Origin of the sequence: Streptomyces sp. NBC_01288 (genome assembly GCF_035982055.1) — a bacterium.
Lineage (GTDB): Bacteria > Actinomycetota > Actinomycetes > Streptomycetales > Streptomycetaceae > Streptomyces.
The window spans coordinates 2,063,287-2,293,243 of the sequence record NZ_CP108427.1 but is presented as its reverse complement, the minus strand read 5'-3'; the positions used below and the strand labels follow the sequence as shown (position 1 = coordinate 2,293,243).

The window sequence follows — 229,957 nt, the reverse complement described above, 5'->3', positions numbered from 1 at the left end:
TGCCGCGCCCCGGGCGGGCTCCTCGGGTGCCTCGGGTACGACGATCTCGTGCGGGATCAGCACGATCGCGGTCGTGCCGCCGTACGGCGAGGAGCGCAGGGTCACCGCGATGCTGTGCCGGGTGGCGAGCCGGGCGATCACGAACATGCCGAGCCGGAGGTCGTCGGCGAGGGCGACCACGTCGAACTGCGGTGCCACCGCCAGCTGTTCGTTGAGCGAGGCGTAGTCCTCCTCCGACATGCCGAGCCCGCGGTCCTCGACCTCGATGACGAGCCCCTTGGCGACCATCGCGGCCCGCACCCCGACCGGGCTCGGCGCGGGGGAGTACACGGTCGCGTTGTCGATCAGCTCGGCCAGCAGGTGGATCACGTCGGCGACCGCGGGCGGCGCGAGGCACACCTCCTCCTCGGTGTGCACCTCCACCCGCTGGTACTGGGCGACTTCACCCACGGCGCTGCGCAGGATGTCGATGAGGGCGACCGGCTCGGTCCAGCTGCGGCGCGGCTGCTCGCCGCTGATGACGACGAGGTTCTCCTCGTAGCGGCGCAACTGGCTTGCCGTGGAGTCCAGTTCGTACAGGCCGCGCAGGACCTCGGGGTCGTCGTGCCGACGCTCCAGCTGGTCGAGCTTGGTCAGCTGGAGGTTGACCAGGTTCTGGCTCTGCCGGGCGATGCCGAGGATGACCTTCTGGAAACCCCTCCGGGTGTCGGCGAGTTCGACCGCGGTGTGCACGGCGGTGCGCTGCGCGGTGTTGAACGCCTGCGCCACCTGGCCGAGTTCGTCGTTGCCGTAGTCCAGGGGCGGGGTCGCCGACTCGACGTCGATCTTCTCGCCCCGGTTCAACCGGGCCACCACATCGGGCAGTCGGTCCTCGGCGAGGCCCAGCGTGGCCGCCTTCAGACCGCGCAGCCGGCGGGACAGGGAGCGGGTGATCCGCCAGGACATGCCGACGCAGAGCAGCAGGGCGGCGAGTCCGCCCGCGCTCAGCGAGGCGGCCGTGACGAGCAGGTTGTGCGCCTTGTCGGAGCTGCGGTCGAGGAGCCCGGACGTCTGCTGCCTGATCAACACCGTGTACTGGTCGGCGACTTCGGTCAGTGCCGCGTTCCACTGCTTCTGCTCGTCGGGCAGGACGATCCGGCCGGCCGAGCCGTCGTCCGGTTCCGCCCTGCCCGCCGTACCGGCCCTGAGCACCGCGTCCTCCGTGGACTCCAGGGTGCTCCACTCGACGCTCTGCAGAATGTGCTCGATCCTCGTCTTGGCGGCACCCTGGAACCCGGTGGCGATCTGGTCCTCGACCAGCCAGCGCCGGGCGTGCACCAGCTCGGCGAACTGCTCCCACGACTCGTTGTCCAGGTGCCCGGAGTGCCAGGCCAGCGTCAGCTGCGCGTCCTCCTGGGAGACCAGCTCCGCACCGTGCTCCAGCGCGACGAGCGGCTCCGCCTGCGAGGTGAGGTCGCCGTCGTCGACCTGGGACAGCTCCTGGAACGCCTGGATCTGGTCGTCGATGATCGAGGTGTACTGGTCCAGCACCTGCTGGGGCGTGATGTCGGTGGGTTTGTCCACCTGGTCCCGGTAGTACTCCAGGCTGTCCACGGACGCGACGACCGAGTACATCCGGTCCCTGATCCGGGACGGCGCCTTCTTGATCGCCCCCGACTGGGCCACGAGTTGGGCCACCGCCTTGTCCGTCGCCGCGCGCTGGGCCTCCAGCGCGGCCTGGGAGCCGTGCGGATTCGCCATCCACGCCGCCGAGAGAGTGCGCTCCTTCTGGAGCGCGAGCGCGGCCTCGGTGCCCATGGCGCCGGTCGACCTGCTCAACTCCGTCTGCGAGCGCAGCCGTAGCCCCTCCGCGAACATCTGGGTCGTCGTCACGCCCCACATGGCGGCCAGCGTGACGCTGGGGACCAGGGCGAGCAGGATCAGGGAAAGACGTATGGAACCGACGCGGCGCCGGGCACCTGTCCGTGGAGACATCGTGGTCGTCCTCGCTACATCCTCGTACGAAGTGTCCGGTCAGCGCGTTCCGTCGGCCGCGAACCTCGCGACCGCGCCGACGTTCGTCTTCGTCACGAACGCCGGGCCGGTGAGCACGGGAGCCACCCCGCCGCCACTGATGTTGCCGTTGGTCTTGTAGAGCCACAACGAGTTCACGGCCAGATAGCCCTGCAGATAAGGCTGTTGATCGACCGCGAACTGTACGTCGCCGCTCTGCACGGCCTTGACCAGGGTCGAGTTGAGGTCGAAGGTCGCGACCTTCGCTCTGCTGCCCGCCGCCTTGACGGACTTGACCGCGGCCAGTGCGAAATCGGCGCCCATCATGACCACTTCGTCGATGCTGGGGTCCTGCTTCAGCCGGTCCGTGACCCCCGCGGACACGGCGTCCATGTCGGTGCCGTCCACGTAGAGCATGTCGGTCTCGCCGCTGAACGCCTTCTTCACGCCCGCGCAGCGTGCCTCCAGGGCGACATTGCCCCGCTCGTGGATCACGCACAGGGCGTGCTTGGCCTTGAGGGCGTCCAGTTTCTGGCCGACGGCGCGGCCCGCGACGCTCTCGTCCTGCCCGAAGAACTCCAGGACGCCCTCCGACTGCCAGGAGTCGATACCGGAGTTGAGGCCGACCACGGGAATGTCCGAGGCCTTGGCCTCCTTGATCGGCCCCTTCATCGCGGCCGGCTTGGCGAGCGTCAGCGCGATGCCGTCGACCCCGTCCTTGATCGCGTTCCGCACCAGCTCCGCCTGTCCGGTGGCGTCGGGGTCGCTCGCGTACGTCAGGTCGACGCCGTCCTTGGCCGCGGCGGCCTCGGCGCCCTTCTGCACCAGCAGCCAGAAGGCGTCGCCCTTGCTCGCGTGGGTGACCAGCGCGATCTTGAGCCGGCCCGTGTTCGCGGCACCGGCCGTGTCCTTGCCGGAGTCGGAACCAACGCTCGACGAGCAGCCGGAGAGCAGCAGACAGCCCGTCACGGCGAGGCTGAGCGCCGTGCCGCGTATCAGACGGGAGGGAGCGTGAGGTGAGGGTGGAGTGGTCATGGGGGGTGCGGCACCTCGCTGTGCGGCCGAGCTCGGGGACGGGGAGGGTGCGCCCGGAGCCGTATGAGGTGCGCCGACCGGGTTACTCCCGTTGGGCCGGAGCCAATCGCGTGCGACCACTGGTAGTCAAGTGAGCAGCGACATGGAGTGAGTTGTTGGCGCCGCATTGTGATCATCTCGACGGCGTAAGGAAGTTGAGCGGTCCGAGGAGGAGATGACGGGCCGGGGAACAGATGCTCATGCCAAGGACCGCGGCCGATCCTCCCGAAGGGCTGCCCGGCCGCCGAGGGGCGGGGCGTGGATCGGACCGCGGTCCAGGTCGTCAGGCGTGCGCCAACTCCCGCACGACAAGGGGGAGTCGGCGGCAGGTCAGAGGTCGAACTCGTGCGGCGGCAGATCGAGGCTGAAGCACGCCTCGCGGACCACGGCCTGCTCGGTCTTGTCGAAGTCGCCGTCCGCGCCGCCGATCACGATGCCGATCTGGATCACGGCACGCGCCTCGGCGGGCTTCTTCTTCGCCTTGGCGATCTCCTGGAGCACGCTGACCTTGCCGAGGGCGAAGTCGGCCGTCAGCTTGTTCAGGTTCTCGTCGAAACGGCGCTGGAGGTCCGTCGCGTCGAAGTTCTGAAGCACCTCGTTGCTCGCGATGAGCTGGGCGACACGCTGCCGCTCCGACGGGTCGACCGTCCCGTCGGCCGCCGCCACGAGTGCGCACATCGCCATGCTCGCGTCGCGGAACGCCCCGCTCTTCAGGTCGTTCTTCTTCGCCACGAGCTGGGTCTGCATCGTCGACGCGGACTCCTTGAAGCGGTCCCACAGGGCCATGCGAACTCCATATGTAGTAAGTCGTGCCCCAGGCGAGCAGTCGTGCGTCTGCGGCACCGTGGAAACTCCCCGGACCGGGGAGAAGTTCCGGCCGCCTAGACTGGGCCGTTCACGAACGGGACCGGTCAGGGACGGGAGGCGACGGCGGTGGCGACAGCCGGCAGCGGCTTCGAGGACCCGTCCGCCGACGTGCTCGCGGACGCCGCCGCGGCCTTCGGGCTGCTGGCCTCGCCCGCACGGCTGCACATCGTGTGGGCGCTGGCCCAGGGCGAGAGCGATGTCACCGGGCTCGCGGAGCGGGTCGGCGGCGCGCTGCCCGCGGTCAGCCAGCACCTCACCAAACTGAAGCTCGCCGGCCTGGTCCGGTCCCGCCGCGAGGGCCGCCGTCAGGTGTACTTCGTCGACGACCCCGACGTGGTCGACGTCGTCCGGCTCGCGGTCACCCGCATCGGCGACCGCGCCGACCGGGCCGATCTCCCCGCCCCCCGACTCCGTGGCCTCTGACACCGCCGCCCACCGGCACACCCCGCTCCAGGTGCTGCGGCAGCTGGACACCGGCCCGCGCGGACTGACCGACCCGGAGGCCGCGGCCCGGCTCGCGGCGACCGGCGAGAACACGGTTCCCCGGCGCCGTACGCCCTCCTGGCCCCGCCTGTTCCTGCGCAGCCTGCGCGACCCCTTCACCGCCGTCCTGCTCTGCCTCGGGCTGGTCTCGGCACTCGTCGCCTCCTGGGGCACCGCCGCGGTGATCCTCGCCCTGGTCGCGGTGAGCTGCGTGCTGCGCACGAGCGGGGAACACCGGGCCGACCGCTCCCTGCACGACCTGCGCGAGCTGGTCGGCGCCACCGCCTGCGTGCTGCGCCGCACGGACGCGGACGCGCCGGTACGGGCCAGGGAGACACCGGTCGCCGAGCTGGTGCCGGGCGATGTGATCCGGCTCGGGCCCGGCGACCTCGTCCCCGCGGACGTACGACTCCTGCGCGCGACCGGGCTGACCGTGCACCAGGCCGCCCTCACCGGCGAGTCCGCGCCGGTCGGCAAGGCGGCCGTAGAACTGCCCGGCGCGGCGGACGGGGGCCCCTTCGCGCAGCCGTATCTCTGCTTTCAGGGCAGCGGTGTCGTCTCCGGGAGTGCCACGGCGGTCGTGCTGGCGACGGGGGCGCGGACCCGGTTCGCCGCCGCGCACGGCGGGCCTGTGCGGCGGGAGGCGAGCGCGTTCGACCGGTCCGTGCACGGCATCTCCTGGGTGCTGATCCGGTTCATGCTGCTGACGCCCCCGCTCGTCCTCATGGCCAACGCGGCGTTGCGCGGGCGGGGCCTGGCGACGCTGCCGTTCGCCGTCGCGGTGGCGGTCGGGCTGACGCCCGAGATGCTTCCGGTGATCGTGACGACGTGCCTCGCGCGCGGGGCCGCGCTCCTCGCCCGTACGCACGGTGTCGTCGTCCGGCGGCTCCCCGCGCTGCACGACCTCGGCGCCGTGGACGTCCTCTGCCTCGACAAGACCGGCACGCTCACCCAGGACCGCCCGGTCGTGGAACGCGCCCTCGGCCCCGACGGCCTCACCGATCCCGACGTCCTGCGGCTGGCCGCCACAGCCGCCTGGTGGACCCTCCAACTCGCCGAGGCGCCCGTGCCGGACGCGCTCGACGAGGCGCTGCTGGAGGCGGCGGGGCCGGTGGGGGAGGAGTACGACGGGGTCGGGGCCGTGCCCTTCGATCCGGTACGGCGGCTCGCGACGGCGGTGGTGCGGGGCGAGGCGCTCGGCACGCACACGCTGATCGTGAAGGGCGCGGTGGAGGACGTACTGGACCGGTGTGCGGTGGCCGCCGTGGAGCGCGACCGGCTGCTCACCCTGGCCGAGCGGGAGGCGGAGTCCGGGCTGCGCATCCTGGCGGTCGCCACCGCCGAACGCCCCGCACGCGCGCGTGACTACGGCCCCGCCGACGAACGGGGCCTGGTCTTCCGGGGGTTGGTGACGTTCCACGACGCCCTGAACCCGGACGCCGGAGAAGCACTACGGGCCCTGGCCGGCCTGGGTGTCGGCGTGCGGATCCTCACGGGTGACCATCCGGCGACGGCGGCGCGGGTGTGCCGGGAGCTGGGGCTGGCGCCGGGGGACGTGCGGGTCGAGGCGCGCCGCACGCCCCAGGACAAGGCCCGCGCGGTCGCCGCCCTGCGCGCGGCCGGGCACACGGTCGGCTTCCTCGGGGACGGCCTGAACGACGTACCCGCGCTGCGCGCCGCCGACGTCGGCATCGCGCCGCGCGCCGCCGTGGACGTGGCCCGGGAGGCCGCCGACGTCGTGCTCGCCGGCAAGGACCTCGCCGCGATCCGGCACGCGGTCACGGCCGGGCGGCACAGCAGCGCGAACATCGCCTCGTACCTGCGGATCACGCTCTCCTCGAACCTCGGCAACGTCATCGCGATGCTCGCGGCGGGCCTGCTGCTGCCCTTCCTGCCGATGCTCCCGGCCCAGGTGCTCGCCCAGAACCTCTGCTTCGACGCCGCCCAACTGGCCTTCGCCCACGACCGTCCCGGCGCGGAGGCGCTGCGCCGCCCGACCGTGCTGCGGCCGCGGGCGTTCCTGCGCTTCATCACCGGGTTCGGGGTGCTGAACGCGGTCGCGGACCTGGCGACGTTCGCGGTCGTGGCACTGGCGCTCCGCGGCCCGGGCGCCGTGGACGACGAGGTCCTGTTCCACTCGGCCTGGTTCACGGAGAACCTGCTCACCCAGGCGCTGGTGATGCTGCTCCTGCGGACGAGGGGCGGTGCACCGGGGCCGGTGGGGCGAGCCGCCGTCGCGCTCGCCGCCGCGGGAGTACTGCTGCCCCTGAGCCCGCTGGGCGCCGCGCTGGGCATGACGGGCCTGGCGCTCCCTTACTACGTCCTCCTGGCAGCCGTGCTCGGTGTGTATGCCCTGGCCCTGAGGGGTCTGCGTTCCACCTCAGGGTTGTACAGTTGCGCAACATAGCAACTGTCGTGTGAGGGAAGAGGAGGACGAGGTCATGCTCCGCAACGGACTGGAACCTTGGCACCTGCTGGTGGTGGCGATCATGGTCATCCTGCTGTTCGGCTCCAAGAAGCTCCCGGAGGCCGCCCGCGGCCTGGGCAAGTCCATGCGCATCCTCAAGAGCGAGGCGAAGGCGATGAAGGAGGAGAGCGACGTGGCGGAGTCGGTCCCGGCGCAGCCGACCACGGTCCACACCGTGACGGATTCTCCGGCCGCCGCTTCCACGGAGCCACCGGCCACCGCCCACTGAACTCGCCGACCGCGGCGATCCCGGGGTGCTTCCGGTTACCCCGGTCGGTGAGGGGTACCGGTACGGGTTGCGGGTTGCCGGTACCGGGCGGGGTGGAACGGTGGCTTCGGCCGGATCTCGCGCAGGGTGTAGGCGTCCGGGGTTGTGCCGAGCGGCGTGAGCGCGAGGTCCCTGGGCGATGTGCCGGTCCGGCGGAGCGTGCCGCAGGTGATGCTCACCGCTGCCTGTGAGACGCCGCTGTTCCCTGCGACAGGCGCCGGTGCCGGGGTGACCCCACCGACACCTCCGGCCCTGAACTCCGGCCCCTCGCCGACGCGTTGGGCTTCCTGCCGTACGGCCACGGGGTGCACTACGACAGTGATCCCGGGCGGCGCCGGCTGGTGCATCGGCTGGTCGCGGACGGGACTCTCCTCGCCCCCCACCGCACGGACGACGGCCACTCGGTGGCCGAGGAACGCGTCGAGCCCCGGCTGTTGCCGGGGTCGGTGCGACGGGTCAGGCCTGCTGCTGGAGTTCCGTCTTCGTGGCCGTCTTCGCCTCGCGCTTACGACGCTTGCGCTCCGACCGCGGCTCCTGGTCCGGCAGCCAGCCGAACGTCATGCAGCTGCCCACGATGCCCAGCAGCAGCCCGATGAAGAAGCCGCCGAGGTTCGAGGTGAGCCAGCTGCCCAGGGAGCAGAGGATCCCGACGATCGAGTAGAAGAGCCGCTGGCCCGGGCTGAAGAGGATCAGCAGTCCGCACAGCAGCATCATCACCGGGAGCAGATATCCGGTCACGCCCTGCATCCCGATGTGCATCGCGACCTTCAGCGACACCTTCTCCGTGAGCAGGATCTCCGCCCCGCCCAGGGCGAGCAACAGCCCGCCCCAGAACGGACGGCGGGCCCGCCAGCGCCGGAAGGCGGGCCCTCTCCCCTGCTGTGGCAGGCTCTCCGACATCAGCAACCCGTGTCGCTGAAGCTGAGCTTGAGGCCCGGCAGCTTGAACACACCCGCCGTGGTGGCGTAGTTGGTCTGCCGCAGGTTGTCGATGTGCACGGTGTCGGCCTGCTGGCTGAAGACGCCCTTCTTGCCCTGCACGCCCGCCTTGTTGAGCGTGCTGGCGTCGTTGCCGATCTCGATGTTGTTGAAGGACGCGTTACCCGACATCTCGGTCGAGTCGGTGGTCAGGTCGGTCGCCGTCACCTTTGTCGCCCCGCTGCCCGCCTTGATGAGCAGGTTGATGCCGCCGAGGTCGACGCTCTGGCACAGGCTGTCGAGCGTGGCGTTCTTGATGGCGGAGGTGATGATCAGTTCCTGGCCGCCGGTGTCGCCCGCGTTCGGGCTGTTCGGGATCATGTTGTCGAGGTCGCCGAACTGCTCGAAGCCAGTGCCGTCCATCGACTTGGCGGTGACCGTGAACGGCATGCCCGAGATGGAGAACTGCACCCCCAGCGCGCCCTGCGCGGTGAGCACCGCGAGGGCCGCGGCGGCCAGCGTGGCCGGCACCGCCATGACCGCGGCACGGCGCAGTCGGACCTGACCGCGTCTCTCGGGCCCCTCGGCGGTCGCGGGTACGGAACCGCTTTCCGGCTGCTCAGGGGTGTTTCCGTTGGACGGGTTGGCGTCCGAGGGTGAAGCCATGTCTGCTCCCATGTGCTGCTCTGGTTCAACGCGAGTCGGTATTCGAAGTGGCGCGTTGTCCTGGCGCGGACAGCGAGTGCGGCGCACCCTTCCCCACAACTCCCGGCGGGTGCAAGGGCTTTCAAGGTTACGCAGCAGTAGCCGTCGAGGAAGTTACCGGGGGTTACATTGAAGGGTCAAGGGAGTTGTGAAAAAAGAGTGTCGATGATGCGCCACCTGTGAGGCAAGGCCTTCCCGCGGCCCTGCCGAGCCCCGGTTTGTACATCAACTTGCCCTGCATCTCTTGACGTTGACGGACACTCAGGTCTACAACTCTCCCTTGTTTGCCGGATCCGTGGCGCCGGATCCGCCGCGCGGCACGAGCCGCGTTCCCGGACTTCCCTTTCCGCAGGGGCACTTCACGCCCTCAGAGTCCGAACCCCAGCGGCCCGGCACGGCCGCTTCCCCCCTGGTCGTGCCGTCCGCCCCACCGCCCGGCCCGGCCGGAGACCCCCAACCCCCGCGGGCCTCCGGCCGGTCACCGGCCGGCCGCCGCCCCGGCCCGTCACGTACGGAGAAGGCGTCACGGGCCGGCGGCGGCGAACTCGCGCCCCTCAACCCCCAGTTACCCCACCCCCCAAGAACCCCCCGGTTCGACCCTCCCTTCGAAAGAAGAGGTACACCCGCATGCGTACTCGCACCGCTCTCACCCTCGTCGGCTCCGTCGCCGCCCTCACCCTCCCCTTCATCGCCCCGGCGTCGGCGGCCGACACCGTGCTCACCACCGGCAGCCTCGGCGGCACGGCCGTCGCCGTCGGCGATGTGCTGACCGCGCCCCTGGCCACCGGCACCAGCGCCACCCTGTACTCCAGCGCGACCGGCACCAGCGGCATCAAGTGCACGACGTCGCAGTTCACGGCGACCGTCACCGACAACCCGACCGCGCCGGGCACCGCCACCGAGTCCGTCTCCGGGCAGAGCTTCGACAGCAGCAGCTGCACGAGCAACGTCCTCGGCGTCACCGGTGTCACCAGCATCACGGTCGACAACCTGCCGTACACCACCGCGGCCGTCTCGGACGGCACCCTGACCGTCACCCCGGCCAGCGGCTCCACCATCCAGACCACGGTCAAGCTGACCACCCTGCTGGGCAGCATCACCTGCGTCTACCAGGCGCCCAGCCTGACCGGCACGGCGAGCAACACCGACACCAGCATCAACTTCACCAGCCAGGCCTTCACCAAGACCTCCGGCTCGTCCCTGTGCTTCAGCGCCGGCTACTTCACCGCGAAGTACGCCCCGGTGACGGACGGCGGCGCCGCGGTCTACACCAACTAAAGGAGCAAGTAGGGCCTGTACGCGTCGAGTTCGAGTTCAGCGTCGACGCAGTCGCAGGGCCAGGGCGGCGCCCCCGGTGAGCACCAGCACCGCGGCGGCGCCGCCCGCCACCATGGGCGCCGAAGGACCGCTCGAAGCGGCGTCGGTGTCGGACGCCACCGGGCTGCTGCCCGGCGCGGTGCTCTCCTCGGCCGGGGACGCCTTCTGCGCCGTAGCGGATGCCGGGGCCTTGGCCGAACTGCTCGCGGCAGCAGGAGACTTGGTCGCGGACGACGACGGGCTCGCGGTCTTTCCCTTCGAGCCGGCCGTCCCCGCCGCAGGTGTCGGCGAAGCGGCGCCGCCCCCGGGGAACACCACGTCCGAGCACGAGTAGTACGTGTCCTCGGTACTGCTGTTCTGCCAGATGGTGTAGATCAGTTGGCGCCCGGTCCGGCCCGTCGGCAGCGTCGCCTTGATGCGGTACGCGCCACCGGTCAGCGGCGGGTCCTTCACCTCGGCGAACGGCGTCGTCGGCAGCTCCGACCAGGTCAACGGCTTCGACGCGTCGTAACCGGCCTTCGTCAGATACAACTTGAACGTGCCGGTGTGCGCGATCGTCGACGCGTACGTCATCGTCAGCTTCGCCCCCGGAGTCAGCCGCGTCGACGGCCAGTCGGTGCGCGCGAGGTTCAGCCCCTTGTAGTCGGCCAGGCCACCGCTGCACAGTTTCCCGTCGGGGATCAGCTGCCGGTCGCGGCCGTTGATGTCGGGGACCCGGATGTTGTCCCAGAAGGTGAAGGGCCCCCCGTTCGCCGCCACGGCCGCCTTGCAGGCCGTCGACCCGGCCGCGCTGCCGCCCTGTGGCGAGCAGGCGTAGACCCGGCTGACCGGATACGTCGGCGCGCCGTGCGCCTGCGCCGGACCCGCCGCCCAGACGGTGAGCAGCAGCGGGGCCATGGCGGCGGCCGCCATGGCAGTGCGATGTGCGGTCATCCGGGACATCCGGAACGTCTCCTCGGCCGGGGGCGGCAACGGTCTGTTCGTGCAATACGGGAAGCGGGCCCGGCGCGTTCAGTCCGTCCCCCTTGCCGCGAATCCGGATGTATCCGGTCAACGGCCCGATGTTCAGGGGTGGTTTCCGGCCGGATCGAGGGTTTCCCCCGTATCCGTATGACCTTCTCTTTGCCTATCGTTTGACCACAGCTGACCCACAGGCGACCTCTGTCGAGGCGGCCACCCGCGCCCGGCGCTCTCCGGTCCGACCCCCCACCGCTTCGACGGCGAAGCGCATCGACCGCCGCTCCGCGCTGCTTGGAGTACGGCCACGAAAGGCAAGCCCTTGCGCACTCCCACGGCATTCCCCACCGGACGGACCCTGATATCCGTCGCCGCGGTCTCCGCGGCCCTCCTCGCCGCGGCCGCCAACTCGGTCGCCGTCGCCCAGGTGCCCCCGGACAGGGCCGCCGCTCCGGCCCTGTCCGGACAGACCGAGGCCGCCCCCGGCACCCTCGCCGAGCGCCTCATCGTCGGCTACAAGTCCGGTGCCGCGGAAGCGAGTTCGAACCGCGCCGCCGAGGCCGACGCCACCGCCAAGGGCAAGGAGACCGGCGAGAGCGTCGACTTCCAGCGCCGCCTCGGCACCGGCGCCGCCCTCGTCGGCCTCGGCAACGCCCGCAGCACGACCGAAGTCGCCGACGTCATCGCCGAGTTCAGGTCCGACCCGCAGGTCTCCTACGTCGTACCGGACCGGCTGAACACCCCGCAGGCCGACCCGAACGACACCGGGTACAGCAAGCAGTGGGACCTCTTCGAGTCCACCGCCGGGATGAACGTGCCCGCCGCGTGGCCGACTTCGACCGGCAGCGGTGTCACCGTCGCCGTCATCGACACCGGCTACGTCACCCACTCCGACCTCGCCGCGAACATCGTCGCCGGCTACGACTTCATCAGTGACACCGCCGTCTCGGTCGACGGCGACGGCCGCGACAGCAACCCGGCCGACCCCGGCGACCACTACGCCGAGAACGAGTGCGGCTCGGGCATCGGGGCGAGCAACTCCTCCTGGCACGGCACGCATGTGGCCGGCACCATCGCCGCGGTCGCCAACAACAGCAAGGGCATCGCGGGCATCGCCTACGGCGCGAAGATCTCCCCGCTGCGCGTCCTCGGCAAGTGCGGCGGCTACGACTCCGACATCATCGACGCCATCACCTGGGCGTCCGGCGGCACAGTCTCCGGCGTCCCCGCCAACGGCAACATCGCCAAGGTCATCAACATGAGCCTGGGCGGCGACGGCGCCTGCACCTCGGCCACCCAGAGCGCGATCACCGCCGCCGTGAACCGCGGCACCACGGTCGTCGTCGCCGCGGGCAACGACAACGACAACGTCGCGAACCACTCCCCGGGCAATTGCAACAACGTCATCTCGGTCGCGGCCACCAACCGCGCCGGCGCCAAGGCGTCCTACTCCAACTACGGCTCCGGCGTGGACATTTCGGCCCCCGGCGGCCAGACCAGTACCGGCACCGCCAACGGCATCTACTCCACGCTGAACTCCGGCACGAAGACGCCGTCCACCGAGTCGTACGCCTACTACCAGGGCACCAGCATGGCCACCCCGCACATCGCGGGCCTGGTCGCGCTCATGAAGTCGGCCGACTCCGCGCTGACCCCGGCGCAGATCGAGGCGGCCATCAAGGCCAACGCCCGCGCCCTGCCCGGCAGTTGCTCCGGCGGCTGCGGTGCCGGTCTCGCGGACGCGGCCAAGACGGTCCGGGCCGTGAGCACCGGCAGCGGCAACGTGCCCTCCGCCCGGTAGGCCGAACGCGCCTCCGCCCGACAGGTCGGCGGCACAGGGTATCCACAGAAACAGACCGACTGACCCGTAGGTCGAGACGCTTCCTCGGAGGTGCCCCGCCGGGTCGGTCGGTCTTCTGTTTGGCCGGGAAGTGGCGCTGACACGTGCCACAGCAACCGAAAGTGGTCAAGAGCCGGGGCAGGGGTGACAGAGAGACGCAAGTGATGGGAACGTGAGGGGTGTTGGTGGTCTTCGGGTACAAGGTCGACACCGCCGGACGGTGAGCTACTGTGTACAGGGGGTAACAAAAAACGGCATGGGCCGTTGTTTTTCCTTCATCGGGAGTGTTTCAGTCGATGGCGAGGCAGCTACGGGCCGAACAGACCCGCACAACGATCATCACGGCCGCCGCCGAGCTGTTCGACCGGCAGGGCTATGAATCCACCAGCCTGAGCGACATCGTCGACCAAGCCCGGGTCACCAAGGGCGCCCTGTACTTCCACTTCGCGGCCAAAGAAGACCTGGCCCACACGATCCTGGAGATGCAGGCCAAGGCCTCGCGCCAGATCTCCACGGAGATGGACAGCAGAGGGTACTCCTCACTGGAGACGTTGATACGTGTCACTTTCGGCATGACACGGCTGGCCGTCGAGGGCCCCATCCCGCGCGCCGGACTCCGGCTCGCCGCCGGGGAGATCGAGGTACGACCCCCGATGCCGCACCCCTTCGCCGAGTGGCTGGACATCGCCTCCCGCAAACTCACGGGCGCCGTCGCGGAGGCCGACGCACACCCCGACACCGACGTGGACGCCGTGGCCCGTACGCTCGTCGGCCTCTTCGTCGGCATCCGCGTCCTGGGCCGCACCCTCGAACCGGTGGCGTTACAGCCCCGCAGAACGGCCGAGATGTGGCACCTGGTGATCCGCGGCCTGGTCCCCGTCCCCCGCCGCGCCCGCTATCTCAGCCTCGCCGCGCGCCTGGAGCGGGAGATCGGGACCGAGTGACCCGCCCGGTACGGTGAGGCGCATGCCCGACACCCCCGCCGCGCCCGTGATCCTCGGCAACGAGCCGGACTCGTTCCCCCGCAGCGTGCTGGCCGAACGGCACCCCGCGATCATCCAGCAGGTCCGGGACGCCTTCCCGTACGACCCCGGGCAGCACCGCGCCCTCGACGCCCTCCTGAAGAACTGCACCGAGGGCACGATCGAACCCCTCCCTCGTGATGCCCCCGACTGCGACCAATGGGCGGCGTGGGGCACCGACACCTACGCCGGACAGTCCTGGTACGACGTGCCCTGGCTCTGGTCCGAGAGCTACTTCTACCGCCAACTCCTCGACGCCGTCGGCTACTTCGGCCCCGGCGCCTGGCAGGGCATCGACCCGTTCCGCCCCGCCAAACGCGCCGAACTCGACGCCCCCGAGACGGACGAGGAACTCGCCGCACTCGACGAGCTGGAGACCAAGCCGCCGGAGGAGCGTGCCAACTCCCTTCTGCACGGCTCCCTTTGGGGCAACCGGGCGGACCTCGGCTTCCGGCTCTCGGCAGCGGGAGCGGGGTCAGGAGGGGGATCGGGAGGGGGAGCGGGAGCGGGAGTTGAGCCGGCCGAGTCGCAGGCCCCGGTTCCGGCTCTGGTGGCCGACGACAGTGAACTCCTCTGGTCACTCCTCTCCGGCACCGGCACCCTCTGCCTTGTCGCCGACAACGCCGGCCGCGAACTCATCCCCGATCTCCTCCTGTTGGCCCATCTCCTCGACCAACGGCGCATCGAACGCGCGGTGTTGCACATCAAGCCGCACCCGTACTACGTCTCCGACGCCACGACCGCCGACGTGGTCGATGCCCTGCACCGGCTCGTCGGCGCGCCGGGTGCGGCGGCTACGTACGGCCGCCGCCTCTGGTCGGCCATGGCGGACGGCCGCCTCACCGTGCGCGCCCACCCCTTCTCCTGCGCCCCGCTGCCGTACGCCGAGATGCCCGCCGACCTCCGTGCCGAGTTCGCCGCGGCCACCCTGACGATCGTGAAGGGCGACCTCAACTACCGTCGCCTGGTGGGCGATCGCCGCTGGGCCCCCACCACACCGTTCGCCGACGTCACCGCGTACTTCCCGGGCCCGGTCGCCGCCCTGCGCACCCTCAAGTCCGATGTCATCACGGGCCTGGACGCCTCCACGGAGTCCGCGCTGGTCGCGGCGGAGGGGCAGCGCTGGCGTACGGGCGGCACCCACGCGCTGATCCAGGTGCGGGGGGTGTCCTCGGCGCCCGCCGTGTAGTTGGCTCGGTCACCGACGTTCTTGTCGGACGTGTCGTCGCGCGAGGGGAGTACGACCGAGATGCGTATCGGAGTGGCACCGCACCGTCTGTGACCCGACAGGGAGGAGGAGTTGGACCAGGTCCTCCAAACCGCCGTCGGGGCCGAGGAGTCGGGCCTCGACCATGTCTTCGCGAGCGGTCACGCGGTGGCCGGTGACTTGGTGGGGGTGACCCCGGACCCGCTGGTCCTGCTGGCCGCGATCGCCGGGGCGACCCGACGGATCGGGCTGGTCACCAGCATCCTGGTCCTGCCGCTGTACAACACGCTGGTCCTGGCCCACCAGACCGCCACCCTCGACCGGCTCTCCGGCGGCCGTTTCACTCTGGGCGTCGGCACCGGCTGGGACGCCGAGGAGTTCGCCGCCGTAGGCGTTCCGTTCGCGGGCCGGGGCCACCGGATGGACGAACAGCTCGCCACCGTACGGCAGTTGTGGCGGGGCGAGGGTTCACCGCGGCTCGGGGTGCTGCCGCGCACCGAGGGCGGTCCGCCGGTGTGGATCGGCGGACAGAGCGACGCGGCACTGCGCCGGGCCCTGCGGTTCGGCGACGCGTGGCACGGCTCCGGGGTCGACGCGGAGGCACTCACCGGAGTGCGGGCACGGCTCGACGTCCTCGGCGGCGAGGCGGACCGCGACCCGGGCACGCTGGAACTGACGGCGGGCCTGTTCCTGGTGCCGCCCGGGTTCAGCCCCGCGGTGAAGGTGCCGGGCCGGGCGCTGGGCGGTGAGGACGCGACGGCCGAGAGCGTCCGGGACGAGCTGGGCCGGCTGTCCGACGCCGGGCTCGTCTCCGCGTCCTTGTGGCTGCCGGTGGCCACGGAGGCGTTGCCGGACGCGCTGGCGTGGGTCGGCGAGGAACTCGTTCCGCGCTTTCCCTAGACGGCGGAGGGAGCGCAGGGGGGAGACTGCGGAGGAGGTGCGGGGGAGCGAACGTCACAAGACGCGGGGAAAACGCAGGGGTTCGCCGCTGATTCACGCGATGGTGTGATCATGTCCCCCGCCCGGGATGGCTGTTGAGGGCCGCGGGTAGGGCCCGGCCATGACCCAGCCGTTCGAACTCCCGCACTTCTACATGCCGTATCCCGCGCGCCTCAATCCGCATCTGGACGAGGCCCGCGCCCACTCCTCCACGTGGGCCCGCGAGATGGGCATGCTGGAGGGCTCCGGGATCTGGGAGCAGGCCGACCTCGACGCGCACGACTACGGCCTGCTCTGCGCCTACACCCACCCCGACTGCGACGGGCCCGCCCTGTCGCTGATCACCGACTGGTACGTGTGGGTGTTCTTCTTCGACGACCACTTCCTGGAGACCTTCAAGCGCAGCCAGGACCGCGCGGGCGGCAAGGCCTACCTGGACCGGCTGCCACTGTTCATGCCGCTCGACCTGTCGACTCCCGTACCGGAGCCGGAGAATCCGGTCGAGGCGGGGCTCGCCGACCTGTGGGCGCGCACCGTGCCGTCGATGTCCGTCGAGTGGCGCCGCCGCTTCGCCGTCTCCACCGAGCATCTGCTCAACGAGTCCCTGTGGGAGCTGTCCAACATCAACGAGGGGCGGGTCGCCAACCCCGTCGAGTACATCGAGATGCGCCGCAAGGTGGGCGGCGCGCCCTGGTCGGCGGGTCTCGTCGAGTACGCGACCTCCGAAGTGCCCGCGTCCGTCGCCGAGGAGCGGCCGCTGCGCGTGCTGATGGAGACCTTCTCCGACGGCGTCCACCTGCGCAACGACCTCTTCTCCTACCAGCGGGAGGTCGAGGACGAGGGCGAGCTGAGCAATGGCGTGCTCGTCCTGGAGACCTTCTTCGGCTGCACCACCCAGGAGGCCGCCGACACCGTCAACGACGTCCTCACCTCCCGGCTCCACCAGTTCGAGCACACCGCGTTCACCGAGGTGCCCGCCGTGGCCCTGGAGAAAGGTCTCACCCCGGGCGAGGTCGCGGCCGTCGCCGCCTACGCCCAGGGCCTCCAGGACTGGCAGTCCGGCGGCCACGAATGGCACCTGCGCTCCAGCCGCTACATGAACGAAGGCGCCCTCGACAACTCGCCGTTGAACGGACCGACCGGCATCGGCACCTCCGCCGCCGACATCGGCGCCCTGCTCGCCGCGGCCGGCGCCGAACGGCTGCGCGCCTACACGCACGTCCCCTTCCAGAAGGTCGGCCCCTCTCAACTCCCCGACTTCTACATGCCGTTCGAGGTCGAACTGAGCCCGCACCTGGACGGCGCCCGCCTCCGCCTCGTCGACTGGTCGCACGCGATGGGCATCCTGGAGGAGGGCGTCTGGGACGAGGAGAAACTCGCCGCCGCCGACCTCCCGCTCTGCTCGGCGGGCATCGACCCGGACGCCACCGAGGCGGCCCTCGACCTCAGCTCCCGCTGGCTCGCCTGGGGGACCTACGGCGACGACTACTACCCCCTCGTCTACGGCATCCGCGGCGACCTCGCCGCCGCCCGGGTCACCACGGGCCGCCTCTCGGACTGCATGCCCATCGAGGGGCCGGCGGTCATCGTGCCGGTCAACGGCATGGAACGCGGGCTCATCGACCTGTGGGCCCTCACCACCGCCGAGATGCCCCTGGACGACCGGCGCACCCTGAAGACCGCGATCAACACGATGACCGAGAGCTGGGTCTGGGAGCTGTCCAACCAGATCCAGCACCGCATCCCCGACCCGATCGACTACCTGGAGATGCGCCGCGCCACCTTCGGCTCCGACCTCACCCTCAGCATGTGCCGCATGGGCCACGGCCCGAAGGTCCCGCCCGAGGTCTACCGCACCGGCCCCGTCCGCGCCCTGGAGAACGCGGCCATCGACTACGCCTGCCTCCTCAACGACGTCTTCTCCTACCAGAAGGAGATCGAGTACGAGGGCGAGGTCCACAACGCGATCCTCGTCGTCCAGAACTTCTTCGGCATCGACTACCCGACCGCACTCGGCGTCGTCCACGACCTGATGACCCAGCGCATGCACCAGTTCGAACACGTCGCCGAGAACGAACTGCCCATCGTCTACGACGACTTCGACCTCTCGGACGAGGCACGCGAGATCATGCGGGGCTATGTGACCGACCTCCAGCACTGGATGGCGGGCATCCTGAACTGGCACCGCGAGGTCGACCGCTACAAGTCCGCGTACCTGGCGAGCCGTTCCCACGGCTTCGTCCCGGACCGGGTACCGGCGCTGCCCTACAGCTGACAGCCCCTCAGCCGAGGTCCCTCGGGTCCGCGACCCGCTCCGCCACATCCTCGGCGAGTTCCCGTACGGCCGTCGCGGCGGCCCCCGAGAGCTCGCCGCGTATCCCGTCGGCGGCGGCCAGGGCGGCGCGGGCCTCCTCCGGGAGATTCGCGCCGGCCAGGTCGCGCGCCAGGGCGTAGTGCTCCTCCGCGATGAACCGGCCGAGGTTCACGCCCTGCCAGTGCCGGAGGGAGTCGTCGGCGGGGGAGGCCAGGATCTTCCGCAACGCCGCCAACGTCCCGCCCGCCTGCGCTGGTTGACCCGTCTCGCGCTCCAGGCGGGCCTGGGTCAGCCGCGCCGAGACGCGGTCCCATGCCGTGTCCTGGAGGGCGGCGTACAGGCGCTGGGCGCGCAACGCCTGTCCCCGGTCGCCCAGTTGCTCGAACTCGCGGGCCAGCGCCCGCAGGGGAGACGGGTTCAGTGCCTTCGGCGCGGCCGGCGACCGCAGCACACTCTGATCCATCTCGATCTCGTCCAGTCGGCGGATCAGGGCCGTCCGGGCCAACTCGACGAGCCCTTGGTCGGCCGCCAACTCGGTCCAGGTGGACGGGGGTTCGTCGGAAGGGTCCGTACCGAAGAGAGACTCGTCCAGCCCTTGGGCCCACTCCCACAGCGCCGCCCCGTCCGCGTCCGGCCCCGGCATCTCGCTCAGCCCGCACGCGGTGTCGAAGTCCGTCTCCCGCACCTCGTGCAGCAGCGGCAGATCCTCGGCATGCCCGCGCAGACCCACCAGCACGGCGGCGAGCCGCAGTTCGTCCGTCATCGACGACGCGGCCTCGTGCCGGAGCAGATACCGCAGCAGCTCCAGATCGCCGTCCGCGCGGTCGAACTGCGCGGCCCGCAGCGCGAGTCGACGCCGTACGGGGTCCTCGGCCACCGCGTCCCACACCGTACGGTCGCCCGCACGCAGCGCCGCGAGATCGCCCGCCCCTGGGCGAGCACCGGCTCCCACAGCGGGAGACGGGGATGACGGTCCAGGAGGTCGTAGGCGCAGCCCTCCTCGGCGTTGAGGAGCAGGAAGTCGGGCTCGGTGCGCAGCAGTGCGGTGTGCAGCAGGGCGATCAGCTCGACCGGGGAACGCTCGGACAGGCCCAGGGCGGTGCGGAGTTCGGGCCGTGCCTCGTCGATGCCGTAGTCCTCGCGGAACTCCTCCTCCGTCTCCGCGACCCGGGCCAGGACCTTCTCCGCGCCGTCGGCCGGGGAGAGGTCCAGATGATCGCGCCAGCCCGGCAGACCGATCATGATCTCCAGAGCCTCGTCGACACCGGAGCCGATGATCCCGGCCGAGCCCTCGGAGTCGGCGTACAGCACGGACCCGTCCGCGCACACGAAGTACGTACCGCCCGTGTCGTCGCCCGCGACCGGACGCAGCGGGCCGCCCGAGGCCAGCCGGACCGGCTCGCAGTGGTCCGCTCGGCACAGGTCGAAGTCGAAGGGGAACGCGGCCAGTTCGGCCAGGTGCGCGTGCTGCCGGAGCAGCCGCAGAGCGTGATCGGTCATGTCACAGAACGTAACAGCCGCCACTGACAACGAGCCTGGCCGACCGTGCACGCCCGGCGGGAGCGGGCCCTCGCCGCCGTGGGCACCCGCCGCTTCCGCTCCTGACCCTCGGCCAGTCTCACTCGTTCGTGGCACGTCGCGCGCCGGTGCGCCGGGTAGAGCATCTGCCGGAGGCGATCCATGGAACAGACTGCGTTGCGTCCCAAGCCGATGCCCGGTCAGGAACCCGGCGACGGCACCAAGCCCGGCGCCGGCCGGCGCCCGCACGCCGCGCGGCGCCGCGGCCGACGGCTCGTGACCCTGCTGTTCGGCCTGTTCGTCGGGACCGTCCTGGTGCTGTCCGGGGTCGGGCTCGGCACGGTCGGCGCCACGGTGATCGGCATGAGCAAACTCGCCGAGATGCAGCGCCAGGCGGCCGGGCAACCGGCGCCGACGGCCCGTCCCACCGGCCGGACCGCGTCCTCCGCGAGCCCGATGCCGTCGCCCACGTCCGCCACCGCGACGCTCGGCGTGGAGGCCGTGGACGCCGAGAAGGCGGGCGCCCTGATCGTCGGCGTCCACATCCCCGGCCCCGGCTACACGGCGGGCCTGATCCGCGGCGACGTCCTGCTCACGTTCGGCGGCACCCGGGTCGACTCGGCGGCCGACCTCGCGCGCGCGGTCGCGCGTGCCCACCCCGGGGACGAGGTCACGATCACCGTGCGACACCACAGCGGCGGCTTCCAGCAGTTCACCGTGGTCCCCGGGTACGTCGTCTGACACGGCGTCGCGCGTCCCCTGGGAGGTGGCCCACGACGTGACGCCGATCGCCGGCCGGGACATCCTGATGGCGATGCCGGGACTGGGAAGTCCCGCCGATCGGCTCGCGTGGCCCCCCGGGTCCGGGCAGGATGCTGACCGTAGCCCTGTTCCGTCCGTCCTCGGAGGCCTGAATGACCGGTAGCACGCCCGCGCCCTTCACCGCCGCCGACTACAGGGCCCGCATGGACCGCGCCGCGCGGGCCGCCGCCGACGCCGGTCTCGCGGGGCTCCTGGTCGCTCCGGGACCGGACCTGGTGTGGCTCACCGGATACGCGCCCACCGCGGTCACCGAACGGCTCACCGTGCTCGTCCTGGCCCCCGGCCGTTCCCCGGTCCTCGTCGTGCCCACCCTGGAGGCCCCCGACGCGGCCAAGGCGGCCGGTGCCGACGCCCTCACCCTGCGCGACTGGACCGACGGCAAGGACCCCTACGCCGCCACCGCCGCGCTGCTCGACGCGACGGGCCGCTTCGGCATCAGCGACAACGCCTGGTCCATGCACCTGCTCGGACTCCAGAAGACGCTGCCCGACACCACCTACGCCTCCCTCACCGACGCACTGCCGATGCTGCGCGCGGTGAAGGACGCGGCGGAACTGGACCTCATGGCGGCCGCCGGAGCGGCCGCGGACGCGACGTACGAGGAGATCCGGAAGGTTCCCTTCGCCGGACGCCGCGAGTCCGATGTCGGGGCCGATCTCGCCGATCTGCTACGGCAGTTCGGGCACTCCCAGGTCGACTTCACGATCGTCGCCTCGGGCCCCAACGGAGCCAACCCGCACCACGAGGTGGGCGACCGTGTCATCCAGCAGGGCGACATGATCGTCCTCGACTTCGGCGGCCTCAAGGACGGTTACGGCTCCGACACTTCGCGCACGGTCCACGTCGGTGAACCCGGCGACGAGGAACAGCGCGTCCACGACCTCGTCCGCGAGGCCCAGGAGGCCGGTTTCCGCGCGGTGCGCCCCGGAGTCGCCTGCCAGGAGGTCGACCGCGCCGCCCGCGCGGTCATCGACGACGCCGGATACGGCCCCTATTTCATCCACCGCACCGGCCACGGCATCGGCGTCACCACGCACGAGCCGCCGTACATGATCGAGGGCGAGGAACAACCCCTCGTGCCCGGGATGTGCTTCTCGGTGGAGCCCGGCGTCTATCTGCCCGGCCGCTTCGGGGTACGCATCGAGGACATCGTCACGGTGACCGAGCACGGCGGCCGACGGCTCAACAACACGGACCGTGAGATGGCCCTGGTGGACTGACGACGACCAGGAGCCCCCGACACCCCGAACGGCGACGGCGCGACCATGACCCAGGCACCGAAACCCACCGCGGACACCGTCCGCCGACTGGTCCGCTCCCTGCTCAAGGACGGTACGGCCGACGGTGCCGGACCCGAGATCGGGCCCGTCGCCGAGGGCGGCGAGCACGCCACCTGGTGGGTCGGCTCCCGCCATGTGCTGCGCCTCGCCCCGAACCGTGCGGCCACCGTGCGGCAACGCCGTGAACTGCGCCTGCGCGACCTCGTACGGCCGTATCTCCCCGTCGCGGTTCCGACCAGCGTGGCGCACGGCGAGTGGGCGCCCGGGCTCACCTACACGCTCGACACCAAGGTGCCCGGCCGATCCGGCGAGGACCAGGACGTCTCCGCCGTGGGCGAGGCCGACCTGGCGGGGCTGCTCACCGGGCTGCGCGAGGTGCCCGCCCGACAGGCCGAGTCGCTCGGGATCCCGCGCACCGCACCCCGCTCCCTGGAGGAGCTGCGCCGTGCCGCCGAGCAGGCCGCCGAACGGCTCGCCGCCGCCGACGAGTTCGACGCCGCACGCCTCCACCAGCTCACCCAGCCCGGCGCGATCCAGCTCGCCGCCCAGCCCGGCACCGCGGTCCTCGTCCACCACGACCTCAAGGGCGAACACCTCGTGGTCAGCACCGACGGCCGGGTGCGCGGCGTCCTGGACTGGACCGACGCGACCCTCGGCGACCCCGCCGAGGACATCGCCGGACTCGCCCTGGCGGTCGGTTCGCCCGCCGCCGTACGAGCCGCGACCCTCGCCGGCTACGGCGCCCGCCCCTGCCTGCGCGGCCTCTGGCTCGCCCGCTGCGACACCGTCGTCCGCCTCGCCGACCACCTCAAGGGCCGCGACGCCGGGCCCGTCCCACTCCTCAGGACCCAGCTACGACGCACCTGGGAGGCGATCCTGCTGGAACGGGTGACCGAACTCCGGGACGGGGAAGGGGAGTTGTAGCACGTAAACGCTCGCGCAAGCGTTTACGCACACGTTTGCGCAAGCGTTTACGCCGACCGTCCGCAAGCGATCGCGCAAGCGTTTACGCCTGCGCCAGCACCACGCACGACTCCCCGGGCAGCCGCAGCAAACCGTCCGCCCCCGGTGCCTCCACCGGCTCCCACGCGGCCAGGATCTCCGCCGGACGCGTGCCCAGGGGGATCGCGGCCGGTTCCTTGCCGAGGTTCACGGCGACGCGTACGTCCCCGCGGCGCAGCGCGAGCCAGCGGGCGTCCTCGTCGTAGGCCACCTTCGTGTCGGTGAGATCGGGGTCCGTGAGGTCGGGCTGTTCGTGCCGGAGGGCGATGAGCCGGCGGTACCAGGCCAGCACGCGCGCGTGGGGCTCGTGCTCCGGCTCCGACCAGTCGAGGCAGGAGCGGTCGCGGGTCGCCGGGTCCTGCGGGTCCGGTACGTCCTCGGCGGCCCAGCCGTGCGACGTGAACTCCCGCCGCCTGCCCTGCCGTACGGCCTCCGCGAGGTCCGGGTCGGTGTGGTCGGTGAAGAACTGCCAGGGCGTGCCCGCCGCCCACTCCTCGCCCATGAACAGCATCGGCGTGAAGGGTCCGGTCAGCGTCAGCGCGGCGGCGCAGGCCAGCAGGCCGGGGGAGAGGGAGGCTGAAAGGCGGTCCCCCTGGGCGCGGTTGCCGACCTGGTCGTGGGTCTGGCTGTAGCCGAGGAGGCGGTGCGCGGCCACGCGCGTGCGGTCGAGGCGGCGGCCGTGGTGCCGGTCCCGGAAGCTCGAATAGGTGCCGTCGTGGAAGAAGCCGCCGGTCAGTGTCTTGGCGATCGCCGCGAGCGGGGCCCGCGCGAAGTCCCCGTAGTAGCCCTGCGATTCACCGGTCACCGCGGTGTGCAGCGCGTGGTGGAAGTCGTCGTTCCACTGCGCGTGCAGCCCGAAGCCGCCCTCCGCGCGGGAGGTGACCACCCGCGGGTCGTTCAGGTCGGACTCGGCGACCAGGAACAGCGGCCGGCCCGTCTCGGCGCCCAACGTGTCGACGGCGGCGGACAGTTCCTCCAGGAAGTGGCACGCGCGCGTGTCCTGCAACGCGTGCACCGCGTCCAGCCGCAGCCCGTCGATCCGGTACTCGCGCAGCCACGCCAGCGCGCTGCCCAGCAGGAACGCGCGCACCTCGTCCGAACCGGGCGCGTCCAGGTTGACCGCGCTGCCCCAGGGGGTCTGGTGCGTGTCCGTGAAGTAGGGGCCGAACGCGGGCAGGTAGTTCCCGGACGGGCCGAGGTGGTTGTGCACCACGTCGAGCACGACACCCAGGCCCAGTTCGTGCGCCCGGTCGACGAACCGCTTGAGCCCCTCGGGGCCGCCGTAGGGCTCGTGCACGGCCCACAGGGAGACGCCCTCGTAGCCCCAGCCGTGGCGGCCGGGGAACGGGCACAGGGGCATCAACTCGACGTGCGTGACGCCCAGTTCGACGAGATGGCCGAGCCGGTCGGCGGCCGCGTCCAGGGTGCCCTCGGGCGTGTACGTGCCGACGTGCAGCTCGTAGAGCACCGCTCCGGGCAGCGGGCGCCCGGACCACGCGGCACGCCACGCGTACCGCTCGTGGTCGACGACCGCGCTCAGTCCGTCCGGTCCCTCCGGCTGCCGGCGCGAGCGCGGGTCGGGCAGCGGCGGGCCGTCGTCCACCGCGAACCCGTACCGCGTGCCGTCCTCCGCCTCCGCCTCGCCGCTCCACCACCCCACGCGCTCGGGATCGCGCTCCAACGCGCGCGTGGCGCCCGCGCAATGGAGCGTCACACGGTCTGCCTCTGGTGCCCACACCTCGAACTGCACGGACGGTTCCCCTTCGTCTGCTCACCGGGATGTAGCCCGTCCATCGTGCTTCAAACGAGATCAATCCGCTTTTGAATCCACCCCTTTGGCGCAGGTGTCGTCATCTTCACGCGCGTGCGTGCCGTTTCCGCGTCTTCTGGACACCCGGGGTTCACTGCCCGACAATCACGAACGTGACGTCGTCCTTCGAGTTCCACACGTACCCCGCGCGGATCTCCGACGCGGAGCGCGACAAGGCGCTCAAGCTTCTCCATGACGGCGTCGCCATGGGGCGGTTGTCCCACGACACGTTCATCCGGCGCATGGAGCTGGCGCTCGCCGCCCGCCGGTCCGAGGACCTCGTGCCGCTCACCGCCGACCTGCCCACCGAAAGCCGCCTCTCCCGCGCGTTGTTCGGCACCGTGGAGGCCGTCTCCGGCTTCACCGTACGGCTGCGCAGGGCGTGGCAGGCCGAGCGGCTCCCCAAACTGCTGCTGCCCCACCCGGGCAACGGACACCCCCTGCGCATCGGCCGCGACCCCGCCAACGGGCTGCGCCTGACCCACGAGACGGTCTCCCGGGTGCACGCCGAGCTCAGCCGCCAGGGCGGCATGTGGGTGCTGCGCGACCTCGGTTCGACCAACGGCACGACGGTCAACGGCCGACGGGTGATCGGCGCGGCCGTCGTCCGCGAGGGCGACCAGATCGGCTTCGGCCGGATGGCGTTCCGGCTCGCCGTCACCTGAGCCCGAACACAGCCCCACCTCACCTCTGGCCTGGGCATTACCCGATGTGGCAACCGAGGGGATGCGTCAAATCCCTTTCCGTACGGCGGTGTTGACGTACCCCTCACGCCGTGACTGACTGTGCGTACACCATGCACATCTGGTGAACCGACGGCACCACATTTGTGGAGGTGTGCCCTGCCGCCACTCCTCCGCTACCCGTCCGTGGACGAGTTGGCCGCCCAGGCCGCCGCGCTCGTCGCCCGCCGCCCCCAGGACGCCCGGCTGCGCCGCGTCGGGACCTCCCGCGCCGGTACGCCCCTGTGGCTCCTCTCCGTGGGCCACGGCAGCCGTCAGGCCCTCGTGGTCGCCGGACCGCACGCCAACGAGCCCGTGGGCGGCGCGACGGTGCTGCGGCTGGCCGAACGGGTCCTCGCCGACCCCCGGTTGAGCGATGGCGCCGACGCCACCTGGAACCTCCTGCTGTGCCTCGACCCCGACGGCTCGCGCCGCAACGAGGGCTGGCTGCCCGGCCCGTACAGCCTCGGCCGGTACTTCCGGAACTTCTTCCGGCCCGGCTTCCTCGAACAGCCCGAGTGGCTGCCCGACGGCGCGGCAGGCGCCCGACTCCCGGAAACGCGCGCCCTGTTGGAGATCCAGGACGAACTGAGACCGTTCCTCCAGTGCTCCCTGCACGGCGTCGACGTGGGCGGCGGCTTCGTGGAGCTGACCCACGACCTCCCGGGCCTCGCCCGCCGCGTCGCCCACACGGCGACCCGCCTCGGCATCCCGCGCGAACTCGGCCCCTACGACACCCTGTACTGGCCGAGCCTCGGCCCCGCCGTCTACCGCATCCCGCCACCGCGCCCGGGCGACCTCGTCGCCGCCATCACCGAGGCCGCCGTCGAGTCCACCTGGTACCACCCGCACCGGCACGGCACGATCACGGCGGTCGTGGAAGCGCCGATGTGGGGCGTGGCCGGCGTCGAGAACGGCGCACCGCCCGCGGACGCGGACGCGTTCCTCCGCACCGTGAGCCACACCCTGCGCCACGACAGCCGCATCCTGGAACAACTCCTCGCGCGGATACGGCCCTTCGTGCGGGGCGGTACCGAGACGGGGACGGGCTTCGGGCTGCGGGACGCCTGGCCGCAGCCAGCCGCCGACCCGATCGGCACGCGCGCGCGGGACACCGCCGACCCGCGCCCCCGCACCCTCGTCGTGTCCGACGCGGCGCGGCTGCTCGCCCCGGTCGACGACTATTTACTGGTGATCCCCGGGCTCGCCGACGCGTGGGACCCCGATGTCGACACCGGCGCCGCCCGCCCGCTGCCACCGCTCAACACCGCCCACCTGGCCGCCCTGCGCATCGCGGGACGGCGGTTGGCGCTGCGGACGGCGGGGCTGCTCTACCAGCTCGTGATCGCCTCCGGGCACGATCAGGCCGGTGTGCTGCCGGAGTTGGACCGGCTGATCGACGAGTGGTGCGCCGACTACCGCGACGGCTGCGGGGCACGCTGGATCTCGGTCGCGCGCCAGGTCGAGTACCAGTCGCGCGTGGTGCTCAGCGCGTTCGAACTGGCCCGGCGGCACGCGCCCGCGCGCTCCCGTTCGGGTGAGCCGGGCTGGGGTACGGAGACCGCGGTGCCGATGCACCGGGAATGACCTACATCTTCACCTTCCAAGCGACCGTTCTCCGGAGTGCCCTGCTCGCGGCGGCACTTGTGCTCCTCGCCGCCGGACAGGCACCGGCCCAGGCGTCCGCTCCCCGCCACGGCATCCAGGGCGACTGGCTCTACCTCACCGTCACCCGGGGCGACAGCCGGTCCAGTGACACACGCGGGACCCTGCTCATGTGCGACCCGCCCCAGGGGCACGCCCACGCGGCCGAGGCCTGTGCCCAACTGGGCGCCGCGGACGGCGACATCGACGCCGTCCCGGCCAGGAGCGTGTTCTGCCCGATGATCTACGCCCCGGTGAGCGCCCACGCGCGCGGGGAGTGGAAGGGACGCCAGGTCGACTACAGGAAGACGTTCTCGAACGCGTGCGTCCTGGCGGCGCGCACGGGAGAGGTCTTCGCGCTGGACAGCTGAGGTGCGGACGGGGCGGGCGGCGTCAGGCCGAACGCCGGGCACGCGCGTGGGGTACGTCCCCGAACCCGCCCGCCTGCACGCGCGCGTGCAGCGCCGCCGCCACGACCGTGCGGGACTGATGCTCGACCTGGTGCTCCAGGGGCACCCAACGGGCCCGGAAGCGTTCCGCGAAGGCGTCGCTCCAGGTCGCCACGAGGTGTTCGAGCAGGGGCGCCGCACGGTCGTCCCGCTCCCGCAGGACCCGCAGCAGCATCGCCGCGGCCCGCAACGGCAGCCGGCGCCCGAACGCGTCCACGCTGCCGACGTACGCCATCGTCGTGTCGGCCGGCGGTGTGTGCATCCAGTCCGCGGCCAGACCGGGCACCAGCTCCAGGGCCCACTCCGCGGCCCGCAACAGCGGAGTGTCGACGCCCTGGAGGCGCGGCAGCGCGTCGGCGAGGACCCACTCCACCTCCCGGGTGTCCCGCAGCAGGCGGCGCGCCAGCCGCCGTATCGCCGCGGCCGGGGCGGGATGCGGTGTCGGGTCGTCCACCAGGTCGCTGGCCCACATCGGCACCTCCACGACCGCGGTCAGGCCGCCGTAGCGGTGCGCGTGGTACCAGGTGCTGTGCCGGGCGTCGTCCGGCATGCTCGGGTACGCCACGTCCGAACCGGGCGCCGGCATCACATGCACCCCGGGCCCCGAGGCGGGCCAGCCCGCCGCGTCCGAGGCGCCCGTCTCCACCGGGATGCGCAGCTCGGCGGCCGACTTGGCGAACGGCTCGGCCAGCCCCGGTATGTCCTTCGTCAGCTGCACCCAGCTGCCGCCCAGATCGGTCCCGTGCAGGGTCACCTGGAGGTAGGGCCGCAGCTCGTCGATCACCCGGGTCAACGTCCGTGTCTCGGGCGGCAGTCGATCGGGCGGCAGCACGGAGGGCGCCCACTCCGGCTGCTCGGGCCCGGCCGGACGGTAGAAGCCCAGGTGGTAGTCGAGCAGGCTGCGTGGCGCCGGCGTCACATGCAGGCTCGCCCCGTCCGGGTCCGCGCAGAGCAGGAAGTGCCAGGAGGTGTCCGACCTCAACTCCCTTTCCCTGATGGCCCGTTCGGCCAGGGCGAGGAGAGTGGAGCCGCCGGTCGGCTCGTTGGCGTGGGCGCCCGCGACCACCAGGACGGCGCGCTGGGCGTGCCCCACGGACAGCAGCTGGAGTGGTCTGCCCGCGCGGGAGAGACCCACCTGCCTCAGGGTGCACAGGCCCGGCCGATGCCCGGCCAACGCCCTTGCGGACGAGACCAGTTCGGTCACACTGGGGTATCGCAACTCCGGCAGGAGACTCACCCCCGACTGGTCCGCACCGGCTTCGCAACCGCAGTACTTCACGGGCTCCGGGAAGTGTCAAGAAGACCGTGGGGGAGGCTACCGGGGGCGCCCAGGCGCATTTACCGGCAGCCGGTAGAGGCGTTGGTGCCAGCAGGGGTCCGGGGTTCTCCAGGTGGTCTCGGGGGCCTCGGCCCTCACTCCCGGTGACGTCCCCATCGTGCACGCGCGCGTACCCCCGCACCGGGAGCACCGACGCCGCCGTTCGTCCCCGCACGCCCGCCGCCCGGCCCGCACCCCGGGGTCGTACGCGGGTGCGAGCCGGTGGCCGGGACCGTCCTACGGCGTGCGGCCGGGCCGCGTACGCCGTAGGACCACGGGACGCCTGCTTCACCCGTACGGCCGTACGAGGGCTGCGTCCCGCGCGGTGCGGTGGTCGGCTGGGGGCATCCGCGTGTGCGCATAGCGCGGACGACCGGCCGCGCGCCCTCCAGGGCGGGAGGCGGAGCGACGACCACGGGAGCGGACGGCGGTGCTGTGTCTCACGGACGTGCTCGTCACCCGGACCGCGGGCACCCCGGCCCGTCCACCGGGACCGCCGAGCCTGCGGACGGCCGTACGGGACCCGTACCCGCTCTACCGCACCCTCCGCACGCACCACCCGCTCGTGTACGACGAGCCCTTCGGCGCCTGGCTCGTCAGCCGCTACGACGACGTCCGCGCCGCGCTCGCCGACCCGCGGCTCGTCGCCCTGCCCGGCGACGGGCCGGCCGAAGCGGGCCGGCTCCTCGACCGGGCGCTGCGCGGGCCCGCGCTGGCCGCCCTGACCGCCGCCGTCGAACGCGGCGCCCATGTCCTCGCCCGCAGGCTGGCCGCGCGTGAAGAGGCCGACCTGGTGGCCGAGTTCTGCGACTGGCTGCCCACCGCCTCGGTCGTGGCCGCGCTCGGGCTGCCGTACGAGGAGACCGCGCGTGTGCACCGCTGGTGTCGCACGGGGCTCGGCCCCTCCGAGGGCGGGCGTTCCGAACTGGGCGTCTTCCTGCGGCCGTTGACGGCCCGGCGGCGCGCCCACCCGGGTGGTGACCTGCTGTCCGTCCTGTGCGCCGCGCGGACCGACGAGGCCGTCACGGGGTTGGTGGGCGCGCTGCTCGGCGCGGCCGGTGAGACCACCGCGCGGGCGCTCGCGTCGTTCCTCGCCAACCTCCTTGACCATCCGGGCCAGTTGGAGGTGCTCCGCGCCCGGCCCGAGCGCGCGGCCGGGGCCTGGGCGGAGTCCCTGCGCCGCGATCCGCCGCTGCACGTCGTGCTGCGCCGGGCCGCCGAACCCGTCGGCGCGATCCCCGCCGGGGCCACCGTCGCCTGCCTCCTCGGCGCCGCCGGCCGCGACCCGGAGCGCTTCACCGACCCCGACCGCTACGACGCCTTCCGCCCCGACCCCGCCCCGCTCGCCCACGGCACCGGGCGCCGGACCTCCTCCGAAGCCCTCCTCGCCCGTCTCACGGCCGAACACGGTCTGCGGGCCCTGCTGACCGCCCTGCCGGGCCTCCGCCGCGCAGAGGGCGCCGGGACGGCGCCTGAGGACCTGGTCCGGCGCTCGCCCAAGATCCTCAGGGTCCGCACCCGCTAGTGGCTCTCGCCCACCCGCTCCAACAGCACCACCGGCAACTCCCCGAAAACGTCCTCCACGCGTGCGTGCCCCGTGAACTCCCGCTCCGGAGCCAGCACATCGGCCCATCGCCCCGGGGGCAGCGGCAGCACCGTGTCGCGCCAGCCGCCCGCCTCCGCGAGCCGCGCCGACAGCCGGGTCACCGCCGTGACCACGGCCCCCGAGCGCGAGAACGCCACGCAGTGCGCCGCCGCCGGGCCCTCCGCCGTCAGCGGGGCGTACGTCGCCGCGTCCCCGAAGACCTCGGGGCGGCGGGCGCGCAGCCGTAGCGCGGCGGCCGTGAGCGCGCCCTTGTCGCCGGGGTGCGGGGGCGGGAACGGTACGGGGCGCCGGTTGTCGGGATCGACCAGGGCCCGGTACTCGGCCTCCGTGCCCTGGTAGAGGTCCGGTACGCCCGGCATCGTCAGCTGGACCAGGGCGGCGCCCAGCATGTTGGCCCGGATGTGCGGCTCCAGCGCCGTGCGCAACGCGGCCACGTGCTCGCCAGGAGCCCCGCACGGGCCCGCCGCGACGAACGCCGCCACCGCCTCCTCGTACGGCGGCTCCTGCTCCGTCCAGCTCGTGTACAGGCCCGCCTCGCGCACATGCTTCAGCAGCGCCTCCTGGACGCGCTCCGCGTCCGCCGGGCCGAGCCCGAACACCGTCTGCCAGGCCGCCCACGCCAGTTGAGCGTCCGGCACGCCCTCCCCGGTACGGGTCACCTCGGCCAGCACGTCCGCCCAGCGCTCCGGTACCTCGGTGAGCACGGCCAGCGCGGCCCGTACGTCGGCGCTGCGTTTGGTGTCGTGGGTCGACAGGACGGTGCCCATGGTGGGCCAGTCGCGCTGCACGCGCGCGCAGTACGCGTGGAAGTCCTCCGGGGACACGGCCGGGCTCCCCGGGTTCCCGCCCACCTCGGTCGCCGACAGCAGCGGCACATAGCGGTAGAACGCCGTGTCCTCCACGGACTTGGCCCGCAGCGCGGACGCGGTCTGCGCGAACCGCGTCCGGAACTCGACCTGTTCGGGCCCGTCCCCGTACCGCCCCAGCAGCAGCTCCCGTACGACGTCGACGGCGCCCGCCTCCTCCGGGACGACGAACGCCTGCCGGGCCTCGGCCGCCGCCTCCTCGGTGACGACGGCGGCGGTGTCGCCCGAGGTGTACGGCCGGTACACCTCCAGGCGGACCAGGAGTTCCAGGAGGGCGGTCCGCAGCGCCCAGGGGGCCCGGTCGCGCAGCGCGGGTTCCGGGGACGTGGCGCAGAGGCGGGCCGCGACCCGGGTGAGCCGGTCCATCTCGGCGACCAGCTCGTGCGTGAGCACCTTGTAGGCCGCCCGCCGTACCGTCGCCTCCCACTGTCCGCCCCGGTCGGTCTGCGGGGCCGCGAACCTCCGGTACTGGCCCAGGAGTTCACCGGCGCCCGCCGGGTCCGTGAACATCCCGTCGACCTGCCGGAGGGCGTCGTAGCCGGTGGTGCCCGCGACGGGCCAGGACGCCGGCAGGTGCTCCCCGTCCGCGAGGATCTTCTCGACGACCGTCCAGCGGCCCCCGGTCGCCTCGTGCAGCCGCGCGAGGTAGTCGTCGGGGTCGGCGAGGCCGTCGGGGTGGTCGACGCGCAGGCCGTCGACGACGCCCTCGCGCAGCAGTTGCAGCATCTTGGCGTGGGTGGCGTCGAAGACCTCCGGGTCCTCGACGCGCACCCCGATCAGCTCCGAGATGCTGAAGAAACGCCGGTAGTTGAGCTCGGTGCGGGCCAGCCGCCACCACACGGGGCGGTACCACTGCGCGTCCAGGAGCCGCGGCAGCGGCAGTTCCGCGGTGCCCTCCCGCAGCGGGAAAACGTGGTCGTAGTAGCGCAGGACGTCACCGTCGACCGCCAGGTGCTCCAGTTCCGCGCCGACCGGACCGCCCAGCACCGGCAGCAGCACCTGCCCGCCCTGCGCCTCCCAGTCGATGTCGAACCAGCGCGCGTACGGCGACTTGGGACCCTCCCGGAGCACCTCCCACAAGGCGTGATTGTGGCGCGGGGCCATCGCCATGTGGTTGGGGACGATGTCGACGACGAGACCGAGCCCGTGCTCCCGTGCGGTGCGCGCGAGGGCCCGCAGGCCGTCCTCGCCGCCGAGTTCGCCCCGCACGCGCGCGTGGTCGACGACGTCGTAGCCGTGCGTCGAACCCGGGACGGACTCCAGGACGGGGGACAGGTGCAGGTGCGAGACGCCGAGCGACGCCAGGTACGGAACGGCCGACGCCGCCGCCGCGAACGGGAACTCGGGCTGCAGTTGCAGCCGGTAGGTGGCCGTGGGCACTGCCGGGTCGGGTCGCTCAGGTGTCATGCAGACCTACGTACCCGCCCGGCCGTCTTTCGTGTCATCGACACCCGCATCCGGTCCGCTGATCGGCCGACCACGTGTCCGGCCGGCCGACCGTGCTCCTTCTAGGTGGGCCGTTGCAGCACCGTCATGCTGCGGTCCACCAGGGTCAGCCTGTCCCCGGCCTTCACCTTCGCGCCCGTGCCCGCCGGCACCCCCTCCGCGCGGCCCGTGTCCACGATCACCTCCCACTGGCGGCCGTGATTGACCGGCACGACGAATTCCAGCGTCTCCGGAGAGGCGTTGAACAGCATCAGGAAGGAGTCGTCGGCGATCCGCTCCCCGCGCTGACCGGGCTCCGAGATGGCGTTGCCGTTGAGGAACACCGACAGTGCGGACGCCTGCGCCGAGTCCCAGTCCCGCTGGGTCATCTCCTTGCCCTCCGGGGTGAACCAGGCGATGTCCGACAGCTCGTCGTGGGTGCCCTCCACGGGCCGCCCGTGGAAGAAGCGCCGGCGCCGGAACACGGGATGCTCCTTGCGCAGCCACACCAACGCGCGCGTGAAGGCCAGCAACTCCGCCGGATCGGCGTCGACCTCGGGCCACTTCACCCAGGCCAGCTCACTGTCCTGGCAGTACGCGTTGTTGTTGCCCTTCTGGGTGCGCGCGAACTCATCCCCGTGGCTGACCATCGGCACACCCTGGGACAGCATCAGCGTGGCGACGAAGTTGCGCTTCTGCCGCGCGCGCAGCTCCAGGACGGCCGCGTCGTCGGTGTCGCCCTCGGCCCCGCAGTTCCAGGACCGGTTGTGGCTCTCGCCGTCCCGGTTGTCCTCGCCGTTGGCCTGGTTGTACTTGTCGTTGTACGACACCAGGTCGTTCAGGGTGAACCCGTCGTGGCAGGTCACGAAGTTGATGGACGCCAGGGGGCGACGGCCGTCGTCCTGGTAGAGGTCGGACGAGCCGGTCAGCCGGGAGGCGAACTCGGCGAGCGCGCGCCCCTCGCCCCGCCACATGTCCCGCACGGTGTCGCGGTACTTGCCGTTCCACTCCGTCCACAGGGGTGGGAAGTTGCCCACCTGGTAGCCGCCCTCGCCGACGTCCCAGGGCTCCGCGATCAGCTTCACCTGGGAGACCACCGGGTCCTGCTGCACGAGGTCGAAGAACGACGACAGCCGGTCCACCTCGTGGAACTGCCGTGCCAGGGTGGCCGCGAGGTCGAAGCGGAAGCCGTCGACGTGCATCTCGGTGACCCAGTAGCGCAGCGAGTCCATGATCAGCTGGAGCACGTGCGGGGACCGCATGAGGAGCGAGTTGCCCGTCCCCGTGGTGTCCATGTAGTAGCGGGGGTCCTCCGCCAGCCGGTAGTACGAGGGGTTGTCGAGGCCCCTGAAGGACAGCGTCGGCCCCAGGTGGTTGCCCTCGGCGGTGTGGTTGTAGACGACGTCCAGGATGACCTCGATACCGGCCTCGTGCAGCGCCCGTACCGCCGATTTGAACTCCAGGACCTGCTGGCCGCGGTCGCCCCAGGAGGCGTACGCGTTGTGCGGGGCGAAGAAACCGATCGTGTTGTAGCCCCAGTAGTTGTTCAGCCCCATGTCGACCAGCCGGTGGTCGTTCACGAACTGGTGCACCGGCATCAGCTCCAGGGCGGTCACCCCCAGCTCCACCAGGTGCTCGATGACCGCCGGATGCGCGAGCGCCGCGTACGTGCCGCGCAACTCCTCCGGCAGCCCCGGGTGCTGCATCGTCAGGCCCTTGACGTGGGCTTCGTAGAGGACGGTCTCGTGGTATCCGTGCCGGGGCAGCCGGTCGTCGCCCCAGTCGAAGTACGGGTTGACCACGACCGACGTCATGGTGTGCGGCGCCGAGTCCAGGTCGTTGCGCTTGTCGGGCGCGTCGAAGTGGTAGCCGTACACCTCCTCGCCCCAGGCGATCGATCCGGAGACCGCCTTCGCGTACGGGTCGAGCAGCAGCTTCGCGGAGTTGCACCGCTGGCCGCGCTCGGGGGCGTACGGGCCGTGCGCGCGGAAGCCGTAGCGCTGTCCGGGCATGATGCCGGGCACGTACGCGTGCCGCACGAACGCGTCGCTCTCGCGGAGTTCCACCGCCGTCTCCGAGCCGTCGTCGTGCAGCAGACACAGCTCTACTCGGTCCGCGGCCTCCGTGAAGACCGCGAAGTTGGTGCCGGCGCCGTCGTACGTGGCACCGAGTGGATACGCCTCTCCAGGCCAGACCTGCATGGTCACGACTCTTTCAGCCGGGCCCCGCCACCGGGGCGCCTTGGCCATGAGTCTCCCCGAAAGTGAGGGAACCACCTATGACTTACGTCCCTCTTACCAAATGACCAGTGGATACGACGTATGCCGTATCCCGAACCGAGTGGGACAGACACCGCTCCCGATGGTCCGGGGAGGACCCAGGGGGAGTAGGGGGAAATGTGCGAAGGACAGTGCACCGCCACCTGGGCAAAGTGGTGGCGGGGACGGCCATAGCGGTGGCCGGGACCGCCGTGATGGTCGGCATCACCCTGCCGGGCACGGCGGGTGCCGACGAGTCGGGCGGCACCGGCAAGGCGGCCGGGTCCACCCAGCAGCAGGCGGCGGACGGGCAGGGCGCGGCACCCGGTGTCGTGCAACAGGCCCCCGCCGAGGGCGAGAAGGGCACGGGCCGCGACCCGCTCACCGACGACGAGACCCAGCGCGTCGAGCGGATCGCGGTGAACCAGCAGTTCCTCAACTCCAGTGAGAACGTCGACGGGAAGCGCGGACCGCAGCGCCTCGACGTGCAACTCGCCGACCCCGAGACCAGCGAACTGGACAACCCGAACGCGCCGCGCCGCGCGGACGTGACGTTCTACGACTACAAGGACGACACGGTCGTCACCAAGACCGTCAACCTCGACACCGGCAAGGTCGAACAGACCGGCACCCAGCACGGAGTGCAGCCGCCGGCGAGCCACGCCGAGAACGTCGAGGCGGCCGAGCTGCTGCTCGCCAGCCCGCAGGGCGCGGGCCTGAAGGCCGACTACAAGGACGCCACCGGCAACGAACTCACCTCGCCCGACCAGCTGTTGTTGATGGCCATGGTCTACAAGGCCACTCCGGGACGGCAGTCCGGAGACCTCGACCAGTGCGGCGAGCACCGCTGCGTACGGCTGTTCCCGAAGGTCAAGAACGGGCCGTGGATCGACGCCCGTGACTTCGTCATCGACCTGAGCGCCCGCAAGGTCGGCAAGCTCACCGGCTGAACCGACCGCGCAGGCAGCGCAGTTCCTCGTCCACTGTCCCAACTTGCTTCTCCTGTAAGGGAGTCACTTCTTCATGCGCGTCAACAGAATCAGCCGTGCCCGCAGGCGGGGGGCCGTCGGGCTCGCCCTCGCCACCCTGGCCGCCGGTGCCACGGCCGGCGCGGGACCGGCCGTCGCCCAGCCGAAGACAGCCCCGGCCGCCGCCGCACCCGGTTGCAGCGCCGCCTACACCATCGAGCAGAAGCTCTCCACCGGCACCACCTGGCGGATGTGCTGGCACTACGAGCGCGAGGCCGGCCTCGTCCTGGAGAACATCTCCTACCAGCCGCCCGGCCAGGCCACCCCCATCAAGGTGCTCGCCGACGCGAAGCTCGCCCAGATCCACGTCCCGTACGACGACGGCAAGAACGAGTACAGCGACCTCACCCAGTACGGCTTCGGCACCGGCCTGATGAACATGCAGCCCGGCGAATGTCCCGGCGGTACCATCAAGACCGTCAAGGTCCCCGACGCCCAGGACCCGGCCCACCCGAACGTCAAGGGCCTCTGTACGACGACCCGTTCGCGCGGCCACGCCTTCCGCATGCAGGGCGACAGCGCCAACAAGGTCTTCCAGACCCAGGGCAAGGACTTCCTCGTCTACACGGTCAACCAGGTCGGCTGGTACGAGTACATCACCGAGTGGCGCTTCCAGGACGACGGCACCATCAACATGAACGTCGGTGCCACCGGCAGCCTTTCGCCCTACGACTACGACGCGGGCGACGGCCGCGGCTGGCCGCTCGGCAAGGGTGCCACGGCGTACGCGACGAGCCACCAGCACGACGTCTTCTGGAAGTTGGACTTCGCCCTCGACGGATCCTCCAAGGGACGCGTCGAGCAGTACGACTCGGCGGTCACCACGCACGGCGCCAACACCCCCACCAACAAGACCACGTTGACCAAGGTCACCAAGGAACTCGCGGGCGACGCCAAGAACATGCGCTGGTGGCGCATCGTCAGCGCGACCGGCAAGAACAAGGACAACCACGCCCGGTCCTACGAGATAGTCCCCGGCCCCACCACCAAGTACCCGGGCCGCAGCTTCACCCAGCACGACGTGTACTTCACCGAGTACAACAAGTGCGAGCAGTTCGCCAGCGACAACCTGCCCAACTGCGGTGCCGGGCACCCGAAGCAGGTCGACAAGTGGGTCAACGGACAGACCCTCACCCACCCCGTGGTCTGGGTGAACGTCGGGTTCCACCACATCGCCCGGGACGAGGACCAGCAGCCGATGCCGGTCCACTGGCAGGGATTCTCGATCGCCCCGCGTGACGTCACCGCTATGAATCCGCTCACTCCGGCCGCCCTCGCCAACCAGAACGGCAATGTGCTCGGCGGAAGTTGAGAAACGACCCTGTCCATCCGGCTGCACCGCCGACCGGTCCCGGAGTACCCTTCCTTGATCGTTGAGACTGGGGAGAGCTCGGGGGAGCGGAAGGCGGTGCACGGGTGGGCTCGGGAGGGCTGGAGTTGCCCCCTGGTGACGAGGGTCACGAGGGGAACTCCGCAGAAGTCCCGCCCGGCGCGGTGTCCCTGGCACGTCCGATGGACGCGGCTGGTTCCATCGGTCCGGAGCTGGACTGGGACGCCGACGCCTGGCGCGAGGTGCGTACGCGCGCCCAGCGAGCCGGCCGCGCCTACATCTGGCTGAACCTGGTCGAGCAGCGGCTGCGCGCCGTCGTGGCCGCCGTGCTGCGGCCCATCTACGAACCCGTCCACGGCGACGAGTGGGTGGTCGCCGCGGCCGGTCCGGCCGGCCAGGAGTGGGTGCAGCGCGCGGTCGCCGTACGCGAAGTCAGCCGCCGCAAGGGCTACTTGCTCGACCCGGCCGACGACAACGTCATCAGCTTCCTGACGCTGCCGCAGCTGCGCGAGCTGATGGTGCAGCACTGGCCGTGCTTCGAGCCGTACTTCGACGAGCGCCGGGACGTCGAACTCGCCCTGGACGAACTGGAAGTGACCCGCAACGTCGTCTCCCGCAACCGCGCCCTGTCCGAGGCCGTCCTCAACCAGGCCGAGCGGGCCTCCGCGAAACTCCTGGAGACCCTCGGCGCCGGCAGCGACGTGCCCTCGGCGCGCCGGCTGCCCGTCGACGCGGTCGAGGAACTCATCGGCGACCGGTTCGCCGACGTGGTCGCCGTGCACCCCGACCGGGTGCGGCTGATGCGGCAGTTCCCGGCCGAGGACATCTTCGGCGGGGCCCGCCGGGTCGACGCCATCGGCATCGGCCTCAACCTGCTCGTGCAGAACTTCTCCGGCCGACGCCTCGTCCGCCTCGCCGAGTCGGGCTGCCGGACGCGGCTGCTGTTCCTCAACCCCGCCTCCAGCGCGGTGAAGCGGCGCGAGCGTGAACTCGGCATCAAGCGGGGCGAGTTGAGCCGCGCCGTCGAGATGAACATCCTGCACATGCGGCGGGTGCGGTCCCGGCTGCGCGACCCGGCCGCCTTCGAGATCCAGGTCTTCGACGAGACACCCCGCTTCACGGCGTACCTCGTCGACGGCGACGGCACGGACGGCATAGCCGTCGTGCAGTCCTATCTGCGCCGCAGCCGCGGCATGGAGGCACCGGTGCTGGTGCTGCGGAACGGCAGCCGACTGGTCAAGTCGGACGAAATGGATGACAGCGCGCTTTTCCCCACCTATCGCGATGAGTTCGAGCAGATGTGGGCGGATTCGCGACCGGTGTCCTGACCTGTCCCAGGGCCGGGACCGGGGCCGCTCCGGCGGTAAGCGGAACGCGGTCATCGGATTGTCAGTGGCGCATGCGATCGTGGAGACCACTGGGGGAAAGCACCACCGAGAAGGGGGGCCGTCATGGCCTGGCACCAGGAGCTGCTCATCGGCTTCGACCTGGAGACGACGGGGACGGAGCCGCGCGAGGCGCGCATCGTCACGGGCGCGGTCATCGAGGTCAGAGGCGGACGGCCGATAGGCCGCCGGGAGTGGCTGGCCGATCCGGGCGTGGAGATCCCGGCGGACGCCGTCGCCGTGCACGGCATCACGAACGAACGGGCCACCGCCGAGGGCCGCCCCGCCGACCAGGTCGCCGAGTCGATCGCGGACGTCCTCGTGACGTACTGGAAGACGGGCGTTCCCGTCGTCGCCTACAACGCGGCCTTCGATCTGACCCTGCTCTCCGCCGAGCTGCGCCGGCACGGACTCCCGTCCCTGCGCGACCGGTTGGGCGGCACCGACCCCGCCCCGGTCATCGACCCGTACACGATCGACCGCTCCGTGGACCGCTACCGCCGCGGCAAGCGCAATCTCGAAGCGGTCTGCCAGGAGTACGGCGTGGTCCTCGACGCCGCGCACGACGCCTCGGCCGACGCCCTCGCCGCCGCCCGCCTGGCCGGCGCCATAGCCGACCGCCACCCCAAGGTCGCCGCCCTCGGCCCGGCCGAGCTGCACCGCAGCCAGATCGAGTGGTACGCGGAATGGGCCGCCGACTTCCAGAGCTTCCTACGCCGCAAGGGCGAACAGGACGCGGTGATCGACGGAACGTGGCCACTGCGCGAGCTGGAGGACGAAACGGTCTGAGCTGGCGAACTCCGGATGAGACGCGCGCCCTAAGGGGCGCGGGGAACTGCGCGACCAGCCACAGACGACCGTCACTCGCCCGAAAACCTATCGGCCCCGATCACTAGGCGCTCAGAACGGAAACCACCGCACCGTCTCGTCCCCGTCCCGCAGGGATGCCACCCGGCGCCCGAACTCGGCCAACGCCTCAGGGTTGCTCGGCGCATGCTGAGCAACCCAGGCGCAGCTGGCCGTCTCCCGAGCCCCGCGCAGCACCCCACAGCCGTCCCACTCCCGCACGTCCCACCCGTACGCCTCGGTGAACGAGTCATAGGCCCGGGCCGGGAAGGCGTAACGGTCGCGGGAGAGCGCCATCACCACCAGATCGTGCTCACGCAGGTCGGAGGAGAAGGTCTCCAGATCCACCAGCACCGGCCCCTCCGGCCCGACATGCACATTGCGGGGCAACGCGTCCCCGTGGATCGGCCCCGGCGTCAGGCGCGGCGTGAGCGCGGCGGCGGCAGCCGCGAACCCGTCCCGCCGCTCGCGCAGATAGTCCGCGTCCGCCGGGTCGATCGCGTCGCCCGCGAGCCGCAGCCAGCGTTCCACCCCGCCCAGCAGCTCGCGGGGCGGGAGTTCGAAGGAGGGGGCGGGAAGCGCGTGGACGAGGCGTAGCAGTTCGGCCAAATCCCGGGGCTCGGCCGGACGTACGGAATCGGCCAGCCGGTGCCACACCGTCACCGGGTGCCCCTCGACCAGACGCGCCTTCGGCTCGGCGGCCCGCACCGCCGGGACGCCCGCCTCGGCCAGCCACAGCGCGACATTCAGCTCGCGCCGGGCACGGTCGAGGAGTTCGGCGTCACGGCCCACCTTGACGACCAGGTCACCGGCGGCGAACACCGCGTTCTCGCCGAGGGCGAGGAGCCGCGCGTCCCGCGCCGCGCCGGGCAGTACGTCCGCCGCGGCCAGTACGTCCCGGGCCCGTGCCTCGTCCATCGTCCGCCTCCGAGTCATCCCTGTGCGTGTGCGTACGGCGTCGGGTTCCCGCCATCCGACGGCCAGTGTCCCATTCGCACAGGTGGGACGGCGTGCGAGGTGCCTTGACGAGGCACGACGTGTTCACGACCATGACGGGGCCCGACCGGGCCGTGCAAAGGGGCTGATTCCATGACATCGGTGACGGGGGTATCGGTGACGGAGGCGCGGAGACCACAGAACCGCGCGCCGAGCCGCGACCGACGGCGACGCGCTCCCGACCACGCGGCCTGGTTCCTGGTGTTACCCGCCCTGATCCCGATCCTCGTGCTCAGCGTCGGACCCCTCCTCTACGGAATCCTGCTGGCCTTCACCGACTCCCAGTCCGGCCGCACCGCGCCCACCCAGTGGATCGGCGGTCTCAACTTCCGGGATCTGCTGCACGACACGCTGTTCTGGGAGTCGTTCCGCATCGGGCTGGTGTGGGCGGTCGGCGTGACCGTCCCGCAGTTCCTGCTCGCCCTCGGCCTCGCCCTCCTCCTCAACCAGGACCTACGGATGCGCTGGCTCGCCCGGGCGCTGGCGATCGTCCCGTGGGCGATGCCCGAGGTCGTCGTCGGCATCATGTGGCGGATCGTCTACAACCCGGACGCGGGCATCCTCAACGAGACCCTGCACGACCTCGGCCTCGGCAACGGCCGGGACTGGCTCAGCAGCCTGACGACCGCGCTGCCCGCCGTGATCGTCGTCGGCGTCTGGGCCGGCATGCCCCAGACGACGGTCGCCCTGCTCGCCGGGCTACAGAACACCCCGCGCGAACTCCACGAGGCGGCGGCCGTCGACGGCGCCGGAGCCTGGCGCCGCTTCCGCACGGTCACCTGGCCCGCCCTCAGACCGGTGGCGCTGGCGATCACGGCCCTCAACCTGATCTGGAACTTCAACTCGTTCGCCCTGGTCTACGTCCTGACCAACGGCGGACCCGGCGGCCGCACCCGGCTGCCCATGCTCTTCGCCTACGAAGAGGCGTTCCGCTACGGCCAGTTCGGCTACGCGGCGGCGATGGGATGCGTGATGGTCGCGGTGATCTCGGTGCTCCTGGCCGTCTTCCTCGTGGGCCGGCTGAGGGGAGGAGACGACGCGTGAGGACCAGCGGTACTTCAGGGATGAGGGCGAGTACCGGGGCCCGTGTCGGCCAGTACATCGCCCTGCTCGCGTATCTCGTCTTCCTGGCCTTCCCCCTCCTCTGGTTGATCTCCACCGCGTTCAAGTCCCCGCGAGAGCTGGGGAGTCTGCACCCCACCTGGATCCCGAGGCACCCCACCCTCGCCAACTTCCGCCAGGCCTTCGACGAACAGCCCCTGCTGCACGCCGCGTTGAACTCCCTGCTCGCCGCGCTCGGGGCCGCGCTGATCGCCGTGGTGATCGCGACCCCAATGGCGTGGGTGATGGCCCGGCGCCGGACACTGCTCGCGCGGGCCGCGACCGGGTGGGTGGTGGTCAGCCAGGCGTTCCCGTTCGTGCTGGTGATCATCCCGCTGTTCCTGGTGCTGAAGAACCTGCGGCTGATCGACTCCCTGGCCGGGCTGGTGCTGGTCTACGTGGTGTGGTCGCTGCCGTTCGCGCTGTGGATGCTCGTCGGCTATGTACGGGCGGTACCACCGGAGTTGGAGGAAGCGGCGGCGGTCGACGGCGCCGGAAAGCTCCGCACACTCGTGTCGGTGACGGCACCGCTGCTCGCGCCGGGGATCGTGGCGACGGCGCTGTTCGCGTTCGTCACCGCGTGGAACGAGTTCTTCTTCGCGCTGGTCCTCCTCAAGACCCCGGAGAAACAGACCCTCCCGGTCGTCCTCACCCACTTCATCGGCGCGGAGGGCGTCGCCGACCTCGGCCCGCTGGCCGCCGCCGCGTTCCTCGCGACCCTGCCCTCGCTGGTCGTCTTCTCGCTGATCCAACGGCGGCTCACCGGCGGCATGTTGACCGGGGCGGTGAAGAGCTGATGCGACCCCGATGGATCCTCGCCCTCGCCCTGACCCTGCTCCTAGCCGGCTGCACAGGCGGCGGAAGCGACTCCGCGACCGGCCGGATCACCCTCCGCTTCCAGTCCCTGGCCTGGCAGGACGAGTCCGTCACCGCCAACAAGGAACTGGTGAAGGAGTGGAACGCCACCCATCCCGACGTCAAGGTCGAGTACGTGCAGGGCAGTTGGGACAGCGTCCACGACCAACTGCTCACCTCCTTCGAGGGCGGTGAGGCGCCGGACATCATCCACGACGCCTCCGACGACCTCGCGGACTTCGCCTACGGCGGCTACCTGGCCGACCTCCGGAACCTGCTGCCCACCCGCCTCAAGTCGGAGATCCCGCAACGCAGTTGGGCTACGACGACGTTCGGGAACGGCGTCTACGGCGTGCCCTTCCTCCAGGAGCCCCGGGTACTCGTCGCCAACGCCTCCTGGCTGAAGAAGGCGGACGTACGCATCCCGACCCCCGAACACCCCTGGAGCTGGCCCGAGTTCAGGGACATCACCCGACGGCTGAGCGGCGACGGCAAGTACGGCGTGGCCTGGCCGCTCAAGGAGCCGGTGTCCGCGACGCTCAACCTCTCGCTGTCGGCGGGCGGTGAGCTGTTCCACCGGGGTGAGGACGGCAAAGTGACCGTCCATTTCGACGCGACCGACCAGGTCGTCCCCCGCACGATCCACGATCAGGCGAACGTGGACCACAGCGCCTCACCCACCACCCTCGGCAGCGGCGGCTCGGACACGCTCCCCGGCTTTTTCGGCGGCAAGTACGCGATGATCCCGCTCGGCTTCTCCTACCGCCAACAGATCGTGCAACAGGCGCCCAAGGGCTTCGACTGGCAGGTGCTGCCCGCCCCGGCCGGCGCCGACGGGCTCGCCCAGGGCGTCAGCCCGCAGACCCTGTCCATCGCCGAGGACAGCCCGCACAAGAAGGAGGCCGCCGAGTTCATCGACTTCCTCCTCCAGCCCAAGAACATGGTCCGCCTGGCCCTGGGCGACTGGATGCTCCCCACCGGCACCCAGGCCCTCAAGTCCCCGGCCCTGCACACCACCAAGGACGACTGGTCCACCGGCACCGCACTGGCCGCCGACCTGGTCTCGGCCCCCGCACAGTCGGTACGCGGCTACCCCGAGTGGAAGGACAAGGTGGCGACCCCCGCGTTCCAGGAGTACTACAGCGGCGCGATCACCCTCACCGAACTACGCCAACGCCTGGAGAGGGACGGCAACTTGGTCCTGGCGAGATACCAACGCTGATGAGCTGATGCCCAGTTTCTAGGGGCGCGGGGCTGCATCGATATGCGGCTCCGCCGCGTGGGCGCGACCAGCCCCCACAGGCGCGCACTCGCCACTCAACCGCACCCCCTCCCCGGATGGCGCCTCCCACCACGAAACTCCGTTGCCCCACCCCACCCGAACCACCTAGCGTGCCTCACATGTCAGCCACGAACGCGATCGTGAACTCCGGTCTCAACCGGAGCTGCACGCATGCGATCCGCATCCGCCGCAGCCCCGGTGCCCTGACCGGCCCGGGCATGCACGCCCGCTGACACTTCTCCCTGTTCTTCCGGTCGGGGCCTTCGTCTGCCCGTATGCCCTTCACGGAAGACAAGGACCGCAGGCCATGGCCCGCCCCACCCACGTTTCCCGCGCGCTCTCGCAGAACTTCCTCGCCGACCGCGCCACCGCCGAACACGTCGCCCGCCTCGCCGTCCCGCAGGGACAACAGGTACCGCTCCTCCTCGAAGTAGGCGCGGGAAAAGGCGCGTTGACCGCGAGGCTCGCACCCCGCTGCCGCGAACTCCACGCCCACGAGATCGACCCCCGCCTCGTACCGAAACTCCGCACCCGCTTCTCCACCACACCCCAAGTCCACGTGGTCGCCGGGGACTTCATGGACACCCGACCGCCACGCACCCCGTTCGCCGTCGCCGGAAACGTGCCGTTCTCCCGCACCGCCGACATCGTCGACTGGTGTCTGAGCGCCCCCGCCCTCACCGACGCCACCCTGCTCACCCAACTCGAATACGCCCGCAAACGCACCGGGAACTACGGCAGTTGGACCCTGCTGACGGTCCGCACCTGGCCCCGGTACGAATGGCGGCTGGTCGGCCGGGTCGACCGGCGCCGGTTCAGTCCCGTGCCGCGCGTCGACGCCGGGATCGTACGGATCGAGCGGCGCCGGACCCCGCTGCTAGAACCCGCCGCGCTGCACGGCTGGCGGCACCTGGTCGAGCTGGGCTTCTCGGGGGTGGGCGGCTCGCTGCACGCCTCGCTGCGCCGGGCCCATCCGAGACGGCGCGTGGACACCGCGTTCCGTGCGGCGCGCCTCGACCCACGCGTCCTGGTGGGCGAGGTGTCGCCGGACCACTGGCTACGGCTGTACGCGGCGCTGAAGACGTCGTAGGACAGGAGATGTCGTAGGACATGGGTGAGGGCCTGTTGGTTCCCCCGGGATACCAACAGGCCCTCGATCATGGGGAGTCATACCCGCAGGGGCTCGCCCTCGCCCGTCACCGCGGACGTGGGCGTGACCTCCTCCGGCGACTCGTCGTGCGTGAGGTCGGGCAGGCGGTGGAGCCACTTCGGGAAGTACCAGTTGCGCTCGCCGAGCAGGGCCATCACCGCGGGGAGCAGGACGCCCCGGATGACCGTGGCGTCGATGAGGACCGCGGCGGCGAGGCCGACGCCCATCTGCTTCATGGACTGCATGGACAGGGTGCCGAAGATCGCGAAGACGGCGACCATGATGACGGCGGCGCTGGTGACGACGCCTGCCGTGGTGACCACGCCGTGCCGGATCGCGTCCTGGGTCGAACGGCCGCGCAGCCGCGCCTCGCGGATACGGGAGACGACGAACACGTGGTAGTCCATCGACAGGCCGAACAGGATGACGAAGAGGAACAGCGGCAGCCAGGTGACGATCGCGCCGACACCCTCCGCGCCCACCAGCGAGGCGCCCCAGCCGTGTTGGAAGACGGCGACGAGTATGCCGTAAGCGGCGCCCACGGAAAGGAGGTTGAGGACGATCGAGGTGATCGCGACCGTCAGTGAGCGGAACGAGAGCAGCATCAGCAGGAAGGCGAAGACCACCACGAACGCGAAGACCGGGACGACCGATCCGAGGAGCTGGTCGTTGAAGTCCTTCGAACCGGCGACCTGTCCGGTGATCGGCGCCTGGACGCCGTCGACCTTGCCGAGGGTCGCGGGGCGTACCTCGTCGCGCAGTTTCTCCAGGCTCTTCGAGGCCTTGTCCTGGTCGGAGCCGCCGACGAGCGGGACGTAGACGAAGGCGACGTTCTGCGCGTCGTGCAGCTTGATGTCGACCGGGCCGCGCGAGGCACCCGAACTGACCGCCCGCGCCTTGAAGTCGGCCAACGCCTGCTTGACCTCAGGTGCGTTGATGTCCTTCGCCTTGACGATTACCTCGGCCGGGTCGGAGCCGCCCGGGAAGGCGTCGTTGACGCGGTTGTAAGTCCCCACGATCGGCAGGGAGTTGCCGAACTCCTGGTCCAGGGTGAGGTTCTCGGTCTTCATACCGACCGCGGGAGCGGCGATCGCGAGCAGCGCGCCGGTCGCCACGAGGACGGAGACCAGGGGCTTGGCGAGCACGCGTCGCAGGACAGCGGTCCAGAACCGGCTCTCGCCGTTGCCCCGGCGACCGCGCCGGCGCAGGAACGGGATGCGGCCCTTCTCGACCCGCTCGCCCAACAGCGAGAGCAGCGCGGGCAGTACGGTCACCGAGCCGACCATGGCGACCGCGACGACCATCAGCGAGGCCAGGCCCATCGCCTCGAACTCGGCGAGCCCGGTGAACAGCATGCCCGCCATCGCCACGCACACCGTGACACCGGAGACGATGATGGCCCGGCCACTGGTCGCGGCGGCGATCCGCAGCGCGGCCCCGGCGTCGCGGCCGGCCTCGCGCTCCTCGCGTTCGCGGCGCAGATAGAACAGGCAGTAGTCGACGCCGACGGCCAACCCCACAAGCAGCATCACGGAGTTGGCGGTATCGCTCATCGGCTGGACGTGGCTGACGAGGCCCATCAGACCCATCGTCGCCACGATCGCGGTCATGGCCAGAGCCACCGGCAGCAGCGCCGCCACCAGCGCGCCGAAGGCGATCAGCAGAATGCCGAAGGCGACGGGCACGGCGGAGTACTCGGCCCTCTTGAAGTCGTTGCCGAAGGCGTCCTTGTACTGCTTCGCCATGCTGGCGCTGCCGATCTCCTCGATCCGCAGCGAGCCATGGTCCTTCTGCACCCCGGCGACGGCCTTCAGTACCGGCTCCACCCGGTCGCCGGCGGTGTCCGCGTCGCCGCGCATGTCGAACTGGACGAGCGCGCTCCGCCCGTCCTTCGAGATCGTCTTCGTGTCGTACGGCGAGGTCACGTCGGTGACCCGGCCGGTTCCCTGGACGGCCTTGACGACGGCGGTGACCGTGGAGCGGAACTCGCTGTCGGTGGACGTGACCGACGTGTCCTTCGACTGGATCAGGATGGTCTCACCGGCCGGTTCCTTGATCCCGGCGTCGTCGATGATCGTGGCGGCGGTGTGCGTCTCGCCCTTCAGCTGGTCGCTCTCGTCGACGTCGACGCGGCCCGCCGCCGAGCCGATCCCCATGGCCAGCACCACGAACAGCACCCAGACGCCGACCGCGGCCCACCGGTGCCGGGCGCTCCAGCCGCCGGCTCGGGCGGCGAGCCCCCGTACCCGCGAATCTCCGTTCCCCATGACGGGCTTGCCCCCTTGTGCACGGTGCCAGCCCCCTGCCGCCACCTCATGGTTCGAAGGTATGCGCGGAATAAGAACGTCCCCTCGTGCTGACCGGTGAGGTGTCGGACGACCGGCTCCTCCGCACGGACACCGGACCCTCACCACTGGGGAGGACGGCGGCCCCTTACATCTATCGCGGCGGCTCGGGGGTGGTGATCAGGGTGTCCGATGCGTCGGCCGGGGTCCGCTTTGTTATTACGAAACCTTGTTGGACAAGTCACAGGTGGCGGTGGACGGGCCTGTAGGTGTTGATCCGGAGCCACCTCATCCGCCAGAGTTTCCGCACACCCGCACCCCACGGGGAGCGGACACCCGCACACCACATGGAGCGGCCGTCGTGCCCACCCCCACGGGGCACGAAGGCCGCTTTATGGTGTGCGGATGACGACGACGTATGCGGCGCTCCTGCGCGGGATCAACGTGGGCGGCAACAAGAAGCTCCCGATGGCCGAGTTGCGCACGCTCCTCGAAGGCCTCGGACACGACGACGTCCGCACCTATCTCCAGAGCGGCCAGGCCGTGTTCGCGAGCGGTCACGGCGACGGGGAGTCCCTCGCGACGGAACTCGCGCAGGCGATCGAGGAGCGGTTCGGGTTCGCGGTCGACGTCATCGTCCGCGACCACGCGTACCTCAAGGCGATCGCCGACAACTGCCCTTTCCCGGCCGCCGAGTTGGAGGGCAAGCAACTCCACGTCACGTACTACTCGGCGTCCGTCGCCGAGGACCGCTTCGCGGAGATCGACCGATCCGTTTACCTCCCCGAGGAGTTCCGCCTCGGCGACCGCGCCCTGTACCTCTACGCCCCCGACGGCCTCGGCCGCTCCAAGCTCGCCGCGGAACTCTCCCGGCCGCGGCTGAACAAGGGGCTGATCGCGACCTCCCGCAACTGGAACACCGTGGTCAAACTCGTTGAGATGACCGCCAGTTGACCAGAAGACGTACCCGATGACCCGGCCCGTACGCGCTGTGCGAGGCTCGTCCCATGCGCTACATCATCATCGGAGCAGGGGCGGTCGGCGGGGCCATCGGTGGCCGGCTGGCCGGGGCGGGGTGCGAGGTCGTGCTGGTCGCGCGGGGTGCGCAACGGGCGGCGCTGGCCGAGCACGGGCTGCGGCTCAAGGTGCCGGACGGCGAGTCGACGTATCGAGTGCCGGTCGTCGAAGACCCCGCCGAACTGGGCGAGTTGAGGCCCGACGACGTACTCGTGCTCGCCGTCAAGACACAGGACAGCGAGTCCGCGCTCGCGCTCTGGGGCCCGGCACCGGTCACCGGCGGCGGCACGGCCGCCGAGCGACTCCCGGTCGTCTGCGCGCAGAACGGGGTGGAGAGCCAGCGGCTGGCACTGCGCCGCTTCCGACGGGTCTACGGCGTCTGCGTCTGGCTGCCCGCGACCTTCGTCGAGCCGGGTGTGGTCGCCGCCGAGGGCGCCCCGCTCACCGGCATCCTGCACCTCGGCCGCTATCCGCACGGTACGGACGAGACCGCCGGGCTGATCTCCGCCGATCTGGAGAAGTCGAGGTTCGAGGCGCCGGTCGTGCCGGACGTGACGCGCTGGCAGTACGCCAAGTTGCTCGGCAACCTCGGCAACGCGATCGAGGCGGTCGCCGAGATGCGCGGTACCGAGGAGCACCTGGCGTTCTACGGGCGGGTGCGGGCCGAGGGCGCGGACGTGCTCGACGCGGCCGGTATCGCGTACGCGGACGCCGAGGAGGAGAAGGAGGCGCGCGGCGACAAGATCCAGCTCGTGGAGATCGACGGCGCCCCGCGCGGCGGCGGCTCCTCCTGGCAGTCCCTGAACCGGGGCACCGGCACCATCGAGGCCGACTACCTCAACGGCGAGATCGCGCTGCTGGGGCGGCTGCACGGCGTACCGACACCGCTCAACGACCTGCTGCAACGGCTCGCGAACGGGTTCGCGCGCGAGCGCAGGACGCCCGGCTCGCTGCCGTTCGACGAGCTGACCCGGCTGGCTGACGACGCTGTCGCGTTTGTTCAAGAGTCCTGAGGGCGCCCTCCCTAGCGTGGGAGCCATGAGCAACCACGACCAGCACCCGCACCCGAACGACCTGTATCCGCACATGATCGAATGCGCCGCCGAGGCGGCCCGCGTCGCGCGCGGTGTCACCTCGGACCGGCTCGACGACCCCACGCACTGCCCCGACTGGGACGTCCGCGCGATGGTCAACCACTGGGTCCTCTACACCTCGCACGGCCTGGAGCACCGTGCCCTGCGCGAACAGCTCTCCGAGGAGCTGACCGCGCGCGACTTCACCGCCGACCCGGACTGGGCGGAGGCGTACGCGGCCCAGCTGGACCGGGCCGTCGCCGCCTGGGCCGACCCGGCGGTGTGGGAGGGCGAGGTCGACCTCGGCATGGCGAAGATGCCGGCCGACGAAATCGCCTCGATGATCATCAAGGAGCTGGCGGTCCACGGCTGGGACGTGGCCACGGCCACGGGCCAGCAGTACACCGTCTCGGACGGCGCGGCCGGACTCGTCCTCGCCGTGGTGGAGAAGCACGGTGACCTCTACCGCCAGTACGACGGCTTCGCCGACCCGGTACCCGTACCGGCCGACGCCCCCGTCTTCGAGCGGGCCCTCGCGTCCAGCGGACGGAACCCGAGGCAGCGGGCCACGGCCGAAGTGGACCAGTGAGAGAGTGCCGTATTGGGCCGAGTGCTCGGCCTAATCGGCGGCTAGCGTTGTCCGTATGAGTCACGACACCCCGGTCCGCGTCGACTTCTACTTCGACCCCGCCTGCCCCTTCGCGTGGATCACCTCCCGCTGGCTGCTGGAGGTCGAGCGCGAGCGCCCGCTCGACCTCCGCTTCCACGCGATGAGCCTCTACCTCCACAACACCGGCAACGAACTCCCCGACTGGTACCGGGAGTTGGTCGACAAGTCCATCGACCCGGTCCGCGTCGCCGTGGCCGCCGCCGCACAGCAGGGCGACAAGGTCCTGCGGGACCTCTACACGGCCTTCGGCGTCCGCATCCACGAGCGGCGCTACGACGACTTCGACGCCGTCATCGCCGAATCCCTCGCCGAACTCGGCCTCCCCGCCGAACTGGCCGACGCCGCCTACGATCCGACGTACGACGAGGCCGTGCGCCGCAGTCATGAGGCGGGCGTGGAGGAGGAGTCGGGCGGATACGTGGGGACGCCGACCCTGCATGTCGACGGGACGGTGTGGTTCGGGCCGGTGCTGCGGGCGATTCCGCGCGGCGCGAGGGCGGCCGAACTCTTCGACAGCTTCCGGGTGTTGGCCACGTGTCCCGACTTCTTCGAGTTGAAGCGGACGCGTACCGGGGGTCTGTCCTTCGACTGAGCCCCGTGACCGTCATCAGCGGCGGGCGTCGGGGTGGTTGTCGTCGCGCAGTGACATAAACGCGGCGTGAGACGCAGTACGGAAAGCGACCCCCGTGATCATGCTCATGCCGCCGGGGGCCGCACTGCGGACGGGCCGTCCGGGGTCCGACATCGCAGGGGAGTGCCGGACTTCGGGCGGCACTTCCCTATCGATCGCCGGGCTGGTCATGTACCGAGCCCGGTCGCTGATCGATCGCCGGGCCGGTCACGTCCCAAGGTCGCTCACGTGCCCGGCTGTTCGGCGCGCCGGCCCCGTCCTGGCAGCCGTCCCGCGAGGCGCCCTAGCGTGCCGGGGCGGTTCCAGGCGTGGAACGCGTCGAGTTTGCCGCGGCCTGCGTGATCGAGCGCCGCTTCGACTTCGCTCTGGTTCTCGGTGGGCAGTGCCCGCACGACCGGCCGCAACGCCTTGGTCGGCAAGGGTCGGTCGCTCACGTGCCGGGCTGTTCGGTGCGCCGGCCCCGTCCGGACAGTCGTCCTGCGAGGCGTCCCAGTGCGCCGGGGCGGTTCCAGGCGTGGAAGGCGTCGAGTTTGCCGCGGCCCGCGTGATCGAGTGCCGTCTGGACCTCGCCCTGGGTTTCTGCCGTCAGCGCCCGGACGATCGGCCGCAGCACCTTGGTCAGTAGCGCCGTACGGGTCTCGTCCCAGGCCGGATCGGTTCCCGGGAACGCGCTCCAGTCGCAGAACCGGGCGGCGACATACGCGGGCCCGGTCCGCAGCCGCTCGCTCACCTGGTCCGAGCGGCCCGCCCGCTCGTACGCCGCGAGGAGGCGCGGCTCGGCTGAAGGGGCCAGGGCGTACAGCTCGTTCGCCGGTGCCGGTCCTTTCAGGAGCCGCCAGGCTAGGGCCTCGAAGGCGCGGTCGGTGACGGTCTCCGGGATCGGTTCCGCGGCGTCGGCCTTCAGGCTCAGTACCCGGCCGATCCATTCCTCGCCCTCGTTCGCGGTGCCCAACAGCCCGGTGAACTCCAGGAGTTGCAGGGCCGTGCGCTGACCGGGGCGCAACTCCGTGGTGAAGCAGCGGAGCAGGTCCGTGGCGAGCGCCGGTGCGTCACGGTCGTCCGGGGGTGCGGCGAGTGCCGCCTCGATCAGCAACTCCCTTGTACCGGCGGCACGGTGGGAGTCGGACCCCAGCTCCTTCAGCAGCAGGCCCGCCTCCTGGCCGGTCGGCAGTTCGTCGTCGGACCAGGTGAGACGGAGGGCCGTGCGCAGGACCGTCGGGTCGGCGTGCGGCGAGACCCCTGCCGTGCGGAGCAACCCGTGGAAACGGTCGAGCCGGTCGGCGGACTCCGCAGGTGTGGCAGCGGGTGCGGCGCACATCCGTAGGTGAGGGAAGCCCGACTGCTGGAGGCGGAGCGGAAGCCCCGAGTCCCTCAACACCCGCGCCACAGCTGGTGGTTCGGCCGAGGCGAGCGTGTCGAGTGAGCCGAACAGCGCCACCCGCAGGCCGGGGTGAGTGTGTACCGCGTCGAGGAGGGCGGTCGGGCAGCCGTCGGCGGGAGGCTCGCCGCCATGACGGGTGCCGGTGGGCTCCGGTGACGGCTTCGTGGCGCTGCCCGTCGTCGCGTTCGTGGCCGGGGTGTCCACCAGCTCCCGGGCCAACCGCTCGGCCAGCTCCGGGAGTTGGTCCTGGCAGTCGACGTCGAGGAGGTCGGCGGACCGCAGCAGTGCGAGGGGTCGCCCGGCGGCCGGTTCGGCCGTGTCCGCGATGCCGGCCCGCAGTGCGGGCGCGAGATCGCGGGCCAGGTCGTCGTGGGCCCGTGCGGTGAGGGATCCCGCTCGCAGTGCGGGCACCGGTCCCCGGGCGAGGACCGCCGACGCCAGTACGCGTGCGGCGAGCGGCCCCGACACCGAGGCCGGTACGCGCCCGTCCAGTCGGGCCAACAGGACTGCCAGGGCGGCCTGTTCGGCCTCGCCGGGCAGGGCCGTCGAGCGGGAGCCCAGATGCGGCACCGGGCTGCCGCACAGCCCGGCGACCAACGCCGTCAGCCTGTCGTCGGACAGTGCGTCCACCTGCTCGGCAGCCCAACTCGCCGCCACCGCACGGGCGTCCGTACGCAGGTCGATGCCCGCGACGAGGGCGGACACCGCCAACGGGCCCAGATCCTCGGGGTCGTTGTGGAACAGGTCGGGGCGGCCCGCACGCCAGACTCGGGCGCACACCTCGGCCCAGGTGTCCGCGACCGGCCCGGACGGTTGCCGGCCCGTGCAGTTGTGCACGCGGTAGCGCCCGTCGTCGGTGACGGGCTCGGAGGACGGCAGCGCGCCGACGAGCTGCTGGCGGGTCTGCCGGGGGTCGCGGGTGTACGTCGTGAAGGTGAGCCGGTGCGCCTGTTCGCGGGGCAGGACCGTGCAGGCGAGCGCTATCCACCGGGCCACGTCGGCGCTGTCGTGCTCCACGACCACGATCTGCCCGGCACCCGGGTCCGCGGCGACCGCCCGCAGATCGGCGAAGAACGCGGCGAGCCGTTCGGCCCGGGACACCGCGAACGGGACCAACGCCTCCTTGCGCAGCAGTCCGGAAGGTTCGACACGGTCGACGGGATCGGGCCTGCCGTCCGCGGGAGTCGAATCGGCCCAACGCGGGGACTCCCAGGTGGAGATGGGCAGGACACCGTCCGGCAGCCGGGTCCCGGCCGGCAGCAGGACGGCGTGCGTGTGGAAGGATACCGGGCCTCCTGCCCAGTCCGTGCCGGTGCACACGGAACGGCTCAACAGCCGCCCGCCGTCGGCGAGTTCACTGAAGCCGAAAACCGTGGGGAACCTCTTGAGCTGCTCGGCGTCGGGCTGCCGCGGGCTGTCGGGCGGTGGCTCGTACCCGAGGAGCCGCGCGGCCTCCCGCAGCACCCCCGGCGACACCTCCGCGCCGACCGCCGTGAACCGGGGGCCCGAATCCTCCGAGCCGGACGGCCCCGAGGTGTAGTGCAGCTGGGCCGGCACAGGCCCTTCACGATGCCCGAACTCCCTACCCGCCACGTGTACTTGCTCCCCACTAGGCCGTGTCTTCAAAAGATCTTGAGTGGTGGATCATGGTGGGGTGATACGTCGCCATGAACTGTCCGATGCCGAGTGGGAGTTCGTCGGGCCGCTGCTGCCGGTGTCGCTGCGGGGCCGGAAGCGGCTGGACGACCGCAGGGTGCTGAACGGGATCGTGTGGAAGTTCCGTACCGGGACGGCCTGGCGGGACGTGCCCGAGCGGTACGGCCCGTGGGCCACCCTGCACACCCGCTTTCGCCGGTGGGCGCTGGACGGCACCTTCGAGCGCATGCTCCGGGCCGCCCAGGCGCACGCCGACGCGGCCGGGGACATTGACTGGCTGGTGTCGGTCGACTCCACCGTCGTCCGCGCCCACCAGCACGCCGCCGGGGCCCGAAAAAGGGGGCCCGCAGTCCCGGCCTCGGACGCTCCCGAGGCGGCCTGACCAGCAAAATCCACCTGGCCTGCGACAGCGTGGGCCGCCCGCTCGCCTTCACCCTCACGGGCGGCAACACCAACGACTGCACCCAGTTCACCGCCATGATGGAAACCATCCGGGTGCCCCGCATCGGCCCGGGACGGCCCCGCACACGGCCCGCCCATGTGCTGGGCGACAAGGGCTACAGCTCCCGGGCCATCCGCACGTGGCTCAGGCGGCGGGGCATCGGTCACACCATTCCCGAGCGGTCCGACCAGGTCCGCAACCGGCTCCGGCGCGGCAGCCGAGGCGGGCGCCCGCCGGTCTTCGACAAGCAGCTCTACAAGCGACGCAACGTCGTGGAACGGTGCTTCAACCGCTTGAAGCAGTGGCGCGGCATCGCTACCCGCTACGACAAGACCGCCGAGTCCTACCAGGCAGCCGTCACCCTCGCATCGCTCCTGATGTGGGCGTGACATTTGAAGACAACTCCTAGCCCTCGGAGGAACCATCCCAGCAGATCCGGGGGCCGGGGGAGACCTCTTTCCGGGAAACCGGGCAGGTGGGAACCGTGAAGGCGGTAACCGTGAAGGCGTTACGCGCCGACGGCCGCGAGCAGCGGCGCCCTGGCCGCGTCGTAGCGCTCCAGCAGCACCCGCGCCACCTCGGGCGCCGGACCCAGCACGTCGGCGAGGACGTCCGCCTCCGCCGCGCCCCGCGCGATGCGGTCGGGCAGGAAGCCGGGCGCGAGGACGTACGGCGCGACCGCGATCCGGCGGCAGCCGAGCGCCCGGAGTTCGCGGACCGCGTCCTCGGTGCGGGGGAGCGCCGCGGAGGCGAACGCGGGGCGTACGGCGTGCCAGCCGGTGTGCCACCACTCCCGCGCGAGGTCGTCGATCACCGCGATCGCCTCGGGGTCGGTGGAGCCCGCCGAGGCCAGCACGATGCCGGTGGAGGACTTGTCGGCGGGCGTCAACCCGGCCTCGTAGAGCCGCCGTTCGAGCGCGCGCACCAGCAGCGGCGACGGTCCCAGCACCTCCGCCTGCCTGATCCGCAGCTGCGGCGGCGCGTCCCGCAGGACGGCGGGGATGTCCGCCTTCGCGTGGAACGCGCGGGTCAGCAGCAGCGGGAGGGCTACGACGTCACGCACACCCTGCGCTGCCAGTGACTCCAACACGCCTTGCACGGAAGGGATGTTGAAGTCCAGGAAGCCGACCTCGACGCGCAGCCCGGGCCGCCGCGACCGTACCCGCCGGACGAGGGCGTGGACGGTCGCGGCGTGCCGCGGGTCGCGGCTGCCGTGGGCGATGACGAGGAGAACAGGCGTCTGGTGCACAGGACTTCAGCTTTTCACCAGCAGACCGCGGCTGCGCAGCACCCACCGCTCCAGCGGGCTGAAGATCAGCAGGTCGATGGCGATACCGACGAACAGGATCAGGATGATGGCCTCGAACACCATGGACATGTCGCTGTTGGTACGGCCGTTCTCCAGCAACTGGCCGAGGCCCACGCCCAGGTCCGGGAACTGGGCGATGATCTCCGCCGCCATCAGCGAGCGCCACGAGAACGCCCAGCCCTGCTTCAGCCCCGCCACATAGCCGGGGAGTGCCGCCGGCAGTGTGACGTACCAGACGCCCTTGACGCCGGTCGCGCCCATCGTGCGGCCCGCGCGCAGGAACAGCGGCGGCACCTGGTCGACGCCGGACACCAGGCCGTTGGCGATCGAGGGGACCGCGCCGAGCAGGATCACCGCGTACATCATCGAGTTGTTCAGACCCAGCCAGATCACGGCCGGCGGCACCCACGCCACCGAAGGGAGCGACTGGAGGCCGGACAGGATCGGGCCGATCGCCGCGCGCACGAACTTCACCCGCGCCACCAGCAGCCCCAGCGGGGTGCCGATCAGCAGCGCGAAGAAGAAGCCCAGCAGACCGCGCGAGACGCTGGTCCAGATGTAGCCGAGCAGATCGCCCTTCAGCCAGGCGTCCTTGAACTCGCCGCCCACCGAACTCAGCGAGGGCAGCTTGCTCGGGTCGTCGACGATCGGGGTCAGGATCAGCCACACCACGATGACCACCGCGAGCGCGACGATCGGCGGGAAGATCTTGTTGACGAAGGTCTGCCGCAGGCTCGGCCGGCCGGTGGCCGTGAACTCCAGTGCGTCCAGGCCCGCTTCGACGCTGCCGCCGTCCTTGACCGTCGTCGTCTCAGTGCTGGCCATGACGGCGGATCTCCCCACGCAGTACATCGGTGATCTCAAGGGACAGTTCGGCCACGGGCGCGTCCTCGATGCGGCGCGGCTGCGGAATGCCGACCGTCCACTCGCGGGCGATCCGGCCGGGCCGGGAGGACAGCAGGATCACCCGCTGGGCGAGCCGTACCGCCTCGCGCACGTTGTGCGTGACGAACAGGACGGAGAGGCCGGTCTCGCCCCAGATACGGGTCAGTTCGTCGTGCAGGACGTCCCGCGTGATGGCGTCGAGGGCCGCGAACGGCTCGTCCATCAGCAGGATGCGGCTCTCCTGGGCGAGCGCGCGGGCCAGGGCGACGCGCTGGCGCATACCGCCGGACAGCTCGTGCACCCGCTTGCCGTACGCGTCCTGGAGCCGGACCAGTTCGAGCAGCTCCTCGGTCCTGCCGCGCCGCTCCTCCTTCGGAACTCCCCTGAGTTTCAGGGCGAGTTCGATGTTCTTGCCCGCGGTGAGCCAGGGGAACAGGGCGTGCTCCTGGAACATCAGCGCGGGGCGGCCGTCCGTCGTGATGGACCCGGCGGAGGGCTTGTCGAGGCCCGCCACCAGGTTCAGCAGGGTGGACTTGCCGCAGCCCGAGGCCCCCAGGAGGGTGACGAACTCGCCCGGCGCGACATCGATGCTGATGTCGTCCAGGACGAGCTGCTGCCCGCGCGGCGTCGCGAAGGACTTCGAGACATGCTCAAGGCGTGCCGCGTGCTCGACCGACGCGGTGGTCTCCTTGGCGAGGGTCGTGGCCATGGTCGTCACCTCCTGGGAAGTCATCGGGATCCCTCGATCAGCTCGTGCCGAGGCCGGCGGCGTCGACCGTGCTGTCGCCGTCCGCCTTGAGGACCTTGTTGAGGAGTGTCAGGTCGTAGATGCCCTTCAGATCGGGCTTCTCCAGCAGACCGGCCTTCACCGCGTGCTCCGCCTCGGAGTTGAGGGTGGCGGCCAGCGGGTCGTTGGTGAACTGGATCGAACTCCACGCCGGGTCCAGGACGTTGGCGGGCAGCGCCTTGCCGGAGTCGGCCTCCAGCTGCTTGTTCGCCGCGGCCTTCGCCTCCGTCGGGTTGGCGTTGATCCACTTGTTGGCCGCGACCGAGCCCTTCAGGACCGCCTCGACGACCTTCGGGTGCGCCTTCAGGAACTTCTGCGACACGATGATGTTCGTGATCACGAACTTCTTGTCGGGCCACAGCGTCGACTCGTCGAGCAGCACCTTGCCGCCCTCGGCGACCAGCTTCGACGCGGTCGGCTCCGGCACCCAGGCGCCGTCGATCGAACCGGCCTTGAAGGCGTCCGGGGTGATCTTGTTGTCGGTGCGGACGACCGTGACGTCACCCTTGCCGCTCTGCGCGTCGACCTTCCAGCCCTGGTCCGCGATCCAGTTGAGGAACGCCACGTCCTGCGTGTTGCCCAGCTGAGGCGTCGCGATCTTCTTGCCCTTGACGTCCTTCAGGGACTTGATCTTCTTCGGGTTCACGACCAGCTTCACGCCGCCCGACGCCGAACCGCCGATGATCTTCAGGCTCTTGCCGTCGGACTTGGTGTACCCGTTGATCGCCGGGGAGGGGCCGATCCAACCGATGTCGATGGAGCCCGAGTTGAGCGCCTCGATCTCGGACGGGCCCGCGTTGAAGGTGGCGTAGTCGGCCTTGGTGGCGCCCAATTCCTTCTGGAACAGGCCCTGTTCACGGGCGACCAGCGCGGTCCCGTGGGTCAGGTTGCCGAAGTAGCCGATCTTCACGGAGGCGAGACCCTCGATCTTCGAGGACCCGGCGGCGACCTTCTCCTTGGAGTTGGTGCTCTTGGAGTCCGACCCGTAACCGCAGGCGGCGAGGGTGAGCAGAGGGAGCGCGGCGAACACGGCTATGCCGCGACGGAGGTAGGTCGAGCGGTTGGCAGGCACGGGAGGTGTTCCTCTCGTTGGCCCGGCGGTCACGGTCTCAGGTCGTGGCCGGGAGGTCGGCAGGTCTTCGTTTTCGTCGCGTCCGGGACGTCGGGTGGGGGGACTGGGCGCGCAGGCAGTGCGCGTACGTCAGCACGCACATCGCGCCACCCCGCCCTGCCCGCTGCCGAGGGCGCCGCTGCCGACGCGGCCGCCCTCCTTCGCGAACGTGGAGTAGAAGTCCGTGGAGTTCATGGTCAGAAGTCCCAACCGTCTTCGTCCGACGCGTCCTTGACCGGCTCGGGCGCCGCGAACGACTCGCCGACCATGCCGGCGGTGAGCGTGGTGCCGTCGGCCGGGTCGATCAGGATGAACGAGCCCGTACGGCGCGAGTCGGCGTACGAGTCGACCGGCAGCGGCTCCGCGGTGCGGATCTTCACCCGGCCGATGTCGTTGGCGACGAGCTGTCCCGGATGCGGGTGCAGGGACAGGTCGTCGAGCGTGAGCCGGGACGGGATGTCCTTCACGATCGCCTTCACCGTGCGGGTGCCGTGCTTGAGGAGCACCCGGTGGCCCACGGTCAGCGGCGCGTCGGCGACATGGCAGACCGTCGCCTCGATGTCCTGCGTGGTCGCCGGGGCGTCCTTGCTGGGCACGATGAGGTCGCCGCGGGAGACGTCGATGTCGTCCTCCAGCAGGATCGTCACCGACTGCGTGGTCCACGCGGTCCTGACCGGCTTGCCGAGCAGGTCGATGCCGGAGATCTTCGTGGTGCTCCCGGAGGGCAGGACCGTCACCGGGTCGCCGACGCGGAAGCTGCCGGCCGCGATCTGACCCGCGTACCCCCGGTAGTCCGGGAGGTCGGCGCTCTGCGGCCGGATCACGTACTGCACGGGCAGTCGCGCGTGGCAGTGGCTCAGGTCGTGGGCGACCGGCACCGACTCCAGGTGCTCCAGGAAGGTCGGCCCGCCGTACCAGTCCATGTTCGCGGACGGGTCCACCACGTTGTCGCCGGCCAGCGCCGAGATCGGGATCGCGGTGATCTCCGGGACGCCCAACTCGCTGGCGTACGCGGTGAATTCCTCGGCGATCGCGGCGAACACGGTCTCCTTGTACTCGACCAGGTCCATCTTGTTGACCGCGAGCACCACGTGCGGGACGCGCAGCAGCGCGGCGATCGCGGCGTGGCGCCGGGTCTGTTCGACGACGCCGTTGCGGGCGTCGACGAGGATCACCGTCAGCTCGGCCGTGGAGGCACCCGTCACCATGTTGCGGGTGTACTGCACGTGACCGGGCGTGTCGGCGAGGATGAACCGGCGCCGGGGCGTGGCGAAGTAGCGGTACGCCACGTCGATCGTGATGCCCTGCTCCCGCTCGGCCCGCAGGCCGTCGGTGAGCAGTGCGAGGTCGGGCCCGTCCTGGCCGCGGTCGGCCGACACCCGCTGCACAGCCTCCAGTTGGTCGGTCAGCACCGACTTGGAGTCGTGCAACAGCCGCCCGACCAAAGTGGACTTGCCGTCGTCGACGGAGCCCGCCGTGGCGAACCGCAGCAGCGTGGTGGCCGAGAGCTCCTCGGTCGTGATGGTGCTCATGGTTAGAAGTACCCCTCGCGCTTGCGGTCTTCCATCGCGGCCTCGGACATCTTGTCGTCGGCACGCGTCGCGCCCCGCTCGGTCAGCCGGGACGCGGCGATCTCGGTGATGACCTGCTCCAGCGTCACCGCGTCCGAGTCGACGGCACCCGTGCACGACATGTCGCCCACGGTCCGGTACCGGACGAGCCGCTTCTCGACCGTCTCGGTCTCCTTCGGCCCGCCCCACTCACCGGCGGTCAGCCACATGCCGTCCCGCGCGAACACCTCACGCTCGTGCGCGAAGTAGATCTCGGGCAGCTCGATGCCCTCACGGGCGATGTACTGCCAGACGTCCAGCTCGGTCCAGTTGGACAGCGGGAACACACGGACGTGCTCACCGGCCGCGTGCCGCCCGTTGTAGAGGTTCCACAGCTCCGGCCGCTGCCGACGCGGGTCCCACTGCGAGAACTCGTCCCGCAGCGAGAACACCCGCTCCTTGGCGCGCGCCTTCTCCTCGTCCCTACGACCGCCACCGAAGACCGCGTCGAACTTCTCGCTCTGGATCTTCTCGGTCAACGGCACGGTCTGGAGCGGGTTGCGGGTCCCGTCGGGGCGTTCGCGCAGCACGCCGCGGTCGATGTAGTCCTGTACGGAGGCCACATGGAGGCGCAGGCCGTGCTTCTCGACCGTACGGTCCCGGTATTCGAGGACCTCGGGGAAGTTGTGTCCGGTGTCCACGTGCAGCAGCGTGAACGGCACCGGGGCGGGCGCGAACGCCTTCAGCGCGAGGTGCAGCATGACGATGGAGTCCTTGCCGCCGGAGAAGAGGATCACCGGCCGTTCGAACTCACCCGCCACCTCACGGAAGATGTGCACCGCCTCGGACTCAAGGGCGTCCAGGTGCGAGAGGGCGTACGGCGTGTCCGTACCGTCCTCGGCCTTGGCAACGGTCGTCGTCATGCCAGTCCCCTCTCGGTGAGCAGCGCGTGGACAGCCGCCGCCGACTCCTGCACGGTCTGGTGCTGCGACTCGATCCGCAGGTCGGGCGACTCGGGCTCCTCGTACGGGTCGTCGACCCCGGTGAGCCCGGTCAGTTCACCGGCGGCCTGCTTGGCGTAGAGACCCTTCACATCGCGTACGGAGCACACGTCGACCGGGGTCGCCACATGCACCTCGACGTAGCCGGCGCCGCTCTCCTGGTGCCGCTTGCGGACGGCCTCGCGGCTGTCGGTGTACGGCGCGATGACCGGGACGAGCGCCAACACGCCGTTGCGGGCGAGCAGTTCGGCGAGGAAACCGATGCGCTGCACGTTGGTGTGCCGGTCCTCGCGGCTGAAGCCGAGGCCCGCGGAGATGAACTCGCGGATCTCGTCGCCGTCGAGCACCTCGACGAGGTGGCCCTCCTCGCGGAGCCGGTCTGCCAGCTCGTACGCGATGGTGGTCTTGCCGGCACTGGGCAGTCCGGTGAGCCAGACGGTGGCTCCGGTCGTCACGTGCGACTCCTTCTCGGTGATGGTCATTCGTGCAGCCCGCACTCGGTCTTCCCGCGCCCCGCCCAGCGGCCGGCGCGGGCGTCCTCGCCCTCCAGGACCCGGCGGGTGCAGGGCGCGCAGCCGACGGACGCGTAGCCGTCCATCAGCAACGGGTTGGTGAGGACGCCGTGTTCGGCGACATACGCGTCCACGTCGTCCTGGGTCCAGCGGGCGATGGGGGAGACCTTGACCTTCCGGCGCTTCTCGTCCCAGCCGACGACCGGGGTGTTCGCCCGGGTCGGGGACTCGTCGCGGCGCAGCCCGGTCGCCCAGGCCGCGTACTTGGTCAGGCCCTGCTCCAGGGGCTGCACCTTGCGGAGCTTGCAGCACAAGTCCGGGTCGCGGTCGTGCAGTTGAGGACCGTACTCGGCGTCCTGCTCGGCGACGGACTGGCGCGGGGTGAGTGTGATGACGTTGACGTCCATCACGGCCTCGACCGCGTCGCGGGTGCCGATGGTCTCGGGGAAGTGGTAGCCGGTGTCGAGGAACACCACGTCGACGCCGGGCATCGCGCGGGAGGCGAGGTGGGCGACCACCGCGTCCTCCATCGAGGAGGTCACACAGAACTGTTTGCCGAAGGTCTTCACCGCCCACTGGAGGATCTCCAGCGCGGAGGCGTCCTCCAGGTCGCGGCCCGCCTGCTCGGCCAGGGCTTTCAAGTCGTCGGTGGGGCGCGCTTTCTGAGTCGTCGTCATATCTCGTCTCCCCCTGCGTCGGTCTGCCGGAGTCCCCGGGCGAGGAGCCCGAGGAACTTCAGCTGAAAGGCCCGATTGCATGCCGCGCATTCCCACGCGCCATGACCCTGCTCGCTCGGACGCAGGTCCTCGTCGCCGCAGTAGGGGCAGTAGAAGGGAGCCGCCCGCTCGCTCATGTGAGGGACTCCTCACTGGCGCGCGTCGCCCAGGCGGCGAAGCGTTCGCCGTCCTCGCGCTCCTCCTGGAACCGGGTGAGGACCCGCTCGACGTAGTCGGGCAGTTCCTCCGAAGTGACCTTCAGGCCACGGACCTTGCGGCCGAAGCCGGCCTCCAGGCCGAGGGCGCCGCCGAGGTGCACCTGGAAGCCCTCGACCTGCTCGCCCTCGTCGTTGAGGACCAACTGGCCCTTGAGACCGATGTCCGCGACCTGGATACGGGCGCAGGCGTTCGGGCAGCCGTTGATGTTGATGGTGATCGGCTCGTCGAACTCCGGGATGCGGCGCTCCAGTTCGTCGATGAGCGTGATGCCGCGCTGCTTCGTCTCGACGATCGCCAGCTTGCAGTACTCGATGCCGGTGCAGGCCATCGTGCCGCGCCGGAAGGGGGAGGGCTTGGCGGTGAGACCCAGTGCCTCCAGGCCCTCCACCAGCGACTCGATCTGTGCTTCCGCCACATCGAGCACGATCATCTTCTGCTCGACCGTCGTGCGCAGTCGGCCCGAGCCGTGCGCCTGGGCCAGCTCGGCGATCTTCGTGAGCGTGGTGCCGTCGACGCGGCCGACGCGCGGGGCGAAACCGACGTAGAACAGGCCGTCCTGCTGGCGGTGGACGCCGACGTGGTCGCGCCAGCGCTGGACCGGCTGCGCGGGGGCGGGGCCGTCGACGAGCTTGCGCTTGAGGTACTCGTCCTCCAGGACCTGGCGGAACTTCTCCTGGCCCCAGTCGGCGACGAGGAACTTCAGGCGGGCGCGGGTGCGCAGCCGCCGGTAGCCGTAGTCGCGGAAGATGCCGATCACGCCGGCCCAGACGTCCGGGACCTCGTCCAGCGGGACCCAGGCGCCGAGCCGGACGCCGATCTTCGGGTTGGTGGACAGACCGCCGCCGACCCACAGGTCGAAACCAGGGCCGTGCTCGGGGTGGTCGACGCCGACGAACGCGATGTCGTTGATCTCGTGGGCGACGTCCAGCAGCGGGGAGCCGGAGATCGCGGTCTTGAACTTGCGCGGCAGGTTGGAGAATTCCTTGGTGCCGATGTAGAGGCGGTGGATCTCGTCGATCGCGGAGGAGCCGTCGATGATCTCGTCCTCGGCGATCCCGGCGACGGGTGAGCCGAGGATGGTGCGGGGGGTGTCGCCGCAGGCCTCGGTGGTGGAGAGGCCGACCGCCTCCAGGCGGTTCCAGATCTCGGGCACGTCCTCGATGCGGATCCAGTGGTACTGCACGTTCTGCCGGTCCGTGAGGTCGGCCGTGCCGCGCGCGAACTCCTGCGAGATCTCGCCGATCACGCGGAGCTGGTCCGTGGTCAGCCGGCCGCCGTCGATGCGGACGCGCAGCATGAAGTACTTGTCGTCCAGCTCCTCCGGCTCCAGGATCGCGGTCTTGCCGCCGTCGATCCCGGGCTTGCGCTGGGTGTACAGCCCCCACCAGCGCATACGGCCGCGGAGGTCGTTCGGGTCGATCGAGTCGAACCCGCGCTTGGAGTAGATCGTCTCAATGCGTGTCCGCACATTGAGACCGTCGTCGTCCTTCTTGAACTGCTCGTTGCCGTTGAGCGGGGTGAAGTGTCCGGCTGCCCACTGACCCTCACCGCGGTGACGGCTCACCTTGCGGCGGGGCGCTGCGGCTGCAGGGTTCTCGGGGGTGGCGGCCATGGTTCTACGTCCTCCGGGACAGGCGGGTGATCGGCTCTGACCTGCGTGTACGGGCGCATGCGGGCATACGCGCGCGTCTTTGCGCAGTATGAGGCAGATACGGGGAAAACCGGCGGTGCTGCGGCTCGGCTAGCCCGCCGGACAGATGGCGCTGGACATGCGGCCGAGGTCGACGTGCCGCCGACTCACCAAGGCAATTCCAGTTCCGGACATGACGGAAGCGTGTCACGGCGTTCTGGACACAGTCCAGCTTCGTCCGCCATGCGGACACCCTGGTCCCGCTATGTGAGACGAGGGTGTCATCGGTCACAAGCCGCGCACGCGGTCTTGTCGGCGCAGGTCAGGCGCGGTAGGCGCCCGGCCAGGGGCCCGGGGTGGGCGCCTGTGTCACCTCCTCGACCTGCGTGTCGAAGAGCTTGAAGCCCCGGCGCTGATAGTTGTCCATCGCGTGCACGCCGTCCAGGCTGCACGTATGCAGCCAGACCCGCTTCGTGGGGGCCCGCCCGGGCCAGCGGTCGGCGAGGTCCCAGGCACGGGCGGCGCCGTAGGAGAGGAGGTGGCCGCCGAGGCGGCGGCCGCGGAAGGTGGGGACCAGACCGAAGTAGACGATCTCGACGACCCCGTCGTCCTGCGGCTCAAGTTCCAGATACCCGCCGGGCGTGCCCCGGTCGTACACGACCCAGGTCTCCACGCCCGGCCGGTCCAGGTGCTCCCGCCACTGCGCGAACGTCCAGTGCAGCCGGTCGATCCAGAGGATGTCCCCGCCCACGGACGCGTACAGATAGCGGCTGAACTCGGGGGAGGGCAGCTCGGAGCGGGCGATCCGCACGTCCCCCTCCGGCGCGATGGCCGGGAGGAGGTCGTTCGGGTCGGTCTGCTCCAGGGACCAGGTGGTCACCGGCATGTTCGTCATGCCCGTCAGGGAATCATCCGACCTGGGGATCTGTCGATCAGCTGATCAGTCGAGCGAGCTGTCGATCGAGTTCAGCGGCAGCGCGAACAGCATCCGCCCCGACACCGACCAGACCTCGCCGGTCTCCTGCCAGTAGGAGAGGGAGTCGGTCTGCGGGCTCCAGCACTGGTGTGTCTCGTCGGCCCCGCACTCGGTGGCCTTGGCGCCGTGTTCGTCCTGGCGCCACATCGAGCCCCGGCCGCCGTCCGTCCCGGCCGTGCCGCCCACGTACCAGGCGGACCGGTCCGCGAGTACGCCCCCGGCGCCGTCGACCTTCGTCGCGTACGCCTCGTCGGCCGACGCGCGGCCCGCCGAGTCGGTGGCGAGCAGCCCCGGACGCGCGGGATCCCCGCTGAAGGAGTAGCGCCACAGCCGCTTCTCCCCGCTCGCGACCAGACTGTCCGGCACCGTGCTCCGGTCCAGGGACAGACCCGCGGGCCGTACGGCCGCCTTGCCGCCGGTCAGCCGGTACGACCCGACCGCGGGCAGCACATACCGGTACCCGGCCGCCGACCAGCCGTCCCGCACTCGGCCGACCGCGGAGGCCGTCACCGTGGTGCGCTGGATGCGGTTCATGTCGTACACGTACAGCGCGTCGCGGGTCCCGCTCGTGGTCGTGACCAGGAGCTTGTCCTCGTACCAGACCATGCCGGAGATCTTGGAGGCGAGCCCTCGATAGTCACGCCCGCCGTCCGTCGGTACGGCGAGGAGGGCCCAGGTGTAGGTGAGATGAGCGGTGTCGGCGGCGTTCACGAAGGCGACCTTGGCCAGGCCGCGGGTGTTCGCGCTCCAGCCGGAGAGGATCACCCGGTTCGAGCCCCACCAGCCGTCCTCGTCGGCGTCGCCCGAGGTGGTCACCGAGCGGGGCGTCCAGGCCGGGTCGGCCGCGTCGCCGCTGTCCCAGCAGTACGCGCGCGTGGCCGCCGGTTCGACGGGCAGCGCCGACTTCTCGTCGCTCGTGCAGTCCGAGGCGTCACGCAGGGTGTGGTCGGCGCTCTCCAGGACGGCGCCGACACCCACCGGGCGGCCCATCGCCGAGGAGAGCCGGTCCAGGGACTGCTGTGGCTCCAGTCTCTCCCGCAGCTGCAACGCGCCGAGATCGGAGGCCGAGGTGAGGGGCTTCAGCGCCCCGGGATCGGAACCGACCGTCGCCTGCGAGGCGCTGATCATCGTCGCGGCCGCGGTGAGGCCGAGCGCGGCCCCGGTGAGCACGGCGCGCAGCGCCCTGCCCCGCCTGCGCCGGCGATGTCGCCCACGTGCACTCATAGTGTCCTCCCGAGGCGAGCCAACTGCGCCAGGTGATCCGTGCGTTGACCAGGGAGCAGGTGGGGTGGCCCGTACAGGGATGCTACGGCAGTCAGGGCCGCCCCAGGGGTAAGACCCCGCAAATATGCGGAAGATGCAGCCGGACGCGCCTTTTGCGCCACCTGTCCGCAGCAGCGCCCTGACCCGCGCTTCCGCCCCCGGCAGGCTCCCGCCGTCCGGGCCGCGGCACATAAACCGACTTCTGCGCTACGGCACTTGGGTCGACGTCCGCCCCCTGGTCACCCCGGGTGCCGTCGAGTGCGGCAGCAGTTCCCGCGGGTCGTCCGGCAGCAGCACCTCGACCTCCGCGTCCTCACGGAAGCGGTACGGCCGGTGCTCCAGGAGTGCCCCGAGATAGCGCCGTACCCGCGACATCTCGGCACGCACCGTCACCGTGCGGCCCGGGTCGCCGAACATGTCCTCGGCCAGGGCCGCCGCGCTGCGGCCGGTGCGGTGCAGGGCCAGGAGGTAGAGCAACTCGGCGTGCCGGGGGCTCAGTTCACGGGTCCAGGAGCCCGCGCTGCCGTAGACCGTCACCGACCAGCGGCGCGGCAGGGCGAGGTCGAGGACGATCCGGGCGGTGCCGGGCTCCGGTTCGTCGGCGGCGCGGACCAACCAGCCCCCGGCCAGCGGCTCCAGGGAGCACAGTCCGAGCGACGGCAGCCAACGGCGGCCCCCGGAAGGCGACTTGGGCAGCGCGATCCGCTTCACGTACGGCATCCCGGTGACCGCCGCCGTCCAGCCGTCCCGGTCCACCACCAGGGCCCGGCCGCCGATGCGGGGCAGGATCGGCGCCGCCACCGCGCGCAGCCGCTCCAGCGAGGTCATGTGCAGCTCGCGCAGCCGGGCCTCGGCGAGCTTGGCCACCGAGTCGACCCAGGCGAGGGTGGCCGGGTGCATGGTCTCCAGCGGGCCGCTGACATCGACGACACCGATCAGCCGGCCGTCCCTGGGGTCGGTGATCGGGGCCCCCGCGCAGGTGAACGTGGCCAGCGCGCGCGAGAGATGCTCGCCGGCGAAGACCTGCACGGGCCGCCGTACGACCGCCGGGGTGCCCACGCCGTTGGTGCCGATGACGTCCTCGCGCCAGTCGGTGCCGATCTCGATGCCGACCTCGTCGGCCTTGCGCAGCACGGCCGCGCTGCCCTCCCGCCACAGCGCGCGGCCCTCGTCGTCGGCGACCAGCACGATGTGGTGGGCGGCGTCCGCGACCGACACCAGCCCCTCCCGCAGCACCGGCAGGACATGCCGTAACGGGCTTGTGCCGCGCCGCCGTTCGACCTCCTCGCGGGACAGCAGCCCGGTCCGCAGATCGCGGTCGGGGTGGGTCCCGCCGCGTAACGCGCGCTCCCAGGACTCCTCGATCACCGGGCGCGGAGCGGTGCGGGCGCGCTGTCCGAAGGGGGTGGCGTGCCGGGCGTCGCTCAACATCCGGGCCGTCCGCGCCGCGTCGACGGTGGTGCGCCGCGGCAGTCCGGCCGGCGGGTTCGCCATGGGTCCTTCTCTCCGGTCCCGTATCGACTGCTGTTCTCGTGTCGTCGACTGCTGTTCTCGTATCGACTGTTGGTCTCATAGTGCCGCTCCGCGGTGACGGAGGGAGACAGTCCGGACACAGAAGCCGCCAAGTTGCAACCCTCTGCAACCCTGGTGAACAGCCGTACGGTGTCCGAAACTTGTCCCAGCTGCGAGGGTGGTGCCGTGTCGGCGCAGCACCACCCTCGCGTTGTGCCGGTGTCGGCTCAGACCGCCGGCCGGGCCCGTTCCGCGATCGACGTGAGGTCCAGGCTCGGCGGCAGGGTGCCGAACGCGGAGCCCCAGTCGCCGCCCAGCCGGGAGGCGCAGAACGCGTCGGCGACCTCCGGCGGCGCGTGCTGCACGAGCAGTGCCCCCTGAAGCACCAACGCCATCCGCTCGACCACGCGCCGGGCGCGGCCCTCGATGCCCTCCAGATCCGCGAACTCGGCGAGCAGGTTCTTCATCGCCCCGTCCAGCCGGTGATCGGCGCCGCGCACCCGGCCGACCTCGACGAGGAAGGCGTTCAGCGCCTGCGGTTCACGCTGCAACGCCCGCAGTACGTCGAGGGCCTGGATGTTTCCGGCGCCCTCCCAGACGGAGTTGAGCGGTGACTCCCGTACCAGGCGCGGGAGTCCGGACTCCTCGACGTATCCGTTGCCGCCCAGGCACTCCGCCGCCTCGACCGCGACCGATGAACAGCGCTTGGTGACCCAGTACTTGGCGGCCGGGACCGCCAACCGCAGGAACGCCAGCTCCTGTTCGCCACCGTCGTCGTAGGCCGCCGCGAGTCGGAGTCCGAGCGTGGTGGCCGCCTCCGACTCAAGGGCGAGGTCGGCCAGCACGTTGCGCATCAGCGGTTTGTCGAGGAGCTTGCCGCCGAACGCCTCGCGGTGGGCGGCGTGATGGACGGCCTGTGCGACGGCCTGCCGCATCAGACCGGCCGAGCCGAGCACACAGTCGAGCCGGGTCGCCGCGACCATCCCGATGATGGTCCGCACCCCGGCCCCCTCGTCGCCGACCCGGCGGGCCCAGGTGCCGTCGAACTCGACCTCGGCGGAGGCGTTCGACCGGTTGCCGAGCTTGTCCTTGAGGCGCTGGAGGAGGAACACGTTGCGGGTCCCGTCCGCCAGTACCCGGGGGACCAGGAAGCAGGTGAGCCCGCCCGGTGCCTGCGCGAGCACCAGGAAGCCGTCGGACATGGGTGCCGAGCAGAACCACTTGTGGCCGGTCAGCTCGTACGTTCCGTCCTCGGCGAGCGGGCGTGCCTCCGTCGTGTTGGCGCGGACGTCGCTGCCGCCCTGCTTCTCCGTCATGCCCATCCCGAAGACCACCCCGGCCTTGAGATGGGCGGGCCGCAGCTCACGGTCGTAGACCATGGACGTCAGCCGGGGCTCCCACTCGGCGGCGAGCGAGGGGTCGGCGCGCAGTGCGGGCACCGCCGCGTGAGTCATCGACAGCGGGCAGCAGTTGCCCGCCTCGACCTGGGTCCAGACGAGGAATCCCGCGGCCCGCCGCACATGTCCGGCGGGCCGGTCCCAGGCGGCGGTCAGTCCGGCCGACACGCCTTTGCCGAGCAGCCGGTGCCAGGCCGGATGGAACTCGACCTCGTCGATCCGGTGGCCGTAGCGGTCGTGGGTGCGCAGGCCCGGGGGGTTGTCGTTGGCCTGCGCACCCCACTCCTGGAGCTGGGCCGAACCGGCGGCGCGGCCCAGTGCCGAGAGGTCGTCCCGGACCTCGTCCAGCAGTCCGGGTGCCGTGTGCCGCTCGACCGCCTCCGTCAGGACGCGGTCGGCGGTGAAGACGTCGTATCCGACCAGTGGGGGAGTCTGGTTCGTCACGGTGTGGGTGGTGCGTGCCATGGCTGGAACCTACCCGTGGGGACGGCGGTGGTCTGGATCTCCACCCTGCGGTGCGGTGGATCTCCACCCTGGCACAACCGCCGTCGCGGGCGTCAGGCCGAGCGGGACATGGCCGCCAGCATCGCGGTCTCGGGCGCCTCCTCCTCCAGCCAGCCGGTGCGGTACACGGTGTCCAGATAGCGTTCGCCCAGGTCAGGAGCGATCGCCACCGCCGTCGTGCCGTGCCGGCCGTTGCGGGCGAGCCACTGCTCGGCCCCGCTGACGACCGTGCCGGTGGACCCGCCGAACAGGAAGCCCCGCGCGGCCAGCCGACGGCAGGTCGCCACGGTGTCCGGCTCCCCGACATGGATCACGTCGTCGATGTACGACGTGTCGAGGAAGGGCGGCGCCACGCTGGTACCGAGGCCCGGGATCAGCCGCGGCCCGGACTCCCCGCCGAACGTGACCGAACCGGCCGCGTCCACGGCGACGATCCGCACCCGGCGCCGCCACTGCCAGAACCAGCGCGCGCAGCCCATCAGCGTCCCGGTGGTGCCGGCGCCGACGAACAGCACGTCCAGCTGCGGGAACCGGCGGGCGATGGCGGGTGCCGTGGTGCGGTAGTGCGCCCGCCAATTCCCTTGGTTCGTGTACTGGTTGAGCCACACATACCGCTCGTCGGAGGCGCACAGCGCCCGCACGTACGCGATCCTGGCGCCCAGGAAACCGCCGTGCGCGTCGGGCTGGTCGATGACGTGGACCCGGCTGCCGAGCGCCTCCATCAGCTGCACCGTGGGCACGTTGCAGCGTCTGTCGGTGATGCAGAGAAACCCGTAACCGCGGCTCGCCGCGATCACGCTCAGGGCCACCCCCAGGTTGCCGGACGACGACTCGACCAGCACCGAGCCGGGCCGCAGGATGCCGGCCCGCTCGGCGGCGTTCACCATCTCGGTGGCGGCCTTGAGTTTCACCGAGCCGGCGAAGTTGAACCCCTCGCACTTCAGATAGAGCGGCAGTTCCAGTGCTGCCCGCAGGTCGACGTAGAGGTCGTCCTCGTTGAACTCCGCGGGATCGGAAATAACAGCCATGTTTTCCCCCTAGTGGTGCGCCACGATCGCCGTCAGCCGTACCGGCGCAGCTCGTGGAAGAACCCGTCGACGACGTGGAGTTCGCCCCGTCGGACCACTTCGTCATGGACGAACCTGCCGACCGCGAGGTCGAGCACCCCGAGCCCGAAGGGCGAGAACACCACCGTCCGGTCGGTCGGTACGCTCACGCGGCCTGTCAGTACGTCGTCCAGCGTGCCGTCGATGAACTCCCGCCCCCCGGTGGCTTGTTCGGCCAGATGCGGTGACGTGTCGGCCTTCAGGCAGTGCTCGACGTCGTCCACGAAGTTCGCGGACGCGAGCAGGATCGCCGGGTCGAGATCCCGCAACGACACGTGCAGGACCAGCGGATGATGGTCGAACCAGGCCGGATCGTGCACATGCGGCGAGCCGGCGATCGTCGCGAACACCAGCAAGTCGCTGGAGCGGACCAGGCTTTCTGCCTTGTCGTGCACGGTGACCCGCCCCGGCGCACCCGACCGCTCCAGGTACCCCCGGAACCCCTCCGCGCTGTCCGCGGACAGGTCGTACACGCCCGTCTCCTCGAACTCCCAGCCGGTGGCGCGGAGATGGGTGTGGATGTAGCGGGCGATCAGCCCCGTCCCCACGAACCCGACCCGCAACGGCCGTTCGCGTCCTTGGCTGAGCTTGTCGGCCGCGAGCGCCGCCGAACTCGCCGTACGGGTCGCGCTGATCACCGAACTCTCCAGGCAGGCATACGGATAGCCGGTGTCCGGGTCGTTCAGGATCAGCACCGCCGACGCCCTGGGCAGCCCCGACCCGGTGTTCCCAGGGAAGCTGGAGATCCACTTCAGCCCGTCCACCCGCAACGGCCCCCCGAGTGAGGCGGGCAGCGCGATGATGCGGGACGAAGGACGGTCCGGGAAGCGCAGGAAGTACGACGGCGGGTTCACCGAGTCGCCCGCGCCGTGCAGCCGGTAGGTGGCCTCCACGAGGGCGCCGATCTCCGACTCCCGCCCGGTCAGGGCCTGTTGGACCTGTTCGCCGCTGATGACCGAGAACGACGGTGTGTCGATGCTCATGCCGCCCTCCCGCCGGCCGACGGGGCGAGGTCCGTCAGCCGCACCGGATCGCCGAGCCCGGCGAGCACCTCGCGCGGCCCCTCGAACGGCTCCCTGCCGTGCGCGGTACGGATGTTGTCCACCAGCAGCAGATCCCCGGACCGCCACGGCGCGCGCCGCACGTGTCGGTCGTAGGCCTCGTTGATGGTCGTCACGATGTCGGCGTCGATCGGATCGCCGTTTCCGAAGCGGGTGTTGAAGGGCAGCGCGTCCGCGCCGTAGACGTCGACGAGGTACTCGCGCACTTCGGGCTCCATCGTCCACTCGTTCAGGAACGCGATCTGGTTGAACCAGCAGCGCCGTCCGGTGACCGGGTGGCGGAGCACGGCGGCGCGGCGCTGGCGGGTGCGCAGTGAACCGTCGTGCTGCCAGGTGAACTCGATGCCCTGGGCGCGGCAGTAACGTTCCACGACGGAACGGTCGTCGGTGCCGAAGGCCTCGGCGACCGACGCCCCGATCTCCTCGTGGTACGTCCGGGTCAGCATCCAGCCCTCCCGCTCGAACCGCTCGACGAGCGGCGCGGGCAGCGACTGGAGGACCGCCTCGGCGTCGGCGACCGGGGTCGCGCCGCCCTGCGTCGGTGCCTCCAGGCAGGCGAAGAGCAGCAGGCCGGGGAAGTCCAGGGCGTAGCTCAACTCGTGGTGCTGGCACATCGGTTGGTCGGTCGGCCACTTCGTGGCGGAGTACACGCCCTCCGCGTACGTACGGCGGGGCGCGAACGGCTCCCGGTCCGCCATCAGGGAGTCGGTGAGCCGCCGGAAGACGGTCTCGGCCCCGGCCGGATCGGCGAGGCCGAGCCCGCGGACCAGGACGCAGCCGTGCTCGGCGACGACGGACCGCAGCGCCGCACGGTGCCCGGCGGCCCAGCCGACCGGGTCTGAGCCGACGTCGGCGTGCAGCAGCGGTGGACTGTCCGGGCTCAGGGCGACGGAGTTGAGCAGAGTCGCGGAAGAGAGCGACATCTCGGTGTTCCTTTCGGTGGTGCTGTCGATCATTCGGCCGGGGGTGCGGCGGGTCTCAGGAGGAGACGGGCGGGTCCAGCAGTCCGGCCAGGTCCGCGAGGACCGGGTGTCGGGTGACGTCCTTGAGGCTGATCGCCCGGTCGAGGGCGACCGCCAGCTTCACCGCGGCCAGCGAGGTGCCGCCGCGGTCGAAGAAGTGGTCCTGGCGGCCGATCCGCTCGGCCGGGATGCCGAGCACCACCGCCCAGGCCGCCGCCAGCCGCCGCTCGGCGGGCGTGTCCGGCCCGTCGCCCACGGCGTCCAGGTCACCGGCGAGCGCGGTGAGCGTCCTGCGGTCGGTCTTGCCGTTGGCGGTCAGCGGCAGGCTCGCCCGCCAGTGCACGACCGACGGCACCATGTACGCGGGCAGCGACTCGGCGAGCGTGGACCGCACCGCGCCGGCCTCGACGGGCAGCGGGCCGGTGCAGAACGCCACCAGCTGTGTCCCGCGCACGACGACGACCGCGCCGTCCCGCACCCCGTCCACCCGCAGCAGCGCGTTCTCGATCTCGCCGATCTCGATACGGAAGCCGCGGATCTTCACCTGGCTGTCCCGGCGCCCCAGGAACTCCAGCTTCCCGTCCGGCCGCCAGCGCCCGTGGTCACCGCTGCGGTACAGCCGCTCACCGGGCCGGTACGGGTCCTCGGTGAAGGCGGCCCTCGTCCGCTCGGGATCGTTGACGTACCCCCGGCCCACGCACACACCGGAGAACACGATCTCGCCGGGCGCCCCCAGCGGCACGGGCACCAGATCCTCGTCGACGACATACACCCGCACATTGGCGACGGGCCGGCCGAGCGGGACGCGGTCGCCGTCCGGTGCCCGGTCCATGACCTCGTGGTTGGTGTCGTCCGAAGTCTCCGTCAGGCCATAGGCGTTGACGAGCCGCACCCCGGGTCGCGCCGCGAACCAGCGGTCCACGAGCTCCTTCTTCACAGCCTCCCCGGTGACCGACACACAGCGCAGATCGGGGAGTTCACGCGGCTGCCGCTCCAACTCGGCCAGCACGGCCTCCAGATACGACGGCACGACCTGGAGCACGTTCACGCGCCCCGCCTCGATCGTGTCGACGAACCGCGCCACGTCCAGGATCACGTCCTGCCCCACCAGCAGCGTCCGCCCGCCCACGAGCGGCGCACAGACCAACTGCCACAGCGAGATGTCGAAGCACTGCGGCGCGGTCTGCGCGACCACCTGTCCGGCCCCGATCCCCAGGTCGTCCAGCTTGGCGAACACGTGGTTGAGGAAACCCGCGTGCTCGCACATGGCGCCCTTGGGCTCACCCGTGGAGCCCGACGTGAAGTAGATGTAGGCGAGTTGACCCGGCGACACCGCGATACCGAGATCGCCGTCCGAGTGGCCCTCGGAATACGCCTCGTCGACATAGAGCGTGCCGTCGGTCGGGTCGCCCAGCGCGCCGTCGCTGCCGCGCTCGGTCAACACCAGCTCGCACGCGGCGCGTTCGAGGACTCTCGCCACCCGGTCGGCCGGGAAGTGCGGCTCGACGGGCAGATACACGCCGCCCGCCTTGAACACGGCCAGCACGGCGGCCATCCAGTCCAGGTTCCGCTCCAGCACCACGGCGACGACACCCTCGCGGGTCAGTCCCCGGGAGAGCAGCGCCCGACTCAGCTGGTTCGCGCGGGAGTTGAGTTCCCGGTACGTCAACTGCCGGTCGCCCTGCACGGCGGCGACCGCGTCCGGGCACACCGCCACCATGTCCTCGAACAGCTCGTGCACCCGCCGGTCGGGCAGTTCACGCGGCGGCCCCGCCAACTCGTCGAGCTGGAAGCGGAGTTCGGCGTCCGACAGCAGCATGGGCCGGTCCGGCTCGGTGAGCGCGGTGAGGTGATAGCCCGCGATGCGGGCGGCGGCCTCGGCGTCCAGGACGTCGGTGCGGTACCGCAACCGCAGCGTGCGGCCGGTGACGCTCACCTGCAACGCCGGGTCCTCCTCGGCGGGTTCACCGGACAGTGCGCCGAGGACCTTGGCGTGGGCGACTTTCAGTGCGGCGGGCTCGATCAACGGCCCGTCGGGCAGGGACACTTCGTACTCCGCCACACCTGGCACCGGAGTGAGCGTCCACCGCGGAATGATCTCCATCGTTCTCTTTCCCCCCTGTTTCTTCCCCCTGCGGCACGAGCCGTCAGGGAGTCCTGTGCTGTCCGGCGCGCCGTGGCGCCACCGCCGGATTCCCGCCCCACCGGGACCGCGCCGGCATCTCCTCGCCCTTCATCAGGAAGGAGTCGGCGGCCAGTTCGGCCCCGTCACCCATCGAGACGCCGTAGTGGACGAGCGCACCCACCCCGAGGGTGCAGCCGGCGCCGATGGTGATCATTTCGGACTTGAAGGTGCCGTCCTCCTGCGAGTGCGACTGCACCTTGGTGTGCGCCGCCAGCGTGCAGTCGTCGCCGATCGCGGTCAGCGTGCGCTCGGTGATGTACGCGCCGTCGTCGAAGACCCGGCGTCCCATGCGCACGCCCAGCAGCCGCCAGATCAGGTTCTTGAACGGCGTCCCGTTGAACACCTGGATGTAGGTGTCCGGCACCTTCCACAGCCGCTCGTGCCACCAGAAGTACGGGTCGTAGATCGAGCACAACTTCGGCTCCAGCGGCCGGAATCCGCCCACCAGCCGCTCCACCAGCACGTAGTACCCGGCAGTGAAACCGAGCCCGAGCATCAGGGACGCGCCGATCAGCAGCCCCCCGCCGATGCCCTCGCCCCCGTACAGGTCGACGGCGGCGAAGCCGAGGACGGTGAGCACGAACCAGTGCAGCCAGCGCACGAACAGATACAGGCCCATCGAGCGCAGGTTGGACCGGTTCTTCGCGGCCAGCCGGCGCTTCAGTTCGTCGCCCTCGCGCAGATGGTCGAAGCGGCTGTCGCGCTCCACCGAACGCGGGATCTCGAAGCACGGCGAGCCCAACAGGCCCACGCCCTCACGGAGTTCACCGTCGAGCGGCACCATCACCTTCGTGGCGAGCAGACAGTTGTCGCCGGTGCGGCCCCCCGAGGGGTACGCGATGTTGTTGCCCAGGAAGTTGCGCGGCCCGATCGACGCGCGCGACAGCCGGAACGACGTACTGGAGAAGTCCGCGTTGACGATCGACAGACCGTCCGCGACCATCGTCCCGCTGCCCACCGTGGCCAGATACGGCGTCTCGTGCTGTACCTCCGTACCGAAGTTGGAGCCGGTCTGCTCCACCTCGCCGAGGTCGTAGCCGATGGCTTTCAGGTAGCCGACGATGAACGAGCTGTCCCCGCACAGCCACTTGAAGAACTTCAGGTTGGTCATCCGGGCCACCGCGCGCTGCACCGAGTAGTGGAAGCCGTACAGCGGATACACCTTGTCGGGGCGCAGCAGCGGACGGAGCAGCCTCGGCACCAGTGACACGGCGGCGAAGCCGAGCACGACGAAGGCGACGAACGCCACGAGCGACAGGGCCAGCGTCTCGCCGTAGAAGCCGGCCGAGTTGAGGTCCTTCGCGTTCGGGTCGAGCAGATGGTCGAGGCCCGGTGCCACGGTCAGCAGCATGTAGGTGCCGCCGAGCGCGAGCGGAACGTAGACCAGCAGCATCTGAAGGACGGCGCCCAGGCCGTAGCCGAAGCGGCGCGGTGTGGAGCAGTCCGCGTGCGGGATCCGGACGTAGTCGACGTCCGTGGGCTGGGCCGGGGAGCCGTGCACGCGCTGCCCCGCGGGGACCTGGGCGTCGTCGTACAGGGCGGAGGAATGGCCGAGTTGGGACCCGTCGCCCATGACCGTGCCGATGTCGAGGACGGTCTTCTCGCCGACGTACACCTCGCTGCCGAGGGTGACCCGGCCGGTGCGGATACGGCCGGCTCGTGCCTGGTAGCAGAGGAAGAAGGTGTCCTTGCGGATGACCGTTCCGTCTCCGATGGTCAGCAGGTCGGTGCAGACCGGCACGGAGTGGGACAGGATCGTGACGCCCTTGCCGATCCGGGCGCCGAGGGCGCGCAGATACAGGACGTAGACCGGGTTGCCGGCGAACAGGATCATCGGGTTGGCGTGCAGCAGGGCCTTGACCGTCCAGAACCGGACGTAGGAGAGACCCCAGACCGGGAACTCGGTCTCTTTCCAGCGGCCCACGAGAATCCACTTGGCCACCACCGGCACCGTGCACACACCGACGAACACCGCGCCGCCGAATATCGCGGACCGCAGATATACCTGGACCACTCCGTCACCGGAGGAAACCCATTCGTAGCCCTGTCCCGTGACGATCCCGGCGAGCACGCAATAGACGGCGAAAATGATGAACTGAAGCGCCCCGCACAGCAGATAGCGGGCCGTGCTCCCGGCCGGCGGCGCCTCCGCCTCGACCGGTGCGGCGGGCTCGGGTGCGTCGGCGAGCGCCGCCGCCAGACTGCGGATCGTCGGATATCCGTAGACGTCCCGCATCGACACCGACGGCAGATCCTCGCGTTTCCTGACCCGGGCACAGAAATGTGCCATCACCAACGAGTTGGCGCCCAGGTCGTCGAAGAAGTGACTGTCGAGGGGTATGACTTCCTTGCGTACGACACCGGCCAGGACCTCCGCGAGGACGGTCTCGGTGACGGTGCCGGGTTTTCCACCCACGTGGCTCCTTGGTGCTGATCGTCGTCTTTGAATTGTCAAAGACGAATACGGTGGAGTCGCGCCCGTTGTTCACGGCAGGGGCAAATTAAATAACACGCGAAACGGGTGGGGCAAATGGGAATTCGTGAGATTGGAGTTCCCTATTGTGTGCCGAGTTTCCATATGGACGAGGCCCTGGTCTTGAGCCGTTTGATTCCCCCGAGTCGTGTGCGCTGACGTCGTCCCAACGCGCGCAACGAATGCAGTCCGGATTATTTCTGGACATTCCGGAACGGGTCAAGGCTGTTTCGGTCAATGGCGCTTTTTCGTCTTCGTCGGCCGGAAGGCGGGTCAACATGAATTGACGCCCGAACTCCTCACCGGGACACTCTCCGAAACAGCCGCCGGAGTATCGAATGCGGCTTCGATTATCGGGGCGATTATTTTCGGCCACCGCGAGCATGACACGACCGTCCCCGGGGGCGTGCCGCCCGGCCGACGCCCCCGGGGGACGAGTGCATCCCGGCGCGCCGGATACCTTTAGGGCGTGCAGTCAGCAAGTGAACCCACCGAGCGGCCCACCAGCCGGTTCCACCGGGCGCGTGCCCTCTACCGGAACGTCTCCAAGCGCAGGACCGCCTGGCTGCTGGTCAAGGACACCGTCAACTCCTGCATGGAGTACCGCATCCTGGGCCTCGCGGCCGAGGCCGCGTTCTTCACGCTGCTGTCCGTGCCGCCGCTCCTGCTGAGCCTCATCGGCCTGCTCGGCTACGTCGACAGCTGGACCGGCGCCGACAGCATCGCCGGCCTGGAGAACAACATCCTGGAGGCGTCCCGTACGGTCCTGTCCGACAAGGGCGTGCACGAGATCGCCCAGCCGATCCTGCACGACGTGATGAAGGGCGGCCGGCCCGACGTCATCTCCATCGGCTTCCTGTTCGCCCTGTGGTCGGGCTCCCGCGCGGTCAACGTCTTCATCGACACCATCACCGTCATGTACGGCCTCGACGGCGTCCGCGGCATCGTCAAGACCCGGATCGTGTCCTTCGCCCTGTTCGTCGCGGCCCTGCTGATCGGCTCGATCGCGCTGCCGCTCATGGTCGCGGGACCGGACGCCGTGGTGAACGTGGTGCCGTGGTCGGAGACGGTCGTCCAGGTCCTCTACTGGCCGGTTGTCATCGTCCTGTCCGTCGTCTTCCTGACGACGCTGTACCACGTGTCCGTCCCCGTCCGCTCCCCGTGGATCGAGGACGTCCCCGGCGCCCTGGTGGCCCTCGCCATGTGGGTTCTCGGCAGCTACCTGCTGCGCATCTACCTCACCAGCACGGTCGAGGGCCCCACCATCTACGGCTCCCTCGCCGCCCCCGTCGCCGTCCTGCTGTGGATCGGCGTGTCCGCGTTCGCCGTCCTCGTCGGAGCCGCCGTCAACGCGGCCATCGACCGCGTCTGGCCGGCCGCCGCGACCGCCGCCGCCCGCGCCGCCAACGAACGCCGCCAGGACGAGCAGGTCGCCGAGTACGTCGCCCGCATGGCCGCCGTCCGCACCCGGGACGGCGAGGACGACGACGACCCCGACGACTCGTACATGCCCTCGGAGTTCCCGGAACGCTGGTCCCGCTTCCTCCCCCCGGAGGACGTGACATCGCGACTCCGCACCCACGCGAAGAGCACCCACACCCACACCCACAAGGGCTCCGGGGACGCTCAGACACCGGAGAAGTGAGGCGCCCCAAGAGGACGGGGCCTTCTCGATCACCGGCCAACCAAGCGCGCCCCAAAGGGGCGCGGGGAACGGCGCGACCAGCCACGACGGACCCGCAGTCGACGTACAGGCCTCCTCGCACGCAACTACGCGCCGACCTTCCACACACCCGCCGCCGCAGCCTCCCGCACGAACTCCGAGAAGTCCCGAGGCTCCCGCCCCAACACCTCCTGAACCCCCTCGGAGAGATACGAGTTCCGCCCGTCCAACAGCGACTCGAACAACTCCACCAGGAACTCGACCTCCTCACCCGGCACCCCGAACCCCGCGAGAACCTCCCCGTACTGACGGGCAGACACCGCCCGATACGTCAGCTCACGCCCCGTCACCGCAGCGATCTCCGCGACCGCCTCCCCGAACGTCAACAACCGCGCCCCGGACACGGTGACCGCCTGCCCGACATACCGGTCCCCACCCGTCACCGCCGCGATGACCACATCCGCGATGTCCCGCACATCGACTGGGGGCACCTCCCATGCCCTTAAGGCTATGGGGGAGGCTCCCGAACCGGACCCCCGGGGAACACCAGTTCCCCACCCTCCCGCAACCCCTCCACCAGCGGCCCCTCACTGAAGTTCTGCGCGAACCACGACGCCCGCACGACCGTCCAGTCCGCCCCCGACCCCCGCAACGCCTCCTCGGTGGGCCGCGCCCGCTCCTCCCCCCGAGCCGACAGCAACACCAGCCGCCGTACCCCCAGCCCGACAGCCTCCTGCGCCAGCAGCCCCACCGCACGGCCCGCCTCCGGCGCCCCCACGTCCGACGGATACACGAGATACGCGGCATCGGCACCCCGCAAGGTGTCCGCCCACGTGGACCGCTCCGCCCAGTCGAACCCCCGCGCCCGCGAGGCCTCCCGCACGGTCAGCCCCGCCGCCCGCGCCGCCTCCGCCACCCGGTACGCCCCGAAGCACCGGTCACCACAATCGTCATGTTCCGCGCATTCCGTGTCATGCCCTCCAGTCAACGCCTGTCCACGATCACGGACCATCGCTGAACGGCTCATTCCCATAACCGCGCGTCTACGCTGGCCACATGGACGCCCTGGCAGGCCTTCTGGAGGGTCCACGCGCGCGTGGCGCCTTCATGATCCGCGCGTGCTTCGACCCGCCGTGGGCGGTACGCATCGAGGACCGCGCCCCGCTCACCGTCATGCTCATGGTCCGCGGCGACGCCTGGATCACCCCGGACACGGGGGAGCGGATCCGCCTGCGGGCCGGCGACCTCGCCATCGCCCGCGGCCCCGCCCCGTACACCTGCGGCGACACCCCCGACACCGCCCCGCAGGCAGTGATCCTCCCCGGCGCCGAGTGCCACTACCCCGACGGCACCCCGCTCAACGGCTCCATGGACCTCGGTGTCCGCACCTGGGGCGACCGACCCGACGGCTCCACGGTCATGCTCATCGGCACCTACCTCATGCGCGGCGAGATCAACGGCCGCCTCCTGGACGCCCTTCCACCGCTGCTCTCCCTCCCCTCCGAGGTCTGGGAGTGCCCGCTCACCCCGCTCCTCATGGACGAGATCGTCCGCGAGGAACCCGCCCAGGAGGTCGTCCTGGACCGCCTCCTCGACCTCCTCGTCATCGCCGCCCTGAGGGCCTGGTTCTCCCGCCCGGAGGCCGACGCCCCTGCCTGGTACCGCGCACTCGCGGACCCCGTCGTGGGCAGGGTCCTGCGGCTCCTCCAGGACGACCCCGCCCACCCCTGGACGGTCGCCTCCCTCGCCGCCAAGGCGGGCGTCTCCCGCGCGGCACTGGCCCGCCGCTTCACCGACCTCGTCGGCGAACCCCCGATGTCCTACCTCACGGCCTGGCGCCTGGCCCTCACCGCGGACCGCCTCCGCGACACCGAGGACACCATCGGCGCGATCGCCAGGCAGGTCGGCTACGGCAGCGCGTTCGCCCTGTCCAGCGCCTTCAAGCGGGTCTACGGCGTGAGCCCGCAGGAGCACCGGACGAGGTCGGCGTAGCCTTTTGACCGTGTACGCGGAGAGGACGTCCCGGCTGCCGGGCGCGGTGGTCTGGAGCCGCACGATCGAGGCCTCCACCGTCGGCCCGGTCCACCCCGTCCTGCCCGACGGCTGCATGGACATCCTCTGGAACGAGGGCCGCCTCCTGGTCGCGGGCCCCGACACCCGCGCGTACGTCCCCGGAACCGCGCCCACCCACTGGGCGGGCATCCGCTTCGCCCCCGGCACCGCCCCCACCTACCTGGGCGTCCCCGCACACGAACTCCGCGACCGCCGGGTCGACCTCACCGACGTCTGGCCCGCCGCGACGGTACGCCGCCTCGGCGCCCGTATCTCCAGGGCCCCCGACCCCGCGACCGCGCTGGAAGAAGCGGCACTGGAACGCGCGGCGGACGTGTCCCCACCCGATCCGCTGCTACGGCACCTCGTGGCGGCCCTCGACACCGGCCGCCCCGTCGCCGCCACCGCCGACGAACTCGGCCTAGGCGCCCGCCAGTTGCACCGCCGCTCCCTCACCGCGTTCGGCTACGGCCCCAAGACACTCGCCCGGGTGCTGCGCCTCCAACGCGCGCTCGCGCTGGCCCGCGCCGGAGTCCCGTTCGCGGAGACGGCGGCCCGGTCCGGTTACGCGGACCAGGCCCATCTCGCCCGGGACGTCAAGGAGTTGGCGGGGATGCCGCTGGGCGAACTACTCGGCAGAGCCGGCTAGCGGGGCGAAGAGATCCACGCCGTTGCCGTCGGGATCGTGCACGACGGCGTACCGCTGGCCCCAGAAGGCGTCCCACGGCTTCAGCTCGCCGTGATGCCCGGCACCGGTCAACTCCTCGTAGACCCGGTCGACTTCGGCGGGGTCGTCACAGAGCAGGGCGAGCGCGGCCCGACCGCTGCCGCTGGGTGCCCGCCATCCCGGGTGGAACGAGCGGACGGTGTCCTCCGTGTCCAGCAACAGCCGTAGCCCACCGGGCAGTTGGGCCTCGGCGTGCGGCTGGCTCGCGGCGTCCTCGGGGAACCCGAACCCGAGCCGGCGGTAGAAGGCGACAGAGGCGGCCATGTCGGAGACGACCAGGCCGATCGCGTCGAATCGTGGAGTCATGGGGCAACGGTAGGCGGGTGTCGGGACGCCGGTCTTGAAGGAATCGGACACCGTGCTCGGCGGATGCTTCAGCTGAAGGTCACGGGCCCGCGCGGGGTGTCCACCGTGAAGGAGAGCCCCACCGGCCCCGCCTCCACCACCAACTCCGCCCCCACGGCCGACAACAACGGACGGATCTCGTCCGGGACCGGTGCCGTCGCCCTCAGCTCCAGCAGAGGCGCGACGGGCAGGCCCGAGGCGGTCGTCGGATGGGGCGAGGAACTCCAGTCGATGAGGAACGGCACCAGGCCGGAGGGATGTGCCGTGTCCCCGTCGGTGAGCCGCCACTCCAGCAGCGTGGCGTCGGGCCGGCGACGGCTCATCGCCCGCACCGGCCCGGGGTCGTACCCCTGGGCGCGGGCCGCGGCGACCGCCGCGTCCAGGTCGGGCGGGGAGACCGCCCACGTCACCGTCCGGGCGACGGCGAGCCCGTCGACACCGAAGGGACGCGGACCCGAGGGCGAGGGCTGCTCCGGGTCCGGGCCGATGATCTCCAGGTAACGGGAACCACCGAGCGAGACAAGGTAGTTGCGGGTACCGAGCCCGACATGGGCACCGCCCGCGACCGGCGCGATGCCCGTGCGCTCGGTGAACTCGGCGACCGTGGCCGCCAGTTCGGGCGTCGCGAGGACGAGATGGTCGAGGCGTGCGGGAAGCGCGTTCATCCCCACCGAGGCTACGCGGCGGGACCGTGCCAGAGGAGGGAAAAGTCCCTTAACTGTGGAACACCTGTACGGCAGGATGGCCGCATGATCCGTGCCGTGCGCGCCCTGCCGCTGCTGTTGCTCCCCGCGCTGTCCCTGCTGCTCACCGGTTGCGGCACGGAGAAGGCGGGCGCGGATGCCGGAACCCCCGGGGCCGCGTCCTCCCATGCCACTGCCACTGTCACCGCCACGTACGCCGAAATCGCGTCCCGCGCACGGTCGTTGGGCTTCGACCCAGACCTCGTCTACGTCGTCGACCCGCCCGGATTCACCCTCGCCGAGCAGTCGGTCGGCGTATCGGACGTCGGCCTCTCCGTCGCGTACACGCAGCTGAAGACCGGCGTCGTGATCAACCTGCGCGTGGAGCCGGGCACGATGACCGACGCGAACTGCACGACGCAGGCGGCGTTCAGCGACCCCATGACCTGCGTGCGCGACGGGAACGCCTGGTACCGCACCGGCGGTGGAACGATCGAGTACGTCATGGCGCGGAAGGGCCACCTCGTGCACGTCTCCGCCGAGCAGGGCAAGGTGACCCGCGAAGTCCTGCGCAAGTCGGCCCGGTCGCTCCGCCGCCCGTACAAGAGCGAACTCCCGGTCATCCTCCCGCCCGCCCGCACGGCCGCCCCCGTGGAACGCGGCGATCTGCCCACGAGCGGGGACGGGGCGCCCGACAACGAGGTGGGGAAGGGTGGTTGAGCACCCGGCACAAAGGAGGCCCGGTCCATGAGGCCGCCTACCGGCCCCGCAAGGCGCTGATCGGCCCTGGTGCGTTCTGTTCGCAGGAGGAAACCAGGCTCGTTCCAAGGCCTTGGCCGGCCGGGTCCCAACTGTCCTGATCTCCCGGTGAACCTCTCCCGGGTGGCAGCCGTAGCCGACCACAGCGGGTGGCGCGATGAGCCCCCTTCTGGAGACCGGACGGCCGGTCGGGCACGGGAATGGGAATGGACTGGATGCAGATGTTCGACGGCGCTTCGAGCGCCCGCAAAATGAGGCTGCTTCGGCTCTGTCGACGCAATCCGCGACGCATGCTGGTCGTTCCCCTCGACCATCCTCTGACGGACGGGCCGATCGCCGGGGGCGGCTCGGGACTCAACCGACTGGTCGGCCAGTTGGCGACGAACGGCGCGGACGCCGTGGTCCTGCACAAGGGAAGCGTCCGCCGCGTGGACCCGGCCTGGTTCACTCAGATGTCGCTCGTCGTGCATTTGAGCGCGAGCACCGCCCATGCTCCGGACCCTGATGCCAAGTGTCTGGTCGCCACCGTCGAAGAGGCATTGCGACTCGGCGCCGACGCGGTCAGCGTGCACGTGAATGTCGGTTCGCGGGAAGAGGCCCGGCAGATAGCCGATATGGCAGTTGTGGCAGAAGCCTGCGACCGCTGGAACATTCCGCTGATGGCGATGATGTATCCGCGAGGGCCGCGCGTGACCGATCCTCGTGATCCGGCGCTGGTATCCGCCGCCGTGACCGTCGCGGCAGAAATCGGGGCCGACCTGATCAAGACCTATGCCCTCGAATCCGATGTGGACATGCTGCGCCTGACGGCCTCCTGTCCGGTACCGATTCTGGTGGCCGGCGGCCCCCGCGTCGGCAATGGGAAAGCACTGCTGGAATTCGTCGATTCCGCACTTCGGGGCGGCGCGGCCGGTATCGCCATGGGCCGGAACATCTTCGAATCCGACAACCCGGCCGCCACGACACGCGAACTGGCCCGCCTCGTACACGGCGATGTGCCTCCGCCCGCTCCGGTCGAGTTCTGCACGAAAGAGACAAGGAACCATGAAGCTCACGTGGCTTGATATTCGCGCTGCCGACGACAAGCGGGCCGTTCTCGAAGAAGCGCTGCATCAGAGGCTTGACGGCATTGTCGCGGACAGCCTGGCGGACCTGGGAGACCTGCCGCCCACGGTGAAGAAGATCTTCTTCCCGCACGGCAAGGAGCTGAAGGAGCTTCCCGACGATCTCGGCGCGGCCGACGTGGTGATCGTCGATCCGCGCGTGCACGGGACGCCCGCCGAGCTCTCGTCGGCGTATCCGGGGGTCGAGTTCGGACGGTTCGTGGAGATCGTCGACGCGGAGACTCTGGAGGACGCCTGTCAGTCGGCTCGTACGGAGGAGTGGAGCCTGCTCCTGTTCCGCGATCCCACGAAGATTCCGCTGGAGATCGTCATCGCGGCCGCCGCCGGTGCCGAGGGCAGTCTGATCACGGTCGCCGGGGACGTGACGGAGGCGGAGATCATCTTCGGGGTGCTCGAACACGGCTCCGACGGCGTGATGATGGCGCCGAGCGCCGTGGGTGACGCCACCGCGCTCAAGCAGGCGTCCGCCGTCGTGACCCAGCCCCTCGATCTCGTCGAGCTGACGATCGTCGCCACCGAGCATGTGGGCATGGGGGAGCGTGCCTGCGTCGACACGTGCAGCCATTTCCGTGAGGACGAGGGAATCCTGGTCGGCTCGCATTCCAAGGGGATGATCCTCTGCGTGAGTGAGACGCATCCGCTTCCCTATATGCCGACCCGGCCGTTCCGGGTGAACGCGGGGGCCATTCACTCCTACACGCTTTCCCGTGACGGGCGTACCCATTACCTCAGCGAGCTGAAATCCGGCAGCAAGGTCATGGCCGTGGACGTCAAGGGACAGACCCGAATCGTCACCGTCGGGCGGGTCAAGATCGAGAGCCGGCCGCTCATCTCCATCGACGCGAAATCCGAGGACGGGCGTGCCGTCAATCTGATTCTCCAGGATGACTGGCATGTGCGCGTCCTCGGCCCGGGCGGCGCGGTACTGAACAGCACCGAACTCAAGCCCGGCGACCGAGTGTTGGGATATCTGCCCGCCGAGGACCGCCATGTCGGCTATCCCATCAACGAGTTCTGCCTGGAGAAGTGAGAGCGCCATGGACGACGAACTCATCGACGCCTATCTGGAACGCATAGGCGCCAAGCGTCCGGAGCGGGTGGACGCGGACGCTCTCCGGCATCTTCACGAGCGCCATGTGCTGTCCGTTCCGTTCGAGAACCTGTTCTTCCTTCTCGGGGAGCCGATTCCGTACTCGCTGGACGCGGTCAAGAAGATCGTGACCGAACGGCGCGGCGGCGGGTGTTTCGAGCTGAATTCGGCTTTCGCGATGCTGTTGGAGGCTCTCGGATTCCAGGTCACTCTGCTGGCCGGGTGCATTTACCGCGGTGAGGTGCTGGACAGCCCTATCGGTCATCTGGCGCTTCGGGTGGAGACCGGTGAACCGGACGGACATTCCTGGCTGGTGGACGTGGGGCAGGGAAGTCACAGCCGATGGCCTTTGCGGCTGGACCTTCGGACACCGCAGAACGACCCGCACGGTGTGTACCTTGTCGCCGAGGCATCCGAAGGTGACATCGACGTGTTCCGTGACGGTTCGCCGCTGTACCGGATGGAGTCGAGGCCCCGGAAAATCGAATTCGGCCTCCCCTCCATGTGGTGGTACCAGACCGCCCCCGACTCGCCCTTCAGGAACCGGCTGATCTGTGTCCAGCCGCGGGAGGACGGAAGGGTCACTCTCGCGAACAGGGTCCTCATCAGGGAACAGGGCGGGGAGCGGACCAGGGAGCGGATCGTGACCGAGGAAGCGCTGAAGGAGGCGCTCGGGACCTGGTTCGGGATCCATCTCGACGAGGTGCCGAAGATTCCGGACAGGACGGCGGCGCCGTCCGCCACCCGAGAGGGGCGTCCGTAGCCATGCCCGGGAACGCAGCTGAAGATCTGGGCCAACTTGCCTACTCCAGAGGGTGGTTGGAGCGGATCGCCTTCTTGACCGACGACCGCGCCTGGACGTACGCCGAGGTGTTCGACGGCGCGGCGCGGGCCGCGCGGGGCTACCGGTCCGCGGGACTCCGCCGCGGCGACCGCGTCCTGCTGGCGCTCCCCGACAGCGTGGAGATGGTCTGGTCCGTGCTCGGCGCCTGGCAGGCCGGACTCGTCGCCGTTCCGGTCAACGTCCAGATGAGCGGGGCGGATCTGACCCGGGCCGTCGAGACGGTGGAACCCGCGCTGGCCGTCATCGACCCGGACACCGCAGGGCAGTTGGAGCTGCCGGGCTTCGCCCCCGCCATGAAGGTCGCGACCCTGGTCGCGGGCGAACCGGACCCGGATTTCGCCGAGGGCGGGAACGCCCCGGCGCTGGCGGTCTTCACGTCCGGCACGACGGGCGCCCCGAAACTCTGCTTCTTCCTGCACAGCAACTTCGCCGCACCTCCCGGACCACCTGGTCCAAACGGCAGTGGCCGTACGACAGTTGGGCTGTCGGTGTCCCGCATGTACTTCCTGGGCGGACTGCACTTCTCGGTGCTCACCACCCTCGCCACGGGCCAGACCGCCGTCCTGTCGCGCACCCGGGCGACCCCGGCCGCGGCGATCGACCTCATCGACCGCCACCAGGTCACGGACCTCTTCGCACAGCCGAGTTTCCTGGCCCGCATGCTCCTTGAGCCCGGCCACGCGGAGGCGTTCGCCCGCCTCCGCGAGGTGTCGAGCGCGGGGGAGGTCCTCTCGCCACGGCTGCGCCAACGGCTGGTGCCGATCCTGGAGGACCGGCTGGTCAACAACTACGGCGCCACCGAGATCGGCGTGATCTCCATGGGCCGGCCCGCCGCGTACCGGGCCCCTTCGGCGGTCGGCCCCGCCGTCCCCGGCCGACCGGTGCGCATCGTCGACGCGGACGGCCATCCGATGCCGGCGGGCCGACAGGGCGAACTGCACGTCTACGCCGAGTTCGCGTCCCGGGGCGTCGAGCGGGGGAGCCTGGGCCCCGATCAGGTGACGGACACCTGGTGGCCGACCGGGGACCTGGCGTCGATCGACGACGACGGCGTCCTCCACGTGCACGGCCGGCTGGACGACGTCGAAGTGATCGGCGGACAGAACGTCGTACCGGGCGAGGTCGAACGGCTTCTTGAGAGCCATCCGCGCGTGCTCGAAGCGGCGGTCAGTTCGGTCCGCCGTCCCGCCGGGGACACGAGTCTGCGCGCCTACGTGGTGACCGTCCCCGACAAGGAGGAGCCGGGCAACGGAGCCAACGACCCCGCCCTGGACGCCGAGTTGATCGCCCTGGCCCGGTCCCGGCTCTCCTGGTACAAGGTCCCGCAGGACGTCGTCCGGCTGGACACGCTGCCCCGCAACGCGAACGGCAAGATCCTGCGCAGACAACTCCGCGCGGCGGGCGGCCAGTTCGTCTGGCACCGGGACGGCACGCCATGACGGGGCAGCGGACGACCGGTCCGCTGCCCCGTCCCTGCTCGCTGCCCCGTGCGTCGAGACGGCGGCCCGCCTCACTCGGTCGGACGCCACCGGAACCAGTGGTCGACCCCGTCGAACCGGTCGCGGTCGTCCCTGTCGTCGAACCGCACCTCACCCACGAGCCGTCGGGCACCGTCCGGCGCCTGACGGTGCGGCGCGAGGAGCAACTGCAGTTCGTCATAACGGGCATTGACTCCTCCGTGCCCCGGATGCTCCTGCAACCCGGCATCGGAAACCTGATACCTGACGTAGACAGCCCACCGCTCGCGCTCCATCGCCACCGCCGCCTCGCTCGCGGGCCACACGAGGTACTCGTCGTCCTCGTCGGCGCGGTCGTACTCCCGTCCCTCGTAGTAGTGCGGGACACCATCGACGAGCGCCACTCCCTTGCGCGGCCCGTCGTACCACTCCAAGTCCACGTACGTGGGCTCGAATCCGTCCGCGATCAACTGCTGCTTGTCCCATGCCATGGCCACACCAGCAGGCTACCGACCGGCGAGCCCCGCAACCATGGTCACGATCTACGCTGGGCGTACCGGCCGCCAGGCGCCGCCGTACTCGCCCGCTCCACCAGCCGCGTCGACAACTCCGTCCGCGTCCCCTCCGGCCGGTCCCCGTCCATCAGCCGGACCAGCAACCGCAGCGCCGTGGCCGCCATCTCCGACAGCGGCTGCCGGATCGTGGTCAGCGCCGGAGTCACCCAGCGAGACTCGGGAAGGTCGTCGAAACCGACCACGCTGATGTCGTCCGGGACGCTCAACCGCCGTTCCGCCAGGGCCTCGTAGACCCCGAGTGCCATCCGGTCGGAGCAGACGAAGACGGCCGTGGGCGGCTCGGGCAGGTCGAGGAGTTCGCGCATACGGCTGCGGGCCATGGCCTGGTCGAAGCCGCCGTGGCGGATGTACTCGGGGCGGACGGTAACCCCGGCGGCGGCGAGCGCGGAGCGGTAGCCGGCGACACGGGCGCTGCTGCACATCTTGTGGCGGTGGCCGGCGATGACGGCGATGCGTGCGTGGCCCAGGGCGAGCAGATGCTCGGTCGCCGTCACCCCGCCCTGCCAGTTGGCCGCGCCGACCGACACCACGCCCGGCGGCGGTTCGTGCACGGGGTCGATCATCACGAACGGGATGCGGTGCTGGTCGAGCCAGGAGTACTGGGACGGCGTCAACTCCGCGAGATTGAAGAGGACTCCGGCCGAACCCCGGCCGACCAGCTTGTCCAGCCAGCCCCGTTCGGGCCGGTCGGCCCGCGTCCGGGTCAGCCCGGCCGACACCACCACCTCAAGCCCGGCCTCGTACGCCGCCTCCTCCACCCCGTGCAGCACCGCCCCCGACCACGAACTCTCCAGCGAGTGCACGACCAGGTCGACCATCCCCGGCGCCTTGCCCGCGTCGAACCGGGGCCTGCGCACATACCCGAGCCGCTCCAGCGCCTCCGTCACCCGTCGCCGCGTCTCCGGCGCCACGTCCTCCCGGCCGTTGACCACCTTGGACGCGGTCGGCACGGACACCCCCGCCTCCCGGGCCACCACCGCCAGCGTCGGCCCAGCCGTCACACTCGCGCTCCCCGCACGGACCATCGGGTACCGCCTCTCCAGCCCGCCCGAGGGCCAACGAAAGTTTCGACCAACGCTGCTTCCCCGACTCGATCATCAGCCGGCCAGAAAGCGCTTCCTACGATAGGGGTGCGTCAACACGGCGGGAAGACCAGGGAATTCACGTGATGCGGCCGACCCGATCTTTCGAAACTCCGAACAGATCAGCCGAACAGATCAGCCGGGCGGGCAGTCGAGGCGGAAGCGAGTGAAGTCGGCGGCGAACCCGGCGTCGACGAGGTCCCAGGCATGGATGCCCGCCATCGCACCGGTGAACCGCAGCCGAGACCCGTAGTCGTCGGAGAGCCGGCTGAAGTCCAGCACCGGCCCGACCGGCGTCCGCACCCCCTCCCGCACATACCAGAACCGGGCATCCGCACCCTCGACCGTCGCCCCCAACATCACCGGAGCACGCACATCGACCTCGACGACGGCTACTTCACGGATGCCGTCCTCGTCCCGCTCCACGAGGCTCAGCACCGAACGCCCGCCGCGGTCCTGCCACTGCTGCCCGCACTGCCCCTCACCCTCGGGCTCCGCCCACGTCAGATGCAGGCTCAGATACGCCTCGGCGCCGTACCAGAGCACCAGCCCGGCCGCCTGCGTGAACGTCAACGGCCGTGCGTCGACCGTGACTTCGGCCTCCGCGCGGTGCTCCGTGATCCGCTGGGCCAGCAGACTGTGCGCCCACCGCGACTCCGGCCCGTGCCGCCCGCGCAGCCGGATCCAGCCGGGGCGGGCGGCGGTGTCCGCCCAGGACGGGTCCGGGTACGCGCGCGGACTGCTCCACGGCCAGCCCAACGGCCGGTCGGAATACGGGACTTGGGCCGGTGCGGCGGCGGGACGCGTCGGTACGTCCACCTCCACCGCCGGATGCCGACCGCCCTGCCGTAGCCTCGGCCAGCCGTCCGCGTCCCAAGTCACCGCCTGGATCGCCGTTTCCCGGCCCAGGGTGCAGCGCGGCCCCTCCGGTGTCTGGACCGGCCGCGCCGCTAGGTGGCTCAACACCCAGTCCCCGTCAGGCAGTTCGACCAGCTCGCCGTGGCCCGCCTTCTGTAGCGGCACCGACGGGTCGTCCCGGGACGTCAGCAAGGGACGGTCGTCGAGCTCGTACGGACCGGTGACCGTATGGCCGCGCGCCACCCGTACCCCGTGCTCGAACCCCGTGCCGCCCTCCGCGAGCAGCAGGTAGTACCAGCCGTCCCGCCGCACCAACTTCGGCCCCTCGATGAGCCGTTCGTGCTGGAGCAGCAGACGGGTCACGCCGATCGGGGCGAGCGTGTCGCGGTCCAGTTCGGTCGCGACGATGCCCGCGAAGCGGCGGCCGCCGGGGCGACAGTCGTTCTGGAGGTTGAGCAGCCACAGCCGGCCCTCGTCGTGGAACAGCGCCGGGTCGAAGCCGTGGCTCGCCACCCGCCGTGGAGTCGTCCACTTCCCGGCCACGTCCGTCGCCGTTGTGACGTATGTGTCCAGGTCGAAGTACGGCGTGCCGACCGAGCGGACGATCGAGTACGTCATCCAGAACCGCTCGCCGTCCCAGCTCAGCGAAGGCGCCCAGATGCCGCCCGAGTCCGGGACGCCCGCCAAGGAGTCACCGGGGACCGCGCCCCGTACATGGCCCGCGTACTCCCAGCGCGCGAGATCCCGCGAGCGGTGGATCGGGACCGTAGGGAACCACTCGAAGGAACTGGTCGCCACGTAGTACCAGTCGCCGACCCTGACCATCGAGGGGTCGGGGGCGAAGCCGCGGACAACAGGGTTGTGCAGCAAGGTCACTTGAGGGCTCCCAGGGTGACCCCGGTGCGCCAGTAGCGGCGCATCGCCACCATCATCACGGCCATCGGGACGATCGACAGGAGTGCGCCGGTGAGGACCAGGCTCGTCAGGTCGACGCCCGACTCCATGCGTTTTCCGGACCAGTTGTAGAGGCCGAGGTTGAGCGTCCAGTTCTCCTCGCCGCGCAGCACGGTCAGCGGGAGGAAGAAGGCGTTCCAGGTGTTCACGAAGGCCAGGAGGAAGACCGTCGCTCCGCCTGTCGTCATCATCCGCAGCACGATGCTGAAGAAGATGCGGAGTTCGCCCGCGCCGTCGAGGCGTGCGGCCTCCAGGAGTTCGAAGGGGACCGTGGCCTCCGTGTACACCTTGGCGAGGTAGACGCTGAACGGGTTGATCAGGCAGGGGATCAGCATCGCCCAGGGGGTGTCGACCAGGCCGATCTTCGAGAACATCAGGTACAGCGGGAGCGTGAGCAGCGCGATCGGGATCAGGAACGAGCCCACCACGCACGCGAACACCGCGTTGCGGCCCGGGAATTCGAAGCGCGCGAGGCCGTAGCCCGTCGCGAGGGCGATGAGCGTGCCGCCCAGGGAGCCGACTCCTGCGTAGAGGAAGGAGTTCGCGGTCCAGCGCAGGAAGATGCCGTTCTCGTAGGTGAAGACCTGACGCACGTTCGCCCACAGGTGCATGCCGGAGAACCAGAGGCCGTTGCTCTGGTACAGGCCCGTGCGGTCCTTGGTCGCGGCGACGATCAGCCACCACACCGGGAACAGGCTGTAGGCGCTCGCCAGCACCAGACCGACGAGCAGGAAACGCTGGCCGCCGCGTGAACGGGCCGCCGGATCGGGCTTGTTGAGGCGCCGGACCTGATGGGCGTTCCGGCGTTCTTCGGTGAGGGTCATCAGTCGGCCTCCTTCGCGGTGAGCCGGTAGAAGAGGAAGGAGGCGAGGCCGAGGATGAGGGCGAGCAGGACCGAAAGGGCCGCCGCGTAGTGGTAGTTGCCCGCATTGAACGCCTGGTTGTAGATGATCATGATGGGCGTGAAGCTGTCGTCGACCGTCTGCGGGGTGACGTTCCGGAACAGCGCCGGCTCGTTGAAGATCTGTAGCATCTGGATGATCGAGAGCATCCCGGTCAGCACCAACGCCCCTCGCACGTAAGGGATTTTGATGCTCGTCGCGACCCGGAACTCGGAGGCGCCGTCCAGCCGGGCCGCCTCGAACAGGTCGCGGGGCACGCCCTGGAGCGCGGCGTAGATGATCACCATGTTGTAGCCGATGCCGTGCCAGGTCAGCAGGTTGCCGATGGACGGCCAGACCATCGAGGGCGCGAAGAAGTTCCAGGACAGCCCGAACACCTTGCCCAACGGTGTCAACGGACCGACGTCCGGGCTGTACAGGTTGATCCACACGATCGCCGCGACCACCCCGGGGATCATGTACGGCACGAGGAGGAAGATCCGGAAGCGGCCCGCGGCCTTCGAGGACAGCGCGTCCAGGAACAGTGCCAGCAGCAGGCTGACGAGCAGCATGACCGGGATCTGCACGCACGCGAACAGGACCACGCGCAGTACCGAGTTCATGAACGCCGAGTCGGTGAGGCCCTGTTGGTAGTTGTCCAGGCCGGAGAACCGCTGGGTGGAGCCGCCGAGGCCGAGCCCCGACTGGTGCTCCACGAAGAGCGACTCGTAGACGGCGTACCCGATCGGTATCAAGTACAGGAAGACGAAGCCGAGTTGGAAGGGCACCGTGAACGCGGCACCCTTCCAGTGCTGGGAGCGGATCATCGGCGCTGCCTCAGCCCTTGACGCTGATACCGCGGGACTTCAGGTCCTTGACCGTCCACTCCTGCATGTGCGCCAGCAGATCGGTGACCTTCTCCTGCTTGTTCATCACCTTCGCCCAGCCGGTCTGCAACTCGGTGAACATCGCGGTCCAGTCCGGGCCGAACACCCAGTCCGAGGTGACGGTGTTCAGGCTGTCGGTGACGATCTGCTTCGCGGGCTCGTAGTTCGTGCCGAGCAGCTTGTCGGAGATCGCCTCGGCGACGTACGCGTCGCTGTCCGCCAGCGCCGGCATCACACCGTTGCCGGTGGTCGGGCTCGCCATCGTCTTCACCGCGCCCGTGTTCGTCGACATCCACAACGCGGCCTCGGCGGCCTGCTGTTGGTGCGCGCACTGCTTGGTCACCAGCGTGACGCCACCGCTCTGGTTGGTCCCGGCGGGCGTCTTGGCGGCCTCTCCCGCGAACGTCGGCCAGGGCGACAGCGCCCATTTCCCGTCGGACTTGGTGAAGTTCTGCACCATGCCCGCCATCTGCCAGGTGGAGATCTGCCGGGTCGTGGTGCCGCCGTTGTCGTAGTTGCGCTGGACGGCCGCGTAATCCGCGAAGGAGAGCTTGGAGTTGAGGTCGTTGTCGATGATCTCCTGGATCACCTGGGCCGCCTTGAGGCTGCCCGCGTCCTGGAAGTCGACCTTCCAGGAGTCGCCGTCGATGGCGTACCAGTGGGCGCCCGCCTGCATGGACAGGACTTCCAGCGTGCTCGGGTCCTCACCGGCGAAGTTCGTGATCTTGATGCCGTGCTTCTTCAGGACCTTGCCCGCGGCGATGAACTCGTCCCAGGTCGTGGGCGCCTTGAGGCCGTACTTCGTGAAGACGTCGGTGCGGTAGATCGTGAACGCGGGGGCCGAACTGGTCGGTACGCCATAGGACTTGCCCTGCACCTGGGCACTGGCCCACGAGCCCGCGTTGAACTTGGCCTTGTCGGCGGAGACGTACTTCGAGATGTCGGCGAGCGCGCCCTGCGAGACCCAGGTGGTCACGTACTCCGCCGTGTTCTGCACCAGGCAGGGCGCGTTGCCGGCCTTGACCGCGTTGGTCAACTGCTTCTGCATCGTCAACTGGTCGGTGACCTTGGTGTACTTGAGCTTGATGTCCTGGTGAGCGGCGTTGAACGCCTTCACGACCGCGTCCTGCCCGTTGGCCCAGCCCCAGAAGGGGAGGGTGACCGGACCGGAGGACGCTTTGTCCCCCGAGCCGGATCCGCCGCAGGCGGACAGCAGACCTGTCAGGGCGAGGCCCGCGACGGCTGCGCGAGCGAACCTTCTCCGGGGGCTGGTGAAGTTCATCAGACCGTGTTCCTTCGGAAGAGAAGAGGTAGAAACCGGTTGCTGTGAAGGTAGGCAGGATGGCCTGTTCGGAGCAAGAGGTGTGCAGCAAGTTGTTGCGACGGCCCTGGACGGACCCCGTCTGGCCAGGGGATTAGGAGGGAAACCGGTTACGTAACGCCCTGGTTCCGTGTGCCGTTTCGGTCCCGCAGGGGGTGCTGCGCCGGTCCCCGCGCTAGTCCCGTCGGGCCGGCGGCCGTACCGAGTTCCGTACGACGACATGCGTGCCCAGGACCAGATGGTCGCCGTCGCCGCCCCTGCGCCGGCCCGTGCCGCCGCCCTCGCGCCGGTCCGCCACCGCGCGCAGCGCGACCCGGCCCATCTCCTCGTACGGGACGTGCACGGTGGTGAGCTGAGGGGTGAGCTGGGAGGCCAGCGGGATGTCGTCGTAGCCGACGATCGACACGTCCTCGGGTACCCGCAGGCCCGCCGCGCGCAGTGCCTGCATGGCGCCCGCGGCGACCACATCGGTCCCCGCCAGCACGGCGGTGAAGTCCACGCCCTCCTTCAGGGTGTCCTCCACCGCCTCGTACCCGTGCTCGTAGTCGTACGGGCCGTGCCGCACCATCCCCGGGTCGAACGGCACGCCGTACGCCTCGAAGGCCCGTTGCGCACCCCTCAACCTGCCCTGGGCGGTGGTGAGTTCGGCGTGTCCGGGCAGGACCAGGACCCGGCGGTGGCCGGCCGAGAGGAGATGGCTGGCCATGGCGTAGGCGCCGCCCTCGTTGTCGTAGTCGACCGTCGTCGCCGGGACGTCGCCCTCCAGCGGCGGGCGGCCGACGAGCACGAGGTGCGAGCCCGCCGCGTCGAGGGAGCGGGCGAAGCGGGCCATCCGGAGTTGGTACTCGTCGACGTCGTACGCGCCGCCGAGCAACACCACGGCGGCGACGCCCTGTTGGCGCATGAGGTTGACCAGGGCCAGCTCGCGCTCCGGGTCGTCGCCCGTCGTGCCGACCAGGGAGAGCCAGCCGCGCAGCGTGGCCGCGCCCTCAACTCCCTTGGCCACGTGGGCGAATGCCGCGCCGGTGATGTTGTTGATGAGGATGGCCACCGTGGGCGTACCGCCACCGGCCAGGGAGCGGGCGTGCGCGTTGGTGACGTAGTCCAGGTCGCCGACGACCTTCATCACCCGGCGGCGCAGCTCCTCCGACACCGGGTAGTTGCCGGACAGCACGCGCGAGACGCTCGCCACGGAGACCCCGGCGCGCTCCGCCACGTCCCGGATCGTCGCCCGGCCGACGTCGCCCGACGCCTTGCGCTGACTCACCGTAGCGACTCCTTCACCGTGACCGTGTTTCCACCGGGCGCCCTGGGGCCTGCTCCGGCGCCGGTCCGGAAACCGTATCCCAGGGTCGTTCCGGGTGTGCCGGCCTGTGGACAGTGCGGATCAGGCGACACGGGCCAGGTCCGCGTGCCGTACCTCGTGGGCCGGTGGCAGGCCCGCGGCCAGGCGCTCCAGCTCGTCCACGACGATGCTCCCGAGCCGCGCCAGTTCGTTGCCGAGGGAGCCCGCGATGTGCGGGGTGAGGAAGACGTTCGGCAGCTTGTACAGCGGTGACGTGGGGGGCAGTGGCTCGGGTTCGGTGACGTCGAGGATCGCGGTCAGGCGGCCGGACAACAGCTCGTCGGTGAGGGCCTCGTGGTCGATCAATGCACCCCGAGAGGTGTTGATCAGCACCCCGCCGTCCCGGATGAGGGCGAGCCGCCCGCGGTCCAGCATGTGCTGCGTCTCGGGGATGTCGGGGGCGTGCAGGCTGACGATGTCGCTGCCGCTCAACAGGTGGTCCAGCGGCAGGAGTTCGGCGCCAAGGGAGGCTGCCTCGGTGACGCTGACGTAGGGGTCGTGGAGGAGGATTTCGAAGTCGTACGGGCGCAGCAGTTCCAGCAGGCGGCGGCCCACGCGGGAGGCGCCGATGACGCCGATGCGGCGGCCGAGGTTGCCGATCGGCGCGGTCTCGGTCGGCGTCGGGTACGCGTGCGTGTGCCGGAAGCGTTCCCGCTGGGCGAAGGTGTCCTTCCCGGCGAGCAGGATCATCGCGAGGGTGTACTCGGCGACCGGAAGCGCGTTGCCGGTGACCGCGCTGGAGACGGTCACCCCGCGTTCCCACAGGGCCTCGCCGACCAGCGAACGGACCGAGCCCGCCGCGTGCAGCACGGTCCGCAGCCGGGGTGCCGCCGCCAGCGCGTCGGCGTCGAGGTGCGGGCAGCCCCAGCCGGTGATCAGGACCTCGGCCTCGGCAAGGGCGGCTGCGGCCTGAGGATCGGCGAAGTCCTGTACGACGAGCCCCGGCGCGATCTCGGCGGTCCGCCGGAGCCGGTCCATCAGGGGTGAGGGGAAGAGCAGGGGCAGGTGCACCGGATCCATGGCGAACACGGCCCTCGGCGGCTGGGCGCTGGGCATGACCCTCCAGTACGGAGTAGGAAACGTTTTCTGAAAACGTCTTCTACCGTAGATCTGCCGTGGAGCGGGGGTCAATCGGTGAGGAGGGACCCAGGGCGCGGAAATATTTCGACAGCCGCCCGGCCCGAAGAGTCCCGAGAGACCTTGAAGAGACGCAGTCCGCGCCCGGGTGACCCGTCATGACCCGTCCAGCCGCGCTCGTCCGCCGGAATAGCCGGGCTCGGTGTGATGCTCTGATCAGCAGCACGGTTCACGAGCGTGGTGAGGAGCTGGTGGGCAGATGACGGCGACGACGACGCAGACGGCGGAGCGGACGGACCCCGTGGTGGGCACCCCCTACGGGTCGGTGCGCGGCCGGTACGAGAACGGGATCGCGGTCTTCCGGGGCATCCCCTACGCGGCCCCTCCCATCGGCCCCCGGCGGTTCCGCCCGCCCGTCCCGCCCGAGCCCTGGACCGGAGTGCGCGACGCGCTCGCCTTCGGCCCGACCGCGCCGAAACCGCCGTACTCCGAAGCCTTCGCCAAACTGCTCTCCGACCCCGTCGTGCCCGGCGACGACTGTCTCAACCTCAACGTGTGGACCCCGGAACCCGGCCCGGGCGCCCGGCTGCCGGTGATGGTCTGGCTGCACGGCGGCGCGCTCACCCGGGGCTCGTCGGCCGTCCCCGTCTACGACGGACACGCCTTCGCCCGCGACGGAGTCGTGTTCGTCTCGCTCAACTACCGCCTGGGCGTGGAGGGTTACGGCCTCTTCCCGGACGCCCCCGCCAACCCCGGCCTGCGCGACCAGCTCGCCGCGCTGCGCTGGGTGCACGAGTCCATCGCGGCGTTCGGCGGCGACCCCGACCGGATCACCCTCTTCGGGCAGTCCGCCGGCGCGATCAGCATCGGCGCCCTGATCGCCGCCCCGCAGGCCCAGGGGCTGGTGCGCCGGGCCATCCTCCAGAGCGGGCCCCCGGAGGCCTTCGACCGCGACAAGGTGCGGCGGATGGTGCGCCGGATGGCGACCCGGCTGAAGATCCCCGCCACCGCCGAGGCCTTCGCCGCCGTGGACCGCGAACTCCTCCTCCGCACCCAGGCCGACGTGGGCAGACTCAGCAGCCCGGTGCTCGGCGGCCCCACGTTCGGGATCGTCATCGACGGCGACCTCGTGCCCCGCGACCCGCTGGAGGCTCTCATCGAAGGCGGTGCCGGCGAGGTGGGCCGGGGCGTCGACCTGATGCTGGGCTGGACCCGCGACGAGTACCGGCTGTGGCTGGTCCCCGGCGGGCTGCACGAGCGCGTCGACCGGCTCGGCGCGGTCGCCCTGGCCGGTGCGATGGCCCGCTGCCACTGCGGCGTCGAGGTCCCGCGCGGCTACCGCGCCCTGCACCCCGGCGCCGGCACCGCCGAGACCGTCGGCCAGCTCGTCACCGACCACCTCCTCCGCTACCCGCTCCACCGCCTCGCCGACGCCCGCCCCGGCACCTCCCACGTCTACGAGTTCGCCTGGCCCTCCAACCGCCCCGACCTCGGCTCCTGCCACGCCCTCGAACTCGGCTTCGTCTTCGACACCGGTGAGATCCCCGAGTCCGCCAAACTCGCAGGTCAGGGCGCGCCCCAGGCACTCGCCGACGCCATGCACGGGGCCTGGGTGCGGTTCGCCGTGGACGGCGACCCCGGGTGGCAGCCCTGGGACGACACGCACCCGGTCCGCATCTTCGGAGAGGGCGATCCCTACGTAGCGCACGGGCCGCGCGACCCCGAGTTCGCCCTGTGGGCGGCCGACGCCGTGACGAAGGCGAAGGAAGCGGCGGTTCCGGCCGAGGGCGCGCCGCCCGTGCGGAACGCCACCGAACTGCGGTCGGTCGTACGGCGGTTGCGGCGGACGGGGGATGTGCGGCGGTCGTCGTGAGGGTGGGCGTACGGCGTGGAAACCGGTTGCCCAACGCCGGTCACCGACAACTGCCGTGCTGACGTAGGTGAATTGGCCGACGCACACCTCTCCTCCAGCCCCTCGCCCGCTGCTACTCTCCGCGCAGGGAACCGGTTGCCGGAGTGTTGCCACAGGCCCCGAGGGGGTACGCGGCGGGCCGGGGGAGGGGCGAGGCGGTACATGACCAGGAAGAGCCAGGACGCGAGCGGGAGCACCATCCGGGACGTGGCGGCCCGCGCCGGGGTGTCCGCGTCCACGGTGTCGCGGGTGCTCGGCGGCGACTACCCGGTGAGCACGGCGACCCGCACGCGCGTGCTGCGGGCGGTGCGCGACCTGGACTACGTCGCCGACGCCCGCGCCAAGGCCGTGGCAGGGGTCGGGACGCCGACCCTCGCGTTCGTCCTGGAGGACATCACGGGACCGTCGTTCGCCCTGATGGCACACGGCGTGGAGCGCGAGGCGACCCGGCTCGGCCACCTCTGCCTGGTGTGCAGCACCGAGGGCGACGTCCAGCGCGAACTGGACTTCATCGAGACCATGCGCGCCCAGCGCACCGCCGCCGTGATCCTCGTCGGCGGCACCGCCGACACTCCCGAGTACCGCGAGCGCACCCGCCGTATCGCCGACTCGCTCGCGGCGGCGGGATCACGGCTCGTGCTCTGCGGCCGGCCGCCGCTCGGCCCGGGGGCACCGGTCACGGTCATCGAGTACGACAACGAGGGCGGCGCGTACGCCCTCGTCGCGCACGTCCTGGCCCAGGGCCACCAGCGCGTCCTGTTCCTCGGCGGCAAGCCGGACCACGCGACCGCGCAGGGCCGCGAACGCGGTTACCTCGCCGCGCACCGCGCCCGGGGCCTCGACCCGGACCCGGAACTCCTCCTCCACGGCGACTTCACCCGCGACTCGGGCCACCGCCTGATGCGCCTCGCCCTCAGCCGGCAACTGGAGTTCACGGCCGTGGTCGCCGCCACCGACATGGTCGCCGCTGGCGCGCTCACCGCGCTGCACGAGGCGGGTCTGGACGTCCCCGGCGATGTTTCGCTGGCCGGTTACGACGACATTCCCTTCGCCCGCGACCTGTACCCGGCCCTGACCACGGTCCACGTCCCCTACGAGGAGCTGGGCCGTCTCGCCGTACGCACCGCCCTGGGCCGCACGGCGGAGTCCCCGGACGAGCACCTGCTGCTGGGCACGCATGTGGTGGTGCGGGACTCGATCGCGGCGGTCACGGCGTGAGCGTCCGCCTGATGGACGTGATCGCCTCGGGCCCCACCCGGCAGCACCCCCCGATCAGCCGTGCGCCGGACGCCCGCCAGCCCTCGACCTGTTCGGCGGTGAAGGTGGAACGGCCCGTCCACGCACGGGCGTCGGCGTCCCAGGTCTCGCCGCTGTTGGGGTAGACGACGACCGGTTTCCCGGTCACGCGGGCCGCGATCCCGACCGCGCCCTCGACGTCCTCGGGCGCACAGCAGTTGACGCCGACCGCGATGATCTCGTCGGCGTCGGCGGCCAGGGCGAACGCCTCCTCCAACGGCTGCCCGGCACGGGTGCGGTCACCGGCGATCGAGTACGACAGCCAGGCGGGCGTCCGCAGTCCGCGCACCGCTCGCAGCAGCGCCTCGGCCTCGTCGGAGTCCGGGATCGTCTCGAAGGCCAGCACATCCGGCCCGACGAGATCCAGCACCTCCAGGCGTGGCCGGTGGAAGGCCTCCAACTCGGCCACGCTCAGCCCGTACCGGCCCCGGTACTCCGAGCCGTCCGCGAGCATCGCGCCGTACGGACCGACCGAGGCCGCCACGTAGAGCGGCCGCGCGATGCCCCGCCGGCCCGCGTCCACCGCCGCGTCGACGGCCAACTCCACGCTCGCGGCGATGAGTTCGGCCGCCCGGTCGTGCTTGATCCCCTGCTTCGCGAAGCCCTCGAAGGTGGCCTGGTAGCTGGAGGTGATCGCCACGTCGGCGCCCGCCTCGTAGTACGCGAGGTGCGCCTCGGCGATCGCCTCGGGCCCGTCCGCGAGCAGCCGCGCCGACCACAGCTCGTCGCTCAGGTCGTGCCCGGCCGCCCCGAGCTGGTTGGACAGCCCGCCGTCGAGGACGAGCGTCCCGGCGGCGAGGGCGTCGGCGAGGAGGGGAGCGGTGTCGCTGGTCATGTCTCGACGCTAGTCGATACGGCCGCGGAGCCGGGGCCACGTCCAGCTGGCGAACGGTATGCCTGGAATGTGGACACCTGGGGGTTTCTGAGGGGAGCTGGCCTTGCCCGCATGCTCGACATCGTGGCCACGGGGGCCGAAGCGCGCGACGTCCTGGGTCACTCCGCCGGATCGGTCGGCGCGGCCACGCTCACCCACAACGCCAAGAACGGCGTCACCGCGGGCGTCTGGGTCATCACGGCGGGCGACCGCACGGCCGTCCTCAAGGTCCTCACCCGCAGCAAGGACGCCACCGGCCGCTGGGCCGCCTCCGGCGACCCCCGCCACTGGAACTACTGGCTGCGCGAGGCGCAGGTCTACGACTCCGGGCTCGCGCAGAGCTGGCAGCCGTACGGCATCCGCGCGCCCCGGCTGCTCGCCCGGGTCGAACGGGCCGACGGGGACGTCGCGTTGTGGCTGGAGCACGTCCGGGGCAGGCCGGGCACCACCTGGCCCCTGACCCGACACATCGAACACGCCCGCCGTCTCGGCGCCGCGCAAGGAGCCGTATCCGTCCCCGACCAACCCTGGTTCTCGCACCGCTTCCTGCGCCAGTACGTGGGCAGCAACACGCTCGGCGCGGAACTCCTCGACGACGACGCGGCCTGGCAACAGCCCCTGGTCCGCGACCACTTCCCCGCCGGACTGCGCCACGACATGGTCCGGCTGCACCACGACCGCGAGTGGTTCCTGGACGTCATGGAGGCCCTGCCGCGTGCCTTCAGTCATCTCGACCAGTGGCCCGCCAACGTCCGTTCGCAGGGCCCGGGCAGCGTCCTGTTCGACTGGGCCTTCGCCGGCGACGGCGCCCTCGGCGAGGACCTCGGCAACTACCTCCCCGACTCCGTCTTCGACCTGTCCGTCCCGGCCGCCCGCCTGCCCGGCTACGCGGCGCGTGTCTACGACGCGTATCTGCACGGCCTCCGGGAGTCCGGCAACCAGGTCGACGAACGGCTCGTGCGCCTCGGGGTGTGCGCGTCCGTCGTGAAGTACGACTGGCTCACTGCCGCGATGCTCGCCCGCGCGAGCGAGAAGCAGGTGGACTACGGCGGTGAGCGCGGCGTCTCCGCCGAACTCCGCTACCGGGAGCGGGGGTTGACTCTCGCCTTCCTCGCGGGGTGGGCCGCCGAGGCGCGTGTGCTGGCTCCGCAGTTGGGGTTCCCGGAGGCGCCTAGCGGCCGCTAGGCGCCTCCGCTGGTTGTGCCGCGATGGGGCGTCGTTCGCTGCGGCGCCGTTGTGGCTGGGCGCGCAGTTCCCCGCGCCCCTTTGGGGCGCTGCCGGGCCGCCCCTGCTCAGTCCTACGCCGCGTGCTTCCCGCCGCCCCGGGTGCGCTTGGTCGCCGGGACCAACAGGCCGCCCAGCAGGCCGAGTCCGAGTGCGTACGGCCACCAGCCGAAGCCGTCGCTGCGGGCGGTGTTCGTTGTGCGGGCCTCGGCGAGCGTCGTTCCCGGCGAGGACGTGGGGTGGGTGCTGGGGGAGGGGCTGCTCGTGGTGACGGCGGTCAGGACGACGTCGTTGCCGTCGCCGGCCCGGTAACTGATGCGGTACGTCGTGTCGGCGAGCTTCAGCTTGGCGCCCTCGCGAAGTCCCTTGAAGGTGCCCGTCGTTGAGCCCTTACCCGTGTGGTCGAGGATCGTGACGGTCCGCGCGGGGTGCGTCCCGGCGGCCGAGAGGTCCAGGTCGCCCGCGAGGCTGACATCGCCTCCCACCTTCAACGGCTTGTCGCGCAGGACCAGTTCGCCCTTCGTGCTCTGCGTGTAGTTTCCGGTCACGGTCAGGCCGGTGGTCACCAGGCTGTCGTTCGTCACCGAACCCTTCACCGTGCCCACACCGGTTAGTTCCGTCGACACACGCAGGCCCGCCGTGCCCGCGTCCAGCCGTGCACCCGCCGACGTGAGCCGAATCGCCTTGCTGCGGGCCAGAGTTGCCCCCGACCTGAGTGCCAGCGTGCCCTTGGAGACCGTCGTCGTCCCCGTGTACGTCACCGCCGCGCCCGTCAGCGTCGTCGTCGCGGCGCCGGACTGGACCAGGGACCCCTTCCCGCCAAAGTGTGACAGTTTCGAGGAAAGTGACACGTTTTGCAGGACAAGGGTCCCGTCGTCGACGATCCGCCGCCCCTCCGTGCCGGTCAGCAGCCCGCCGTCGCCGCCCGGCTTCCCGGACCCCAGTCGCAGCACCGCACCCTTCTCCACGGTCGTGGAACCGTCGTAGTACTGCGGTGCCGCGAAGGTCACGTCGTTCCCGCGCGTCCCCGCGATGACGATGTCCCCGGCGCCGGGCGCGGCCAGGGTGTCGTGGTACTTGCCGCCGCCGATCGGGGCACCCAGGGTGACCGGACCGTCGTAGTCGAAGGTCAGCCTGGACCGGACCCCGCTCGCCGCATGGAGGTTGATGTACACGGTGTCCTTGGTGCCCGGCATGAAGATCTGGTGGGTGGTGCCGTCGCCCCACTGGACGTTCGCGCCCTCGATGTTGGTGCCGCGTTTGTTCAACTGGTGGGGGATCGCACGCCGGTTGAGGCTCGGGTCGCTGAGCGACGGGTTTGTGTCGCCGCCCTGGTCGCTGTAGCTGTACTGGCCCGTGAGGACGACCTTGCTGCCCGGTCGGGAGTGGACGTTGACGTCGCTGCCGTACTCGCGCTGGTAGAAGTTCTGGCGCAGGGTGATCGTCTGGTAGAGCGGGGTGTCGATGATCCAGGAGCCCTGGTTGAGGATCGCGCGGGCGTCGGGCAGCGCCACCGGGTACTCGGGGCGGCCGACCGCCATGCCGGTTCCGTTGTCAATCACCCCTGAGAACGGGTGAGTTCCGGCGAGGTCGAGCGTGCCCCACATGTTGCGGGGCTGGGTGACCAGGCCCGAGCCGCTGATGGTGCCGATGTTGAAGGTGCGGGTCAGGGAGAGGCGCAGGGTGCCGTCGACCCGGACATTCAACTCGTTGAGCTGGTAGCCGGGTGTGCTGTAGGGGAAGTGGCCGATCAGGCCGGTCCCACCACCCGTGCCGTACTGGAGAGTTGTGCCGCTCGCGACCGTGATCGCGGGCGGGTCCGGGTTGCTGACGGTCGTGTACGGGTGGTTGCCGCCCTGGGTGGTCACCTTCTGCCGCTGCCGGGCCGCCGGGAGCGTGAACTCGCTGTCCTTGGTGAGGATCAGCGTGCCGCCGCCGCGCACGGTCAGCGTGCCCTGGCCGCGGAACACCCCGTCGTACGTCGTCGTCCCGGACGGCACGGTGACGACCGTGTCGCCGGTGAGCGTGACGTCCCGGTTCGCGAGGACGTCGGCGGTCGCGTCACGGGCGCCGGCGGCCGAGGCGGGGGAAGCGCCGACCAGGAGGGCGACGGTCGCGAGGGCGCCTACGGCGGCTGAGGTCTTGTGGGTATGGCTGCGCACGTCATTGGAGACGGGGGCCGGCGGAGGCGATAACAGAAATCTCGCGACCATCTTTGTCACGCGCGACCCGTTGACCTTCCCGTAACACACCCATACCTTTTCGGCGTTCGTAATGACAGATGCCGTACGAAATCTCGAACCCCCTCCGAGAGGCGTCAGATGAGACGTGTGTACGCAATCCTCGTCGCCCTGTGCTGCGTGCTCGCCGCCGCACTGGCGACCGCGGGGCCGGCCCAGGCCGCGGCGCAGACCATCACCAACGGCACGCAGTTCACGGACACTTCGGGCAACGCCGTGCACGCGCACGGCGGCGGGGTGATCAAAGTGGGCAGCTACTACTACTGGTTCGGCGAGGACCGCAACGCCGACAACACCTTCAAGTACGTGGACGCCTACCGCTCCACCGACCTCAAGAACTGGGAGTTCCGCAACCACGTCCTGACCCAGACCAGCGCCTCCGAACTCGGCACCGCCTACATCGAGCGGCCGAAGGTCATCTACAACGCCTCCACCGGCCAGTTCGTGATGTGGATGCACAAGGAGAACGGCGTCGACTACAGCGAGGCCAAGGCCGCCGTCGCCGTCTCCTCGACCGTGGACGGCAGTTACACCTACCAGGGCAGCTTCCAGCCGCTCGGCGACAACATGTCGCGGGACATCACGACGTTCGTCGACACCGACGGCACCGCCTACATGGTCTCCGCCGCCAACGAGAACTACGACCTGCACATCTACAAGCTCACCGCCGACTACACCGCCATCGACAGCCTGGTCGCCAACCCGTGGGTCGGCGGACACCGCGAGGCGCCGGCCCTCTTCAAGCGCAACGGCGTCTACTTCATGCTGACTTCGGCCGCGACCGGCTGGAGCGCCAACCAGCAGCAGTACGCCACCGCGACCAGCATCACCGGCCCGTGGACGGCGTTCACCAACGTCGGCGACTCGACCGCATACAACTCGCAGACCGCCTACGTCCTCCCGATCACGGGGACTTCGGGCACCTCGTACCTCTACATGGGCGACCGCTGGGGCAACTCCTTCGGCGGCACGGTGAACGACTCCCGTTACGTGTGGCTGCCGTTGACGTTCCCGACCACCACCTCGATGTCCATGGCGTCCTGGTACCCGGAGGTGTCGATCGACACGGCCGCCGGCACGATCAGCGGGACGAGCGCGACGTACAACACGCTCATCGCGCGCAACAGCAGCAAGTGCGCGGACGTGGCCAATCAGTCGCTGTGGCAGGGCATCGCGATCAGCCAGTACACCTGCAACAGCGGCACCAACCAGAAGTGGTGGTTCAAGGACCTCGGCACCGGCTATTACGAACTCATGGGCCGGGGCAGCTCGTTGTGCCTCCAGGAGAACGCGACGAACGTGACCCAGGAGAACTGCACCGGCGTCACCACCCAGCAGTGGAGCCTGACCACCTCCGGCAGTTACGTCCTCGTCAAGGCCAGGACGAGCGGCGAGTGCCTGGACGTGTCGGGCGCGTCCACCGCCAACTCCGCCGCGATCATCACGTACACGTGCAGCGGGGCGACCAACCAGCAGTGGACGCGCGGTAGTTGAGCGCACCGTTACCGGACCGGATTCCAGCCGTCCGTGCCCGCCAGATACTTCTGGGCCGTGTAGCTCGCGGCCTGGGAGTCGGTGAGCTGCGGGCGGTTGGAGTTCACCGTCGCGCCCGCGCCGGTGTTCTTGTACTCGAAGAAGCGGGCGTTCTTCCACGAGTAGCCGCTCATGTCCGTCCAGGGCCCGGCGACCTTCACGGCGGCGGGCAACGCGGTCTGGCGGACGACCAGTTGGCCCACCGCGTCCGCCGTCGGGTGCCAAGGGCGGCCCAGGTAGTACGTGTTGGCCGCGGCCGAGCTGCTCACCGAGCTGCCGGTGACGAGGATGCCGTACGTCTTCGCGGAGCTGGTGTTGGGCGCGGAGAGGAAGCCGTTGAGGCCGTCGGCCGCCGCGCCCGAGTTGCGCAGCTGGATGTTGACCCGGTCGTAGACGGCGGTGGCGTTGCCGAAGACGAAGTCCACGTCGCCGGTGATGAACGACGAGTAGAAGTACTGCCGGTACTGACCGGTCGACGACGGCGACCAGTTGAGGACGGTGTCCTGGCGGCTGATGAACCGGTCGTTGGTGAACGTCTGCCGGTCGCCCTGCGCGGTGATCGCGACGGCCTGTGTGTCCGTGATCTCCGGGTGGGCGGTCTTGTCGAAGGTGTTCTGGACGGTGATCCCGGTGACGGTGAGGCCGCTCGCCGAGAAGGTCGCGACCGAACTGCCCAGCGTCCCGTACCTGTTGCCGCCGGCGTCGGTGTAACCGGCGGCCCGGTCATAGGTGATGACGACGTCCTCGGCGTGGCCGGTGGCGCCCTGGACGGTCAACCCCGTCTTGCTCACAGGCACGTTGACGATCTCGGCGTACGTGCCCTTCGCGACGGAGATGGTGTCACCGGCGGCGGCCGCGTTCACGGCGGCCTGCACGGTCGTGAAGCGGCCCGAACCGTCCTTGGCGACGGTGATGACGGTGGCGGCCCGCGCCTGGGTCACCAGCGACACCGCGACCAGCCCGAGGGCGGCCGCGGTACCGGTCGCCACGGCGACGGCTCGACGCCGGGCGGGGGAGCGGCGGTGCGTGTTCGGCTCTGTCATGCCTTCAAGTCGCCGTGCCCCGCCCGGGAGTTGCCGCCTCTACGCCAGCAGATCGATCGCGTCGATCGATGTACCGGCACTCAGGAACGACGTCGTCCCCGAGCCGCTCGCCACATAGATCTTCAGCGTGTTGTACGCGCTCGCGTCGGTCAGCCAGGCCGACGCCGGAACGCTGTACGTGAACGTGTTGTTGTTGCCCCGGTACGAGCCCACGGTCAGCGACCGGGTGCTCGGCTGGGTCGGCGGCGACGGGACGGCCGAGGTCCAGGTGTCGTTGACGACGACCTGCGGGCGGCCGTTCGCGTACGCCGTCGTCACCCCGATGCGCAGCGTGTGCGCGGCGGCCAACTGCGCGGCCGTCAGCTTGAAGTACACGATGATGCCGCTGTTGACGTCCTTCCACAGATAGCAGGGGAACCCCGAGGTCTCCGTCCCGCTGCCGACCACGACGTTGCCGGTCCAGGACGCGGCCCGTACGTCCGAGGGATGCGCGTAGGTCATCAGGTCCGCGTTCTTGAACCCGCTCGGCGAACCGTCCCAGTTGCCGATCCGCCAGATCGCGCTCGCGTTGGACGGATCGTTCGAGGACGGGATCGCGATGCTGTTCAGCGTCGTCGTCCCGCCCGCCGTGACCGTCACCGACCCGGTGTAGACGGCGAGTTCACCCTTGAACACGGTCAGCGTGTACGTCCCCGGCAGCACCCCCGCGATCGAGAAGTAGCCGTCCGAGGCCCGCGCCGAACCCCAGTACTGGGCAGCCGAGTTGGCGAGCCCGACCGTGTACGCGTACGCCGTGTCACGTCCGGTGATGCCGACGCCCGCGACCCGGCCCCGCGAACTCGCCGCCGTATAGCCGGAGATGCCGAGCGAATCCGCCCACGAGGTGGTGAGGTTGGCGTGGTAGAGCGAGGAGGAGGGCGCGCCTCCGTCGGTGAGGGCGATGACGTACGGCCCCTGGAGACCGAAGCGTTGCGCCTCCGTCTGGTTCTCGCCGTAGTAAAGGATCTCGTACAACCCGCCGCCGTCCGCGCTCTGGTGGCGCAGCAGGGAGCGGTAGAACGGGCCGCCGGACGCCTTCTCGTGGTTGCTGCGCACGACCCACAGGCCGACGCTGCCGGTGGTCCAGCCGACGTAGTCGTAGTCGACGACCCGGTTCTTCGAGTAGTGCTTGGAGCGGGTCTGGCCGTCCGACTTCGCGAAGACGTCCGCGGACTCGATGGTGGTCGGCGCGTAAGTGTAGGAATCCGGCTCGTCGTTGAGGAACAGGCCGGCCTTGACGCGCACGATGTAGCGGGTCGCGCTGACCGACGTGTCGGCCTTGTTCGTCCACAGGTAGACGTTGTTCTCGCCGCTGCGGGCCGCGTAGTAGTGCTTCAGCGTGCCGTACGCGACGGAGATCAGGATCGTCGAACCCGACTGCGCGATCGTCACGGTGGAGGTGCCGAGGCCGGACTCGACATGCGAGTTCTTGCCGCCGTAGCCCTGGTACTCGGTGCCCTTGTAGACCAGCGAGGTCAGATCGCCGTTCGTCTTGCTGACCTTGAAGACGAGGCTCGCGCCGCTGTCGACGACGTAGTTCGAACCGTCGTCGGTGTAGCCGAAGCTCGCGGCGGACGCGCTCTCGGCGAGCGGCCCGGCGAGCGCCGCCGAACCGGCCGTGGCCGCTGCGCCGAGGACGAAGGTGCGGCGGCGAACCGGTCTGTTCACAGAGCCGGACATGGGGGTGCCTCCTTCGGGAGGGTGGGGGTGCGGGTGCTTGGAGGGTGGCAGTTGAATCGATTTCGCGAAAGGGCTTTCGCAGCCTTGGAGTTGGCGATGACGTGAAATCTGCCGCAGGTCTAGAAAGCGCTTGTCCGGAGCGGTACGGTCCACCGCCAGGCCTTGTCGTCGGACGGAGAAGCCGCGAATGAGACGTTTCAACATCGCCCTGCTGGCCGCACTGACCCTGAGCACCGCCCTGTCGACCGCACCCGCCCAGGCGCACGACCGCACACCCCCGCTCGGCCTCGCCAACTGCACTGCCACCGCTTGCCACTTCGACGTCCCGCCCGGCACCTACGACGTCACGGTCCGCCTCGGCGGCGAGTCGGCCGCGAGCACCGCCATCACCGGCGAGACCCGGCGCTCCCTGCTCCCCGAGACGGCCACCGCCGCCGGCCGCACCGTGACCCGCAGCTTCACGGTCGACGTCCGTACGCCAGAAGGCGAACCCACCGGCCCAGACGGCACCCCCGGCCTCGACCTCGCCCTCGGCGGCACGGCCCCCGCCCTCGCCGACATCCGCGTCACCCCCGCCCTCCCCCACGCTCGAACGAGCTCGCGCGGGGGGACCCCCATCGCCCGCCAGATCATCCTGATCGGCGACTCCACGGTCTGCGACCAACCGGGCGACCCGTACTCCGGCTGGGGTCAACAGCTCCCGCAGTTCCTGCGCAAGGGCATCTCCGTCGCCAACTACGCGGATTCCGGGGAGAGTACGGTCACCTACCTGGAGAATCCCTTGCTGTGGGGGACAGTTCAGCCGCTGATCCGCCCCGGCGACCTCGTGCTCGTCCAGCTCGCGCACAACGACAAGACGACCGACGAGGCCACGTATCGCGCGAACTTGGAAACCCTCGTACGGGGTATCCGTGACAGGGGAGGTCGTCCCGTCCTCGTGACACCGATCGTGCGACGCTGGTTCAATGCCGACGGCACACTGAACAACGGAACAGCGCTGCTGGTGAACGGACTCGGCGTCGACCTGCCGGGCGTCATCCGCTCGGTCGCCGCCGCCGAGGGGGTAACGCTGATCGACCTCACGGCGCAGACCAAGGCGCTGGTGGAATCGCTGGGAGTGGAAGGCTCCAAGGCCATCTACCTCTACAACGAGAAGAAGGACAACACGCACACCTCCGCGCACGGAGCCACCGTGTACGCGGGCCTGGTCCGCGAGGCACTCGTCGCCCGGCATCTGCTGCCGAAGGACCGGGTACGAGTGGGGTGAGACCCGAAAGACCCCTGGGGCGTTCCGACCGGAACCGGGGCGCCCCAGGTTCCACTCTCCCGCCGTGCGTGTGAAAGCGAGCCGATGCAACTCCCTGCCGACGACCGCGCGTTGAGCCCCCGCACCGGCTACACCCGCACCCACTGGGAGACGGCCGCCGACACCCTCCTCGCCGCGGTGGAGCCGTACGCCACCGAGGACCGCGCGCTCTACCACCTCCCCGGCGCGCACACCAGCTGGTCCGGCAGGCTCTCCGACGGCCTGGAGGGCTACGCCCGCACCCTGCTGCTGGCCGCCTTCCGCCGCGACGAGACGGCACTGGAGCGCTACGCGGACGGCCTGGCCGCAGGCGTCGCGGGCGTCTGGCCGACCATCGAGGACCGCAGCCAGCCCCTGGTCGAGGCCGCCTCGATCGCCCTCGCCCTGCGCCTGACCCGCCCCCTCCTCTGGGACCGCCTCGACGAGCCCGTACGACAACGCGCCGCGGCCTGGCTCGCGGACGCCCTCACCGCCGAACCCTGGCCCTGTAACTGGGAGTTGTTCCCCGTCACGGTCGGCGGCTTCCTCCAGGACATCGGATACGAGGTCGACGCGTCCCGCAAGGCGATCGACCGGGGACTGTCGCGCATCGAGGACTGGTACGTCGGCGACGGCTGGTACACGGACGGCGACGGCCGCAAGTTCGACTACTACAACGGCTGGGCCATGCACCTCTACCCGGTCCTGCACGCCTGGCTCGCCGACGACCCCCGCCTCCTCGACCTCTACGGCGGCCGCCTGGAACGCCATCTCGCCGACTACGCCCGCCTGTTCGGCGGAGACGGCGCGCCGATGCACCAGGGCAGATCGCTGACGTACCGCTTCGCGACGACGGCTCCGCTGTGGCTGGGGGCGCTGACGGGTCGTACGCCGCTGTCGGCGGGGGAGACGCGACGACTGGCCTCCGGCGCGCTTCGGTACTTCCTCGACCGGGGTGCGGTGGACGACCGGGGACTGTTGAGTCTGGGCTGGCACGGCCCCAACGAGGCCGTCCTGCAAGGCTATTCGGGCCCCGCGTCCCCGTACTGGGCCAGCAAGGGCTTCCTCGGCCTGCTCCTCCCGCCGGACCACGAGGTGTGGACGGCGCCGGAGGAGCCGGGCCCGGTCGAGCGAGAGGACGCGGTCACGGCGGTCGCTCCCGCCAACTGGCTGCTCCAGTCCACCAGTTCGGACGGCCTGGTCCGCCTCCACAACCACGGCAGCGAGGACGTCCGCTACGACCCGTACTACACGCGACTCGCCTACTCCACGGCTACGGAGCCCTCGTCGTCGTACGACAACAGCGTGATCCTCGGCGGGGATCCGAGCCGTACGGAGATCGTGCCGTTGGGGGTCGGGGAGGGCTGGGTCGCTTCCCGGCACACGGCGGCTTCCGGGGCCCGGGTGGTCGGCCTGGTGGTGGCCGAGGGGGCGGTGGAGGTGCGGGCCCATCTGGTGGTGGGCGCGGCTGCGGGGACGTCGGTCCGGGTCACGGGCTGGTCGGCGGGGGAAGGGCTGGACGCCGAACTCACCTCCCTGCACGGCCTGTTGGACGGTGAAGGTGTCGTCGGTGACGGGCCCACCCTGTTCGTCGCGCTGGCCCGGCTCACGGCGGAGCCGGACCCCCGTCCCCTCGCGGAACTGGTGTCCGTGGAGGTCGACGGGGATCACGGTGTCTCCGTTCAGTGGGCCGACGGCAAGCGGGTGGGCTTCCGGTTCACGGAGTCAGCCGGGCGAGCCGGAGGCTCGTCGTGGTCGGTGACGCCCCGTTGAGCGGGGTCGCGTAGGTCGGGGTGACCGGGGCGTAGGCCCAGGTCAGGGTGCCGTTCTTCAGGACCGCTATGTCGCCGCTGATCCGGGCGGTCACCACCTTGTCCGTGCCCTGGGCCTTGCCGTTCCAGTCGATGAGACGCAGGTGGGTGCCCGTGAAGGTGCCGGTGCAGGTGCCGGCGTTGCACTTGGCACCCTTCAGGGACTCCCAGGAGACCAGGAGCCGGTCCTTGCCGTAGGGCGCGATGTGCACGTTGACGTTCTCGGTGCCGGCCGCGCTCGTGAGGTAAACCGCCTTGCCGGGGCCGGAGTTGCGGTTCGCCATGAAGGCGACGGCCACCTGGTGGGTGCCCGTCCTAGGGGTGACCGTCCAGCCGCGTCCGCTGGAGTCGGCGGCGTTCTTCTTGGCCGAGGCGGCGCCGCGTGAGGCGAAGGCGGTGGCGTAGCGGCCGGTCGCCGACTTCACCAGGTCACCGGTGCGGCTGGGGAAGGTACCACCGCAGTACCCTGCCCAGCACTGCTCGCGCTGCACGACCGGTGCGACGTCCGGGGCGCCGATCCCGGTGGAGACGAACAGGCCCGAGCGCCAGTCGTCGAAGCAGAGTGAAGTGAAGGCGCCGGAGGTCTCCGCGTGCAGCGCGATGCCCTCGTTGTGGCTACAGCCCCAGCTCCAACCACCGCTCAGCTTCGCGCCCTTGGCGCTGATGTACGTCAACTTGTCGCCGAAATGGCCGTCCGCGAAGCCGCCCGCGCCGTGCACGACGAAGTACGCGCCGTACTTGGTGCCGTTCCAGGTGAGTTGGCCGTCGAGACCCGGGGAGGTGTCGTTCGAGGCGGTGCCGGTGAGCTTGGTGCGGAAGGTCTGCTTGCCGTTGGTGTAGCGGACGATCGCGGCGGCCGTCTCTTTCCACTTGTTCGTGTCGGCGACCCGGGTGAGCAGCGCGAACCCGTCGTTGTGCGCGACGAGCCCCCCGACTTCCTTTGTGCCCTTGACGATCGTGTCGGCGCCCGAGCGCAGTCCGGCGGCGTTCAGCGGGGTCACGTGCACACCGTCGGCGGCGGGCCAGGCCACCCGCAGGGTTCCGTTCGGGGCCACGGCCGTGGTCGTACGGGTCCACTCGCGGGTGTTGTTGTAACCGGCCGTCAGATAGGGGAACTTGGCGGCGAGCGCGACCGTGGTGCTGGTCGGGGAGAGGGTGCCGGTCGCGACCTTGGCGGTCGTCGAGGTCTTCGCGGCGGCCTTCGGGGTGGTCTTCGCGGAGGCGGACGCGGTGGCCGTACCGGTGGTGGACGGAGAACCCTGGGCGGCGGCCTCGGCGGAGGCGCTGCTGGACACGGAGGGGGAGGCGGATGTCCCGGCCGCGGTGGAGCCACCGCTCTCGCCGCTGCTCGTCGCCGCGGTCGCGTACCAGGCACCGCCGAGCAGGGCTGCGACGGCGAGCGAGCCCGCGAGCGGCTTGCGGGCGATGCGGCGGGGGGAACGGCGACGGTGCGTGGTGGTGGTGCGTCTTGCGTTGGTCATGTTCCCAAGTCGCCGCTGGTGCGGGGGAGGTTGCCGTCGAGCCGTGTGAAATATCGCGAGGTCAGCGGTCCGGCGGCTTCCGGAGGTGAGACCGGCTCCACAGCCGGGACAGGCCGATCCTGGTACGTTGGATGCCTTCCTGGGTATCAGACCCTTTGGACTCATCACCGGCGAGGGACCGAGGAACCATGGCCATGGACCCCGGCGACAAGCGACTGGCGGCGGCCGTCGTGATGGACGACGACGGACGCGTGCTTCTGGTGCGCCGGAGCGCCACCGAGAGGTTCCTGCCGCGGGTGTGGGGCGTTCCGTGCGGAAAGCTGGAGCCGGGCGAGCGGTCCGAGGACGGTGCGCTGCGGGAGCTGAAGGAAGAGACCGGGCTCCTCGGCGAGATCGTCCGCAAGATCGGCGAGTCGTCCTTCGTGAGCGAGTACCGGGCCCGCGAGATCAAGAACTGGCAGGACAACTTCCTCGTCAGGCCGCTGACTTGGGAGATCACCCTCCCCGAACCCGACCAGGCGCACCTCTGGCTCCCGCCCTCCGGACTCGCCGGTGCCGGCATCGACATCGACGCGTACAACCTGGACGTCGTACGACAGGCCCTCACGAACTTCTGAGCGACTCCGCCAGGTTGTTCAACGCGCCCAGATACTCCGGCACTTCGAGCGACACCTTCGCCACCGCTCCCGGATGCGGGCCCGCCGCCGTGAACACATCGGTGTGGCGCCGCCGTTCGGCCCCCGTCTCCAGGAACAGCGTCACGGTCGGTACGTCCGTGTCACACCAGGCCCGGTGCAGGGTGTGCGCGGGGAGGGCGTAGGCGCTGCCCGCCGCGTACTGGCCCGTGTGGGTCAGCCGCAGCCGTGCCGGTCCCGTCGGCCGCAACCGCCAGTCGGCGCCGCGCTCGGCCAGGGACTCCTCGTACCGGTCCGCCGTGATGCCGCCGTCGCCCCGCGCCTCGTACAACTCCATGGCGAGCCGGCCCCGGACCACGTAAGAGGCGAGCGGGGAACGGTGGTTGTGGATGTCCTCCGCGCCGATCGCCGTCGCGCCGGGATGCCAGAGGTGCGCGCGCAGCATGTGACGGGGGCCGCCGTCGATCAGCAACAGCTTGTCGAAGCCCAGGACATGACGGTACGACAGCCCGGCGCAGGCCTCCGGATCGCCCTCGCCGGAGGCGAGTTCGGCGATCAGCTCCAACAGGCGGTCGGGGGAGCCGAGTTCGGCGACGACGGCACGGGCAGCGGTCACCGTGTCGTGGTCGGACAGGTCACCGTCCAGCGCCTCGGTCAGCAGCCGTCGCGCCGCCGGAATCTGCCGACCACCCATGCACTCACTCCCCGACTCCGGTTCACACCGGCCTCGTTCGAGGGTCCGGCTGATACATCCATACGGCATACGCGCGCAGCGCCGAAAGGCCTTGATAGGTCATCCAGATCGGCTGGCGCAGTTCCTCCGTCGTCGTGAACGCGGACCCGTCCCGGCTCCACGACCAGATGCCGTCGGTCTGCGCCGCCCACACCGCGGCAGCCGCGCCGTCCAACCGCTCCCGCCACGCGTCCTCGACGCCGTCCTCCCGCGCGATCTCCTGGGCGCCCTGGGTCAGCAGTGCGCGCACGATCCAACTCGCCGTGAAATGCCGGACGTTCAGCACCTCGTGGTGCGAGGAGTCGTCCGGGTGCGGTCGGCGCACCTCCTCCCGCAGGTTCGCCAGGTCGGCGCAGCCGTCATGCGCGGTCGCCGGGCAGGCCAGCAGCCAGCGCACCCCGTCCTCGCGCGCCGAACGCTCGACGGGCCCCTCGCCCAGCACCCGGGCCGCCCGGTCCAGGGCGACCACGGCCTGCGCGGTGTGCAGCGCGGAAGGCTGAGCCGGGTGCCCGACCCAGGGCAGCGGGGAGAGCCGGTGACTCCAGCAGCGGCGGTGCTGGCGCTGCGGGTCGGAGAGCGCGCCGTCGATCAGGGCGCCGCGCAGCACGGGCAGCGTCGGCGAGTCCGGTGCCGCGCGCAGCAGCCCCCGCATCACGGTGGTGACGACATGGGTCAACGCCCGCCCCGTACCGTCGAGTTCACGGGTGAAACCGGCCTCGCAGCGCGCCACCTCGTCCGCCACCCGCTCCCGCGAGGCACCCGCCCGGGCCAGCGCGCCCAGCACCATCGCGGTGACCTCCGGGCGGGCCACCGACCCCTGCGAACGGGCCGACCAGCCGCCGCCCTGTAGCCGTAGCCGCCACAGTGTGTCGATGAGATCGCCGGTGTGCAGCCGTCCGTCGGGCACGCCCAGGTCCAGCACGATGTGCAGGCCGTACGCCGTGGCCAGCGAGGTCGGGCGGGCCGGGCCGTCCAGCTCCCGGAGGGAGTGCGGCCAGCCGACGAGACGGCCGCGTATCGGGTCGTCCACCACGGCGACCTGGGCGACGAGGGTGTCGTAGGCCGAAGTGAACACCTGCGGCAGCGGGCCGGGAGCGTTCGGCAGGAGGGGAGCGGGTGCCGTGAGCGGCGCGGGTCCGGCCGTGCGGGCGCGGAGCAGGGCCGCCGCCAGCCAGGTCATCCCGACCGTGGCGAACCCGCTCAGCCCGGAGATCAGATACTTGGCCGGCTCTCCGTCGATCGAGTCGGGCAGCACGCCGAACAGGAACTGGAACACCGCGTACCCGGCGGCCACACACCCGAACCGGCCGAGCCAGCTCACGAAGCGGGTCGGCGGGCTCCCGCCGGGAGTCCCCGGACCGGGCGGCCCCGGGGCCCTCAAGGGACCACGCCCCAGCTGCTGTTGAGACAAGGCGCGCTCCCTTCCCCCTGGGTGGCACGTGACGTTCGCGAAGTTTCCAGTCTAAGTGGTCAGCGATACAGCTGGGGCGCGGACCGGAACCGGCGTCTCCGTCAGCCCGGTTGACCATCGCGCGGCCAGTGCGTCAACGCCACGTGCAGCGCGTCGACCGCCCGCTCCCACGACCGCCACACATCCCGCGGCGCGCCGAATCCCCCACTCGACTCCAGCGCGCAGTATCCGTGGAACGTACTCCTCAACAGCCGTACGGCGTCGGTGAGATCGGGTTCCTCCAGGCCGTACGCGCGCAGCATGCCGTAGGTGATCTCGGCGGTGCGGCGCAGGGCGGGGGAGTCGGCGATCCGGGACTGGTCGACGCGGATCTGGGTGGCCGCGTACCGGCCGGGGTGTTCCAGGGCGTAGGCCCGGTACGCGTCCGCGAAGGCGCCCAGCGCGTCCCGGCCCGTGCGGTCGGCGACCGCGACGGCGATCCGGTCGATCAGCTCGCCGCCCGCGAGGAACGCGACCCGGGTGCGCAGATCCTGGAGGTTCCGGACGTGCGAGTACAGGCTCGCGTCCTTCACGCCGAAGCCGCGGGCCAGCGCGGACAGGCTGAGGTTCTCGAAACCGACCTCGTCGGCGAGGTCGGCGGCGGCCGCCACGACACGGTCGGCGGTCAGTCCCGCGCGCGCCACGACCCACCACCTCTCCTCTGACCTGCGACGACTGGAACCCCTAGGACAATAGCCAATAACAAGAGGGGCGCCCGGCGCGTTTCACCACGGCTGTCACCGGACTCCGGCAGCAGACTTCCCACCATGGACGACGACTCCGGCACCTCAGCCCCCACCCCCACCGGCCTCCGCGCCACCGCACTCCTCGGCCGCCCCAAGCTGTGGCTCATCCCCACCGTGCTCACCGGCCTGCTCGCATTCCTGCTGTCCCTCCTCTACATGGGCGGCATCGTCAACCCCAACCGCGAACTGCACGACCTCCCCATCGCCCTCGTCAACAGCGACACCGGCAGACCGCTCACCGGCCAGCAGCAGAACCTGGGCACGCAGATCGCCCACTCCATCGTGACCAACTCCGGTAGCCGAGCGGCCGGTTGGCGCCAGCTCACGCGGGCCCAGGCCCAGGACGAACTCGACGCCGGCAAGGTCTACGGCGCCCTCGTCATCCCCGCCGACTTCACGAACTCCGTCGCCGCGCTGACCACCACGAACGCCACCGCCCGCCCGACCATCACCGTGCTGACCAACCCCGGCAAGGGCAGCCTCGGGTCCTCCCTCGCGAGCAAGATCTCCTCCACGGCGGCCCAGCAGGCCTCGCTCACCATCGGCAAGCAGCTCGGCGCGGCGGCCACGAAGGCCGACTCCACGCAGAAGCTGTTCCTCGCGGACCCGGTGCGGATCGCCACCCAGGTCGGCCACCCCATCGGCGGCAACAGCGGCATCGGTCTGACCGCCTTCTACTACACCCTGCTGCTGGTCCTGGCCGGATTCATGGGCGGCAACGTCATCAGCAACGGCGTCGACACCGGCCTCGGCTACGCCGACAACGAGATCGGCCCCTGGCACACCCGCCGCCCCACCGTCCCGATCAACCGCACCCAGACACTGCTCCTGAAGATGGTCATGACCGCCGGAATCACCCTCCTCAGCGTCTCCCTGATCATGCTCGCCAGCGTCAGCATCCTCGGCATGGACGCGACCCACATCCCGCTCCTGTGGATCTACTCCTACTGCGCCGCCCTCGCCGTCGGCCTCGGCGTCCAGGCCATCAACGCCGCGTTCGGCGGAATCGGCCAGCTGGTCTCCATGTTCGTGTTCATCGTCCTGGGCCTGCCCTCCTCCGGCGCGACCGTCCCCCTCCAGGCCGTCCCCGGCTTCTACCGCTTCCTCTCCCACTTCGAGCCGATGCGCCAACTCAGCGACGGCGTAAGGGCGATCCTCTACTTCGACGCCCGCGGCGACGCGGGCCTCACGCGCGCGTGGACCATGATCGGGGTCGGTACGGCGATCGGTCTGCTCTTCGGTTTCGCGATGGTCCAGTACTACGACAGGAAGGGCCACAAGCGCCTTACCCCGCAGCCGGCTTGAGGCACCCGGCCGCCAACGTCCATGTGAGGTCTGAGAGTTGACTCTCAGGCTTTCTGAGAGAACACTCTCAGACCATGGATTCCGGCAACCGTTTCGGCGACCTAGAGATATCCGACCCGAAGGCCATGCGCGCGCTGGCACACCCCGTGCGGCTCGCGATCCTCGAACGCCTCCAGCGCCACGGCCCCGCCACCGCCTCCCGCCTCTCCCCGCACGTGGGCGCCACCCCGTCCGTCACCAGCTGGCATCTGCGCCATCTCGCCGGCTTCGGCCTGGTCCGCGACGCGGAGGGCGGGACGGACCGGCGGGAGCGGCGGTGGGCGGCGGTGGCACGGGGCTTCCGGTTCGAGATGCCGGAGGATCCGGCGGACGAGGAGGGCCGGTCGGCGGCGCGGGTGCTGACCGGCGAGATGTTCGCGCGCAACGCCGAACTGCCCCTGCGCTGGCTGATGGACACGGCGCCCGAACTGGAACCGGAGTGGACCAGGATCGCCCGTGCGAACAACACGCGGATCGTGGTGACGGCGGACGAACTGGCTGGGTTGCAGGACGCGTTCGAGGAACTGATCGCGCCGTACGTCGTCCGCGAACCGGACCGGCGACCACCGGACGGCCGGGGTGTCCGCCTGCTGATGTACACGTTGCCGGAATCGCCAGGTCCCACGAGCGAGGGCAGCGAGCAGAAGACGGACCTACCGGAGTGAAGGGGGGATCGCTGTGGCGTGACCGCCGCTTCGTACGATTCTGGTGCGGCCAGTCCGTCTCCCAGTTCGGCGACCGGATCTCCGAACTGGCCTTACCGCTCATGGCGGTTGGCGCGCTGCACGCCTCCGCGAACCAGGTCGCCCTGCTGACCGCGCTGGTCTGGACACCGAACCTCCTGGGCCTGTTCCTGGGCGCCTGGGTGGACCATCACCCCACCAAACGCCGGCTCATGCTGCTCGCGGACGTGATCCGGGCCGCCGTACTGTTGTCGCTCCCGATCGCCTACGCCCTCGACACGGTGACGCTGGGCCAGCTGTACACGGTGGCGGTGCTGACCGGCGTGGCGGCGGTCGTCTTCAACACGGCGAACTCGTCCTTCTTCGCCCACCTCGTACCGCCGGAGTCCTACGTCGACGCGAACAGCAAGCTCAGCGCGAGCAGATCGGTGTCCTTCATCGCGGGACCCGCGGTCGGCGGCGTCCTGGTCCAGGCGCTGACGGCACCGGTCGCGGTGATCGCGGACGCGCTGTCGTTCGTGGCGTCGGCAATCCTGGTCGGACGTACGAGAGTTGACGAGCCGCCAGTTCCCGCGGCGTCGTCCGGCCCCTCGCTGCTACGGCGTGCGCGAGAGGGCCTGACCTTCGTGATCCGCGAGCCCGTGATGCGCGCGGGCCTTCTCTGCGCCACGACCGTCAACTTCTTCACGTTCCTGGCGGGCACGGGGTTGCTGGTGCTGTTCGCCAACCGGGTCCTCCAACTGTCGCCCGGCGCCATCGGGTTGGCGTTCGGCGTGGGCGCGACGGGCGGCCTCCTCGGCGCGGTGGCGTCCCCCGCGATCGCCCGCCGCATCGGCATCGGCCGCAGCATCGTCGTAGGGGCTGTCCTGTTCCCGGCCCCCTTCGCCCTCATCGCGGCGGCCACCGGCCCGACCTGGACCCGCCTCGGTACCCTGGGCGCAGCCGAGTTCCTCTCCGCCTTCGGCGTGATGCTCTTCGACGTCAACCTCAACTCCCTCCAGACATCGGTGGTCCCCGACGGCCTCCGCAGCCGCGTGGCGGGCGCGTACAGCACGGTCAACTACGGGGTGCGTCCGCTGGGGGCGCTGATCGGGGGCGAGTTGGCCACACTGGCGGGCCTGAGGGCGACCCTTACGGTCGCGGCGGTCGGGGGCGCGATGTCGGCACTGTGGTTGCTGGCCTCGCCGATACCGGGGATACGGGAGTTGGGGCATGCGCCGGTCGAATCAAGGCAGGAGTGATTGAGGTTCCGTGATGGATCCAGAAGCACCGGAGCTGGAGAGGTGGCGGGCGGCTCTGATGGCCGACCTCGGGAGCCCGGACACCGGGGTGTCCACCAGAGCGCTGCTGGCGATGACATTCGACGATCCGGACCGCGAGCGGGTCGAGGCCGTCCTCCTCAACTGCCTGTCTCCTGACGCCGATCCGCAGATCAGAACTCTGGCCGTGACCTGTATGGGACACGTGGGGAGAATCCACAGAGCTATAGGTGCCGATGTTGTCCGGCGGCTTGAAGAGCTGGTCGACGACCCCGCACTGGGTGGCGTGGCGGAGGACGCCCTTGGTGACATTGCGGCCTTCGCCGGTGAAGACCTGAAGTAAGGCTGATAGCCAAGGGCGTCGCGCCGTACCGGTCGTCGGCGGTCCGGCCGGTCCTGGGCGGCTCGCGCGCGCACGCTCAGGACCGGGTTCTCATCCGGTGACGGGGTCGATCAGCCCGCGCAGAGCTTCACGTCGACCGTGTCGCCCTTGACTACGATCTTCGGGCTGTGGGGAGTGAGCTCGACGACCGAGGCCGGCTTGCAGCCGGGGCTCTGCGTCTTGACGATCGTGCCCATCTTGAGCTGTGCCTTGAGGAACTGCTGCTTGGCCGTGGCCAGGTCCTGGCCCGTGAGGTCGACCGGGATGGGCGTCTTCGAGAGCCCGCCCAACAGGAAGGTGGCCTTCTCGTGGTCGACGGTCGAGGCGGTGGTCCTCGCCGCCGTCTGTGAGCCACTGCCGCTGATGGAGGCCAGGGCCGTGCCGCCGCCCGCCACGATCAGGGCCGTGGCGACACCGGCGATGAGGGTGGCGCGCCTGCGGCGGGTGCGGTGGACCATGCCGGTCGTGTCGAAGGCCGGTGAGTCGGTGGAGTGCGCGAAGTCGTTCATGGCGTTGATCAGTTCCTCTTCGAAAGGTGTGCAGCCGGAGGGCCGCGGGTCGTACGAACTCATCGGGTTCCCTCCGTGAGCTGCTGCGATGAAGGGGCGGAGAGTGCGGGAAACTGGCTTCTCAACCGGTCGATTCCCCGGGCGAGTTGAGAGCGGACGGTGCTCTGCGAGATCTTCAGGTCGGCCGCTATCTCGGCGTCGGACAGATCGTGGAAGTACCGCAGCACCACCACCGTCCGCATCCGCATGGGCAGTTGCTGAAGAGCACGCACCAACTGGTCCCGGCTGTCGATCCGTCCGTACTCGTCGCCCGGCGCGACCGGGTCGCCGTCCACCGGGTGCTGAGCCGTACGGCGGAACCGCCGCCAACGGTCGTTGGCGAGGTTGACCATGATCCGCCGTACGTACGCGTCCGGGGCGTCCTTGGCGCTGATCGTGCGCCACTTGCGGCAGGCCCGCTCCAGGGTCTCCTGGACCAGATCCTCCGCCGCGTCGCGACTGCCCGTCAGGACGAGTGCGCCCCGGAAGAGGGCGGCCGACCGGGCGGCGACGAATCCATGGAAGTCACCCTCCACGGTGCCGACTTCGCCGCGCCCCGCGCCCGTTGCCCACTTGGCTGCCAGATCCACACGCTCCTCCCTTCCTGTCACCCCTCCTCGACGGGGAAACGGGCGGATCTGCTGCACGGCCGTTGTGAGACCTGGGTCACAACTTCCTTGGCGCGCTCACCCGTTCACACCCGTGTAGTGCCCCAGACTCCATCGCCACAGCAACCGCGCCCCGAGGTACGCCAGCACGCCCACGAGCGGTGAGGCCGCCGCGAGCCAGTACGGGACGCCGGTGTCGTGGCCGTGGCCGGTCAGTACGGCGGCCGGCAGGTAGGCGACGAAGGCGAGCGGAAGGGCGTAGGTGAGGAAGCCGCCGACCGCCCGGGGCAGGACGTTGAGCGGGTAGCTGCCGAAGGTACCGAGGAGGTCCTCCAGCCAGCGGCTCCAGTAGTCCGCGGACGGGAAGCGGAGAGACGCGCTCGCTACGGCCGTGAAGAGGGCGGCCTCCAGGAGCATGCCGCCGATGAGCGCGGCGATCAGATACGCGGAGCGGCCCGCCGTCCAGTCCAGGTGGCTGCGGCCGAGCGCGCCGATCATCAGGCCGGTCGCCACCGTCAGGTCGCCGATCGCGTTGGTGGGGAAGTACTCCAACTGGGCCTGGCGGTGGACCGGCATCGGCCGCACCAGGTAGATGTCGACACGGCCCTCCTGGATGTACCGGCCGATGCCGTGCATACGGCCCAGGAACAGCACCATCAGGCCGTGCGCCATCATCCGCGTCGCCGGGATCAGCAGCACGTCCGAGCTGTCCCAGCCGCCCATCCCGGCGAACCGGGTGAGCAGTACCGTCGCGAACACGATCACCGACACCTGCCAGATCGCGCCGATCGCGATCATCAGCAGGAACTCGGTGCGATATTCCAGTTGGGCACGGAAGTTGAGGCGCGTGATGCGCCACACGATCCGGACGGCATTCACACGCATCAACCTCCTTGGGCCACGACTCGACGGGCGGCGCGCCGCCACAGGAACCGGGTGAACAGGGACAGGGCCACCACCCACACTGCTTGCAGGGCGAGTTGGGCGCCCGCGTCGGACAGCGGGACACGGCCCACGTAGATCGAGAGCGGCACGCTGAGCGTCGCCTGGAACGGCAGGAAGCGGCTCATCGTGATGAACCAGTCCGGGAAGAACCACAGCGGCGCGTACACCCCGGACAGCAGGTTCTGCGCGAAGATCAGGATGAGCATCGCGGCCCCGTTGCGGAGCGTCCAGAAGCAGAGTTGGTCGATGACGAGCATGACGTAGTAGAGGACCAGCTGGCCGAGCAGCATGCTCAATGCGAACACCCCTGCCGCCGCTGCCGACTTGGGCGGGTCCACGACCCCGGCCGCGAGGCAGACGACGTAGCCCGTCAGTGCCCAGGCCAGCCCGTACATCTGCTCGCCGAACGCCCGCAGCGCGTAGTAGCGCTGGGGTGGCAGCGGGCGCAGATACCAGTAGATGATCGTGCCGAAGTGCATGTGTTGCAGGACCGTGTCCCGGCCCGCGTACTGGTCCAACTCCCGCAGCCGGGAGGCGAGTACGGCCAGGACGGCGTACGTCACCGCCTGGTCGCGGGTGAGTCCGGCGGTGGCACCGGTGTGCGCGTACAGGCCGCGCCACAGGGACGCCACCAGGACCACCTGCACGGTGAGGCGGAGCAGGGCGGCCGTGATGCGGGGCGGGGCGAGCAGTTCGCCGAGCGGGGTGACGCGGGCGGCGCGCCAGGCGTGCAGGGCGGCCATGTCAGGCCTCCTCGGCCGGCGGCCCGGCCTGGACGTAGGCGGCCCGCATCACGTCCTCCAACTCGGCCTCGTCCATGGCGACGTCGGTCACCTCGTACCGCTCGATGACCTGCTTAAGCGCCTGGTGGACGGTCGGCCCCTCGGTTCCGTCCGGCCCGAACACCACCTGCGGTCCGTCCCGTCGTACGAGCGCGATGCCCGGCAGCGCCACGACCTCGGCGTGCGCGTCGGCGAGCGTCGCGCGTATCTGCCAGGTCGAGCCGAATTTGCGGCGGATCTCGTCGAGGGTGCCGTCCAGCACCAGCCGGCCGTGGTTGATGAGGACGACCCGCTCGGCGAGCCGGGCGACCTCGGTCATGTCGTGCGTGGTCAGCAGGACCGTACGGCCGCGCTCCTCCACCTGGTGCCGCAGGAACTCCCGCACCTGCTCCTTCACGACCACGTCCATGCCGATGGTCGGCTCGTCGAGGAAGACGACCGGCGGGTCGTGCAGCAGGGCGGCGGCCAGGTCGCAGCGCACCCGCTGGCCCAGGGAGAGATGCCGGACCCGGGTGTCCCAGAAGGCGGACAGTTCGAGGATGTCGTCGAACTCCCGCAGCCGCGCGGCGTGTTGGGCCTTCGGCACCTCGTAGATGTCTCGCAGGATCGCGAACGACTCGCGCACCGGCAGGTCCCACCACAACTGGGTCCGCTGCCCGAACACCGCCCCGATGTTGCGGGCGTTGCGCTCCCGCTCCTCGTACGGCACCACGCCCGCGACCCGGGCCTCGCCGGAGGTGGGCCTGAGGATGCCCGTGAGGATCTTGATGGTGGTGGACTTGCCGGCGCCGTTCGGGCCGAGCAGGGCGAGGAGTTCGCCCGGGGCGACGTCGAAGGTCACGTCGGAGACGGCGTGCTTGGGCACGCGCTCCGGGTTGACGAGGGAGCGCAGACCGCCGACGAGACCCGGCCGCCGGACGGTCGTGTGGAAGGTGCGGGACAGACCGCGCACCTCGATGCTGCTCGCGCTCACTGGATCAGCCTTCGGGTGAGCCGGAACAGTGCGTTCATGACGCGGACCTCCTCGTCAGTCGGATCAGCCGGAGCGTCGCCAGCAGCGACGCACCCGACAACACGGTCAACAGCCAAGGCACCGCGTGGATCCCGGAGGCCTCGATCCCGACGCCGAGCAACGGCGGAGCCGCCACTCCGCCGACGTTCGAGGCCGCGATCACCCACGCCCCCGCGCGCCTGGCCTGGGGGAGCGCCGAGTTGAGCCAGGCAAGGCCCGTCGGAAAGACCGGAGCGATGAACAAGCCAACACCGGCATACGCCACCGGTGCCACTCCTTTAACCAGCGTCAGCAGCAGACACACCGTCATCCCGGCCGCGCACACCGCGAGGATCCGCTCGGGGGCGTGGCGCATCGTGATCGGTACGACGAGGAAGCGGCCCGCCGTCATCATCAGCCAGTAGACGGAGGTCGCCGACGCGGCCACGGTCGCGGTGTATCCGACCGTCTCCAGATGCGTGGGCTCCCAGCCGCCGACACCCGCCTCGACGCCCACGTTGAGGATGTAGAGGACCAGGAAGCCGACGAGGACGCGGGACAGGCCCAGAGATCTGCTGGGACCTGTCGCTGGTTGAGCGTCAGATACACGTGTACGTACGCCACTTGAGCCGGCGAACACCAGCACCGCCGCCAGCACCGCGCACGCGCCGAACGCGTACGGGTAGCCGTCCGGACCGAGCCAGGCAACGATCGCCGGGCCGAGCACCGCGCCGATGCCGAAGTGCGCGTTGAGTACGTTCAGCATGGCGGTGGAACGGCCGCCGAAGCCCACGGCGAAGAGCTGGTTCAGGCCGTAGTCGATCCCGCCGAAGCCGAGGCCGGCGAGGAAGGCGGCGGCGAGCGCGAGGGGCCAGTTGGGCGCGAGTGCGAATCCGGCCGCGCCCGCCGCCATCAGGCCGTAACCCCAGGCCAGCAGCGCCCTGTTGCTGATCCGGGAGTGGATCGCGTTGAAGGCGAGGACACCGGCGACCCCACCCGCGAAGTGCAGGCTCAGACCGAGAGCGGCGGCCGAGGGGGACAGACCGAACTCGTGGCGCAGGCCCGGGATCGCCGGGCCGTAGAGCGCCTGGAGCATGCCGATGAGGATGAATCCGACGCAGGACGCGACCGCGGCCGACCGGGTGAAGAGCCGGTCGGCCGCGGACGATTTCGTGACCGTGCCAGTCAACTGGTCTCCGGGGTTTCCGAGTGGACGGTTTCCGAGAACACGAAGGAGAACTCGGTGGGTCGGGCGTTCAGGAAGTACCGCGGGAGCGGGCCCGGGCCGCAGGACTGCGAGCCGATGCCGTGCTGGCCGTGGTCGAGGTTCACCCAGACCGTCTCGCCAGGCGTCAGGTCGGTGCGGTGGGTGGCCGCGTCCAGTTGTTCCGTGGTCCAGCGGCGGGCGGTCAACCAGAACTCCGGGTCGCCGTCGATGCGCAGCCCGCCCAGCTCGGCCCAACGGACGTCGGGGCGGGCGCCGTTCTCCTGCGGACGGAGGTAAGGGGTCTGGAGGCCGTCGACCGTGGACTCCCAACGGGCGAGCAGCGAGGCCGACTTGGTGTCCGGGTAGCCCTCGCCGGGACCGCCGCCGAACCACCGCACCCGGTCCGTGCTCGCGTCGAGGCCGAAGCGGATGCCCAACCTCGGTAGCGGGACTGTCCAGTTGCCCTCGGGTCCCACGGACACCGTCAGCCGCAGCCGTGAACCGTCCGAGGTCCAGCGGTACACCGTGGCGAGGCCGATCTCCCAGGCGGCGGGCGCCACCCGGGTGCGCACGGTCAGCGCGTCCTCGCTCAACTCCACGCCGTCCAGACGGTGTCGCATGCGGTGCAACCCGAACTTCCGCCAGAGCAGGCCGAAGCGGACGTCCGTCTGCCAGGACGCGCCGTCGTCGTTGTCGGTGGGCGCCCGCCATACGTCGAGGCGGAGACCGGTGACGTCGACGGCACCGACCGTCTTCAACTCACCTGTGCGTGCGTCGAAGGTGGCGGGGCCGAGGGTGATCCGCCGATCGTCGAGCACCGGCCCGGCGACAGCGGAGACGGACGGCAATGGGCGTGCCGCGACGGGGAACTGGCCCCAGCCGATGACATGTCCGGCGGGACCCCATGCGGTGTCGGCCGCGAGCGACGCCCGTACGGTCCACTGGGACTCGGCGCCGTTGGACTCCACGGGTGGCGCGGGCAGCTTGACGTCGGCCGACTCGCCGGGTGCGAGCGAGGGCACGGTGAGGGTGCCCGACTCGACTGCCTCGCCGTCCACTTGGTACGCCCAGGCGAAGGCGAGGGTGGACAGGTCGGCGAAGTCGTGGGCGTTGGTGATGCGTACGGTGCCGTCCGCGCCGTCTCCCGTGATCCGGACCGGCTCGATCACCTTCTTGTACTCGATCAGGCCGGGGGATGGCGTGCGGTCCGGGAAGATCAGGCCGTCGCAGACGAAGTTCCCGTCGTGCAGCTCCTCGCCGAAGTCACCGCCGTACGCGAAGCCGAACCGCTCGTCCTTGATGCCGTGGTCGATCCACTCCCAGACGAAGGCGCCCTGGAGCCGGTCGTACGACTCGAAGAGGCGCTGGTAGTCGGCGAGTCCGCCGGGGCCGTTGCCCATGGCGTGGGCGTACTCGCAGAGGATGAAGGGGAGTTGACGGCGCTTGTGGGTACCGCCGTCCAAGCTCCGGCCGATGCGCTCGACCTCGGCGTGGTCGGCGTACATCCGTGAATAGACGTCCGTGTCACGGCAGTTGATGTCGCCCTCGTAGTGCACGAGGCGGGACGAGTCGCGGGCGCGGATCCATTCGGACATGGCGGTGAGACCGCGACCGGTGCCGGCTTCGTTGCCGAGGGACCAGACGACGATCGAGGGGTGGTTCTTGTCGCGCTCCACCATGCGGGCCGCGCGGTCGAGGAGGGCCGGGGTCCAGCGGTCGTCGTCAACGGGGTTGTCGCGCCAGGCCTGTTCGGTGAAACCGTGGGTTTCGAGGTCGCACTCGTCGATGACCCAGAGGCCGTACTCGTCGCACAGGTCGAGGAAGTCGGGGTGCGGTGGGTAGTGCGAGGTGCGGACGGCGTTGATGTTGTGCCGCTTCATCAGCAGCACATCCTCGCGCATGGTCTCCAGGTCGAGGGCGCGGCCCTTCTCCGGGTGCCATTCGTGGCGGTTGACGCCCTTGAAGAGGATCGCCTTTCCGTTGACCTTGATCAGGCCGTCGGAGAGTTCGACGGTCCGGAAGCCGATGCGGAGGGGGATGCGTTCGCCCTCGGTGGTGAGCAACCCGTCGTACAGGTACGGGGTTTCGGCCGTCCACGCCCGCACCGGCACGGTGACCGATTCGCCCGTCGCGACATCGATGTCCAGGGCGGGCACGGTGACGCGGCCGTCGACGTCGGAGTCGACGCGCAGGGTGCCGTCGCCGCCGAGGTGGTCGTAGGAGGCGTGGACGAAGAAGTCGAGGGCGCTGCCCGGCGGCCGGTGCAGCAGGGTGACGTCACGGAAGATGCCGGGCAGCCACCACTGGTCCTGGTCCTCCAGGTACGAGCCCGCGGACCACTGGTGGACGCGGACGGCGAGCACATTGCCGGAGGGCTTCAACAGGTGCCCGACCGCGAACTCGTGCGGCAGCCTCGACCCCTTGAACTCGCCGATGTCCGTGCCGTTCAGCCAGACCCGGGCGCAGGACTCCACGCCGTCGAAACGCAGCACGGCCCCGCCGTCCGAGGGCCACTCGGACGGCAGGTCGAAGGTGCGGAGGTGGTCACCGGTCGGGTTCTCGGTCGGGACGCGGGGCGGGTCGACCGGGAAGGGGTAGAGGTGGTTGGTGTAGATGGGGGAGCCGTGCCCTTGCAGGACCCAGTGGCCGGGGACCGTGACCTCGGCCCAGCCCCTGGCGTCGTAGCCCTCCCCGGCGAACGAGTCGTCCTCGGCGTCGGCCGTCGCCGACACACGCAGACGCCAACTGCCGTTCAGTGACAGTGACTCCGCGTCCGAGGACGCGTACCGGGCGCGGGGTGGGAGGGCTCCGCTGCCCGGGGAGACGTCCTCGATGTAGTCGGCGGCGGTGCTGGAAGTCATCGGTCTCCAGGTCGTGAGATGCGGGTGTCAGCCCTTGATGCCGGTCTGCGCGATGCCCTGGACCAGCCAGCGCTGGAGGAAGAGGAACACGAAGATCAGGGGGAGGATGGAAACTGCGGTGGCCATGAAGATGAGATGGAAGTTGACGGTCTGGTTCGTCATGAACGACGACAGGGCGATCTGGACGGTCCACGAGTCCGGGTCCTGGCCGATGACCAGCGGCCAGAGGAACGCGTTCCAGCCGCTGATGAACGTGATCGTGGCGATCGCCGCGAAGAAGTTCAGCGAGTTGGGCACGACGATCCGCCAGTACGCGCCCCAGTAGCCGAGCCCGTCCACGCGTGCCGCCTCCTCCAACTCCTTGGGGAACCCCAGGAAGTACTGCCGGAAGAGGAAGCACGTGAAACCACTGAAGAGGCCCGGGATGATGAGACCCCGGTAGGTGTCGACCCAGCCGAGCGACGAGACGAGCACGAAACTCGGCACGAAGGTCACGGCTGTGGGGACCATCAGGGTCGCCAGGACGGCGTAGAAGACCTTGTTGGAGTGCTTGTAGGGGATGCGGGCCAGACCGTAGCCGGCCAGCGAGCAGACCAGGAGCGTGCCCACGGTCATCAGGACGGCGACGACCGTGGAGTTCCACAGGGAGCGGCCGAACTGGACGGTTGGGTCGTCGAACAGCTCGGAGATGTTGCCCCACTGGAAGGAGGGGAGCAGCTTCCAGTTCTCGCCGGTGATCTCCGGGTCCGTGGAGAGGGCGTTGCGGACGATCAGGTAGAAGGGGAGCAGGAAGAGCAGGGCGGCGACGCCGACGGCGAGATACAGGCCGGTGTTGCCGAGGATGCCGCCGCGCTTCTTGCGCTTCTTGCCCAACTGCGGTGCGGTGGTGGTCACTTGACCTCCTCCCCCCTTCCGAAGCCCATGATCTTGCCCTGGGCGAGGGTGACGATGCAGATCAGCAGGGACAGGATGACCGCGCCCGCGCTGCCGGCGCCGTAGTCCTGGCTGGTGCCGAGCGCCGTCTTGTACAGCTCCATGAGCGGGGTCTGGGCCCAAGTCGCCTTGGTTCCGATGATGTTGAAGAACTCGTCGAAGGCCTGGTAGGCGGCGATGAGCAGCAGCAGGATCACCGCGGTCGAGGTGGCGCGGAGTTGAGGCAGCGTGATGTACCGGAAGGTCTGCCAGCCTCGCTTGGCGCCGTCGATGGCGGCGGCCTCGTACAGCTCGGCCGGGATGTTCTGGAGCGCCGCGAGGAACAGGATCATGTAGAAGCCGGCCTGGATCCACAGGCGCAGGCTCACGATGACCAGCCAATACCAGGGCGGGCTGGGGTTCGCCAGATAGGCGATGTTGTCGACACCGAACCAGCCGAGGACGGTGTTCATCAGGCCGAAGCGGACGCCGCTGAAGATGGACATCTTCCAGATCAGCGCGGCGGCGACGTACGAGACGGCGGTCGGCAGGAAGAACACCGACCGGAAGAACGCCCGCATGAACCGCAGTTGGTTCACCAGCAGGGCCAGCCCCAGCGACAGCGCCCACGTGGTCGGCACGATGAACGCGGCGAACACCGTGAACGTCAGCAGCGATTCAGGGAAGTTGCTGTTGGTCAGGATCTGCTTGTAGTTGTCGAAGCCGATGAAATGGCTCGGCGTGACGGTGTAGCGGGCGTCGAAGAAGCTGAGCCAGATGCTCCATCCGATGGGGACGAAGACGAAGATCACCAGGCCGATGAGGAACGGGCCGGTGAAGAGCCAGAAGTTCAGGGTGGCGTTGGACCGCAGGCCCCGCCGCGGCCGGGCCTGGGAGGCCTTGGCCGAGGCGGGCTGCGCGACCCCGCGCGTGGTGGTGGTCGACATCTCGGGTTCCGTCCGCCGGTCTATCCGAACAGCTTCTTGAGCTCGACGCTGACCTTTTTGTCGCAGGCGTCGAGCGCGGCCTCCGGATTGCCGTTCTTGCGCACGGAGTTGGCGATCACGTCGCCGAACGCGGTGAGCATGGTCTGGTCGAAGCCGATGTTGTCGAAGTGGCCGTAGTCGGTGAAGAGCTTGACGCCCTCGGCGGGGAGGCCGGACTTGAGCTTGGTGGCCTCGGCGGCGATCGAGGAGCGCGGCGGGATGTGGAAGCCGTAGGACAGCGCCCAGTCCTCCTGGTACTTCTTCTGGTCGATCCACAGCCACTTGACGTAGGCCTTGGCCGCTTCGAGGTTCTCGCTCTTGGCGTTGACGAACATCGACCAACCGCCGTTGTACACCGACTGCTTGCCGCTGCCGCCGATGCTCGGGAAGGGGAAGACGCCCAGGTCGTCGCCGAGGGCCTTCTGCATCGCGGGCATGGACCACATGCCGCCCCACTGGATGGCGCACAGTCCCTGGTTGAGCGAGGACGGGTCCCAGAAGTCGGTCGGGGCGTCGAGCAGCACATGGCCGCTGGTGAACAACTGGCGGAGCTTCTTGAGGCCTTCGACGACCCCGTCCGTGTGGTAGGCGATCTGGTTGTTGGCGTCGAGCGTGTCGGCGCCGGCCGACCAGATGATCGGGTTCTGGACCGCGGTGAAGTCGTTGCCGAGATAGGCGCCCTTGACCTTGCTGGTGGTGAGCTTGGCGGCGGCCTCCAGCAACTCGTCGAGCGTGGTGGGGACTTCGACCTTGGCCTTCTCCAGCATCGACTTTCGGTAGTAGAAGAACTGCGGGTCGTCGATCATCCGGATCCCGTAGACCTTGCCGTCCACGGTGTGCGACTTGATGTCGGCCGGGTTGAAGTCGTCCTTCACCGGATCGATGATGTCGCTCAGGTCGGCCACCTGACCGCTCTTGACCAGCTGCAACTGCGGGTGGAACTCGAAGACGTCGGGCGCCTGCTTGGTGAGCAGGGACGAGAAGAGCTTGGCCTCGAAGTTGCTGCCGGTGATCCAGTTCGTGGTCACGTCGGCCTTGGAGTACGCCTTGGCGTACCGCTTGATGGCCTGCTCGGTCCCGGCTTCGCCGTAGGCGTGGAAGTACTGGACGAGGTTCGTGCCCGAACCAGACCCCCCGCCCCGCCCGTTGTTACCCCCGCACGCGGCCAGCGTGCCCGCCGCGGCCATCCCCGCGGCCGCCCTGAATATCGATCGGCGGGACCAGTTGCTGTTGCTCATTGCCGACATGGTGACGTCCTTGTCTCTCGCGCGGCTGCGGCTCCACGGCTCCACGACTGAGTGGTGGCCGGTGGCTCAAATCGAGGTGCGGAGCGGGACGTTAACCTTCGCCTAAGCCTTCGGCAAGGGGTTGGACGAAGTCTGTTCGAAGCGTTGTGTAGCGTTCGGGATACCGGACGTGACGAAGGCGCGGGCCGCCGTGAAGGCGACCCGCACCCCGTACTCAGGTGGCCATTACACCTTTGACCAGGCCTCGTTGGCCCCACCGTTGCAGCTGTAGAGGATCACCTTGCTGCCGTCCGCGGTCGCCTGCCCGCTCACGTCGAGGCACTTCCCGGACGCCTCGCTGAGGATCTGTCCGTTGCCGTTCAGCAGCCATCGCTGGCCGGGATCACCCGTGAAGTCGGCGGCGGTCGTCAGCCCCGAACTCCCCACTGTCAGATACCCGTTGGCGGTTTTCAGGTCACCCTTCGCGTCGTACGACCACGCCTGCTCGACCCCGCCCGTGCAGGTGCCGAGCGCGGCTCCCGAGGTGTCCGCCGTCAGGCACTTGCCGGACTGCTTGCCCTGGAGGGCGCCGGTCACGGCCGAACTCCCGTGTCCCTTACGGTCCTTCTGGTCGAAGACGTACGTCGTGATCGAGCGGGCCGCGAGGCTCGTGGACACCGTGGAGCCGCTCACCTCCGGCTTCGCGACCTTCGCCCAGTTCTCCGTGGCCGAGGTGCGGACCGCCTGCGTCGCCCGTACCGGCACCTTGCTGTTGAAGTGCAGATTCAGCGAAGTGTCCGTCGTGTTCTGGTTGTTGACCACGACGACCCACTTGCCGTCCCGGTCGTACGAGCTGACCTCGACACCGCTCGGCGCACCCGTCACGTTGTGCGCGACGGAACCCGGGGTCACGAACTTGCTGTACTGGCCGAGCGCGTAGTACCGCTTGGTGAAGTACAGGGTCTGGTTGCCGTTCGTCGCGTAGTCGGGGTCGTAGTAGATCAGCCCGTCGTTCCAGCCCACGTCGTTGCGCGCGGCCGGGTCCGTGCCGTAGCCGCTGGCGAGGGCCACCCACCACTGGAACGCCGAGTCGTGCGAGGTCGCGAAGTCCTTGTAGATGATCCGGGACGTGAGCAGGGCGTTGTCGATCGTCGGGTCGTACTCCTGGCTCCAGCCCGTGCCGCCCTTGCCGAAGCAGCAGATCTCGGTGGCCCAGGAGGGCTTGCCGACCGTCTTCGCGGTCTCATAGACATTGCCCAACTGGCCGTCGTTCGGGTTGTTGTACGTGTGGTGCGCGAGCTTCGACACGTACCGCGCGGTGTCCGGCTGCGAGATCCACTGCGGGACCTCGGTGGAGAAGCTGACCGTGCTGCTCGACTCGTCGGCGATGATCGATGTCTTCTGGTGCCTGGCCTGCTGCTCTGCGCCCAACGCCCGCACGATGTCGTCGCGTTGGTCGACCGTGACCTGCATGCCCTCCTGGCCGCAGTCGCCGAAGTCGTTGTTGGGCTCGTTGAAGGGACTGATGTAGTCGAATTTCGCGCCCTGCTTGGCGAAGTGGGCGGTGACGTCGGCGATGTACTTCGCGTAGTCGCTCTCGTTCTCCGGCTTCAACTGGCCGCCGCAGCTCTGCCCGTTGGTCGTCCACTGTGCGGGCGCGCTGTTGACGAAGCCGATCAGGTCCTGGACGCCGTACTTCGCGGCGTACCTGAGGAACGTCTGCCCGCCCTTGTCCTTGCTCCAGTCGTACGTGCCGTCGGCGTTGAGGAAATCCTGGGCGGCACGGGCCGGGGTGGTGACCGCGGTGCCGCCACCGCCGATGTTGTAGCGGTACGAGGAGAGGTCCAACCCCTTGGAAGAGAACAGGAGGTGGGCCACCCGGGCCTGGACCGCGGGCGTGAAGTTCTGTATGTCGTTGACCCACCAGGCGCCGGACGCGCCGATGTTGTCGATGGTCTGGGCCGCGTGGGGGGAGACTTCGGCCGGTGCGGCGCCGTCGGCGTTCGCGGGCGGCGCGGAGAGCAGGGCCCCGGTGACAGCCAGCGCGGCTGCCGCTGTCGCGAGGATCGTTCTCCTGGGGTGGGGGTGAGTCACGTGCATCCCTTCCGTCGTCATGAAGGTGGTGCGGTACGGCTCCTTGTTGCGTTGGTGCGCTTGCCTGCCCTCTGCCCGGCCGACTGAAGTGCCCCTTCCAGCGCGAACGTCGCCGCGCCCAGGCACGCCGGGTCGGTGAGGATGGGGGAGAGGACGATCTGGGTGGCGGCGAACGGCCGCCTGAGCGCGTGCCGTTGGACGGCCTCGCGCACCTCGTGCAGCAGGGGTTCGCCGAGCCTGCGGGCGACCCAGCTGCTGAGCACGACGACTTCGGGGTTGAGGATGTTGACCAGGTTGGCGATGCCCGCGCCGATGTAACGGGCCGTCTCCCGCACGACCTTGAAAGCCACGGGGTCGTCCGCGTCCACGGCGCGGGCCAGGGCGTCGATGGTGGCCGTCTGGTCCTCGGGGTGCAGCAGCGGGCTGCGCGGGCTCAACTCCCGTAGGTTCAGCATGATTCCGGGCGCGCCGACGTATGCCTCGACGCAACCGTGGTTGCCGCAGCGGCACAACCGCCCGTCCAGCACGAGCGTCGTATGGCCCCACTCGCCGGCGCTGTTGCTCACCCCCCGGTACAGCGCCCCGCCGAGCGCGAGCCCCGCGCCGACGCCGGTCCCGAGGTTGACCACCACCGCGTCCCCGTGTCCGCGCGCCGCCCCGAACCACATCTCGGCGACCGCGCAGGCGCGCAGCGGATTGTCCAAGTACAGCGGGTAGGCGATGACTTCGGAGAGCAGGTCGAGCAACGGCACGTCGTGCCAGTCCCAGTTGGGCGCGTACTCCGAGATGCCGGTGTCGCGGTCCACCTGCCCCGGCACGCTCACCCCGACGCCCAGCACCCGCGCGCCCTCGATGCCGGCCTGCGCGACCACCGAGCCGACGGCGGCGGCCACATGGCTGACCACCTGCTCGGGCAGACTCTCGCCGGGGCGCATGTCCTCGTCGGCGCGGGCCAGCACGTTCAGTCCCAGGTCGAAGAGTTCGACATGGACGTACGTCTCCGCGATGTCGACGCCGATCAGCGCGCCCCCCGACGCGTTGACCGCCACGAGACCGCGCGGGCGGCCCCCCGCCGAGTCCTCGAAACCGACCTCGGTGATCATCCGGAGGTCGAGCAGCTCACCGACGAGCGTGGCCACCGTGGCCAGGCTCAGCCCGGTGGCGGCGGCCAACTCCTGCCGGGAGGTGGGCGATTCGGCGATGATCTGGCGCAGCACCTCGTAACGGTTCGCGGTACGGATGTCGCGTGACGTGCCACGCCGCTTCATCGAGCTCCCCTCGCCGGCAAGCACCGGGTGTACGAGTGCTTTTCCTGCCGGGGGTCCGGGGGTTGTCCCCCGGGAAGGCGCAGCGCCGGAGCGGTCGCCATCCCTTCCCCCTTGCGTCATGCCGAGGCACGACGGCACCGGCGCGGCGCAAGGCTATGGGCAGCGGGCGACGTTCGACAAGGGGTTAGGAAAGGGGCCATACAAAGTCGCCGCCCAGTCGGCCGCGCGGTCAGTCGCCGAGGACGTCCCGGACGAAGGAGTTGGCGAACCTGCCCTCCGGGTCGAGGTCCCGCGCCAGCGCCGCGAAGTCACCGAGCCGCGGATAGCGCCCGCGCAGCACCTCCGCCGGAGTGGTGAACACCTTGCCCCAGTGCGGCCGCGCGTCGAAGGCGTCCAGTGCCTCCTCCAGTCGTCGCACCACGGGCAGCACCGTCTCCGTGTCCTTGATCCAGGTGAAGTGCAGGGCGACCGTGTCCCGCCCGTACGAGGGGCTCAGCCACTGCGCGTCGGCGGCGACCGTCCGCACCTCGCAGATCTGCAGTACACCGGCGACCGTCTCGCGGATGCCGTCGACCGCGTACAGCGCGTCGAGTGCGGCCGACCGCGGCAACAGGTACTCCGACTGGAGCTCCGCCCCGCTGCTCGGCGTGAACTCGGCCCGGAAGTGCGGCAGTCGCTCGTGCCACGGCCCCGCCACCCCGAGCTGCTCGGTGGTGTTGACCGCGGGCATCCCCGGCACCGGGTGCAGCGCCTCGGTCGCGGGCGCACCCCACGGGAACTCGACCGCCGGCTGGTCGGTGCGCCGCTTCAGCCACACCTGTCCGAAGCGCGGCTTCCGCCAGTCGGTGAACAGACTCACGCTGTACGCCGAGGCCGCCACCGTCTCGAAGTCCAGCCCGGCGAGCGGCAGTTCCGTGAAGACGTCCTGCTCGACCTCGAAGGCCGGCTCCAGGTCGAGGGTGAGTGAGGTGACCACACCGAGTGCGCCGAGGGAGGTCACGGCACCGTCGAAGCGGCCGTCGCCGCGGGCGATCGTGACCGTGGAACCGTCCGCTGTCACGATCTCGACCTCGCGGACGGCCGACGCGAGCGAGCCGTTGCGGACGCCCGAACCATGTGTGCCGGTGGCCACCGAACCGGCCACCGAGATGTGCGGCAGGGACGCCATGTTGGGCAGCGCGAGCCCGTGCCCGTCCACCCGGCGGGCCAGCTCCGCGTACCGGACGCCGCCCGACACCCGTACCGTCCGGGCCGTCGTGTCCACGTCGAACTCGGGCGGCAGGGCGGCGATCGACAGCAGGGTCCCGTCGGGGCCCGGCTCGGCGATCTCGTTGAAGGAGTGGCCGCTGCCCAGCACCCTTACCCGCGCGCTCTCGGCCACGAGGGTCCTGAGGGCGTCGAGTGTGCGCGGGCGGTGGAGTTCCTTCGCCGCGTAGGTGATGTTGCCGGCCCAGTTGGTGACCGTCTCCGTCATCCCTGCCGTCCCTCCGGGTGTACGCGTTTTCCCCGACCTTCTCACCTCTGGACGGCTGATACGGATTTCGTTGATATGTGGCGATGAAGCAGACCTGATGGGCGAATGTGTAGCCATATTACTGCGATATCGGTAGCCTCCGGCGATATGACCTCTCCCGGCCCCGCCCCCGACCCGCTCCCCGTCACCGACCTCACCCGACACCGCCGCCTCGCCGAACAGGGCAGTCTCGACCGGGCCGACCTGGACGAGATCCTCGACGCCGGTTTCGTCTGCCACCTGGGGGTCGTGATCGAGGGACGGCCGGTCGTAGTCCCCACGGTGTACGGGAGGTACGGGCGGGAGCTGTACTTCCACGGGTCCGTCGCGAGTCGTAGCCTCGCGGGCGGAGCCCCCGTGTGCGTCACCGTCACCCATGTCGACGGGCTGGTGCTGGCCCGGTCGGTGTTCGAGCACGGGGTGAACTACCGCAGCGCGATGATCCACGGGGTGCCCCGCAAGGTCACCGACCCGGAGGAGAAACTGGCCGGCCTGCGCCGCCTCACCGAACATGCGACGCCCGGCCAGTGGTCGTACGCGAGGCAGCCCAACCGCAAGGAACTCGCGGCCACCACCCTCCTCGCCCTCTCCTTGGAGGAGGCCTCGGTCAAGATCCGTACCGGCGCCCCCGACGACGGCGACGGCCCGGACGCGGACCTGGCCGTATGGGCGGGCACCCTGCCACTGACCTCGACTTGGGGCGCGCCCGTCCCGGACCCCGCGCTGCCACCGGGCATCCCGGTACCAGACCACATCGCACACCGCGAGGGAACAGAGCAGGCCTGACCCGGCAAGGATCTCTGCCTGTGCCTGTGTCGTGCCCGGGCCTGTGGTGCTCCCGCGCCGCTGCGAGGCGATGCCGCCAGGGACGCATTGCCGGCCCGGCCTGGCCCGCCCCGATGTGACCGGCCCTCCCGCCCGCCGGCCCGCCTCGCCTCGGCCCGACCGACCCGCCCCGACCTGCCCCAACCCCGCCCACCCCCATCCCCTCAGGGGCGCGGGGAACTGCGCACCCAGCCCCAACGCACCCGCACCCCGCAAACAACCCGAGCCCCCACCCCCGCCCCGTCCGCCCAGCCAAACCCACCCGAACCGCACCACACCGACCCCCCGCTCCCCCCGCCCGACCGCCGGAGGCATACCGTGAGGAGTCGTACGCCTGAGCAGGGCGCCTGAGCCGGGAGGAGATACGGGATGGGCAGCCGCACCGCGCTGGTCGAGGATCTGATGGAGCGCTTTCCGCATGTGCCGCGGGAGGCCGTCTTCAAGGAGGACCTGCTGCGCGGGGGAGTCGCCTTCGACCCGTCCGCGCTCAGCGACAACGAGGGCGGTGAGGTGAAGCCGAAGTCGTACTTCATCTTCTCCTTCGACCACGGGACCCTGCCCGAGCTGGGCGAGGCCGCGCTCCGCCGCCCGCCGGAGGAGATCATCCTTACGGGTGGCCCGTACGACCTGCGACGGACCGTCGTCTCCGTGCGCGTGAATCCGACCTCGCCGTACCGCGTGGCCTCCGACGACGACGGTGTCCTCGGGCTGTACCTCGACGGGAAGCGGATCGCGGACGTCGGTGTGCCGCCGATGCCCGAGTACTACCGGCACAAGCTCGCCAACGGGAAGTCCGTCATGGAGGTCGCCCCGACCATCCAGTGGGGCTACCTGATCTACCTGACCGTCTTCCGCGTCTGCCAGTACTTCGGCGCCAAGGAGGAGTGCCAGTACTGCGACATCAACCACAACTGGCGCCAGCACAAGGCCGCCGGGCGGCCGTACACGGGCGTCAAGGACGTGGAAGAGGTCCTCGAAGCGCTGGAGATCATCGACCGGTACGACACCGCGAAGGTGTCCACCGCCTACACCCTCACCGGCGGCGCGATCACCAAGACCGTCGCCGGGCGCGACGAGGCCGACTTCTACGGCCACTACGCCAAGGCCATCGAGGAGCGCTTCCCGGGCCGCTGGATCGGCAAGGTCGTGGCGCAGGCGCTGCCGAAGGACGACGTGCAGCGGTTCAAGGACTACGGCGTGCAGATCTACCACCCCAACTACGAGGTGTGGGACGAGTATCTGTTCAAGCTGCACTGCCCGGGCAAGGAGCGCTACGTCGGCCGCGCCGAGTGGCACAAGCGGATTCTCGACTCGGCGGAGATCTTCGGCGCGCGCAATGTGATCCCCAACTTCGTTGCCGGCGTGGAGATGGCGGAGCCGTTCGGCTTCAAGACCGTCGACGAGGCGATCGCGTCGACGACCGAGGGCCTGCGCTTCTTCATGTCGCAGGGCATCACGCCCCGTTTCACCACCTGGTGCCCGGAGCCCACCACCCCGCTGGGCAAGGCCAATCCGCAGGGCGCTCCGCTGGAGTACCACATCCGGCTGCTGGAGGCCTACCGCGCGACGATGGAGGACTTCGGCCTCAAGTCCCCGCCCGGATACGGCGAACCGGGCCCCGGCCGCGCGGTCTTCTCCGTCAGCTCCTTCATGGACAGTCTCCCCGCCGAGCACGCCGAGGAGCCCGCGCCTTTGTAAGGTAACGGTGTGGCCAACTCCTGCGACTGGTGAGCCGGGAGAGGTTCGGACACGTACAACTGCACAGAGGCGACTGACAGTCACCGTAATTGAATACGTGGCTTGTCAGTTGTGTGGGATGCGTGAAAGGCTCTGGCCCTGTCACGAGGCAGCCCCCCTCCAACTTGCTTACTGTCAGAGCTAGTTGGCCGTCATTCGTGGATGCAGGAGACCCATGCCCGACCTGCCGACTCCTCAGGACGCCGCTGAGGCAGCGCTGTTCACCGAGAGCTGGGACGCCGTGCTGTCCTACGCCGACCTGTGCACGTCCGGAGCCGCCTCGGCCACCGAACTGGCCAGTGAGGCCTTCGCACTCGGCATCCAGGAGGCCCGCTCCGCCGGGTCCGGTCCGATGCGCGGCCCGGCCCGCCGGGTGCTGCCGGTGATACCGCTGCTGCTGACCGCCGTACGGACCACGGCGGCCACCTGGGAACTCGCCGGGCGGGGGCACCGGCTCGACCCTGACCTGCGGCTGTGGCTCAACTCGGAGAAGGCGGCGCGCTATCACGGCATGCCGTTGCAGCGCCCGATCGCGCTGCGCGGTCTGCGGGATCTACAAGAGTCGGACGCGGCGCTGCTGTGGCTGGCCGAGGTGGAAGCGCTGCCGCTGACCGTCGTGGCCCGCCGGCTCAGTCTCGACCCGGCGGTCGTCTCCAGTGAACTCGCCCAGGTGCGGGGCCTGTTCAGGGACCGCTGCCACCGCAACCACCTCGACACACCGATGGACGCGGAGTGCCGCAGCTACGCCCGGCTGCTGGACGCGGTGACCCGTTCACCGGCCGCCGACACCCCCGAGGACCTCTCCCGGCACCTCGCCACCTGCGTGCAGTGCGCGGAGGCCGCCGCCTGTCTGCGCCTCGCGGGCGGCGGACTGCCTGCCGCCCTCGCGGGCGGGGTGATCGGCTGGGGCGGGCTCGCCTATCTGGAGCGCCGCCGCCGGGCCGCCGAGGTACGGCTGGGCGCGGGGCGCCCCGTGGCCGAACTGGAGGCCGGGGAACCGAAGGAGGGCGCGAGCAAGGCGCGCCTCGTACGCAACAGCCTGCTCGCCGCGGCCGTCCTGCTGTCGCTGGTGGCGCTCGGGGTGTCGATGATGCCGATGGGCGGCTCCGGGCACGACAACGCGGCCAGCGACGACGCCGACAGCCAGCCGGTGGGGGATCCCGCCCCCACTCTGTCGTCGATCGGCGCCCACCCGTCGGGCACGGCCTCGCCGTCCACCCGGCCCACGGCGAGCGGCACGGCGACCGACTCCGGGGACAAGAACCCCGACACGGAACCCCAGGGCACCGCCTCGGCCACGGCGGGCAACTCGCCGGACCCGACCAGGAGTTCGGGCTCGGGTTCAGGTTCCGGATCAGGGTCGGGATCGGGATCGGGTACGACCACGCCGGCGAGCTGCGACGTCACGTACGACCTCGTCAACCAGTGGCCCGACGGCTTCCAGGCCGCCGTCACCGTCACCACCACCAAGGCCCTCGACACCTGGCGCGTCGCCTGGTCCTACCGCGACGGCCAGCAGGTCACCCAGATGTGGGACGCCAGCGTCGCCCAGGACGGCTCCCGGGTCACCGCCACCGCCGCCGACTACAACAAGAACGTCGCAGCGGACGGCAGCTTCACCTTCGGCTTCCTCGGGACATGGGACAACAGCAAGAACACGGCGCCGTACGGCTTCACGCTCAACGGCGCGGCCTGCGAGTAGGCCGGTCCGTCCCCGTCCTTCCGGGTGGGCTGTCACCCGCTCCGGCACGTTCTCCGGGCGGGTGACGACCACAGCCGACGAACTACCCGCTCACGAACCGGTGTTGCCGCGCTTGCCGATCAAGTCCCGGTACAGCGCGGCGCGTTCCTGATCCGTCTTGGCCTTGGCCAGCTCGGCCTTCCAGTCCTTCTCCAGGTCCTTCAGCCGTTGCAGCCAGTCGCCGAACTCCTTGAGGTCGACGTGGCGTTGGCTCGCCCTGAGCGGGGCATTGGCGCCGATCTTGTCGTCCTTGTGCCCGCCGACCTGGCTCACGGGGTTGTTGTTCTTCTCGCTGCTCGTGATGCCGTGCTGGTAGCCGTCGGGGGTCCTGCCGCCGGGCCCGGCGGTCTCCAGACCGACCTGAAGTCCCCCGTCGCGCTTGTAGGTCGGGGGCTTGTACCCCATGAACATGTGCCCGTACGACTCGTTCGGGAGGATGGTGTCGCCGTGGTAGTCGGTGTTGCCCATGCCTCGGGTGGCCACGGGAAGGCCGTAGAGGTGGCTGTGGGGATCGAACCAGTTCTGCACGGTGGCCCCGATCTCGCCCTTCTCGACGAAGCCGCCGCGCGTTCCGTCCGCCTGGTTGTCGCCGATCTCCAGGTGATGTGTGCCGAACCCGCGCCGGTACACCGGCTTCTCGGGCGCCGACCTGAGCTCCCAGGGCTTCCGGTTCTCCTTGGTGATGTGGAGCCACTGGGGCAGCTCGTATCCGTGCTGGCCGTCGGCCAGTTGAGGGATACGGATGTTGACGCGTCCGCCATAGGCCAGTGCGTGGGCGACGTCGTCCTTGAAGTCCTCGTGCATGCCGGTCTCCGGGTTGAAGACCTTCAACCCCTGCTTCAGGATCAGGAAGATCTTGGTCAGTACCTCGGTGCCGCGCTCGACCCGCTCCCGGTGCTTGCCGGCGTCCCGCACGTCGTCGCTGATACCGGGCGGGAGCATGGTCTTCACGAAGGTCTCGAAGATCTGGTCGTTCCGTTCCCCGGTGAGCTGGTCCCTCTCGGACTGCGGGGTCCCCTCGGCGTGCATGGCCATGTGGCGGCCGAGCTGGTAGTCGGAACGGCCGGGCTTGTCCGGCGCCTTCCCCTGGCCGCGCTCCTCGACGTTCTGGTGCCAGCGCAGGGTGGCCACGAGGAGACGCTTGCCCTCGGGCTGCTGGAGCCAGTTGCGGAAATCGCCCGCCTTGATATAGGCATCGGCTTCCGTCGTGGTGCAAATCCCCACGGTCTTCAGCCACTTGGGGTCCTCGGACTCCACGGCCTTGATCGCTTCGAGCTCCTGGTCCGTGAAGCTCGGACCACCGCGCACCCGCCGGTGGATGACCGCCCGTACGTCCTTGTTCCGGATGTCCGCTTCACCGCCGACGAGCAGCCGCGCGAGCCGGGCGATGGCCGGGGGCGAGGCCGCGATCGGGGGTGAGGGCGAGGCCGGGGGCGGAGTCGTGGTCCGGGCCGGAGGCGTGGTCGACGGTCCGGGCCGGTCCGCCCGCTGGACCGGGAGATCCCCGTCCACGCTGCGCTGCACCGCCCCACCGGGTAACGCGGCCCCGGGAAGCGACAGTTCGGGGTCCGCACCCCGGGCCAGCTTCCGGCCGTTGGCGCCGGCGCTCAGTGCTGTTCAACGTTTCCCCCAGGATGCGTGTGCGGCGCGGTGGACTGCCACGCCGGAGACGGCGAGCCGAACCACCCGCCGTTCACGCCCAGTTGGACATTCCGCCCCGGCATCCCGCTGTGGCGTCCTGCGCGACGGTCCTGTCACCGGACGGTTGGGGTTTCGTGCGGGCGCCGGGGCCGGTGTCGTCCTGTCGGCCGGGTGTGGGGGCTGTCACGATCGGGTCGAGGAGTCGGCGTGGTGTGTTGATCGCGCTGGAGACGGGATCGCCCTCGCGGTCCGGTGCCTGGAAGCCGGGGCCGGGTTCGATCCGGATCTCCGGGACCGGGACGGACGAGCCGCAGTCCCGGCAGCGTCCGTCGGGGTCGAGGAGACCGCCGTCGAGGTCGTGGCGGAGGACGCGCTTGGCTCCGTGCGGGGAGTAGAAGGCATCGCCCCAGTTCATCAGGGCGTGCACGGCCGGCCACAGGGCGAGGCCCTTGTCCGTCAGCCGGTACTCGACCCGGCCGGCCCCGGCGTCCTCGCGGGTGAGCACGCCCGCCTGCGTCAGCGACTTCAGCCGGTTGGTCAACACGGCTCGCGGGACGCCGAGTTGGGTCGCGAAGTCACCGAACCTCCGTACGCCGTAGAACGCGTCCCGGAGGATCAGCAGCGTCCAGCGCTCGCCCACGACCTCCAGCGTTCGCGCGAGGGGGCAGTTCCCGTCCGCGTAGGTGTTGGGGAGGGTCATGTCCCCGATTCTACCAGCAGCGGTTCAGTCACTGAACTGGCGATGCTACGGTGTTCACGAGGGCTGGTTCAGTCACTGAACCGACCGTGTCGACCTTGAGGAGGGCGCCGTATGTACCAGTTCCTGGTTTCCTTCACCGTCCAGCCGGAGCACCGCGACGACTTCGTCCGGGCGGCCCACCGCACCGCCCGCGACTCCCTCGCGAACGAGCCCGGCTCCCACCGGTTCGAGGTCGTCCCGGACGAGGAGAACCCGGATGTCCTCTACGCCGAGGGCCCGACGTGGCTCATGCGGGGCGAACTCGTCGGCGACAAGACCGCCGCCTGAGCCGCCGCCGACCCCCACGAAAACTGACACCCACGAAAGCCGCCCCCCACGAAAGACGAGGTCCACCATGTCCTCCGTGCTCATCACCGGCGCATCCCAAGGCATCGGCCGAGCCATCGCCGTAGAACTGGCCGGCCGGGGCCACCGGGTGATCGCCACCGCGCGCCGCCCGGAAACCCTGGCCGACCTCCCCGTCGACCAGCGCCTCCGCCTCGATGTCACCGACCAGGAAAGCGTCGACCGGGCCGTCCGGGACGCCGGCGAGATCGACGTCCTGGTCAGCAACGCCGGGGAAACCGTGCGCGCACCCCTGGAGAGCGTCCCGCTCGCCGAGGTGGAACGGCTCTTCCAGGTCAACACCCTGGGCGCGCTGCGCGTGGCGCAGGCCGTGCTGCCCGCCATGCGCGAACGCGGCGCGGGCCGTCTCGTCTTCGTCTCCAGCATCCAGGGACGCATGGTGCTGCCCATGATCGGCCCCTACGGCGCCAGCAAATGGGCGTTGGAGGCACTCGCCGAGACGCTCGCCATCGAGACGGGCCACTTCGGCGTCAAGGTGAGCGTCGTCCAGCCCGGCGCGGTCTCCTCGGGCGGCGGAGAGCGCGCCAGGGTGCACCTCGGCGAGAACGATCCCTACACCCCGCTCTACGAGGCACTGCCCGCGCTCCGCGGCGAACTCGTCACCCCGGAGGACGTGGCCACGACGGTGGCCGCCACGATCGAACACCCCGAACCCCCGCTGCGTGTACCGGCCGGGGCACCCGCCGAACGGGCGCTGCGGGCCCGGAAGGCGGCTCCCGAGGATGAGCCGTTCCTGCTGGCCGAGATCGATTGGTAGCGGTCGTGTCGTAGGAGGTGGTGAACGCACTCGTCTTGGGCGCGCGTTGGTCCGGTGGCGATGGCTGTCCCTGTGATGGGCCCTGCCCGCCTTCAGAAGTGCATCAAGTCCACCTCCGTGGCCGCCGGTTGGCCTTCTTCTTCCACCGCGCCCATGTGCGCGCCGGGGCCGCCCTTGTGAAGGGTCTCCCTTGACTTCCAGCTCTGCTTTTCTCGCACTCGCCCGCTACGGCTGGGACGACGGGTGGGCGGATGAGTTTCGCCCGTTACGACGCCGAAGGGCTGTTGGCCGGCCGCGTTGTCCGGGTCGACCGGCGCTCCGCCTCCTCCAAGCGGTCCGAGGGGCAGATCCTCGCGGCCAATGTCGACCACGCGATCGTGGCCGTACCGCTGACCGGGGATCTCGACCTCGGCCGTATCGAACGGTTTCTCGCGCTCGCGTGGGATTCCCTCATCATCGTCGGCGAGCTACGGGGCACGGCCCGGAGGCAAACCACAAGCGGGTGGCATGCCCGATGCGGACGGCCGGGATATCCGGACGCCATCATGTGTCTGCCCGTTGGCGACGCTTCCGGCCGGGGCACGCGCCATACGTCCGAGGTGTTTGCGGCGTCCTGTCGGAAGTACAGGGTGCGTCGAGCGTGAACTCCTGCACGGAGAAAGGCGGTTCGGGAGACCGCGGCCCGCATGGCTCCGGTCGAGTTCGAACGAAGGCCGCTCACGTCACGTGGCCCACCGAAGAAGTGGCTCCTGTGCCCCGGGCGTCGCTCGACGACCGGGGCACAGGAGTGGGGTGATCAGGATTAGGGCGCCGGAGTGGGCACGTCCTTGAGGTACGCCGCGGCCTTCCTGCGGCGCGTCGGGAGGAACGGGTCGATCGAACCGGCGCCGGTGCCGGGGGAGGCGTCCTCGCCACGGATGCGGGCGGCGAGACGGTTCAGTTCGAGATCACCGGGGCCGACGTTGATCTGGAAGTGGGACTCCTTGACGGGGTCCGCGTTCCCGCCCCAGCCGACGACTCCCCGGCAGTCGGCGAGGATGTCCGCGACGACCACTTTCTCCAGGTCGGAGAGCCCGGTGCCCTTCTGCGCCCCGAGCGGGTAGAAGAGTGGGCGGATCGTGATCGCCGTACCGGACAGACGGTTCGACTCGAAATCCGCACCGACGGCCCGGTCGGTCGAGTACCCCTGGACGTCGCCGGGGCGGAGCATGTCGATCTCGTAGCTGAACCGGCGGACTACGTGCAGAAGTACGGTGGTGACGTCGCCCTTCAGGAGGGGGACGGAGACGTTGGTGCCCTCGATCCGCGAGGCCTCCGTGTCGGCGGCGTCAACGACCGGCCAGTGGTTCTGGGTCCGTCTGCCCCGCCATCCGCTCGGCCACGGGGCTGCCTGGGCGCTCTGACTCGTGACGACGAGGGTTCCGGCGGTGATGCCCGCGGCGAGGCCGAGGGCCTGACGGCGGGTCAGCGTGCGGGCGGGGAGAGCGGTGTCCTTCAAGGTGTGCGTCCTTTCCGGTGGCGGCGGTAGGCGAGGACAGACGCCGCCACCAGGCTGGCCGTCAGGACGGTCGCGCAGACAAGGGCGAGTGGATTGATCCAGCCGCTCACGAAGTCCTGGTGCGTTCCGTTGTCCCAGTGGCATGTCGCCTGCGGCGGCAGAATGCCGCTGTCGTATCGGATGAGATGGACCGTGGGGCGCAGTTCGAGCTGGTCGGGGCATGCGTGTGCCGGGATGGTCATGGCGACCTGGAGGCAGCCGAGCACGTAGCAGAGAATCCCCGTGGTGGCGGAGGCCTTGATGATGCCGACGAGCCGCCGGCCCTCGTGGAACCTGACGAATGCGAGGCCGCACGCCACGAGGAGAACCGCCAGGAACCAGGAACCCATCAGCCGGCGGAGCCCGAGAAGAGCTTGGCGTGGTTGGCCAGCAGCGTCGCCCGGCTGCTCTCCTCCAGTCCGGCGCGGGCGAACAGCGTTTCCGCGAAACCGAGACAGAAGGGCTGGAGCAGGTTGTCCGGGAGCGTGTGGGACAGGACGATGAGAACTCCTCCGCCATCGTATTCGAGCGCGACCCGTCCGAGGTTGATGATCGGGGAGTCCAGCGCGGTGAGGATGTAGTGCGCGGCGTCCTGCGCCGTGGACCGCGTGCTGTCGAACCGCTTGGACAGGAAGTCCTGGAAACGGGTCGCTCCGCCGGTCTGTTCGTAGTGCTCGCGCAGGGCCGTGGTGATGGCCTTGCCGGCTCGCAGCTTCTCGGCGAGGTGGAACCCGTCCACGTCCTCGACGAGATCCTCGAAGCTGAAGCTGGAGGAGACGCCGATCTTCGCCATGTAGTCGGTGCAGTAGGTGTAGCCGGAGGCGACCGAGTCGCTGTCGTGACGCCAGTTCCCGTAGAACGTCATGACGTCTCCGGCCCATCCGGCGACATCACCCGCGTTGGCGTGGCTGTGGTCGACCAGGGGTGGCTTGATCATGTGCCCGGCGGTGGTGGCGAGCAGATGCTGGGGGCCAAGGGCCTGTCCCGTGAAGGGGTCGGTGAATTCGGAGAGCAATTCCGCCCCGTGGCTGTCGGCGTAGGCGACGAAGTCCCAGTCGACGTCGCCTATCAGCTGCGTCCACCTGTAGTCCGAGTAACGCGCCTGGCGGTAGTAGTCGGTGACGAGCCGGTTCGGGTCCCCGCTGCCGTAGTTCTGCGCCAGGGCGTACAACTGGTCGATGTTCGCGAGGAGGGAGGCCGCGGGGGAGACGACGTGGTTGACGTCGCCCTGTCCGGTGTCGGCACCGTCCCGGTGTACGTCACGGTCCAGGGCGAACACGTCGGTGCCGTTGGTTACCTGGTATTCCTTGATCTGGTTGAAGGACCAGTTCGCGGGGAGCGGGAAGCCGAGATTGCCGGAGAATCCCCAGGACATTCCGGAGACGAACGAGTATCTGGCGTAGGTCTCCTGCGTCACCTGGGCGCACACGTTTCTGGAGCCGTACACGCCGTGCACGTAACGCTTTCCCTTGGAGGCGAGGCCGGAGGTGACACCCCGGAAGTACTCCAGGATCCTCGGCATGTCCTCCACGGTCGCATCGTAATCGACGGCGAAGTAGATCACAGTGCCCCGGTTGAACCCGAAGTGGACCGCCTGGTCATGGGCCAGCCGGCCGTGGGCGTAGCCGTTGGGGGAGTTGTACTCGGCGAGGGTTCTCCCGTTGTCCTGGAAGATGGGGAAGACGCGCAGGCCCGCGCCGAAGATGTCGTCGAGTTCGCCTTCCTCCAACATCTTCGAACCGCCGCCGGCCGAGGCCTCGTTCAGGTAGCGGCCGACATACAGGTACTTGTCGTCGCGCATCCGCTGTGCCCGCGACGCCGTGATGGTGTACGCGGTGTCGGATCCGGTGGCCGCGCGGTCGGGATCGCCCATGGACACCAGGAGTTGGGCCCAGGTCAGGTAGTCGCCCACACCCGAGCGCTCGGACTTGGCGAACCCGGAGAACGTCTGGAAGCCGCTGACCCAGCCCGAGATGTCGGAGTCCCAGGTGTCGGTGAAGTGGGTGCGCTGATCGTCCTTGGCGGCCGTGAGAACGGGTTCGTTGAACACGCAGGCCGCGGAGAAGAGTTGCATGAAGATTCCGGACGAGCCGGGGCCCACGGAATGGGCCTTGAGCACGGCCTGGGTTCCGGCGCCGAAGTTTCCGGTCGCCTGGGCCTCCGGTATGCCGCCCTCGATCTGGACGGCCTTCATCAGAGCCTGCTGGACATCGCGGGAGTAGTGGCCGTCGGTAGGGCCGATGGTGCATGTACTCCGCGTCCAGTAGCGGCCGTTGAGCCACTGCTGAATGGATCTGATCTTGTCGTCGCCGCCGGACAGGACGGCGTAGGCGTCCATGTTGAGAATCGCCTTGAGGACCTTGGGCTGGACCACCCCGCCATCGCGGACGAGGCCCATGTTCTCCTTCATCAGGTCGACCGACGCGGCGGCGGCGGAGTCGAAGGACACCACCCCGGTGTCCCCGCCCCAGTAGCCCTTGCAGAAGAGCCCGTGACGGATGATTTTGACGATGTTCGCTTTCGTCTGCCAGCCGATTCCGATGTTTCCCAGGGCGGCCACCGCTGAGAGGGTGCCGGCGCCGAAGTTGGCCACAACAGGGCTGATTCCCAGCTCGTGTTGCAGACCCATCGTCAGGCTGTACATGGTGGACCAGCCGGTCTGCCCGTTCTCGGGGCACGCCGCGTATCCCGCCACCGAACCGTAGGTGGTGTTGACCCACTGCTGGGCGGCAAGAACTTTTTCGTCGGCCATGAGACAGCCTCTCCTCGCTGTTCGGGGATCGCTGATGGGCACACGGGACGGTGCGAATGGGGAACATGCGCATACGTGGACCCGCGCCCTGTGCGGGCATGCGTATGCCGGCCCTCAGGCTTGACGATGTGTCCCCCCGCTGCCGACCGGTATCTCTGGTCGGCGAAGTCCCTTTGCGGGCAGCCTGGTTGGGCTCCCCGCAAGGAGATCAACTTAGTCACAGGTGGAACCTGAGGGTCAAGAGATACCCATGACGATCGGAAGTTGGCCTGAACCAATCAGATGAGTGCCTGGATGAACAGCGTCTGTCCCGGGGCGTGAGATGCGCCGGGCTTGAGATGCGCCCTGACTCCTCGTCGAATAATGGTTGGCGCTCCGTGGAAGTCGGCGGCTAGGTTTCTTCTCGTCCCAGTGGTGGCCGGTTGGTCGCCACTGTCGGTTGAGTGCATATGGGAGGTGTGACCGATGGCTGTCGTTGAGATGGGCGCTGCCCGCATCCGGAAGTTCATCAAGTCCACTCCCGTGGTCTCCGGCTGACCTCTCTTCCTCCCGCGTCTGTGTGCGCGGTGCCGGGGCCACCCTTGTGAAGGGTCACCCCTTGTCTTTCTCCTCCCTCCCGGGTTCGTTCTCGTCTTCCGCTTCCGTGCATCCGCTCCAGCCGTACGGCTGGGATGCGGACTGGGAGGCCGAGTTCGTCCCGTTCGCCGAGCGGGGTCTCCTGCCCGGCCGGGTCGTACGGGTCGACCGTGGCCTCTGCGATGTCGTCACGTCGGCCGGCACCGTCCGTGCCGACACCGAGTTCGTCGTCCCGCGTGACCCGATGAAGGTCGTGTGCACGGGCGACTGGGTCGCTGTCGACCCCGAAGGCGGTAACCCGCGGTACGTACGGACGTATCTGCCGCGCCGTACCGCGTTCGTGCGTTCCACCTCCTCCAAGCGGTCCGAGGGGCAGATCCTCGCGGCCAATGTCGACCACGCGATCGTGGCCGTACCGCTGACCGGGGACCTCGACCTCGGCCGCATCGAACGGTTTCTCGCGCTCGCGTGGGAGTCCGGTGCCCGGCCCGTGGTCGTGCTGACCAAGGCCGACCTGGTGCCGGACGCGGTGACGTTGTCGTATCTCGTCCAGGACGTGGAGACGACGGCGCCGGGCGTGCCGGTGCTGGCCGTCAGCGCCGCCACCGGGGACGGGGTCGACGTGCTCGCCGCGGTCGCCGCCGGCGGTACGTCCGTGCTGCTCGGGCAGTCCGGTGCGGGCAAGTCGACGCTCGCGAACGCGCTGATCGGTGAGGACGTGATGGACGTCCAGGCGACGCGTGACGTCGACGGCAAGGGCCGTCATACGACCACCACGCGCAACCTGCTCGCCCTGCCGGGTGGTGGGGTGCTGATCGACACGCCGGGGCTGCGCGGTGTCGGGCTGTGGGACGCGCAGACCGGGGTCGGGCAGGTCTTCGCCGAGATCGCGGAACTGGCCGGACAGTGCCGCTTCCACGACTGTGCCCACACCGCCGAACCTGGTTGCGCGGTCCTCGCCGCCCTCGACTCCGGTGAACTTCCCGAACGCCGGCTCGACAGTTACCGCAAGCTCATGCGCGAGAACCAGTGGATCGTCGCCAAGACCGACGCCCGCGCCCGCGCCGAACTGCGCCGCGACTGGAAGCGGAAGGGGGCGGAGGGGAAGGCGGCGATGGAGGCGAAGCGGGGGCGCTGGGCTTAGCCGCGTCCCCGGCAGGCAGGCAGTCCGGCCCTGCCCAGCCCGGCACCGGGTCAACACTCCGTCCGATTTCCGCCAGCCCCACCCCCGGGGATGGCGGAGACTGGACGGCGTGATGGACGAAGACACCAGGTACGAAGCCGTGCGGAGCCGGGATGCCCGGTTCGACGGGGAGTTCTTCTTCGGGGTCGCCACGACCGGGATCTACTGCCGGCCCAGTTGCCCGGCCGTGACGCCGAAGCGGCGCAACGTGCGGTTCTTCGCGACGGCCGCCGCCGCGCAGGGCTCGGGGTTCCGGGCCTGCCGGCGGTGCCGTCCGGACGCCGTGCCGGGGTCGGCCGAGTGGAACGCGCGCGCCGATGTAGTCGGCCGCGCCATGCGGCTCATCGGCGACGGCGTCGTGGACCGCGAGGGTGTCGCCGGGCTCGCCGTGCGGCTCGGCTACAGCGCGCGGCAGGTCCAGCGGCAGCTCACCGCCGAACTCGGTGCCGGGCCGGTCGCCCTCGCCCGGGCCCAACGGGCGCACACCGCACGGGTGTTGGTGCAGACCACCGATCTGCCGATCACGGAGATCGCGTTCGCCGCCGGGTTCGCCAGCGTCCGCCAGTTCAACGACACGATCCGCGCCGTGTACGCGTCGACCCCGAGCGAGTTGCGGACGGCGAAGACGCCCCACGCGCCCAAGGCACCGGCGAAGGGCACCGGACCGTCCGCCGGAATCCCGTTGCGGCTCGCCCACCGGGGCCCGTACCAGTCCGCCGCCGTCTTCGACCTGCTCGCACGCGAGGCCGTCCCCGGCGTCGAGGAGATCACCGGCACCCCCGGCCGCCGCACCTACCGCCGTACCCTCCGCCTCCCCTACGGCACCGGAATCGTCGCCGTCGACGAGCGCCCCGGCGCCCTCAGGACCGCGCCCCCCGCCCACCCCGGCGGCTGGCTCGACGCCCGTCTGCACCTCACCGACCACCGCGACCTGACCACCGCCGTCCAGCGCCTACGACGACTCTTCGACCTGGACGCCGACCCGTACGCCGTCGACGAACGGCTCGGCGCCGATCCCCGGCTCGCCCCGCTCGTCGCCGCCCGACCCGGCCTGCGCTCACCGGGCACCGCCGACCCGGAGGAACTCGCCGTACGGGCGCTGGTCGGGCGGGCGGAGGCCGAGCGGCTGGTGCGGCGGTGCGGGAAGCTGTTGGACGCTCCCTCCGGCGGCCTCACCCACCTCTTCCCCGAGCCGTCCGCACTGGTGGACGCCGCCCCGGGCGAACCCCTGGCCGCCCTCGCCACCGCCCTGGCCGACGGCACGGTACGGCTCGACGCCGGCGTCGACCGGGACGACGCGGAGGAGGCCCTGCTCGCGCTGCCCGGCATGGGCGCCGACACCGTTGCCGTCATCCGTACCCGCGCCCTCGGCGACCCCGATGTGGCACCGCCCGGCGTTGACATTCCGGATGCGTGGCGTCCCTGGCGTTCGTACGCCGTACAGCACCTAGAGCATCTCGAACACGTACAACACCTGCGCACGGCAGGGGAGTTGGAGTCACGATGACTGTCCCGACGACCGACCCGACGGCCACCCGCTGGACGAGTTTCGACAGCCCCCTGGGCCAACTCCTCCTCACCGCCGACGAGTTCGGCGCTCTCACCTCCCTCTCCGTGCCCGGCCAGAAGGGTGGCCGTACCGTCCAGCCGGAGTGGCGGGAGGACCCCGGCCCCTTCCGCGCCGCCGGGGAGCAGCTCGCCGCCTACTTCGCCGGTGAACTCAAGGAATTCCAGCTGGAGTTCCGTACCTCCGGCACGGACTTCCGCGAGCGCGTGTGGACCGCCCTCGACTCCGTCCCGTACGGCGCGACGACGACGTACGGCGAGATCGCCGCGCGGATCGGCGCGCCCCGGGTCGCGGTCCGGGCCGTGGGCGGGGCGATCGGCGCCAATCCGTTGCTGGTCGTCCGGCCCTGCCATCGCGTGATCGGCGCCGACGGGGCGATGACGGGGTATGCGGGCGGGCTCGAACGCAAGGTGCAACTCCTCACGCTGGAGGACGCGTTGGGCTGAGTCAGTCCGTTCCCGGTTCCGTCTCCAGGCCCCAGCTGTGGATTCGCCGGGGATGGATACGGATCACCTCTTCGCTCATGTGCGGGCCCAACTCATGTGGCCCGACCAGGAGTTCGGCCTCGCCGCGGATGTCGATACCCCGTACCCTCCAGGGTCGGACGCTGACGATGTCGTCCACGACCAGCGCGACCTTCGGGTTCTCGCGCAGGTTGCGCCACTTCTTCGTCGTGCCCATCGCATAGCCGCCGACCAGGATCGTCCCGTCGGCCTGGGGGAAGAAGCCGACGGGGTTGGCCTGTGGCTGGCCCTGGGGATCGACGGTGGCGAGGCGGCCCAGTCGCTGTGAGGTGAGGTAGGCGCGCTCGGCCTCGGTGAATTCGGTCATGACCGCAGCCAAACACGCCTGCTCGCCGTGCGCATCGGCCTTCGGTCCCAGGCCTTACGCCTTATGCCCCACACCGGAGGGGGACGCGGGGCTCGGCGCCGGTGATGCTCCGCCGTCCGCCTGTCCCGGCGTGCCACGGTCGCCTTCTTTGTGGCTGGTGGGGAGAGGCGGAGCGCTCATGGTCGGGGCCGGACGGGTCGTCGTAGCACTGCTGGTGTGCGTGCTGGGAGCGGGAGTTGGGGAGGGTGCGGCGGCAGCCGAGGGACCGGCCGGTCGGGCGTCGGACACCTGGACCGGGACTTGGGAAGCCGCCCCCTCCGGTACCGCCCCGGCGCTGCCCGGCGCCTCCTTCCGCAACGTCGTTCACCTCAGTGTCGGCGGCAGCGCGGCCCGCGTCCGGCTCACCAACCGGCTCGGTACCTCTCCTCTTCGCCTCGACGCGGTGACCGTCGCCCTGCGGGAGGTGGGGCCGGACGCCGTGCCGGGGTCGATGTGGGTCGCCACCTTCGGCGGAGCGCGGTCGGTCACCATTCCGGTGGGGGAGGACCTCGTCAGTGATCCCGTTCCGCTCGCCGTGCCCGACGGGGCGGATCTGCTCGTCACGGTGCACACGCCCGACGACTCCGGTCCGGCGACCTACCACCGTGCGGCCGGGCAGACCAACTACCTTGCCCCGCAAGGGAATTGGGCCGCCGATGTCGACGGTTCCGCGTACACGGCGACCACCACCTCCTGGTACTACGTCACCGGTGTCGACGTCCTCGACGCCCCGGCGGCCGGCAGTGTCGTCGCCCTCGGCGACTCCCTCACCGACGGCAACGGCTCCACCCGGGACGCCAACCACCGCTGGCCCGACCGGCTCGCCGAACGTCTCGGCGCCCTGCCGTCGTACCGTCGCCTCGGTGTCCTCAACGCCGGTGTCTCCGGGAACCGGCTGCTGCGCGACGACGTAGGCCCGAGCGCGTTGTCCCGTCTCGACGCCGATGCCCTGTCGCGGTCGGGGGTGCGGGTGGTGATCCTCCTGGAGGGCATCAACGACATCAAGGGCACCCCGAACGCCACCGACCCCGCCGCCTTCGAGGACGCGTACCGCACCCTCGTGAGCCGGGCCCACGCGCACGGCATCCGCGTCATCGGCGCGACCCTCACCCCGTACGGCGGCAACAGCGGGTACACGGCCGCCCGCGAAGCCGTACGGCAGGAGATCAACGGCTTCATCCGTGGAGGCGGGCCCTTCGACGGGGTGGTCGACTTCGATGCCGCCGTCCGTGACCCGGAGCAGCCGCAGCGGATCCTGCCCGGGTACGACTGCGGTGATCACCTGCACTTCAACGACGCCGGTATGCGGGCGCTCGCCGACACGGTCGACCTCACCGCGCTCAGCTGAGGGTCAGCCCCAGATCACCGCGCCCACCCACGCCCCCATGATCAGCAGGCAGGTGAACAGTTCGGTCAGCACGCTGGAGCCGCCCGAGCGCATCGCCGTACGGAGGGAGGCCATGGCCTCGCCGTGGCGGCCCAGGCGCAGGCGTTCGTGGAGGTAGACGCCGGCCATGAAGCCGGGGATCGCGCCGACCACCGGGATCAGGACGAAGCCGAGGAGCGCGCCCGCTCCGGCGTACACGCCCATTCGGGGGGTCGCGCCGCTCGTGCGCAGGCGGCGGGGCGGGAGGGCCCAGCGCACCACCTGGGAGAGGAACAGGACGGCCGTGGCGCCCACGAGGACGCCCCAGGACACCGGCTGCGGGTCCTTCAGCGCCCACCACAGGACCGCGGCCCACACCAGCCACGACCCCGGCACTCCGGGCACCAAGACTCCGCACAGGCCGAGCAGGATGACGACGCCGACCAGGAGGAGTTCACCCACTCCCATCTGCCCAGCCTGCGGGATCCCGGGTGAAACCGCAGGTCAGGTACGGGCGACCCAGCCCCGTTCGTAGGCGTGCCAGCCCAGTTGCAGCCGGGTCGTGACGCCGGTCAGCTCCATCAGGCGCTTCACCCGGCGCTGGACCGTCCTGAGGCCCAGATCGAGCTGTTTCGCGACGCTGGCGTCGGTCAGGCCGGCCAGCAGCAGGGACAGCACCTCCAGGTCCGTGGTGTCGGGGCCGTCCGGGTTCTGCTCGGTGGCGCCGGAGGCGCCGAGGCGCAGCGGGAGGGCGTCCCGCCAGACCGACTCGAACAGTCCGCAGAGCAGCTCCAGCAGGCCGCTCGCGTGGACGACGAGCGCGGCCGGTTCCGCGGTGTGCGAGGTCAGCGGGACCATCGCGAGGGTCCGGTCGGCCACCACCAGCTTCGTCGGGACCTTGTCGACCACCCGTACCTGTTCGTCGCGGCCCAGTGCGGCGGTGAGTTCGGTGATGCCGTCCGGCTGGTCGAGTACGGCGCGTTCCAGGACGACCCGGTAGCGGACCCCGCGGTCGGCGGCCTGTTCCTCCGCGCCGTTCTCCATGCCGGTGACGGCGACCGGGGTCCCGGTGACCAGCGCGCAGACCTCCTCGGTCGCGCCGAGCTGGAGCTGGAGGAAGCGCTGGGTGACGGCCGCGGCGCCGATCACCACCTCCACCAGGTCGTGTACGGCGGGTTCGGCGGCGGTGGCGCGGTACTCCTCGGCGAGCAGCGCGGCGGCCAGTTCGGCCTTCTCCAGTTCGTGGCGCTGCTGGGTGAGCAGCGCGCCCAGGGCGACCCCGGGCGGGGCGGCGACCCAGCGGCCGGGGCGGGCCGAGGACTGGGCGGCGAGTCCGTGGTGTTCCAGGCGGCGCAGGGCGCGCTCGGTGTCGTACTCCCCGAGGGTCAGCCGTCGGGCGAGATCGGGCACGTCCGCGGCGCCGACGGACACCAGTGCCCGGTACGCCGACTCGTGTGCCTCGTCCAGGCCTATCGCTCCCAGCATCAGGTGTCGTCCCTCCCCGAAGACCCCATCGCGAGGGCCGTGGCGGGAAACAGCCACGGCGCGAACCCGCCTCGGCACATCATCGCCGTACCACCCGCCACTCTGCCAAGGTTGCGCCACTGGGGCATCAACTTCCGCCCGTAATGCCGGTATTGGGCCACCTTGGCCTGCGGGTTCGCGCGCGGCGGGTCATGGGGGAGACAGGCGCGAATCACAGGGGGGCTTCAGGAAAGCCGGTCACACTCGGGACCGGGCGGGCCGAACCGGCAACGGGATTCGGTCACTTGGGACGTGACCCGGGCCCATGTCGTGCGCCGGCACGCAGGGGAGTTGGGGCCGGGTCACTCAGTCGTCGCCGGGCGGTTCTCCCGTGGGGGGTGGGACCGTCCGGCGGCCTGTTCCGTCCTGTGATGCCCTGTGGTGCCGTGCGGCGGACGGGTGTTCGGTACGTCCTCCGACACGCCGTTCGAGAGGGCGTGCGCCCCCGATTTTCCGGACGCCCCGTTTCCAACTGGCCTGTGCGGTGGACAATTAGGGGCATGAGCCAGCAGGGGGGAACGCCGACCGGTCACGAGGACGACTGGTGGAGCCAGCTGTACGACGACACCGCGGAGGACACGGGGCCCACGGCCGCGGGCGACTCCGTCGACGACCGGTTCGCTTCGGCGGCGGGGACAGTGGGGGTACCTCCGGCGGATGAGCGGGAGGGTTCGGTGGGGGTGCCTCCGGCGGGTGAGGGGGCGCGGCCGGTGGGGGTGCCTTCTGCGGACGAGGGGGCGCGTTCGGTGAGGGTGCCTTCGGCGGACGAAGGGGCGCCGCCGGTGGGGATGTCTTCGGCGGGTGAGGGGGCGCGTTCGGTGGGGCCGGGTGTTCCGGGGCCCCGGGCGGGTGGCGAACCTGGCTCCGAGCCGCCTGCTGGTACGGGTTTCGTCTCCCCGGGTGCTTCCTGGGAGCCGTCGGCCGGTGCGCCTCCGGTGCCGGGAGGTGGTGTTGGCGCGGATGTGTACGGCGAGCCTCCGTTGTTCCGGCCGGTGGCTCCTGCCGCTCCTGGCGATGGGGCGTCGCCGTCTGCGGTTCCGGGGGATGCGGGCGCGGATTCTTACGCCGAGCCTCCGTTGTTCAGGCCCGTGGCCCCCGCCGCCCCAGGGGAGCAGGCTCCGCCTGTCTCGCCCCGGCAGGGCCTCCATGGGGACACGCAGCCCGACCTCCCGTCGGCAGCCCCGCAGCGGGCGGCCGATGAGGAGTTCCCGCCCGTTCGTCCGCAGCCAGCCGTTCCCGCACCGCCTGCCGACAGTCCCGCCGCCGCTCCGGAGGATCTCCGCCCGGACGGTCTGTCGGCCCCGCAGCCGACGGCCCTTCCCGTACGCCCTACCGTGAGTCCCGCCTCCGCGTCGAGGGACTCGCGTCCGGAGGTTCCGGGATCGTACGCGCAGTCGTCGGCTGTTCCCGTACCCCCTACCGACAGTCCCGCCGTCGCGCCGAAGGACCCGCGTCCGGAAGGCCCGGGACCGTACCCGCCGCCCCCAGTCGCCCCCGCCGCAGCTCCCCAGCCCCTCCGCCCGGAGCGCCCGTTCGACCCGCGCCCCTACCCCCAGCCTCCAGCCGCTGCCCCACCCCTCGCTGACAACTCCCGCCCCTACCCGCACACTCCAGGCGCCCCCCAACCCCTCCCGCTAGCCCCACCCCCCAACCTCCCCGCCCTCGCCCCGCCGCCACCCACCCCCCTCACCGTCGACTACGTAGGCTCCGGACCCCCCACCTACGACGCCGAGCCCACCGCCCTTCCGCTCGCGGACCCGGATGAGCTCGACGATCTGGTCGCGGACACCGTGTTGGACGGGGCGCGGTACGGGGCGAGCACGATCAGGGCGGCTTCCGTGCGGGGGGACTCCGCGCGGTTCAGGGGGGAGCCGCGGCGGGACTCGTTGCTGACGGCGCGGTTCGGGGTCGGGGAGCAGGCGTTGGTGCTGGTGGCGATGGCTACCGGGGCCCGGGCCACGCCGGGGGCGCATCGGGCCGCCGCCGAGGCCTGTGACTGGATCGCGCGGGCCGTGGGGCGGAGTCACGCACGGCTCTCCGAGGACATAAGGGCTGCTCGGCGCGGGGACCTGAAGTCGGGGCTGCACCGGCTCACGGACCGCAGTCTCGGCAAGCTCCGCGCCAGCGCCGCCGAACAGGGCATCGATCCGGAGGAGTACTCGGCCGGGCTGCGGTGTCTGCTCCTGCCCGCGCAACCGGAGTGCCGTACCCGCGTCTTCTTCGGGGTCGGGCCCGGTGGGCTGTTTCGGCTGCGCGATGGCGAGTGGCAGGACATCGAGCCCACCGTCGGGGACCTGAGCGGCGAGGCCGTCGTCGGGTTCGGGTCGCAGCCCGCCGAGACGCCCGAGGGGGACCGGCTCACCATGGATCTTGGGATTCCGACGCCTCCGAGCCCGTACGAACCCGCCCCCGAGCCGCCCCGTGAGCCCTTCCGCTTCCGTGCCTCCGTCGCCCGCCCCGGCGACACGCTGTTGATGTGCACCGGCGGGCTCGCCGAGCCCCTCCGTGGCGAGCCCGAGCTGTCCGCGCATCTGGCGGGGCGGTGGTCCGGGTCCACCCCGCCCGGTCTCGCCGCCTTCCTCGCCGACACCCAAGTGCGGGTCAAGGGTTATGCCGATGACCGCACGGCGGCCGCCGTTTGGGAGGCGTGAGTGCCCGGGCTGTGAATTCATGGAACCCAGAGGGATCCGTAGGACACAGGAAACCGAAGGGCACACGAGAATCATGGCCAAGCAGAACGTTGCCGAACAGTTCGTCGACATCCTCGTCCGCGCCGGAGTCAAGCGCCTCTACGGCGTCGTCGGCGACAGCCTCAACCCGGTCGTCGACGCCATCCGCCGCAATTCGGCGATCGACTGGATCCACGTACGGCACGAGGAGACCGCCGCCTTCGCCGCCGGCGCCGAAGCCCAGATAACCGGGAAGCTCGCGGCCTGCGCCGGCTCCTGCGGCCCAGGCAACCTGCATCTCATCAACGGCCTCTACGACGCCCACCGCTCCATGGCCCCGGTCCTCGCCCTCGCCTCGCAGATCCCGTCGAGCGAGATCGGCCTCGGGTACTTCCAGGAGACCCACCCCGACCGGCTCTTCCAGGAGTGCAGTCACTACAGCGAACTCATCTCCAACCCGAAGCAGATGCCCCGGCTCCTCCAGACCGCCATCCAGCATGCTGTCGGGCAGAGCGGCGTCAGCGTCGTCTCGCTCCCGGGCGACATCGCCTCCGAGCCCGCGCCGGACAAGGCCGCCGAGACCGCCCTCGTCACCTCCCGGCCCTCCGTCCGGCCCGGCGACGCCGAGATCGAGAAGCTCGTCGAGATGATCGACGCGGCGGAGAAGGTCACCCTGTTCTGCGGCAGCGGCACCGCCGGCGCGCACGCCGAGGTCATGGAGTTCGCAGGGAAGATCAAGTCCCCGATCGGACACGCCCTGCGCGGCAAGGAGTGGATTCAGTACGACAACCCGTACGACGTGGGGATGAGTGGGTTGCTCGGCTACGGCGCCGCCTACGAGGCCACCCACGAGTGCGACCTGCTCATCCTCATCGGCACCGACTTCCCGTACAACGCCTTCCTCCCCGACGACGTGAAGATCGCCCAGATCGACGTACGGCCCGAACACCTCGGCCGGCGCTCGAAGTTGGACCTCGCGGTGTGGGGCGACGCGAAGGAGACGCTGCGCTGTCTCACCCCGCGGGTGAAGCCGAAGGGGGACCGGAAGTTCCTCGACCGGATGCTCAAGAAGCACGCCGACGCGCTGGAAGGTGTCGTCAAGGCGTACACGCGGAAGGTCGAGAAGCACGTCCCGATCCATCCGGAGTACGTGGCCGCTGTCGTCGATGAACTGGCTGACGAGGACGCTGTGTTCACCGTCGACACGGGCATGTGCAATGTGTGGGCCGCTCGCTACATCACGCCCAATGGGCGCCGCCGCATCATCGGTTCGTTCTCGCACGGCTCGATGGCGAACGCGCTGCCGATGGCGATCGGCGCCCAGTTCACCGACACCGAACGCCAGGTCGTCTCGATGTCCGGTGACGGCGGATTCTCCATGCTGATGGGCGACTTCCTCACCCTCGTCCAGTACGACCTGCCGGTGAAGGTCGTACTGTTCAACAACTCCTCCCTGGGAATGGTCGAGTTGGAGATGCTGGTCGCCGGACTCCCGTCGTACGGCACCACCAACAAGAACCCCGACTTCGCCGCCGTGGCCCGCGCGTGCGGTGCCTACGGGGTGCGGGTCGAGAAGCCCAAGGACCTCGAAGGCGCCCTGAAGGCAGCGTTCAAGCACAACGGGCCTGCCCTCGTCGACGTGGTCACCGACCCCAACGCCCTGTCCATCCCGCCGAAGATCAGCGCCGAGATGGTCACCGGGTTCGCGCTGTCGGCTTCAAAGATCGTGCTGGACGGGGGAGTTGGGCGGATGTTGCAGATGGCCCGCTCCAACATCCGCAACATGCCCCGCCCTTGACCGCACCGGCCTCACCCGACTGTCCTCAGCTGATCGGGGTCCAGCCGTGCTCGCCGTACCAGTAGTGCGGCAGGCCCTTGATCGGGCTGGTGCGGAACGGCTTGCCGTGGTCGTCGACGCGGAGCGAGCCGGTGCGGCCCTGGGAGGACCAGTCCAGCTCCAGGTACCAGCGGCAGTCGCAGGTCCCGGTGCGGGCCTTGACCAGCAGGACCTCCGGGTCCGTGGCCGAGACCCGGTACGGCAGGTGCACCGCCGGGACCGCCCTGCCCATGTCGCCGCCCGGCTCCGGGCGGACCAGGGGGCGGTGGGCGTCCAGGTTCACGCCGAAGTAGCGCGGGGAGATGTCCCCGCCGCAGCCCCGGGCCATCGAGTAGGCGGTGCCCGGGGCGGGTGCCGTACGGCCGACGACCCGGACCCGAAGTGCCGTCAGGACCACGGCCGTTGAGCTCCGGCCCTGCACCGAGATCTCCACGTTCGTCTGCCCGCCGTGCACCGCGTGCTGGGTCGCCGCCCAGACCCCGGCGTCCTGCTGGACCGGGGGCGGCGGCACGTCCTTCGGCGACTTGTCGATGACATAGTCGTGGTCGCAGCCGATCTCCCAGACCTGGGAGTCGGCGGTCCAGGTGAGGGGAGTGGGGAGGGCGGACGGCGAGGTCTTGGTCGTGGCCCCGGTGTTGGTCCCGGCCCCGGAGCCCACGCCGGCCCCGGACCTGGCCGTGTCGTGCGTGGACACCGCCGACAGGGTGCCCCACACCGCGAGCACCGCGCACACCGCGGCGGCGGTGAGCGGGAGACGCCGTCGGTACCAGGGCGAGCGGGCGGCGGGCTCAGGAGCCGCGTCCGGTGCCGGAACGGGAACCGGGACCTGCACTGGACCCGGGACCTGCGCTGGAACCGGGCCCTGCACTGGACCCAGGACCTGCGCTGGAACCGGACTCTCCACCGGCGGCTTCACCAGCGGCTCCGCCTCCCGCCTCCGCTGTCGCGCCGCCACCGCCAGGATCCAGTACCGGTGCAGCGCCAGCCGTTCCTCCGGTGTCGCCCCGCACAGTGCCGCGAAGCGCTCCACGGGCGCGAAGTCGAGGGGCACCGCCTCGCCCACGCAGTAGCGGTGCAGGGTCGAGGCGTTCATGTTCAGGCGGCGGGCCAACTGGCTGTAGCTACGGTCCGTGCGTGCCTTCAGGCGCCGTAGCAGCGCCGCGAACTCCTCGACGTCCTTGTCGTTGGCCTCACCCGACACCCTTGCTCCCGTGCGTGTCGCGTCCCAGGACGGCATCCCAGGGACTCCATATACCAGGAGGTCAGGAGGGGTGGGACGGTTCCACCGTTGCGGGGTCCGTGTCGGTCATTGCGGTCGCCGGCGCCGTACGCCGAAGCTCGGTGCGACCACAGCACGGCACCGACCCGAACGGGGAAACACACGTGAACAGCAAGAAGGCCACGCGCCGCACCGCCCTCGCCGCCGGCCTCGCCCTCGCCCTCGGGCTGGGTGTGGCGGCCCAGGCCTCCGCCGGTGCCCCGCGCACCGTGAGCGGCTCGCCGGACGACAACATCACCCGTATCGCCGACTTCTACGGCGCCTACATCGACGCCGAGAGCGACCTCGACAGCGGCGGCGGCAAGCTCGCCACGGAGCTGCGCGACTACTACCTCACCCCGGCCTACCTGAAGGAGCTGAAGGCCTGGGAGGCGAAGAACCACGCGGACGGCGTCCTCCAGGCGCAGAACACGCCCATGAGCTGGAAGGTCACGGACAACGGCACCGCCGACTACACCGAGGCCGCGATCACCCTGACGTGGGGCGGCGGCGACACCACCAAGCTGATCGTCGACATGACCCGCACGACCCACAAGATCGTCCACATCGGCACCAAGGGAATCGGCGGCAAGTAGGCCCCGTAGAGGAGCCGTTCGCGGTTCCTGAGCGGCTGATTCCGGCCAGTTTCGCGGAGCGTGGGTCTCGGGGGAGGTCCGGGGGGACCAGCCGCCCCACGCCTTCGCGGACTACGGCCGGATCGGCGGCCGCGCATCGGCAGTCGGGTCGATCGCCGGTGGTCAGGACGTCATGGGGTGTCTGGTCCCGACGCCGGGAGCCACGGCAACCCGGAGGGGAACGCCCCGACCGCCCCACCCGGGCCGCATGCTCCGTACGGTGGCCGTTCGACCGTACGGACAGCATCGCCCCCGAATCCTCCGCCCCGCGGGACCCGGCGCAACTGTGGCCGAACACCCGGTCGTTGACCCTTCGACATGACTGCCCTGTTCCCGACGAGGGCATGGATCCCCGTGAACGTGTTCGAGCAGGAGGGAACCGGAAACCGGCGTGCAGGCGGGGGTCATGAAAAGGCAAGCACGAGGGGGCGGTCCCATGGCGATCGGGGCCTCCTCGGCGAAAGCGGCGGAGGACAAGGCCGACAGCGCGACGGAACCGGCGCAGCCGCCTCAACTGAGGCGCAGACTCGGACGCGCGGACCTGCGGGCGGTGCCCGAGGCGCGCAGAGCGTTGCGTGAACTGCTACGGCACTGGGGGAGGCCGGGACGATCCGAGATAGCGGAGCTGCTCACGAGTGAACTCGTCACCAACGCGCTGATCCACACCGACCACGACGCCGTGCTCACGGCGACCGTCGGACCCCGTGGACTGCGCGTGGAGGTACGGGACTTCGTGGCCCGCAGGCCCCGACTGCGCGTACCGGACGCCGACGACGGTACGCACGGGCGGGGCCTGGTCCTGGTGCAGTCCCTCGCGGACGCCTGGGGAGTGTCGGCCCACGGGGTGGGCAAGTCCGTCTGGTTCGAGCTGGATTCGGACGCGGCATGAGCAACGGGACGGGCCCGGCATGAGCAACGGGACGGGGGCGGTGTCCAGTTGGACTCCGCCCCCGTCCCGATGTCGCCCGGTCCCGGATCAGGTACTCAGCCCTCGGCTCAGCCGAACTGCTGCTCCAGGTCCTTGAGCTTGCGCTCCAGGGAGTCGAGACGCGGCAGGGCCATCGTGTCGTCCTCGGCGGTGAGGTCGACGGTTATCGGGTCAGATGCCCCGCGGACTGGCTGGAGTGAGGGACGCGTGCGAACCGGCAGCTGTTCCGGCGTCGATAGAGCAGGCTCCGCGGATGCTTGACCGGAGCCGCGCTCCAGGGCCTGCGGTTCCGACGACCGGCCGCCGCCCCGTCCCATGAGGCCGCGCTGGCCCCGGCTTATGGCCTTGAGCTGGGCCCGCTCGATGCGCTGCTGGTCGCGGCGGCGCAGTCGGGTCTCCTCCTTCTTCGCCTTGTCCTCGCGCACCTCGTCGACCGCCTCGTCCAGGCTGCGCACGTTCTCCAGGAGCATCAGCGACCAGGCGCTGTAGGTCTCGCGGGGGGCCCGCAGCCAGCGGACGATACGGATCTGCGGCAGCGGACGCGGCACCAGACCCTGCTCGCGCAGCGCGGCCCGTCGGGTCTGCTTCAGCGCGCGGTCGAAGAGAACCGCGGCCGACAGCGACATGCCGGAGAAGAACTGCGGAGCGCCCGCGTGCTCGATGCCCCTGGGCGCGTGCACCCAGTTGAACCAGGCGGCCGCGGCCGCGAACGTCCACACCAGTATGCGCGAGCCGAGGGCCGCGTCACCGTGGCTGGCCTCACGCACGGCGAGGACGGAGCAGAACATGGCCGCGCCGTCGAGGCCGAACGGGACGAGGTACTCCCAGCCGTCGGTGAGGCCGAGGTTCTCCTGGCCGAAGCCGACCAGTCCGTGGAAGGAGAGTGCCGCGGCGACCGCCGCACAGCAGAACAGGAGGACGTAGGAGGCGATGCCGTATATGGCCTCCTTGCGCCTGCGGCGCTCCTCCGTGCGCTCCCACGAGTCGTCTTTCGCGTGCTCCCCGCCGGACCGCTTGCTCCGCGCGAGCACCGCAACCGCCGCCAGCATGCCCAGGAGCAGTACGGCGCCGGGAAGCAGCCAGTTAAGCGATATGTCGGTCAGTCTCATCTGGGGTCCCTTGCATTGGGATAGGGCGTAACGCCCGCCATAGTGGCCCAATCCCAACGGCCCTCAGGCGTTTTCGGGGCAAGAGGCCGCCAAGGAGGTGCAAGGGAATGCCCAGGGCGGCTTTCTGCTCGAACTGCCGCTTGAGGGGCGGGAGTTGAGTTCGAATAAGACTACCCGTACGGGTGGTTCCACGGAAAGTTCCTGCGGCAAGTGAGGAAGTTGTGAAGCACCTGTGACCGGACGGACGCCTTGTTCGCGGCTGATCCTAGCGGGCCCCGAGTGGGGCCTGTGACTGAGGGTCCCTCAACTCACTGCCGTGGCCAGCAGCTTGGTGACCCGCTCCGTCTCGCAGGTGCGCGGACAGGTCGCGCACGCGTCCTCGGCGTCCAGCGTGTAGTACATACAGCAACTGGCCCGGTCCCGGGTGGACAGCGGCTCGCCGTTCGGCCCGGTCACCTCACGGAACGCGGCCGAACCGACGTACGGCTTGGTCGCGCCCGGCAGCAGCCGCTCCAACTCCCGTACGGCCCGCGGCTGTTCGCCGAAGAGGTCGGCGACGTACCAGATGCCCTCGACGACCTCGTCGGTCGCCATGCCCCACAGAGCGCGGCCCCGCCGGCGCATCCGCGGGCCGAAGCCGGCCAGGACGGGTTCCATGTGCTCGGCGACCGCGGCCCGCACCTCGGCCCGCAGTGCCTCCTCGTCGGCGACCACCCGGGCCCCGGGCAGCAGCGCGGCCGGGTCGCCGGGCAGGCAGGCGAAGGAGTCGGTACGGACGGCCAGCCGACCCATGTCGAAGCACTCGGCCGTGCGGTCGTAGGAGACGTGGGTCACGGGGAGGCGGGGGACGCGGCGGTGGAGGAACCACGGGACGGTGAACAGGAGGACGACCGGCCAGGCGTAGCGGTGCAGGCCGAAGGTGGCTATCACGTCCGGGCGGCCGCGGCGGCCGTGGTCGCGCAGGACCTGGGCGTCGTCCCGGGCCAGGAACGCCTCCAGGCCTTCGCCGCCCTCCGCGAGTGCGGCTGCCGAGATCCAGCCGCCGCCGGTCGGGGTGGGTTGTTCCGGGGTGAGTTCGGTGATCGCGAGCCCGGGGATGACCTCGGTGAGGCGGGCGTACGAGTCCGCTACGGCCGAAGAAGGCAAGGGCATGCCGGGACCACCGATTCGCCGTTGGTTTAAAGGTAAGGCTTACCTTACCCATCACCTCGGTAATTTGAACTAGTCCGATCTGCGCCTAAGGTGCTTGACGGACGAGTAACAAGACGCCGTAATGACCCCAAGTACCGACACGTCCGGAGGAGGACCCGTGAAGCAGGGCGCGCAGGGCTCCGCCGGGACCGGCATTCCGGACGCGGCCGCCCGGGGGGCCCGGGTGCCGCCGCAGCAGAGCGCCGCCGACGTGGACCGGGATCGGGGCCGGGGCCTCGCGGACGGCAGCGGTGACGTGCGCGGTGAGCACACGCACAGCGAGACGCCGATCCCGCGCCCCCGTCAGGTCCTCCAGCGGCCCTCCGTGCGCGGTCAGATACTGGACGCGCTGCGCACCGCGCTCGTCGGCGGGGAGCTGACCCCGGGCGAGGTCTACTCCGCGCCCGCGCTCGGCGACCGGTTCGGCGTCTCCGCGACCCCCGTGCGCGAGGCCATGCAGCAGCTCGCCACCGAGGGGGCCGTCGAGGTCGTGCCGAACCGGGGCTTCCGGGTGATCGAGCGGGGCGCCCGTGAACTCGCCGAACTGGCCGAGATCCGGGCCCTGATCGAGGTGCCGGTGATGCTCCGGCTCGCCCGTACCGTGCCCGCCGCCCGCTGGGCCGATCTGCGTCCGCTGGCCGAGGGGGCCGTGCGCGCCGCGTCCTCCGGGTGCCGGGCGACGTACGCGGAGTCCGACCGGGCCTTCCACCGCGCGGTGCTCGCCCTCGCCGGCAACGAACAGCTCGTCCAGATCGCCGAGGACCTGCACCGGCGCGCCCAGTGGCCGCTGGTCGGCGGTCCCGTCACGCGCGGGCGGGCCGACCTGGTCGCGGACGCGGCCGAACACCTCGCGCTCCTCGACGCGTTGGCCGCGGGGGAGTGGGACGTGGTGCGGTCCCTGGTGCAGGAGCACTTCGCGGGATCGGCGTGATCTCGAATATGTGACTCCGGTCACGAGCGGGTCCGGGTCCGGCCACTGGGGTCCCCGCCGGGAACCCGCCCGCCCGTCGCTGACGTGCCCCACGGCGAGGACCGACCGACCGATCCGCGGGGGAGAACGCCGATGTTTCCGAATCCGGGCCAGCAGGCCGCCCAACAGGCCGCACAACGCGGCGCCGAGCAGGCGGCCCGACAGGCGGCACAGGACGGCATGCGCGCGGCCCAGATGGGCGCCCGCCGCACCCACTCCGGCCGCGGCGGCAGCCTCCTGTCCTTCCTCCTGCTCGTCGCCGTGGGGGTGTTGGTCGCCCGCGACCCCGAACTCCGGTCGTCCGTCCTGCAGTTCGTCCACCACGTCGTGAACGTCGTCCAGAGCCGGACCGACAGCTCCTGACCTAGGCCATCGCCGCCAACTGCCGTGCCGGCACCCGGAACAGGCGCCGGGCCTCGTTGCGCAGCCGGGATGCCTCGGGCTCGGCCTCGGCGTCCAAGAGGGACGCGAGGGCCGGGATCCGACCGACGGCTCCTGGCCTACGCGGTGGCCGCATCCCGGCGCCGGCACCGCCAACTGCCGTGCCGGCACCGGGGAACAGTCGCCGTGCCTCCTCGTGCAGCCGGAGTGCCTCGGGCTTGGCCTCCGCGTCCGCGAGGGACGCGACGGCCGGCGCCCGACCGACGGCCCTTGGCCTACGCGGTCGCCGCCCCCGGCGCCGGGACCGCCAACTGCCGTGCCAGCCATGTCGGTACGCCCCCGAGCAGCCGGAACAGGCGTCGCGCCTCCTCGCGCAGCCGGGACGCCTCCGGTTCGGCCTCGGCGTCCGCGAGGGAGGCGAGGGCCGGGGCTGTGCCGACGAGGTAGCCCAACTCCTCGCGGATGCGGAGGGATTCGGCGAAGCCGTGGCGGGCCTCCGCCAACTCGCCGTCGCGCAGCGCGAGTCCGGCCAGGTGGCGGTGGGTGAAGGAGAGGAGCAGGGGGTCGGTCTGGTCGGCGGCGGCCGCGTGGGCACGCCGGTACGCGGCCCGGGCGGCCTGCGGGGAGCGTGCCAGGTTCTCCGCGACCAGCCCCCGCCGGAAGTCCAGCAGCGCCCGCCCCGCACCGTTCGGCGGGATCAGCGCCGCCGCCCGCCCGAGCGCGGCCCGCGCCTCGTCGGCCCGGTCGCGGACCGAGTGCAGCGTGGCCGCGTAGGCGAGGTATCCGCGCTCGCAGGCCGCCGCGCCCCGCTCGTCGTCGCTGTGGGCCAGCGCCTCGGCCGTACGCAGCGCGTCGTCGGCGTCCTCCCAGCCCTGCTCGGTGTAGAGACACCGCTCCACGAGCAGCGCGGTCCGCTGGAGGGCCGGTGCCGCGGTGTCGGGCCGCAGCAGCGCTGCCGCGTCGACCCAGCAGGCCCGCGAGCGCAGCCGCCACACCGCGGTCTGGAGGGGATCGTCACCTTCGGTCGTTCCGTGTCCAGACATGGCGGAATGCGCCACGTTGCCCTCCCCGAGCACACCATTGAGCTGTTGAGTGGTGGCATCTCAGCACGGATCGTAGGGCCCGGCCAAGAGGGTGGGTGAAAGAATTCACAAAGTCGTGGGATCTTCGGGTCAGCTCATCCGCAGTGCCAGGAAGAAATCCAGCTTGTCCTCAAGGCGCGAGAGGTCACGACTCGTCAACTGCTCGATCCTGCCGACCCGGTAGCGCAACGTGTTGACGTGCAGGTGCAGCCGGGTCGCACAGCGCGTCCAGGAACCGTCGCACTCCAGGAACGCCTCCAGCGTCGGGATCAGCTCCGCGCGGTGCCGGCGGTCGTAGTCGCGCAGCGGGTCGAGGAGACGCGCGGTGAAGGCCCGTCGTACGTCGTCCGGCACGAAGGGGAGGAGGAGGACGTGCGAGGCCAGCTCCTGGTGGCCCGCCGCGCACACCCGGCCCGGCCTGGCGGCGGCGACCCGCCGCGCGTGCCGCGCCTCCTCCAGCGCCCCGTGCAGCCCCTCCGCCGAGTGCACCGCCGCGCTCACCCCGAGCGTGACCCGCCCGTCGCCGTCGAGCCCGGCCGACAGCGGATCCCGTACGGCCTCCAGCAGCACGTCCGCGTGGATGCCGGACTCGGAGCCGTCGTGCTCCGCCGACACCGCGGGCAGCGGTACGAGCGCGATCGCCTCGTCGCCCGTGTGGGCCACGGCGATGCGGTCGGAGGGCTCGGGGCCCGTCGTCAGCGGGTCGACCAGGATCTCCTCCAGGAGCGACTGGGCGACCGGGCCGGCCTCCATGTCTGCGCCGTCCCACTCGACCCGGGCCACGACGACCTGCCAGTGCGGGGCCGCCCCGAGCCCGGGCAGCAGCACGGGAGCGGCGACCCGTAGGCGGGCGGCGATCTCGGCCGGTGCGGCGCCCGTCTGGACCAGTTCCAGGACTTCCTGCGCGAGCCGTCTGCGGACCGTGCGCGCCGCGTCCCGCCGGTCCCGCTCGACCGCGATCAACTGCGTGACGCCCTGCAACAGGTCGAGGCGCTCGTCCGGCCAGTCCCCGGCGTCCGCCTCGACCGCGAGCAGCCAGTCCGACAGCACCGTCTCGCGCACGTCCCGCGAACCCTGCGCGGACCGCCCGCCGCCACGGATCGGGAACAGGGAGTACGTCGAGCCGCCCAGCGCCAGCCGGTGCGGCCCCCGGCGGCCCGTGCGGGCGGCGGCCAGCTGCTCGGCGGCCAGCTTCGCGCACACGTCGACGGGCAGCGCCGGCCCCGACACCTTCGAACCCGCGATGAGCCGCCCGGTCGGCGACAGCACCCACGCCCGTAGATCCAGGTCGGAGCCGAGCAGGTCCAGGACCACGTCCGGGCCGCCCCCCGCCGGACCCGAGGTCATCATCCGGCGGTGCCGGTCCACCACGGCCGCGAGATCACCGGCCCGCTCGCCGGACACCTGCCGTACGACATGCTCGGTGATCGTCGCGAACGCCACCGACTCGTTGACCGCGAACAGCGGCAGCCGGTGCCGGGCGCAGGCCTGAATCAGGTCGTCCGGGATGTTTCCGAGCTCGGCTTCGCCGGCCGCCAGCGCGGCCACCCCGGCGGACACCAGGAGCCGTACGAACGGCTCGGTGTCGGAGGCGTTCTTGCGCCAGGCCAGGCCGGTCAGGACCAGCTCGCCGCCCGAGAGGTAGCGGCTCGGGTCGCGCAGGTCGGTGGTCATCACCCCGCGGACCGTGCGGTCCAGCTCGTCCTCGCCGCCGAGCAGCCGCAGCCCCAGCGCATCGGTGTCCAGAAGTGCGCGCAGCCGCATCGCCGTCGCCGCCGTTCTTTGTCTAGAAAACTACGATGAACCAAGAGGTGCTGTGGGTGCGGGGCCGTGCGGGGCTGTTTCCCGCGTTTCCACAGGGAATCGGAGGGGTTACTGATGACCTCTGTTCATATGAATCTACAAGATGCCCGCGCTGGCCAGCCAACTCCTTCATGGTTTCCGTGACTGACCCGCTCCGCGCACGGCGCTGTGTACTGACCTCACGCTGCATTAACAGCACATGAACGAGCCGGACCCGCCGCACACGAACTGGCTTGATCCGTACGACCCACGAGACGAAGAAGAGAGCCGGTCATGGACTTCCTTCGCCCCGCCAGCTGGGAGGAGGCGCTCGCCGCCAAGGCAGAGCACCCCACCGCAGTACCGATCGCGGGCGGCACCGATGTGATGGTCGAGATCAACTTCGACCACCGCAGGCCCGAGTACCTGCTCGACCTGAACCGCATCGGCGACCTCTACGAGTGGGAGGTCGGCGCCGACAGCGTGCGGCTCGGGGCCTCGGTCCCGTACACCCGGATCATGGAGAACCTGCGCGGCGAGCTGCCGGGCCTCTCCCTCGCCTCGCACACGGTCGCCTCCCCGCAGATCCGCAACCGCGGCGGCGTCGGCGGCAACCTCGGCACCGCCTCCCCGGCCGGCGACGCCCACCCCGCGCTCCTCGCGGCCGGCGCCGAGGTCGAGGCCGAGTCGGTGCGCGGCACGCGGCTCATCCCGATCGACGAGTTCTACACCGGCGTGAAGCGCAACGCGCTCGCCCCCGACGAACTGATCAGGGCCGTGCACATCAAGAAGGCGGACGGCCCGCAGCAGTACTCCAAGGTCGGCACCCGCAACGCCATGGTCATCGCCGTCTGCGCCTTCGGCTTCGCCCTGCACCCGGCCACCCGCACGGTCCGCACCGGCATCGGATCGGCCGCGCCGACCCCCGTCCGGGCGAAGACCGCCGAGGAATTCCTGAACGCGGCGCTCGACGAGGGCGGCTTCTGGGAGAGCGGCAAGATCATCACGCCGTCGGTCGCCAAGCAGTTCGCGGACCTGTGCGCCGCCGCCTGCAACCCGATCGACGACGTCCGGGGCACCGCGAGCTACCGCCGCCACGCGGTCGGCATCATGGCCCGCCGCACGCTGACCTGGACCTGGGAGTCGTACCGCGGCACTGACGGCCGCTCCATCGAGAAGGGGAGTGTCGCCTGATGCGCGTCAATTTCACGGTCAACGGCCGCCCGCAGGAAGCGGACGACGTGTGGGAGGGCGAGTCCCTGCTGTACGTGCTGCGGGAGCGGATGGGCCTCCCGGGTTCGAAGAACGCCTGCGAGCAGGGCGAGTGCGGTTCCTGCACCGTCCGCCTCGACGGCATCCCGGTGTGTTCGTGTCTCGTCGCGGCCGGGCAGGTCGAGGGTCGCGAGGTCGTCACGGTGGAGGGGCTCGCGGACTACGCGCGGCAGCGGGGAGGTGGGTCGGGAAAGTGTGACACTTCTGCGAAAAGTGACACACTTTTCCAGGGAGGGTCCCCGGCCCGGCAGCCCGGGCCGACCGACTCGCAGACCGGCGAGGGCACCCAACTCGCCCCCATCCAGCAGGCGTTCATCGACGCCGGCGCCGTCCAGTGCGGTTTCTGCACCCCTGGTCTCCTCGTCGCCGCCGACGAGATGCTGGAGCACAACCCGACCCCGATCGACGCGGACATCCGCGAGGCGCTCTCGGGCAACCTGTGCCGCTGCACCGGCTACGAGAAGATCATGGACGCGGTACGCCTGGCGGCCGCCCGGCAGGGAGAGGCGGTCTGACATGTCTGTCAAAGGCGCCCCCATCGGTACTCCCACCAAGGTCACCCAGGGTTCGAAGACCAAGGGCGGCATCGGCGAGTCCACGCTCCGCCCGGACGGCACCCTCAAGGTCACCGGCGAGTTCGCGTACTCGTCCGACATGTGGCACGAGGACATGCTCTGGGGCCAGATCCTGCGCTCCACGGTCGCGCACGCCGAGATCGTCTCCATCGACACCGTCGAGGCCCTGAAGACCCCGGGCGTCTACGCCGTCATGACCTACGACGACCTGCCGACCGACGTGAAGAACTATGGCCTGGAGATCCAGGACACCCCGGTCCTCGCGCACGGCAAGGTCCGCCACCACGGCGAGCCGGTCGCGATCGTCGCCGCCGACCACCCGGAGACGGCCCGCCGCGCCGCCGCGAAGATCAAGGTCGAGTACCGCGAACTCCCGGTCATCACCGACGAGTTGTCCGCGACCGCGCCGGACGCGATCCTCATCCACGAGGGCCGCGACGACCACCACATCGGCCATGTCCCGCACCCGAACATCGTGCACCGCCAGCCGATCGTGCGCGGCGACGTGGCGGCCGCCCGCGAGCGCGCCGACTTCATCGTCGAGGGCGAGTACACCTTCGGCATGCAGGACCAGGCGTTCCTCGGCCCGGAGTCCGGACTCGCGGTCCCCTCCGAGGACGGCGGCGTCGACCTCTACATCGCCACCCAGTGGCTGCACTCGGACCTCAAGCAGATCGCGCCCGTGCTCGGCCTGCCCGAGGACAAGGTCCGTATGACGCTCTCCGGCGTCGGCGGCGCGTTCGGCGGCCGCGAGGACCTGTCGATGCAGATCCACGCCTGCCTGCTGGCCCTGCGCACCGGCAAGCCGGTGAAGATCGTCTACAACCGCTTCGAGTCCTTCTTCGGGCATGTCCACCGCCACCCCGCCAAGCTCTACTACGAGCACGGCGCGACGAAGGACGGCAAGCTCACCCACCTCAAGGCCCGGATCGTCCTGGACGGCGGCGCCTACGCGTCGGCCTCTCCGGCGGTCGTAGGAAACGCTTCGTCGCTCGGCGCCGGACCGTACGTGATCGACGACGTCGACATCGAGGCCATCGCGCTCTACACCAACAACCCGCCCTGCGGCGCGATGCGCGGTTTCGGCGCGGTCCAGGCGTGCTTCGCCTACGAGGCCCAGATGGACAAGCTGGCCGACAAGGTGGGCATGGACCGGGTCGTGTTCCGTCAGCTCAACGCGATGGAGCAGGGCACGATCATGCCGACCGGGCAGCCGGTCGACTCCCCGGCACCGGTCGCCGAACTCCTGCGCCGCGTCAAGGCGATGCCCATGCCGCCCGAGCAGCAGTGGCTCGCGGCCGGAGAGGCCGCCGACGTACGGCAGTTGCCGGGTGGCCTGTCCAACACCACGCACGGCGAAGGCGTCGTACGAGGGGTCGGTTACGCGGTCGGCATCAAGAACGTCGGCTTCTCCGAGGGCTTCGACGACTACTCAACGGCCAAGGTCCGCCTGGAAGTTGTCGGCGGTGAACCCGTCGCCGTCGTGCACACCGCGATGGCGGAGGTCGGCCAGGGCGGAGTCACCGTCCACGCGCAGATCGCCCGCACGGAGCTGGGCGTCACGCAGGTGACGATCCACCCGGCGAACACGCAGGTGGGCAGCGCCGGTTCGACCTCGGCCTCACGGCAGACGTACGTCACCGGTGGCGCGGTCAAGAACTCCTGCGAGCTGGTCCGCGAGAAGGTCCTGGAGATGGGCCGCCGCAAGCTCGGCACCTACCACCCGGCCTGGGCCAGCGCCGAACTCCTCCTGGAGGGCGGCAAGGTGGTCACCGATGGCGGCGAGGTCCTCGCCGATCTGGTCGACGTCCTCGAAGGCGAGACCGTCGAGATCGAGGCCGAGTGGCGGCACCGCGCGACCGAGCCCTTCGACCTCCGTACCGGACAGGGCTTCGGGCACGTCCAGTACACGTTCGCCGCGCACCGCGCCGTCGTCGAGGTCGACACCGAACTCGGCCTCGTCAAGGTCATCGAACTGGCCTGCGCGCAGGACGTCGGCAAGGCGCTCAACCCGCTGTCCGTCATCGGCCAGATCCAGGGCGGTACGACCCAGGGTCTCGGCGTGGCGGTCATGGAGGAGATCATCGTCGACCCGAAGACCGCGAAGGTCAGGAACCCGTCCTTCACGGACTACCTCATCCCCACGATTCTCGACACCCCGACCATTCCGGTCGATGTGCTCGAACTCGCCGACGAGCACGCCCCGTACGGGCTGCGCGGCATCGGCGAGGCCCCCACCCTGTCGTCGACTCCGGCCGTCCTGGCGGCAATTCGGAACGCGACCGGGCTGGAACTGAACAGGACACCGGTACGCCCGGAGCACCTCACGGGCACATGACCTTTCGAGGTCCCAACCGGTGACGCCCTGGGGGGAGTTGGTCCCCCCTGGGCCCCCATTGTTCGTCTCGGGCCGTCCCCCGGGTCGTCCATCCCAAATCCCGCGCGCCGCCGAGGCGGCCGACGGGTGCCCCTGTGAACCTTGGGAGATGGCCCCATGACCCAGCAGTCAGTGGAACCCAGGACCGCCGCCGAGGACTCGGGTGAAGGAACCCGCGTCCCGGCCGGCCGGTCCTGGCTCGACCGGTACTTCCACATATCCCGGCGGGGATCGACCGTCGCGCGTGAGGTGCGCGGCGGAGTCACCACCTTCATGGCGATGGCGTACATCCTGCTGCTCAACCCCCTGATCCTGTCCGGCAAGGACGTCGCGGGGGACACGCTCGGCCAGAAAGGGCTGATCACCGCGACCGCGTTCGCGGCGGCCTTCACCACCCTCCTGATGGGCTTCGTCGGCAAGGTGCCCCTCGCCCTCGCCGCCGGCCTCTCCGTCTCCGGTGTGCTCTCCTCGCAGGTCGCCCCGCAGATGACCTGGCCGCAGGCGATGGGCATGTGCGTGATGTACGGCGTGGTGATCATGCTGCTCGTCGTCACCGGCCTGCGCGAGATGATCATGAACGCGATCCCGCTCGCGCTGAAACACGGCATCACGATGGGCATCGGCCTGTTCATCGCGCTCATCGGCTTCTACAAGTCCGGCTTTGTGCACCAGGGCAAGGCGACCCCGCTCACCCTCGGCCCGGCGGGTGAACTCGCGGGCTGGCCCGTCCTGTTGTTCGCCGGGACCCTGCTCCTGATCTTCATGCTCCAGGCCCGCAACATGCCCGGCGCGATCCTCATCGGGATCATCACCGGCACGGTCGTCGCCGCGATCCTGAACGCCGCCGGGGTCATCGCCCCCAAGCAGTGGGCCAGCGGCTCCGCCCCCGAACTGCACGGCAGCGCGGTCTCGATGCCGGACTTCTCGCTCTTCGGCCATGTGGAGTTCGGCGGTTGGGGCAAGGTTGGCGCGATGACGGTCGGCATGATCGTGTTCACGCTTGTCCTGGCCGGCTTCTTCGACGCGATGGCCACCATCATCGGCGTCGGCACCGAGGCGAACCTCGCCGACGCCAAGGGCCGGATGCCGGGTCTCTCGAAGGCGCTGTTCATCGACGGCGCCGGCGGCGCGATCGGCGGCGTGGCGGGCGGCTCCGGCCAGACCGTCTTCATCGAGTCGGCGACAGGGGTCGGCGAGGGCGCCCGAACGGGCCTCGCCTCGGTGGTCACCGGCCTGTTCTTCGCCGCCTGTCTCTTCTTCACCCCGGTCACCGCGATCGTCCCGCAGGAGGTCGCGTCCGCCGCCCTGGTCGTCATCGGCTCGATGATGCTGATGAACGCCCGGCACGTGGACTGGGCCGACCGGGCCACCGCGATCCCTGTCTTCCTGACGATAGTTGTGATGCCGTTCACCTACAGCATCACCGCGGGCGTCTCCGCCGGAGTCATCTCGTACGTCGCCATCAAGGCCGCCCAGGGCAAGGCGCGGGAGATCGGCGCCTTCATGTGGGGGCTGACCGTCATCTTCCTCGTCTACTTTGCCCTCAACCCTGTCGAGAGCTGGCTGGGCGTGCACTAGCCCCCCCAACTACCCTTCCCCGCAACCTCGTTAGGAGACCGAGATGCTGGACATCGCCGAAGAGCTGCACCGGTGGGTCGAGCAGGGCCGCGACTTCGCCGTCGCCACCGTGGTGGCCGTCGGCGGCAGCGCGCCCCGCCAGCCCGGCGCCGCCCTCGCGGTGGACACCGACGGCACGGCGATCGGCTCGGTCTCCGGGGGCTGTGTGGAGGGCGCGGTCTACGAACTGTGCCAACAGGCCCTCGCGGACGGCGAAACCGTCCTGGAGCGCTTCGGCTACAGCGACGAGGATGCCTTCGCCGTCGGCCTGACCTGCGGCGGAGTCATCGACATCCTCGTCACACCGGTACGGGTCGGCGACCCCGCCCGACCGGTGATCACCGCCGCCCTCTCCACCGCGACGAGCGGCGGGGCGGCGGCCCTGGCCCGGGTCGTCTCCGGCCCAACTCACCTGCGGGGCCGCGCGCTTGTCGTCCACCCCGACGGTTCCTACGACGGCGGGTTCGGCGCCCACCCCGAGCTGGACCGCACGATCGCCGCCGAGGCCGGCGCCCATCTGGACGCGGGCCGCACAGGCACGGTCGAGATCGGCGAGCAGGGCTCCCGCTGCGGGGCCCCGCTCACCGTCCTGGTCGAGTCCTCGGTCCCGCCACCCCGGATGATCGTGTTCGGCGCGATCGACTTCGCCTCCGCCCTGGTCCGCGTCGGCAAGTTCCTCGGCTACCACGTCACGGTGTGCGACGCCCGCCCCGTCTTCGCCACCCGGACCCGCTTCCCCGACGCCGACGAGATCGTCGTCGAGTGGCCCCACAAGTACCTCGCCCGCACGGACGTCGACGCCCGCACCGTCCTGTGCGTCCTCACCCACGACGCCAAGTTCGACGTACCCCTGCTCCAGCTCGCCCTGCGCCTCCCGGTGGCGTACGTCGGCGCGATGGGCTCCCGTCGCACCCACCTCGACCGCAACGAGCGCCTGCGTGAAGTCGGCGTCACGGAGCTGGAGTTGGCGCGGCTCAGGTCCCCGATCGGGCTCGACCTCGGCGCGCGTACGCCCGAGGAGACGGCCCTGTCGATCGCGGCGGAGATCGTCGCCAACAGGCGTGGCGGCAGCGGCAGTTCACTCACCGGCGCACACACGCCGATCCACCACGACGCGACGTCGCTGCCCGCCCGACGGATCGGGTCGGTGGCCTGAACGGCGCGGCTCAGCGCGTCGCGGGCGGTCGTACGGAGAAGGCCGTGTCGCCCGCCACGGCCACGAGCGCGTCCTTGACGAGCAGGACGTACGGGGTGGTGTCGTCCGTCGAGTCACCGGCGTTCGACAGCGCGGACGTACTCCACTCGACGGCTCCCGTGCTCCGGTCCAGGGCGAGCAACCGCCCGAACCGGTTCGCGAAATACAGTCTGTCGAACTTCGCCGAGAACACCGGCGTCGACAGGTTCTCGGTGTCCGTCCCCCGCTGCCACAGCCGCTTGCCGTCGGCCGCGCGCACGGCGGTGACCGTGCCGTTCGGGCGGACGAAGTAGATGACGCCCTTGACGAGGGTGGGCGTACCGCGCGAGGTGCCCGGCAGCGGCACCCGCACGCTACCTCCGGCGGGGTCCACCTCTTCCAGCGCGGTGTACGGCTGGTCCTCGCCGCTGGCGAAGTAGCCCTCCGCCAGCTTCGGCACCGCGAACAGCAGCCGCCCGTCGAGCATGCCCAACGGCATCGCGCCCGTGGGGAGTTGGGCGATCTCCTTCGCCGTGCCGGTCTTCGCGTCCAGACGCAGCAGGCTGCGGCCGCCCTTGGAGGGATCGTCCATCGGCTCGCACAGGGCGTAGGGGGCGCCGCCCAGCACGGTCGGGGTGCAGGCGGTGCCGGTCGTCGACTTCGCGGCGGCGGTCCACAGTTGGTGGCCCGACCTGTCGTAGGCGACGAACCGCGTCGCGTTCACGTCCATCGCCAGGACGCCGCCGTCGAACAGGACGGCGTTGCGGTCCTCGCTCACCGGGTGCTGCCAGAGCCGGGTGCCGGTCTTCGCGTCCAGGGCGACCAGGCGGCGGGCGATGTAGGTCTGGGACGAGTCCGGTTTGACGTAGGTGTAGAGGCGGCCGTCCCGGACGCCGACGGGGCGCGCGGTCTCCGGGCTGGTGCCCGAGCGCCAGCCGACCCGGCCGGAGGCGGCGTCGAGCGCGGTGACCGTGAAGCCGGTGCCGGCGCAGTACACGGTGCTGCTCCCCGCCACACACCCGGACTCGCCGTAGTCGAGGGGTTCGCCCGTCTTGCCGGTGACCAGGCTCGACCGCCACGGCTGCCAGCCGGTGGGCAGCGCCATGGCCGCGGTGGACGTGGACGCGGCCGGTGTGCCGGTGTCCGTGGTGCGGTCCGACATCCAGTGCAGGGTCGTCAGACCGAGCGCGCCGACGGCGACCGCGGTGGCCAGAGCGATGGCCAATCGCCTTGCTCTGCGCGGGCGTTGGCTGTCGGGGTGGACGGTCTCCGGAGCGGCGGGGTGGGGACGTGGTGCCTGGGGAAGGTCCGCCACCACGGTGGGCCAGGACCCCGCACCGGACTCGGAGCCGGACTCCGAATCGGGCAGGTCCAGCAACATGCCGTGCAGCTCGGTCAGTTGGGGACGGGCCGCCGCGTCCTTGTCCAGACAGCGTTCGGCGATGCTCCGCAGCGGCTCGGACACACCGTCCAGCCTCGGCTGCTCGTACATGACTTGATAACCCGTCAGGTACGGGCTGGCGCCGTCGAAGGGACGGTTGCCGGTGGCCGCATAGACGAGGAGCGAGCCGAGCGAGAAGACGTCGGAGGCGGCGGTGACGTCCCGGGGCGCGGCGAACTGCTCGGGAGACATGAAGGGCGGGGTGCCGATCAGACGGCCGGTGACGGTGAGGGATTGGTTGTCGGCGGCGCGGGAGATGCCGAAGTCGATGACGCGGGGGCCGTCCTCGGCGAGCAGCACGTTGCTCGGTTTCAAGTCCCGGTGCACGACGCCCGCTTGGTGGATGTCCCGCAGCGCCTCGACCAGTCCCAGGGCGAGCGTGCGCAGGGCGCGGCCCTCCAACGGGCCGCCCCTCTCGACGACTTCGGCCACGGTGGGGCCGGGGACGTAGAGCGTGGCCATCCAGGGCAGTTCGGCGTCCGCGTCGGCGTCCACGACAGGCGCGGTGAAGGCGCCGCTCACCCGGCGGGCCGCCGCGATCTCCTGCCGGAACCGTGCCCGGAACTCCTCGTCCAGCGCGTACTGCGCGTGCACGACCTTGACGGCGACCTGCCGTCCCGAGGCCGACCGCCCGAGATACACGACGCCCATCCCGCCGCTGCCGAGCCGGTCGACCAGCGCGTAACCGCCGATCGACTCCGTGTCCCCGGGGCGAAGCGACATGTCGCCGGTCACCTTTCCTGTTTCCCGTGCCCGGAAGGGCCGTCCAGAGCCATCACACTAAGGTCCATCACCCTAGGCCGTTCGTTCCGCTCACCGGGCATCGGCCTCGGGGCACCCGGAAATGAGTTGCGGGGCCGGAGCGCCCCCGTCTTCCATGGCCCCATGGTGTCCACCGACCGACTGCTCGCCTTCGCGGCCCTGTCCTTCCTGCTGATCATCGTCCCCGGCCCCAGCGTGCTGTTCGTGATCGGACGGGCGCTGGCCCACGGCCGCCGGGCCGCGCTTACCACCGTCGTCGGCAACACCCTCGGCGCCTACCTGCTCGTCGTGGCGGTCGCGCTCGGCGTCGGTTCGCTGGTGGAGCGCTCGGTGCTCGTCTTCACGGCACTGAAGCTCGCCGGCGCCGCGTACCTGGTGTACCTCGGGGTGAAGGCGTGGCGCCAACGCGGCTCCCTGCGGGCCGCGTTCGCCGGTGAGGAGGCCGCTCCGCACAGCGGGCTGCGCACGCTGTGGGAGGGGTTCGCCGTCGGGGTGGCCAACCCCAAGACCATCGTGTTCTTCGCCGCCGTACTGCCCCAGTTCGTGGACCGCGAACAGGGCCATGTGACAGGGCAGATGCTGCTCCTCGGCCTCGTCTTCAACCTCATCGCCGTGGCCTCGGACAGCGTGTGGGGACTGGTCGCGTCCACGGCCCGGGACTGGTTCGCGCGCTCGCCCCGCCGACTGTCCGCGGTGGGCGGGGTCGGCGGGCTCACGATGATCGGCCTGGGCGTGACGGTCGCGGTGACCGGCCGCAAGGACTGACTCCGTAAGCACTCAAGACCTCAAGACCTCAAGACCTCAAGACCTCAAGACCTGAAGACCTGAAGGACTCAAGGACTTGGAGGACTGACTTCGTAGGGACCCGACCGCGCTACGACCGTCTCAGCAGCCCGTTCACCGCCCGCCCGAACATCGACCGCGCGGCCCACCGCAGCGGCCGGTCGAAGAGGCGCGGCAGGAAGCGGACCGCCAGCTCCTCCTCCCACACCACGCGGCTACGGCCCCCCGGCCCCGGCCGGACCTCGATCTCCGCCCAGCCGGTGACGACCCGCCCCCGCTTCTCCAGACGGACCAGACCCGGCTCGTCCTCCGTCGGCGGGCGCCACACGGTGACCTCCATCCGGTCGTCGAAGCCGAGCGGGCCGAGCCCGGAGCGGGCCACGAAGACCGTGCCCTCACCGGTCGGCGGAGGAGTGACCACGGTGACCCTGGTCAGGGGGACGACATCGGCGTGGCGTGGCCACTCCGTCAACCGGCGCCACGCCTCCTCAAGGGGAAGGGGGGCCGTGCGTTCGAGACGGAAGTTGACCATGTATGGATCGTAGAGAACGCTTCTTGATCGGCGATACTTTCATCGGCGGCTCACACCCATGGCCTAGCGGTTCATAGGTACGCAGACGTACACCCGACAGCCGCCCCGAGTTTCCCCGCGTCCAGGCCGGAGCGGGCGCCTCCCCCCTACGCTCTGTCCCATGGGCGGGCATCCCGCCTGCCCGCAGGGGGAGTTGGTCGTCATGCCACTGAAGGCCTACGGCGTTCTGATCACGCGCGCGGTGGACACCAGGCGCGAGGGCGCCGCCGGGACACCGCACTACCAGATCCATCTCACGGACGACTCGGGCACACATTTCCGGGCCGCGGTCAACGTCCTGTCCGCCGAGCAGCCTTCCGAACTGCTCTATCTCGTCAGCGAGGACTTCCAACACCCGGTCACCGCCCGGCTGGAGGGCCTCCCGAGCGGCTGGAACACCCTGCTGCCCGGACCCGGCGGCCCGAACCTCGACTTCGTGCGCGGCAACCTCTTCGACCCGGCGCAACTGCGCACCCTCCCGCCGGACGCGAGCGGCCCCGACAACGACCTCGCCGACCTCCTCGACCACTACGTACGACGCGCGGTGGACGACCCGGACGCCCGGCTGTACGTCTTCGGCGAGCGTTTCGGCCCCGAACCGACCGTCAAGGACAAGGTGTTCGGCTTCCTGCCCGGCAACGGCGTCCACGACATCCACATGAACCAGGGCAACAGCCGCCGCTTCAGCGGCGACGACGGGGTCTGGCAGGACGGCGGCCTCCTCATCCACTTCCCGGCACAGTCTCGCTGGGTCGGTATCTTCCTCGCCTTCCAGAGCCAGTCCTGGCACACCGACGACACCACCGGCCACACCCTGGAGGACACCGACGGTTCGCGCCCCGACCCCGGCAGCCGGCCCGTCCGGATCGTGGCGGCCCTGGTCAACCCGCGCGGCCCGGCGCCCGAGCCGGAGAGCGTCACGCTCCTCAACGCCTCGCCCGATCCGCTCGACCCGACCGGCTGGCGGGTACGGGACCGGCTCGGCCACTCCTGCGCGGTACCGCCCGGCCCCCTCCCCCCGGGCGCCACTCTGCTCGTCCCGCTCACCGACGGCGTCCAACTCGGCAACCAGGGCGGCGAGATCACCCTCCTCGACGCGAACGGCCTCAAGGTCCACGGCGTTTCGTACACCGCCGACCAGGCCGCACGGGAGGGCTGGACGGTCGTCTTCTGACCAACTGGTCCGAACTGCCCGGAAGTTCCCTACCGCACCGGGACACCCGTCCGGCACGATGAGCCCGACCCGCACCGCACCGCACCGCACCGCATCACGCCATCGGCCGGAGGGTGTCCCGTGAACCGCGAACTGCACGCCGGGCTCGACGACTTGCAGCGCGACCCGTATCCGGCCTACACCCGGGCACGGCAGACCGAGGGCCTCACCCACCTCGCCGAACTCGACGCCTGGCTCGTCTCCCGGGACGCCGACGTACGCGAAGTCCTGCGCCGCCCCGAGGACTTCTCCTCAGCGATGGCCCTACGGCCCGACGTGCTCCCGGCGCCCGCCGCGCTCGCCATCCTCGGCGGCGGCTTCGGCGGGCGACCCGTCGTCGTCACGGCGGACGGCGCGCGGCACCAGCAGTTGCGCGCACCCATCGTCCGCGGCCTCTCGCCGTCCCGGGTCGCGGCGGTCCTGCCGTACGCCGCCGAGCGCGCAGCGGCCCTGGTGGACACGTTCGTGGACGGGCAGCGCAAGGACGGGCACGTCGAGTTGATGTCGGCGTACGCCAGGAGGCTCCCCGGCGAGGTCGTCGGCAGGATCGTCGGCCTCGACCCCGCCGACGTGCCCGGCGTCGTCCACGGGGGTCACCGCGCCGAGGAGTTGCTCTTCCGCCCGCTGGCGGAGGACGAGCAGATCGCCGCGGCCGAGGACGTCGTCGCGATGCAGCGCACGCTCGACCGGTACGTACGGGAGCGGCACGCAGACCCCCGCCAGGACCTCTGTACGGAACTGATCGCTTCGGTCGCCGAGGAGGGGGACGGCGGCGACCTGACCCTGGAGCACAGGCACCAACTCGTCGCCCATCTCCAGAACTTGCTCCTCGCAGGTCACCTCACCACCACCGCGCTCATCGGCACGACCGTCCTGCATCTGCTCAGTCACCCGGACCAGTGGGAGCTGCTCCGCGCCGAACCCGATCGCATCCCCGCGGCGATCGAGGAGGCGGCCCGCTACGACACCGCGTTGCAGGGCTTCCGCAGGGTCACCACCCGGCCGGTCGTCCTCGCCGGTACCGAACTCCCCGCCGGAGCAGCGCTGTTCGTCGCCTTCGGCTCGGCCAACCGGGACGAGAAGCGCCATGCGCGTGCCGACACCTTCGACATCACCCGCACCCCGAGCCGCCACTTGGCCTTCGGCTTCGGCGTGCACAGCTGCCCCGGCTCCCAACTCGCCCGCGAACAACTCCGCCTCACCCTGGAGGAGTTGACGACCCGCCTGCCCGGCCTACGGCTGGCGGAGGACCGGCCGGTCACCATGCGGCCCACGATGATCCACCGTTCCCCGTACGCCCTGCACCTGGCCTGGTGACTCACTCGCCGCCGAGTTCCCGCCCGAGCCGCAGATTCCACCGCCCGGACCGCCCGCTGAGGTCGGTCGCGGTCAGCGGCAGTACGTCGAGCCGCCAGAACGCGGGCCCGGGTGCGTCGAGGACCGTGACCGCAACGGCCCGCACGAAATCCTGCTCGACCACGGCGAGGGTCCTGCCCTCGAACCCGGCCGCCGCCTCCAGCCACCGCCCCGCCCGCTCGCAGAGCACCCGCACCGACTCCCCGCCATGAGGCACCGCGTCCGGGTCCGACAGCCAGGCCATCACCGCGTCCGGCTCCCGCGCCATCACCTCGTCGAGGGTCAGCCCCCGCCAACGCCCCATGTCCAACCCCGCCAACTCGGGCTCCGGCACGGCCGAGAGGCCCAGCGCGGACGCCGTCTCCCGGCACCGCACGGTGGGCGAGACCAGCACCCGGTCAGCCGCCCGGAGCGAACCCGCGACGGACTCGGCGCGGGCCGCACCGCTCGGGTCGAGCGGGCTGCCGTCGTCGAACCGGGTCTCCCGCAGGGACCGGTTCATCGCCGGCGAGATCAAGGTGATGCGGCTGGTCACTTCGGCGCTCCAGTTCTGCGGGCTGTGCGGATCATCGTCTCAGGGCGGGGACGGCCGGGAGGGTGTCCTCCCGGCCGCCCCCCCATCACCATCGGGTCAGGACCCGGTCAGCTCCTCGCGGACCGTGCGGGCCGCGGCGACCAGGTTCTCCAGGGACGCGCGGGTCTCGGGCCAGCCGCGGGTCTTCAGACCGCAGTCCGGGTTGACCCACAGCCGCTCCGCCGGGATGGCCTCAAGTCCCTTGCGCAGCAGGGCCGCTGCCTCGGCCGTGCTCGGCACGCGCGGGGAGTGGATGTCGTAGACACCCGGCCCCGCCTCGCGCGGATAGCCGTGCTCGGCCAGCTCCCGCGCGACCTGCATGTGCGAGCGGGCCGCCTCCAGGCTGATGACGTCCGCGTCGAGGTCGTCGATGGCCTGCACGATGTCGCCGAACTCGGCGTAGCACATGTGCGTGTGGACCTGCGTCTCCGGCCGGACCCCGGCGGTGGTCAGCCGGAACGCCTCCGTGGCCCAGGCGAGATACGCCTCCCGGTCCGCCGCGCGCAGCGGGAGGGTCTCGCGCAGGGCGGGTTCGTCGACCTGGATGACCGAAGTCCCGGCCGCCTCAAGGTCGTTGACCTCGTCGCGCAGGGCGAGGGCGACCTGCCGTGCGGTGTCGCCGAGCGGCTGGTCGTCGCGGACGAAGGACCAGGCGAGCATGGTGACCGGTCCGGTGAGCATGCCCTTGACCGGGCGTGAGGTGAGCGACTGGGCGTACGTCGTCCAGCGCACCGTCATCGGTTCGGGGCGGGAGATGTCGCCGGCCAGGATCGGCGGGCGGACGTAACGGGTGCCGTAGGACTGGACCCAGCCGTGCTGGGTGGCGAGGTAGCCCGTCAGCTGCTCGGCGAAGTACTGGACCATGTCGTTGCGTTCGGGCTCGCCGTGCACGAGGACGTCCAGGCCGGTCTTCTCCTGGAAGGAGATGACCTCGCCGATCTCTGCCCTGATCCGCTCCTCGTAACCGGCCGTGTCGATCCGTCGCGCTCGCAAGTCGGCCCGCGCGGTGCGCAGTTCGGCGGTCTGCGGGAACGAACCGATCGTGGTCGTCGGCAGCGGCGGCAGCCCGAGATGCGCGCGCTGCGCCGAGGTCCGCTCGTCGTACGGCTGGGAGCGGCGGCCGTCGGTGTCCGTGACCGCGGCGGCCCGGGCCCGTACGGCGGGATCGCGGGTGAGTGCCGAACCGGCGCGGGAGGCCAAGTCGGCGCGGTTGGCGGCGAGTTCGGCGGCGATCGTGTCGGTGCCCTGGGTCAATCCCTTGGCGAGCGTGACGATCTCGGCCGTCTTCTGGCGTGCGAACGCCAGCCAGCGCAGGATCTGCGGCTCGATGTCCCGCTCGGCGGCCGCGTCGAGCGGCACATGGAGCAGCGAGCAGGAGGCGGCCACGTCGACGCGGTCGGCCAGCCCGAGCAACGTGCCCAGTGTGGCAAGGGAGTTGGTGAGGTCGTTGACCCAGACGTTACGGCCGTTGACCACGCCGGCGATCAGCCGCTTGCCGGGCAGTCCGCCGACGGAGGCGAGGTCGTCCAGGTTGGCGGCGGCGGACTCGGTGAAGTCCAGCGCGAGGCCCTCCACGGGTGCCTTCGCGAGGACCGGCAGCGCGTTGCCGAGCCGGTCGAAGTAGGAGGCGATCAGCAGCTTCGGCCGGTCGGTGAGGGCACCGAGGTCGCGGTAGGCGCGGGTGGTGGCGTTCAGTTCGGCCGGGGTGCGGTCCTGGACCAGGGCGGGCTCGTCGAGCTGCACCCATTCCGCGCCCGCCGCGCGCAGGTCGGCGAGGACCTCGGCGTACACGGGCAGCAGCCGGTCCAGGAGCGTCAGCGGTTCGAAGTCCGCGGACACTCCGGGGGCGGGCTTGGCGAGCAGGAGGTAGGTGACCGGGCCGACCAGGACCGGGCGGGCGGTCAGGCCCAGGGCGAGGGCCTCCTTCAACTCCGCCACCTGCTTGGTGGAGTCGGTGGTGAAGACGGTGTCCGGGCCCAACTCGGGCACGAGGTAGTGGTAATTCGTGTCGAACCACTTCGTCATCTCCAGCGGCGCCACGTCCTGCGTGCCGCGGGCCATCGCGAAGTAGCCGTCCAGCGCGTCGAGTTCGACGGCGGCGCGGTGGCGTTCGGGGATGGCGCCGACCATGACGGTGGTGTCGAGGACGTGGTCGTAGTACGAGAAGTCGCCGGTCGGGACCTCGTGGATGCCGGCGGCCGTCAGCTGCTGCCAGTTGGTGCGGCGCAGTTCGGCGGCGGTGGCGCGGAGGGCGTCGGCGTCGACGCGGGCCTTCCAGTAGCCCTCGATGGCCTTCTTGAGTTCTCGGCCCTTGCCCTGGCGGGGGTAGCCGTAGACGGTGGCCCGTGCTGCCGCGGCTGCGGACTTCGGTGTCACGGAAATCTCCTTCGCGAGATATCTCCCTGGATCCCGGTGTCGGGACGTGAGCGCGAAGTTCGTAGACCGGGGGATGGTGATCGCCCGTGTGTACGCCGACCCGCCCACGAGGTCACCGGGATTCCGCGCGCGAATGCTTCGCGTGCGGGCAGGTGGCAGGTCTTCGGACTTGCGGGCACGGCCTCCGTTTGACCGGAGGTCACCTACTGGCCGTCGCTTCCCAGGTCCTGTGTGGGCCCAGTGCGTATGACGGCGGTCGTTCCTGCTTACCGCTGCGGGGCAGTCCCGGAGTCTCACCGGGTTCCCTCTTGCGACGCGTCCGTCTGGGTGACGGGGCGAACCAGCTGCGTTGGCCAGCCTACGGGGTGGGGGTCTTGTGCGTCGATTTTTGGGTGCGGGCCGGTGGGGGCTGGTCGCGCCCACGCGGCGGAGCCGCAAATCGATACAGCCCCGCGCCCCTAGGGCAAGTCAGTTGGCCGGGATTCGAAAGCTCGCAGGATTTGCTCGGCCGCCAGCGTTGCTGTCAACTCGCCCTCTCGTACCTGGCGTTCTAGGTCCGGGGCCAGGGCGCGGACAGTCGAATCGGCGTGCAGGCGGCCCAAGAGCTCTTCTCGGACCATCGTCCAAGTCCAGTCCACCTGTTGCTCGCTGCGCTTCACCGCCAGGCGGCCCGTGGAGTCCAGCAGGGAGCGGTGTTGCTCCAGGTGCTCCCAGACCGTGTCCAGGCCTGTTCCCTCGCGGGCGCTACAGCTCAGTACCGGCGGGGTCCAGGCCGCGTCGGCCGGATGCATCAGGCGTAGCGCGCCTGCCAGTTCACGTGCCGCGCTCTTCGCGTCGCGCTCGTGCGGGCCGTCCGCCTTGTTGACGGCGATGACGTCCGCCAGCTCCAGGACGCCCTTCTTGATGCCCTGCAACTGGTCGCCGGTGCGGGCCAGGGTGAGCAGGAGGAAGGAGTCGACCATGTTGGCCACCGCCGTTTCCGACTGGCCTACGCCTACCGTTTCGACGAGGACGACGTCGTAGCCCGCCGCCTCCATCACCACGATGGACTCGCGGGTCGCCTTCGCGACGCCGCCCAGCGTGCCGGCGGTGGGGGAGGGGCGGACGAAGGCCGCCGGGTCCACGGCCAGGTGTTCCATGCGGGTCTTGTCGCCGAGGATCGAACCGCCCGTGCGGGTCGACGACGGGTCCACGGCCAGCACCGCGACCCGGAAGCCCTGCGAGGTGAGCCGGGTGCCGAAGGCGTCGATGAAGGTCGACTTGCCTACGCCGGGTACGCCGCTGATGCCGATCCGGCGGGCCTGGCCGCTGTGCGGGAGGAGTGCGGTCAGCAACTCCTGGGCCATGACCCGGTGTTGGGGTTTGGTCGACTCGACGAGGGTGATGGCGCGGGCCACCAGGGCCCGCTTGCCGTCGAGTACGCCCTTCACATAGGTGTCGACCTCGATCACAGGGTGTGCCCGAGGTCGGCGGCCAGGCGCTGTACGAGGTCGTAGGCCGCGTCCGGGATCACCGTCCCGGGCGGGAACACGGCCGCCGCGCCCATCTCCAGGAGGGTGGGGACGTCCTGGGGTGGGATGACCCCGCCGACCACGATCATGATGTCCTCGCGGCCCTCCTCGGCGAGGGACTCCTTCAACGCCGGTACGAGGGTGAGGTGTCCGGCGGCGAGGGAGGACACCCCGACGATGTGTACGTCCGCCTCTACGGCCTGGCGGGCCACCTCGCCGGGGGTCTGGAACAGCGGGCCGACGTCGACGTCGAAGCCGAGGTCGGCGAAGGCGGTGGCGATCACCTTCTGGCCGCGGTCGTGGCCGTCCTGGCCCATCTTGGCGACCAGGATGCGGGGGCGGCGGCCCTCGGACTCCTCGAACTCGGCCACGAGGGTACGGGTGCGCTCTACTGACGGGGAGTCGCCGGCTTCGGTGCGGTACACACCGGCGATCGTACGGATCTGGCTCGCGTGCCGCCCGTACACCTTCTCCAGCGCGTCGGAGATCTCGCCGACCGTCGCCTTCGCGCGGGCCGCGTTCACCGCCAGCTCCAGGAGGTTTCCCGTGCCCTCGTCGGCCGCGCGGGTCAGCGCGTGCAGCGCGTCCTGGGTGGCCTGTTCGTCGCGCTCGGCGCGCAACCGCCGTAGCTTCTCGATCTGTTGGGTGCGTACGGAGGAGTTGTCGACCTTGAGGACGTCGATCTGCTCGTCGGTCTCCACGCGGTACTTGTTGACGCCGATGACCGGCTGGCGGCCGGAGTCGATGCGGGCCTGGGTGCGGGCCGCGGCCTCCTCGATGCGGAGTTTCGGGATGCCCGCGTCGATGGCCTTGGCCATGCCGCCCGCCGCCTCGACCTCCTCGATGTGCTGCCAGGCGCGGCGCGCGAGGTCGTAGGTCAGCTTCTCTACGTACGCGCTGCCGCCCCACGGGTCGATCACGCGGGTCGTGCCGGACTCCTGCTGGATGAGGAGTTGGGTGTTGCGGGCGATGCGTGCCGAGAAGTCGGTGGGCAACGCGAGGGCTTCGTCGAGGGCGTTGGTGTGCAGCGACTGGGTGTGGCCCTGTGTTGCCGCCATCGCCTCCACGCACGTGCGCGTGACGTTGTTGAAGACGTCCTGCGCGGTCAGCGACCAGCCCGAGGTCTGTGAATGGGTGCGCAGGGAGAGGGACTTGGCGTTCTGCGGGTCGAACTGCTTGACCAGCTTGGCCCACAGGAGGCGGGCCGCGCGCATCTTGGCGATCTCCATGAAGAAGTTCATGCCGATCGCCCAGAAGAAGGAGAGCCGGGGCGCGAACGCGTCCACGTCCATCCCCGCCGCCCGGCCCGCCCGGATGTACTCGACCCCGTCCGCGAGGGTGTACGCCAGCTCCAAGTCGGCCGTCGCGCCCGCCTCTTGGATGTGGTAGCCGGAGATGGAGATGGAGTTGTAGCGCGGCATCCGCTGCGAGGTGTACGCGAAGATGTCGGAGATGATCCGCATCGACGGCTTCGGCGGATAGATGTAGGTGTTGCGGACCATGAACTCTTTGAGGATGTCGTTCTGGATGGTCCCGGCCAACTTCTCGGGCGGTACGCCCTGTTCCTCCGCTGCCACGATGTAGAGGGCCAGTACGGGCAGCACCGCGCCGTTCATCGTCATCGACACCGTCATCTTGTCCAGCGGGATGCCGTCGAAGAGCTGGCGCATGTCGTAGATCGAGTCGATCGCCACGCCCGCCATGCCGACGTCACCGGTCACGCGCGGGTGGTCGCTGTCGTAACCCCGGTGCGTGGGCAGGTCGAAGGCGACCGACAGGCCCTTCTGACCGGCCGCCAGGTTGCGGCGGTAGAAGGCGTTGGACTCCTCGGCCGTGGAGAAACCCGCGTACTGGCGGATCGTCCAGGGCTGGTTGACGTACATCGTCGGGTACGGGCCGCGCAGATACGGGGCGATACCCGGGTAGGTGGCCAGGAAGTCCAGGCCTTCCAAGTCCTGGCCGGTGTACAGGGGTTTGACGGCGATGCCCTCCGGGGTCTCCCAGAGGAGGTCGTCGCCGCCCGCCGCCTTCTTCACCGCGTCGCGCCACTCGTCGGGGCCGGCCTCGGTGGCCGGGGCTCCCAGCTCGATCCCGGAGAAGTCGGGGATGCGCCCCATCGCTGCCATCAGGACACTCCCATGCGGTCGAGGGTGGCGGAGAGTACGGCTACGGCGTCGCAGCCCGCGAAGACGTAGGCGTCGACACCGGAGTACTGCCCGGGACGGCCCGCGAGGAACACGTGCCCGGCACCGGCCGACCTCAACTCCCCGGCGATCTGGGCCGCTTGCTCCTCGTACAGCGCGTCGCTGGAGCACAGGCAGGCCTCGGTGGCCCCGCTGTCCGCGAACTCGCCCCCGGTGACGGGCTCGATGCCGCCCGCCTGGAACAGGTTCGACGCGAAGGAGAGGCGGGCCGTGTGCGCGGCGGCCGGGCCGAGCGCGGCGAGGAAGATCCGGGGGCGGGAGCCGGTCGCCGCGAGGTGGGCGTCGGAGCGGGCGCGCAGTGCTTCGTAGGCCTCGTCGCGCCGTACGCGCGGCAGGCCGCCGGACGGGGCGGTGAGGCCGGGGGCGCGCTCCGGGAGGCGTTCGGCGAGGTTCGGGAACTCGCTGACGCCGGTGATGGGTTCGCGGCGTTTGGCGAGTTTCGCGCTGCGGGCCGCCCAGGTCGTGGCGAGGTCCTCGCGGAGGCTGCCCGAGCGCAACGCGGCCGCCTGGCCGCCCTGTTGCTCGATGTGCTGGAAGAACTCCCAGCCCGCGTGGGCGAGTTCGTCCGTGAGCCGCTCCACGTACCAGGAGCCGCCCGCCGGGTCGATCACCCGGGACAGATGCGACTCCTCGACCAGGATCGTCGAGGTGTTGCGGGCGATCCGCCGCGCGAACGCGTCCGGCATCCCGAGCGCGTGGTCGAAGGGCAGCACGGTGACGGACTCGGCGCCGCCCACCCCCGCGGCCAGCGTCGCGACCGTCGTGCGCAGCATGTTCACCCACGGGTCGCGGCGGGACATCATCACCGGCGAGGTCACCGCGTGCTGCACCTGCCCGCCCGGCGCCCCGCACACCTCGGCGATGCGTGCCCAGAGCCTGCGCGCCGCGCGCAACTTGGCGATGGTGAGGAACTGGTCGGCGGTCGCCGCATACCTGAACTCCAGCTGCCCCACGGCCTGTTCGACGCTCAGGCCCGCCTCGGTCAGCTCGCGCAGATAGGCGACACCGGTCGCCAGCGAGGCGCCCAGCTCCTGCGCCGCCGAACCGCCGGCCCCGTGGTACGGCAGCGCGTCCACGGTCAGCGCGCGCAGCCCCGGGTACTCCTCGGCGCAGCGCCGGGCGAGCGCGGCGACGGGTGCGAAGGGGAATGCCTCGTACCCGGTGCGGGCCGCGAAGTTCAGTGGGTCGGCGCCGAGGGTGCCGCGGGCGGCTTCGGGCGCGACGCCCCGCTCCTCGTACAGCCGTAGCAACTCGGCTGCCGCGGGCTCGACTTCGCTTCCCGCGTCGAGGGCGACGGGCGCCAGGTCGAGAAAGACGCCGTCGAGGGTGGCGCCGAGCGACGCGACCGGGATGCCGCGCTCCCCCGTGACCAGCCACAGCGAGGTGGCGCCGTTCTCCAGGTCGCCGAGGACCGCGGCGTTGTCGCCGGTCGTGTGCTGCTGGCGTACGTCCCAGCCGCCGAGCGTGTTGCCCTCGGCGCGGCCGCCCCGGACGAAGGGGGCGAATCCGGGGAGGCCGGGTTCGGGTACGGAGTCGTCGGCGGTGTACAGGGGACGGGCACGGAGTCCGTCCTCCAACGAGGTGGACAGGGCGTCTTCCGCTGCGGCACCCGAGACTTCCTTGCCCGACTTGCGCAGTACGCCTTCGACCAGGCGTTGCCACTGCTCATGCGTCGCGTCAGGGAACTCGGCGGCCAGCGAGAGCCCGTCGTCGGGCAGGACCGTCATGCTCGGATGCTAGGGCAAATGTGCAGGTGGGCAGCAGAGGACGTGGCTGTGACCTTAACCTCTCCGCGCGGTCTAGACCAGTGCCCCGGCGCCGTCCCGCCCTCCCTGCCAGGGACTACAGCCCGATGTCCCTGCGGTTCATGTCGTCCAGCGACTCACGGCGGACCAGCACCCGCGCGATGCCGTCGGCCACCGCGACGACCGGCGGGCGGCCGACGAGGTTGTAACCGGACGCCATGGACAGGTGGTACGCGCCCGCCGCCGGTACGGCGAGGAGGTCGCCGGGGCGTACGTCGCCGGGGAGCGCCACCTCGTCCGCGAGGATGTCGCCCGCCTCGCAGTGCCGGCCCACGACGGTGACCGGGCGGGGCGGCACGGTCGCCGGGCGGCCGATGAGCCGGGGTGCGTAGCGCACGCCGTAGAGCGCGGGCCTCGGGTTGTCGCTCATGCCGCCGTCGACCGCGACGAACGTGCGGGCGCCGGTGCGCTTCACGGCCAACACCCGGTACACGGCGACCCCGGCGGGGCCGACGATCGCACGGCCCGGTTCGAGGGTGAGCCGGGGCACGCGCAGCCCCGCGCGGGCGCAGCCGTCCTCCAGTTCGGCGCGGACCCGGCCCGCGAGGACCGGGATGTCGAGGCGTTCCTCGCCGGGGCGGTAGGCGATGGCGTGCCCGCCGCCGATGTCCAACTGCGGGAGCGTGACGCCGTGTTGGTCGCGGACGCGGGCCAACAGCCCGACCATGCGCCGAACCGCGGCGACGTACGGCTTCGTGGTCGCGATCTGCGAGCCGATGTGGCAGTGCAGGCCCACGAGTTCGAGGTGCGGCTGGTCGAGGATGCGGGTCACCGCGTGCTGCGCGGAGCCGTCGGTGATGGACAGGCCGAACTTCTGGTCGTCGGTGCCGGTGCGCACCTTGACGTGGGCGCCGGCCGCGACGCCCGGCACCACCCGCACCATCACCTTCTGGCGGCTGTCGGCGGGTGTGATCGCGGCCAGCCGGGCGATCTCCGAGGTGCTGTCGACGACGATCCGGCCGACCCCGAGGCGGAGCGCGGTGCGCAGGTCCTCCGGGCTCTTGGCGTTGCCGTGCAGCACGATCCGCTCCGGCGGGAAACCGGTGGTGACGGCCAGCGCGAGTTCACCGGCCGAGCAGACGTCGAGGCCGAGCCCCTCCTCCCGCACCCAGTGGGCCATCGCCCGGCACAGGAACGCCTTGGCCGCGTAGACGACATCGGCGTCCGGGAACGCCGTGCGGTACGTCCGGCAGCGGTCGCGGACCTCCTGCTCGTCGAGGACGTAGACGGGGGTGCCGAAACGGTCGGCCGCCTCGGCGAGCGAGACACCGCCGACGGTCAGGTCGCCGGTGGGGGCGGGGCGGGTGGAGCCGGGCCAGACGGACAGGTCGTGGCTGTCGGCGGCCGGTACAACGGGGGCGTCCAGGATGGACATGGGTGGGTCTCCTCAGCCGATCAGCAGGTTCAGGCACGCGACGACGGCGGCGGCGCCGGTCACGCGCAGGGCACCGACGTGCTGGGGATGCCAGCGGCGCCAGGAGTTCGTCCGCTCCCGCTCGGCGGCCGCCGTACGGTCGGCGGCGGGGGCGGAGAACTGCGGGTCGACGGTGAGCGCCGTGACGCCGAGCGGTGCGGCGAGGGCGCGCAGCGCGGGTTCGGAGAGCCGGATGCGGTCCAGGGGCGCGGGCGGCCGGCCGGTCAGCCCCCGCCCTCCGTCAGCTCCCGCGCGTCCACCGCCCGCCCCAGTGAGATACGGCGGTGCAGGGCGGCCAGCTCGCCCTCCAGGGGAGACGGCGGCACCGTCAGGACCGGGCACGCGGCGTGGGTGACGCAGTAGCGGGCGACGGACGGGAACAGGGCGCGCAGCGGTCCGCGCGGTCCGGCGCCGATGACCAGGAGATCGTCGGGGCGGTCGGCGGTCTCCACCAGGGCGCGGCCCGCCGTACCCCGGACGACCAGGCCCTGGAACGGGACCCCGGGACCCGGCTCGCCGAAGGCCGCGTCGAGCACGGCGAGGAGCCGGTCGGCCGCGTCGCGTCGGAGATGGGACACCGGGGGCGCCAACATCGAGCGCCCGTGGGCGAGTTCACCGCCGGGCGGCTCCCACGCGAGGACCGCCAGCAGCTCGGCACCGGTGCGACGGGCCTCCCGCACCGCCCGGTGCAGCGCCGCCAGACTGCCCGGCGAACCGCTCACTCCGACCACGGCACGTGCCCGTCCGTCACTGCTCATCGACGCTCACTCCTCGGCGTACACACACGTCTGCGTGTCCCATCGAAAGGCCGAAGAGAGCGGACGTACCGCCGTGTTGGCGCCCGTCTGACGCTGGGGGGCCGATTCTTGACGCGCCCGTGACGCGGTGCCGGCGATGGCCGGAAACGGCTCCCCGACTCCCGTCCGGCCGACCGGCCGTGTCAACGAAGGGGCGGTCTCTGGCAAAGCGCCGGGCAAGAATCGGCCCCGGCGCCCGCCCCTCGGGCCGCAATGACCGTCTGGCAACGCACTGTTCACTCGGGGGCCGCCGGGAAGCGCCAATGTGCGGACGTTGTCAGCTCAACTGCTCGCCAGGGAGGGCACCATGACCACACAGACCGAGACACCGGACGAGTCGACGCAGTCGTCCGAGGGGGTCAGCCGACGTCACGCGCTGGGTCTCCTCGGTACGGCCGGCGCCGGCGCGGCCGTCACCCCCTTGCTGGGAGCAGGCACGGCGCAGGCCGCCCCGCTCGACGCCCCGGCATTCCACCTCACCGCGGACTCCTCCGGGACCTCCCCGGTCCAGGGCCTGCACCTCACCTTCGGCGCCGACCCGCGCACCCAGATGAACGTCTCGTGGATCACCGACAAACCGGTGAACAGACCCGTCGTGCGCTACGGCACGCTGGAGCACGGCTTCGGCTCCAGCGCCAAGGCCCGCACCGTCACCTACGTCGACGGCACCTCCAGCCGCACCGTCTACGTCCACCACGCCGCGCTGAACCGGCTCACCCCGGACACCGACTACCTCTACCTCGCCACCCACGAGGGCGCGACGCCCGACAGCGGCACGTTCCGCACCGCGCCGCACGGCCGCAAGCCGCTCACCTTCACCAGCTTCGGCGACCAGTCCGCCCCGCAGGTCACCTGGGCCGCCAACGGCACGGTCGGGCTCGACGCGAACTCCACCCCCGCCACGAAGGACATCGTCACCGGCATCGAGCAGGTCGCCCCGCTCTTCCACCTCCTCAACGGCGACCTCTGCTACGCCAACCTCGACGTCGACCGGGTGCGCACCTGGAACAACTTCTTCACCAACAACACCCGTTCGGCCCGCTTCCGCCCCTGGATGCCGGCGGCCGGCAACCACGAGATCGAGAAGGCCAACGGCCCGATCGGACTCGGCGCCTACCAGACCTACTTCGCCCTCCCGTCCACCGAGACCGACGCCGAACTCGCGGGCCTCTACTACGCGTTCACGGCCGGCTCGGTCCGGGTCATCGTGCTTCAGAACGACGACAACTGCCTCCAGGACGGCGGCGACGTCTACATCAGCGGCTACTCCGGCGGACGCCAACTCGCCTTCCTGGAGAAGGAGTTGAAGGCGGCCCGGGCCTCGCGCGACACCGACTGGATCGTCGTCGCCATGCACCAGGTCATGGTCAGCTCCACCGACGCGAACGGCGCCGACCTCGGCCTGCGCCAGAAGTACGGCCCCCTCTTCGACCGCTACGGCGTCGACCTGGTGCTGTGCGGCCACGAGCACAACTACGAGCGCTCGCTGGCCGTCCGCGGAGTCGTCAGCGGCACCGAGACGCTGACCCCCAACCCGGTCTCCACGGCCACCGACAACATCGACACCGGCCTCGGCACCGTGCACATGATCCTCGGCGGCGGCGGAGTCTCGGGCACCACGAACCAGAGCTTCTTCAAGGACGGCACCGGCAAGGTGATCACGTCCGTCTCGGCCACCCCCGGCTCCAACGGCAAGCGCACCTCCACGTACACACAGGAGGAGGCGGTCTGGATCGGCGTCCGGGACACCGAACACCCCTACGGCTTCGCCGCGTTCACCGTCGACCCGGGCCGGCACGCCGGCGACACCACCCGCATGCACGTGACCTACTACAACGTGAACAAGCCGAACGGCGACCTGTCGGTGTTCGAGAACTTCACCCTCCACCGCAAGCGTTCCGACGGCCACCGCTAGGTCCTAGGAGCGGTCCTCGTCCGGCAACCAGTGCAGGGCGAACCAGAGTTCCATCCGCACGCCGGGGTCCTGTAGGTCCACATCGAGCAGTTCGGCGAGCCGTGCCGGACGGTGCCGCACGGTGTTCCGGTGGACGTGCAGGGCCGCCGCCCCGCGATGATCCTGCACAACCACGGTCGGCGCACCACTGGTCGTCCCCGCTACAAGGACTGAGGGCACCCACAGGGACCGGGATCAGCCCGTCGTCGCGGCCTTCTGTCCGGACGGGGCGACGGCGTACCACTCGCCGTCCTTGCCCTGGCCGTTCGCCTCTCCGGCCGTCGTGTCGCCGACGTACCGGTACAACGGCCAGCCGGCGAGGGTGAGTTGCGGCTGCCCGTTGCGGTGCACCGTGCCGAGAAGGCTCTTCTCGACTCCCGACGTCTGTACGGAGTCCTGCGCGATGACGGGGATCCATGTCATCGTGCAGGCGTCCTTGCACGTCCACTTGGAGGGGGACGGCTCGTCCTTGTCGAAGCGGTAGAGGGTCTTTCCGTTGTTGTCGGTGACCACGGTGCCCAAGCCGTTCATCGCCTTGGCCGTCAGGGCGGTGGTCGTGGTTCCGTCACCAGAACTTGCGCCGGCGGTCGGTGGTGTGGCGACCGGTGTGGAGATCGCGGGATCCGACGCGGCCGGGGTCACGGAGGCGGCGTCGCCGGTTCCGGCGTCGTTCGAGGAACCGCACGCCCCCAGCAGCAGCGTGGAGGCGAGCCCTGCGACGAGGCTCAGGAGGATGCGTCGCGGGATCAAGGAAGTGCCCTTCGTCGGGAGTCGCGTCTGCTTGCTCCCTTAGTACGTCGGCGGATCCTCCCCCTTCTCACCCGCGGGTTTTCACATGACGGAGTCTTGACCAGCCGGTGCGCGGACCCGCGAGGCGGGCGTACCGGTCGACATGCCTCCGTCGACCGGCAGGACGACACCGGTGAGCTGAGCGGCCCGGTCCCCGGCGAGGTAGAGCACCGCCTCGGCCACGTCGGCGGGGCGCCCCTGGCGCGCCAGGGGTTGCAGCCGGGTCACCGCGGCCTTGTCGAACGCGGCGTTGATCTCGGTCGCGATGTTGGCGGGCGCGACGCAGTTCGCCCGCACCCCGTGCTCACCGAGTTCCACCGCGAGACACCTCGTGAAGTGCGCGACCCCGGCCTTGGCGGCCCGGTACGGGAGCATCCCGGTACCCGGGTCGATGCCGGCCGCCGACGCCACGTTGACGATCACGCCACCGCCGTGCCCGACCATGTGCAGGGCGGCGTACCGGCTGCCGAGCATGACCCCGAACAGGTCGACGGACACGACCCGTTGGAAGTCGCGCAGGTCGTCGTCGAGGAACCGGCGCAGGCTTCCCGACACACCGGCGTTGTTGCACATCACGTGGAGCCCGCCGAAGCGGTCCACCGTGAACTCCACGAGTTCGCCGACCTGTTGGGCGTCGGTGACATCGGTGCGCCGGAACGCAGCGCGGTCGCCGAGGGATTGGGCGACGGAGGCGCCGGCCTCCGCGTCCACATCGGCGACCACCACGCGCGCGCCCTCGGCCACGAACCGCTCGGCCGTCGCCCGCCCGATGCCACCGGCGCCGCCCGTGACGATCACGACCTTCTCCGCGAACTCGGGCCGCCCCCTCATATGAGTGGGGGAGTGGCGATGACGACCACGCTCATGCGGCAGCCGGACTCCTCGGTCTGCCAGCCGTGGTCGACTCCGTTCACGACGACGGCGTCGCCCGCGTCGAGCCGGTGCGGCCCGTCGTCCAGCAGCAGGTTGACGCTCCCTTCGAGTACGACGTCGTAGTCCACGCTGTCGGTGTGGTGCAGTTCCGTCTTCGACCCGGCCGGAAACTCGATGAAGTTCCAGCGGGCGGTGCCGGGTTCGGCGCCCACGGCGACCAGATGGCCATGGCCCGGCGGCCGGGGCGGGGGCGGACTCGACTCCGTCGCGGCCGCCGGTGTCACGGTGATGCCGGCCCCTTCGAACGCCGTCCCGGTCGGCTGCCTCTCCTCGGCCACGTGCGAACGGCCTTGCCCGTCGATCCCTGTGATGAGCACGCGCACTACGACTCCTCCTTGAGTCAGCGATCGTCAACAGCCCACATTCACAAGCCGGTTGGCCCCGTCGTCCCGAGATGGGGGAGCACGGGCCGCAGATCGAAGACCGTACGGATGCCGGGCTCGGCCTCCACGACGTTCGGGACCGAGTTCACCGCCGGGTGCGCGGTGTATCCCGCGAGGTGCTGCGAGTACTCCTCGTCGGTCCGGCCGAAGCTGACGCGGGCCCGCATGGGCGCGTCGCCCTTCGCGGTGAACAGCCAGCCCTCGCCGCCGATGTTCCAGTCCTTGTCGAGATGCTGGGTGCAGAACCAGTGCGACCGGAAGGTGAGGAACGGCCTGCCGTCGCGCAGCCCGGCGACCGTGATCCGCTGCGCGGCCATCGTGCCCTTCTCGATGACGGACCCGTCCGAGAGCGTGACCGGCTCGGTGGCGCGCGCGAACTCCCCACGCACGTCGAAGCCTTCGAGCGGCAGGCCGATCGCGTCGGCCAACGCGGTGAGCGACTGCTCGAAACCCACCGTGGTGCCCCGCAACAGCCGCGGGTCCATCTCGTCCTGGCCGACCGGCGTACCGAACCCCATCACCTGGGTGATCATCTCGGGCCCCACCGAGGCCGGGATGTCGGCGTACTCGTCGATGGTGAGTTCGTCGAGCCGCCGCATCGCGTGGACGAGCGTCAACGGCATCGTCGTCGTACTGAAGCCGGGACTGCTCCCGGTCGCGTGGATCGACGCGCCGCCCCGCGCACAGGCATCCTCGACGCGCTCCCGGATCGCCGGGTCCATCGCCGGGCCGTAGAAGAACTCGTTGCGGGTGGTGATGATGTTGATCCCGCTGCTCAACAGCCGTGTCACGTCGTCGAGTTCGAAGCCCTCCTGCATGTAGAGCACGCAGTCGGGCTCCAGGGACACGACGTCCTCGACATCGCGCACGGCGGGGATGCCGAGCGGGGCGATCCCCGCCAGTACGCCGGCGTCCTTGCCCTTCTTCTCCTCGGAGTGGACGTAGAGGCCGACCAGTTCGAGGTCCGGATGGTCGACGACGGCGCGGATGGCCTTCGTTCCCATCCGGCCCGCGGCCCACTGGACGACGCGGTAGGTCCGGCCCGGTACTGGCTTGTCGTTCGGCATTGCGGCTCCCTCGAAAGCGGCTCGGCCGGCTCGGTGCCGTGGATCAGAGGTTGTAGACGCGGGCGGCGTTTCCGTGAACGAGCTTGCTCACCAGGTCTGTTGGGAGATGCAGCAGATTGTCGCGGATCGTCTCGCGGGGACCCTTGATGTCGATGTTCGGCGCGGGCGAGAGGCTCGTCGAGTGCGGGTAGTCCGTCTCGAACATGAAGTTGTCGGGATACAGCTCCGCCGGCGGACCGACATGCGGGTCGAACCAGAAGGTGGCGTAGATCTGCCGCCTGAAGTACTCCGACGGCAGGAGCATCTCCGGGTGGTCGCGGTGCGTCGAGAGGCTGTTCCACTGCCAGTCGAGGGCGTCGAGCAGGAACGGGACGTAGCCGATGCCGCTCTCCACCGAGACGAACTTCAAGGTCGGGTAGCGCTCGCAGATCCGGCCCAGGATCAGCTCCGAGATGCAGCGGGCGTTCGACAGGAACGCCCCGGCGGAGGCCGCCGTGAGGGCGAGCGTGTCGACGACGGGTGCCGCGCCCGCGGCCACGACCCCCTGGTCCTCGGCGAAGCTCTCGTTGAAGGCCACGTGGAAGTTGACGGGCCAGCCCATCTCCTCGACGGTCTTGAGCAGCGGCTCCCACTCCGCCGAACGCAGCGGCGGCAGACCGCACTTCTCGAACTGCCAGCCGAAGTTGAGGCCCTTGTGGCCCAGCGCGTGGCAGCGTTCGAGTTCGGCGACGCTCGCCTCGATGTCCCACCAGGGAAGGTTGGCGAGCGGGATGAGCCGGTCCGGGGCCGTCGAACTGAACTCGCTCAGGAAGTCGTTGTACGTCTGGATGATCTCCAGCCGGAGTCGCGGCTCCAGCGACAGGATCGCGCCCGTGTGGAAGGCGATCATGTTCGGGTACAGCACCTGCGAGTGGATCCCGTGCCGGTCCAGCCAGCCGAGGCGGGGCTCGGCCTGCCACGCGCCGGGGTCGGCGTCGGCGTAGACGAGCGGGCTCGCGGGATACGGCTCCGGCCACCCGGCCTGCGCCTGCCCGCCGACGGCGGTGCCCAGCCGTAGGTCACCGATGAACCAGGTGTCCCGGTCGCCGGTCCGCCTGATGTGGGGCACGTTGTCGCCCCACTTCTTCGACATCCGCGCGGTCCAGAGGTCGGGGGGTTCGAGGACGTGCGAGTCGACGTCACAGATCTTGAGCTGCTCGACAGTGTCCGATTCGGACACGGCTGAGGTCAGGGTTGGGGTCACGGCGTATCTCCCGGCTCGGGGCGCGGAACTCGCGCTGCGGATGTCGCCTGCGACGCACACGGTAACGACGCGCGCACACAAAATGCAAGGGTGTCCTTGCGGATGTGCAAGGACACCCTTGCGTGGGTGTGGTGGGGGAGCGAGGCTGTGACTATCCCGTCGGTGCGGCTGTCGGTGCGGCGGTCGATGCGGTCGTCGACGTACGTCCCGCCTCGGTGATCTCCACCAGGGTCCGCAGGAACTGCTCCTGTGCCACGCCGTTGAACGGCCGGCCCTGCATCCGGGAGAGCAGGTGGTAGCCGCCGAGCGCCGCCACGGCGATGGCCTCCACGGTGTCGCCCTCGTGCGGCAGCCCCTCCACCGGTTGGTGCAGCGCGGCCCAGATCGCCTTGCGCAACTCCGGGACGCGTTCGCCCTCGTTGAGCATCAGTCGAACCAGCCGGTCGAAACGACGGAGGTCCTGAAGCATCTGCTCGTACACCTGGAGTCGCTGCTCGGCCGGATCGGCCACCGGCGGCAGCTCCGCGCGGGCCTGTGTCGTCTCGGCCCGCAGTCGTGTGACCTCCCGCTCGACGGCCGCCTCCAGCAGGGCTTCTTTCGAGGGGAAATGCCGGTACAGGCTGCCCTTCCCCACGGCCAGGCCGACCCGCCGCTCCACCTCGCTGATGGTGGCGCCGCCGAAGCCCTGCTCGGCGAACACGTCCATCGCGGCATCGAGGATGCGCTCTCGCGTTTTCGGCCGCGGGCCCTCGTTCGTCGTCATCGAGTCAGGGTACGGGGGCCGCCGTCGCCGCCCGGAGCGCGATGTAACCCGGATCACAGCATTGAAGTGCAGCGCGGTACGGGGTCCACGGCCTTTCTCTCTGTGTAAGGGGCTTGCCCGAAACGGGGACGGTGGACGGTACGGATGGAACAGAGTCGGGCCGACGGGTTCGACGGGTTCGTGGCAGCGCGCTGGTCGGCGTTGTTCCATCTGGCCTGTCTGCTCGTGGGAGGCGATCGGCACCGCGCCGAGGACCTGCTTCAGGAGGCCATGGTCAAGCTCTGGTTCGCCTGGCCGAAAATCGCGGAGGAGGCACCGGAGCCGTACGTCCGCAAGATCCTGGCCCGGGCGGCGGCCCGCTCGGCGCGGCGGCGCTGGTGGGGTGAGCGCCCCGTCGAGCAACTGCCCGACCGGGCGGAGGCCGGGGACGTGTCCGCCGTGGTGGCGGAGCGCTCGCGGCTGGAGGCGGCACTGGCCCAACTGCCGTCCGCGCAACGGGCCGCCGTGGTCCTGCGCTACTACCAGGACCTGCCCGACAGGCAGGTCGCCGAAGTGCTGGGGTGTCCGGTCGGCACCGCCCGGTCCCATGCGTCACGGGGCGTGGCGCGGCTGCGCCGGATCCTCGGCGATGTCATCGAACCGGTGGGATGAGGGGGAGTTGATGGACCACTTCGAGCGGGAGCTCGCGCGGATGATGCGCGACGCCGAGGAGGCGACCCCCTTCGAGCCGAGGCACCAGACCCGTCTCCGTTCCGGGGTACGGGCCAAACGCCGGGTTCGCGTGGCACAGAAGGCGGTTGGCTCCGCCCTGGCCGTCGCCGGAATCGGCCTCGGCTTCTTCCTGCTGCCCCACGACCGGGTGGACGACAGACCGCAGGCCCCCCTGCCCGGACCCGCCATGACCCCGACGCTCCCGACCGCGACCCCGAGCCGCACACCGGACACGCCCCCGAGCGCCACCACGAGCCCGACCCCCACCCGGACCACCCTGCCGCCCACCACGCCGACCTCGACCCCCAGCGGAGGTTCGACCACCTCGTCCTCCGACCCGACCACGACCGACACGGCCCCGCCACCCTCCAGTACGGGGACGGCCAACACGTCCGCGGGGCACGGCACTTCGACGAGTTCGACCACGACATCGCCGGCGACGGAGTCGGCAACGGAGTCGTCCGCGACCGTGGGCCCGACCGGCTCCGGCTGACCCGTCCCGCCCGGGACCACCCCAACCCGTAAGCCCCAGCTGCGGCATGGCGCCCGCAGGCGATCCCGCACGCCCTGCGGCAGCGCACAGACCAGGACAGAGCATGACAATACTGACGAGCCAGACAGGTTCGACGAGCCAGACGGGTGCGACGAGCCAGACGGATTCGGCGAGTCAACTGCCGCTCCGTACACCGGTGTCGGCACACCACCGCGAGCCGGTCCTCGACGTGGTCGTCCCCGTGTTCAACGAGGAGAAGGACCTCGAACCGAGCGTACGGCGGCTGCACGCACACCTGTCGGAGACGTTCCCGTACCCGTTCCGCATCACCGTTGCGGACAACGCCAGCACGGACGAGACCCCGCGCATAGCAGCCCAACTGGCGGCCGAACTACCTGAGTTGGAGTGGCTGAGGCTCGCCGAGAAGGGTCGGGGCCGGGCCCTGCGGACGGCCTGGTCCGGATCACGCGCACCCGTGCTCGCCTACGTCGACGTCGACCTGTCGACCGACCTCGCGGCCCTCCTCCCGCTGGTCGCCCCGCTGATCTCCGGCCATTCCGACATCGCGATCGGCACCCGCCTGGCCCGTGGCTCCCGGGTGGTGCGCGGCCCCAAGCGGGAGGCCATCTCCCGTTGCTACAACGCCCTGTTGAGGTCCACCCTCGCCGTCGGCTTCTCCGACGCGCAGTGCGGTTTCAAGGCGGTGCGGCGTGATGTCGCCGAGCGGCTGCTGCCCCTGGTGAAGGACTCGGGGTGGTTCTTCGACACCGAGTTGCTGGTGATCGCCGAACGCGCCGGACTGCGCATCCACGAAGTACCGGTCGACTGGGTGGACGACCCCGACAGTCGGGTCGACATCCTCGCCACGGCACTGGCCGACCTGCGCGGAATCGCCCGCATAGGGCGGGAGTTGGCCCGCGGCACGCTCCCGACGGCGGGACTGCGCCGGTCCGCCGCCGACGGCTCGCACTCGACCGGCCTGGCCGCCCAACTCCTGCGCTTCGCCGCCGTAGGAGCGGTGAGTTCGATCGGATACGTCCTGCTGTACGTCGCGTTGCGCCCGGCGACGGGCGGCCAGGCCGCCAACGCACTCGCCCTGCTGCTCTGCGCCCTCGCCAACACGGCCGCGAACCGCCGCCTGACCTTCGGACTGCGCGGCCGAGCCGGCGCCCTCCGCCACCAGGCCCAGGGCCTCCTGGTCTTCACGGTCGGCCTCGCCCTCACCAGCGGCTCCCTGGCCGTCCTGCACCACGCGACCCCGACACCCCCGCGCACCACGGAGGTTGGCGTCCTGGTCGCCGCGAACCTGGCCGCAACTCTCGTACGGTTCCTGCTCTTCCGGGCCTGGGTGTTCCCGGCCAGGCGTCGCGGCGAGCCGGAGGAGTCAGCGGAGGCGACGGCGGAGGAGTCAGCGGAGGAGTCAGCGGAGGAGTCAGCGGAGGAGTCAGCGGAGGAGTCAGTGAAGGAGACGACGAAGGAGACGACGATATGAGCGATACGACGACGCTTGCCCAGCCCGTCTCCAAGACCTCCCCGGAAACCTCAACGGCCGCTCCACACAAGGACGTTGGCGAGTTCCTGCGCCGCACGGCCCGCCACTACGGCCCGGTGCTCGCGCTGTACGGCGCGCTGAAGCTCATCGGCTTCTCCGTGTTCATGTACCTGCTGGACTCCGACGGCGGCTTCCGGACGAGGAACCCGCGCTTCGGCGGCGGCGCCCACGCCTGGGACGTACTCGCGACGTGGGACGGCTGGTGGTACCAGCAGATCGCCGCACACGGCTACCACCCCGCGCTGGTCCAAGTCCCCGGCGCCACAGGCCTGATCACCCTCGAAGGCAACTCGGCGGCCTTCTTCCCGCTCTACCCGGCGACGATGCGACTGGTCTCCGACGTCACGGGCCTGGGTCTGTACGGCTCCGGGATGCTGGTCTCGGTCGTGGCGTCGTTCGCGGCGGCGCTCGGCATCTACGCCGTGACGGCCCGGTTCGGGGGCAGGCGAGCCGGGTTGGCGGCGGCCGGGCTCTGGGCGGTCTGGCCCGGCTCCGGCATGGAGTGGTCGGCGTACTCGGAGTCCCTCTACATCGCCCTCGCCGTCTGGGCCTGCTACGCGGTGATGACCGACCGCTGGCTCACGGCGGGCGTCCTCACCTTCGCCGCCGGCCTCAACCGCCCGACGGCCGTTGCGCTCATCGCCGCCCTCGCGGTCGCCGCCCTGCAAACGCTCCACCGCCGCCGGGAGAACCTCGCGGGCCCATGGATCGCGATGGCGATCGCACCGCTCGGCCTGATCGGTTACCTCCTCTGGGTCGGCAATGAAATGGGCGATCTGGCAGGCTACTTCAAGCTCCAGAGCGGCGCCTGGGCGCACAGCTTCGACTACGGCAAGCACACCGTCGACGTCTTCGGCTCCGTGGCGGTCGGCCACTTCGACTACCTGTCCGCGTTCCCCTTCGAGGACACCATCGGCGTGGCCGTCGTCCTGCTGGCCGCACTTCTGATCCCCCTCCTGATCCGTCTGCGCCCACCGGCCGTCCTGACCGTCTACACCCTGCTCACCCTCGCCCTGGTCCTGGGCAGCCAGCAGATCTTCGGCAACGTCTCCCGCTATCTCCTCCCGTGCTTCCCCCTCTTCATCCCGCTGGCCGTCAAGCTCCGCACCCTCCAACTGCCCGTACTGTGCCTGCTGTTGGGGATCGCGGCGCTGGCGTCGGGGTCGTATGCCGGGTATGTGCTGTTCGAGGCGGGGGTGCCGTAGGGGTGCGCTCGGTGACTGCTCCGCGAGGGTCAACTGCCCTTTCTGTCAAAGGTGTTGGGTAGCGTCATTTGGCGATGACCGCAGCGGTGGTACGGCCGCCGTCGACATCGAGCACGATGCCGTGCACGAACGAGGAATCGTCGCCGGCCAGGTACACGGCGGCGTTCGCGACCTCGTCCGGGGTGCCCATCCGGCCCGCGGGGGTGCCCTGCATCATGATCTCGGCCGGGTGGCTCTCCCCTGGCGCCGGCGCCAGCACCACGCCCGGGGAGATCGCGTTCACGCGTACCCCCTGCGGCCCGAACTCCGCCGCCCAGGCCCGGGTCAGCGTCTCCACGGCTCCCTTGGTGGAACTGTAGAGGGCGCTGGGAATGCCCAGCCGCGCGATCCAGGAACCGAGGTTGATGATCACCCCGCCGCCGGCCTCCACCATGGCGGGGGCGACGGCCGCGGTCAGGAAGAACGGGGCCTTCACGTTCACGGCGTAGACCTGGTCGAAGGTCTTCTCGTCGGTGGCTGCCGTGGTGGCGCTGGGGTAGATGCCGGCGTTGTTGACCAGGACGTCGATACGGCCGCCGAGGATCCGCGTCGCCTCCTGGGCCAGCGTCCGCGAGGCGGCGGCGCTGCCGTCCAGGTCGGCCCGCACGAACTCGGCACGGCCACCGCGTGCGCGGATCCCGGCGACGACCTCCTTGCCCCGCTCGGGGCTGCGCCCGGAGACGGCGACATACGCACCCTCGCGAGCGAAGGCCTCCGCGATCGCTCGCCCGATGTTGCTGGTCGCCCCCGTGACCAGGGCGGTCTTGCCCTCAAGGCGCATCGACATCATCCACTCCGTTGCTTGATCCCGCTTGGCGCTCCGCGATGAACCCGCGCGGCCGAACAGGCGGATCGCCTTCGGCAGGCAGGGCGGGGGCTGCCCTGACAGCCAGGGCGCGGGTGCCACCGTAGGGTGGAAAGATTGGACTTGCAAGTCCAGATTGGGGAATACGGCGGGGTGGTCGAGAGTGTGGTGGGGGGAGTCGCGGCGGTCGGGTGCGGCACTCGGCGAGTTCGGGCTGGTGGCGCGCTGGATCGGCATCCCGATCCTTCCGCTGACTGGACCTCCGAGTCCAGCGAGATGGGATGATGGGTGCATGAACCGAGGTATGACCGCCAAAGGCATGGCCACGCGGCACCGCATCGTGGTCGCGGCCGCTCTGCTGATCCGGGAGAAGGGCGCGGCGGAGACGACCCTGGACGACGTACGGGCGGCGACGTCGACGAGCAAGAGTCAGCTCTTCCACTACTTCCCGGACGGCCGGATCGACATGCTCGTGGCCGTGGCCCGGCGCGAGGCCGACCAGGTGCTGGAGGTGCAGCGGCCCTATCTGGACGACCTGACGACCTGGGAGTCCTGGCAGGCGTGGCGCGAGGCGGTGCTGTGCCACTACGGCGAGTTGGGGCGCCGCTGCCCGCTGGGGAGCCTCACCTCCGAGCTCGGTAAATCCTCCCCCGTGGCGCGAACCGTGGTCTCGGATCTGTTCGCCACGTGGGAAGCGGCTCTGCTGCGCGGCACGGGGGCGCTGCTTCCCGACCGCGGGATGGCGGTCGGCTGCGCGAGGAGTGTTCTGGCGGCTGTTCAGGGTGGCGTGGTGCTCCTGCAGATGACGGATCGCATCGACTGTCTGGAGGCCGCTCTCACGGCCGCGATCGAGCCGATGAGGTCCGCGGCGTCGACTTCATAACCAAGACTGGACTTGACAGTCCTTTTTCGGGCGCGCACTGTTGGACTGTCCGGTCCACGCAGGGCTTCGGCCTTCGGCGGCTTCGGCCATCGGGTCTTGGTCTTCGGCTGCGACTGATCCGTGCTGGCCTCGTCGACCGGCGTCGCGCTTGCCGGCGGGAAGCGCGCGGCCTCAAAGCCCCTCAACACCCCTGAGACCAAAGGGAAAGTGACCGCCCATGAACGCTGTCGAGCGTCTCGGCGTCATCGAGGATCTCCGTCGCCTGATGGCCCGTTACGTCTACTCCGCGGACCACCATCGCTGGCAGGACCTGGCCGCCACGTTCACGCCGGACGGCACCTTCACCCCGCACAAGCCCGACGGGTCGGTGTGGCTGCGTATGGAGGGTCGCGAGGAGATCGCGAGGACCGTCGGCGCGAGCGGCGGTCCCGACGATGTCCTGGTCCACCACCTGTTCTCGGACGAGATCGACGTGGACTCGGCGACCTCGGCCCATGGCGTGTGGGCGATGGAGGACATCATCACCCGCCCCGAAAGCGCGGCGGTCAACGAGGAGTTCCCCTTCAAGGGCATGCACGGCTACGGCCACTACCACGCACGGTTCGTCAAGGTGGACGGCTCCTGGTACATCGCCGAGCTGAAGCAGACCCGGCTGCGCCTCGACTTCACCCACTGACCCGCCGAATCCGCCAATGCCCACCTCACCCCACCTCACCCCACCTCACCCCACCTCACCTCACCTCACCTCACCTCACCTCACGAGAGAGCAATGGACGCATGAGTGACAACAGCAGCGGCAGCCGTTCTCCGGAACGGTTCACGATCGATGTGGGACAGGACGTCCTGGACGACCTCGCGGTGCGCCTCAGGGCGACCCGTTTCTTCGACGACCTGGACAACGAGGAGGAGTACTACGGCCTGAGTACGGCCTACCTCAAGCCGTTGGTCGAGTACTGGGCCGACGGTTTCGACTGGCGTGCGGCGGAGAAGCGGCTGAACGGCTACGAGCAGTACAAGGTGGAGATCGACGGCACTCCCGTCCACTTCGTCCGCAAGCCCGGCAAGGGCCCGAACCCGACCCCGCTGCTGATCCTGCACGGCTGGCCGTGGCCGGGCGAGTTCAGCTACCCGCTCATCGACCCGCTGGCGGACCCCGCCGCTCACGGGGGCGACCCGGCCGACGCGTTCGACGTCATCGTGCCGACCCTGCCCGGCTTTGCGTGGTCCACCCCCGTCACCCGCGGCGACCTCAACTACTGGAAGATCGCCGACATCCTCCACCAGCTCATGACCGACGTCCTGGGCCACGACAGGTACGGGTCACTGGGCAGCGACTACGGCGCCCTGGTCAACAGCGCGCTCGGCCACAAGTACGGCGACAGCATCATCGCCCTGCACTACGGCCACGATCTGCTCCCGGGCATGTTCCAGCACGACCGCTTCTGGGACCTCACCGCGGGTGCGCCGATCCCGGCGGACGCCTCGCCCGAACTGCGCGCGGACATTCTCAAGTTGCATGCCACCTACGCCTCCCACGTCGCCGTCCACATGCTCGACGCGTCGACGCTCACCCACGGCCTGAACGACTCCCCGATCGGCATGCTCGCCTGGCTGCTGCAACGCTGGAAGAAGTGGAGCGACAAGAACAACGACTTCGACGCCGTCTTCTCCCGCGACTTCGTCCTCACCCAGGCCACCGTCTTCTGGGTCACCCAGTCCATCGGCACGTCCATCCGCATGTACCGCAACACGATCCGCCACCCCTGGACCCCGCTGCACGACCGCCACCCCGTGGTCGAACCGCCGGCCGGCTTCACCTTCCTGCTCGGCGACGTCTACCCGCCCGGCGTCACCACCGTCGAAGAACGCGTCGCCGCCTTCGAGAACGGCCCGACCCGCGCCACGTTCAACGCGATCAACGTCAACGCCCACCACAAGGGCGGCCACTTCGGGCACTACGAAAACCCCGAGGCCTACGTCGGCGACGTCCGCGAGACCTTCCGTAGGGCGCGCTGACCTCACGGAACGGGTGGCAACTCCTCTCCGGGACTAGGCCGTTGAGACGTGGAAGTTCATGACGTCGATCTTGGTGAGCGCCCGCCAGTCCTCCGCGCTGTATCCGTCCCAGTCCTTCGCCTCGCGGGCGGCCGGGAACTTCGCGGCCTGGTCGGAACCGACGAGGACCAGCAGGTAGGTCTCGCTGATTCCCTCGACACCGATGTAGCCGACCGAGTGGTTGTCGTCCTCCCAGCAACCGCCGGATGTGGGGCTGACGGGCGTGCCCGGATAGAAACGGCCGTTGCCCGGGTGTCCGAACTCGTCCTTCGAATCGGGGTCGGGCCGGGTGACGAGGTAGAGGACCTGGCCTGCCGGGATGTTGAGGCTCATCTGCCCCTTGACGCTGATCTCGGGGCTTCTCGCCGGGCCGCCCACCTGGGTGTAGACGAGCGGCGCGTCGTGGTTCGCGAAGAGCGTCTCGTTGTAGCGCTGGGACGGCGGCTGATTCCAGGAGTCGGCGAGCCGTTTCAGGTCGCAGGGGTCGTCGGCCGCGGTCGAGAGGGGTGTGGAGGCGGGCGCGGAGACCGAAGAGCCGGCCGATGTCTCCTTGGCGTCACCGTCATGAGTGAACCAGGCTCCGGCGGCTGCTGCGGCCACGGCCGCCAGTGCGCCGATGGACGCGATCGCGATCTTGGTCCTGTTGTTGCTCTTGTCGTCCTCACCCTGCGGTTCGTTGCCCGTGGTGCCGTCGTCGGAGCCTGTGTCGGTGCGTGTCACTTTCGTCCCCCCCTCGTGCAGGTGTCCGTAGTATCAGCGCTTTGTCCGACCGGTAAGGGAGTGTTGGAGTGCGAGCGGGGCGCGCGTCCTCCGCTGTGCGCTGGTGGGCAGACTGCCCCATGGCCTGAGGCGTGGGATCACCCCATGTCAGGGTGCCGGTCGCGCACCGGGCTGACCGACTCCAGGGCCGCTCCCACGCGCAGGATCGTCGCCTCGTCGTACCAGCGGGAGACGAGTTGTACGCCGATGGGCAGGCCCTCGGTGCTGACCCCGAACGGCAGGGACAGGGCCGGCAGCCCGGTGAGGTTGAACGGAACCGTGGCCCCGCATGATGCCGCGTGCGGGCACTCGTACTCCCGCGACGTCGAAACCGGACTGGGCATGGCGCGGAGCGGGAACCGGGCACACCGGGCACAACAGCACGTCGTACTGCTGGAAGTAGCCCGCGAACAGGGCGCTGAGCTCGGCGACCCGCTGCTGCGCGTTGAGGAGGTCGGCGAGTGCCACGTCTGCCGCCTTCAGGGTGCGGCGGGTCATCGGGTGCAGTTCGGACTCGCGGCCGGCCGCCACCTCCCTGAGGCACGGCACGACTTCGGCGGTGAAGAGCACGGTGCTCAGCGCGGTCGCGTCGATCGACTCCAGCCCTCGCGGAGGGGCCGGCTCGACCACACAGCCCAGATCCCGCAGAGCGTTGGCCGCTGCCGCGACGGTGGCGGTCACGTCAGGATCGATCGGTCCGAAGGCGGGCTCACACGCCCAGCCCACCCGAAGTCCCGCCACCAAGCCCGATGTTCTGTCGGCAAGGGGCGGCGAGTGCCGTACATGGCCGTCGACACCGTCGGGTCCGGACAGGACGCGCAGCGCGGTCGCGATGTCGCGCACGCTGCGGGCCATCGGCCCGACGTGCCAGCACCGGCGGGGTACGTCCGGCCAGTGCCCGGTGCCCGGTATCCGGCCGCGGGTGGCCTCCAGCGCGACGATGCCGGTGTCGTGGGCCGGGCCGCGCACCGAGATCGCCACGTCACTGCCCAACCCCAGCGGCGACAGGCCCACGGCGATCACGGCCGACTCACCCCCGCTGGAACCACCCGGGGTCCGCTCCGGGTCCCACGGGTTGTCCGCCCGCCCGACGAGGAGGTTGTCCGTCTCGGTCCAGTAGGAGAACTCGGGCAGATTCGTCTTGGCCAGGACAAGGACGCCGGCCGCTCGCATGCGCGCTACGGCCGTCGCGTCCGCCGTGGCGACCCGGTCCCGGAACAGCGCGGACCCGCGTGTGGTCCGTGCCCCCGCCACGTCGAGCGAGTCCTACACCGTGAACGGCACACCGTGGAACGGACCGAGTGAGCCACCGCCCACCACCGCCTCATCGGCCGCGCGGGCGGCGGCGAGCGCCTGATCGGCCAGGACCGTGACGATGGAGTTGAGCCGGGAGCCGATCCTGTCGATGCGCTCCAGACACTCCCGCGCCACGTCCACCGCGGAGACCTGGCGCGTACGGATCAACTCCGCCAACGCGGTCGCGTCCAGCCAGCCGATCCCGACGGCACCCATCCGGCCTCCCTCCGCCCACGCCACGATCATGCGAGCCGCCGGACCGCCAGTGATTCTCGCCGCCGAGCAACTCACCTCCACCGGCCGCCACCGCTCGCTCCGCCCGCCGGCTGGTCAGTGATGCCTGGCTCACGCGAGGTGGCCCCATGACCTGAACGGATCAGACGGTGAGGACGAGCTTGCCCTGGAGGTGACCGGCGTCGAGCAGCCGGTGCGCGTCGGCGACGCGCTCGAACGGGAACGTCTCCTGCACGTGGACCCGGAGCCTGCCCTGTTCGACGAGTTCGACGAGACCGCGCAGGGCAACCGGATCGGGGTCGACCGCGATACCGCTGAAACGCATGCCGGCCGCCTCGTACTCGGCGATCAGCTTCGGATCGTCCTCGGCGACGGCCGTCACCAAGTGACCACCAGGGCGCAGCACTTGGAGCGACCGCTCGACGGTGTCGCCGCCGATCGTGTCGAGCACGAGGTCGATGTCACGGACGGCGCCGGCGAAGTCGACCGCCGTGTAGTCGATCACCTCGTCGGCGCCGAGCCCCTCGACGAACGTCCGCTTGCTCTTTCCGGCGGTCGCGACCACGTACGCGCCGAGCGCTTTCGCGATCTGGATCGCGACATGGCCGACCCCGCCACCACCGCCGTGGACCAGGACACGGTCGCCCTCGCGCACACCACCGAGGTCGACGAGCCCCTGCCACGCCGTCAGCCCGACGACCGGGAGCGCCGACGCCTCGACATGCGAGAGCGACACCGGCTTGCGGGCCAGGTGCAACGCCGGCGCCGCCACGACCTCGGCGTACGCGTTCGCCGCCCGGGGGAACAGCGGCATCCCGAACACCTCGTCACCGGGCCTGAACCGCCATGTCCCCGGCGCCTGTTCGACCACGCCGCTGATGTCCCAGCCGAGGACGAACGGCGGCCGCCCGATCAGCGGGAACTCGCCGGCCCGCAGCCGCGCCTCCAACGGGTTCAGTCCGATCGCCCTGACGCGGACGAGAACCTCGGTCGGAAGGGCCCGGGGCTCGGGCGCGTCCACGACGGTGAGCACTTCAGGACCGCCGAGCGTGTGCTGGGTGATGACGCGCATGACTCGACTGACTGGCACGACTGGCATGACTCTCCTGGCTTTGGACGGGAAAGGAGGGAGAGCACCCAGGCTAGGTTTCCGATAGGAACCGACAGGTACCTCAGCAGGTACCTTGGCGTCATGAGCGGTTTCGGTCCCGGCGATCCCTTTCTCGCCGACTGCCCGGCGCGTCTGACGGTCGAGCTGATCGCCGACAAGTGGACGGCGGTCGTGCTCTACGCCCTCAGCAAGGGCCCGGTGCGCCATGGCGAGTTGATCGACCTGATCGGCGGCATCTCCCGCAAGATGCTCACCCAGACCCTCCGCCGACTGGAGTCCCACGGACTCGTCCACCGCCACGCCTACGCCGAGGTACCACCCCGCGTCGAGTACGAACTCACCCCGCTCGGCGCGACATTGCTCGACCCGATCCACACGCTGACCGAGTGGGCGAGGGCAAACGGCGACGCGGTCCTCGACGCACTCGACGCCGCCCCCGGGCCGGTCACCCCTGGCGACTGAGACCCCCGCCGGTGCCCGCGGTCAAGCGCGGGGTCAAGCGCGGGGTCCAGGGCGGCGCCTCACGCACCGACCACTCAGAGCCAGTCCTTCCGCTTGAAGATGATGTACAGACTGCTGCATACGACCGCCATCAGGAGGATCGCGAAGGGATACCCGAGTGCCCAGTGCAACTCCGGCATCCGATCGAAGTTCATGCCGTAGATCGTGCCGACGAGCGTCGGAGCGAACAGGATGGCGGCCCAGGACGAGATCTTCTTGAAGTTGTCTACCTGAGGGTGTTGACCTGCGGTGATGCGGCATCAGTCGCCGCTGACCTGTACGGATGGCTCTTTCCGCGCCTTTCAGCGGCATACCGCGTTACGCGGCTGATTCTCCCCACGGGCTCCCCAGCGCCGCCCACACTCCCCAGATTCTCCCCAGCGAGCCACCTGAGGGAGAGGCGGTGCCCCCACCCGATACCGCCTCCGGGCCCCATCCCGCCCCACCCCACCTGCACCGCCAAGGACTTCCCCATGCCTGCCCGCCCACTGTCCATTCCCGCTGTCGCCGCTGTCCTGGACGTCGACCGCTGTACCGTCTACCGCTTCATCGCCGCTGGCGACTTGCCGGTCGTTAAACTCCGTACCCTGCAAATCAATACATCTAGATGCCGCCGCGCCTTGATGACGGGCTCGAGAGGGGCCCCGCGCCCTACCCCATCATCAACAACAGCCCTGCTGGCCCGGGGTCTTAGGCGTCGTCCGTCTTCTGACTCAACCCCGCCATCACCCCCACCAGTGGTGGAAAAGCCTGGACGGACAAGGATCCGCTCTCCAAGTTCCAGTCGCTGGTCGACGAGGGCGCCACCTGACATGGTCTTGATCTCTACTGCTGGATGTAGCGAACCACCGGTAGTCGCGGTTCAGCCTGGCCTTGAGGGTCCGGGATGTCGGTAGAGGAGGGCTGGTACATGATGCTTCGATCGACTGGCACTACCCCTTCTTCAACGTGCCTACCTTGGAGATGACTTGGAGGAAGAGAGCATCTCCCGACATCTGCATGCTCTACCGTCAAAGCCACGGAAGTCCTCTCACCGAAGCGAGGCTGACGCTGTGCCTGATACTCCAGTTCCCGACCCCATCGTTGCCATTCTGACCGCGCTTCCGCTGGAGTACGAGGCCGTTCACAGTCGTCTTGGGGATCTTCGTACGTATGTGCATGAAAGTGGTACGCGCGTCAAAGTCGGGCAGCTTGAGGGCACACCCTGGTATGTCGGACTCGTCCGGAGCGGCGAGAAGGCGCTGAACGCGGCTGTACTCACGGAACGGGTGATCACCTGGTTGCGTCCGCAAGCCGTGATCTTCGTCGGCGTCGCCGGCTCACTCAAGAAAGACGTTGGTCTCGGTGACGTCGTGGTGGCCACCAAAGTGCACGCCTACCAGGGCGGTAAGCAGACGCCGGAGGGTTTCCTGGTTCGTCCCGACGCTTGGCACGCCAGCCACCGCTTGGAAGAGGCTGCCTTCGACGCCCTGGGCAGCAAGGCCCACTTCAAGCCGATCGCTGCCGGAGATATCGTCCTGGACGACGAAGCCTCCACGATTGCCGCACACATCAGGAAGCATTACAACGACGCCGTGGCCGTGGAGATGGAGGCCAACGGGGTCGTTCACGCTGCCCACCTCAGCGGTCGAGTGGACGCCATCATCATCCGCGGCATCAGCGATCTGGCCAATGGCCTCAAGAACGAGGCCGATGTCTCCGGCTCCCAACCCCGCGCGGCCGCGAACGCCGCCGAGGCGGCCATCGCGACCCTCCACAAACTGGAGCCCATCGGTGCCACAGTCCTCCCCGGCCCGGCGGCGATGGAACCGCAAGCTCACTACGGCGGCGATCACTACGACAATCGTCACAGTGTCAACTACGGTCCGGTGACGGGCAAAGTGGTGCATAACTACCCACCGCCACCGCAGCTCTGACGAGTGGTCGCCCCGCACCGACCAGACTTGCGGTGCCACAACCGCACTGAGTCCACAGACCCCGTGCCGAATAGGACCGTCGAGGTGAGGAGGGGCAGTGACACTGAGCGAACCGAAGCCCACCGCGGTGATCCCCACCAGCCAGCCGCAAGAGTACGAGGCGGTTCGGTCCCTGCTCACGGGATACGCGTAAGCGTGAGCATCCATCGGGGACGTGGTTCGACACCGGCACTCTGCCCGGCACTCCATGGGAGGTGGCTCTGGCGGAAATGGGGGTGAGGAACCCGGAGGCGCGTATGTTCGTCGAACAGGCTGCCACCTGGCTACACCCCCAGGCGCTGCTCTTCGTCGGCTTCGCGGGAGGTCTCAAAGGCCGTGTGAAATTGGGCGATGTTGTCGTCGCCACCAAGGTGTACAGCCATCACAGCGGCAGCCCAGGTACCTACCTCATCGCATGCACCCGATGGCCTTCCCGCCTCGCATCGCCTGGAGCAGGCGGCTCGGGCGGCGTTGCGCCGCAGTTCAGATCTACTGCTCGGTGGTGCGACGGTGCACCTCGCGCCGGTCGTCGCCGTCAACGGCGCGGCACCACGCTACATGAGTGTCGAAAAGGAGAGGTTGGGGGCCGAAGTCACTCGCCGGGATGCGGTGGCCATCGAGTTGGCGAGCACAGGCGTGACCTGCGCCGCCCCATCTCATTAGAGGATTGGAGACCTTGACGATTCGCAGCATCACCGACCTCGCTGGTCAAAAATGGCCGCCGAGCCTTCCGGAATCCGTATTCAAGCCGCCGCGAACGCTGCGGCCGCTGCCGCTGCGACCCTTGCCGAACTCACCCCTCAGCCCGTCGGCGGGAGATCAGCGATCGGAATCGGGCGCAGGGGCTCTCATACCTTGGGGATCACATCGATTTCAGCGGTGCCACTGTTTACGGTTCGGTGGAGGGCAAGGTGGAGGCAACACCGATCAACGGGCAGGACTCGTCGTCCTGACGGAGCGTGCGCCAACGGTCTTCAGCCACTTGTGCCGGAAACCTGATCCGGAGGCTGACGTCCGGTGGCCTGATGCTCCCGGTCTTCCTCGGCAGAAGTAGCCTCGCTGAAGGCTTCGCCGGCCGGTCGGAACCGACTCATCGAGTGCAGCGCCCTGTCCAGGTTGTTCAATGTCAGAGCCTCGCCCCGAGGGTCGTCCGCCCCTCTGAAGAGTTCGCGGGCACGGGTGAAGGCGTTGATCGCCTCCGCTCCTCGGTCCGCCTCCAGCAGTGTGACGCCGAGGTTGTGCCAGGACTGGGCATGGCCAACTGCATTGCCCATGGCCTCATGGATGGTGAGGGCTTGGTTGAAGGCGTGGAGGGCAGACTCGTGGTCGCCCTGGTACGACCGAGCAATGGCGAGGTTGTTCCACTGCATGGCCTCGTCGGTTGGGTTGGCCGCTGTTCGGTAGATGTCACGAGCCCGGATGAATGCGTCGGCGGCCTCGTCGACCCGGCCCATCTCCATGAGAGCGCCGCCGAGGTTGGTGCATGCGATCGCCTCTCCGGTCAGGTCGCCGACACGTCGGGCGACCTGCCGCGCGGTGCCGCTGACGGTAGTCGCATCCTCGAAGTACTCGCGCCATCGCAGGTATTCGGCCAGGCAGAGGGCCAGGTCGACGGCGCTGCGCGCGTGCCGGTCCTCAGCGCCCCACTGAACGGCAGCAAGTAGGCCGGGCCTTTCCGCATCCAGCCAGGACAGCGCTTCATCCTTCCCCTGGAAGAACGTGGGTAGACCGGCGTGCGGACTCGCCCGCAGATGATCGTCCGCCGCGTCTGCCCTCTGTCGGTAGAAGTCGAGCACCCTCTCTCGTGCAGTCTCACACTCCTCCAGGAAGGATGGATCCTCGGCCGTCACGCCCATGGCGAAGGCTCGGACCAGGTCGTGGAGTCGCCACCGCTTGCTGCTGCCGCCCCTGTCCACCAGATACGCGCGTTCCAAAGGCGCGAGGGCGGCCAGCGGAGGAGCCTCTACGCCGAGGAGCGCCGCGAGTGCGTCGGCCCCGATCTCGGGCCCCGGGGCCGTCGCCAGCAACCGCAGTAGCCGTGCTTGCTCGTCCGAAAGCCTCCGGTAGGAGAGATCAAAGGCGGCGCGGACACTGCGTTCTCCATCGTCGAGGAAGTCGAGCCGCGTGTTGTGATCACGTAGTTCCTCCACCGATTCGGCAACGGGCTTTTCCGGGTGGCAGATGAGAAGCGCGGCCGCGATCTGCAGGGCCAGGGGCAAGTGGCCGCAGAGAGAAGCGAGTTCGATTGCGACCGGTTGGTTGGAGGAGATGCGGTCGTCACTGCCGTCGGCCTCGCGCAGTACTTGGTCGAGGAGTTCTACGGCGGCCTGAGGGGCGAGCTGCGCCAACGGCATGTGATGAGCGTTGAGTTGCGGAATGGCGTTGCGAGAGGTGATCAGAATGCGGTGCCGCGGGTCGTTGGGGAGCAGAGGCCGCACCTGTTGAGGAGAGGAGGCGTTGTCCGCCAGGAGCAGCACCCTGTCGGGCCACTGGGCGAGCCGGGCGCGGTAGAGGTTGACCCGTTCGTCCTCGGTGGCGGGGATGTGCTCGGAACGTGTACCGAGTGCACGGAGGAGGGCGAGCAGAGCTCGATCCGGGACGACCGGGGTGGGGTCGTAGCCGTGGAGGTCGATGAAGAGGATGCCGCCGAGGAACCAGCCTTTGCCGTCGGCCTCGTGCGCGGCCTGGGTGGCGAGCGCCGTCTTTCCGACTCCGGCCAGACCTGCCAGAACGGTTCCGGTGACGGTCTTGTGTGTCGTGGGTCCGTTGGGCGGACGCAGAAAGGTCTCCAGCTTATTGAGCAGATCCGCACGGCCAGTGAAACTGGGCGTGGGAGGAGGCAGAGAGCCCAGTGCGGTCGGCATCGGGGCCTCGTGGTAGTGCACTACCTGGGAGCCGATCACATCACCCATGAAGACCCCGTCGAAGTCGACATGATCACCGTGATACCAGGATCCGCTCCCGGGTATCCGGCTATTCATGACTGCTGCCACAGCCTGGGCCCGGGTGAGGTCGGCAGACAGCATTTTCCTCAAACGGGTGCTCCAAGCCGATAACGCCGCGTGCCGGTCCGGGCTCGCAGAGTCCCGCTCGAGAAAGGCAATGGCCAGGTCTTCCGGAGCGGTCCTTCCATCCGAAGCCCCGGGAAGGAGGTGGGCCAACTCTCTTACCGCATCTCGTCCATTCGGACCGGCCGTACCATCAGCCAGGGCGGTCAGCAGCGCCCTCAGAGCCCCCGCTTCCATAGCTGTCCCCCGGTGCCGCACGTCGTGCCATCACGGTAGTGGCTCACTTGTCCGCCGCGCATCCGGTCCGAGGAATCCCCTCGGAAGTCGGAAGACGCCCATGGCCTTCGAGTCATCCCCTAACCTGAAGCGCGGGCCCGCTGTACGAACACCGCAGCGCAGAGGTGAGGTTGGTCGAGTGACAAACGCCCCCCCTTGCGTGGTGATCCTCACCGCGCTTCCAGCCGAATACGAAGCCGTGCGGAGCCATCTCATCAGCCGCGAGGCACTCGTGCATCCGGCTTCCGGCACGACTTTGGAACGCGGTGTCCTGCCCGGCACTCCGTGGCTGGTCGCCCTGGCGGAGATCGGTGAGGGTGCCTACACCGCTGCCGTGACCATCGAACGGATCAGTGCTTGGCTGGAGCCGGAGGCACTTCTATTCGTCGGTGTCGCGGGTTCGCTCAGGGAGGATGTCCGGATCGGAGATGTCGTCGTCGCCACAAAGGTGTACGCCTACCACGGCGGCAAGCAGACCCCCGAGGGCTTCTATGCACGCCCCCGGGCCTGGGTCGTCTCGCACCGCCTTGAGCAGGCCGCACGTGTTGCTCTGCGAGGCTGGCCTGGTGTGCATTTCAAATCGATCGCAGCGGGTGACGTTGTCCTCAACGGCTCCTCCGCCGCGCTTGTCGACCAGCTGAGGCGCCGATATAGCGATGCGGCCGCCATCGAGATGGAGGGTACTGGTGTGGCTCATGCTGCCCACCTCACCGAGGAGGCCGAAACGCTCACGATCCGCGCCATCAGCGACACAGCCGACGGCGTGAAGCATCCCGTCGACACGACAGACATTCTGCGCAGCGCGGCCGCACGTGCCGCCGAGGCAGCGATGGCGGTATTGCGCGAGGTGAATCCACGTGGCAGGCCCTCGGAAGCACCTCAGTCCCCCTCCGATTACGGCGGAGACCACCTGGACTTTCGTGGCTCCCAGTTCTACGGCCCGTTCACTGGGAAGAGAACGGGAAGCCGTCAGGACGAGTGAGATGCCGAAGGATCTCACCACCCGTCCGGTCGGCGTTCTTGGACCCCGGCGGTCGCCGCCAGGATTCAAAGCGCAGGGTGGCAATTCCTTCTGGTGAGGTGGGCATAGCAGGATGGCAGCCATGGCCGTACTTCACTGATGAGTGCAAGGTGTGGGTCTGACGCTGAACCGCCGATGTATATCTCCCGTAGTGGCGTGTGGTCGGGTTTGCTGCCCGCGCAGCGTGCTGGAGTGCGCCGGTCAGAGCGGCTTGTGAACCGCTTGCCGAAATCTGGCTCTCCCAGGGTGTGTTCTCCGGCCGGTGCCCGTCCGTGGCCTGACTCAACAGAGGCACCCCGGGTTTGTCGGCGACTCCGGAGTGCCCCGAGTCGTGTGGAGTCGAGTTGCTGTCCGACTGGATCGGAGAGAAGGCGGCAGCAGCCGCCACCAAGGCCACCCTCGCTTACGGATCTAACATGGCATCACCAAGGCAGGAGGTCGGTGTGAACACGGAGCACGACAGCGACCAGAAAAGTCTGTTCATCCTGCCGATGGAGGACGAGTATGGCCAGCGCGGACTTGAGACGCTCGGTCGCGGACCTGTTCCGGTCGCGCTCACCTCTCTCCCCAGGGCGCCGGAGGGCTTTACAGGGCGGAACGACGAGCTCGCCGCCCTCCTGGCTGCCCTCGCTCCTCAGGAACAAACGGTTGGGGAGACAAGCGCTGCTCCGGGAGCGGCGGTCGTCATCTCCGCGGTCTCCGGACTCGGCGGCATCGGCAAGACGGCCCTTGCGTTGCAAGCGGCCCATCAAGTAAACGCCAAGCGTTGGTTTCCCGGCGGAACGCTCTTCATTGACTTGCGGGGCTACGGAGACGACGCCGTCACCGCCCAACAGGCTGCCTGCGCCTTGCTCAAGGCACTCGGAGTAGGCGACGCCGACCTGCCCGTGACCTCAGACGCCCAGTACGCGCTGCTGCGTTCGCTGATGGCGCGCCAGCCCGGCCCCATGCTGTTGGTCCTGGACAACGCCTCAGACGCCGCGCAAGTCGTGCCTTTGCTCCCCGGCGACCCCCGCCATCGGGTCCTGGTCACCTCGCGGATCCGGCTTTCCCAACTCGGCGCCCGTCTCCTGTCCCTTGACATCCTGTCACCCGATGAGGCGCGAACTCTTCTCAAGACCGCCCTGTGCACGGCCCACCCCAACGACCATCGTGTGCATGACGACCCCGAGGCCGCCGATCGGCTGGCGGTTCTTTGTGGCTGCCTGCCGCTCGCTCTGCAAATCGCGGCAGCCCTGCTGAGTATCGACCCTGACAAGCCGATCACCGAGCTGGTCTCCGAACTGGAGGCAGAGCAAGTTCAGTTGGATGACGGCGAGCGCAGTGTGCGCTCAGCCTTGGACCTCTCTTACCGCCGCCTTCCCGTCGGCGAGGCACGGCTCCTCCGCCTCCTTTCCATCGCTCCCGGGCCGGACATCGGCGTCGATGCCGTGATCGCCCTCGTGGGCACGGAGTCATCGCCGACTCGGAGCCTGAGGAACCTCGTCCACGCACATCTCATCGAGCCAGCCAAGACCCGCTCCCGATGGCGACTGCACGATCTCGTGCGAACGTACTCGGCGGCTCTGGCACGTCAAGACGAGGAGGAGACGGCAGCGGCCGGGGAACGGATCGTCGCGCACTACGGCGGTCTCGCTGGCGAGGCGTCTCAACGTCTTCGATGGCTGCCGGGGGAGCTGGAGCCAACCAGATTCGTCAGCCGCAACGAGGCGTTGACGTGGCTGGACACCGAGCGGGAGAACCTCGTCGCCACCGTCCAATGGGCCTACCACCACCAGCAGGCCCACAGAGCCGCCCAACTGGCCCTGGACCTGGCGCCGTATCTGGAGTGGAGACGCTACCTCGACGATGCGAGGGTGGTCAGCCGAATCGCCCAGCAGGCCGCACAGGACCTGGGGGACCGCGAACTTGAGGCCAGTGCCTGGAACAACTTGGGTGTTGCGCTGCGTGAGGCCGGCCGGGTGCAGGAGGCGATCGACGCCCACACCCGGGCCCGCGACCTCCTCGTCACCATTGGGGACCGCGAACTTGAGGCCAGTGCCTGGAACAACTTGGGTGTTGCGCTGCGTGAGGCCGGCCGGGTGCAGGAGGCGATCGACGCCCACACCCGGGCCCGCGACCTCCTCGTCACCATTGGGGACCGCGAACTTGAGGCCAGTGCCTGGAACAACTTGGGTGTTGCGCTGCGTGAGGCCGGCCGGGTGCAGGAGGCGATCGACGCCCACACCCAGGCCCGCGATCTTCACCTCACCACCGGAAACCGGCGGGAAGAGGGCAGAGCCTGGAACAACATGGGAATCGTCCTGCACATGACGGGACGCCAGGCCCAAGCCGGTGCGGCCTTCGGCACCGCTCTTCGGATCTTCCAGGAATTCGAGGACCACTACGAGATCGGCAACGCCCTGCATAACCTCGCCGTCACTCACCGGGAACTCGGTGAGACCACGACTGCGCGTATCTATTGGACGCGCGCGGCTGAGGCGTTCTCCCGGGCCGGTGCTTTCGCCGAGGCCACTCAGGCCCTCGAACTGGCTGAGGGGCGCGACTGACATGGCGTCACAGGAACCAGGCCCGGACGAGATGAGCTACCAGGGTGATCATGTGGATTTCCGGTGGTCACGCATCGGCTTGGTCACTGGTAAGGAGCAGCATGATCATCTCGACCGGCCGCAAGCAACCGTCAATTCCCTGCCCGCAGCTCCGGTTGCCTTCGCCGGACGCGGCGCGGTCCTGGATAAAATTCTCCCCGTCCTGAACCCGGATTCCGACGACCTGGATACAAACCGCCTGCCGATCTGTGTGATATCGGGGCCGAAGGGAATTGGAACATCGGCGCTCGCTAAATTTGCCAGCCATCTGGCAGTGAACAAGGGGTGGTTTCCGGGCGGGGCGCTCTATGTCGATCTGCAGAGCCATGCCAAGGATCCACTCACGGACAATGACGCGTTGCTCGTCCTCGTGAGCCCGTTGGGCGTACAGGGCGCGGAACTTATGTCCATGATTCCTGTCGCCCGCTATGGCTACTACCGCGACTGTCTCGCACAACGCCCGGGACGTACCTTGATCGTCGTGGACCATGTCGTCCGGGCCTCCCAGGTGGAACTCGTCATGCCCGGCGAGGACCGCCACTGTGTCCTGGTCACGTCACGCGGAGGACTACCCGACCTGGACGCTCACGAATTCCGTCTCCGTGCTCTGGACCAGGTAGCCGCGTGTGAGGTCCTCGCCGCACTAGTCAGAATCGGCGATGCCCATGAAAAGCGCGCGGAAACCGAGCCTGAGGCGCTTCGGGATCTGGCCGAGCTGTGCGCCGGAGTACCTCGCAACTTGCGAGACGCCGCAACGGGGTTGAGGCAGAATCGCGACATCACGATCGAGGAATACGTCCATCTCCTGCGTGACCGTCTGGCGCCGCAGCGCATGCCTGGTGCCCTGGAAAACGAGCCGCCACCGGGTAGACGGAAACGATCCCCTTTTATGAACTGGCGACGCAGCTCCTGACATGCAGAGCCTTTCATGGCACCTGTAACCGTCCCGTCCGCCTCCACTGTAGGTGGCTCACTTCTGACCAAGTCGTCGGCCGACGAACTGGATCGCCGTGCCACTTGCCCTCTGTATTTGTCGCACGGCGATGGAGTCGCCTGATACGACATCAATCACGTACTAAAGGTTGTCCCGCAATTTCTGGCTGGTTGTTTCAGACGGCGCCCTATGGTGCGGCGGCCGACATGCTTGTTGGGTTGGGAGGCGTTGTTGGCTGGCCCGGGATGTCCAGCCATGCGCCGATGCGGGTGACTGCGTCTTCCACGGTGGCGCGCGGGGCGCCGGAGGCTTCGAGCGAGGTACGGGCCACGGCGGCGAGTTGGGGGTCGGTGAGGGCGAGCGCGGTGCGGGCTGTTTCGTACTCCTGCAGCAGACCCGGACCGAACAGGAGAGGGTCGTCGGCGTTGAGGGTGCACTGGACGCCTGCTTGCAGGAGCCGCGCGAGGGGATGCGCAGACAGGGATGCGACGACGCCGAGGGCGACGTTGGAGGTGGGGCAGACGTCGAGGACTATGCCTTCCGCGGCCAGACGGGCAAGAAGAGCCGGGTCTTCGACTGCCCGTACGCCGTGAGCGATCCGTCGGGCGCCGAGTACGTCGAGTGCGGCGCGCACGCCGGCCGGGCCGGCGAATTCCCCTGCGTGCGGGGCGGGAATCAGCCCGGCATCGCGGGCAATGGCGAACGCCTCAGCGAACGGCTCGGGGGCGTGGCGGGCCTCATCTCCGGCCAGGCCGAAGCCGACCACCCCATTGTCTGATCGTCTAACCGCCAGGCGGGCGGCCTCGACCGCTTCCGACGGGTCCGCGTTGCGTCGGGCGAACACCAGGATGCCGAAGCCGACGCCCAGCCGCGCGCCCGCGCGGCGGCCCTCGTCGATCACCGCGTCCAGGACGTCGAGCGCGGCGTCCGGATCGTCCTCATAGGTCAGGGGGTTGAAGTGCGGCTCGATCCATACCGCTCCGTCCGCGGCGGCGTCCTCGACCACCTCGCGTACCAGCCGCAGAAGGTTCCTGCGCGGGCCCTCGCGCACCACCCGGGCAGCGGTGCCGTACAAAGCGCCGAAGTCCTCAAACGAGGTGAAGCCGTTTGAATCTGGCGGTCGTTCGCCACGCTCGCCCGCCAGCTCCGCGAGCGTGGCGGGACGCATCGCACCTTCGAGATGTAGATGGAGATGGGCCTTCGGCAGATGGTCCAGGCTTCGCATGGCGCCTCACTCTATGGCTACCCTCTTGACGGCCGTTGGGAGATGCAACCATCACTGCGTGGCTGATGTGATCACGGCGTCGGTGCCGTCATGGATAGAGCCCTTCACGGGTCTGACCCCGCGCTGCTTCGCCAAGCTGGTAGCCGAGGTTCGATGCGAGCAGGCTGCGGATCAACAGCGCGGGCGTCCCTGGAGTCTGCCGCTGGAGGACCGTGTTCTGCTGGTCACGGCGTACTGGAGCACGAACTTGACGATGCGACAGCTGGCTCCGTTGTTCGGGATTTCGAAGTCGGCCGCAGACCGGATCATCGACCACCTCGGTCCACTGTTGGCGCTCCGGCAGCGTAGGCGGTTCCGTAAGGACACTGTGCTCATCGTGGACGGAACCTTGGTGCCGACCCGCGACCGCACGGTCGCCGAGCAGTCCAAGAACTATCGCTACTCCACAGCCCACCAGGTCGTTATCGACGCCGACACCCGCCTGGTCGTCGTGGTCGGCCGGCCCTTGCCCGGTAATCGGCACGACTCCCGTGGTTGGGAAGAGTCCGGAGCCAAGGCTGCCGTAGGCACCACCATGACGATCGCCGACGGCGGCTACCAGGGGACCGGCCTGGTCATCCCACACCGACGCGAAAAGGGGAGCGACCTGCCGACCTGGAAGGAGGAACACAACCGCTCCCACAAGCGAGTTCGCGCCCGCGTCGAGCACACCTTCGCCCGAATGAAGGGCTGGAAGATCTTGCGTGACTGCCGTCTCAAGGGCGACGGCGTCCACCTCGCCATGCTTGGCATCGCCCGTCTGCACAACCTCGTCCTCGGCGGATAGACAGCGAACAGCCGGTCCCGTCCGCACCAACTCGAAGATCACTTACGGGACAACCTTTAGGCGCAATGCCGTTGCTTTACTGGGCTGTTGGTCTCGGTGGGCGGATGGTGACGGCGTCGTCGTGTGTTCTGGTGGGCTGGGGCCAGGCACGGTGCTCGGCCCGTTTGAGCAGGTAGTTGGACATCTTGCGCTTGACGACACGGGGCTGGCTGCGGAGCCGGCGCGGTGGCAGCAGCGTGGTCAGCAGGTCGTCGCGGAGCCGGACCAGCGCCGTGATCAGGTGCTCAGGGGGAAAAGATGCCGGGCGCGACGGTGACGCTGCGGCGGGCCGCACGCAGGGTGTCGGTGAACGAAAGCCGGTCCGGGTCGATGCCGTGGACGGCAGCGGTTCTGGATATCAGGGACCTCAGGGCGTGGTGGACCAGCAGGTGGGCCCAGATCTGCTGGCGCACGCCGTCGGGGGTCTTGCTGGCCAGGACGACGTGGGGGCCGCGCTGATGGGTCTTGATCTCGTCGAAGACCGACTCGATCTCCCACCGCTGGGCATACAGGGCCGCGAGTTCGGCCGCGGGGAAGCGTTCCGGATCGAGGAGGTCGGTGACCAGGCGGTAGTGCGTGTTCTGGGTGCTCGCTCCGCCGTCGGACAGCTGATAGGCGAGCACCCTCACGCGCACCGGATCGCGTTTCTTGCCGTCGGTGCCTGCGTGCAGGCGACTGAGCCAGGAGCCGTCGGGAAGGAGTTCCTGCACGGGCAGGACCCGGTTGGCCGACACCCGCCACAGCAGGTGGGCGCCGGTGGCGGTGAACGCTCTCCACAACGGCACCCCCAGGAACTCCCGGTCGGCCAGGACCAGCATGTCCGGCCCGGTGGAGCGGACCAGGCAGGCGGCGAGGGTGAGTTCACCGACCCGGCAGCCGGCCAGTTCCGCATCCAGCACGGCATGGGTGCCGCACTCGACCAGAGCGGCCATCCGCACCTGCGGGAACGCTGACCTGTCCGGGCCGCGGGTGTTGCCGGGACGGCCGAACTCCTGGTCGTTCGCGGCAGTGTCGGCGGCATCCCAGCAGGTGCCGTCCACCGCCGTCAGCCGCAGCCCGCGCCAGAACGCGCCCGGTGTCTCCTCATCCGCCAATGGACGGACGGTGGCCGCGAACAGCACCCGCAGGGGCTCGGAGCCCAGTCGGCCACGGGCCCTGAACAGGGAGGACTTCGCCGGGATCCGCCAGTTGCCCCACAGCCCGCACGCACGCAGTCCGTCGGTCAGATGCCGCAGCACCTCCAGATACGGAGCGGGCGAGAACAGGGCCAGACCGAGAACGAAGTACACCACCACCCGAGCGGGAAGCAGCCGTCTGCGCTGCTCGGTCCGGCCGCACGCAGCGACCACCCGATCCACCAGACCCGGCGGATACACCCAGGTCAACAATCCAAGACCGGATAACTCCGGGACACTCTCCGCCACCGGCACCACCCCCGACGCCCTGCCAGCAGGCTACGCCGCCAACTAAAGCAACGGCATTGCCTTTAGGCGCCCACGCCAGCTGAGAGTGGACAGAGTCCATGGCCGGCGCGGTGCGCCAGGTGGTTCCGGCGACCGTCGAGGCGCCTTCGTGTCGGCGGGGTGGGGAGCGAAGGCTCGGTCGAGTGTGCGATGTAAACGATACGACGCCGACCGCGTAGGCGGGCTTTCGGGCAGCCGCGCACTTGTCGTGCAAGGCAATCCAGCAGATGCTGTTGGCGCGGACCCCACGATGAAGTAGACCAGGTGCTTAGAAGGCGCCTGCTGGGGACTTGGCCGTTGTGCCTCTGAGCTGCCCTTACGTGTCGCCCTGACCGACTGTCAGTGAATCTTCCGGCGTTTCCGGGTAGGGGCCCACCGGTCGACTGCTGGTGGCGTGTGGCTGTTCTGCGAGCCACCCTTCGAATTCGATCGGCACTCGATGCTACGAGTTCTGAACCTACGGCCTCTTCGCTCCGACTGAGGTTCGGGGCAAGATCTCTGCCTGTCAGATTTGGTATTTGCACAGGTCGGGTTGTCGTTCTGGGCTGGCATGGTCTCACGGGGGATCTGGGAGAATATCTTTTCCCAGACTTTCCCCATGGGGATTAAAGGCGGGACGCAACTCGGATGCCGAGCCACGTCGCTTTAGCTCTTTGCAGACAGTCATTGGTCCGAGCCGAGCGAGGGATCAGGCCCGAAATCATCTACCTCCATCGTGGCGTGTCCGCCAGGTGGGCTGGTGAGTCTGCCTTGGACACGGACAGGGATGCCGTCATCGTGGCAGCGGACGGCAGTGTGGTAGTCGCTGTCGGGCAGGTCCATCCAGACGGTCCTGCTGCGTCGTTTGATCAGCGTTTGGACCCCTACCCGGCCGGTTTCATCCTCTGGATGGCGGCTGAGATCGGTGACTATGCCGTAGATCAGATGTTGGCTTGTGTAGATGCGGGTCTTCAGTTGTGCGGACACCCGGTCCACGATGTCGATCGCAGCCTGGTTGAACTCCACCTGCGGTGGCGTGCCGGGCGGTGGCGCGGCCACCCGGGACCAGTTGAAGGAGACGTCGAGGGAGCCGACGGAGTCTGTGTTCACCACTTTGCTGAGAGCTTGGCACAGTTCATACGAGACGCCTTCGCCGATCGAATCGGTGATCTCGCTGGGGGTGGGCTCCCGCTCAGCGCTTGCCATGTCTTCGAGTACGCCGAGGGCGCGGGACATCGTGGCAGTGACGCGTCGGTCGAAAAGTGTCTCCTCCACCCCGACCTCGATGTACTCCTGACCGGGGGAGTACACGTCTTCGGGGGAGCGCGCCTGGCTGATGATAGGGACGATGTACGACCCCCGACGGGTCTGCCCCAGCCGGACCTCCCGTGCCTGCTCTCGTGCCCGGGTGGGGAAGTTGCGGAAGTGGCCCTGCCGTCGAATAGTCGCTGCCGCGGATGCTACACGCAGGCGCTTGGCGGAGATGAACAATTCATAGCCGGCCTCCAAGGGAATCGATCCGTCGCTGAGCGAGGGGTGGGATGCCCTGAGATCGGTTACGTCGTTGAAGACGGTGGCGACGGCATCATGGACGGTTCGCGCGTCTTGGGACTCGATGCGTGCCAGATCTGCCAAGAGGATCTGCGTCCGCTTGGCGAAGTCCGGGGCTCCTGGTTTCATGGGGACCAGGACAACCTCGTCTGCCGGTCCGGGCAGACTCCACAATTCCGCCACGACGCCACCGGAAACCGGAGTCCAGCCAGTGACCTTGAGGTAGCTGCGGATTTCCTCAGGACCGAAGTCGGGCTCACTGTGCACCACCTCAGTCCACCTCCCGACCGCTGGCATTGGTCAGCCGACGCGCCGCGTCGAACATCGTGCCCATGGCCTTCACCGTGAGCGGCTGGTGCTCAGGAAGGCTGACAGCTGTGGTGACGTTGCCGTTGGCCTTCCCTCTGCCCTGTAACGACGCCCAGTAGCCATGACAGGCCAGGACGATCGACTCTGGCTGGTGAGTCACCCAGCGGCCGATATCCGGGGGGACTATCAGTAAGGCAAGGTGGCCTGGGGCTGAGCGTTCTGGGTTGCGCAGCTTGTCGTACGTCTCGACGTCGAGGTCGAAGCTGTAACCGCCACGAATGATACGTGGGCTTTGCGTGCACTTGAGCTGGATGTCGACCATCAGACCGTGTGAGCGCAGGGTGACATCGACGCCATCCTTGTCGACATTCCAGTCGCAGATTGTGTAACCGCCCTGGGTGGCAAGGACATGCACATAGGCGCGGCTGACCTGCTCTTTCTGCCAGCTTGTCGCCTCTGCGGCCACTGGTCCCCCTCCCCTTGGCGTGAGCGCGAGGATAGGAGGGAGAGGGGCTCCAGGGGAATAGGGCCTCATGCACCACGCACGTCGGAGGGGTACTGGCGGAAGATATGAGATTCGAACTTGTGACGGGCTGCCCTCAGCACGCTTTCCAAGTCTTCGTCCGGGGGTTCGGCGGGGGACAGGGGTGTTCTGACCTGGGGCGGAGCGCCTCGTGACTGGGGTTCTGGACGACCGGACGGGGGTGAATGAGACCAGAACTGAGACCAAGATGCCCAGCGTTCTGCCTGGTCAGGCACCGCATCCGGGCACACGGGACGTGCCGATCGGGAGCCGGTGTCGCCTGGATGGCTGCGTGGCGGTGTCGGAGTCTGTATATGCGGATTGTGCCCTCGGAGTGTCAGTGGTGCCCGGTAGGTTCTGCTGGGGTACGTCACCACGAACGGGGAGACATCTCGATCATGTACGACGCCGAATTAATGGCTGTGGCCACTGGTGCAGCCGCCACGCTCGTCGCGGCCATAGCCACGTCGGGCGCGGAGAAGATGCGCCTGAAGGTCGCGCACTTCTTCCGCCGGGCCACCCCGGATCAACAGAGAGCGGCTGCTCAGGCAGTGGATGACACCGCTGCGCAGCTCACTTCGCCCTCTGCAGAGGCCCAGGCACTCGCAGAGACCGCCTGGGCGCAGCTCATCGCTCAACACCTTGCCGAGCAACGCGACGCCATGAGCGAGGTGGACCAACTCGCCGTGCCTACTCCGCCGGCCTCGAAGGTCTGGAACCAGCACAACACCGGAACAGGAACGTTCATCGGTGGTGACGTCCGCGGTGGCATGACCTTCAACTACGGCGGCGGGGCGTCAGATGGCGGACGCTGAGCACCGGGAGCAGCACAATCATGGCTCTGGCACGTTTGTGGGCGGTGACGTACACGGTGGCTTCTGGCAGGTCTTCCTTCCGCCTTACGGGAGGAAGACGTCCGGCAATCCAGCGTCGGCCAAGCCTCAGCATGCCGAAGATGACGAAGATACGGGCGACTACGATGACGTCCTGGGCTCGTTGACGGAGGCGGCAGTGGTTGCGGCCATAGCTGGTACGGCCACCTTCTATATGGCGATGGGTCGGCCATGGTCTGACGGCGCACCAACTCCGGATACCGCTACCCGTATTGGCGCCGGGCTCGTTGCTTTCTATATCTGCTTGTCCGCGGTGGCCGCCTTCTTTGCGCGTCTTGCCCAGGTATTCGAGGTCTGGTCCGAGCAATGCGCAATCACAGCTGCACAGAGCCGAGGCCGATGGGTTGCCAGGCCGCCGGCGTCCATGTCCAGGGCGATGGCTGCATTGACAGCAGCGGCAGCTGTGGCTGCCGAACTGCTTGCATCGCTCTACGGCTGGTCGTCTTTCGGGGGCGAGGTGTCGCAACGCGCGCATCTGGCCCGTCTCAACGCAGGCGCCAATGCGCAGTCGGCTCACGCCGCGGCTAGGGGGCCCAAGGCATAGTCAGGCGACGAAGCTCATCTTGATCACCAAGCTCCCCGCTTGTCACACAGTCGGATGGGAATGCATCCACATCTGGGGGTGACGCGTCGTCAATGCGAGGAGCAACGTTCCGGTTGCCGATTTGGTCTTCGGCGAGTAGTCGACGTGGCCGCACCGGAATTTACGCGGTTAGCCCCCGAGGATGGTCTCGCGCGCTGCTCGTGCCCAGATGGCTTGCCGACGGGTGGTGAAGCCCATGCGGTTCCAGTGGAAGAGGATGTGCCGGGCCAGGATGCTGCGGGTTCCGAGGCTGAGCCGCCCTTCGCGTCCGGCGTGGCCGAGAGCTCGGCCAGCGCGCTCCACTTCGGCGGCCCATTGGGCGACGGGCGTGAGTTGCCCGTTGCCCGAGAGGGTGGGCTCGGCATCGATCGTGAGGAGCTGGCGCATTGTGCCGGTCATGGCGGTGACACGTTCGACGGGGATGCCGTCAGGGAGCGGGCGCGCGGCTTCGACGCGAGCCCAGATATCGCCC

The 229,957-nt window shown here is 70.0% G+C and carries 190 protein-coding genes, 9 pseudogenes and 1 riboswitch (2 of these 200 running past the window's edge); of the genes and pseudogenes, 89 read left to right on the top strand and 110 right to left on the bottom strand.

Annotated features, from left to right (window positions below):
- The 3 genes from OG194_RS10045 to OG194_RS10035 form a co-directional block, all read right to left on the bottom strand.
- Window positions 1-1,974, bottom strand: partial view of a sensor histidine kinase gene (locus tag OG194_RS10045; RefSeq protein WP_327400510.1) — the 5' portion only. The gene continues 423 nt to the left of window position 1, outside the view; 1,974 of the gene's 2,397 nt are visible here — the first part of the coding sequence; the start codon lies at window positions 1,972-1,974; the stop codon falls past the left edge of the window.
- Window positions 1,975-2,013: 39 nt separating this feature from the next.
- A complete protein-coding gene (locus OG194_RS10040; RefSeq protein WP_327400509.1) occupies window positions 2,014-3,027 on the bottom strand; it encodes a substrate-binding domain-containing protein in 1,014 nt (337 codons plus the stop codon).
- Window positions 3,028-3,396: 369 nt separating this feature from the next.
- Entirely contained in the window at window positions 3,397-3,852 is a 456-nt protein-coding gene (locus OG194_RS10035; RefSeq protein ID WP_327400508.1) for a tellurite resistance TerB family protein, read from the bottom strand.
- 147 nt (window positions 3,853-3,999) lie between these two features.
- Here OG194_RS10035 and OG194_RS10030 point away from each other — a divergent pair, with 147 nt between their 5' ends.
- The 4 genes and pseudogenes from OG194_RS10030 to OG194_RS10015 all read left to right on the top strand — a co-directional run.
- The gene (locus OG194_RS10030; protein ID WP_327400507.1) at window positions 4,000-4,356 is read left to right on the top strand and encodes an ArsR/SmtB family transcription factor; all 357 of its coding nucleotides are present in this window, start codon (window positions 4,000-4,002) and stop codon (window positions 4,354-4,356) included.
- Entirely contained in the window at window positions 4,346-6,823 is a 2,478-nt protein-coding gene (gene mgtA, locus OG194_RS10025; RefSeq protein ID WP_327400506.1) for a magnesium-translocating P-type ATPase, read from the top strand. The genes OG194_RS10030 and mgtA overlap by 11 nt, the downstream gene beginning before the upstream one ends.
- 34 nt (window positions 6,824-6,857) lie before the next feature.
- A complete protein-coding gene (gene tatA / locus OG194_RS10020) occupies window positions 6,858-7,112 on the top strand; it encodes a Sec-independent protein translocase subunit TatA (RefSeq protein WP_327407030.1) in 255 nt (84 codons plus the stop codon).
- Between the two features lie 263 nt (window positions 7,113-7,375).
- A pseudogene (locus OG194_RS10015) lies at window positions 7,376-7,591 on the top strand (peptidase E); the annotation flags it as partial.
- Window positions 7,592-7,607: 16 nt separating this feature from the next.
- On the opposite strand, the gene OG194_RS10010 reads toward OG194_RS10015, so the two are convergent.
- Window positions 7,608-8,051 carry a DUF6114 domain-containing protein gene (locus OG194_RS10010; protein WP_327400505.1) on the bottom strand — a complete coding sequence of 148 codons (444 nt, stop codon included), beginning with the start codon at window positions 8,049-8,051 and terminating at the stop codon, window positions 7,608-7,610.
- Window positions 8,051-8,734, bottom strand: a complete 684-nt coding sequence (locus OG194_RS10005) for a DUF6230 family protein (protein ID WP_327400504.1) — start codon at window positions 8,732-8,734, stop codon at window positions 8,051-8,053. Before OG194_RS10005 ends, OG194_RS10010 begins: the two co-directional genes overlap by 1 nt.
- Before the next feature lie 666 nt (window positions 8,735-9,400).
- Between OG194_RS10005 and OG194_RS10000 the strand changes: the two genes are divergently transcribed.
- Window positions 9,401-10,051: a Tat pathway signal sequence domain protein gene (locus tag OG194_RS10000; protein WP_327400503.1), complete on the top strand. Its 651-nt coding sequence runs from the start codon at window positions 9,401-9,403 to the stop codon at window positions 10,049-10,051.
- Between the two features lie 36 nt (window positions 10,052-10,087).
- Here the strand turns inward: OG194_RS10000 and OG194_RS09995 are convergent, their stop codons facing one another.
- The gene (locus OG194_RS09995; protein ID WP_327400502.1) at window positions 10,088-11,032 is read right to left on the bottom strand and encodes a lytic polysaccharide monooxygenase auxiliary activity family 9 protein; all 945 of its coding nucleotides are present in this window, start codon (window positions 11,030-11,032) and stop codon (window positions 10,088-10,090) included.
- Window positions 11,033-11,369: 337 nt separating this feature from the next.
- Between OG194_RS09995 and OG194_RS09990 the strand changes: the two are divergent.
- The 5 genes and pseudogenes from OG194_RS09990 to cyc2 form a co-directional block, all read left to right on the top strand.
- Window positions 11,370-12,827 (top strand): annotated as a pseudogene (locus OG194_RS09990) (S8 family peptidase); the annotation flags it as partial.
- Between the two features lie 356 nt (window positions 12,828-13,183).
- Window positions 13,184-13,831, top strand: a complete 648-nt coding sequence (locus tag OG194_RS09985) for a ScbR family autoregulator-binding transcription factor (protein ID WP_327400501.1) — start codon at window positions 13,184-13,186, stop codon at window positions 13,829-13,831.
- A 22-nt stretch (window positions 13,832-13,853) separates the two neighbouring features.
- The gene (locus OG194_RS09980) at window positions 13,854-15,098 is read left to right on the top strand and encodes a damage-control phosphatase ARMT1 family protein (RefSeq protein ID WP_327400500.1); all 1,245 of its coding nucleotides are present in this window, start codon (window positions 13,854-13,856) and stop codon (window positions 15,096-15,098) included.
- Between the two features lie 111 nt (window positions 15,099-15,209).
- Window positions 15,210-16,016 (top strand): LLM class flavin-dependent oxidoreductase, encoded by an 807-nt coding sequence (locus OG194_RS09975; RefSeq protein WP_327400499.1) that lies wholly within the window; start codon window positions 15,210-15,212, stop codon window positions 16,014-16,016.
- Between the two features lie 160 nt (window positions 16,017-16,176).
- Window positions 16,177-18,330 (top strand): germacradienol/geosmin synthase Cyc2, encoded by a 2,154-nt coding sequence (gene cyc2, locus OG194_RS09970; RefSeq protein WP_327400498.1) that lies wholly within the window; start codon window positions 16,177-16,179, stop codon window positions 18,328-18,330.
- A 7-nt stretch (window positions 18,331-18,337) separates the two neighbouring features.
- On the opposite strand, the gene OG194_RS09965 is transcribed toward cyc2, so the two are convergent.
- Window positions 18,338-19,246, bottom strand: coding sequence for a hypothetical protein (locus OG194_RS09965; protein WP_327400497.1), 909 nt, complete (start codon window positions 19,244-19,246; stop codon window positions 18,338-18,340).
- Window positions 19,129-19,869: a hypothetical protein gene (locus OG194_RS09960; protein ID WP_327400496.1), complete on the bottom strand. Its 741-nt coding sequence runs from the start codon at window positions 19,867-19,869 to the stop codon at window positions 19,129-19,131. The genes OG194_RS09965 and OG194_RS09960 overlap by 118 nt, the downstream gene beginning before the upstream one ends.
- Window positions 19,870-20,049: 180 nt before the next feature.
- On the opposite strand from OG194_RS09960, the gene OG194_RS09955 reads away from it, so the two are divergent.
- From OG194_RS09955 to OG194_RS09945, 3 genes are all read left to right on the top strand, one after another.
- Window positions 20,050-20,628: a PDZ domain-containing protein gene (locus OG194_RS09955; protein ID WP_327400495.1), complete on the top strand. Its 579-nt coding sequence runs from the start codon at window positions 20,050-20,052 to the stop codon at window positions 20,626-20,628.
- Between the two features lie 173 nt (window positions 20,629-20,801).
- On the top strand, window positions 20,802-21,929 hold the full coding sequence (locus OG194_RS09950; RefSeq protein ID WP_327400494.1) for an aminopeptidase P family protein: 1,128 nt from the start codon (window positions 20,802-20,804) through the stop codon (window positions 21,927-21,929).
- Between the two features lie 45 nt (window positions 21,930-21,974).
- Entirely contained in the window at window positions 21,975-22,913 is a 939-nt protein-coding gene (locus tag OG194_RS09945; protein ID WP_327400493.1) for a phosphotransferase family protein, read from the top strand.
- 82 nt (window positions 22,914-22,995) lie between these two features.
- On the opposite strand, the gene treZ is transcribed toward OG194_RS09945, so the two are convergent.
- The gene (gene treZ / locus OG194_RS09940) at window positions 22,996-24,741 is read right to left on the bottom strand and encodes a malto-oligosyltrehalose trehalohydrolase (protein WP_327400492.1); all 1,746 of its coding nucleotides are present in this window, start codon (window positions 24,739-24,741) and stop codon (window positions 22,996-22,998) included.
- Window positions 24,742-24,914: 173 nt separating this feature from the next.
- Between treZ and OG194_RS09935 the strand changes: the two genes are divergently transcribed.
- The 3 genes from OG194_RS09935 to OG194_RS09925 all read left to right on the top strand — a co-directional run bounded on the left by OG194_RS09935 (window position 24,915) and on the right by OG194_RS09925 (window position 27,538).
- A complete protein-coding gene (locus OG194_RS09935; RefSeq protein ID WP_327400491.1) occupies window positions 24,915-25,466 on the top strand; it encodes a DUF1707 and FHA domain-containing protein in 552 nt (183 codons plus the stop codon).
- 162 nt (window positions 25,467-25,628) lie between these two features.
- A complete protein-coding gene (locus tag OG194_RS09930; RefSeq protein WP_327400490.1) occupies window positions 25,629-27,110 on the top strand; it encodes a M14 family zinc carboxypeptidase in 1,482 nt (493 codons plus the stop codon).
- Window positions 27,107-27,538: an SSI family serine proteinase inhibitor gene (locus OG194_RS09925; RefSeq protein WP_327400489.1), complete on the top strand. Its 432-nt coding sequence runs from the start codon at window positions 27,107-27,109 to the stop codon at window positions 27,536-27,538. Before OG194_RS09930 ends, OG194_RS09925 begins: the two co-directional genes overlap by 4 nt.
- 22 nt (window positions 27,539-27,560) lie before the next feature.
- Here OG194_RS09925 and OG194_RS09920 read toward each other — a convergent pair whose 3' ends face one another.
- A complete protein-coding gene (locus tag OG194_RS09920; protein ID WP_327400488.1) occupies window positions 27,561-28,853 on the bottom strand; it encodes a M14 family zinc carboxypeptidase in 1,293 nt (430 codons plus the stop codon).
- A gap of 511 nt (window positions 28,854-29,364) precedes the next feature.
- On the opposite strand from OG194_RS09920, the gene OG194_RS09915 reads away from it, so the two are divergent.
- Complete coding sequence (locus OG194_RS09915) at window positions 29,365-30,459, top strand: cytochrome P450 (RefSeq protein ID WP_327400487.1); 1,095 nt, start codon at window positions 29,365-29,367, stop codon at window positions 30,457-30,459.
- On the opposite strand, the gene treY is transcribed toward OG194_RS09915, so the two are convergent.
- On the bottom strand, window positions 30,456-32,813 hold the full coding sequence (gene treY / locus OG194_RS09910; RefSeq protein ID WP_327400486.1) for a malto-oligosyltrehalose synthase: 2,358 nt from the start codon (window positions 32,811-32,813) through the stop codon (window positions 30,456-30,458). The two genes, OG194_RS09915 and treY, sit on opposite strands and share 4 nt — an antisense overlap.
- Before the next feature lie 101 nt (window positions 32,814-32,914).
- A complete protein-coding gene (glgX, locus tag OG194_RS09905; RefSeq protein ID WP_327400485.1) occupies window positions 32,915-35,032 on the bottom strand; it encodes a glycogen debranching protein GlgX in 2,118 nt (705 codons plus the stop codon).
- Window positions 35,033-35,229: 197 nt separating this feature from the next.
- On the opposite strand from glgX, the gene OG194_RS09900 reads away from it, so the two are divergent.
- The 4 genes from OG194_RS09900 to OG194_RS09885 all read left to right on the top strand — a co-directional run bounded on the left by OG194_RS09900 (window position 35,230) and on the right by OG194_RS09885 (window position 39,621).
- Window positions 35,230-36,039, top strand: a complete 810-nt coding sequence (locus OG194_RS09900) for a Tat pathway signal sequence domain protein (protein ID WP_327400484.1) — start codon at window positions 35,230-35,232, stop codon at window positions 36,037-36,039.
- Between the two features lie 73 nt (window positions 36,040-36,112).
- Window positions 36,113-37,429, top strand: a complete 1,317-nt coding sequence (locus OG194_RS09895) for a copper amine oxidase (RefSeq protein ID WP_327400483.1) — start codon at window positions 36,113-36,115, stop codon at window positions 37,427-37,429.
- Window positions 37,430-37,533: 104 nt separating this feature from the next.
- Complete coding sequence (locus tag OG194_RS09890) at window positions 37,534-38,775, top strand: SAV2148 family HEPN domain-containing protein (RefSeq protein WP_327400482.1); 1,242 nt, start codon at window positions 37,534-37,536, stop codon at window positions 38,773-38,775.
- A gap of 123 nt (window positions 38,776-38,898) precedes the next feature.
- A complete protein-coding gene (locus OG194_RS09885; RefSeq protein WP_327400481.1) occupies window positions 38,899-39,621 on the top strand; it encodes a 3'-5' exonuclease in 723 nt (240 codons plus the stop codon).
- Between the two features lie 111 nt (window positions 39,622-39,732).
- Here OG194_RS09885 and OG194_RS09880 read toward each other — a convergent pair whose 3' ends face one another.
- Complete coding sequence (locus tag OG194_RS09880; RefSeq protein ID WP_327400480.1) at window positions 39,733-40,596, bottom strand: phosphotransferase enzyme family protein; 864 nt, start codon at window positions 40,594-40,596, stop codon at window positions 39,733-39,735.
- A 171-nt stretch (window positions 40,597-40,767) separates the two neighbouring features.
- Here OG194_RS09880 and OG194_RS09875 point away from each other — a divergent pair, with 171 nt between their 5' ends.
- The 4 genes from OG194_RS09875 (at window position 40,768) to erm (ending at window position 45,002) form a co-directional block, all read left to right on the top strand.
- Entirely contained in the window at window positions 40,768-41,718 is a 951-nt protein-coding gene (locus OG194_RS09875; protein ID WP_327400479.1) for a carbohydrate ABC transporter permease, read from the top strand.
- Between the two features lie 20 nt (window positions 41,719-41,738).
- A complete protein-coding gene (locus OG194_RS09870; RefSeq protein ID WP_327400478.1) occupies window positions 41,739-42,572 on the top strand; it encodes a carbohydrate ABC transporter permease in 834 nt (277 codons plus the stop codon).
- Window positions 42,572-43,852: an ABC transporter substrate-binding protein gene (locus OG194_RS09865; protein WP_327400477.1), complete on the top strand. Its 1,281-nt coding sequence runs from the start codon at window positions 42,572-42,574 to the stop codon at window positions 43,850-43,852. The genes OG194_RS09870 and OG194_RS09865 overlap by 1 nt, the downstream gene beginning before the upstream one ends.
- Window positions 43,853-44,219: 367 nt before the next feature.
- A complete protein-coding gene (gene erm / locus OG194_RS09860; protein WP_327400476.1) occupies window positions 44,220-45,002 on the top strand; it encodes an ErmE/ErmH/ErmO/ErmR family 23S rRNA (adenine(2058)-N(6))-methyltransferase in 783 nt (260 codons plus the stop codon).
- Window positions 45,003-45,079: 77 nt separating this feature from the next.
- On the opposite strand, the gene OG194_RS09855 is transcribed toward erm, so the two are convergent.
- Entirely contained in the window at window positions 45,080-47,329 is a 2,250-nt protein-coding gene (locus OG194_RS09855) for an MMPL family transporter (protein WP_327400475.1), read from the bottom strand.
- Between the two features lie 423 nt (window positions 47,330-47,752).
- Between OG194_RS09855 and OG194_RS09850 the strand changes: the two genes are divergently transcribed.
- The 4 genes from OG194_RS09850 to OG194_RS09835 are packed head-to-tail and all read left to right on the top strand — an operon-like array spanning window position 47,753 to window position 50,699.
- Window positions 47,753-48,301 carry a DUF1697 domain-containing protein gene (locus tag OG194_RS09850; protein ID WP_327400474.1) on the top strand — a complete coding sequence of 183 codons (549 nt, stop codon included), beginning with the start codon at window positions 47,753-47,755 and terminating at the stop codon, window positions 48,299-48,301.
- A gap of 53 nt (window positions 48,302-48,354) precedes the next feature.
- A complete protein-coding gene (locus OG194_RS09845; protein ID WP_327400473.1) occupies window positions 48,355-49,377 on the top strand; it encodes a ketopantoate reductase family protein in 1,023 nt (340 codons plus the stop codon).
- A gap of 25 nt (window positions 49,378-49,402) precedes the next feature.
- Entirely contained in the window at window positions 49,403-50,026 is a 624-nt protein-coding gene (locus OG194_RS09840; protein ID WP_327400472.1) for a TIGR03086 family metal-binding protein, read from the top strand.
- 55 nt (window positions 50,027-50,081) lie between these two features.
- Entirely contained in the window at window positions 50,082-50,699 is a 618-nt protein-coding gene (locus OG194_RS09835; RefSeq protein WP_327400471.1) for a mycothiol-dependent nitroreductase Rv2466c family protein, read from the top strand.
- 263 nt (window positions 50,700-50,962) lie between these two features.
- On the opposite strand, the gene OG194_RS09830 is transcribed toward OG194_RS09835, so the two are convergent.
- Together OG194_RS09830 and OG194_RS09825 are read right to left on the bottom strand one after the other, a co-directional pair.
- The gene (locus tag OG194_RS09830; RefSeq protein ID WP_327400470.1) at window positions 50,963-51,172 is read right to left on the bottom strand and encodes a hypothetical protein; all 210 of its coding nucleotides are present in this window, start codon (window positions 51,170-51,172) and stop codon (window positions 50,963-50,965) included.
- A complete protein-coding gene (locus tag OG194_RS09825; RefSeq protein WP_327400469.1) occupies window positions 51,169-53,676 on the bottom strand; it encodes a GTPase-associated protein 1-related protein in 2,508 nt (835 codons plus the stop codon). The genes OG194_RS09830 and OG194_RS09825 overlap by 4 nt, the downstream gene beginning before the upstream one ends.
- 100 nt (window positions 53,677-53,776) lie before the next feature.
- On the opposite strand from OG194_RS09825, the pseudogene OG194_RS09820 reads away from it, so the two are divergent.
- Window positions 53,777-54,606 (top strand): annotated as a pseudogene (locus tag OG194_RS09820) (IS5 family transposase).
- Between the two features lie 119 nt (window positions 54,607-54,725).
- On the opposite strand, the gene OG194_RS09815 reads toward OG194_RS09820, so the two are convergent.
- The 20 genes from OG194_RS09815 to OG194_RS09720 form a co-directional block, all read right to left on the bottom strand.
- A complete protein-coding gene (locus tag OG194_RS09815) occupies window positions 54,726-55,466 on the bottom strand; it encodes a sirohydrochlorin chelatase (protein WP_327400468.1) in 741 nt (246 codons plus the stop codon).
- A 6-nt stretch (window positions 55,467-55,472) separates the two neighbouring features.
- Window positions 55,473-56,351 carry an ABC transporter permease gene (locus tag OG194_RS09810; protein WP_327400467.1) on the bottom strand — a complete coding sequence of 293 codons (879 nt, stop codon included), beginning with the start codon at window positions 56,349-56,351 and terminating at the stop codon, window positions 55,473-55,475.
- Window positions 56,338-57,120 carry an ABC transporter ATP-binding protein gene (locus OG194_RS09805; RefSeq protein WP_327407029.1) on the bottom strand — a complete coding sequence of 261 codons (783 nt, stop codon included), beginning with the start codon at window positions 57,118-57,120 and terminating at the stop codon, window positions 56,338-56,340. The genes OG194_RS09810 and OG194_RS09805 overlap by 14 nt, the downstream gene beginning before the upstream one ends.
- A 37-nt stretch (window positions 57,121-57,157) precedes the next feature.
- Window positions 57,158-58,270 carry an aliphatic sulfonate ABC transporter substrate-binding protein gene (locus tag OG194_RS09800; protein WP_327400466.1) on the bottom strand — a complete coding sequence of 371 codons (1,113 nt, stop codon included), beginning with the start codon at window positions 58,268-58,270 and terminating at the stop codon, window positions 57,158-57,160.
- A 236-nt stretch (window positions 58,271-58,506) separates the two neighbouring features.
- Window positions 58,507-59,841 carry a sulfate adenylyltransferase subunit 1 gene (locus OG194_RS09795; RefSeq protein ID WP_327400465.1) on the bottom strand — a complete coding sequence of 445 codons (1,335 nt, stop codon included), beginning with the start codon at window positions 59,839-59,841 and terminating at the stop codon, window positions 58,507-58,509.
- Window positions 59,842-59,843: 2 nt separating this feature from the next.
- Entirely contained in the window at window positions 59,844-60,782 is a 939-nt protein-coding gene (gene cysD / locus OG194_RS09790) for a sulfate adenylyltransferase subunit CysD (protein WP_327400464.1), read from the bottom strand.
- On the bottom strand, window positions 60,779-61,315 hold the full coding sequence (gene cysC / locus OG194_RS09785) for an adenylyl-sulfate kinase (RefSeq protein ID WP_442811787.1): 537 nt from the start codon (window positions 61,313-61,315) through the stop codon (window positions 60,779-60,781). The genes cysD and cysC overlap by 4 nt, the downstream gene beginning before the upstream one ends.
- 23 nt (window positions 61,316-61,338) lie before the next feature.
- Window positions 61,339-62,049 carry a phosphoadenylyl-sulfate reductase gene (locus OG194_RS09780; RefSeq protein WP_327400462.1) on the bottom strand — a complete coding sequence of 237 codons (711 nt, stop codon included), beginning with the start codon at window positions 62,047-62,049 and terminating at the stop codon, window positions 61,339-61,341.
- A complete protein-coding gene (locus tag OG194_RS09775; protein WP_033281522.1) occupies window positions 62,046-62,225 on the bottom strand; it encodes a hypothetical protein in 180 nt (59 codons plus the stop codon). The genes OG194_RS09780 and OG194_RS09775 overlap by 4 nt, the downstream gene beginning before the upstream one ends.
- Window positions 62,222-63,919 (bottom strand): nitrite/sulfite reductase, encoded by a 1,698-nt coding sequence (locus OG194_RS09770; protein ID WP_327400461.1) that lies wholly within the window; start codon window positions 63,917-63,919, stop codon window positions 62,222-62,224. The genes OG194_RS09775 and OG194_RS09770 overlap by 4 nt, the downstream gene beginning before the upstream one ends.
- A 129-nt stretch (window positions 63,920-64,048) precedes the next feature.
- A complete protein-coding gene (locus OG194_RS09765) occupies window positions 64,049-64,132 on the bottom strand; it encodes a putative leader peptide (RefSeq protein WP_309500612.1) in 84 nt (27 codons plus the stop codon).
- A gap of 127 nt (window positions 64,133-64,259) precedes the next feature.
- Window positions 64,260-64,832 (bottom strand): GNAT family N-acetyltransferase, encoded by a 573-nt coding sequence (locus OG194_RS09760; protein ID WP_327400460.1) that lies wholly within the window; start codon window positions 64,830-64,832, stop codon window positions 64,260-64,262.
- A 45-nt stretch (window positions 64,833-64,877) separates the two neighbouring features.
- Window positions 64,878-66,137 (bottom strand): hypothetical protein, encoded by a 1,260-nt coding sequence (locus tag OG194_RS09755; RefSeq protein WP_327400459.1) that lies wholly within the window; start codon window positions 66,135-66,137, stop codon window positions 64,878-64,880.
- A 246-nt stretch (window positions 66,138-66,383) separates the two neighbouring features.
- A complete protein-coding gene (locus OG194_RS09750) occupies window positions 66,384-67,670 on the bottom strand; it encodes a helix-turn-helix domain-containing protein (protein ID WP_327400458.1) in 1,287 nt (428 codons plus the stop codon).
- Window positions 67,671-67,915: 245 nt separating this feature from the next.
- Entirely contained in the window at window positions 67,916-69,550 is a 1,635-nt protein-coding gene (locus OG194_RS09745) for an acyl-CoA dehydrogenase family protein (RefSeq protein WP_327400457.1), read from the bottom strand.
- Between the two features lie 92 nt (window positions 69,551-69,642).
- Complete coding sequence (gene sbnA, locus OG194_RS09740) at window positions 69,643-70,617, bottom strand: 2,3-diaminopropionate biosynthesis protein SbnA (protein WP_327400456.1); 975 nt, start codon at window positions 70,615-70,617, stop codon at window positions 69,643-69,645.
- A 32-nt stretch (window positions 70,618-70,649) separates the two neighbouring features.
- Window positions 70,650-71,678 carry a 2,3-diaminopropionate biosynthesis protein SbnB gene (gene sbnB, locus OG194_RS09735; RefSeq protein ID WP_327400455.1) on the bottom strand — a complete coding sequence of 343 codons (1,029 nt, stop codon included), beginning with the start codon at window positions 71,676-71,678 and terminating at the stop codon, window positions 70,650-70,652.
- Entirely contained in the window at window positions 71,675-72,679 is a 1,005-nt protein-coding gene (locus tag OG194_RS09730) for a TauD/TfdA family dioxygenase (protein ID WP_327400454.1), read from the bottom strand. The genes sbnB and OG194_RS09730 overlap by 4 nt, the downstream gene beginning before the upstream one ends.
- 55 nt (window positions 72,680-72,734) lie before the next feature.
- Window positions 72,735-74,822, bottom strand: coding sequence for a non-ribosomal peptide synthetase (locus OG194_RS09725; protein ID WP_327400453.1), 2,088 nt, complete (start codon window positions 74,820-74,822; stop codon window positions 72,735-72,737).
- A gap of 43 nt (window positions 74,823-74,865) precedes the next feature.
- The gene (locus tag OG194_RS09720) at window positions 74,866-77,319 is read right to left on the bottom strand and encodes a Pls/PosA family non-ribosomal peptide synthetase (protein WP_327400452.1); all 2,454 of its coding nucleotides are present in this window, start codon (window positions 77,317-77,319) and stop codon (window positions 74,866-74,868) included.
- 526 nt (window positions 77,320-77,845) lie between these two features.
- On the opposite strand from OG194_RS09720, the gene OG194_RS09715 reads away from it, so the two are divergent.
- Window positions 77,846-79,021: a YihY/virulence factor BrkB family protein gene (locus OG194_RS09715; protein WP_327400451.1), complete on the top strand. Its 1,176-nt coding sequence runs from the start codon at window positions 77,846-77,848 to the stop codon at window positions 79,019-79,021.
- A gap of 125 nt (window positions 79,022-79,146) precedes the next feature.
- On the opposite strand, the pseudogene OG194_RS09710 reads toward OG194_RS09715, so the two are convergent.
- Window positions 79,147-80,014: pseudogene (locus OG194_RS09710) on the bottom strand (NmrA family transcriptional regulator).
- Window positions 80,015-80,095: 81 nt separating this feature from the next.
- On the opposite strand from OG194_RS09710, the gene OG194_RS09705 reads away from it, so the two are divergent.
- Both OG194_RS09705 and OG194_RS09700 read left to right on the top strand, forming a co-directional pair.
- Entirely contained in the window at window positions 80,096-81,031 is a 936-nt protein-coding gene (locus OG194_RS09705; protein ID WP_327400450.1) for an AraC family transcriptional regulator, read from the top strand.
- A 10-nt stretch (window positions 81,032-81,041) separates the two neighbouring features.
- On the top strand, window positions 81,042-81,740 hold the full coding sequence (locus OG194_RS09700; protein ID WP_327400449.1) for a helix-turn-helix transcriptional regulator: 699 nt from the start codon (window positions 81,042-81,044) through the stop codon (window positions 81,738-81,740).
- Here the strand turns inward: OG194_RS09700 and OG194_RS09695 are convergent.
- Both OG194_RS09695 and OG194_RS09690 read right to left on the bottom strand, forming a co-directional pair.
- A complete protein-coding gene (locus tag OG194_RS09695; protein WP_327400448.1) occupies window positions 81,720-82,124 on the bottom strand; it encodes a VOC family protein in 405 nt (134 codons plus the stop codon). The genes OG194_RS09700 and OG194_RS09695 overlap by 21 nt on opposite strands.
- A 68-nt stretch (window positions 82,125-82,192) precedes the next feature.
- Window positions 82,193-82,828: a VOC family protein gene (locus OG194_RS09690; protein WP_327400447.1), complete on the bottom strand. Its 636-nt coding sequence runs from the start codon at window positions 82,826-82,828 to the stop codon at window positions 82,193-82,195.
- 84 nt (window positions 82,829-82,912) lie between these two features.
- On the opposite strand from OG194_RS09690, the gene OG194_RS09685 reads away from it, so the two are divergent.
- The 5 genes from OG194_RS09685 to OG194_RS09665 all read left to right on the top strand — a co-directional run bounded on the left by OG194_RS09685 (window position 82,913) and on the right by OG194_RS09665 (window position 88,102).
- Window positions 82,913-83,566 (top strand): hypothetical protein, encoded by a 654-nt coding sequence (locus tag OG194_RS09685; RefSeq protein WP_327400446.1) that lies wholly within the window; start codon window positions 82,913-82,915, stop codon window positions 83,564-83,566.
- A 245-nt stretch (window positions 83,567-83,811) separates the two neighbouring features.
- On the top strand, window positions 83,812-84,669 hold the full coding sequence (locus OG194_RS09680) for a 2-amino-3,7-dideoxy-D-threo-hept-6-ulosonate synthase (protein WP_327400445.1): 858 nt from the start codon (window positions 83,812-83,814) through the stop codon (window positions 84,667-84,669).
- Window positions 84,650-85,759 carry a 3-dehydroquinate synthase II family protein gene (locus tag OG194_RS09675; RefSeq protein ID WP_442811520.1) on the top strand — a complete coding sequence of 370 codons (1,110 nt, stop codon included), beginning with the start codon at window positions 84,650-84,652 and terminating at the stop codon, window positions 85,757-85,759. The genes OG194_RS09680 and OG194_RS09675 overlap by 20 nt, the downstream gene beginning before the upstream one ends.
- Window positions 85,760-85,766: 7 nt before the next feature.
- Window positions 85,767-86,582: an arylamine N-acetyltransferase family protein gene (locus OG194_RS09670; RefSeq protein ID WP_327400443.1), complete on the top strand. Its 816-nt coding sequence runs from the start codon at window positions 85,767-85,769 to the stop codon at window positions 86,580-86,582.
- A gap of 2 nt (window positions 86,583-86,584) precedes the next feature.
- Entirely contained in the window at window positions 86,585-88,102 is a 1,518-nt protein-coding gene (locus OG194_RS09665; RefSeq protein ID WP_327400442.1) for a class I adenylate-forming enzyme family protein, read from the top strand.
- A gap of 71 nt (window positions 88,103-88,173) precedes the next feature.
- Here the strand turns inward: OG194_RS09665 and OG194_RS09660 are convergent, their stop codons facing one another.
- From OG194_RS09660 to OG194_RS09625, 8 genes are all read right to left on the bottom strand, one after another.
- Entirely contained in the window at window positions 88,174-88,611 is a 438-nt protein-coding gene (locus OG194_RS09660; RefSeq protein ID WP_327407028.1) for a hypothetical protein, read from the bottom strand.
- Between the two features lie 44 nt (window positions 88,612-88,655).
- Entirely contained in the window at window positions 88,656-89,720 is a 1,065-nt protein-coding gene (locus OG194_RS09655; RefSeq protein ID WP_327400441.1) for a LacI family DNA-binding transcriptional regulator, read from the bottom strand.
- A gap of 192 nt (window positions 89,721-89,912) precedes the next feature.
- Complete coding sequence (locus OG194_RS09650; RefSeq protein ID WP_327400440.1) at window positions 89,913-91,511, bottom strand: family 43 glycosylhydrolase; 1,599 nt, start codon at window positions 91,509-91,511, stop codon at window positions 89,913-89,915.
- On the bottom strand, window positions 91,508-92,413 hold the full coding sequence (locus OG194_RS09645) for a carbohydrate ABC transporter permease (protein WP_033281546.1): 906 nt from the start codon (window positions 92,411-92,413) through the stop codon (window positions 91,508-91,510). The genes OG194_RS09650 and OG194_RS09645 overlap by 4 nt, the downstream gene beginning before the upstream one ends.
- Entirely contained in the window at window positions 92,413-93,297 is an 885-nt protein-coding gene (locus OG194_RS09640; protein ID WP_327400439.1) for a carbohydrate ABC transporter permease, read from the bottom strand. Before OG194_RS09640 ends, OG194_RS09645 begins: the two co-directional genes overlap by 1 nt.
- A gap of 10 nt (window positions 93,298-93,307) precedes the next feature.
- Window positions 93,308-94,639 (bottom strand): ABC transporter substrate-binding protein, encoded by a 1,332-nt coding sequence (locus tag OG194_RS09635; protein WP_327400438.1) that lies wholly within the window; start codon window positions 94,637-94,639, stop codon window positions 93,308-93,310.
- Window positions 94,640-94,853: 214 nt separating this feature from the next.
- The gene (locus OG194_RS09630; RefSeq protein WP_327400437.1) at window positions 94,854-95,945 is read right to left on the bottom strand and encodes a LacI family DNA-binding transcriptional regulator; all 1,092 of its coding nucleotides are present in this window, start codon (window positions 95,943-95,945) and stop codon (window positions 94,854-94,856) included.
- Window positions 95,946-96,065: 120 nt separating this feature from the next.
- Window positions 96,066-97,079 carry a hydroxyacid dehydrogenase gene (locus OG194_RS09625; protein WP_327400436.1) on the bottom strand — a complete coding sequence of 338 codons (1,014 nt, stop codon included), beginning with the start codon at window positions 97,077-97,079 and terminating at the stop codon, window positions 96,066-96,068.
- 280 nt (window positions 97,080-97,359) lie between these two features.
- Here OG194_RS09625 and OG194_RS09620 point away from each other — a divergent pair, with 280 nt between their 5' ends.
- Entirely contained in the window at window positions 97,360-98,973 is a 1,614-nt protein-coding gene (locus OG194_RS09620; protein WP_327400435.1) for a carboxylesterase/lipase family protein, read from the top strand.
- A 201-nt stretch (window positions 98,974-99,174) separates the two neighbouring features.
- Window positions 99,175-100,230 carry a LacI family DNA-binding transcriptional regulator gene (locus OG194_RS09615; RefSeq protein WP_327400434.1) on the top strand — a complete coding sequence of 352 codons (1,056 nt, stop codon included), beginning with the start codon at window positions 99,175-99,177 and terminating at the stop codon, window positions 100,228-100,230.
- Here the strand turns inward: OG194_RS09615 and mmuM are convergent.
- A complete protein-coding gene (gene mmuM, locus OG194_RS09610; RefSeq protein WP_327400433.1) occupies window positions 100,220-101,143 on the bottom strand; it encodes a homocysteine S-methyltransferase in 924 nt (307 codons plus the stop codon). The two genes, OG194_RS09615 and mmuM, sit on opposite strands and share 11 nt — an antisense overlap.
- Window positions 101,144-101,254: 111 nt before the next feature.
- On the opposite strand from mmuM, the gene OG194_RS09605 reads away from it, so the two are divergent.
- Window positions 101,255-102,367 (top strand): aminoglycoside phosphotransferase, encoded by a 1,113-nt coding sequence (locus OG194_RS09605; RefSeq protein ID WP_327400432.1) that lies wholly within the window; start codon window positions 101,255-101,257, stop codon window positions 102,365-102,367.
- 113 nt (window positions 102,368-102,480) lie between these two features.
- Here OG194_RS09605 and OG194_RS09600 read toward each other — a convergent pair whose 3' ends face one another.
- Entirely contained in the window at window positions 102,481-104,568 is a 2,088-nt protein-coding gene (locus OG194_RS09600) for an autotransporter (protein WP_327400431.1), read from the bottom strand.
- Between the two features lie 159 nt (window positions 104,569-104,727).
- Between OG194_RS09600 and OG194_RS09595 the strand changes: the two genes are divergently transcribed.
- Window positions 104,728-106,140, top strand: coding sequence for an RICIN domain-containing protein (locus OG194_RS09595; protein ID WP_327400430.1), 1,413 nt, complete (start codon window positions 104,728-104,730; stop codon window positions 106,138-106,140).
- An 8-nt stretch (window positions 106,141-106,148) separates the two neighbouring features.
- Here the strand turns inward: OG194_RS09595 and OG194_RS09590 are convergent, their stop codons facing one another.
- Together OG194_RS09590 and OG194_RS09585 are read right to left on the bottom strand one after the other, a co-directional pair.
- Entirely contained in the window at window positions 106,149-107,222 is a 1,074-nt protein-coding gene (locus OG194_RS09590; RefSeq protein ID WP_327400429.1) for a pectinesterase family protein, read from the bottom strand.
- Window positions 107,223-107,261: 39 nt separating this feature from the next.
- Window positions 107,262-108,941 carry a rhamnogalacturonan lyase B N-terminal domain-containing protein gene (locus tag OG194_RS09585; protein WP_327400428.1) on the bottom strand — a complete coding sequence of 560 codons (1,680 nt, stop codon included), beginning with the start codon at window positions 108,939-108,941 and terminating at the stop codon, window positions 107,262-107,264.
- Between the two features lie 187 nt (window positions 108,942-109,128).
- Between OG194_RS09585 and OG194_RS09580 the strand changes: the two genes are divergently transcribed.
- Together OG194_RS09580 and OG194_RS09575 are read left to right on the top strand one after the other, a co-directional pair.
- The gene (locus OG194_RS09580; RefSeq protein ID WP_327400427.1) at window positions 109,129-110,208 is read left to right on the top strand and encodes a rhamnogalacturonan acetylesterase; all 1,080 of its coding nucleotides are present in this window, start codon (window positions 109,129-109,131) and stop codon (window positions 110,206-110,208) included.
- An 84-nt stretch (window positions 110,209-110,292) separates the two neighbouring features.
- Window positions 110,293-111,999 (top strand): DUF2264 domain-containing protein, encoded by a 1,707-nt coding sequence (locus OG194_RS09575; RefSeq protein WP_327400426.1) that lies wholly within the window; start codon window positions 110,293-110,295, stop codon window positions 111,997-111,999.
- Here the strand turns inward: OG194_RS09575 and OG194_RS09570 are convergent.
- Entirely contained in the window at window positions 111,944-113,518 is a 1,575-nt protein-coding gene (locus OG194_RS09570; protein WP_327400425.1) for a hypothetical protein, read from the bottom strand. The genes OG194_RS09575 and OG194_RS09570 overlap by 56 nt on opposite strands.
- Before the next feature lie 194 nt (window positions 113,519-113,712).
- On the opposite strand from OG194_RS09570, the gene OG194_RS09565 reads away from it, so the two are divergent.
- Window positions 113,713-114,135, top strand: coding sequence for an NUDIX hydrolase (locus tag OG194_RS09565; RefSeq protein WP_327407027.1), 423 nt, complete (start codon window positions 113,713-113,715; stop codon window positions 114,133-114,135).
- Here the strand turns inward: OG194_RS09565 and OG194_RS09560 are convergent.
- The 3 genes from OG194_RS09560 to OG194_RS09550 all read right to left on the bottom strand — a co-directional run bounded on the left by OG194_RS09560 (window position 114,122) and on the right by OG194_RS09550 (window position 116,980).
- Complete coding sequence (locus tag OG194_RS09560; RefSeq protein WP_327400424.1) at window positions 114,122-114,847, bottom strand: hypothetical protein; 726 nt, start codon at window positions 114,845-114,847, stop codon at window positions 114,122-114,124. The genes OG194_RS09565 and OG194_RS09560 overlap by 14 nt on opposite strands.
- A gap of 22 nt (window positions 114,848-114,869) precedes the next feature.
- Window positions 114,870-116,297 (bottom strand): hypothetical protein, encoded by a 1,428-nt coding sequence (locus tag OG194_RS09555; protein ID WP_327400423.1) that lies wholly within the window; start codon window positions 116,295-116,297, stop codon window positions 114,870-114,872.
- Between the two features lie 101 nt (window positions 116,298-116,398).
- The gene (locus OG194_RS09550; RefSeq protein WP_327400422.1) at window positions 116,399-116,980 is read right to left on the bottom strand and encodes a TetR-like C-terminal domain-containing protein; all 582 of its coding nucleotides are present in this window, start codon (window positions 116,978-116,980) and stop codon (window positions 116,399-116,401) included.
- A gap of 123 nt (window positions 116,981-117,103) precedes the next feature.
- On the opposite strand from OG194_RS09550, the gene OG194_RS09545 reads away from it, so the two are divergent.
- From OG194_RS09545 to OG194_RS09530, 4 genes are all read left to right on the top strand, one after another.
- Entirely contained in the window at window positions 117,104-118,387 is a 1,284-nt protein-coding gene (locus OG194_RS09545) for a YhgE/Pip domain-containing protein (protein WP_327400421.1), read from the top strand.
- Between the two features lie 74 nt (window positions 118,388-118,461).
- Window positions 118,462-119,091: an ArsR/SmtB family transcription factor gene (locus OG194_RS09540; RefSeq protein ID WP_327400420.1), complete on the top strand. Its 630-nt coding sequence runs from the start codon at window positions 118,462-118,464 to the stop codon at window positions 119,089-119,091.
- On the top strand, window positions 119,088-120,350 hold the full coding sequence (locus OG194_RS09535) for an MFS transporter (protein WP_327400419.1): 1,263 nt from the start codon (window positions 119,088-119,090) through the stop codon (window positions 120,348-120,350). Before OG194_RS09540 ends, OG194_RS09535 begins: the two co-directional genes overlap by 4 nt.
- A 13-nt stretch (window positions 120,351-120,363) precedes the next feature.
- Window positions 120,364-120,711, top strand: coding sequence for a hypothetical protein (locus tag OG194_RS09530; RefSeq protein WP_327400418.1), 348 nt, complete (start codon window positions 120,364-120,366; stop codon window positions 120,709-120,711).
- A gap of 110 nt (window positions 120,712-120,821) precedes the next feature.
- On the opposite strand, the gene OG194_RS09525 is transcribed toward OG194_RS09530, so the two are convergent.
- From OG194_RS09525 to OG194_RS09465, 13 genes are all read right to left on the bottom strand, one after another.
- Window positions 120,822-121,322 (bottom strand): hypothetical protein, encoded by a 501-nt coding sequence (locus OG194_RS09525; protein ID WP_327400417.1) that lies wholly within the window; start codon window positions 121,320-121,322, stop codon window positions 120,822-120,824.
- Window positions 121,319-121,888: a SigE family RNA polymerase sigma factor gene (locus OG194_RS09520; protein ID WP_327400416.1), complete on the bottom strand. Its 570-nt coding sequence runs from the start codon at window positions 121,886-121,888 to the stop codon at window positions 121,319-121,321. Before OG194_RS09520 ends, OG194_RS09525 begins: the two co-directional genes overlap by 4 nt.
- A gap of 96 nt (window positions 121,889-121,984) precedes the next feature.
- The gene (locus OG194_RS09515) at window positions 121,985-122,791 is read right to left on the bottom strand and encodes an ABC transporter permease (RefSeq protein WP_327400415.1); all 807 of its coding nucleotides are present in this window, start codon (window positions 122,789-122,791) and stop codon (window positions 121,985-121,987) included.
- Window positions 122,791-123,594 (bottom strand): ABC transporter permease, encoded by an 804-nt coding sequence (locus OG194_RS09510; RefSeq protein ID WP_327400414.1) that lies wholly within the window; start codon window positions 123,592-123,594, stop codon window positions 122,791-122,793. Before OG194_RS09510 ends, OG194_RS09515 begins: the two co-directional genes overlap by 1 nt.
- Before the next feature lies 1 nt (window position 123,595).
- The gene (locus OG194_RS09505; RefSeq protein WP_327400413.1) at window positions 123,596-124,606 is read right to left on the bottom strand and encodes an ABC transporter ATP-binding protein; all 1,011 of its coding nucleotides are present in this window, start codon (window positions 124,604-124,606) and stop codon (window positions 123,596-123,598) included.
- Window positions 124,607-124,640: 34 nt separating this feature from the next.
- The gene (locus OG194_RS09500) at window positions 124,641-125,813 is read right to left on the bottom strand and encodes an MFS transporter (protein WP_327400412.1); all 1,173 of its coding nucleotides are present in this window, start codon (window positions 125,811-125,813) and stop codon (window positions 124,641-124,643) included.
- Window positions 125,810-128,692 carry a glycoside hydrolase family 2 TIM barrel-domain containing protein gene (locus OG194_RS09495; RefSeq protein ID WP_327400411.1) on the bottom strand — a complete coding sequence of 961 codons (2,883 nt, stop codon included), beginning with the start codon at window positions 128,690-128,692 and terminating at the stop codon, window positions 125,810-125,812. The genes OG194_RS09500 and OG194_RS09495 overlap by 4 nt, the downstream gene beginning before the upstream one ends.
- A gap of 27 nt (window positions 128,693-128,719) precedes the next feature.
- Window positions 128,720-129,586, bottom strand: coding sequence for a carbohydrate ABC transporter permease (locus OG194_RS09490; protein ID WP_327400410.1), 867 nt, complete (start codon window positions 129,584-129,586; stop codon window positions 128,720-128,722).
- On the bottom strand, window positions 129,583-130,551 hold the full coding sequence (locus OG194_RS09485) for a carbohydrate ABC transporter permease (protein ID WP_327400409.1): 969 nt from the start codon (window positions 130,549-130,551) through the stop codon (window positions 129,583-129,585). Before OG194_RS09485 ends, OG194_RS09490 begins: the two co-directional genes overlap by 4 nt.
- 20 nt (window positions 130,552-130,571) lie before the next feature.
- Entirely contained in the window at window positions 130,572-131,837 is a 1,266-nt protein-coding gene (locus OG194_RS09480; protein WP_327400408.1) for an ABC transporter substrate-binding protein, read from the bottom strand.
- A gap of 225 nt (window positions 131,838-132,062) precedes the next feature.
- Window positions 132,063-133,916, bottom strand: a complete 1,854-nt coding sequence (locus OG194_RS09475; RefSeq protein ID WP_327407026.1) for a glycoside hydrolase — start codon at window positions 133,914-133,916, stop codon at window positions 132,063-132,065.
- Between the two features lie 11 nt (window positions 133,917-133,927).
- Window positions 133,928-135,178: an ROK family transcriptional regulator gene (locus OG194_RS09470; protein ID WP_327400407.1), complete on the bottom strand. Its 1,251-nt coding sequence runs from the start codon at window positions 135,176-135,178 to the stop codon at window positions 133,928-133,930.
- 229 nt (window positions 135,179-135,407) lie between these two features.
- Window positions 135,408-136,652, bottom strand: coding sequence for an FAD-binding protein (locus tag OG194_RS09465; RefSeq protein ID WP_327400406.1), 1,245 nt, complete (start codon window positions 136,650-136,652; stop codon window positions 135,408-135,410).
- A 147-nt stretch (window positions 136,653-136,799) separates the two neighbouring features.
- On the opposite strand from OG194_RS09465, the gene OG194_RS09460 reads away from it, so the two are divergent.
- The 3 genes from OG194_RS09460 to OG194_RS09450 all read left to right on the top strand — a co-directional run bounded on the left by OG194_RS09460 (window position 136,800) and on the right by OG194_RS09450 (window position 140,955).
- Window positions 136,800-137,477 carry a pyridoxamine 5'-phosphate oxidase family protein gene (locus OG194_RS09460; RefSeq protein WP_327400405.1) on the top strand — a complete coding sequence of 226 codons (678 nt, stop codon included), beginning with the start codon at window positions 136,800-136,802 and terminating at the stop codon, window positions 137,475-137,477.
- A 408-nt stretch (window positions 137,478-137,885) separates the two neighbouring features.
- Window positions 137,886-139,214, top strand: coding sequence for a radical SAM protein (locus OG194_RS09455; RefSeq protein ID WP_327400404.1), 1,329 nt, complete (start codon window positions 137,886-137,888; stop codon window positions 139,212-139,214).
- Window positions 139,215-139,428: 214 nt separating this feature from the next.
- Window positions 139,429-140,955 carry a cellulose-binding domain-containing protein gene (locus OG194_RS09450; RefSeq protein ID WP_327400403.1) on the top strand — a complete coding sequence of 509 codons (1,527 nt, stop codon included), beginning with the start codon at window positions 139,429-139,431 and terminating at the stop codon, window positions 140,953-140,955.
- A gap of 90 nt (window positions 140,956-141,045) precedes the next feature.
- Here the strand turns inward: OG194_RS09450 and OG194_RS09445 are convergent, their stop codons facing one another.
- Both OG194_RS09445 and OG194_RS09440 read right to left on the bottom strand, forming a co-directional pair.
- On the bottom strand, window positions 141,046-142,518 hold the full coding sequence (locus OG194_RS09445) for a hypothetical protein (protein ID WP_327400402.1): 1,473 nt from the start codon (window positions 142,516-142,518) through the stop codon (window positions 141,046-141,048).
- 169 nt (window positions 142,519-142,687) lie between these two features.
- On the bottom strand, window positions 142,688-143,335 hold the full coding sequence (locus OG194_RS09440; RefSeq protein WP_327400401.1) for a winged helix-turn-helix transcriptional regulator: 648 nt from the start codon (window positions 143,333-143,335) through the stop codon (window positions 142,688-142,690).
- Between the two features lie 111 nt (window positions 143,336-143,446).
- On the opposite strand from OG194_RS09440, the gene OG194_RS09435 reads away from it, so the two are divergent.
- The 3 genes and pseudogenes from OG194_RS09435 to OG194_RS09425 form a co-directional block, all read left to right on the top strand.
- A complete protein-coding gene (locus tag OG194_RS09435; RefSeq protein ID WP_327400400.1) occupies window positions 143,447-143,662 on the top strand; it encodes a putative quinol monooxygenase in 216 nt (71 codons plus the stop codon).
- Between the two features lie 67 nt (window positions 143,663-143,729).
- Entirely contained in the window at window positions 143,730-144,497 is a 768-nt protein-coding gene (locus OG194_RS09430) for an SDR family oxidoreductase (RefSeq protein WP_327400399.1), read from the top strand.
- A 190-nt stretch (window positions 144,498-144,687) separates the two neighbouring features.
- Window positions 144,688-144,946, top strand: a pseudogene (locus OG194_RS09425) (ribosome small subunit-dependent GTPase A); the annotation flags it as partial.
- 353 nt (window positions 144,947-145,299) lie between these two features.
- Here the strand turns inward: OG194_RS09425 and OG194_RS09420 are convergent.
- Genes OG194_RS09420 through OG194_RS09410 form a run of 3 tightly spaced genes read right to left on the bottom strand, consistent with a single transcriptional unit; the run spans window position 145,300 to window position 148,786 of the window.
- A complete protein-coding gene (locus OG194_RS09420) occupies window positions 145,300-145,995 on the bottom strand; it encodes a hypothetical protein (protein ID WP_327400398.1) in 696 nt (231 codons plus the stop codon).
- Window positions 145,992-146,384, bottom strand: coding sequence for a hypothetical protein (locus OG194_RS09415; RefSeq protein ID WP_327400397.1), 393 nt, complete (start codon window positions 146,382-146,384; stop codon window positions 145,992-145,994). Before OG194_RS09415 ends, OG194_RS09420 begins: the two co-directional genes overlap by 4 nt.
- Entirely contained in the window at window positions 146,384-148,786 is a 2,403-nt protein-coding gene (locus tag OG194_RS09410; RefSeq protein WP_327400396.1) for a glycoside hydrolase domain-containing protein, read from the bottom strand. Before OG194_RS09410 ends, OG194_RS09415 begins: the two co-directional genes overlap by 1 nt.
- 598 nt (window positions 148,787-149,384) lie before the next feature.
- Between OG194_RS09410 and rsgA the strand changes: the two genes are divergently transcribed.
- From rsgA to OG194_RS09395, 3 genes are all read left to right on the top strand, one after another.
- Window positions 149,385-150,506 (top strand): ribosome small subunit-dependent GTPase A, encoded by a 1,122-nt coding sequence (rsgA, locus tag OG194_RS09405; RefSeq protein ID WP_327400395.1) that lies wholly within the window; start codon window positions 149,385-149,387, stop codon window positions 150,504-150,506.
- A gap of 112 nt (window positions 150,507-150,618) precedes the next feature.
- Window positions 150,619-152,052, top strand: coding sequence for a DNA-3-methyladenine glycosylase 2 family protein (locus OG194_RS09400; protein ID WP_327407025.1), 1,434 nt, complete (start codon window positions 150,619-150,621; stop codon window positions 152,050-152,052).
- A complete protein-coding gene (locus tag OG194_RS09395) occupies window positions 152,049-152,558 on the top strand; it encodes a methylated-DNA--[protein]-cysteine S-methyltransferase (protein ID WP_327400394.1) in 510 nt (169 codons plus the stop codon). Before OG194_RS09400 ends, OG194_RS09395 begins: the two co-directional genes overlap by 4 nt.
- A gap of 1 nt (window position 152,559) precedes the next feature.
- On the opposite strand, the gene OG194_RS09390 is transcribed toward OG194_RS09395, so the two are convergent.
- Window positions 152,560-152,943, bottom strand: a complete 384-nt coding sequence (locus tag OG194_RS09390) for a PPOX class F420-dependent oxidoreductase (RefSeq protein ID WP_327400393.1) — start codon at window positions 152,941-152,943, stop codon at window positions 152,560-152,562.
- A gap of 178 nt (window positions 152,944-153,121) precedes the next feature.
- On the opposite strand from OG194_RS09390, the gene OG194_RS09385 reads away from it, so the two are divergent.
- Complete coding sequence (locus tag OG194_RS09385) at window positions 153,122-154,330, top strand: SGNH/GDSL hydrolase family protein (protein WP_327400392.1); 1,209 nt, start codon at window positions 153,122-153,124, stop codon at window positions 154,328-154,330.
- Window positions 154,331-154,333: 3 nt separating this feature from the next.
- Here the strand turns inward: OG194_RS09385 and OG194_RS09380 are convergent, their stop codons facing one another.
- Window positions 154,334-154,816, bottom strand: coding sequence for a DUF456 domain-containing protein (locus OG194_RS09380; RefSeq protein ID WP_327400391.1), 483 nt, complete (start codon window positions 154,814-154,816; stop codon window positions 154,334-154,336).
- A 36-nt stretch (window positions 154,817-154,852) separates the two neighbouring features.
- Entirely contained in the window at window positions 154,853-155,833 is a 981-nt protein-coding gene (locus OG194_RS09375; RefSeq protein WP_327400390.1) for a helix-turn-helix transcriptional regulator, read from the bottom strand.
- Between the two features lie 539 nt (window positions 155,834-156,372).
- On the opposite strand from OG194_RS09375, the gene OG194_RS47620 reads away from it, so the two are divergent.
- Window positions 156,373-158,523 (top strand): protein phosphatase 2C domain-containing protein, encoded by a 2,151-nt coding sequence (locus tag OG194_RS47620; protein ID WP_442811517.1) that lies wholly within the window; start codon window positions 156,373-156,375, stop codon window positions 158,521-158,523.
- 73 nt (window positions 158,524-158,596) lie between these two features.
- Window positions 158,597-160,339 (top strand): pyruvate dehydrogenase, encoded by a 1,743-nt coding sequence (locus OG194_RS09365; RefSeq protein ID WP_327400389.1) that lies wholly within the window; start codon window positions 158,597-158,599, stop codon window positions 160,337-160,339.
- A 25-nt stretch (window positions 160,340-160,364) separates the two neighbouring features.
- Here OG194_RS09365 and OG194_RS09360 read toward each other — a convergent pair whose 3' ends face one another.
- On the bottom strand, window positions 160,365-161,615 hold the full coding sequence (locus tag OG194_RS09360; RefSeq protein ID WP_327400388.1) for a helix-turn-helix domain-containing protein: 1,251 nt from the start codon (window positions 161,613-161,615) through the stop codon (window positions 160,365-160,367).
- Window positions 161,616-161,761: 146 nt separating this feature from the next.
- Between OG194_RS09360 and OG194_RS09355 the strand changes: the two genes are divergently transcribed.
- Together OG194_RS09355 and OG194_RS09350 are read left to right on the top strand one after the other, a co-directional pair.
- The gene (locus OG194_RS09355; RefSeq protein WP_327400387.1) at window positions 161,762-162,232 is read left to right on the top strand and encodes a hypothetical protein; all 471 of its coding nucleotides are present in this window, start codon (window positions 161,762-161,764) and stop codon (window positions 162,230-162,232) included.
- A gap of 475 nt (window positions 162,233-162,707) precedes the next feature.
- On the top strand, window positions 162,708-163,160 hold the full coding sequence (locus OG194_RS09350) for an ATP-binding protein (RefSeq protein WP_327400386.1): 453 nt from the start codon (window positions 162,708-162,710) through the stop codon (window positions 163,158-163,160).
- Between the two features lie 107 nt (window positions 163,161-163,267).
- On the opposite strand, the gene OG194_RS09345 is transcribed toward OG194_RS09350, so the two are convergent.
- Window positions 163,268-164,308 carry a DUF2637 domain-containing protein gene (locus tag OG194_RS09345; RefSeq protein ID WP_327400385.1) on the bottom strand — a complete coding sequence of 347 codons (1,041 nt, stop codon included), beginning with the start codon at window positions 164,306-164,308 and terminating at the stop codon, window positions 163,268-163,270.
- Window positions 164,309-164,611: 303 nt separating this feature from the next.
- On the bottom strand, window positions 164,612-165,460 hold the full coding sequence (locus tag OG194_RS09340; protein ID WP_327400384.1) for a (2Fe-2S)-binding protein: 849 nt from the start codon (window positions 165,458-165,460) through the stop codon (window positions 164,612-164,614).
- A gap of 157 nt (window positions 165,461-165,617) precedes the next feature.
- Here OG194_RS09340 and OG194_RS09335 point away from each other — a divergent pair, with 157 nt between their 5' ends.
- Window positions 165,618-166,430 (top strand): GntR family transcriptional regulator, encoded by an 813-nt coding sequence (locus tag OG194_RS09335; RefSeq protein WP_327400383.1) that lies wholly within the window; start codon window positions 165,618-165,620, stop codon window positions 166,428-166,430.
- A 132-nt stretch (window positions 166,431-166,562) separates the two neighbouring features.
- The gene (locus OG194_RS09330; protein WP_327400382.1) at window positions 166,563-166,832 is read left to right on the top strand and encodes a hypothetical protein; all 270 of its coding nucleotides are present in this window, start codon (window positions 166,563-166,565) and stop codon (window positions 166,830-166,832) included.
- A gap of 1 nt (window position 166,833) precedes the next feature.
- Here OG194_RS09330 and OG194_RS09325 read toward each other — a convergent pair whose 3' ends face one another.
- From OG194_RS09325 to OG194_RS09315, 3 genes are all read right to left on the bottom strand, one after another.
- Window positions 166,834-166,986, bottom strand: a complete 153-nt coding sequence (locus tag OG194_RS09325) for a hypothetical protein (protein ID WP_327407431.1) — start codon at window positions 166,984-166,986, stop codon at window positions 166,834-166,836.
- A gap of 139 nt (window positions 166,987-167,125) precedes the next feature.
- On the bottom strand, window positions 167,126-167,893 hold the full coding sequence (locus OG194_RS09320) for a hypothetical protein (protein WP_442811516.1): 768 nt from the start codon (window positions 167,891-167,893) through the stop codon (window positions 167,126-167,128).
- Window positions 167,894-168,022: 129 nt separating this feature from the next.
- Window positions 168,023-169,696, bottom strand: coding sequence for a PucR family transcriptional regulator (locus OG194_RS09315; protein WP_327400380.1), 1,674 nt, complete (start codon window positions 169,694-169,696; stop codon window positions 168,023-168,025).
- A gap of 312 nt (window positions 169,697-170,008) precedes the next feature.
- Here OG194_RS09315 and OG194_RS09310 point away from each other — a divergent pair, with 312 nt between their 5' ends.
- The 5 genes from OG194_RS09310 (at window position 170,009) to OG194_RS09290 (ending at window position 176,711) form a co-directional block, all read left to right on the top strand.
- Window positions 170,009-170,908: an FAD binding domain-containing protein gene (locus OG194_RS09310; protein WP_327400379.1), complete on the top strand. Its 900-nt coding sequence runs from the start codon at window positions 170,009-170,011 to the stop codon at window positions 170,906-170,908.
- Window positions 170,908-171,501 (top strand): (2Fe-2S)-binding protein, encoded by a 594-nt coding sequence (locus OG194_RS09305; RefSeq protein WP_327400378.1) that lies wholly within the window; start codon window positions 170,908-170,910, stop codon window positions 171,499-171,501. Before OG194_RS09310 ends, OG194_RS09305 begins: the two co-directional genes overlap by 1 nt.
- A 1-nt stretch (window position 171,502) precedes the next feature.
- Window positions 171,503-173,899 (top strand): xanthine dehydrogenase family protein molybdopterin-binding subunit, encoded by a 2,397-nt coding sequence (locus tag OG194_RS09300; protein WP_327400377.1) that lies wholly within the window; start codon window positions 171,503-171,505, stop codon window positions 173,897-173,899.
- Window positions 173,900-174,055: 156 nt separating this feature from the next.
- Complete coding sequence (locus tag OG194_RS09295; protein WP_327400376.1) at window positions 174,056-175,516, top strand: NCS2 family permease; 1,461 nt, start codon at window positions 174,056-174,058, stop codon at window positions 175,514-175,516.
- A 43-nt stretch (window positions 175,517-175,559) separates the two neighbouring features.
- A complete protein-coding gene (locus tag OG194_RS09290; RefSeq protein WP_327400375.1) occupies window positions 175,560-176,711 on the top strand; it encodes an XdhC family protein in 1,152 nt (383 codons plus the stop codon).
- A gap of 10 nt (window positions 176,712-176,721) precedes the next feature.
- Here OG194_RS09290 and OG194_RS09285 read toward each other — a convergent pair whose 3' ends face one another.
- On the bottom strand, window positions 176,722-178,893 hold the full coding sequence (locus OG194_RS09285) for a protein kinase domain-containing protein (RefSeq protein ID WP_327400374.1): 2,172 nt from the start codon (window positions 178,891-178,893) through the stop codon (window positions 176,722-176,724).
- Window positions 178,894-179,055: 162 nt separating this feature from the next.
- Here OG194_RS09285 and OG194_RS09280 point away from each other — a divergent pair, with 162 nt between their 5' ends.
- Window positions 179,056-179,697, top strand: a complete 642-nt coding sequence (locus tag OG194_RS09280) for a LysE family translocator (protein ID WP_327400373.1) — start codon at window positions 179,056-179,058, stop codon at window positions 179,695-179,697.
- Between the two features lie 109 nt (window positions 179,698-179,806).
- On the opposite strand, the gene OG194_RS09275 is transcribed toward OG194_RS09280, so the two are convergent.
- Window positions 179,807-180,247, bottom strand: a complete 441-nt coding sequence (locus OG194_RS09275; RefSeq protein ID WP_327400372.1) for an SRPBCC family protein — start codon at window positions 180,245-180,247, stop codon at window positions 179,807-179,809.
- A 202-nt stretch (window positions 180,248-180,449) separates the two neighbouring features.
- On the opposite strand from OG194_RS09275, the gene OG194_RS09270 reads away from it, so the two are divergent.
- Both OG194_RS09270 and OG194_RS09265 read left to right on the top strand, forming a co-directional pair.
- Entirely contained in the window at window positions 180,450-181,460 is a 1,011-nt protein-coding gene (locus tag OG194_RS09270) for a DUF2278 family protein (RefSeq protein ID WP_327407023.1), read from the top strand.
- Between the two features lie 120 nt (window positions 181,461-181,580).
- A complete protein-coding gene (locus tag OG194_RS09265) occupies window positions 181,581-182,816 on the top strand; it encodes a cytochrome P450 (protein WP_327400371.1) in 1,236 nt (411 codons plus the stop codon).
- Between the two features lies 1 nt (window position 182,817).
- Here the strand turns inward: OG194_RS09265 and OG194_RS09260 are convergent, their stop codons facing one another.
- From OG194_RS09260 to OG194_RS09230, 7 genes are all read right to left on the bottom strand, one after another.
- Window positions 182,818-183,390: a histidine phosphatase family protein gene (locus OG194_RS09260; RefSeq protein ID WP_327400370.1), complete on the bottom strand. Its 573-nt coding sequence runs from the start codon at window positions 183,388-183,390 to the stop codon at window positions 182,818-182,820.
- Window positions 183,391-183,486: 96 nt separating this feature from the next.
- Window positions 183,487-185,805 carry a 5-methyltetrahydropteroyltriglutamate--homocysteine S-methyltransferase gene (gene metE, locus OG194_RS09255; protein WP_327400369.1) on the bottom strand — a complete coding sequence of 773 codons (2,319 nt, stop codon included), beginning with the start codon at window positions 185,803-185,805 and terminating at the stop codon, window positions 183,487-183,489.
- 149 nt (window positions 185,806-185,954) lie between these two features.
- Window positions 185,955-186,152, bottom strand: a riboswitch (cobalamin riboswitch).
- A 111-nt stretch (window positions 186,153-186,263) separates the two neighbouring features.
- A complete protein-coding gene (gene meaB, locus OG194_RS09250; RefSeq protein WP_327400368.1) occupies window positions 186,264-187,256 on the bottom strand; it encodes a methylmalonyl Co-A mutase-associated GTPase MeaB in 993 nt (330 codons plus the stop codon).
- Complete coding sequence (gene scpA, locus OG194_RS09245) at window positions 187,253-189,442, bottom strand: methylmalonyl-CoA mutase (protein ID WP_442811515.1); 2,190 nt, start codon at window positions 189,440-189,442, stop codon at window positions 187,253-187,255. Before scpA ends, meaB begins: the two co-directional genes overlap by 4 nt.
- A complete protein-coding gene (locus OG194_RS09240; protein ID WP_327400367.1) occupies window positions 189,442-191,247 on the bottom strand; it encodes a methylmalonyl-CoA mutase subunit beta in 1,806 nt (601 codons plus the stop codon). Before OG194_RS09240 ends, scpA begins: the two co-directional genes overlap by 1 nt.
- A 115-nt stretch (window positions 191,248-191,362) precedes the next feature.
- Window positions 191,363-192,700, bottom strand: a complete 1,338-nt coding sequence (lysA, locus tag OG194_RS09235) for a diaminopimelate decarboxylase (RefSeq protein WP_327400366.1) — start codon at window positions 192,698-192,700, stop codon at window positions 191,363-191,365.
- A gap of 263 nt (window positions 192,701-192,963) precedes the next feature.
- Window positions 192,964-193,497 (bottom strand): universal stress protein, encoded by a 534-nt coding sequence (locus tag OG194_RS09230; RefSeq protein ID WP_327400365.1) that lies wholly within the window; start codon window positions 193,495-193,497, stop codon window positions 192,964-192,966.
- 346 nt (window positions 193,498-193,843) lie between these two features.
- On the opposite strand from OG194_RS09230, the gene OG194_RS09225 reads away from it, so the two are divergent.
- Entirely contained in the window at window positions 193,844-195,451 is a 1,608-nt protein-coding gene (locus OG194_RS09225; RefSeq protein ID WP_327400364.1) for a purple acid phosphatase family protein, read from the top strand.
- 3 nt (window positions 195,452-195,454) lie between these two features.
- Here the strand turns inward: OG194_RS09225 and OG194_RS09220 are convergent.
- The 7 genes and pseudogenes from OG194_RS09220 to OG194_RS09190 form a co-directional block, all read right to left on the bottom strand.
- Window positions 195,455-195,607, bottom strand: a pseudogene (locus tag OG194_RS09220) (helix-turn-helix domain-containing protein); the annotation flags it as partial.
- 78 nt (window positions 195,608-195,685) lie between these two features.
- Complete coding sequence (locus OG194_RS09215; protein WP_327400363.1) at window positions 195,686-196,240, bottom strand: hypothetical protein; 555 nt, start codon at window positions 196,238-196,240, stop codon at window positions 195,686-195,688.
- Between the two features lie 81 nt (window positions 196,241-196,321).
- On the bottom strand, window positions 196,322-197,110 hold the full coding sequence (locus OG194_RS09210) for an SDR family NAD(P)-dependent oxidoreductase (RefSeq protein WP_327400362.1): 789 nt from the start codon (window positions 197,108-197,110) through the stop codon (window positions 196,322-196,324).
- Window positions 197,107-197,529: a hypothetical protein gene (locus OG194_RS09205; protein WP_327400361.1), complete on the bottom strand. Its 423-nt coding sequence runs from the start codon at window positions 197,527-197,529 to the stop codon at window positions 197,107-197,109. Before OG194_RS09205 ends, OG194_RS09210 begins: the two co-directional genes overlap by 4 nt.
- A 47-nt stretch (window positions 197,530-197,576) precedes the next feature.
- Window positions 197,577-198,662: an NAD(P)H-dependent amine dehydrogenase family protein gene (locus OG194_RS09200; RefSeq protein WP_327400360.1), complete on the bottom strand. Its 1,086-nt coding sequence runs from the start codon at window positions 198,660-198,662 to the stop codon at window positions 197,577-197,579.
- Between the two features lie 43 nt (window positions 198,663-198,705).
- Window positions 198,706-199,881, bottom strand: coding sequence for an amidohydrolase family protein (locus OG194_RS09195; RefSeq protein ID WP_327400359.1), 1,176 nt, complete (start codon window positions 199,879-199,881; stop codon window positions 198,706-198,708).
- Window positions 199,882-200,056: 175 nt separating this feature from the next.
- The gene (locus tag OG194_RS09190) at window positions 200,057-200,668 is read right to left on the bottom strand and encodes a TetR/AcrR family transcriptional regulator (RefSeq protein WP_327400358.1); all 612 of its coding nucleotides are present in this window, start codon (window positions 200,666-200,668) and stop codon (window positions 200,057-200,059) included.
- A 144-nt stretch (window positions 200,669-200,812) separates the two neighbouring features.
- Between OG194_RS09190 and OG194_RS09185 the strand changes: the two genes are divergently transcribed.
- The 4 genes from OG194_RS09185 to OG194_RS09170 all read left to right on the top strand — a co-directional run bounded on the left by OG194_RS09185 (window position 200,813) and on the right by OG194_RS09170 (window position 204,629).
- Window positions 200,813-201,319, top strand: a complete 507-nt coding sequence (locus tag OG194_RS09185) for a SigE family RNA polymerase sigma factor (protein ID WP_327400357.1) — start codon at window positions 200,813-200,815, stop codon at window positions 201,317-201,319.
- Between the two features lie 10 nt (window positions 201,320-201,329).
- Window positions 201,330-201,872 (top strand): hypothetical protein, encoded by a 543-nt coding sequence (locus OG194_RS09180; RefSeq protein WP_327400356.1) that lies wholly within the window; start codon window positions 201,330-201,332, stop codon window positions 201,870-201,872.
- 103 nt (window positions 201,873-201,975) lie between these two features.
- Window positions 201,976-203,364, top strand: coding sequence for a glycosyltransferase (locus OG194_RS09175; RefSeq protein WP_327400355.1), 1,389 nt, complete (start codon window positions 201,976-201,978; stop codon window positions 203,362-203,364).
- Entirely contained in the window at window positions 203,361-204,629 is a 1,269-nt protein-coding gene (locus OG194_RS09170) for a hypothetical protein (protein ID WP_327400354.1), read from the top strand. Before OG194_RS09175 ends, OG194_RS09170 begins: the two co-directional genes overlap by 4 nt.
- Window positions 204,630-204,693: 64 nt before the next feature.
- Here the strand turns inward: OG194_RS09170 and OG194_RS09165 are convergent, their stop codons facing one another.
- Window positions 204,694-205,455, bottom strand: a complete 762-nt coding sequence (locus OG194_RS09165; RefSeq protein WP_327400353.1) for an SDR family NAD(P)-dependent oxidoreductase — start codon at window positions 205,453-205,455, stop codon at window positions 204,694-204,696.
- A gap of 310 nt (window positions 205,456-205,765) precedes the next feature.
- Here OG194_RS09165 and OG194_RS09160 point away from each other — a divergent pair, with 310 nt between their 5' ends.
- The 3 genes from OG194_RS09160 to OG194_RS09150 all read left to right on the top strand — a co-directional run bounded on the left by OG194_RS09160 (window position 205,766) and on the right by OG194_RS09150 (window position 208,372).
- Window positions 205,766-206,356 (top strand): TetR/AcrR family transcriptional regulator, encoded by a 591-nt coding sequence (locus tag OG194_RS09160; RefSeq protein ID WP_327400352.1) that lies wholly within the window; start codon window positions 205,766-205,768, stop codon window positions 206,354-206,356.
- 217 nt (window positions 206,357-206,573) lie between these two features.
- On the top strand, window positions 206,574-207,032 hold the full coding sequence (locus OG194_RS09155; RefSeq protein WP_327400351.1) for a nuclear transport factor 2 family protein: 459 nt from the start codon (window positions 206,574-206,576) through the stop codon (window positions 207,030-207,032).
- Window positions 207,033-207,133: 101 nt separating this feature from the next.
- Window positions 207,134-208,372 carry an epoxide hydrolase family protein gene (locus OG194_RS09150; RefSeq protein WP_327400350.1) on the top strand — a complete coding sequence of 413 codons (1,239 nt, stop codon included), beginning with the start codon at window positions 207,134-207,136 and terminating at the stop codon, window positions 208,370-208,372.
- Window positions 208,373-208,405: 33 nt separating this feature from the next.
- Here OG194_RS09150 and OG194_RS09145 read toward each other — a convergent pair whose 3' ends face one another.
- The 4 genes and pseudogenes from OG194_RS09145 to OG194_RS09130 all read right to left on the bottom strand — a co-directional run bounded on the left by OG194_RS09145 (window position 208,406) and on the right by OG194_RS09130 (window position 211,772).
- The gene (locus OG194_RS09145) at window positions 208,406-209,131 is read right to left on the bottom strand and encodes a hypothetical protein (RefSeq protein ID WP_327400349.1); all 726 of its coding nucleotides are present in this window, start codon (window positions 209,129-209,131) and stop codon (window positions 208,406-208,408) included.
- A 137-nt stretch (window positions 209,132-209,268) separates the two neighbouring features.
- The gene (locus tag OG194_RS09140) at window positions 209,269-209,514 is read right to left on the bottom strand and encodes an amidase family protein (protein ID WP_327400348.1); all 246 of its coding nucleotides are present in this window, start codon (window positions 209,512-209,514) and stop codon (window positions 209,269-209,271) included.
- A 49-nt stretch (window positions 209,515-209,563) separates the two neighbouring features.
- Window positions 209,564-210,682 (bottom strand): annotated as a pseudogene (locus OG194_RS09135) (amidase); the annotation flags it as partial.
- A 160-nt stretch (window positions 210,683-210,842) separates the two neighbouring features.
- Complete coding sequence (locus OG194_RS09130) at window positions 210,843-211,772, bottom strand: NADP-dependent oxidoreductase (protein WP_327407021.1); 930 nt, start codon at window positions 211,770-211,772, stop codon at window positions 210,843-210,845.
- A gap of 120 nt (window positions 211,773-211,892) precedes the next feature.
- Between OG194_RS09130 and OG194_RS09125 the strand changes: the two genes are divergently transcribed.
- A complete protein-coding gene (locus OG194_RS09125) occupies window positions 211,893-212,273 on the top strand; it encodes a winged helix-turn-helix transcriptional regulator (RefSeq protein ID WP_327400347.1) in 381 nt (126 codons plus the stop codon).
- 74 nt (window positions 212,274-212,347) lie between these two features.
- On the opposite strand, the pseudogene OG194_RS09120 reads toward OG194_RS09125, so the two are convergent.
- Window positions 212,348-212,545, bottom strand: a pseudogene (locus OG194_RS09120) (CorA family divalent cation transporter); the annotation flags it as partial.
- Between the two features lie 819 nt (window positions 212,546-213,364).
- Between OG194_RS09120 and OG194_RS09115 the strand changes: the two are divergent.
- Both OG194_RS09115 and OG194_RS47615 read left to right on the top strand, forming a co-directional pair.
- Complete coding sequence (locus OG194_RS09115; protein WP_327400346.1) at window positions 213,365-214,228, top strand: 5'-methylthioadenosine/S-adenosylhomocysteine nucleosidase; 864 nt, start codon at window positions 213,365-213,367, stop codon at window positions 214,226-214,228.
- 215 nt (window positions 214,229-214,443) lie between these two features.
- A pseudogene (locus tag OG194_RS47615) lies at window positions 214,444-214,947 on the top strand (phosphorylase family protein); the annotation flags it as partial.
- Between the two features lie 294 nt (window positions 214,948-215,241).
- On the opposite strand, the gene OG194_RS09110 reads toward OG194_RS47615, so the two are convergent.
- Window positions 215,242-217,293 carry a tetratricopeptide repeat protein gene (locus tag OG194_RS09110; RefSeq protein ID WP_327400345.1) on the bottom strand — a complete coding sequence of 684 codons (2,052 nt, stop codon included), beginning with the start codon at window positions 217,291-217,293 and terminating at the stop codon, window positions 215,242-215,244.
- A 421-nt stretch (window positions 217,294-217,714) separates the two neighbouring features.
- On the opposite strand from OG194_RS09110, the gene OG194_RS09105 reads away from it, so the two are divergent.
- The 3 genes from OG194_RS09105 (at window position 217,715) to OG194_RS09095 (ending at window position 222,073) form a co-directional block, all read left to right on the top strand.
- Window positions 217,715-218,533, top strand: coding sequence for a 5'-methylthioadenosine/S-adenosylhomocysteine nucleosidase family protein (locus OG194_RS09105; RefSeq protein WP_327400344.1), 819 nt, complete (start codon window positions 217,715-217,717; stop codon window positions 218,531-218,533).
- 482 nt (window positions 218,534-219,015) lie between these two features.
- Window positions 219,016-221,121 carry a tetratricopeptide repeat protein gene (locus OG194_RS09100; protein ID WP_327400343.1) on the top strand — a complete coding sequence of 702 codons (2,106 nt, stop codon included), beginning with the start codon at window positions 219,016-219,018 and terminating at the stop codon, window positions 221,119-221,121.
- Window position 221,122: 1 nt separating this feature from the next.
- Window positions 221,123-222,073: a hypothetical protein gene (locus OG194_RS09095; RefSeq protein ID WP_327400342.1), complete on the top strand. Its 951-nt coding sequence runs from the start codon at window positions 221,123-221,125 to the stop codon at window positions 222,071-222,073.
- Between the two features lie 208 nt (window positions 222,074-222,281).
- Here OG194_RS09095 and add read toward each other — a convergent pair whose 3' ends face one another.
- The gene (gene add, locus OG194_RS09090; protein ID WP_327400341.1) at window positions 222,282-223,319 is read right to left on the bottom strand and encodes an adenosine deaminase; all 1,038 of its coding nucleotides are present in this window, start codon (window positions 223,317-223,319) and stop codon (window positions 222,282-222,284) included.
- 58 nt (window positions 223,320-223,377) lie between these two features.
- On the opposite strand from add, the gene OG194_RS09085 reads away from it, so the two are divergent.
- Window positions 223,378-224,145 (top strand): transposase, encoded by a 768-nt coding sequence (locus OG194_RS09085; protein ID WP_327400340.1) that lies wholly within the window; start codon window positions 223,378-223,380, stop codon window positions 224,143-224,145.
- A gap of 284 nt (window positions 224,146-224,429) precedes the next feature.
- On the opposite strand, the gene OG194_RS09080 is transcribed toward OG194_RS09085, so the two are convergent.
- The 3 genes from OG194_RS09080 to OG194_RS09070 form a co-directional block, all read right to left on the bottom strand.
- Window positions 224,430-225,617 carry an IS4 family transposase gene (locus OG194_RS09080; protein ID WP_327399358.1) on the bottom strand — a complete coding sequence of 396 codons (1,188 nt, stop codon included), beginning with the start codon at window positions 225,615-225,617 and terminating at the stop codon, window positions 224,430-224,432.
- Window positions 225,618-226,310: 693 nt separating this feature from the next.
- Window positions 226,311-227,447, bottom strand: coding sequence for a hypothetical protein (locus tag OG194_RS09075; protein ID WP_327400339.1), 1,137 nt, complete (start codon window positions 227,445-227,447; stop codon window positions 226,311-226,313).
- 1 nt (window position 227,448) lies between these two features.
- Window positions 227,449-227,952: a DUF4365 domain-containing protein gene (locus OG194_RS09070; protein WP_327400338.1), complete on the bottom strand. Its 504-nt coding sequence runs from the start codon at window positions 227,950-227,952 to the stop codon at window positions 227,449-227,451.
- A 455-nt stretch (window positions 227,953-228,407) separates the two neighbouring features.
- Between OG194_RS09070 and OG194_RS09065 the strand changes: the two genes are divergently transcribed.
- Entirely contained in the window at window positions 228,408-228,824 is a 417-nt protein-coding gene (locus OG194_RS09065; RefSeq protein WP_327400337.1) for a hypothetical protein, read from the top strand.
- 790 nt (window positions 228,825-229,614) lie between these two features.
- Here the strand turns inward: OG194_RS09065 and OG194_RS09060 are convergent.
- Window positions 229,615-229,957 carry the 3' end of a thiopeptide-type bacteriocin biosynthesis protein gene (locus tag OG194_RS09060; protein ID WP_327400336.1) on the bottom strand. The gene runs 638 nt beyond the window's last position, so 343 of the gene's 981 nt are visible here — the last part of the coding sequence; its start codon lies beyond the right edge, outside the window — the gene reads right to left on this strand; the stop codon is at window positions 229,615-229,617.

What these genes read in the sequence shown, in the direction of transcription:
- OG194_RS09780 (WP_327400462.1), bottom strand. Translation starts at nt 62,049, where the DNA reads ATGACGACGACTCAGAAAGCGCGCCCCACCGACGACTTGAAAGCCCTG.
- OG194_RS09475 (WP_327407026.1), bottom strand. Translation starts at nt 133,916, where the DNA reads ATGCACGTGACTCACCCCCACCCCAGGAGAACGATCCTCGCGACAGCG.
- OG194_RS09730 (WP_327400454.1), bottom strand. Translation starts at nt 72,679, where the DNA reads ATGTCGCTCTCTTCCGCGACTCTGCTCAACTCCGTCGCCCTGAGCCCG.
- OG194_RS09660 (WP_327407028.1), bottom strand. Translation starts at nt 88,611, where the DNA reads ATGGCATGGGACAAGCAGCAGTTGATCGCGGACGGATTCGAGCCCACG.
- OG194_RS09340 (WP_327400384.1), bottom strand. Translation starts at nt 165,460, where the DNA reads ATGCCCTTGCCTTCTTCGGCCGTAGCGGACTCGTACGCCCGCCTCACC.
- OG194_RS09125 (WP_327400347.1), top strand. Translation starts at nt 211,893, where the DNA reads ATGAGCGGTTTCGGTCCCGGCGATCCCTTTCTCGCCGACTGCCCGGCG.
- OG194_RS09985 (WP_327400501.1), top strand. Translation starts at nt 13,184, where the DNA reads ATGGCGAGGCAGCTACGGGCCGAACAGACCCGCACAACGATCATCACG.
- sbnB (WP_327400455.1), bottom strand. Translation starts at nt 71,678, where the DNA reads ATGAGCATCGACACACCGTCGTTCTCGGTCATCAGCGGCGAACAGGTC.
- OG194_RS09560 (WP_327400424.1), bottom strand. Translation starts at nt 114,847, where the DNA reads ATGGGTGGTCGGCAGATTCCGGCGGCGCGACGGCTGCTGACCGAGGCG.
- OG194_RS09300 (WP_327400377.1), top strand. Translation starts at nt 171,503, where the DNA reads ATGTCTGTCAAAGGCGCCCCCATCGGTACTCCCACCAAGGTCACCCAG.
- OG194_RS09165 (WP_327400353.1), bottom strand. Translation starts at nt 205,455, where the DNA reads ATGTCGATGCGCCTTGAGGGCAAGACCGCCCTGGTCACGGGGGCGACC.
- scpA (WP_442811515.1), bottom strand. Translation starts at nt 189,442, where the DNA reads ATGGCAGCGATGGGGCGCATCCCCGACTTCTCCGGGATCGAGCTGGGA.
- OG194_RS09360 (WP_327400388.1), bottom strand. Translation starts at nt 161,615, where the DNA reads ATGCCGTCCTGGGACGCGACACGCACGGGAGCAAGGGTGTCGGGTGAG.
- OG194_RS09540 (WP_327400420.1), top strand. Translation starts at nt 118,462, where the DNA reads ATGGATTCCGGCAACCGTTTCGGCGACCTAGAGATATCCGACCCGAAG.
- OG194_RS09290 (WP_327400375.1), top strand. Translation starts at nt 175,560, where the DNA reads ATGCTGGACATCGCCGAAGAGCTGCACCGGTGGGTCGAGCAGGGCCGC.
- OG194_RS09870 (WP_327400478.1), top strand. Translation starts at nt 41,739, where the DNA reads ATGAGGGCGAGTACCGGGGCCCGTGTCGGCCAGTACATCGCCCTGCTC.
- OG194_RS09150 (WP_327400350.1), top strand. Translation starts at nt 207,134, where the DNA reads ATGAGTGACAACAGCAGCGGCAGCCGTTCTCCGGAACGGTTCACGATC.
- OG194_RS09845 (WP_327400473.1), top strand. Translation starts at nt 48,355, where the DNA reads ATGCGCTACATCATCATCGGAGCAGGGGCGGTCGGCGGGGCCATCGGT.
- cysD (WP_327400464.1), bottom strand. Translation starts at nt 60,782, where the DNA reads ATGACGACGACCGTTGCCAAGGCCGAGGACGGTACGGACACGCCGTAC.
- OG194_RS09325 (WP_327407431.1), bottom strand. Translation starts at nt 166,986, where the DNA reads ATGCGGCCACCGCGTAGGCCAGGAGCCGTCGGTCGGATCCCGGCCCTC.
- OG194_RS09670 (WP_327400443.1), top strand. Translation starts at nt 85,767, where the DNA reads ATGGACGACGAACTCATCGACGCCTATCTGGAACGCATAGGCGCCAAG.
- OG194_RS09770 (WP_327400461.1), bottom strand. Translation starts at nt 63,919, where the DNA reads ATGGCCGCCACCCCCGAGAACCCTGCAGCCGCAGCGCCCCGCCGCAAG.
- lysA (WP_327400366.1), bottom strand. Translation starts at nt 192,700, where the DNA reads ATGTCCATCCTGGACGCCCCCGTTGTACCGGCCGCCGACAGCCACGAC.
- OG194_RS09485 (WP_327400409.1), bottom strand. Translation starts at nt 130,551, where the DNA reads ATGTCGACCACCACCACGCGCGGGGTCGCGCAGCCCGCCTCGGCCAAG.
- OG194_RS09995 (WP_327400502.1), bottom strand. Translation starts at nt 11,032, where the DNA reads ATGTCCCGGATGACCGCACATCGCACTGCCATGGCGGCCGCCGCCATG.
- OG194_RS09305 (WP_327400378.1), top strand. Translation starts at nt 170,908, where the DNA reads ATGCGCGTCAATTTCACGGTCAACGGCCGCCCGCAGGAAGCGGACGAC.
- OG194_RS09210 (WP_327400362.1), bottom strand. Translation starts at nt 197,110, where the DNA reads ATGAGGGGGCGGCCCGAGTTCGCGGAGAAGGTCGTGATCGTCACGGGC.
- OG194_RS09685 (WP_327400446.1), top strand. Translation starts at nt 82,913, where the DNA reads ATGATCCGTGCCGTGCGCGCCCTGCCGCTGCTGTTGCTCCCCGCGCTG.
- OG194_RS47620 (WP_442811517.1), top strand. Translation starts at nt 156,373, where the DNA reads ATGAGCCAGCAGGGGGGAACGCCGACCGGTCACGAGGACGACTGGTGG.
- OG194_RS10010 (WP_327400505.1), bottom strand. Translation starts at nt 8,051, where the DNA reads ATGTCGGAGAGCCTGCCACAGCAGGGGAGAGGGCCCGCCTTCCGGCGC.
- tatA (WP_327407030.1), top strand. Translation starts at nt 6,858, where the DNA reads ATGCTCCGCAACGGACTGGAACCTTGGCACCTGCTGGTGGTGGCGATC.
- OG194_RS09310 (WP_327400379.1), top strand. Translation starts at nt 170,009, where the DNA reads ATGGACTTCCTTCGCCCCGCCAGCTGGGAGGAGGCGCTCGCCGCCAAG.
- OG194_RS09395 (WP_327400394.1), top strand. Translation starts at nt 152,049, where the DNA reads ATGACTGTCCCGACGACCGACCCGACGGCCACCCGCTGGACGAGTTTC.
- OG194_RS09725 (WP_327400453.1), bottom strand. Translation starts at nt 74,822, where the DNA reads ATGGAGATCATTCCGCGGTGGACGCTCACTCCGGTGCCAGGTGTGGCG.
- OG194_RS09280 (WP_327400373.1), top strand. Translation starts at nt 179,056, where the DNA reads ATGGTGTCCACCGACCGACTGCTCGCCTTCGCGGCCCTGTCCTTCCTG.
- OG194_RS09585 (WP_327400428.1), bottom strand. Translation starts at nt 108,941, where the DNA reads ATGTCCGGCTCTGTGAACAGACCGGTTCGCCGCCGCACCTTCGTCCTC.
- OG194_RS09530 (WP_327400418.1), top strand. Translation starts at nt 120,364, where the DNA reads ATGGATCCAGAAGCACCGGAGCTGGAGAGGTGGCGGGCGGCTCTGATG.
- sbnA (WP_327400456.1), bottom strand. Translation starts at nt 70,617, where the DNA reads ATGGCTGTTATTTCCGATCCCGCGGAGTTCAACGAGGACGACCTCTAC.
- OG194_RS09625 (WP_327400436.1), bottom strand. Translation starts at nt 97,079, where the DNA reads ATGCCCAGCGCCCAGCCGCCGAGGGCCGTGTTCGCCATGGATCCGGTG.
- OG194_RS09850 (WP_327400474.1), top strand. Translation starts at nt 47,753, where the DNA reads ATGACGACGACGTATGCGGCGCTCCTGCGCGGGATCAACGTGGGCGGC.
- OG194_RS09415 (WP_327400397.1), bottom strand. Translation starts at nt 146,384, where the DNA reads ATGGGTTCCTGGTTCCTGGCGGTTCTCCTCGTGGCGTGCGGCCTCGCA.
- OG194_RS09390 (WP_327400393.1), bottom strand. Translation starts at nt 152,943, where the DNA reads ATGACCGAATTCACCGAGGCCGAGCGCGCCTACCTCACCTCACAGCGA.
- OG194_RS09980 (WP_327400500.1), top strand. Translation starts at nt 13,854, where the DNA reads ATGCCCGACACCCCCGCCGCGCCCGTGATCCTCGGCAACGAGCCGGAC.
- OG194_RS09155 (WP_327400351.1), top strand. Translation starts at nt 206,574, where the DNA reads ATGAACGCTGTCGAGCGTCTCGGCGTCATCGAGGATCTCCGTCGCCTG.
- OG194_RS09525 (WP_327400417.1), bottom strand. Translation starts at nt 121,322, where the DNA reads ATGAGTTCGTACGACCCGCGGCCCTCCGGCTGCACACCTTTCGAAGAG.
- OG194_RS09240 (WP_327400367.1), bottom strand. Translation starts at nt 191,247, where the DNA reads ATGACGGTCCTGCCCGACGACGGGCTCTCGCTGGCCGCCGAGTTCCCT.
- OG194_RS09275 (WP_327400372.1), bottom strand. Translation starts at nt 180,247, where the DNA reads ATGGTCAACTTCCGTCTCGAACGCACGGCCCCCCTTCCCCTTGAGGAG.
- OG194_RS09185 (WP_327400357.1), top strand. Translation starts at nt 200,813, where the DNA reads ATGGAACAGAGTCGGGCCGACGGGTTCGACGGGTTCGTGGCAGCGCGC.
- OG194_RS09480 (WP_327400408.1), bottom strand. Translation starts at nt 131,837, where the DNA reads ATGTCGGCAATGAGCAACAGCAACTGGTCCCGCCGATCGATATTCAGG.
- OG194_RS09375 (WP_327400390.1), bottom strand. Translation starts at nt 155,833, where the DNA reads ATGCTGGGAGCGATAGGCCTGGACGAGGCACACGAGTCGGCGTACCGG.
- OG194_RS09950 (WP_327400494.1), top strand. Translation starts at nt 20,802, where the DNA reads ATGACCGGTAGCACGCCCGCGCCCTTCACCGCCGCCGACTACAGGGCC.
- OG194_RS09705 (WP_327400450.1), top strand. Translation starts at nt 80,096, where the DNA reads ATGGACGCCCTGGCAGGCCTTCTGGAGGGTCCACGCGCGCGTGGCGCC.
- OG194_RS09680 (WP_327400445.1), top strand. Translation starts at nt 83,812, where the DNA reads ATGGACTGGATGCAGATGTTCGACGGCGCTTCGAGCGCCCGCAAAATG.
- OG194_RS09655 (WP_327400441.1), bottom strand. Translation starts at nt 89,720, where the DNA reads ATGGTCCGTGCGGGGAGCGCGAGTGTGACGGCTGGGCCGACGCTGGCG.
- OG194_RS09695 (WP_327400448.1), bottom strand. Translation starts at nt 82,124, where the DNA reads ATGACTCCACGATTCGACGCGATCGGCCTGGTCGTCTCCGACATGGCC.
- OG194_RS09645 (WP_033281546.1), bottom strand. Translation starts at nt 92,413, where the DNA reads ATGACCCTCACCGAAGAACGCCGGAACGCCCATCAGGTCCGGCGCCTC.
- OG194_RS09635 (WP_327400438.1), bottom strand. Translation starts at nt 94,639, where the DNA reads ATGAACTTCACCAGCCCCCGGAGAAGGTTCGCTCGCGCAGCCGTCGCG.
- OG194_RS09230 (WP_327400365.1), bottom strand. Translation starts at nt 193,497, where the DNA reads ATGAGCAGTGACGGACGGGCACGTGCCGTGGTCGGAGTGAGCGGTTCG.
- OG194_RS09810 (WP_327400467.1), bottom strand. Translation starts at nt 56,351, where the DNA reads ATGGCCAGCACTGAGACGACGACGGTCAAGGACGGCGGCAGCGTCGAA.
- OG194_RS09200 (WP_327400360.1), bottom strand. Translation starts at nt 198,662, where the DNA reads ATGCCGAACGACAAGCCAGTACCGGGCCGGACCTACCGCGTCGTCCAG.
- OG194_RS09895 (WP_327400483.1), top strand. Translation starts at nt 36,113, where the DNA reads ATGCGCGTCAACAGAATCAGCCGTGCCCGCAGGCGGGGGGCCGTCGGG.
- OG194_RS09925 (WP_327400489.1), top strand. Translation starts at nt 27,107, where the DNA reads ATGACCTACATCTTCACCTTCCAAGCGACCGTTCTCCGGAGTGCCCTG.
- OG194_RS09955 (WP_327400495.1), top strand. Translation starts at nt 20,050, where the DNA reads ATGGAACAGACTGCGTTGCGTCCCAAGCCGATGCCCGGTCAGGAACCC.
- add (WP_327400341.1), bottom strand. Translation starts at nt 223,319, where the DNA reads ATGCGAAGCCTGGACCATCTGCCGAAGGCCCATCTCCATCTACATCTC.
- cyc2 (WP_327400498.1), top strand. Translation starts at nt 16,177, where the DNA reads ATGACCCAGCCGTTCGAACTCCCGCACTTCTACATGCCGTATCCCGCG.
- OG194_RS09595 (WP_327400430.1), top strand. Translation starts at nt 104,728, where the DNA reads ATGAGACGTGTGTACGCAATCCTCGTCGCCCTGTGCTGCGTGCTCGCC.
- OG194_RS09750 (WP_327400458.1), bottom strand. Translation starts at nt 67,670, where the DNA reads ATGGCGAACCCGCCGGCCGGACTGCCGCGGCGCACCACCGTCGACGCG.
- OG194_RS09295 (WP_327400376.1), top strand. Translation starts at nt 174,056, where the DNA reads ATGACCCAGCAGTCAGTGGAACCCAGGACCGCCGCCGAGGACTCGGGT.
- OG194_RS09170 (WP_327400354.1), top strand. Translation starts at nt 203,361, where the DNA reads ATGAGCGATACGACGACGCTTGCCCAGCCCGTCTCCAAGACCTCCCCG.
- OG194_RS09765 (WP_309500612.1), bottom strand. Translation starts at nt 64,132, where the DNA reads ATGTCCGGAACTGGAATTGCCTTGGTGAGTCGGCGGCACGTCGACCTC.
- OG194_RS09320 (WP_442811516.1), bottom strand. Translation starts at nt 167,893, where the DNA reads ATGTCTGGACACGGAACGACCGAAGGTGACGATCCCCTCCAGACCGCG.
- OG194_RS09875 (WP_327400479.1), top strand. Translation starts at nt 40,768, where the DNA reads ATGACATCGGTGACGGGGGTATCGGTGACGGAGGCGCGGAGACCACAG.
- OG194_RS09575 (WP_327400426.1), top strand. Translation starts at nt 110,293, where the DNA reads ATGCAACTCCCTGCCGACGACCGCGCGTTGAGCCCCCGCACCGGCTAC.
- OG194_RS09175 (WP_327400355.1), top strand. Translation starts at nt 201,976, where the DNA reads ATGACAATACTGACGAGCCAGACAGGTTCGACGAGCCAGACGGGTGCG.
- OG194_RS09455 (WP_327400404.1), top strand. Translation starts at nt 137,886, where the DNA reads ATGGGCAGCCGCACCGCGCTGGTCGAGGATCTGATGGAGCGCTTTCCG.
- OG194_RS09805 (WP_327407029.1), bottom strand. Translation starts at nt 57,120, where the DNA reads ATGGCCACGACCCTCGCCAAGGAGACCACCGCGTCGGTCGAGCACGCG.
- OG194_RS09430 (WP_327400399.1), top strand. Translation starts at nt 143,730, where the DNA reads ATGTCCTCCGTGCTCATCACCGGCGCATCCCAAGGCATCGGCCGAGCC.
- OG194_RS09380 (WP_327400391.1), bottom strand. Translation starts at nt 154,816, where the DNA reads ATGGGAGTGGGTGAACTCCTCCTGGTCGGCGTCGTCATCCTGCTCGGC.
- OG194_RS09460 (WP_327400405.1), top strand. Translation starts at nt 136,800, where the DNA reads ATGACCTCTCCCGGCCCCGCCCCCGACCCGCTCCCCGTCACCGACCTC.
- mmuM (WP_327400433.1), bottom strand. Translation starts at nt 101,143, where the DNA reads ATGACCAGCGACACCGCTCCCCTCCTCGCCGACGCCCTCGCCGCCGGG.
- OG194_RS09945 (WP_327400493.1), top strand. Translation starts at nt 21,975, where the DNA reads ATGACCCAGGCACCGAAACCCACCGCGGACACCGTCCGCCGACTGGTC.
- OG194_RS09465 (WP_327400406.1), bottom strand. Translation starts at nt 136,652, where the DNA reads ATGACGGAGACGGTCACCAACTGGGCCGGCAACATCACCTACGCGGCG.
- OG194_RS09840 (WP_327400472.1), top strand. Translation starts at nt 49,403, where the DNA reads ATGAGCAACCACGACCAGCACCCGCACCCGAACGACCTGTATCCGCAC.
- OG194_RS09225 (WP_327400364.1), top strand. Translation starts at nt 193,844, where the DNA reads ATGACCACACAGACCGAGACACCGGACGAGTCGACGCAGTCGTCCGAG.
- OG194_RS09885 (WP_327400481.1), top strand. Translation starts at nt 38,899, where the DNA reads ATGGCCTGGCACCAGGAGCTGCTCATCGGCTTCGACCTGGAGACGACG.
- OG194_RS09515 (WP_327400415.1), bottom strand. Translation starts at nt 122,791, where the DNA reads ATGCGTGTGAATGCCGTCCGGATCGTGTGGCGCATCACGCGCCTCAAC.
- OG194_RS09110 (WP_327400345.1), bottom strand. Translation starts at nt 217,293, where the DNA reads ATGCTGTCTGCCGACCTCACCCGGGCCCAGGCTGTGGCAGCAGTCATG.
- OG194_RS09755 (WP_327400459.1), bottom strand. Translation starts at nt 66,137, where the DNA reads ATGAGTGCACGTGGGCGACATCGCCGGCGCAGGCGGGGCAGGGCGCTG.
- OG194_RS09435 (WP_327400400.1), top strand. Translation starts at nt 143,447, where the DNA reads ATGTACCAGTTCCTGGTTTCCTTCACCGTCCAGCCGGAGCACCGCGAC.
- OG194_RS09510 (WP_327400414.1), bottom strand. Translation starts at nt 123,594, where the DNA reads ATGGCCGCCCTGCACGCCTGGCGCGCCGCCCGCGTCACCCCGCTCGGC.
- OG194_RS09570 (WP_327400425.1), bottom strand. Translation starts at nt 113,518, where the DNA reads ATGACCAACGCAAGACGCACCACCACCACGCACCGTCGCCGTTCCCCC.
- OG194_RS09605 (WP_327400432.1), top strand. Translation starts at nt 101,255, where the DNA reads ATGCTCGACATCGTGGCCACGGGGGCCGAAGCGCGCGACGTCCTGGGT.
- OG194_RS09450 (WP_327400403.1), top strand. Translation starts at nt 139,429, where the DNA reads ATGCCCGACCTGCCGACTCCTCAGGACGCCGCTGAGGCAGCGCTGTTC.
- OG194_RS10000 (WP_327400503.1), top strand. Translation starts at nt 9,401, where the DNA reads ATGCGTACTCGCACCGCTCTCACCCTCGTCGGCTCCGTCGCCGCCCTC.
- OG194_RS09495 (WP_327400411.1), bottom strand. Translation starts at nt 128,692, where the DNA reads ATGACTTCCAGCACCGCCGCCGACTACATCGAGGACGTCTCCCCGGGC.
- OG194_RS09160 (WP_327400352.1), top strand. Translation starts at nt 205,766, where the DNA reads ATGAACCGAGGTATGACCGCCAAAGGCATGGCCACGCGGCACCGCATC.
- OG194_RS09960 (WP_327400496.1), bottom strand. Translation starts at nt 19,869, where the DNA reads ATGACCGATCACGCTCTGCGGCTGCTCCGGCAGCACGCGCACCTGGCC.
- OG194_RS09690 (WP_327400447.1), bottom strand. Translation starts at nt 82,828, where the DNA reads ATGAACGCGCTTCCCGCACGCCTCGACCATCTCGTCCTCGCGACGCCC.
- OG194_RS09180 (WP_327400356.1), top strand. Translation starts at nt 201,330, where the DNA reads ATGGACCACTTCGAGCGGGAGCTCGCGCGGATGATGCGCGACGCCGAG.
- OG194_RS09745 (WP_327400457.1), bottom strand. Translation starts at nt 69,550, where the DNA reads ATGGCACGCACCACCCACACCGTGACGAACCAGACTCCCCCACTGGTC.
- OG194_RS09095 (WP_327400342.1), top strand. Translation starts at nt 221,123, where the DNA reads ATGGCGTCACAGGAACCAGGCCCGGACGAGATGAGCTACCAGGGTGAT.
- OG194_RS09400 (WP_327407025.1), top strand. Translation starts at nt 150,619, where the DNA reads ATGGACGAAGACACCAGGTACGAAGCCGTGCGGAGCCGGGATGCCCGG.
- OG194_RS09565 (WP_327407027.1), top strand. Translation starts at nt 113,713, where the DNA reads ATGGACCCCGGCGACAAGCGACTGGCGGCGGCCGTCGTGATGGACGAC.
- OG194_RS10005 (WP_327400504.1), bottom strand. Translation starts at nt 8,734, where the DNA reads ATGGCTTCACCCTCGGACGCCAACCCGTCCAACGGAAACACCCCTGAG.
- OG194_RS10035 (WP_327400508.1), bottom strand. Translation starts at nt 3,852, where the DNA reads ATGGCCCTGTGGGACCGCTTCAAGGAGTCCGCGTCGACGATGCAGACC.
- OG194_RS09675 (WP_442811520.1), top strand. Translation starts at nt 84,650, where the DNA reads ATGAAGCTCACGTGGCTTGATATTCGCGCTGCCGACGACAAGCGGGCC.
- OG194_RS09190 (WP_327400358.1), bottom strand. Translation starts at nt 200,668, where the DNA reads ATGACGACGAACGAGGGCCCGCGGCCGAAAACGCGAGAGCGCATCCTC.
- OG194_RS09285 (WP_327400374.1), bottom strand. Translation starts at nt 178,893, where the DNA reads ATGTCGCTTCGCCCCGGGGACACGGAGTCGATCGGCGGTTACGCGCTG.
- OG194_RS09795 (WP_327400465.1), bottom strand. Translation starts at nt 59,841, where the DNA reads ATGAGCACCATCACGACCGAGGAGCTCTCGGCCACCACGCTGCTGCGG.
- OG194_RS09775 (WP_033281522.1), bottom strand. Translation starts at nt 62,225, where the DNA reads ATGAGCGAGCGGGCGGCTCCCTTCTACTGCCCCTACTGCGGCGACGAG.
- OG194_RS09545 (WP_327400421.1), top strand. Translation starts at nt 117,104, where the DNA reads ATGGACGACGACTCCGGCACCTCAGCCCCCACCCCCACCGGCCTCCGC.
- OG194_RS09590 (WP_327400429.1), bottom strand. Translation starts at nt 107,222, where the DNA reads ATGACAGAGCCGAACACGCACCGCCGCTCCCCCGCCCGGCGTCGAGCC.
- OG194_RS09140 (WP_327400348.1), bottom strand. Translation starts at nt 209,514, where the DNA reads ATGCCCAGTCCGGTTTCGACGTCGCGGGAGTACGAGTGCCCGCACGCG.
- OG194_RS09615 (WP_327400434.1), top strand. Translation starts at nt 99,175, where the DNA reads ATGACCAGGAAGAGCCAGGACGCGAGCGGGAGCACCATCCGGGACGTG.
- OG194_RS09580 (WP_327400427.1), top strand. Translation starts at nt 109,129, where the DNA reads ATGAGACGTTTCAACATCGCCCTGCTGGCCGCACTGACCCTGAGCACC.
- OG194_RS09835 (WP_327400471.1), top strand. Translation starts at nt 50,082, where the DNA reads ATGAGTCACGACACCCCGGTCCGCGTCGACTTCTACTTCGACCCCGCC.
- OG194_RS09620 (WP_327400435.1), top strand. Translation starts at nt 97,360, where the DNA reads ATGACGGCGACGACGACGCAGACGGCGGAGCGGACGGACCCCGTGGTG.
- OG194_RS09865 (WP_327400477.1), top strand. Translation starts at nt 42,572, where the DNA reads ATGCGACCCCGATGGATCCTCGCCCTCGCCCTGACCCTGCTCCTAGCC.
- OG194_RS09345 (WP_327400385.1), bottom strand. Translation starts at nt 164,308, where the DNA reads ATGAGACTGACCGACATATCGCTTAACTGGCTGCTTCCCGGCGCCGTA.
- OG194_RS09640 (WP_327400439.1), bottom strand. Translation starts at nt 93,297, where the DNA reads ATGATCCGCTCCCAGCACTGGAAGGGTGCCGCGTTCACGGTGCCCTTC.
- OG194_RS09665 (WP_327400442.1), top strand. Translation starts at nt 86,585, where the DNA reads ATGCCCGGGAACGCAGCTGAAGATCTGGGCCAACTTGCCTACTCCAGA.
- OG194_RS09130 (WP_327407021.1), bottom strand. Translation starts at nt 211,772, where the DNA reads ATGCGCGTCATCACCCAGCACACGCTCGGCGGTCCTGAAGTGCTCACC.
- OG194_RS09330 (WP_327400382.1), top strand. Translation starts at nt 166,563, where the DNA reads ATGTTTCCGAATCCGGGCCAGCAGGCCGCCCAACAGGCCGCACAACGC.
- OG194_RS09365 (WP_327400389.1), top strand. Translation starts at nt 158,597, where the DNA reads ATGGCCAAGCAGAACGTTGCCGAACAGTTCGTCGACATCCTCGTCCGC.
- glgX (WP_327400485.1), bottom strand. Translation starts at nt 35,032, where the DNA reads ATGCAGGTCTGGCCTGGAGAGGCGTATCCACTCGGTGCCACGTACGAC.
- OG194_RS09760 (WP_327400460.1), bottom strand. Translation starts at nt 64,832, where the DNA reads ATGACGAACATGCCGGTGACCACCTGGTCCCTGGAGCAGACCGACCCG.
- OG194_RS09470 (WP_327400407.1), bottom strand. Translation starts at nt 135,178, where the DNA reads ATGAAGCGGCGTGGCACGTCACGCGACATCCGTACCGCGAACCGTTAC.
- OG194_RS09410 (WP_327400396.1), bottom strand. Translation starts at nt 148,786, where the DNA reads ATGGCCGACGAAAAAGTTCTTGCCGCCCAGCAGTGGGTCAACACCACC.
- OG194_RS09065 (WP_327400337.1), top strand. Translation starts at nt 228,408, where the DNA reads ATGTACGACGCCGAATTAATGGCTGTGGCCACTGGTGCAGCCGCCACG.
- OG194_RS09385 (WP_327400392.1), top strand. Translation starts at nt 153,122, where the DNA reads ATGGTCGGGGCCGGACGGGTCGTCGTAGCACTGCTGGTGTGCGTGCTG.
- OG194_RS09350 (WP_327400386.1), top strand. Translation starts at nt 162,708, where the DNA reads ATGGCGATCGGGGCCTCCTCGGCGAAAGCGGCGGAGGACAAGGCCGAC.
- OG194_RS09855 (WP_327400475.1), bottom strand. Translation starts at nt 47,329, where the DNA reads ATGGGGAACGGAGATTCGCGGGTACGGGGGCTCGCCGCCCGAGCCGGC.
- OG194_RS09880 (WP_327400480.1), bottom strand. Translation starts at nt 40,596, where the DNA reads ATGGACGAGGCACGGGCCCGGGACGTACTGGCCGCGGCGGACGTACTG.
- treY (WP_327400486.1), bottom strand. Translation starts at nt 32,813, where the DNA reads ATGACACCTGAGCGACCCGACCCGGCAGTGCCCACGGCCACCTACCGG.
- OG194_RS09440 (WP_327400401.1), bottom strand. Translation starts at nt 143,335, where the DNA reads ATGACCCTCCCCAACACCTACGCGGACGGGAACTGCCCCCTCGCGCGA.
- OG194_RS09270 (WP_327407023.1), top strand. Translation starts at nt 180,450, where the DNA reads ATGCCACTGAAGGCCTACGGCGTTCTGATCACGCGCGCGGTGGACACC.
- OG194_RS10040 (WP_327400509.1), bottom strand. Translation starts at nt 3,027, where the DNA reads ATGACCACTCCACCCTCACCTCACGCTCCCTCCCGTCTGATACGCGGC.
- erm (WP_327400476.1), top strand. Translation starts at nt 44,220, where the DNA reads ATGGCCCGCCCCACCCACGTTTCCCGCGCGCTCTCGCAGAACTTCCTC.
- OG194_RS09315 (WP_327400380.1), bottom strand. Translation starts at nt 169,696, where the DNA reads ATGCGGCTGCGCGCACTTCTGGACACCGATGCGCTGGGGCTGCGGCTG.